The sequence below is a fragment of the Vibrio sp. S/42/10 genome, assembly GCF_029890535.1.
Classification (GTDB): Bacteria; Pseudomonadota; Gammaproteobacteria; order Enterobacterales; family Vibrionaceae; genus Vibrio; species Vibrio cyclitrophicus.
The window spans coordinates 173,015-403,700 of the sequence record NZ_JAKMZC010000001.1; the positions used below are offsets into that span (position 1 = coordinate 173,015).

The following is a 230,686-nucleotide window of genomic DNA, read 5'->3' on the forward strand; positions in this document are numbered from 1 at the left end:
CCCAGCCTAGAAATTGAATATAGTCCCTTTGACGTTTTAACAATCACTACATCTAAGAACAAAACCAAATCATAAATGCCACAACTCAAGAATCATACGAATAACAATCGTTGTTAAATAATGGAATACTTTATTCATGCTATTCAGAAAACAAAAAGCTCGTCAAATAATGACGAGCTTTTTGTTTTCACAAGCGTAGTTAGAGTGATGCTATCTACATTACGAAAACTAGTTTATGAATAAACCTGATCACGTAAAACCAATTCAACGTTTTTCAACACTTTGAACTCTTCTCGAGTACAACCGCGCGCCACGGAAACCCAATGGTCGCCCGTTTCATCTGACCCTTTAAACTCTACACGCAACTCATATCTTCGCCATGAGATAAAGGCCAAAATAAAAGTCAGTGCAAGCATAGGCAAACCAAACTGAGGTACAAATGCCCAAGTAGCAGCGGAAAGCACCAAAGCCAATGAAACGATATTGATTGCGTTTTCTTTAAGGCCTAACTGACGAACTTCTAACTGTTTAATTTTCCGTAAGCTATAAACGTCCTTCTTAACTCGTAATTCACTGTCATTTACAAGAAAATCAGTCTCCTTATAAGACTTACGAAATCGCATTATATTCGCCAACCTATTGCGCTTATGGTTCTTATTCATCGCTTTTCTCCATGTTATTAAAGGTTAGTAAAAGCTAATATAATCATGAAGTTATTAATGAACGGTGAATTTATAAATCAAGCCAATATTAAAATCAAGCTTATATGGTTAATAACATTTATCATAATTAGAAGGGGCCTGAGCATTAGTGACACCCATGTAATGCTTCACCCGAACTACCGCTGAGTATCAGATTAATGCACAGATGATATTAGCCTGCAAAACCTACAACTTTGTAAGCATATGTTTCACTCATAATTATACTGGTTGCTAAAACGCACAAAGCCGCTTGAAGCCACATCACAAAATTCTTGAAATTCAATAAGTAAACGTAAAAAAAACACCCCGTTCTATCACAATAAAACATACCTGAATAATACTAAACAACACATTAACCATGACTATCTATTAAGCAATTGATCTCATAAATTGGAAGCTGTACCTTTGCTTTATGCATACGGTTACTCAAGGGAAATAATAATGGACAAGCTACTGACAAACGCAATGGAACAAAAACAACGCACAATTGTGACGAGCTTATTCGCAAGAAATGGATTTAAAATTGCGACAACAGATTTTGATGATGTGACTTTTAAACGTGAAGATGTACTTGTTAATGTTCGCTTCGACCTATCTTCAAATGTTGAGTCAATCTCAGTAGTGAATAACTAAATATTAGATTCAATTACTTAGATGGTGGGCTTAGATAATATAGCTCACCGTTTATTGATTAGAGATAAAAGCATGACTCTGCACTTCACCTGCTTCCGCCTTCTCGTGATAAGCGCTACTTATTATTCATATTCAAACCACTAGTTAGCCAGTTGTAAACATCGCAAATACTATACCTCTATCAATGGAAAGTTATCGATAAGCCATCATTGAAAGATAATGCTTGTCACATAGTTAGGATACTTTTTCCTAAAGTAGAGAGTAGTTTCAAAATGAAAAGAACAGCTTTATTTGCCTCCTTAATAGCGGCGTTACTGACCGGATGTAACAGCTCAAATGATTCTAATTCAGTTGATGGTTCAGCACCTCATAACCCTGAAAAACCGATCTTACCACCAGAAGGCGGCGATGGCTCTGCGGGCGATCAAACCAATCCTGATGAAGATACAGACTTAAATCCATCTAAAGACGCGTTAATAGTTGAAGCAGCCCAACGCTGGGGAACAAGTTACGACGAGATGTACAATGCGTGTCAACTTTGGAGCTGCAACCTTGCGGACATACAAGAAAGAATCATATTTACTATAGAGCGTGAAACACAATTATTAGAAGGCTCAGCTAAAGTGACCTTCATTCTTTCTCATAACACCGCTGACTTATGGCCTACTTACGTATTTTACAGTGATTTAATTGGAAATACCGAAATCGAAATTGAACACTCTTCATCAAGTTTTCATTACATAGATGACGATAAAATCGTAAGTGAAGGCTCTACACTATTGGGTTGGAAGACTGGATTTGGCAGTTGGGCCACTCAAAACCCACGAAATTGTATCGACGCTTATTGTGCCGAATTCAAGACCTCTTGGTTAGAAACCGGCACCTACTCAAGTGCTATGGCTGTATACCGAGAAAATGGAGAAGTCATCAAGACTCAACGTGGCTACCTTAGCCAAGATGAGCTGAGAGCACTCTACCCTGTATTTAGTCCGACATTCCCTGGTCACTACTAACGTCAGTCTAAATATCATGAAAAGTGAACAAGGAGTATTGTTATGATACTCCTTGTTCATAAAATTCCGCACTAACAAGCCAATTAGATTCTGATAATTACTGACTAATCAACCATTAGAACACCCTGTTTTGTCGCTGAATTCGCAATTCCATCAACTTGGCTTATATTTGTAGGTAACCTTTAAACAAAAATTGAAGTGGTGTTTATGTTCCTAACTCGGTTGATTTATGTCAGTACGCTTTGCGAAAGTTGCGACGCCAAAGCTTTAGATGATATTTTGGATATTTCCCGTGACCACAATAAACAAAGCCATTTAACTGGGCTACTTAGTCATAATCAAAAGTATTTTCTTCAGTGTATAGAGGGGTCGAGAGATGCGGTCAATCATACCTACAACCATATTCTCAATGACCATCGCCACAACAACGTGACAATTCTCTATTACAAAGAAATTGATAGCCGACAGTTTGGTGATTGGTCAATGGGTGATATTCCCCAATCTAGCTTGACTGAATTGTTGAACTTACAATTTTCGGCCTCTAACCAATTTAACCCATATGAAATGTCTGGGGAAAGCGCGTATCAAATGTTATTAGAGCTGAAGCAGAACCTGCCATCTGAGTAATCTCCCTTAACATCGAGTAGACGGTTATTAAGATGAAAACCTCACACCAATTAAATGAAGTCATTTTTGAGTCTATCTTCCAATGCTTGAACACATAGTTTAATGGCGATCGGTGTGTTTGCAGCGAATGGGGTTAACGCATAGACCGTGTTAGTTGGCAATTGAAAGTTCGGTATGACATCGACCACCTCATCGGATAGCTGATGAAGGTAGAAATCTGGTATTACACCAATACCAACGCCTGATTTGATTAAGGCAAGACAGCTGTGGAATGAGTTAGTGGTGCAACTGGCTTGTTGTTGGTAAACAAAGTCTTGCTCACTGTTAGAAGTGAAAGAATGAGTCACCTGCTTTCCCTGCCACGAGTTTGCAATGTATGGAATAGAAGTAAGTTCACTATCTCGCATACTTTCGACGCCACATAACACGTCTTTGAACTCACCCAAACGCTTCTGCTTAAGGTTACTGTCACGTGAGCTTCCCACTCGTACCGCGAGATCAATATCGTGCTCCATGAAGTCCAACTGCTGGTCATCACCAATCAGTTCTGGTTCTAATTTCGGGTATTGCTTCATTAGCTCTGCAATAACAGGCGCGACGAGCAAGTCCATCAGCGCATTCGGCGCCGTGATTCTAATCCGACCTTGTGGCTCTTCTAATTCTGCTTTCGCCATATCCCAAGCAGAGTCAGCGATCACGTTGATGTCTTTACAGCTTAGATAAAAACGCTCCCCCATACTGGTCAGGATCTGTCTCCGCGTTGTTCGTTTAAGAAGTGAGGCGCCTAACTCTTGTTCCAGTATTTTAAGGTGCTGGCTGACGACAGACTTAGATAGTTCAAGCTTTTCAGCCGCCGCTGATACTGAACCCTGCTCTACAATATGAGCGAAAATAGACATCTGCTTTAGCTTATTCATTTAATTGTTCTCTTTTTACATACAGTCTTTTTTATTATCTCTGTTTTTCCATTCAATTTATAGAACTAAACTGAATCCAACTTATCAAGATACCCAAATCAAAACACAGTGTTTGAAAGAAGACTGTTATGGAGAGAATAATGTTAAACAACCAAATATTAGAAACATGCAAGCAAGGCATTGACGCATGGCAGAAAGCATTCAACAGCCAAGATGCCAAAGAGTGTGCAGCTCAATACACTGAAGTATGTGTGATGGAAGCGCGTCCGTTTGGTGTTTTTGAAGGTCGTGAAGCGATTCAAGCATTTTGGCAGAATATTATTGACCAAGGCTTCAAAGACGTTGATTACACAGACGTGACGTGGGCAGAACACCCAGAAGGTGGTTACATCCTGACTGCAAGCTGGACGATGAACAAGGCATTCGGTGTCGTGCACCGTGAGCACTGGGCTTTGGAAGGCGATGGCCATGCTCGCCTAGTAAGCGACTACTTTGAAGTTCAAGGCGAACGCTAGAAGCTCAAGAGTAAAACAGAAAGCAAAAAGCCAGCAGTCCAAATAAGACTGCTGGCTTTTTTTAGTGATTAACACTTGCCATTGCTTTACTTAATTTGATGGTGATTCGGCGACTCTACACTGGCGCTAAACACGCTCATAATATCAAATTAAAGGGCCAGATATTGTCTGGACGAATACAAGTAAGTGTTATTAAAGTGCTGCTTTCTTCGATTCTGCAATCCAAGCATCAAACGTACTTTGATTCGCTTTAATCCAACCGTTTACATGCGCTTCAATATCAGCAGAGCTGTTTTTGCCTTTGCTCATCATCATGTTCTGAGCACTTACATCGTTGATGTTCAATTTGATGATTTCGAAAAGCTTCGCCGCCGCTGGGTTATTCTTAGCAAACTCTTTGTTCGCGATAATGCGCATCGAGTTCATTTGGAAACCGTAGTTTTTACCATTCGACAACGTTGTATCGACATCAGCACGATCGCCAGGAAGAGATGAGAATGGTACTTCTAGCCACACTACATCTTCATTTGGAACCAACACGCCACTCACCCAGTATGGAGTCCAAGTGTAGTAAAGAATCGACTCACCCTTTTGGTAACGCGAAATCGTATCAGCAATAATGGCGGCATAGTTACCTTGGTTATGCGTAACTGTATCATCAAGTTTGAATGCTGAAAGTTGATGTTCGATAACCATCTCACAACCCCAGCCAGGGTTACAGCCCGTTAAGTCTGCTTTACCATCACCGTTTGCATCAAACAGTTTTGCAATTTTCGGGTCGGTCAGTTGGCCAATGTTAGTAATGTTGTACTGTTCTGCCGTTTTTTTATCTATTAGGTAACCTTGTGCCGCGCCACTTACATACTGACCTTCACGATAGAATTTGTCATCGCCACCAGCCATTTTGTATTTATCAGCATGAAGTGGGAACCAACCTACTGTTAAGAACGTTGCATCACCTTTTGCGATAGAAGTGTAAGCTACGTTGTAGTCCACTTCTTGTGTCGCTTTTACGTCGTAGCCAAGTTCTTCTAACGCACGGTTTACGATCAACGTTTGAAATGTTTCCTCAGCGACAGAAGATTGAACTGGCTGAACAGATACACCTTCACCCGGTAAGCTTGCAGCCCAAAGGTTAGTTGATACTGCTAATGTAGAAACGATGCTAACAGCAAGTTTACTCTTCCATGAATTATTCATTGGTTTTTTTCCTTAATTGTAGTTCTGATTTGTTGCCGAGATTGAATGCGTTAAGTACAAGAGAAACAGGTCCCATCTGATACCAGCGTAATTTTGTGTTGCCTGCGTTAGCGCCTAAAACTTGAGTAATGCGATCAAGCAAGATAGCAAGAATAACGATGCCCAGACCGCCGACAGCCGCAAGTCCCATATCTAGACGGCCGATACCTCTCAATACCATCTGGCCTAAACCACCGACTGCAATCATTGACGCGATAACGACCATAGATAGCGACAGCATCAACGTTTGGTTCACGCCTGCCATGATAGTTGGCAATGCCAATGGCAATTGAATTCGATATAACATCTGCTTTTTGCTGGCACCAAATGAGTGACCTGCTTCTATCAGCTCTTCAGGTACCTGCTGAATGCCCAAGATGGTCAAACGTACCACTGGTGGTAGTGCAAATATGATGGTTACCACTACGCCCGGCACATTACCAATACCAAATAACATAACAATTGGTACCAAATAAACGAAAGCTGGCGTGGTTTGCATAGCATCTAGAATTGGACGCACAAATTTAGCAGCAGTATTACTTCGGGCGAGCCAGATACCCATTGGTAAGCCTATCAATAAACAGAAGAATACCGATGTCATAACCAATGAAAGAGTGGTCATCGCTTCAGACCAAGCACCAATCAAACCGATAAAAGTAAGCGATACTGCAGTCGCAAGACCCAACTTCAAGTTTGAAAACTGCCATGCCAACAAAAATAGAATGATAAGCATAAACGGGGCTGGCGTAGAAACTAATGCCGTTTCAAATGAACTTAGAATGAAATCGATAGGAATTCGTATTGCCTGAAATAACGGACGCCCGTGTTCAACTAACCAATTCAAACCAGATTCAACCCAAGTATCGACAGGCAATACTGCTTCGGCAAATGGGTTAAGTGGGTCAAAAGGTATGGTTTCTACCGTTTCACTGCTTAACCAATCCGCTGATGGTGAGGTGTCAGTTGCTTGACCCCAAGGATCACTTGATGGCTGGGTCGATTGCTCTGAAACAGTAGATTGTGACCATGGGTCATTATTCGTTTGTTCTGATGACATGATCTACCCCTTATCCAATGTTTGTAACAGTCGTGATTTAGTCACCACACCGAAGTAATTGCCTTGTTCATCCACAACAGGGACTGAATAAGGCACACCACCAACAAGGCCAAGTACATCATTGATAGGTAAATCTGGGCTCAGCGTTAAACCATCATCGAGCTGCGCACTAACCAAAGATTTGTTCTCTTTGTGAGCTTGACGAAGAGAATCGACAGAAACGATGCCTGAGTAAAGGCTGCTTTTATCGATAACGATGCCGTATTCACGGTCATTATCCATCAGAATTTGCAGAGCAGAAGCTGGGCCATCGTGTTCCGATTTCTTAAATACTGCAGCCGGTTTCTTACGTGCGATATCTTTCACAGTAAGAACACTTGCTACATTTACGCCTCGGAAAAAGGCTTCAACGTAATCGTTAGCCGGATTGTTAAGAATTTCGTCAGGGGTGCCTACTTGAACCACTTCACCATTTTGCATAATCGCAATTCGGTCACCAATACGCATTGCTTCATCCAAATCATGCGAAATGAACACAATCGTACGTTTGTCATCGTTTTGAAGGCGAATCAATTCATCCTGCATTTCAGTACGAATCAAAGGGTCGAGTGCAGAAAATGCTTCATCCATTAACAAGATATCTGGGTCACATGCTAGGGCACGAGCCAAACCAACACGTTGCTTCATACCACCAGATAATTCATCCGGGTAAGATTCCGAATACGGCCCAAGACCTACTCGCTCCAAGGCTTCAAATGCAGATTGTTTGCGTTTACTTAGCTCAACACCCGCAAGCTCAAGGCCAAATGCTGCGTTTTCTATCACCGTCATGTGTGGCATCAAAGCGAAATTTTGGAAAACCATAGAGATGTTGTTGCGGCGAACTTCGCGGAGTTCATCTTCTGAGATGTGGGCAATATCTTTGCCTCGAAGAAGCACATTACCTTTGGTGGGTTCAATTAAGCGATTAAGAAGGCGTACTAGGGTTGATTTGCCAGATCCTGACAGTCCCATTATTACGAAAATCTCGCCTTCTTTGATACTAAGAGAAACATCGTTAACGCCGATCGTTAGACCTGTTTCTTCGAAAACTTTGTCTTTGTTTGCGCCTTCACTGATCATCGTAAAAGCACGGTCGGTGTCTTCACCAAACACCTTGTACAGTCCCTTAACTTCCAGTATGGGATCCATGAAATCTAATCCTTTGTTAGTTATTTAAACTTAAAAATGGTTATTTAAACTTAAAAATGGTCATCTAAATTCAAAAAAACAATTAGCACTCTAAGCAATCCAGCAGAGTAAATCAAGGGGTTGCATTCGGTAACAGACGGTAAAAACCACCAAATCACACATAAAAAACAAGGTTAAAGTAAAAATAATAATTCAATAAAATACTGATAATAAAAGACATTAAGTAATCACAAATGCGCACGGAATTATGTATTACTAACTGACAGATTATTGAATATTTATTTTACATTAGTACAAGGAATAGGCTGAACGAACCAAGATTAAGCATAAATAGTTCGTGTACAAATAATTCGAATACAAACTATTGGTTAAGTTTTTCGGGTGCTTAAAAACTGGAAGTTCAAGCGAACAGAAAAGTGGCAAAATCACGGCATAAAGGGAAAAAGTCGATAAGGCCAATTCTATTAAGATGAACCCAGGTTGGTCGAAATATCTTCAACCTTTAAAAATACAACACCAGTTGTGATACTTGCTGCAAACTATCAAATATCGATTATCTAGACCAAAAGACGACTTGTAGAGTACTAGCAGCTGAGCCATTCTTTATGCAAGGCGTCGATCTTTTCTACCTATCGATTAAAGAAAAAAAAAGGGATTCTGATGATAAAAATGTTGGTGTGTGACTTTGATGGGACACTTGATGGAGGCTCATCTCATGGAGTAAATCAGTTATCTGACTACTTAGCTGACCAAACAGATATCCGTTTTATCATTGCGACAGGTAGAACCTTACCTTCCATCAGGGTTGGATTAGCTTCAAACAACTACCCAAAACCCCACAGTATTATCAGCGATGTTGGTACAAGAATTCATCACAACCACTCCCAATTGCCTGATCATATTTGGCATAACCAGTTAGAAGCTTCTTGGAACAAATCAAAAGTAGAGTTGGCACTCGCATCACTGAATTTCATGGGTGAACGTTTGGAAAACCATCAAGGCGATTACAAAATTACTTTTGAAGGGAAATTATCTGAACCTCAACAAACGCTGATTGGATTGAGCTTGAAATCGCACGGCCTAGACGTCCATCTCACTTACTCTCACGACTGGTACTTAGATATAACGCCCAAAGGAGTTAATAAAGCCACGGCGATTCGTCATCTGCTCCAACAGCATGATTTGAGTGTTGAAGAAGTGTGCATTGCAGGTGACTCTGCGAACGACACATCTATGCTTACTATAGAAGGCGTCAACTCAATATTGGTGGCGAACCATTATCCGGAAGTTGCTCACCTGTCCGACAGAGAAAATGTTTACACCAGCACAGCAACACACGCCGCGGGCGTTTTAGAGGGGCTGAAGTACTGGCAAAAACGAGCATCTGTAAACAAACATCTGTAAATAGTGGATAGGAACTAGCTCGTGAGCCACGAACCTGTTTCTTAATCAAGGGAAAAGGCTTCTCGATTACTTTTCTTACTCCTACTTCCAACCAGGGAGCCAATGTTGGTTGTCGGTTAGCTCTCGCCAGTTAATAGCTTCCTCTCGTTTGGTCATCACTGCCTCTATTAAGCAACGAATTACCTCCCCTTCTTCAAATTCAACCTCTGTGATCATAAAGTGCTTTTCTTTTTTTACTGGGCTAACGGCAGTCCATTTACTGCGAAGTAATTTCTTTGGATTAATTCGATTCATGGGTTATCTCTCGCTGTGATGTTTCAAACTATAAGTACGCAATAACAAAAGGGATCACTTTAATCTGTAAGTTGACACTTAAAACTGGGGAGCTCATAACTAAGGTCAATAAATCAAACCATAGGCTTAGTACAATACCTGTTATTGATGAGTCACAAATAAGCTACCCATGAATCAAACAGAGTTCCAACAAAAAATAACGAGCTTCACTTCTATCGAACAAGCGCTTGATTACTTTGAAATTGGGTTTGATAGCAAGTTCATCGACCAAAACAGAATAGAACTGATGAAGCGTTTTAACGGTTATCTGATTCTGTCAAAGCCCGACGATTGGTTTTCTGGACGAAGAGCATTGAAAAACGCCTACTGTAAGATTCAACGTAGTAAGTTAGATCGCCACACACGTTCTGCCTGTCGTGGTTGTACCACTTGCCAACGTCGCTAGTTTCAAGTCAGAAAACTCAAGGGTAGAAAATAAGAAATAGATAATTAAAATAATATCTCATTGCGATCTCGCTAGTGGTTTGCTCGAAAAAAAGTGTGCTAGTCTTACGGCAACTCAACTACGAGATAAAAACTACAATGAAAATTTTCAGCAATTTCGAAAGCGGCAACATTCACGTCGTTTCAGCAGATTCACCACAAAACATTCAACTGACGATCCCAGCAGACAACCAGACTGAAATCTCTCAATGGTTTCACTTCCGTTTAGAAAGTGAAGCTCAACAAGCTCACCACTTTGAAATCGGCCAATTGGCAACATCAGCCTATCCTGAAGGCTGGAAAGATTACGATGTTGTTGCATCTTATGATCGTGAAGAGTGGTTCCGTGTTCCATCTCAGTTCAATGGCGATACACTAAGCTTTGATATCATTCCTGAACACGATTCAATGTACTTCGCCTACTTCGCGCCTTACTCATATGATCGTCACCAAGATCTCCTGCACAGTGCTCAAACGCACCCGGCTTGTAAGTTAGAAACGCTGGGTCACACGCTAGACAACAATGACATCACTTTGCTAACCATTGGTGAGCCAAGTGAAGAGAAGAAAAACATCTGGGTTATTGGTCGCCAACACCCGGGCGAGACTATGGCTGAATGGCTGATCGAAGGCTTGCTGCAACGTTTACTTGATGAAACAGACACAGTAGGTCGTTCTCTTCTAGATAACGTTGTTTTCCACGTTGTACCGAACATGAACCCAGATGGCAGTATCCGTGGTCACCTGCGTACCAACGCGATTGGCGTTAACCTTAACCGTGAATGGCAATCGCCATCTCTAGAACGTAGTCCTGAAGTTTTCCTTGTGCGTGAGCGTATGCTAGAAACTGGCGTTGACATGTGTCTAGACATTCACGGCGACGAAGCAATCCCATATAACTTTGTTGCGGGTAGCGAAGGTACGCCGTCATACAGTGAGCGCATTGAAAAACTAGAGAACCACTTCAAGCAAGCCCTTCTGACTATCACTCCCGAATTCCAAGATGAATTTGGTTACGATAAAGACGAACCAGGAAAAGCGAATATGACAGTGGGCACAAACTGGATAAGCGAACAGTTCAAGTGTTTGGCTTATACAGTGGAGATGCCATTTAAAGACCACATCAGCCACGCTGATGAACTTTACGGTTGGTCTCCAGAGCGTAGCGTTGCATTCGGTCACGACATGCTAGCGGCAGTTTGGGCGATAGCAGGCAAACTCTAATTGACGTAACGCTAACCTAACCAAAGACATATTTTTTGCGATTTTGGTTAGAAGTGCTGCGTAAAGATATTGCTATACAAAAACGACAAAGCCCGGTGCATTCAGATGCGCCGGGCTTTTTGATTTCTTATCTACTTGTCTAATCTACTAATCTACTAATCTACTAATCTACTAATTAGCTTAGGCCACTCTCAAGTTAGCAAAGAAGACCGGGTATCTCTGCCGAATATGCCTTTGTTCTGACACCATATCTTTGAAGCTTGGGCCTTGAGACAATTGAACAATCACTTCATCGCCCTCTTGTCGCAACACAGCCCCACTAATATCAACACTATTGTTGTCGTGTAGTCTTAACGTTCCCGCCATTGAAAAGCCGCGGTAAACAGGAATGACGTTTTGCATCATTAGACGCACACCCTTTTCAGAAACCTCACTGACATGAAAAAGCTCATCCTTAATTCGCATCACCGGACGTGCCCTTTTAGGGTACTTTAAACGATAATATTGGCGTTTCTGGGTGAACGATTCTTCACACATCAGTGACTCCTGTCTCTTTTGATTGATCAGTAATAAGCTATCGATTAGTTTCAGTTAACGCTTTAAAATTGATGTATTCATTGCATTAATATCTATTAATTATATCGACTTAATGAACGAATACTTTAAGTAATTTGAGCTGGGAGCTTGGTATTACCTAAAACTCTGCAAAAACTGAGATGTCGGTCATATACTACGAGCGGAACATCATATCTAAACAAAAATCCAAACCTAAATCATTACTCATAAAATATCCTGAACGTTTTTCACACTTATACTCGAAAAGTTTGTCACGAAGATAGCAAAACTCATTCTCTAACTTTTACAGCCCTGTTAGACTCCACATCCACTTTGATACTTGGTTCATTTATGTCGTTTGATAAACTAACCCTTAACGCAAAAACTGTCGCAGCCATTCCTTCTCGATTCAATACACCGACTGAGATACAGCAAGCGACCGTACCCAAGATTGTCGCAGGCCAAGATGTTCTTGCGCTCGCGCAGACGGGCAGTGGAAAAACGTTGGCGTTCGGCTTACCTTTATTGAACAACATCAATATCGACTTGAATGAACTGCAAGCCATCATCATAGTTCCAACTCGTGAACTCGCATCACAAGTGGCTGAAGCTCTTGAACCCATTGCAACAGAACTCTCAATTAAAACCATCACATTAAGCGGCGGTGTCAACATAGATAATCAGCAACAGCTGTTATCAGAGAAACCGCAACTTGCTATTGCTACGCCTGGCCGCTTACTCGCTGTGATCCAAACTGGGGAGCTTGAGTTAGCTCGCTGCGTATCTTTGGTGCTTGATGAAGCAGACCGTTTGCTCGATATGGGTTTCTGGCCCGATATTCAAAGCATTACTGATGCTCTTCCAGTGAAACGTCAATCATCGCTGTTTTCAGCTACGCTTCCCCAAGAACTGGTTAGCCAAGCGGAAGCACTTCTCAGTCATCCAGTAAAAATTGCGGCACACCAAGAGAATAGCGTTGTCTCTGCCATTGATGAAACGCTCTATCTCGTGAACAAAGGCAGTAAAGCTCAAGCGCTCCTTGCTCTACTTAATCAGAACGATTGGTCACAGGTTTTGGTGTTTATCGGAGCAAAAGATAACGCTGACGCACTAACCAAACGTTTAAACAAAGCAAAAATCAGTGTCTGTGCACTGCATGGAAACAAGAACCAAGAAGAACGTACCTTAGCACTAGAGAGTTTCAAGAATGGTGAAACACGAGTTCTCATTGCGACCGATGTGATGGCTAGAGGTATTCATATCGAGCAACTGCCGGTCGTGATCAACTTTGATTTACCTGCACACTCGGCAACTTACGTACATCGTGTTGGACGAACAGCAAGAGCAGGAAGTGCTGGAGTCGCAATATCTCTTGTTAGTCACAGTGAGAATGAATGTTTAAACGCGATTCGTTCTCTGACCAATAAACCGTTATCGTTACAATCACTGGAAGGGTTCCCTGTCACAGACAAGCCAGCGTCAGAAGCAACCGCTCGTAAGCGCCCGCCCAAAGACAAAATGGCCAACCGCAGAACCGCAAAGAAAAAAAGTGTGAAGCAATTTAAGAGCAAGCCAAATCACACTAAATAGTTCCTTGTTCTAAATTGAATCCTCCCATAAGCGCCCAAATTTTTCTGGGCGTTTTTACGTTCGCTGTTGAGCTTGAGCAATAAATATTTTAGGAAGAGATAAGCATTTTTATTGAAGAATAATGCACCTCTGCGCGCCATTTTAAATGACACTTTTGTGAATTATGATCCCAACGTATTGATTCTTGGTTGCTCAAAAAAAATACTTTCTGATCACGTTGACGCCCCTATATTTGGCAACTAGATTTTTCTACTAGTGTCTAAAAACCGGGAGGTCATCGAAATGAAACGTGCAAGCTCTACATACCGATTACAACTGATTAAGGAAGTGGCTACTCGCCGAGATCGTCAACGTTCGAATGACCCGATGGCAAACTACATACAAAACCTGATAGATAACAAAGATGAGTGTGATACTTCTGTAGAACGTAACCACAGATTCAGTGGCAGTCATTTTGATGAGCATATTGGTGGTTGGGTTAGTGATCATTGGGGTAGCAAATAGCAGTGTCATTAGGCAAACCCATGTTATTAGGTAAGCTGATCAATAAGAGCACCCAACAAATGAACTAGATTTGTCGCTGTAGAATTTATCTCCGCATTAACCTATCATCTGCAACAATTCCCCCTCATTGAGTAAGCAGAAAGTGTCTGAGTTAAAAAGAGAAAAACAAGTGATGGTTGCCTTCCAAGTGATTCCTCGCGTTAAAGAAGGCAACAATTTCGAAGTGGTTGATAAGGCACTTGAAGTGGTTAAGGCAGCGGATGTTCCTTTCCAAATCGGCGCGCTGGAAACCACGATGAAAGGTGAACTCAACCAACTACTCGATATAATTAAAAAGGCTGAACAAGCTTGTTACGATGCCGGTGCTGTCGAAGTCATCACAAACATCAAAATTCACAGTAAAACCACCGATGCCGATGATACATTCTGTACTTATCATCGTGGTGTAACGAAAGCGAATCACATGTTTGTATAAGTTTACCTATTAGCCATGTTTAGCCTTTAGGCGATTTTAATCTGTCGAAGAGGTTCTGAAGAATCTGTGATGTTATTGAAAAGGCATGTCTGAAAGATGTGAAAGGATTTCCATTCTCTCTTCTTCGGTCATTGAATGCCAATCACGCGCGCTTTGTTCAGGGTCATCTTTCGCCCCAATAGGTTTTCGATCCAATGCTTTGATTGGTTTCTTTTTGAGTTTTGCGTGCTTTTTATTCATACCGACATCACTCCTTCTGGTACAAAGGTACCTACCTTAATATTACACGCCAACCATTATGTAAAGTAATAGTTGCTTTGGAGTTAAATAAAATATTGATAGTACCACATTAGCCGAAAAGTTCTCTTTGAGGAGTGGTACTTCCCTCTTCGTCAACTTGCTCACCCTGTGTATTATTTTTATTACTAACTAGGTTAGTTTTGCTATCGATTAAGTTCTTTTGCTTCATTATTTTTCTTCTATAACGCTGACGACATAACTTAATAACGTGCAACTGCTCAGACGGCGTCATCGCCATCCAGTTAAAGCGCTCCTCTCTTTTGCGCATGCAACCATTGCAATAACCTTTATCATCGCTTGAACACGCCCCAACGCAAGGGCTTGGAACTTGAAAAAACTCTAACTGCTCCACCATGTCTCCTCACTTCCTGAAACAATAAAAGTTAAGCTTACTAATTAAAAAGTAAGCGATTAATTTGTCGCCTCGCTCATAAAATTCATACTAAACTATGACCTTATACTGACACATATAGTGTTTTGTAAACTATACTTTGAACCCATCAAGTTACACCTTTTTCAGTAACTTCGTTTTTTCTTTTGGAGCCTTTTAATATGAAGTTTAGTTCAAAAAAATTACTAGCAGTAGCCGCTTTACCTATGTTGCTAGCAGCATGCACAACAACAGGTGATAACGCGATGCAAGTAACACCAACCGATCTACAGCACCATAACTGGGAACTTGCTCAAATTGATGGCAAGGACATTGAGAAAAGCGAAAACCAAGCGACTCCTCGTCTGGAAATCGGTGAAAAGATGACTGCGAACGGCATCGCTGGCTGTAACAACTTCTTTGGCCAAGGCGAGCTGAAAGACGGCCAGTTCCGTATTAAGCAAATGGGCATGACAATGAAGATGTGTCACGGCTCTGCAATGGAAATCGAACAGTCGGTTTCAGCGACTCTTAGCGAGTGGAGTGACGTAACCCTAACAAAAGACACACTAGTATTGAAAAACGACGTGCATACGCTAACGTACACCATTCGTGATTGGGTAAACTAGCCTCGATTAACAATAATACTGTCGATACCAGACATTGATCAAAGGAGCCTTATCGGCTCCTTTTTTATTGCTTAAAATCGCCCTTTTCTTCACCAAAACTTTACTTCTCATCGAATTTTCGTACTCACGTCCAATAAACATTAAAAATCTCTCATTTAGGTGCAATTAATTCACTGGTTTAACGGTCTGTTGTTAGGATGGCAGAAGCCTCTAATTCACTGTTGAATTAGAAATTATTTCAGAAACAGATAGAATAACTGTTAGGGAATTCGAAATAGCAAAGCTCTTGCCCGTTCACTACCAAATGGAAAAGTTTATGAACAAGATAGTAAGTACGTTAGGAATCATGGCAACCGTTGCATACAGTGCAACTATTTATGCTGATGAAGTAACATCAACAGATAATTGGAACCAAATTGAACAGCAAGCAGAAGGACAAACTGTTTACTTTCACGCTTGGGGCGGTAGCCAAGAGATCAATCGTTACATACAGTGGGCAGGCAAGCAGTTACAAAATGAGTATGGTGTCACTTTAAAGCACGTAAAAGTAACCGATATCGCAGAAACAACCACGCGTTTGATTGCTGAAAAAGCAGCAGGAAAAAACAGTGAAGGCAGTGTTGATATTGTTTGGATCAACGGTGAAAATTTCCGCTCAATGAAAGACAATAGTCTACTCTTTGGGCCGTTTACTCAATCACTTCCAAACTGGCAGTACGTTGATAAATCTCTACCAATTGATGTCGACTTCTCTGAACCAACCGAAGGTCTAGAAGCACCTTGGGGTGTAGGGCAACTGGTTTTCATCCATGATCAAGAGACGCTACACAACCCTCCTCAGTCATTTTCGGAAATGTTGAGTTACGCTCAAGCTTTTCCTAATCGCCTAAGTTACCCTCGACCACCTGAGTTTCACGGTACTAGCTTTATCAAATCTCTACTCATTGAGTTGACCAACAATAACCCTGCACTATCTAAACCGGTTTCAGAAGACGATTTTCAATCCGTTACCGCTCCACTATGGGCTTACTTAGATAAATTCCATAAAGTCGCTTGGCGTGGTGGCAAACAGTTCCCGGCTGGTACATCAGAGAGCATTCAACTGCTTGATGACGGGCAGATCGACCTTGCGATCACGTTCAATCCAAATGCTGTGTTCTCTGCGCAATCTAGCGGAAAACTGGCAGAAAGCACCAAAGCTTATGCGCTAGAGAGTGGCGCACTCTCAAACATTCACTTCTTAGCGATCCCTTGGAATGCCAACTCTTCTGCAGGTGCACAAGTAGCCATCAACTTCTTACTCAGCCCAGAAGCACAATCACGTAAAGGTGACCTGAATATTTGGGGTGACCCTTCAGTATTAAGTAGTAAATACTTAACTGGCAGCGCTAAAAATACTCAGCAATTCAAATCGGTTGATGAACCTCACCCTAGTTGGCAAGCTGCACTCGAGAAAGAGTGGCTTAAGCGATACGGTAACTAAATTTGATGCTACACGCCCTATATTTTGTTGTTATAGCAGTGTGCATAATCCCAACGATCCCTGGGGTTGCGGGAGTGGTTGCTTCATCACTAAGCTTTATCCCGCCCTTGGGTCTAGTGGAACCTTCGCTCAACGGTTTTGAACAAGTCTTTCAATGGGAAGGCGTTTGGCACTCTATTGCTCTGAGTTTATCTTCTGCTTTTGCGAGCAGTTACATCGCCTGCTTTCTCACTTTTTGTATTATCCAAGCAACCTGGGGAAAGCCTTTTTGGAAAAAAATTGAGCTAACGTTGTCCCCAATGCTCGCTATTCCGCATGTTGCTTTTGCAATCGGGTTTGCTTTTTTGTTTAGCCCTACCGGCCTTGGCGCCAGAGCTTTACATCAATTAGTCGGAGAAGCTGGCAACAGTTCTGAGCTTGCATTATTGGTCAAAGACCCTTATGCATTCGGGCTGATCATTATGCTCGCAATAAAAGAAATTCCATTTTTATTGCTAATGAGCTTATCGATACTTCAACAGATCGATGTTGAACGCATTACTAAAGTCAGTGCTTCATTGGGCTACAGTCGTTCTCAAATTTGGTGGAAGGTTATTTTCCCACAGTGGTTTACCAAGCTTCGCTTCCCAATGCTGGCGGTACTCGCTTATAGTTTATCGGTTGTCGACATTGCACTGATTCTCGGGCCAACCAATCCCCCAACTTTTGCAGTATTAGTATGGCAGTGGTTTAACGACCCAGATCTGAGCTTATTACCACGCGCTGCGGCTGGTGCTATTGTCTTGTTTGTTTTGGCGTCACTTATCATTGCTACAGCACGACTGATTGAGTGGTCATTGCTAAAACAGTTCAAGTTTTGGCAGTTTTCTGGTCGCACAGGAATTAACTTACCAGGAAAAACAGTCTTCACGATTCTTGCTGCATTATCGTTACTCATTATCCCGTTAATGATTATATGGAGCATAGCTCAACGCTGGCGTTTTCCAGACTTATTGCCAAGCCGATATAGCCTAAAATTTTGGGAGTATGAGTGGGACGGTATCTTAAGTACCGTCGGACAAAGCTTATGGATTGCTCTTGCTTCAGCGTCAGTTGCATTATTGCTAGCGTTGGTTGCTCATGAATATCGAATTAGGCACAGATGGCAAGTGCCAGGTTTTATTATCGCGATCCCAATGTTAATCCCTCAGCTTTCAGTGTTATTCGGACTACAGGTGACAACACTCTATATTGGCAGTAGTGCTTACGAGCTGTGGGTGATTTGGGCTCATGTTTTCTTTGCCTTCCCGTTTGTTTATTTATCTTTGGATGGCCCATGGAAAAGCTTCAATGATGGCTTGATAAAAGCCTCACTCAGCCTAGGAAAATCACCATTTCAGAGTTGGTGCTCAATCAAGCTACCAATCCTGCTCCCTGCTATTGCTTTTGCATGGGCAGTTGGAATCAGTGTGAGTTTGGCTCAGTACTTACCAACATTAATGTTGGGCGCTGGCAGAATTAGCACCATTACTACAGAAGCTGTCGCACTTACCAGTGGCTTCGACCGCAGGGTAACCGCTATTTATGCCATCTGGCAGGCTCTATTACCTCTGTTCTTTTTCTCTTTAGCGATAGTTGTCAGTCGACTTCAGCTTAGATATCGCCGTCTTACTTTTAAAGGTTTTCTCACCAATGAGTCTGTATCTCAACGACCTCGCCATCCATAAAAAAGGAGGCGATTCGCTATTTTCAGCGCTAAACGTAACGCTAGAATCAGGCCAAGTATTGGCTTTGATGGGGCCTAGTGGCTGTGGAAAATCGACCTTATTAGATGCCATCGCTGGACATCTCAATGGCGAGTTTTCGTATACCGGGAGTGTTGTTTTAAACGACATTCACCTTGATAACATCCCCTCACATCAACGTAAGGTTGGGATATTATTTCAAGACGATTTATTGTTCCCTCACCTCAAGGTATGGGAAAACTTAGCATTCTCACTTCCAAATTCAATTAGGGGCTCGGCTCGTCAAAATCAAGCGATGAAAGCACTCCAGGATATTGAACTGACACACTTAGCTGAATCGTTCCCTGACCAAATATCAGGGGGCCAAAGGGCAAGAGTAAGCTTAGCTCGTATGCTATTAGCTAAGCCAAAACTAGCTCTGCTTGACGAACCGTTCAGTAAGTTAGATCAGGAGTTGAGAGCACAGTTTCGCGATTGGGTGTTTGAGCAACTCAGCAAAGCCAATATACCAACGTTGATGGTGACGCACGACGAAACCGATGTACCAAAAGGAGCCCAAGTACTTTCTTGGCCGTGGAGAAGTCATCATGCTGGATAAGTATTCCATCAAGATCATCAAGTGGCCACTTAACCAATCAGCTAAGCTATTGAATCAAGTAGGCATCACAGCAAACCAAACGACCTTGTTTGGCTTTTTGGTTGGCTGTTTAGCTTTTCCTGCGCTTGCATTACAACAATACGATTGGGCTTTGGGCTTCATTGTATTGAATAGAGTTTGCGACGGACTGGATGGGGCTTTGGCTCGAATCCAAGGAATTAGTGATGCTGGTGGCTTTCTCGATATCAGCTTGGACTTTTTATTCTATTCACTCATCCCTTTTGGCTTTGTTGTTGCCAACCCAGAACACAATGCCATTGCAGGCGCGTTTTTGATCTTTTCATTTATCGGCACAGGCAGTAGTTTCTTAGCGTTTGCAGTGATGGCAGGCAAACGCGGTATCGAGAACCCAGTCTACAAACATAAGTCTCTGTACTACATGTCTGGGCTAACCGAAGGCACAGAAACTATCGCTTGTTTTATTGTGTTTTGTATTTTTCCTCAGCACTTTGCCGTTATTGCCTATATTTTTGGCGCAGCGTGTTGGCTAACGACGTTCATGCGTATTTATTTTGGTTTTCAGACACTAAAAAACCAAGCTAGTTAATAAATGAGTTAGTTTCTTGCACCTATAAAAACGCCGCTCATTGTGAGCGGCGTTTTCTATATTAGTATGGATAATGCCCACTAAATCATGACATCAAGCTTCAGCTTAAGCCGTGATTTTAAACCTCAATACCTTCAGGCTTGAATCAAGGTCGACATCGACAAACTCAGGCGGGTTGTCTAAACGTTCAATAAACTCAACGCTTGGCGCTTCTTCTGCCATCGTTTCAATCAAGAAGTTGGGTGATACTGCTGGTGAGTTAACACAAGCAATCACTTCTCCACCTTCCGTTAGAAGTTCAGGCAAACGACGTAGGATCTTTTTGTAATCTTTGGTTAAAGCAAAACTGCCTTTCTGGAAAGATGGCGGATCGATGATAACCAACTCGTATGGACCGCCTTTCTTGATTTTCCCCCACGACTTAAAGATATCGTAACCAAGGAAGTTTACCGAGCGCATATCGTGGTCATTCAAACGATGATTATCACGGCCTTTATTCAATGAACCACGCGACATATCAACATTCATACATTGACGAGCGCCACCAGCGATCGCCGCGACAGAGAAACCACAAGTGTATGCGAACAGGTTAAGAACATTCTTATCCTTGGCATTATCTTGTACCCACTGACGACCATTACGCATGTCTAGGAACAAACCAAAGTTCTGATTACGGCCAATGTCTAATTGATACTTAAGACCGTGCTCGACCACAACCGGAGAGTCATTCAACTCGCCCCATAGAACCTCTGAAGGCGCACCATCGGCGTAACGGTGTTGCAGAACAATGCTTGTGCCATGCTTTGATTGCCAAATATCTCTGTTAGTGAGTTCAACCAATCCAGCTTTGAGAGATGACAAGAATTCGCCGTCTACCTCTTTAAACACGTTAACCAGTAGTTGTCCATCAACCCAGTCACATGTCAGTTGTTCTAGACCAGGCCAAAACTTACCACGACCATGAAAGATACGGCGTAGTTCGTTTGGTACTTCATTAAGTTGCTGTTCAATATGACTAAAAAACAGAGGTAAAGCTGATGCTTCCATTATTTCACTCACTTAGTGTTTAGCTTTGGCCAAGTTAATGACCAAGGTTCAAGCCAACTGTCTAAACCATTAGACACGGTTTCTTGATGCCACTTCTCACCCAAGGAATCAAGGTTCCTCGGGTCACAGACATATTCGTAGGCTTGGGATTGATAGGTAAATCGAATCGCGAAAGCGTGCAGATAGCCTCTGTCAGCCTCACTCGATGGATTATAAATAGGGTCACCAATAATAGCGGAGCCGATCGACTTCATCGCGACACGGATCTGATGCGTCCTTCCTGTATAGGGCTTACATAATAGCAAACGCTCGCCGGGTTCTGCCGTTGCCGATAAAAACTGGGTAATCGCTGGGTTGTCTTTGGATGTCAGAAGCTTCCAACTAGAACGTCTTGAACGTTCCATATCACCTGAAATCAAACCCTGCTTTTTCTTTGGCTTTTTAGAACCAATCGCAAGGTAATATTTCTCAACCTCACGCTTTGCGAACAACTGCGAAAGCTCGCTTGCTGCCGAAGCACTCTTTGCTAGCAGTAGAATACCTGAAGTCATTTTATCAAGGCGATGTACAAGATATAACTTAGGCTCATTAATCGCTTTAACAACTTCTTGAAGCAACATGGTATCGCCATCGTCTTTATGAACGCTGACGCCAGGGTGCTTGTTAATAAGTAAAAAATCAGGATGGTTCAGAAGGATATCGAACATGTAAAGGCTAGCTCCATTGTAGAACGGGGAGTATACCGCGTCTGAACCCAGATTCCAGCTACGAAAAAGCCCAATCGACTCAATAAACATTGAATCATTGGGCTCATTTTTCGTCTGACTGTTTAGGTGATGAATCTTTAATCTCTATCCAACACGTACTAACCGCTAAGCCAGTTTAAACTTACCGACTAATGCTTCGAGCTCAGCAACCTTAGCGTTCAGGCCTGAAGTGTTTTCAGAACTGCGCGTCGCTAGCTGCAAGGATTGCTCAGATATATCACTGATTGCCGTAATGTCCGCTGCAATTTCTTTGGTTACAGCTGTCTGCTCTTCTGCTGCAGTAGCAATAGAGTTGACCATGCTTTGTACGTTACCAGCGCCGCTAACAATCGCTTCCAATGCTGAAACCGCACCTGAACTTTTCTCTACGCCAATCTCAACTAACCGACAGTTATCCTGCGTGTAAGTAACGGCTTCTTGCGTACCAGATTGAATTGATTGAATAATGCCCGACACTTCTTGTGTCGCTTTGGTTGTTCTCTCTGCCAACGCTCTCACTTCATCAGCAACTACAGCAAACCCACGCCCAAACTCGCCAGCACGCGCAGCCTCAATCGCAGCATTCAGAGCTAATAAGTTGGTTTGCCCAGCAATGTCCTCAATCACTTTAATAACGCTACCAATCTGCTCACCATGTGAACCGAGCGTATTCATTTGCACCGACATATCACTCATTTGAGCCGACACTTGCTCGATACTCGCAACCATTTCGACGATGACATTACGGCCATCTTCAGCCGAAGTTTCTGAACGACGTGCTTCTTCATAAGTCGAAGTGCCCTGCTGTGCTACCTCAGAAATAGTTAAGCTTAGTTCTTCAGCCGCTGTCGCTATCAGGTTTGCTTTGTCCGCTTGAGCAGATGCGCCAGAAACGATGTCTTGGCTAATTGACGACAACTCGCCTGTCACTGATTGGACTTGGTGAGTCACCGAAGAGATAGAACCTAGAAGGTCAACCAGCGATTTCTGCATCTGATTAATTGACTTAGCTAGGTCGGCTAACTCATCACCTGACTCATCAACAATATCCCCAGTAGTAAGGTCGCCATTTGCTACGCGTCGTGCCACTTGTTCAACGCGAGTTAAGCGGTTGGTAATCGAACTAGACAATACAAATGCAATCACACCACCAAATACCATCGCAAAGGCAGACAGTAACATGATGGTTTGTTCAATAGTGGTAAACGAATCCGTCAAGGTAAGCAGTGATTGTTCCGTATCTGCACGCTCACTTGCCGATGCCTGATCAAGTAAGTTTTCAATGGGGATAAGGTTCTTTTCATACAAGGCTCTAAGCTGTTGGATATTGGATAACAGCGCAGCCTCATTATTGATCTTAGGTACGAGTTTCGATTCAAACTCATGAGTAAAACGTCCCATCAGCTCTTCTATTCTCTGAATACGGCGATGGTCTTCAGATCCTCGACTCTCCAAACGTTTTGCTTGTTCGATTGCTTGAGTAAATTCGTTCTTGTTGGTTCGATAATCATTGAGTGCATTATCGACCAGAGTGATTGCACCCAGAGCATCTCGATAGACATCTCCAGCTTCATCGATCAAAACAAGGTAGGTAACGGTACCCGGTACATCATCTAATCTAATCTCATCGGCGCTCTTATGAGCGCCAATCACTTCCATCCATACAATACCGACTAACGTGACAAGCACCGCCAATATAGAGCCAAAACCGGCATACAGTTTCTTTCTCACTGACAATTTCAAACAACACCTACCTAAATCAAAATATAGCTCTAACAGCTATTCGTTCCATTTATATCGGCTATCAGACGGATACCTTTAATAATTATTTTTCTTAGATAATTAAGTTCCAGACATAAAAAAACGGGAGCTAATGAGCTCCCGTTTATCAAATTACTTTATCTTGCGATTAGAACTTCTTAGAAATCAGCGCAAAACCAGCAATGATACCAATACCTAGTAGCATGATTGCACCTTTACCGCTATCGAAGCCAGAAGAGATACCCATGAACGCAACGATTGCGATAGCTACAGGGATGATGTACTTAACTAGTGTGTACCATAGACCAAATAGTGGGAAAGAGACTTCACCGTCGTTAGTGATTTCTTTCTCTAGGTCTGCACGGTTTAGTCTCCAACCAGCGAAGATACATACCAACATACCGCCAACCGCTAGGAAAATCTTATCCGTTAGTAGGTCGAAAATGTCGAACGCGCCAGTATCAAACAGTGTTGGACCGAAGCCGCCAAGTGATAGAGAAGCGAAGATACATAGAATCGCCATTACAACACTTGCAGACAGTACCGCTGTTACACGCTTCATGCCTTTCTCATCGATTAGGTAAGAAACCACAACTTCAAGTAGAGATACTGAAGATGTTAGTGCCGCAACACTCAAACCAACGAAGAACATAAGAGCAAATAGAAGACCGATTACGCCGCCCATTTCAGCGAATAGCTGAGGAACAACAACGAATACTAAACCAGGGCCCGCTGCAGGTTCCATACCGAATGCGAACATTGCAGGGAACATTGCAACACCAGCTAGAATAGCAACACCAGTATCCATTGCGGTTACCATTGCTGTTGTCTGAACTAGGTTCTCTTTCTTCTTAAGGTAAGAACCGTATGTCATCATACAACCCATACCAAGACTTAGAGAGAAGAATGCTTGACCTAGCGCGGCTAGGATTACATTGCTGTCTACTTTAGAGAAGTCAGGACTGAATAGGAACTCAAGACCAGCCATCGCGCCCGGAAGCATAATGCCTTTGATTGATACTACAATAAGGATAATGAAAAGAAGCGGCATCAGGATCTTACCTGCTTTCTCAATACCACCAGAGATACCTTTCATAACGATAACAACGTTAAGTAGTAGGTATAAGCCCATCCACATTAGTGGTTGAACTGGGTTTGAGATAAAGCCACCAAAGCTATCACCAATTGCTTCTGGTGCGTCTAGAAGACCACCTGCAATTTTACCGATGTATGCGATTGACCAACCGCCTACTACTGGGTAGAAACCCATGATAAGTAGACCACTGAATACGCCGATAACGCCAGCGAACGTCCAACGACGGTCAGTTGTTTTAAATGCACCTACTGCTGATTTTTGCGTATGACGGCCAATCGCAAATTCAGTCAGCATGACACTGAAACCAATAAAAATTACAAAAAACAGGTAAATGGCAACGAATGCACCACCGCCACTTTCACCTGCTGTGTATGGGAATTTCCAAATGTTACCTAAGCCAACAGCAGAACCTGCTGCAGCCATTACGAATCCTAACTTCGAACCCCAGGTATCGCGGGGTGTTGTGGTTGTATTACTAGTAGCCACGTGTACTCCAAACTTTTGTGTTATGTGATGTTGTGTTTTGCTTTGGGTGGCGTCTTTAAAAGGAAGGTGTATAAATAAATTTACACACCTAAAAGATTTGATTGACGCTCGTTGTCTAGCAAGTAAACCAGTTTAAGAATAAAATTGGAAGTGCATACCGTACAAATTTCGTTAAAGATGTAAATTTTTATGGTTAAATGCCGACTTTTCATACAAAACAATCGTTTTCTTCTTAAGTTAACCAAAACTTAACAACTTTAACCTATTTACAGCTTTTGCTCTATTTTGTAAATAGTTGATTCCTTAAATTCCCATATCCGTTAAATAGCATTACTATCTAAGTGTCTCTTTTTTCGAGTATTCAATGTGGATAAGCTTTATCATTTTTTAACTTTGGCCTCTGTTGTTTTGTACTGGGTTCTCGTAGCCGGTGTGACGTTTCGTGTTGTACTAAAACGGCGCTCTGTCAGCGTTTCTCTTGCTTGGCTAATGGTTATCTACATTATCCCGATTGTTGGCGTAGCTTGTTACTTCCTTTTTGGTGAGCTAAACCTAGGCCGAAAAAGGGCTGAGCGCGCACATCGTATGTTTACTCCCTTTGGTGACTGGTTCCGCCAATTAAATGATTGCCAACTGCATCTTCCCGGCAAAGTGGGATCCCCTATCCACAAAATCGATGAACTCTGTAATAACAGAATGGGTATTCCTGCGCTTAGTGGAAACACACTTTCACTGCAATCTTCACCCAATGAGATCCTACACGCCATTATCGAAGATATAGAAAACGCCCAGACCAGCATCAAGATGGTTTTCTACATTTGGCACCCTGGTGGCCTGACCGATTCCGTAGCTTCAGCTCTTATTCGAGCAGCCAAACGTGGTGTAGATGTTAAGGTCCTACTTGACTCAGCCGGTAGCCCTCGCTTTTTCAAAAGCCACTGGCAGTCAATGATGAAGGACGCAGGCGTTCAAGTCGTACAAGCACTAGAAGTGAGCCCATGGCGTATTTTTTTACGTCGCCTAGATTTAAGACAACACCGCAAAATCATTGTGATTGACGAGACTATCGCCTATACGGGTTCAATGAACATGGTCGATCCTGCTCACTTCAAACAAAGTTCCGGCGTTGGTCAGTGGATTGATGTAATGGTCAGAGTGACTGGGCCAACCGTTAATGTGTTATCCGCTATTCATGGCTGGGATTGGGAAGTTGAGACTGGTGAACGCATTCTCCCTGATATACCTGAATGCCCAGTTGAAGAAATCATGACACATCATCCGGTTCAAGTAGTGCCGTCTGGCCCTGGCATGCCGGAATATTTGATCTTACAAGTACTGACCATCGCCATCAATCAAGCGAATCATTCTGTACGTATTACTACACCTTATTTTGTGCCAAGTGCTGACTTACTCGAAACACTTAAGATGACAGCTCAACGCGGCGTAACTGTAGAACTGATCATTCCACACAATAACGATTCACTAATGGTTAAATGGGCATCTCGCGCCTTTTATACAGAACTACTTGAAGCTGGCGTGAAAATTTACGAGTTTTATGGCGGCCTTCTTCACACCAAATCAGTAGTGATCGATGAAGAGTTTTGCTTGATCGGAACCGTCAATATCGACATGCGTAGTTTGTGGCTCAACTTTGAAGTAACCCTTGCCGTTGACGACGTACACTTTACCAAGCAATTGTTTGATTTACAGCAATCCTATATTGAATCATCTCATCCCGTGGAATTAGAGCAGTGGGAACAGAGAAATTTACGTAACCGTTTCTTTGAGAGACTGTTCTATTTATTCAACCCGTTGCTTTAATACTCCTCGCTCGCCGACCACCATTGGCAACGAATAGTATCTTTGCGATCGCTTTTTAACTTTTCATCACAAATCGAGGAAAAGTTAAAAAGCAAAAGAAAACGTTAAAAACTCTCTCTCCCCTCTTGCTTTGATGGCTACTCGCATGTTTTAAATAGGACATAACCGATTGATAAGGAATTCACAGCATGTCCGAGAACAAAACCACTAAGCTCATCACTGCAGGTCGTGATAAGAAGTGGACCAATGGTGTCGTTAATCCACCAGTACAACGCGCTTCCACTGTCGTTTTCAACTCAGTAGAAGAAAAGCGCAAAGCTACGATTAATCGCGCTAACAAGACGCTTTTTTACGGACGTCGTGGAACCACCACTCATTTCGCTTTCCAAGATGCCATGGTTGAAGTTGAAGGGGGCGCGGGTTGTGCACTGTACCCGTGTGGTACAGCAGCAATTTCGAATGCCATTCTCTCTTTTGTAGAAACAGGTGATCATATTTTAATGGTTGACACCTGCTACGAACCTACTCGTGATTTCTGTGACACCATCATGAAAAAGATGGGGGTAGAGACAACTTACTACGAGCCAACGATTGGTGAAGGTATCCAAGACCTTATCAAGCCAAACACTAAGGTGCTGTTTACTGAGTCTCCAGGCTCTGTCACCATGGAAGTGCAGGATATTCCAACACTAGCACGTATCGCTCATGAACATGACATCATCGTTATGCTAGACAATACTTGGGCGGCTGGCGTGAACTTCTCACCGTTTGATTTTGGTGTTGATATCTCGATTCAAGCAGCGACCAAATACATCGTGGGTCACTCTGATGTGATGCTAGGTACGGCAGTCGCCAATGAGAAATGCTGGGATCAACTAAGAGAGCAAAGTTACTTGATGGGGCAATGTGTCTCACCTGATGATGCTTATTTAGGGCTTCGCGGCATTCGTACTCTTGATGTGCGTCTACGCCAACACGCAGAAAGCAGCTTGAAGGTCGCAAAATGGTTAGAGAGTCGTCCTGAAGTTAACCATGTTCGTCATCCTGCTCTTGAGTCTTGCCCAGGCCATGAATTCTTCAAACGAGATTTTACTGGCGGTAATGGCTTGTTCTCTTTTGTACTAAACAACTCTAATATCAAAGCGACGACAGCGTTACTTGATGGAATGACACATTTTAGTATGGGTTACTCTTGGGGTGGATTTGAAAGTTTGATTCTAGCTAACGAACCAAGCAGTTTTGACAGCTTGAGAACTGTTGCCAATCCTAATTTCGAAGGTACCTTGATACGTGTTCATATTGGATTAGAAGATGTTGATGACCTGATTGCTGATCTAGAGGCGGGATTAGAACGTTATAGCGCTCTGATTTAATCTGAAACGATAGGTCTAATATGCAAAAAAGGCAGGATATTCCTGCCTTTTTCTGTTTAAAGCATAACTCAAAAACAAATGTATCTACTCATATTCAGATACTTCAGCTCATAATACAAACCGCTCATAGTCCAGAAGCCTTCATAATCCAGAAGCTTTCAAAGCCAATATTGAACCTTAAAGCACATCCACTTAAAGATCTCAGAGCGATGAAAAAATGGCTATGAATTTTTCAATTTCTAAGTGATTGTTCCGCTGAAATAAATAACACTTTATTTGTGTGGGCAACCGACTAAATGATCATTGACCATACCTGTTGCTTGCATAAACGCGTAACAGATTGTCTCACCAACAAATTTAAACCCTCTCTTCTTTAAAAACTTACTCATCGCTTTGGATTGCTCTGTAGAGGCGGGAACTTGAGACATCTCGGTCCATTGATTTTCAATCACCTTATTATCGACAAACTGCCATAAAGCATTGGATAGGGATCCAAACTCTTTCTGAAGCTCAAGGGTTGAACGAGCATTGTTGTATACCGAAGCAATCTTGCCCTTATGCTTAACCACATCGAAGTGTTCGATAATATTCGGCACATTGTCTTCATTCAACGCAGCTAACTTATTAAGGTCATAATTGTCAAAAGCGGCACGATAACCCTCGCGCTTTTTAAGTATCGTGATCCAACTAAGGCCAGCCTGAGCCCCCTCTAAAGTAATGAACTCAAACAAAACCTGGTCATCATAAACAGGTACCCCCCACTCAGCATCGTGATATTCCCTCTCAAGTTCGTGTTTAAGCGCCCATGCGCAGGTTCTATCTGATGTGTTTGTTTCCATTTGAAGTTCTCATTTGTATTCGTATATAAAAATAATGCCCCAATTGGGAGCATTATTTCAAAGGTTAAATAGGGCGCGTTGACCTTTCGTGGTTAAATTCCGTTCGAAATAAAAGCTTTTTAATCGAGGCGAGGGGAGAAGTAGCCTATTCATCCTAAGCAAATCTCCCTCAACAAAGAGTAAAATGCTTTTTGCGGGGCGCCCAGCTCGAACCCTTCGGGCAGCGTTTGCTGGTCAACACGCCCTAGCGTTAAGCCACTTCAATCTTATGGAATAGACGATACAACACAGGTACTACGATTAGCGTCAGTACAGTCGCAAAGCCTAAACCAAACATAATGGTTACTGCCATTGGCTTGAAAAAGATATCAGGCAGTAACGGGATCATACCTAAAATGGTCGTAATCGCGGCCATGCATACCGGACGAACACGGCTTAATGCAGCGTCAACAACCGCTATGTACGGATCTTTACCTGACTTCATTTCAATCTCAATTTGATCAAGTAATACGATACCGTTCTTAAGTAGCATCCCGGATAAACTCAAGAAGCCTAGCAATGCCATAAAGCCAAATGGTGTATTCAAGGCTAATAAGCCTGTCGTTACCCCAATTAGTGCTAATGGAACCGTCAACCAAACAATTAATGGTTCTTTTACAGAGTTAAACAAGAACACGGTAATCAAGAACATGAACAAGTAACCCAAAGGCATGGTTGTGAAAAGTGACGCCTGTGCATCAGCAGATGACTCATATTCACCACCCCACTCAAGTGAGTAACCCGGTGGCATCTCAATCGCTTCAATTTGCGGCTGTAAGCGCTTCTGCAGGGTTGAAGCCGTTTCTTCACCCAACAGGTCATTGTCGGCCATCACCGTTAGCATACGCTTACGGTTCTTACGAATGATCAGTGGGTCTTCCCATTCCAACTCGTAGCCTAGCGTGACTTGTTGAAGTGGGATGTATTCACTTAATGCTGGGCTCCAAATCTTCATGCCTTCAATGTTACGAATATCGATACGCTCATCTTCCGGTAAACGCGCGACGATAGGCATCAACGTAGTACCATCGCGGTACACACCAATCGATTTACCAGAGAAAGACATTGCTAGGAAATCATCAACGTCAGATTTGGTAATACCATAACGGCGAGCTTGGCTTTCATTGAACTGAGGCTCTAACACCTTGGTTCTTTCACGCCAATCGTGACGAATATTAAACGCACCGTCATCAGCACGCATGATATCCATAACTTGCGCAGCAATTGAACGCAGTACCGTTGGATCAGAACCTACAATTCTTGCTTCAATTTTTGCACCGCCACCTGGACCTAATTCAATTTGTTTCAGCTTGTAGTCTATTTCAGGGAACTGACTGTTTACGTGTTCACGAAAACGCAGCATTAGTCCCTCAAGCACTTCATAACTCTTCACACGAACGGTTATCTCACCGTATGCGCTATAACTTTTTTCTGGAGAGTAAGTCAGCATGAAACGTTGTAAGCCTTTACCCGCCGTCGTCGTGATATGTTCGACTTCATCCTGCTCCGCTAACCAACCTTCAAGCACTTTAAGCTTGGTGTTGGTTGCACGAATATCGGTACCTTCTGGCATCCACACATCCACTTGGAACATTGGTGTAGTTGAAGATGGGAAGAAGGCCTGTTTCACAAAACCAAAACCATAAACACTCGCGCCTAAACCAATAATCAGAACAAACATGGTAAGCCACGCGCGCTTCATACAGAACTCAAGGAAGTTTTTATAGATAACAAAAACCATCCCGTTGTATGGGTCCTTACCTTCGCTATCTGGGTCAATCTTTTGACCTTTAAAGAAAATATCAGCAAAGAACGGCGTAATTGAGATAGCAGTAAACCAACTCAGCATTAACGAGATAAGTAGAACCGTGAACAAGGTGCCACAGTATTCACCGGTTGAGTCTTCAGACAAGCCTATCGGTGCAAAAGCGGTGACCGCAATAACAGTTGCACCCAGCAGCGGCCATTTAGTTTGGGTAACGATATCGGTGGCGGCCTGCATCCGGGTTCGCCCCTTCTGCGTGCCAATCAATATCCCTTCCACCACCACAATGGCATTATCCACCAGCATCCCCAAGGCGATAACCAGGGCGCCTAGCGAGATACGTTGTAAATCGATTTTGAAATACTGCATAAAAATGAAAGTGCCAAAAACGGTCAACAACAGTATCAAACCGATCAACAAACCAGAGCGAAGCCCCATGAAGAACAACAACACAATAATTACGATGGCAACCGCTTGTCCGAGGCTGACCACAAATCCACTTACCGATTTATCGACTTCTTTTGGCTGGTTATAAACCTCCGAGATATCAATACCGACAGGTTGTTGATATTTCAGTTCTGCAAGTCGTCTATCAAAAGCCTCCCCCACCGCAACCACGTTCACTCCCTGAGCAAAGGAGACACCCAGGTTGAGCGCAAGTTTTCCGTTGTAACCAATAATGTTACTCGGTACTTCAACATAGCCACGCGTTACATCAGCAACATCTTTTAGGTAGATAAGTCCTTGAGCGCCACCTTCGGTAAGAATCAAATCGCCAAGTTGTTCTACGTTTTGGAACTCACCCGTTGGGTGGATCCGTATGTATTCGTCGCCAATCCTTACCGCACCAGCACTAGAAACGATGTTCTGAGTCGATAAAAGATTAAACACGGTTGTTGGCGACAGCCCCAAGGAGCTTATCCGCTTCATCGATATCTCAATGAAGACTTGTTCTTGCTGTTGACCAGAAACAGAAACTTTACTGACCCCATCGACCAACTCGAGTTCTCTTCTTAGGTAATCAATGTAATCCAACAGTTCTTTGTAGCTGTAACCATCACCCGTCACTGCAAGCAAAATACCGTAAACGTCACCGAAGTCATCGATGACTTGAGGATCATTAACGCCGGGTGGCAGTTCAACCTTGAGATCATTCACTTTTCGGCGAAGCTCATCCCAGATTTGCGGAAGATCATCTGGACCATAGTTATTCTTCATAGTTACCGTTACCTGAGATAGGCCACGGCTAGAGATAGAGTTCACTTCGTCTACATAGGTAAGCTGTTGAATGGCTTTCTCTAATGGGTAGGTAACTTCTTCTTCCACTTGCTGAGGCGTAGCCCCTGGGTAAGAGGTCACGACCATTGCATCTTTGATGGTAAAAGCAGGGTCTTCTAAACGCCCTAACCCAAAAAATGCAGAGACACCACCAATAAGAAAGATCAGAGACAGCATCCAGCTAATGACTTTGTTACGTATAAAGTAAGAAGCAACACCTGTGATCTGATCATCACCCTGTTGATCGTCATTTTGGGGCTTGTTATTTACTTCACTCATTGTTCGTCTCCTGAGACAATACTTCCACTGTCATCCCATCTCGCAATCGCGATACGCCTGCAACAACGACATGCTGCCCCACTTCCAATCCTTTCATTATCTGCAACGTTTTCTGGTTTGCTTTTCCTAACACAACTTGCTGCTTCGAGACGGTGTTGTCGTCATTGAGTACCCAAACATAAGAGTTTTGACGCGTTAACTCATCGCCATCGGCATTAAACACAGCTTCAATTGGAATCAAAACTCCAGCTTTCAATTCCAAGCCGATATCTCGCCCGTTTGAAGTCACTTCCACAGCCATACCATCAAGAATCAAGTCATCTTCTGGCATAGGTAAAGCAAGTGTCACTGTAAAGGTACCCGTACTTGGGTCCGGTTCGGTTGTGAACTCTTTAATACCTGCGGTGTATTCGTTACCGCTTGGAACTCTCACTACGGCTTCAACATTCGAGAGCAATGTTTCATTGGGTTGATTCACATAGATTTGATCGGGCAGCTGGATCACCACCTCGACATCTTCAATGCTGTGAATATTTACGATTTGTTGGCCAACCTGAATGTTTTCATATTGGTCGACACTGACTCGAGAGATAATTCCATCAACTGGGGCGCGAAGCTTAGTGAACGACAAGCGCAGTTTTGCTAATTCAAGTTCGGCGTAAGCAATTTGTCGTTGAGCGGCAATTTCATCAAACTGAGACTTAGCCAATAGGCCTTTTTTAACAAGTGGACTTGAACGTCGGTACTGGCTATTGATTACTGTGTATCGTGCTTGAGTGTTATCCACCTCCAATTGGTAGTCGGTAGGATCCAACTCAGCAATAATATCTCCAGCTTTAACCCGCTCACCCTCTTTCACATCGAGCTTATTGATTTCACCTGCAACTCGAAAACTGAGATGAGCTTTCTCCGCAGCGTTTGCGACTGCGGGGAAGTAGAGTTTATCGCTAAAATCGATGACTGAGATCTCAATAGCTTTAACCAAAGGAGTGTTATTGACTTCCACAACTTGCTTATCTTCACAAGCTGTAAGTAAGGCCAAACACGACATTCCTGCAACTACCTTAAGTGCTTTCATGTTATAGCCCCCTTTCCTTGATCCACTCACGAACTTTGACGCCAGCTTCAAGACCATTAACACCAGAAGTCACTACTCGGTCGCCATCGTTTAGGCCAGACACGATATGACGCTTTTCATCAATCACAATGGCTACGTTTTCAACAATACCGTCGCTATCTACGCGCCAGACTGAGACGTCATCCCCATCGGTCATCATTGCTGACGTTGGAATTTTGGTTGCTGCCGCCTGTGCTGAAACCAAATTTACCGTGCCAGACATACCCGGTAAAATGCCGACATCAGTTGGTCTTTCCATAACCATAGTGACTTTGTATGAGCCTGTTGTAGGGTCGGCTTCAGTATCCACTTCTTGGAAGGTTAAAACGTAAGAGTTTTCAGGAAACGCATCAAAAACCATGGTTGCATCTGTCTCAAACCCTGAAGAAAAGCGCGTAATAAGTTGGTCGGGCAATAAGAATACGACTTTAAGAATTTGATTGGTTTGAATATTCATCACACCTTGCTTGGCTGCGATGTATTCATGGTTTTCAGCGGGAATAATGGAAATCGTTCCATCGTAAGGCGCAACCAAAGTGGTATAGCGAAGGTTCGCTTTTGCTTGGTTAAGAACCGCTTTAGCCGAATTATGATTTGCTTTGGCCTGATCGAAATCTTGCTCTGATACCACTCGGTCTTTACGCAACTTTATTGAACGTTGGTATTGAACATCGGCTAATTTAAAATTCGCTCTCGCTTGCTTTTCTAACAACTGATATTCATCAGGATTGAGCGTTGCAAGTTCATCACCCTTGTTAACCTGCTGACCAGACGTAACGTCAATGCTCTGCAATAAACCAGGAACACGAAATGCAAGTACCGCTTTGTCGCCGGCTTCAGTGGTGGCAGGGAAACTACGTTCAAAGGCATTATTGCCAACGGAGACAGTGAAGAGTTTGGCGGGTCTAGATTCAGGCTCAGGTACCGGAGGAAGCTCCTTACCACACCCAGACAACCCAGCTAAGGCTGTCAAAAGGACAACGGAGGCTCTATACATTGGTGATCATCCATATCTATAAATATTTTTATAACATAGATTAATCACATGTAACTTACCAGTTATCGTAAGATTTATTTAGACAAAATTATTAAAAAAAATAACGGCTTGGAATAAATTTTCCTAAACCGTTATCTAATCTTTTTTAGGTTTACCGTTACATGTTCTTAAATGCGCGGTCGACTTTAAAAGTGTCTGAGGTTACATAGGCTTCCATATTACGCACACTGGTCTCTAACTTCTGTAAATCATCTTCTAAAGTGCCTAATAGAGTCTCTGCCGTTTGCCCTTTTTCCCAAGGTTTTTGCTTCAGCGTGTGCTCTTGTTTAGCTTTCATTTCATCGACATACTGAGGTGGTTGTTTTTCAATCATAAATGTCAAAGCAATATACGCCAGTAAGACAAGAAAGCTTCCGCCAAGTAGCGCCGCAGAGATAACTAAGATACGAACCAACCAAACTTCCAGGCCAAAATAGTTCGCTAACCCGGCACATACTCCAGAAAGCTTACCGTTAATGGGATCGCGATACAGTTCTCTACTCATAGTTTCGTCTCCAGTTAGGTGACTCCGCATCCAGTATTTTTTCTAGCGTTTTCACGCGATCTTGCATCGATTCAGCTTGAGCAGAAAGCTTGTGTAAACGTTGAAGATCCGTCTCTGAAAGACCATTGCTGGATTTCTTCTTGCTGCGGTAATGTAAGAACAACCATAGCGGTGCCACGAAGATTAAAAAGACAATCAGTGGACCTGCAATTAGAAATGTTGACATAGACAACTCCTAAAATTATTTATCGCGGTTTTCAACTTGCTGCTTCAGTTTCGCCAGCTCTTTTTCAATTTCATCTTGAGCTTGTAGTTCGGCAAATTCTTGATCTAAAGATTTTGCATTGCCTGTCTTAGCGTAAACGTCTGCTTCAGCTTCTAATTCATCCACTTTACGCGAGAATTGCTCAAACTTCGCCATTGCTTCGTTGGTTTTGCTTGAGTGCAAGTGTTTTTGAACATCACGACGATTACTCGCAGCGTTATTACGAATCATAAGTGCTTGCTGCTTTGCACGAGTTTCTGCGATCTTTGTTTCAAGTTTACCAATTTCACTCGTCAATTTTTCGATGGTTTCATGAACCAAGGTTTGTTCGGTGTGAAGGCTCTTGATGATGTCTTCCAGTTTTTGCTTTTCGATTAGCGCCGCTCTCGCCAAATCTTCGCGTTGTTTGGTCAGGGCAAGTGTCGCTTTATTTTGCCAATCTAGAATCTGTGTTTCGATAGCTTCTACTTTACGCGCTAGCTCTTTCTTGTCAGCAATTGCTTTTGCTGAGTTGGTACGAACTTCAACTAAGGTGTCTTCCATTTCTTGGATAATAAGACGAATCATCTTTTCTGGATCTTCAGCCTTATCTAATAGTGCACTGATGTTTGAATTTACAATGTCTGCAAAGCGAGAAAAAATACCCATGAGGAACTCCTTAATTACAATGATGGCAAATGTGTTTTAAATCGTTGTTCGACTTCTCAATCCACCTGCTCACAAATTTACGTTTATTGTTAAACCTACTATGAGTAATCCAAGTAGCGTGCCAACTTTTAAGCCATTTATTATCAATAACTTATAATAAAATGGTGATTAAGTTTATACATGCTATGATGAATTTAGCCAAGTAATGGTATTTTTCGCCACTACTCTTTTGCTTAAGCTATTTAAATTGAGCCCTCTAATAGCATCAACCAGCGCTCAAACCACACAAGGAACCGCTATGCAGCAGAATCTTATTGGTGAATCACCTAGCTTTCTCTCTGTTTTGGATAAAGTGTCTCAGTTAGCCCACATTGAAAGGCCGATTCTGATCATAGGAGAGCGTGGTACGGGTAAAGAGCTAATCGCTCAAAGGCTGCATTACCTTTCAAGACGCTGGGATCAACCCTTGATCTCACTGAACTGCTCAACACTCAGTGAAGGATTGATTGATTCAGAACTGTTTGGTCATGAATCTGGTTCTTTTACTGGTTCAAAAGGACGCCATCAAGGTCGTTTTGAAAGAGCTGAAAGTGGAACCCTTTTTCTAGATGAACTCGCTACAACTCCCCTTGCTGTTCAAGAGAAGCTATTGCGTGTAATTGAATACGGTCAGTATGAGCGTGTGGGCGGGCAAAAAGCACTAAGTGCTAATGTAAGGCTAGTCTGCGCAACCAATGCCGACCTACCCGCTATGGCATTGAAGGGAGAATTCAGAGCCGATTTATTGGACAGGCTGGCGTTTGACGTGATTACTATCCCGCCGCTTCGTGAGCGCAAAGAAGACATCACACTGCTCGCCGAGTATTACGCCATCAAGATGTGTCGAGAATTGGAACTAGAATTGTTTGTCGGCTTCTCACCTTCAGCCGTTGATGCGTTGTTGGATTATTCTTGGCCAGGAAATGTGAGAGAACTCAAAAACGTTATTGAACGTGCTATCTATCAACACGGTAAGAATCCATATCCTATTGAAACTTTAGTGTTTAACCCGTTTGAGCCAGCATGGAAAACTGAGCAAAATTCCACACTAGAAATTGGCAATGATCCATCCACCAACCATACTTCATCTGAAGGGACATTTTCTTTGCCGCTTGACTACAAAGCATGGCAAGAACAACAAGACATCCAGCTGCTCAATCAAGCCTTAAAACAAAGCAAGTATAACCAAAAGCAAGCAGCAGAATTACTCGGGTTAACCTACAACCAATTACGAGGAATGGTGAGGAAGTACGCGATTGTTGGACAAGCTAACGATAAATAGCTGTCCACAATTGATTATTATTTGGAGCCGAATAAATAAAATGTTAAATTGTCCGGATCTTGAGGCTCCTCTAATGCCTCGTTTCGAAAAGTATTTCTTTTTATGAAAGCACTAATAAGACTATCACTGAGCATCTGTACGCTGAGCTTTTTAGCTGGATGTGGTGAGAGTGTCGATCACGAACAAATCCGTGAAAAAGGCTTCATCTATTGCGGCCAAGGTAATCCTAGCACCTTCAACCCACAACTGGTTGATAGTGGCATTACTTCTGAGTCACTGAGCCCTCAAATTTTCGACACACTGCTAACGCTTGACCCTATGACGTACCGACCAAAAGAGAACTTGGCAACAAGTTGGTCTGTCGACAAGTCAGGTACTGAGTACACTTTCACTCTTCGCCCCAATGTTGCGTTTCAAACCACAGACTGGTTTACCCCAACTCGCAGCATGAACGCGGAAGACGTAGTCTTTAGTTTTGAACGAATCATTGATAGTTCGAACCCATTCCATTATGTGGGTGGCGGCCTATACCCATGGTTTGCAGGCATCGATTTCCAAAACTTAATTGTCGATATCACTGCAGTTGATAACCTAACGGTAAAATTCCGATTAAGCCACCCAGACAACTCGTTCCTCAACAATATTGCCACCAGTTACGCGGTGATTCATTCCAAAGAATACGCCAACAAGTTGATTGCGACTGACGAGAAAAATGAGATCGATTCTAAACCTGTTGGTACTGGTCCTTTTTACCTAGATGAATATCAGATCAACGATCTAGTGCGCTTGAAAAAGAACAAGCGTTACTGGAAAGGTGACGTTCAAATGGACCAAGTTGTATTCGACACATCGCAACGTGGAACAGGCACGCTTGCCAAGCTGCTTCGCAATGAGTGTGATGTCTTGAACTCGCCAATTTCTAGCCAGATCCCAGTCATTCAAGCCCGTGAAGAATTAAAGATTTCAGCAACCCCTGCTGTCAATGTCTCTTTCATTGCGCTTAACACTGAACACCCAGCACTGCGTGACTCTCGAGTCCGTAAAGCACTCAATTTAGCAATCAATCGTCAGAACATACTCGACTCTGTGTACTACGGTACAGGTACCAAGGCCTACACCTTATTGCCACCAACGTCTTGGGCTCATCAGAAAGACAGCGTTCAGGTTCGCTATGACCGAAACTACGCCTTAGCGCTTCTTAAAGAAGCCGGTGTTGAACCAGGTTTAGAGCTTTCAATGTGGGTGCCGCTAGAACCAAGAGCATACAACCCAAGCCCGAGAAAAACGGCAGAGCTTATCCAAGCTAACTTTGCCGATATCGGTGTTGAACTGAAACTCTATACCGACGACCGATTCGACCGTACACAGCTATCATCGATTGCCTCAACAGATCTGCTTCTTACTGGTTGGATAGGCAATACCGGAGATCCTGATAATTTCTTGCGTCCTTTACTCTCTTGCAGCTCTGAACGTGCCGGGCTAAACGTCTCTATGTGGTGTAATTCGGATTTTGATTTCCTTCTCGACTTAGCCTTGGAAATAAATCAACAAAGGCACCGTGTGAACCTGTATCGACAAGCCCAAAACATATTGAACGAAGAAGTTCCTGTGATACCTCTCGCACACGGCGTGCAATTCCGCGTCCACGACCGTTCACTGACCGGTTTCAAACAGAGCCCGTTCAACGCTCAACCTTTTGATCAAGTCAGAAGAGAGGTGAACTGATGTTTTGGTATACATTAAGACGTGTAAATTTATTTGTTATTACGCTTGCGATCCTGACTTTAGTGGGCTTTTCGCTACTTCGACTAGACCAAACTTCTCCTTGGGCAATTCAAGATTTCTGGCCCGGTTGGATTAGCTATATTACAGAGTTATCGACCCTTAATTTTGGCCTAAGTAAACACGGTGCACCTATCATCGATGAACTTGCCATCGTATTCCCAGCAACGTTAGAACTGTGTTTCTTTGCTTTCGTTCTGGCACTATTTATTGGCATTCCTTTCGGCACCATCGCCGGTATGAGACAAGGTAAATTGGTCGATACCACGATCTCGTTTACCTCAATGGCAGGTTACTCTGCTCCTATATTTTGGGTCGCGTTGTTGATGATCATGGTGTTTTCACTGCACTTTGAAATGTTCCCTGTTGGCGGTCGCTATGATCTGCTTTACGAGATTGAACACGTAACTGGGTTTGCCATGATCGATGCCTTTTTTGCAGAAGGTCGATACCGAGCACATGCACTACAAAGTGTTATCGAGCATATGGCGTTACCTTGTCTTGTTTTAGCGTTAGCCCCGACAACTCAAGTTATCCGACTGATGAGATCATCGGTGGCTGAAGTGATGACGCAAAACTACATCCGCGCGGCACGTATTAAAGGTCTGTCTACCAGAGAGATCGTCATGCAACACGTATTAAGAAATGCGATCCCACCGATCATTCCGAAAGTCGGCGTTCAACTATCCAGTATGTTAACGCTCGCTATTATTACCGAATCCATCTTTAACTGGCCTGGTATTGGCCGCTGGTTGCTAGATGCTCTTTCGAATCAAGATTACGTTTCGATTCAAGCTGGCGTAATTGTAGTAGCGACACTGGTTTTGACCGCAAACATTCTGTCCGATCTATTGGGCGCAATGGTTAACCCACTGGTAAGGAAGGAATGGTATGCTAACAAATAACGTCTACCAAGAAGAGCAAGTTCCAACCCAGTTCGAACGTTTCTGGCGCAGCTTTCGTGGTAATAACCTCGCGATGTTCGGGTTGTGGTGCTTAGTCTTTATCATCCTAATCACGGTCACTTCGCCTTGGTTGGCACCGCACGATTCCCACGAACAAACAGGTCACCTTTTAACCCCGCCATCTTGGGATCCAGCAGGCACGGTGGAATATTTCCTAGGTACCGACGACTTGGGCCGAGATATCCTTTCTCGCCTCATTATTGGTTCTCAGTTGACCTTCGGTGCTGCTGTTGTCATCACATTCATTGCTGCTGTGATTGGTTGTTTAATTGGCGTGCTCGCAGGTATGACTCGTGGGCTACTATCAAGCACACTTAATCACCTGCTCGATACCGTTATGTCAATTCCGTCTCTGCTGCTAGCGATTATTTTTGTGGCTTTTTTAGGCTTCGGTGAATTTAATATCTTACTAGCGATATGTTTGGCGCTTATACCGCGCTTTATCCGCTCGGTCTACATTGCTGTGCATGCTGAGGTAGAGAAAGACTATATTCTGGCTTCTCGCCTTGATGGTGCAAACGATTTCTATCTGTTATGGAATTCGATTGTTCCCAACATTCTCACCGTCGTCGCACTTGAAATTACGCTAGCACTGTCAGTTGCCATTTTAGATATCACCGCTTTAGGTTTCTTAGGGCTTGGCGCTCAAGCGCCGAGCACTGAGTGGGGTTCTATCTTAGGTGACTCTGTAGAGCTGATTTATCTTGCACCATGGACAGTGACGCTACCCGGCCTCGCCATTATGTTTACAGTGATCGTAATTAACCTCGTCGGTGAAGGTGTTCGCCAAGCACTAAATGCAGGAATCGAATAATGCCGTTACTTGATATTCGACATCTAACCATCGAAATTGAGACTCCTCAAGGGTTGGTTAAAGCTGTAGATCGGATGAGTATTACCCTAAATGAAGGGGAAATTCGTGGCCTTGTAGGTGAATCAGGCTCAGGTAAGAGTTTGGTCGCCAAAGCTATCGTAGGTGTTTGTAAGGAAAACTGGAAAGTATCAGCCGATCGAATGCGCTTAGGCAATATCGACCTACTTCAACTAACGCCTAAAGAAAGGCGTCGTGTAATTGCACGCGATATTGCGATGATATTCCAAGAACCATCGAGTTGTCTTGATCCATCGGAAAAAGTGGGACACCAGCTCATTGAATCAATTCCTTCCCATGCATTCGACGGTCGCTGGTGGCAACGATTTAAATGGCGTAAGAAACAAGCAATCGCCCTGCTGCACAAAGTCGGTATCAAAAATCACTCTCGCTTGATGGATAGCTACTCTTACGAGTTAACCGATGGCGAGTGTCAAAAGATCATGATTGCAATGGCCATCGCAGCTAAACCTAAAGTGCTGATAGCTGACGAGCCTACTAACGATTTGGATCCGATAACTCAGTCTCAAATATTGCGCCTATTGAGCCGCATGAACCAGATTAACAACACAACTATCGTACTGATCGGCCATGACTTAACCACCATAACTCAGTGGGCAACTCGCATTACCGTTATGTACTGTGGTCAATCGGTCGAATCTTCGGATACGCAGAAATTGTTGGCTGCACCAAAACACCCTTATACCGTTGCTTTGTTGAAAGCGATGCCAGACTTCAATAACTGGATCCCTCACAAAGAAAAATTACAGTCATTGCCAGGATCGATTCCACCATTACAACATCTACCTATTGGTTGTCGATTGGGGCCTCGTTGCCCATATGCACAAAGGCAATGTGTAGAGATCCCGCATACCAAGCGAATTAAAAACCATAAGTTTAACTGTCACTTCCCTCTGAATATGGAGAAGAAAAAGAAATCATGAGTGCATTATTAGAAGTCAGTGATCTATCTAAAGACTTTACGACTCGCTCTGGTCTTTTCCGTAAAAAGATTCATCAAGCAGTGAAGCCTGTAAGTTTTACCCTTGAAGCCGGACAAACAATTGGCTTTATCGGTCAGAATGGTTCAGGAAAGTCGACATTAGCAAGAATGCTAGCCGGTATGGTTGAGCCCACTGCGGGCGAGATTCGTGTGAATGGTGAAAAGCTAGAACACAAAGATTATTCGACTCGCTGTAAGCTGATTCGCATGATCTTCCAGGATCCCAATACTTCACTTAACCCTCGCATACAGATTGGTCGTATTCTTGAAGGCCCATTGAAGCGAAACACCAACATGCTACCAGAAGCCCGAATGCGCCGTGTGAAAGACACACTATTGCGTGTTGGCCTGTTACCAGAACATGCCTACTTCTATCCTCAGATGCTTGCTGCGGGCCAGAAACAGAGGGTTTGTTTGGCTCGCGCGCTGATACTTCAACCATCAATCATTGTTGCCGATGAAGCGTTGAATGGTTTGGATATGGCGATGCGCTCTCAAATCATCAACCTTTTCTTAGAACTACAAGAAGAGATGGGAGTATCGTTCGTTTATGTATCTCAACACCTCGGTATTGTTAAACACATTACCGACAAGATCATTGTCATGCACGAAGGTAATGTGGTTGAGAGTGGAGAAACGGATCAAGTGTTGACCAATCCAACTCACCAAATCACGCAACGATTAGTTGAGAGCCATTTTTCCAAAGCGCCGAGCCATTAATTCATATCGCGATATATTTTACAAAGGGGAAAGGTATGTTACGAATAGCTTCAATGCTTCCCCTCTTGCTCGGGCTGTTTTCCTTTAACGTTGCAAGCACATCGCTCACCTGGCTAGATAAAACCTTTGTAGAAACAGCGTTTTATAATGTTGCACTTCAACACGAATATACCGAAGGAAACAAACCACTCGCTAAATGGACCCAACCGATCAAAATTTGGATCGACCATCGAGTTGGCGACAAAGAGTTGCATCAAGAGCTTGCAGAACTCCATATTCAACACCTATCTCAGGTTACCCGGCACCCCATTGAAATAGTCACTAAAGAGTCCGATGCCAATGTTAAGTGGATATACACAAGACAAAGCCAGTGGGTCTCCGAAGCCAAATCGATACTCAAACTTAAATCGACTCAACATTTGGGCAGCGCTATCTGTACCGCAGGCTATCGTACAAATTCAAAAGGAGAGATTGTTTATGCAGGCGTTATTATTCCCGTGGATCAAGCCAGATCTCGAGGCAAGCTGGTCGCATGTATCGTAGAAGAGATCACACAAGTTCTCGGCCTGCCTAATGATTCAGATACGGCATATCCTTCTATTTTCAATGACCATACACCAGAAGACTTATTATCACCTTTAGATGTGGTGCTACTGCAACTACTGTATGAACCCGAGCTGAAAGCTGGAATGACAAAATCTGAAGTAAAACCTATCGTTCGAAAGATACTCGAGAGGTACAGGAAAACAAGCGTGCTTCAACAAGCGTCAAAGAACGCGCAACAGGCTCCTTTATATCAGCTCATAGGATACTAATTTAAGCGGTCGTTACTAGACGAAAAGGGAGTTACTGGATGAAAAGGTGGTCATTGGACGTAGAAATGGGTGATGGGCAAAGAAGCAGGTACCGACTTTAACACGTATTCATTTGGTGGCTGAGTGTTGAAGCGTAGTATCAGAAAGAGAGCAACAGCGCTGCCTAAAGGAAGACAACGCTAACTTACCGTTTAACGAGAGGATTATCGCTTAGTCGCTTGTTTCTTCAGCTCGAAGTCGAACTCATCCGGGAACAAGATAACACCTTCTTCTTGCTCGTTCGGGAATACCACAACAGCAAGTTCATCGTCTTCAAGACCGTTCGTCCAGCGGCTGTGCCACTTGTTCAACGAAATAGACTCAGCTTTACACTCAGACCAATCACCCGTTGCCCACGATTCTGCGAACTCTTGGTTTGGCCATACTGGAACACAATCTTCATCTTCTGTGTTCAACATTACACAACCGTGCTCATCGGTTAAGATCCATACTTCACGGTTCGCTACGATTTCTTTCACACAGTATTTTAAGCGTTGCTCACCCGTATACTTGTTGATTTCAGCGATTTTTTTATCGTCTAGCTGTGTAGTCATCTTAATTTCCTACTTTAGTCAGTAACTTTGTTCTTAAAGTTATTTTATGCCGAGTGTTCTTAACTTCAACTAATACCTCTGAAGAAGAAAGTCGACTTCAAAGAAAAACGCCTGCTAGATAAGCAGGCGTTTACTATTAAAGCGACTTGATTAAGCTAGCTCGCCTTGAAGCCAAGGCCAACCTTGCTTCTTACGGCTTAATGTATTTTCCATCATCAATACACCATTTTGCTCATGCTTAACCAATTTCTCAGCCCACTCACCTTTGTAAAGTAGACGAGTTTGTGCAGTAGTAATATCTGTTAGCATTACCGCAGCGAATGCTAGACCGTCTTTCTCACAACGCTCTTCAAGATCCGCTTCTAATGCTTCGATCATGCCGTCTACTTGCTCAAGAGTCGCAAGTTCAACTTGACCAACAACAACATCACGACCGTTGAATGGGTAGCCTTTAAGGTCTTTTTCTACTAGCTGTGCAGCAGATAGGCCTTCGATGTTTGTCTTAGCGATTAGAAGCGCTTTGATGAATGCATCAACGTCAGTCACGCCAGCGATTTCAGCAAGCTCAGCAACGGCGTCTTTGTCTTTTTGAGTACATGTTGGAGAAGCAAAACCGACAGTGTCTGAAAGAATTGCAGACATCATTAGTTTAGCGATTTGTTGAGAGATAGCGTGACCTTCAATCTTGAACATGTTGAATAGTACAGTGTTTGTACAACCAACGGGCCAGATCCAAGCTTCCATTGGGTTAACTGTCATCACATCGCCTAGACGGTGGTGATCGACAATACCTACGATCTCTGCATCAGCAACATCATCTGGTGCTTGTGCTAGATCTGAGTAGTCAACTAGCCAGATTTTCTCACCAGCAACAGAAGTACGAAGCTCTGGCTTTTCAGCACCAGCGACTTCTAGAATGTGTTGAGTTTCGCGGTTGATCTCGCCTTGGCGAATTGGTGTCGCTTCCTCGCCACGAGCTTTAAGAAGCTCAGTTGCAACTAACGCACTACAAATACTGTCACTATCAGGGTTTTTGTGACCAACAACTAAAATCATGTTTCTTCCTATTACACTAACAATTATGACTCTACCTTTAGAGCCTCTCTTTATTTGCCATACTTTACCTCATTTTTTTAGATTGGTCATGTTTCGTAGGTTTAACCAATAGTAACAATAGATAAAAAAACAACAAATGCAATTGATAATTATTATCATTCGTATATATTTATCTTAAGCCACCAATTTTGAGTAACACCTATGGATCGACTAATCTCTTTTTTGCCAAGCAATCGTGCTTCGAAAACAACTCAGTTTTCACTCTCATTTAAGCGACTGCTATTGCCTATCTCACTTGTAGCCTTAGTGGCAGCCCCTGCCACACGTGAATTGACGGTGACCACTTTGTCAGATGCCTTCTGGGCCGTGTCTTGTTACGTCGCGTTAACCTTGGCTATTTACCACTGGTTAAGCCTCTACATCAACAAAGATAACGTCTTCAACAAGCTCGTTCATCAATCTCGCTCAAATCAAGTGGTATTCGCGGCTCTCATGGGGGCGCTACCCGGCTGTGGCGGTGCGATAGTGGTGACCACACAATTTATCTCAGGAGAACTCGGATTTGGTGCCGTAGTTGCGGTGCTCGTCTCGACCATGGGTGACGCGGCGTTCCTACTCATAGCGAGCGAGCCTAAGACAGGTTTAGCCATGATGGCGATGGGCGTGATTGTGGGCACTGCGTCAGGCCGAATCATTAACTTATTTCACGCCGACGACTTCTTACGCCCGAAACCGGCAGAAAAAAGTGAAGTCACTAACAGCTGCGCTTCTCAATCTCAAGACAAAAAAGCGGTCTCTAAAAAAGCGATAAACCTACAAGGTTACCTTTGGTCTGTACTGATTGTTCCTGGTGCTGCCGTTGCCCTACTCGGCTCTTTTCAAGTCGATGTTAACGAGTTACTCGCTTTGCCTGAAATGTCGATGGAGTGGGCAGGAACAATTTTGCTGATCAGCTCCATGTTTCTGTGGGGGCTGACCCGTGAAATTGAGGATTACAAATCTGCCGTGAGTGAAGACGAAAAGTGTGTGGGCTCTCATCCACTACAAAAAACGGCTCAAGATACTAATTTCGTAACAGCGTGGGTTGTGGTGGCCTTTCTTTTCTTTGAATTTGGCTCTGTGATAGCAAATGTGGATTTTGCGACGCTATTCTCAAGCTGGGGCATGATGATCCCCCTGGCGGGTGTGTTGATGGGGTTATTACCTGGCTGTGGTCCTCAGCTATTGGTGACTAGCCTTTATCTCTCAGGCGCACTGCCACTCTCGGCTCAGGTCGGTAACGCTATTTCGAATGATGGTGATGCGCTATTCCCAGCGATTGCAATGGCACCGAAAGCAGCGCTTGTCGCGACCTTCTATTCGAGTGTTCCTGCTTTGATTTGCGCATACGGTTATTGGTTTATGTTCGAAGCTTAAGTTTCTATTTAGGGCTCCGCTTTATATCCCAGGTTCAAGCTTCTCCAATAGGTTTTTATTAGGTCGGTACTTTGTATTGACCTTTTTTCCATCGGTCTAAGTTCTTACAACAGGTTATTTTTACATTCCCTTACTGCTTCATTGCTTCTACAAACTACCTCAAACACACATTAAAGCCTGTATCAAAAACACCCTAAATTGGCGCTGTGACAATGCTTAGTTAGAAATCCCAACACGTACACTAGAAAAACAAAAAGCCCCTGTAAGAATGCTTACAGGGGCTTTAATTCAAGCTTTCGTACTTAAGTTACCCTACTAAGAAGCTAGGCTACTTAACAAGAACTTAAGAAACTTCGATTGGACCACCGAATGAAGTTACTGGAGGCAGTTTGCCTTGGAACTTCTCGAAGTTAACCAAACATGTGTTTGCTGAAGTCGCTTGAGCAAGTTCAGACGTACCGATGTCTTGAGTTAGTGTGTTTGGATCGCCGTAAGTATCTAGCGCGCCCACTTTCTCGTTGATCGGACCGTACCAAGCACCTTCTTCGATACGAACAACACCAGGAGCGTAGCTATCCATTAGAACAGCACCTGCCAGTAGTTGACCACGGTCATTGAACACACGTACTACATCGCCATCTTTGATGCCTTTCTTCTTAGCATCGACTGGATTGATGTAGATTGGCTCACGGCCTTGCACCGCGTAAGTCGCACGCCACTCTTCAGATTCACACATTTGAGAGTGAAGGCGCTTGTCTGGGTGACAAGATTGTAGCCAATACGGGTGTTTGTCAGAGCCTGGACCACCGTGTGAACGTTCAGATTTCTCGAACCACATTGGGTGTTCTTGACAGTGCTCGTAACCCATATTACCAACAGTACGGCTTGTGATTTCGATGAAACCAGAAGGAGTACCTAGTGCATTGATCTCTGGATCTTCACGGAATGAAGCGTGACGAGTCCATGGCTTGCCTTTACCGAAGTCTAGGAAACCTTTTTCCCAGAACTCAGCAAACTCAGGCATTTCAAAGCTACCTTCGTTAGCAGCACGACATTCGTCGTACAGAGATTTAACCCACTGCATTTCGTCCATGCCACGCGTGTAATCGTCGTAACGACCCCAACGTTTAGTAAGGCTAGACATGATCTCGAAGTCAGTTTTAGACTGGAACAGAGGATCCACTAGCTTGTGCATTGCGATCAAACCACGGCCAGAGTACGCACCGTAACCATCAATATCGTTACGTTCCCACTGAGTACATGCTGGAAGCACGATATCAGAGTGACGACAAGTTGCAGTCCAAGCGAAATCAACAGCTACTACCGTTTGTAGGCTCTTGAATGCTTTACGCATCTTGTTGCGATCTTGGTGGTGGTGCCACGGGTTGTTACCACTGAATACCATCATCTTGATGTCAGGTAGTGTTACTGTAGAACCGTTCGCTTTGATCTTCTTACCAGGCTCTAGCAAGCTATCTACCCAACGAGCAACAGGGATTACACGGCTGTAACCGTTGTAATCTGTGTTGGTGTGTTTAGGCGATTGACCTTGGTCGATGTTCAACGGGAAAGAACCCGGAGCAGCGAAACCAGTTGAAGATACACCGATACCAGAGTAATGGTGACCGTAAGAGATACCACCGCCTGGAAGACCAATTTGGCCAACCATTGCTGCAATAACTGCACACATCCAGTAAGGCTGCTCACCGTGTTGTTGACGTTGGATACTCCAACCCACAAGGATCTGTGTACGACCGTTAACCAGCATCTTAGCGAAGTCACGAATTGAATCCGCGCTTGCGCCACAGATAGCTGAAGCCCATTCAGGAGTCTTCTCAACTTTATCTTTCGTTTCACCTTGAACGTACTTGATGAAGTCTTCAAAACCTAAACAATAAGTCTCGATGAACTCTTTGTCGTACAAGTCTTCGTTATAAAGAACGTGAGCAACACCTAGCATGAACGCCACATCAGTTTGTGGGTTGATGTACATTTGCTCGTTTTCTAGGTAACGACCTGTTTTGTTTTTAACAGGGTCAACAGAAACAACGTTGATCTCTTTCTTAGCAACTTTCTCTTTCAGCTGTTCTAGATATGCAAACGACTCGTGAGTCTCACATGTCCAACCTACTTGAAGGTTTTTCACTGGATCGTTACCCCAAAGAACAATATTGTCACTGTTTTCTAAGATAAGTTCCCAAGATGTGCCTTGTGCATAAACTTCGGTCGAACCTAACACATAAGGCATGATCGTTTGACCAGCACCTGTTGAGTAGTCACCGATTTTCTTCACAGAGTAACCGTGAAGTGCCATTGCACGTTGCATGTGGTTAGTACAGCTGTGGAACTGACCTGTTTGTCTCCAACCAGTTTGACCGGTGTGAAGTGCCCATGGACCGTAATCTTTCTGTACGCGCTCTAGTTCGCGGTAAACAAGATCTAGTGCCTCATCCCAAGTCACACGAATGAAACGGTTGTTACCACGCGTGTCAGCGCTGTACTTGTGCTTCTTCAACCAATCTAGGCGAACCATAGGGTAACGCACACGAGATGGGCTGTAGATAATACCTTTAATACCTTTCAGCATCTCTGTTGGGTGCTGATCGATTTCTAGAGGTTTAATTTCTTGTACTTTACCCGCGTAAACACGAGCTCGGAATGCACCCCAGTGAGAACCAGAGACTTTCCACGCGCCGTCTGTTTCTGCAGCAGACGCTGATGCCGACGCCAATAAGCTTGGACCGATAACCGATGCCGCACTTGTTGTAGCGACACCTTTCAGAAAACTTCTTCTTGTAATTGCCATTGTGTTACTCCAATTGACGTCTTATTAGTGATGGCCTTCAGAAAAATCTGATGAGTGCTTCTGTAGATACTTAAGAACAAGTGCTTCTGTATCTGTATCGAAGTTAACGAATGCAATCATGCCATCTAGCATACCGACCCAACCGTTAGCGCTGAAGTGAGCTTCATCTGGCTGTGAGTGACACGTTGAACAGTTAGATTGGTACGCTTGACCCGCTGCGTTCCAGATTGGATCGAAGTTATCAACCATAGACTCTTTCTTCATCCAAAGTGCTAGGTTAACTTCTTCCCATGGAAGGCCAGTAAGCTCATCTTCTTTCTTCTCACCAACAGTGATTGCGTCACTTTGAGAGACTTCTTTCGTCAAGATTGCAGTCGAGATATTCATACCGAAATCTTCTTGGATTACACGTCCGAAGCCTTTCGCTTTACGCCAACCGTCAATTTGAATCTTGATCATGTCGCCTTTTTCATCGATCACAGCAACTTTACTTGCAGGGCTTAGTAGACCCGCTTCAACTTCAGCAGTCTCATCTGTATACATTGGAAGATGACGAATAGAAATAACGTCGCTACCCGATGCGTAAGATGTGCTGCTTGCAACATTTTCTAGCTCACCAACAATACCGCTTGCCGATGCCATATCTAATGGAAGGTTGTGAGCAATACCTTTGTGACAGTCAACACAGCTTTGGTCGCGCTCTGCTGCGTTTTTCATCTGAATGCGCGCTGTTGGGCGCATGTTGTCGAAATCCATTGAATCGTAGTTGTGACAATTTTTACACTCTAGAGATTTGTTCGAAGAGAAACGATCCCATTCATGTTTAGCCAGTTCAATACGACGCGCTTCGAATTTCTCTGGTGTGTCTAGGTCACCAAATACTTGAGCGAATACTTCTTTAGATGCTTGCATCTTACGAGCAATTTTTGCTGTCCATTCATGTGGAACGTGACAGTCAGGACAAGTTGCACGTACACCTGAAGTGTTTTTCCAGTGAACCGTTTCTTGTAGCTCTACGTACACGTTGTCACGCATAGTGTGACAGCTTACACAGAACTCTTCTGTATTTGTGTGTTCTAGCGCTGTATTGAAACCGCCCCAGAAAATAACACCGGCGATAAAGCCACCCATAGTTAGTACACCAAGACTGATGTGTACTGCTGGGCGAGTCATTGTGCGCCATAATTTAACTAAAAATGATTTCATGTTTAGCTCTCTTAAATATTGATTTTAAAAAATGTTGTTACTAGAGGGCATTACATGCCGCCATGAGCACCAGGAGGTCCGAATACAAATACTTGCAGTGCCCAAACTATGAAGCCGTAACCGCCTACAAAAGCCACACTTAATATTGGAAAGAGAACAACCGCAATGAAGAGGAATGACTTCCACTCCAACGAGCGTTTTTCGCCAGTTTCAATTTTTTTAACATCACTCATACATTTTGCCTATTTTGTATTTAGTAATTCTGAGTAGCTCATTCTAAGGAGCTAAAGTTCTTGAGTATCTAACAACAAATTTTAGACCATACACAAAGTAAGGTTCAATCAAATCCCCCGTTATAACTCTTGCTAATCAATACTTTTTTGAGCTCATCCAAACTTGTTTTCAGTTAAACAAAGTTATTAAAAACTATTAACAAATGTGAAGAATTAAGTATATTTCACAAATGTTAAAAACAAACATCTGCGCAACTATTTAGCAACCAATTTTAACCTTTTACCTACTAAGTAGTAGCTAAAAAAGCCTAAAATCACCAATGTTTTGTGTTTTGTTTGTTAAATCATTGGGTGTTTTTTGAGTAAGCTGGAATGAAGCTAAAATGCATCATTTAACACTTTCATATATGATGTGTATCCACTTAAAAGGAAGCACTATGCAAGACGTTATTGATATATCTTGGTGGCAATTGTTGTTATTCAGTACACTTCTAGTACTCCCCATAGGGATAAATTACTGGCTAAAACTGGGCCTTGGCAAAGAAGCTTTTATCGGTATTGTTCGCATGGTTGTGCAGCTGTTTCTTGTCGGTCTCTACCTAGAATATTTGTTCACTCTGAACAGTTTGTGGATCAATGTATTGTGGCTGTTCACCATGATAATCGTCGGTGCAAGCTCGATTGTTGAAAAGTCTAAACTACCGAAAAACCTACTTTTGGCCCCAGTTGCCGTGAGCCTCTCTGTTACATGTGTGCCCGTAGTCATGTTTATCTGCTTCTTTATTATTAAACCGACACCGATTTTGAACGCGCAATACCTTATCCCTATCGCAGGAATGTTATTGGGTAATAGCTTGAGCAGTAATATTGTGGCACTGCAGAACTTGTTTGGCGCTTTTGAGACGCAGAAGTCAGAATATGAAGCGGCAATCGCTTTAGGCGCTGCTCCAACCTATGCTGCAGCGCCTTTTATACGTAATGCTATACAGAAGGCGATGTCTCCTATTATGGCTTCCATGGCAACCACAGGCTTAGTGACACTTCCAGGAATGATGACAGGACAAATCCTAGGTGGTGCTTCACCAATGATTGCTATCAAATATCAGCTTATGATCATGTTGGCGATTTTCGTGATGATGAGCTGTTCTTTGGCACTCTCACTTCACCTAGCTTTGAAGACCTCTCTAACAAAAGAAGGTCGAGTTCTCGCCCGTATACAACCAACAAACTAGCTACCTCCTCCCCTCAGTTCTGGTTACTCACCGAATTTGAGACAGGTTATCCACAGAAATTGTGGATAACCAAATCAACATCGATCCTTTTTTGGTCACTTTGACTCAACAAAAGATCATTGCCATTGATCCTTGGGGGTTTTCAAAGACATATACACACATGAAAATCAGCGTTGTTGGGCGTTCGTTTCAATAATTAGAGAAATGAATAAGTAAGTTTTCCACAAATAAAAAACGGCCTGCAATGCAGACCGTCTTGTAAATGTCATAAGTCAGTTCAGCGTTTTTACTGAACCCGAGTTAATTTTGTAAACTGGATTAATCGCGTAAGTAAATTAGCCAATACCACATACCCACAAAGATACCGCCGCCAATGATGTTGCCTAAAGTCACAGGTAACAGGTTGTTCATTAAGAAATCCATCATGTTTAGGTCAACATAGTCGGCAGGGTTAGCACCCGTCATTGTCCAGAATTCAGCGGGAGCAAAGGTTTTAATTCCGATAGCGAGTGGTACTTGGAACATGTTCGCAATACAGTGCTCAAAGCCTGCCGACACGAACATCGCGACAGGTAAAATCATTACTGCGATTTTGTCCGTTAATGTACGGCCACTGAATGTCATCCACACCGCAATACAAACCAAAACATTACACATGATGCCTAACGCGATAGCTTGGATAAAATCATGGTGCATCTTGTGTTGTGAAATAGCCATGGCATTCAAGCCCACTTGTCCGTTGTCGAACATGTATTGTTTGGTCAGAAGCATACAAGCTACTAGTAGCAACGCGCCAATCAAGTTACCGATATAAACCGTAGCCCAGTTCTTCATCAGGGTACGCCAGCTAATTTTTCCGCTCGCTCTTGCCACTAACGTTAAAACAGAGCTAGTAAATAGCTCACCACCAGTCACGACGACTAGAATCAAGCCCAAGCTAAATGCAAGGCCACCCAATAAGCGAGTAATACCCCATGGTAAATCACCCGCACCCGTCGTTACGATGGTATAGAATACAAAGGCAATACCGATATGAATACCCGCAGAAATAGCGAGAAGAAAAGATTTAATGGGATCTTTGGTTGCTTTACCTACGCCAATATCTGCAGCGCGCTCAGCCATTTGTGGCGGTAATAATGAGTCAAATTGATTTAGATTCATGTGATTTACATTTTGAAACATGTTGTCGGGGAGCGCGATAATCCTCTCTTTCATTTCTTAATTCAAGAGCTATTTTTCTCACAAATTCACTTTAACTATGCATAAAGCACTAAATTCTGAATGATATTAAAATTTCATACGACTTTAGTAGTAAAATCAAAACTATTATGAATGAATCGTTATCAACAATAAAAATAACACATCCATAAATATCAACAGGTTACGAAAAAACCAAAAGAATAACGTACACTCTAACCGTATTTAACGGGCTTTTATTTAGAGATTTTGATATAGATCAACAGAACGTAAAAAAGCGCCCTTAGGCGCTTTTAAGTCAGTCACAAATAAAGACATTAGTTATGCTAAACTGCTGGCTCAATCACTTCTTCTGATGGTTGTGTTAAAGTCTCATCTTCAAGGTTAGATTCAACGTTAGAAGGAACAAGATCAGAATCGCTTCCGTTAGCAACTTTACCATCTAATCCTTTCAAACTATCCACCAGCTCTTCTAAGCTCTTTATGTGTGCATCGCTCTTGGTGACCTGCTCACCTAATAACTCATTGTGCTTAGTCGCTTCAAACAATTGCTGAGCTTGCTTTTGATTATCGCTTTCTAACTTAACTAATTGTTCAGTCAAAGCTTCAATCTCTGACTTTAATAAAGATGTCATATCCGAACTTTTTAATGCCTTAACGCTAGCAACAATCTTTTGAGATTGGAGGCGCAACACAACATCACGATAGTCCTTGTCATTAATTACCTGAGAAATACTTAACAATTGGTTCTCTGCATTCAATACCGTTTGCTCAAATCGATCACCTTTCACGCTCGCAAGTAGCTTTACTTCGTGCGCTACACTACGTACATGGTTCAATTCAAACTCTGCAGCTTGAACGGCATCTTCAATAATCGATTTTTCGCGTGGGCTCGCTTTCACTTGGCTTTCAGCTAATGCTATTTGAGAAGCGGCCTTTGCAAACGTTAAGGGAACCACATCATCAAAATCTTCGTCTTCCAAAAATTCTAATTCGTTCTTCAAAGGCTCAATATATTTTTTATGAGCAACTTTGACTTCTAACAGACGAGCACTATTGAGGAATTCGATCTGTGCTTCCTGAGCATCTTCTAACTCATCAACCAATACATATTCGAATAGCTCGCTGTACTCTGAATACAACTTCTTATAGCTCGATGTAAACATGGTGTCCGCACCAAGAAACTGAAGGTATTCCATTTGTACTATCGAATCGGCTAGCACTCGATCGGCTTTTTTCTTCAAAACTAAAATCGAATCATAGTTAGATTTGATCAGAGCAATTTTTTCATCAAAAGCTTCGGCATAAGTTAGGCTCGAGAAAATCGAATAACTTTTAGATAATCGACTCTCATCTTTCAGTAAATCTGCATAAATATTTTCAGCATCATCCCATGCATCTAGAAGTTCATGGTAATTCTCCGGAGCATAAAGAGACAATTGAGCATGATCTTCAAGTTTAATTTCCCATTGGGAGTAAACACTTTGGAGAGACTGAAAAGAACGGACCTCTGTTGTAGATTCATTATTATTTGTGATTTGGTTCGCGTCTGTCTGCTCTGAGGGTGTGCTTTGACAACCTGAGATAGCAAATAGCATACTAATTACCAATGCTACTTTGTTAACTCTCACTGATGCATTTCCTTTTTGTACAATATTAGCTGCATGCAATATCTTTCTAGTCACACAATATATTACAACCACTTAGCAATAGACATCACTCATGATGTAAACGTGTGTAAATTACCCAATTTAACCAAAATAAGTCCTTCATGCGATGATTAATCATTCAATTTGGTATCACTTATCAATTCTATTTATTTGCTATTGCCTGAGCTGTCAATGCGCACTAAGGTGAAGGTAGAGAACGTTATGAATATATAGGTTAATTATGAAGTACAACGCTGAACATATTGCTGATTTAAACCTCCTTCTTCAATTTGATGTAAGTAGCGCTGCTACCGGAATTAAAGTTCATCAAGAGGCTGCTCAAGAAACTCAAGACGCCGTTAAGCGCCTATTCGAAAAAAACCTTTGCACTCAGCCAGACGGCGGTTACCTAACAGATGAAGGTATCGAGATGGCAGAACGCGCAGATAAGCTCATTCGCGTACTAAACTAAAGCTCGATTGTTCTAGAAAAAACTCCACTTGCTTCGGCCGTGGAGTTTTTTCATTTTTAGCCAAAGGTTTGTTAGGCTTAATGTAAATTCGTCATTTGCAGTTGTGAGGAACACATGGCTTCTATATTTATTGTTGGTGCAGGCTGGGTTGGTGTCCCCTTATCTGAACATCTCGTCAAACATGGTCACCGAGTCGTCGTTACGAAGACCACTCAGTCAGGCGCTGATGCTATTGGCAACGAATGCATTCCTTGTGAAGTGTTCAGTTTTGATGCCGCGCAACCTGAACGCTCTATTGGCCGACTCTACTCACTCCTACTGGAAAACAACACTGAAATCGTCATTGGCAGCTTCCCTCCAGGCTTTAGAAAAGGCGCAGGACAAGAGTATGCCACTTACTGGAAACAGTTAACGACGGCTTGCAAAAAAGCTAACATAAAGAAACTGCTCATGGTCAGTTCAACAACGGTCTACCCTACTAAGCCCGGCGTTCTGCACGAACCGGATGCGTCACTGAATCTATCAAACTCAGATAACGGCCATGCACCTTCATTTTCTGATAACGCACGAGTCATGTTGCGAGCTGAGCAGTCAGTGATTGATTCAGGTATCGATTATACCATTCTTCGCTTTAGTGGATTAATTGGTCCGAATCGTCATCCGTCAAGATTTGCCAGTAGACTTAGACAAGTCAGCTCTCAGGCTCCCGCCAACATGCTTCACCTTGATGACGCAATTAACGCGGTCGACTTCGCTATTAGTCAGCTGCACAACGAAGTGGTCAACGTGACGACGCCAAATACGGTCAGTAAGGCGGAATTTTATGCCGCGGCATTGAAAAGCGCCAACAGTAGTGAACCTTTACCGCCCATTGTTGATACACCAGACAAGCTGATCTCTTCGAAAAAGATTCTCGACTTAGGCTACTCGTTTAAGTTCAATTCCACACTGGACGCACTTCATGACTGAACTATCGATTATAAACCCCAAGGTTAAATTGCATCGTTCCATAGACATCCTTTGGAATTTTATGTCGATGAACCATAACGTAGAAACTTCAGACTGCATTTTTGTGTTATGTAGCAACGATACTCGGGTTGCTGAATACGCGGCAGATCTCTATCACCAAAAAGTAGCGCCTTACATCGTTTTCTCAGGCGGAGTGGGACGTTTTACTGAGGGAAATTTTGAATGCTCAGAAGCTGAAACATTTGCCGCTATTGCCAGAGATTGTGGAGTACCTGATTCAGACATTTTGATTGAAAAACACGCGACTAATACTGGCGAAAATGTTCGTTTTACCTATGACTTGCTTACAAAACGTGGGCTATCACCGAAGCGACTGACCTTGGTACAAAAGCCCTTTATGGAAAAACGTACCTACGCAACATTCAGCAAACAATGGCCAGAACAGGCGGCGGAAATTAGAGTGACTTCGCAATGGCAAAGTTGGGTCAATTACTTTAACGAAGAGTTGCCACTGGACATGGTACTAGGGGCTTTAGTTGCCGACTTTGAAAGAATCAAAACGTACCCTGCTCAAGGGTTTCAGATTGAAATGCCAATCCCTGATGACGTTGACCATGCTTACAAAGTATTGAAGAAACTGGGTTTAGAATAAAGCTTTAGGTAACGTAATAGTACGTTTCAGGAAACAAAAACGGTGGCACTTGGCCACCGTTTATTATTCTTAGCTTTTTACTTTAGATTGCTAATCTTTGCTTTGTTCTCTAAGCAAAATCAACCAAAGAGCCGTTTATTTACCTAACGCTTCTTTGTAGTGCAGACGGCAAGCAGAAACATATTGGTCATTACCACCGATGGCCACTTGGTCACCTTCAGCAATCGCAACACCGTGCTCATCAGTACGAATCACCATATTCGCTTTACGACCACAGTGGCAAATCGTTTTCAGCTCAACTAACTTATCGGCCCAAGACAATAAGTAACGGCTACCTTCAAACAGCTCACCCAAGAAGTCAGTGCGCAAACCGTAGCAAAGTACAGGAATGTGCAGCTTATCTACGACTTCTGTTAGTTGGTAAACCTGCTCTTTCGATAAAAACTGACACTCATCGATCAAAACACAATGACGCTTTTCTTCTTCATTAAGTTTTTGGATAGCGTCAAACATATTAGTGTCGTTTTTAAACAGTTGAGCTTCAGATTGCAGACCAATTCGTGAGCTCACTTTACCAATACCATAGCGGTCGTCTAACGCTGCGGTAAAGATCACTGGCGTCATACCACGCTCTTGATAGTTAAAAGAAGATTGAAGAAGCGTTGTTGATTTACCCGCATTCATTGCCGAGTAATAAAAATACATCTGAGCCACAGAAATATTCCTGTTAATTAAAAGTTGAAGATAAAAGCAAAGGTGAAATTAAAGAATTTTTGCTAGAAAAAAGGGCTGAAAATCAGCCCTTTTTTATAAAGTTTACTTACGACGCCAAGTCGTGCCTTCTGGACCATCTTCCAGAACAATACCCAACTCGTTCAACTTGTCACGTGCAAGGTCAGCGTTAGCCCAATCCTTTGAAGCACGAGAATCATTACGTAGCTTAATCAATGCTTCAATTTCTGCTACTTCGTCGTCATTACCAGCAGCATCACCTTTAAGGAAAGCTTCTGGGTCTTGATGAAGAATACCGATGATGTCGGCAAGTTCACGCATCAATGCACCGAGAGCGCTTGCTTTTTCAATACTTTCTGTCTTGATACGGTTAATATCACGAGCCATTTCAAACAGCACTGAATAAGCTTCAGGTGTGTTGAAATCATCGTTCATCGCAGTAGAGAAACGAGTTACATATTCTTCACCACCAGCCGGAGCTGCTGTTAGATCCAAGCCACGAAGTGACGTGTAGAGGCGTTCTAATGAAGCACGTGCTTGATTTAGGTTATCTTCACTGTAGTTTAGTTGGCTACGGTAGTGGCCAGACATTAGAAAGTAACGTACCGTTTCGGCATCGTAATGAGCTAGCACATCACGAATCGTGAAGAAGTTGCCTAATGATTTAGACATTTTTTCTTTGTCTACCATTACCATACCACTGTGCATCCAAGTATTTACATACTGAGTACCATGTGCGCAGCAAGATTGTGCAATCTCGTTTTCGTGGTGAGGGAATTGTAGATCTGAACCGCCGCCGTGGATATCGAAGTGATTACCAAGAATAGAAGAGTTCATTGCTGAACATTCAATGTGCCAACCTGGACGACCTGGACCCCATGGCGATTCCCACGTAGGTTCACCTGGCTTAGACATTTTCCAAAGAACAAAATCTAATGGGCTGCGTTTTGCAGAGTCAACATCGACACGAGCACCAGCTTGAAGCTGATCTAAGTCTTGCTTTGAAAGCTTACCGTATTCATCGAACTTCTTAACTTCGAACATCACATCGCCATTGCTTGCTACGTAAGCAAAGCCGCGTTGAATTAGCTTTTCTACTAACTCAATGATCTCAGTGATGAATTCTGTTGCACGAGGCTCTACATCTGGGCGTTTCATATTCAATGCATCGAAATCTGCATGCATTTCACCAATCAAGCGCTCAGTTAAAGAATCACAAGACTCGCCGTTTTCGTTAGCGCGTTTGATGATCTTGTCATCGATATCAGTAATGTTACGAACGAAGTTCAAATCGTAACCAAGGTAACGAAGGTAACGAGTTACTACGTCGAAAGAAACGAACGTACGGCCATGACCAATATGACAGAGATCGTATATGGTTACCCCACAGACATACATACCGACTTTGCTAGCTGTAATTGGTTTGAATTCCTCTTTCTGTCTTGTGAGCGTGTTATATATCTTCAGCATGATCTCTATCTATTTTATGGATTAATCAAAAATAAGCTCGCAGTATAACAAGTCATACCTTAATAGGTAATCCCCCAAAGCAGGAATTACCTCAAACATCTGAGTTAAGTGAATGATTTGGTGATTTGAAAGTCCGCCAACATGCGCTAGAATTCGAACTTCATATTAAAAAGACAGTAAGGTAACAATCATGATCATCCTTCACACAAATTTTGGTGACATCAAAGTTCAACTTAACGAAGAAAAAGCACCAGAAACAAGCGCAAACTTTCTACAGTATTGCCGTGACGGTTTCTACGACAACACACTATTCCACCGTGTTATCGATGGTTTCATGATTCAAGGCGGTGGCATGACTTCTGGCCTTAAAGAAAAAACGACTCGCGCTACAATCAAGAACGAAGCAAACAACGGCCTAGCTAACAAAGTAGGTACACTTGCAATGGCTCGTACTATGGAACCACATTCAGCGAGCTCTCAGTTCTTCATCAACGTGAACGACAATTCTTTCCTAAACTTCCGTAGCGAAAGCCTAGACGGTTGGGGTTACTGTGTATTCGCAGAAGTTGTTGAAGGTATGGACATCGTAAACAAGATTAAAGGTGTTAGCACTGGTTCTATGGGTATGCACCAAGATGTACCTCTAGAAGAAGTGATCATCACTGGTACTACAATCGAAGCTTAATTACTCGCTTTCGATTAGTATTAATCATTACCATTGGTGAACCGATAAATCAGGATACAGGGAGCGAATCGCTCCCTTTTTTAGACCTATGAAAACATATTTTATATCAGATCTGCACTTAGCCCCGTCGCGACCAGACATCACAGATTGTTTCTTAACCTTCATGAAAAACGAAGCCGTAGAAGCGGATGCACTGTATGTACTTGGTGACCTTTTCGAGTTCTGGATTGGTGACGACGATACGAGCGATTTCGCTACTTCCATTCGCCAAGCATTTATTGATCTAGTTAACACTGGCGTGCCTTGTTATTTCACTCAGGGCAACCGGGACTTTTTAGTTGGTAAAAAGTTTGCCAAACAAACGGGCGTCCAACTACTAGATGAAGTTTCAACGATCGATATCTACGGACAAAAAGCCGTGGTATTACACGGTGATACCTTGTGCACTGAAGATGTAAAGTATCTCGCCTTCCGTGAAAAAGTACATCAGCCCTGGCTACAATGGGTATTCAATAGAATTCCATTCTTTATCAAAAAGAAAATTGTTTCTAAGGTTCAATCCGATATCAAGGACGACAAGCAGACTAAGTCTTTAGACATCATGGACGTAACACAACAAGAAGTTGAAAATGTGATGGCGCAAAATAATGTAGATCTCATGATCCACGGTCACACGCACCGCCCAGACATTCATAGGTTCAATACCAATAGTTGCACTAAAACTCGTATCGTACTTGGTGATTGGTACACGCAGGGCTCAGTTCTGGTATTCACTCCGCAAAGTTTTGAACTACAGAATCGTGAGTTTAGCAACCGCTTTTAACGTCACTCCTCATCTTTCACATTGATTATTATTATGGGTCAGACTTTCTAAGATTGTAGATGGTAATTTTTCTCCAATTAGCTATTATCTCTGTATCAGAACTAAACCGAACACAGTACGAAGTTGAAATATTCATATGTAGCGCGTCAGCCAATACTCGATGCTGACAAGAAAACCATAGGTTACGAGTTGCTATTCAGGGACGGTCCTAAGAACACTTTCCCTGAAGTAGAACCGGAACTCGCTACAAGCCGCTTGCTTTCCGATCACTTCCTATCAACTCACTATAATACGCTTGGTGATAAGTTGGGGTTCGTGAATTTTCCTTATGCAAGTCTGATTAACTTAGTCCCTACCCTCTTTCCGAAAGAAAGCCTCGTTGTTGAGGTTCTTGAAGATTGTGAACCAACGGACGAATTGCTTGAAGCGATCAAAACCATTTACGACGCGGGTTATACCATCGCGTTGGACGACTTTGTGCCAAGCAAAGCATGGAAACGTTTCTTGCCTTACGTATCTATCATTAAATTTGATATTCGTTTGATCTCAATAACAAAAGCATCAATGTTCATGAACTCTATGAGAGAATTGGATATCAAGTTTCTTGCCGAAAAAGTTGAAACTTACGATGAGTATCAAGAAGCGAAACAAGCCGGATTTTCTTATTTTCAGGGTTACTTCTTCAGTAAACCGGAAATGATCCAAACTCGCGCACTTAGTCCTGCTTTTCTGACTATCGTTCAGTTACTAAAAGAAATAGCCCACGATCCTATCGATTTCAGTGAAGTCGAACGTTTGATCACATTGGATGTAACACTCTCTTATAAGCTACTCACCTACGTAAACTCTGCGGGCGGTTCAGCGACGACTATCCGTTCATTTCGCCAAGCACTCATTTACCTTGGGGAACAGAAACTGCGTAAGTTCGTTTCACTAGTGGCAATCGCATCTGCGAAAGAAGATAAACCGGATTCACTTTATGGTTTAGCGGTACTGCGCGCTCGTCAATGTGAACTGTTAGTAGAAAAGATGAATGTGAAAGTTGAACCTGGACAAGCCTTTTTAACCGGCATGTTCTCGCTACTCGATTCACTCTTTGATCAGCCTTTAAAGCAAGTATTGGACTCAGTACCCATCGATGAAGAGATCAAACAAGCTCTTATTCAGCGTAAAGGTGTACTTGGTGCGATCATGGCGATGGTCATTGCGTACGAGCAAGCTCGCTGGGATGAAGCGACACGCATTCGTAAGCTGCTCAAACTGAGCGAAGCAGACCTCGGACAAGCGTATGATGAGGCCACTACTTGGGCTCAAGATCTGTTATCACCTTCATTGAAATAATACACTCCCTACAAAAACAGCAATAGAAACTAAGCTTTGGTGAGCGATCGTTTCTTGCTAAACTCCAATGCATTCATTTATGGCCTCTTAATCGAGGCCATTTTTACAGGAACTGACTATGTCTTTATGCCCTTGTGGTAGCAAAAATACTTACCAACAGTGCTGTGAACCCGCACATCTTGACCACAATTCAGTCGAAACACCTGAACAATTGATGCGCTCACGCTATTCTGCACATGTACTTGGTTTGGTTGATTATGTGGTTGCTACTTGCCACCCGACTTGTAATGCAGAAGCGCAGAGAGAAGGTATTGCTGAATCCATTGATAGTGATTGGGCGGGTTTAGAAGTCATCGATACTGCCGCAGGTTCACATGAGAACGAAGGCTTTGTTGAGTTTAAAGCTTACTTCAACGACGGGGTTGAGCAGTTCTGTATGCAAGAACGTTCTCGCTTTGTTCGTGAAGACGGTATTTGGTTCTACATTGATGGCGCTTTCCCCAATCAAGAAAATGAACAAGAAGACGCAACACAACCAGAGATAGATCCTCGCCTAAACCAAACTGTAGAGAGCTTCAAGATCGGCCGCAATGACCCGTGTATTTGTGGTAGCAGTAAGAAGTATAAAAAGTGCTGCGGCTAACTCATGTGTCTAGGAAGTTAGATTAAGAGGAGAGTTTCCTGATGTCGCTTAGACTCCTCGGAATGACGAGGCCTAAAGTCGAAGAGATATGCTCAAGAATTGAATGCTAAAAAAGCCCCGTAAACATAATTGTTTAAGGGGCTTTTATTTATCTGTTACGTAGTCGATTAATCTAAAGAGAGCTTACTTATGGCGCTCTTTTAATTTGTTCACCACATCGTTCATCGATAAGCCTTGGTCTTGTAAAAGAACCATCAAGTGGTAAATCAAATCTGCTGATTCACACACTAATTCCGCCTTATCGCCCGACGTCGCCGCAAGCGCGACTTCAACGCCTTCTTCGCCCACTTTTTGCGAAATACGCTTGGTGCCACGGGCATATAAACTGGCAGTATAAGAAGACTCAGGGTCTGCGTCCTTGCGGGCAGCCAGTAGCTGCTCAAGCTGATGAAGCCACACCATCTGTGTTTCTTCTTGTTTGTCTCCATCCCAACACGTTGTTGTACCTGTGTGGCACGTTGGGCCAATGGGATTTACCTTAACAAGTAAAGTATCGTTATCGCAGTCCAAAGCGATGTTTTTCAGTTGCAATACGTTGCCCGACGTTTCACCTTTCGTCCAAAGACGCTCTTTAGTACGAGAGAAAAACGTAACATTGCCAGTTTCACCGGTTTTCTCAAGTGCTGCAGGGTTCATGTATCCCATCATTAACACTTGGCTAGATTGGTAATCTTGAACAATGGCAGGAACTAAACCATCTACTTTTTCCCAGTTAATACGCTCTGATAATGCGCCTACTGTTGTTTTTGATAAGCTTGCGGTTTCAAAACTCATAGTCGCACCTCTACATCTTGTTGTTTTAAATACTGTTTAAGTTCACCAATATTGATGACTTGTTTGTGGAATACCGAAGCCGCTAGTGCCCCGTCCACGTTTGTCTTCTTGTAGGCTTCAGCAAAGTGTTCCATCGCACCTGCACCACCAGACGCAATCAAAGGTACATTACACACTTCGCGTACCATGTTTAACTGATCAATATCGTAGCCATTACGAACACCATCTTGGTTCATCATGTTTAACACAATCTCACCTGCGCCACGCTTTTGTACTTCCTTCACCCAATCTTTGGTTTCCCACTTGGTTGCTTTAGTACGCGCTTCATCGCCAGTGAACTGGTAAACCTGATATTTACCGGTATCTTTATCGAAGTATGAATCGATACCAACAACAATACACTGCACGCCAAACTTATCAGCAAGGTCAGTAATCAGTTGTGGGTTAGCCAATGCAGGCGAGTTAATTGAGACTTTATCTGCACCAAACTCAAGAATGCGTGCTGCATCTTCCGCTGACTTGATACCACCAGCCACACAGAAAGGAATATCAATCACTTCTGCTACGCGTTTCACCCAGCTTTTATCGACCACACGTCCATCACTTGATGCAGTGATATCGTAAAACACTAATTCATCAGCGCCCTCTTCTGCATAGCGTTGTGCTAGCGGAACGATGTCACCAATAATTTCGTGGTTGCGGAATTGAACGCCCTTAACCACTTGCCCATCACGGACATCCAAACAAGGGATTATTCGCTTTGCCAGCATGCAAATGCCTCCTCTGCGGTGAATTTGCCATCAAGCAGTGCGCGACCAACAATCACACCCGCAACGCCGCTGCCTTTCAGAGCTTCGATATCAGCTAGGCTGCCAATGCCACCCGATGATTGAAATTGTACTTGTGGGTACTGCTTACAAAGGTCAATGTATAACTCTACGTTTGATCCTTCTAGCGTGCCATCACGTGAAATATCTGTACAGAGAACGTGTTTGAGGCCAACCGTTAGGTAATCTTCAATTAGCGCTTCGATGGTCACACCTGAATCTTCTTGCCAACCTGAAATCGCCACTTTACGTGTGCCGTTTTCATCAATGTTGATGTCCAGAGCAAGTACGATTTTTTCAGCGCCGTATTTTTCCATCCAACCTTTCACAAGTTCAGGTTGTTTAACAGCAGTCGAGCCAACCACAACGCGCTGTGCGCCGGCTTCTAGCAAATCAATTACATCTTGTTCATTGCGAACACCACCACCAATTTGAATATTGGCTGGTGTGCTTGCAAGTAGCTTGGCGATTAAGTCTAGCTGGCGAGCTGTTGTATCTTTTGCGCCGGTTAAGTCTACTAGGTGAAGCCAACCTGCGCCTGCTTGGTGATACAGATTAAACTGCTCTGCTGGGTCTACTTTGTATTCTGTTACTTGCCCGTAATCGCCTTGGAATAAGCGAACTACTTGGCCTTCAATTAAATCTAATGCGGGAATAATCATTTACATTCCTTATAGGGCAGCGTTAGCCGATGCCTAATCCTTATTACAGTTCCAAGAAGTTTTGAATCAATTTAGAGCCTGCTTTTGACGAACGCTCTGGGTGGAACTGAACACCATAATAGTTGCCGCTTTGAACGGCAGCGGTAAACGGATTGCCGTAATCACATTGTGCGATTGTGTAGTCACCTACTGGCATTGCAAAGCTATGTACGAAGTAAAAATACTCGCCTTCTTCAATGTCTTTAAATAGCGGGTGATTCGGTGTTGCGGTTACAGTGTTCCAACCCATGTGTGGTAGTGGCAAATCACCCGTTTCAAGCAAGCGAACTTCGCCATCACACAAACCTAAGCATTCCACTATCTCGTCGGCTTTTTGGCCTTTCTCTTGAGACAGTTTACCTAACAGTTGCATACCTAAACAGATACCAAGCAGAGGCTTCTCGACTTGCTTCACAAGGCTAACGAGGTCACGCTCTTGCAAATTCTTCATTGCCTCACTTGCTGTACCTACACCGGGTAGGAATAACTTATCGGCAGCTAGAACAACTTTTGGTTCTTTCGAAATTTCAACTGCGTAGCCCAGACGTTCAATCGCAAACTTCACTGAGGAAACGTTGGCACAACCAGTATCAATAATAACGACTTTTTGATCTTTCATTGTTTTTCCTTGCTAACGTTAGCCTTACAGTACGCCTTTGCTGCTTGGTAACTCGTTACCTTCAACTTTAATTGCTTGACGAAGAGTACGACCAAACGCTTTAAATAGGCTTTCAATGATGTGGTGGTCATTATTGCCATTAGAAGAAAGGTGTAGCGTACAAGCTAGCGTATCGGTTAGAGAACGGAAGAAGTGAACCACCATCTCAGTCGAAAGATCACCCACTTGTTCGCGGCTGAACTTAGCATCAAATTTCAGGTATGGGCGGCCAGAAAGGTCTAGTGCACACTGCGCCAAACATTCATCCATTGGTAGACTGAAACCAAAGCGGCCAATCCCACGTTTATCACCTAGCGCATCTTTAAGTGCTTGGCCTAGAGCTAAAGCCGTATCTTCTACTGTGTGGTGATCATCAATGTGTAGATCGCCTTTCACAGTTAGATTCATCTGGAAACCACCGTGTGTCGCGATTTGATCAAGCATGTGATCGAAGAAACCCATGCCCGTATCGATCTTGTTGCCACCGGTTTCATCAAGGTTTACTGCAACCTTGATATCAGTTTCTTTAGTCGTACGAACCACTTCAGCAACACGTGCATTAACCGTCAGATCTTTAACAATCTGTGGCCAGTTAAGCGTACCTTCCGTTGCCGCATCTGGGCCATATTGAATCCCGCGAATTGCCATGTTCTCAGCAAGTTGAAGATCAGTCATTCGATCGCCAATCACAACAGAATGTTGAAAGTCGACTTTACCGCCCTGTAGATACTCTTTAACCATACCCAACTTAGGCTTGCGGCAAGAGCAGTTGTCTTCGTCAAAGTGAGGACAAATAAGCACGTCGTCAAACTTAACGCCTTGAGACTCGAAAAACTCCATCATCATATTGTGTGGTGCATCGAAATCTTCTTGTGGGTAGCTATCGGTACCTAGACCATCTTGGTTAGTCACCATCACTAAACGGTAGCCCGCATCTTGCAATGCTAACAAGCTAGGAATCACGAGCGGTTCGAATTTTAATTTGTCTAAACGGTCTACTTGAAAATCGACTGGCGGCTCAACAATTAAGGTGCCATCACGGTCTATAAAAAGTATTTTCTGTTGTTTACTCACTTGAACTTCCTTTTAATTTTAAATCTGGTGGCCTAGCTAAAATCAACCGCTAACCCAAATGTCTGATTCATTGGCCAGCTATGTTGATTAAACACAACTGTCCAATGTGATTACTGGTAAGCCTTCGTTACTGAAAAAAGTTACGAATGAATCCAAGTGTCTTTTCGCACTCTTCTCGATTACCAATACTAATACGAACACAATCTTCAATTGGCGAATTACGCAAGATGATGCCAGTGTCCCATGCCACTTTGAACAATTCGTCACCGTTAGGGAATTTAACCAATAAATAGTTACCCCAACCATCAAATACCGTTACTTGAGGTATACCAAGTAGGCCAGCTTGTAAATAAGCGCGATTAGCACTTAAATCGAGAACTTGAAACTTAGCTCTTGCTAAACCTTGCTCTGAAAGGGCTTGAACCGCAATGTCAGCAACAGGGATTGGCACTGGGTATGGTGCAATCACTTTCAACAGTACATCGATAAGCTCTTTGTTTGCTAGCGTAAAGCCACAGCGTAGTCCCGCTAATGCGAAAGCTTTGGAAAGAGTACGCAAAATCGCTAAATTCGGATATTGAGCAAGCAAATCGACCGTTGACGCTTCAGGGCAGAAGTCGATATACGCTTCATCCATCACCACAATCGCTTTGTCTTGCGTCATTTCAAGCAATTTAATGATGTCTTTACGATCAACTAAGTTACCCGTTGGGTTGTTTGGGCTACAAACAAATATCACTTTCACGTTGTCTAGTTGAGCTTCAATAGAGGGAAGATCTAATTGCCATTCAGAGGTCAGAGGCACCACTTTACGTTCGACACCAATGGTTTCGGCGCTGATCGCATACATACCGTAAGTGGGTGGACAGTAAAGAATTGCATCTTCGTTTGGCTCACAGAAAGCGCGAATCAGTAACTCAATGCCTTCGTCAGCCCCACGTGTTGTCAATGTTTGCTCTGGTGTTACACCTGCATATTGTGCGTAAGCATCGATTAATTCTTTTGGCTGACATTCACTGTAGCGGTTAAGGCGAGTCAGATTTAAGCTGTACTCGTTATCAAACGGAGATTCATTGGCGTTCAACCATACATCTCCGCTACCGCCAATGCGCCTTGCAGACAAGTAAGGTGTTAGAGCCTGAACTTGTTTTCTTGCTAACTTTTCCATGCTCCGCCCCTACTTCGCTCTATTTAACTTTTCAACTCGGATAGTCACAGCACGCTTGTGAGCATCCAAACCTTCGGCTTCAGCCATCGTCACCACTGTCGGTGCTAGACCTTTCAAGCCATCGGCTGTTAGTTCTTGTACTGTCATACGTTTAGAGAAATCTGCTAAACCTAGGCTCGAATACGTTTTGGTGTAACCGTAGGTTGGCAATACGTGGTTTGTACCTGATGCATAATCACCTGCAGACTCTGGAGACCAGTCACCCAAGAATATTGAACCTGCATTGTCTAGCAACGGCAACAACTCACGTGGATTCTTGGTTTGAACAATTAAGTGCTCAGGACCGTAGAAGTTCGAAATTGCGATAGCTTGAGTGATTGATTCTGAGATGATAATCAAGCTAGATGCTAATGCTTGCTGAGCGATGTTAGCGCGAGACAACTCTTTCAGTTGTTTCTGCACCGCATCCGTTACTTGATCAGCAATAACCGGAGACGGCGTAACCAAGACAACCTGAGAATCAGGGCCGTGTTCCGCTTGGCTCAATAAATCCGCAGCGATGAAGTCTGCATCTGCAGTTTCATCTGCAATCACCATCACTTCTGATGGACCAGCAGGCATGTCAATTGCAGCACCACGGAAGTCATTGCTGACTTGGCGTTTCGCTTCCGTTACATAGGCATTACCCGGGCCGAAGATCTTATCGACTTTAGCCACACTCTCGGTACCGTAAGCCATTGCCGCAACCGCTTGACCACCACCAACGTTGTAAACCTCGTCGATCTTACAAAGCTTAGCGACATACAAGATTTCATCAGCAATTGGTGGAGGCGAACACAAGACAACTTTACGACAACCCGCAATCTGAGCGGGTACACCTAACATAAGAACCGTTGACGGAAGTGGCGCACTGCCACCAGGAATATAAAGACCAACCGTATTAATCGCGCGCGTTACCTGCTCACACAAAACGCCAGGTTGAGTTTCAACCTTAATTGACTGAGGCTTCTGAGCTTCATGAAACTTGGCAATATTGCTATAAGCTTGCTCTAGCGCTTGCTTCATTTCTGGTGTTAGACGAGCACACGCCTCTTCAATCTCATTCGAAGTAACTCGAATTGATTCAGGAGTCACACGATCGAACTTTTCAGTCAGTTCTTTGAGTGCGGCGTCGCCTTCATTTCGTACTTTTGCAATAACATCAGAAACAGTCGCTGTGATGTTTGCACCTTCAGTAATAGCTGGACGCTCTAATACCGAGTCTTGCTGTGATTCACTTAAAGATTGCCAAACAACGGTTCTCATCGTCACTACCCCATCATTTTTTCGATTGGTAATACTAGAATCGAGCTTGCACCCAACTCTTTCAGCTGTTCCATAGTTTCCCAGAACAAGTTCTCAGTACTTACTAGGTGAACGGCAACTTTGTCTTTATCTGTAGATAGAGGAAGAACAGTAGGATCTTCAGCTCCAGGCAATAGCGCTTTAATTTGCTCTAATTGAGACGTTGGTGCGTGAAGCATGATGTACTTCGACTCTTTCGCTTGCTGAACACCTTGCATACGAGTCAGTAGTTTTTCAATTAATGCTTCTTTGTCTGCATCAAATTCGCCGGTGCGTTGAATTAACGTTGCTTTAGATTGAAAAATAGCTTCTGCTTCTTTTAGGCCATTCGCTTCTAGCGTAGCGCCTGTAGAAACCAAATCTGCGATAGCGTCCGCTAGTCCAGCTCGAGGTGCTACTTCAACTGAGCCTGTTAGCATACAAGTGCTGAATTCAACACCCTGCTCATCCATGTAGGCTTTTAGTAGTTGTGGGTAGGTTGTTGCAATACGTTTACCCGCTAGGTCTTGTGGGCCGTTGTATTCTTCATCTTTGTTGATAGCGATAGAAAGGCGGCAACCACCGAAATCTAAACGACGTAGTGTGCTAAATTGCGATGGCTCTTTTAGAGCAACGCGGTCTAGGCGAACTTCTTCTAGCTCATTTTCACCAATGAAACCTAGGTCAACCACACCGTCCATGATAAGACCTGGAATGTCATCATCACGAACCAGTAACAAGTCGATTGGCATATTAAGTGAATGAACCACTAGGCGCTCACCCATGATGTTAAATTTAACACCACATTTTTTAAGTAAGTCTTGGCACTCTTTACTTAAGCGACCTTTCTTTTGAATTGCGATTCTTAGGCGTTGTGTCTGCATTGCTGTATCCCTGTGCAAATATTTGAATTTATTGATTATTTAAAAGTGCTAAAACTAAAAAACCCTCGGAAGACTTTGTCGTCCCGAGGGTTTAAATCTAAATTCTTTGACTTAACCTCCGGGAGAATTCTTGCTCCCGGGTATACGTAAATCTCCCCGAAAGACTAGATAGGGTGATGATGGTGATGAATGTTCATTACTAATTTACGCATACTTATAAGCTCTTAGGTTGTTTGCTGTCTTGTCTCCACACTAACTAAGCTGACATCCTTTTTCAACCATTTATTCGAACTTTTTTCACTAAAACTCAAATTAATTTAACAGGTACAAAAAAGGGAAGCCGCAGCCTCCCTTTTCATTATTCAATCAGATGATGATTAGCTGTTGCACGTCGCCATTTTGCAGCGAGAGAAATAAGCCAATGCAAAGCATACAGCAACAAACGTTAGAGACGCCGCACCAAATGCGATGCCAGTTGATGATGTCATACCTAAGGTAATGAAACCAACACACGATACGAAGGCCACAGACAGCGCATAAGGAAGCTGAGTCGATACGTGGTCAATGTGGTTACAACGAGCACCGGTAGAAGAGAGAATCGTCGTATCAGAGATTGGAGAACAGTGATCACCAAACACAGAACCCGCAAGAACCGCACTTAACATAGGCAGAATTAGAGCGATGTCAGAGGCTGCAGCCATGTCACCCGCGATAGGAAGCATGATACCAAATGTACCCCATGATGTGCCTGTCGAGAATGCCATCAGGCCAGCAAGAAGGAACAAAATAACAGGTAGCCAGTGGTAATCAATGTTACCTGTTGCTAGAGACGAAAGGTAAGAACCGGTTTTCATGTCACCGATAACAGAACCGATAGTCCATGCAAACACAAGAATCAGGATAGCGCCAAACATAGAGCTAGCACCGATCCACATTGTTCTTGCGATATCAGACATTGGCAGCTTTTGCTTAAACACTGTCGCTAGCGCAACAAGCAGGCCAACAACACCACCGTAAACAAGAGACTTGCCTACATCTGTATTTTCAAACGCACCAAGCAAGTTGAATGCTTGACCGTCAGCGGTAAGCGCTTGACCACCGGTATAAAGCATTGCAGCTACCGTCGCTACGATTAACGATACGATTGGCATAACGAGATCAGAGACAGAGCCGTTTTCACTCTCTTGAATGTCTAGCTCTTCATTTAGGTCGTGAGCTTGCTTTTGATCGTTGTCACCTTCAAAGCCACGGCCTTGAGATGCTTCGATCTCATGTTCACGCATTTTACCAACATCTAGACCGAACCATGCAACGGCAAATACCATTAATAGTGCGAACACAGCGTAGAAATTCATCGGGATAAGACGAACGTAAGCACCCAATGCTGAGTACTCTGTCACACCGTGTGTTACTAAGATGCCACCAATAATAGTAATGATGTAAGCACCCCAGCTAGAAGCCGGCATGATCACACACATTGGAGCAGCAGTAGAATCCAGAATATAAGCAAGCTTAGCGCGAGATACGTAAAAGCGGTCTGTAACAGGACGAGAGATAGCACCTACCGCTAAGCTGTTGAAGTAATCATCAACAAAAATGAACACACCCAAGAAAGCAGCAAGTAGTTTTGAACCACGTTTGCTCTTAACACGAGACTGGGCCCACTCAGCGAATGCTCGCGTACCACCAGATAATGTTAATAAGGCGGTTGTCATTCCAAGAATAATTAGGAATGCGACGATGCTCATGTTCCAGGTATTAATGCCACCATCTTCGATGAAAACACCAGAAGCTTTAGTAAACACGTAGCTAGCTGCGTTACCTACTGAGTAATCAGCAAGTAAAATCGCACCCATAACGATACCGACACCCAAGGAAACCAATACACGGCGGGTAACAATAGCGAGAGTTAAGGCCACAAGGGGAGGAAGCAAAGATAAAGGCGATGTTGCAAAATCTATTAAATTCATGATCTTCAAAAACCAGTTTTTTATTTGGCTAGAGATCTACTGCAGACAAACTTGATACGGCTTATCAAGCTCATGTTGAACTAAGCGAAAGGGAAGTGAACACTTCACCCAACCCTACAGTAGCGCTCCATAGTTTAAAATTAAGACTATGGCAGTGTTGTACCTATTGAGCACAACCCCAGCAAATTGCTTAGATATACAATTTACTTCGGCAATTAGACCTTTCATTCCCGTTCATTGGCATCACCCCAACGAAAACTACTTTTTATAATTGCACCTCTACGTGCGATAACATTATTAACCGTTGAAACCAAAGTTTAACAACAAATCAACCAAAGCATCGCATCAGGTAGCCGCAATTGTACTCATCAAGGGCAGCATTGCAACATATCATTCCGACAAAAATAGTTTTTTGTTAATGAAGTAATCAATAGAAGAATAGTCAACTTAAGGTAATTACTCCACCAGTCACATATCAGTTTTTTAGATATTCTTAATAATTATTATAAATTCACTAGGAGTTCGCCTTTTCATTTTCAACTATTCATCTCAATTCTTTATTTAAATATGTAATAGAAGAAATACTATTTGTTTTATTCCTAGGCTCTGTTTATTATTAGGAGGATTATTTAGTTTACCTTGATGGGAAATATCATGTCTGAATTAACAAAAACTTTATTAAATATCCGCAGCCTTCGTGCATTCTCACGTGAATTAACTCTTGAGCAACTTGAAGAAGCGCTAGACAAGCTGACTATTGTTGTACAAGAGCGTCAAGAGTCTGAAGCTGAAGAACGTGCTGCTAAAGCAGAGCAAGAAGCTAAGCTTTCTGCTATCGCTGAACAAATTGCAAAAGACGGAATTGATGTTGCTGATCTTATCGCTGCACTTTCTGGTGAAGCAAAATCTAAAACGACAAAAGCTAAACGTGCTCCTCGCCCAGCTAAATACAAATATGTAGATGCAAACGGCAACGAGAAAACTTGGACAGGTCAAGGCCGTACGCCTTCAGCTATCCAAGAACAACTAGATGCTGGTAAATCTCTAGAAGAGTTTGCTCTTTAACGCATCGTGTTTGCTAAGTGAATAATCAATAACACACTAAGCAATAGAATTAATATTTAAGTCGACCAAAGTATTATTTACGGCTTGAATATATTCAGAAACAAAAAAGGCTCCTTTCGGAGCCTTTTTTATATTTTGTTATTCGTTACTGGATTTGATAAACACAGTAGCGTACTTAATAAACCGAGAAGTTCATTTGATAAGTACTACACCTTATCTTTCCCAGTAAGCTTCTTCTAAACTGTCTTCTCTTTCAGGAAGACCACGAGATAAACGTGGAGAGTGTTGAACTAACACTTCATAACTTGCTCGGTTTGAATATTTACAAACTTGCGAGAAAGACGAATACGTCAAAAATGAATGTTGGTGCTTACTTGAGTTAGGCACGTTTTCTTTGTGGTATTTATTCGCAGCCATATCATGCAATAAAGCCGATAACGCAGCATCACCTGCACCATTGGTATTCTTGATCTTTTCAGGGCCCCCCATATAAGGTGCAATGTGCGAATAGATCTTAGTCGGGTTGTCACATAAGTTTTTATGAGCAGGACGGCTAAACTCGTAACGGTTAAATTCCGCAATAGAACCCGGTAATAGAGGTAAAGACGTTTCACGCTTTGCGGCGTCTTCTGTGTAACCCGCCATAAATAGGCCAACAGGGCCTGCAGTACATAGAACTAAGTCAACCCACTCTAGCGCTTTGTCAGAAGCGGCAAGAGGATCACTTTCACCAGTTAACGCTTCCGCTTCGTCTTCGTTCATTGCAACAACTGTTACATGCTGCTCAAGGAAATCTTTCCAAAACTCTGGATCATCTTGAATAACGAATTTAGTTCCCAACGTTAATACAACGGGTACATCATATTTCTTCGCGTACTCGATCGCTTTCATTGTTGCATCAGGCATTGGGTCGCCAGGTTTACAACGAACTAAATAAGCGGTTAATACCAAAGCAGAAGCACTTTTGAAGATCTTTTCAGGAATACTCTCAGGTTTTAGTTGGTTCATTTGACCTTCGCTAATTGCGAAAGTACGTTCACCATCTTCAGTAATTAATGCAAAGCAGCGACCAATTGCGCCATCTACCCCTTGTAAATGATTCAGATCCATTCTGCTTGATGTATTACATAAATAACGATAACCATAGCTACCAATCTTAATATCTTGGCTCATTACACCTAGCAGCGTTGAACGGTCATCTGCCAGCACTGAATAGTTGTGTAATGTATTGCCGATCGTACCACCAGCATATTCATTGGTAATCAAGCACTGCTCTTTTAATTCTTGATATAAAGACTCTGCAGCTTCGTCACCGATGACTAGCGAATGTCCCTTACTTAAGCCATATTTTTCGATTAGCTCAGAACTCACTTTCGCTTCGATATCCACCAATGTTTGGTCAATGCCGATAATATGAGTACGTGACATTCTTTTACTAGTTTGAGCTTGGCTAACTAAAGGGTCACGAGCGTGAACCGGAAAATAGTGCTTTGATTTACGTTGTCCAGGGAATTTCATAGGGCTAGTCTAAGTCAAGGGGAAATAGGTGGCGGATTCTACCGCGCAATATTTAACGCGGCAATCTTTCAAACTATAGCAAACGTTTGCTGTACTATTTTTTTATTCGCCTTCCATAAAGCTTAAATCAGGCAGCATACCCAAATGCTCTGCATAACGTTTTTGATTGAACTCTGCACCATTTTTCATTACGTCAAATACTTCAATAGCCAGTGCACATGCCATAGCCGCAATTGCTTCTTCACGCGGTGTACCAGTCATCATTAAACGCATCAACGTCTCTTTCACTTTCACTGGTTCGCCATCCTCAAGCTGGTTCTCGATGATCTCAATCAGCTCTTCTTCTTGCATAAATTCATTTTGTTCAGACATTTTTTTATCTCAGGTCTTGGATTTCGAGCGACTATGCCACATATACTTCTGACATCCTAGCGACTCACCTCGCTCTCATGCGATTCTCTAACAAAGTCAGCGCACTATTTGTGCAAATGAAACTGTGATTCCGGTCTCGGATCTGTCACGGCGTTTCTCTTTCTGTTAGAATCTGCGACCAAGTAATAGTAACGGTGTTTAGACATGTCAGATATCAGCTCTGGAAACAGCGAAAAGAAAGTAATTGTCGGTATGTCCGGCGGTGTAGATTCGTCAGTATCGGCGTATCTTCTTCAGCAACAAGGCTATCAGGTAGAAGGCCTTTTCATGAAAAACTGGGAAGAAGACGATAACGAAGAATACTGCACGGCAGCTGAAGATCTTGCTGATGCTCAAGCGGTATGTGACAAATTAGGTATCCACCTTCACACTATCAACTTTGCCGCAGAGTACTGGGACAATGTATTCGAATACTTCCTTGCTGAGTACAAAGCAGGTCGTACGCCAAACCCAGACATTCTTTGTAATAAAGAAATCAAATTCAAAGCATTCTTAGAGTTTGCAGATGAAGTATTAGACGCAGACTACATTGCGATGGGTCACTACGTTCGTCGTACTTTTCCTACTCAAGAAGAGCTAGACGCTGGTGTGAAACCAGAAATGCTACGTGGCCTAGACAGCAACAAAGATCAAAGCTATTTCTTATACACATTAAGCTCAGACCAAGTGGCACGCAGCCTATTCCCAGTTGGTGAATTAGAGAAACCTGAAGTGCGACGTATTGCTGAAGAACAAGATTTGATTACAGCAAAGAAAAAAGACTCAACGGGCATCTGCTTTATTGGTGAACGTAAGTTCACTGAATTCTTAGGCAAGTACCTACCAGCACAGCCGGGTAACATCGAGACACCTGAAGGCCAAGTAATTGGTCAACACCAAGGTTTGATGTACCACACATTAGGTCAACGTAAAGGCCTGCATATTGGTGGCACCAAAGGTGGTGGTGGTAATGAAGAACCATGGTTTGTTGGTGAAAAAGATCTGAAGCGTAATGTGCTGATCGCAGTACAAGGTAAAGACCACCCTCTTTTGAAATCAGAGGGTTTGATTGCTTCTCAGCTTCACTGGGTAAATCGCACACCAATTACTGAAGTTATGACATGCACGGTAAAAACTCGTTACCGTCAAACCGATATTCCTTGTACAATCATCCCAATTGATGACGAGAACATTAAGGTTATTTTTGATGAACCACAGATTGCTGTGACCCCTGGTCAATCGGCAGTATTCTATCTAGACGACGTTTGTCTTGGTGGTGGTATCATCGAAAAGCGCATCTAACTATTATCAAACGAACGATAGAAGACAACTAGGAGTTACTACGTGGCTAATACACTTTATGACCGTACTATTGCTTTCGCCGGAATTTGCCAAGCTGTGGCTTTGGTTCAACAAGTAGCGAAAAACGGCCATTGTGATAAAGATGCCTTCGAAGCTTCACTCAGTGCTATTTTGAATACCAATCCGGTGAATACTGTGGGCGTATTTGGACGTGAAGCGAACCTAAAGCTTGGCCTTGAGTGCTTAGTAAAAGGTATCGATAGTACTCCAGCTGGTAGCGATATCACGCGCTACATCATCAGCTTGATGGCGCTTGAGCGTAAACTATCTTCTCGTAACGATTCGATGTCTCAACTTGGCGACCGTATACAAACGGCAGAACGCCAAACTGAACACTTTGATCTGTTTGACGAGCAAATGATCAGTAACTTAGCGAGCATCTACCTAGATGTTGTGAGTCCTATCGGCCCTCGCATTCAGGTATCTGGGACACCATCAGTACTTCAACAGACGTCGAGCCAACATAAGGTTCGTGCGCTTCTTCTATCAGGGATTCGAAGCGCTGTGCTTTGGCGCCAGGTTGGCGGTAAACGTCGCCACCTAATCTTCGGTCGTAAGAAGATGATCGAGCAAGCTCAAATCTTATTAGCTCGAATGTGATTTATTAGCTCGCGCCTCGTCGCGAGCTTGTTTTTTGTATCAACACAACTCTCACGCAAACGTTTGCGCAATGTGCGTGACAATTGAGATTGTTACTGGTATAAACCTCTCAAAATTTAGAAAACTCAATTCAGGAGAACACCATGGAACTGTCAGCATTGACTGCTGTTTCACCAGTAGACGGCCGTTACGGAAGTAAGACTATTGCACTACGCAGCATCTTTAGTGAATTTGGCCTACTAAAATACCGCTCTATCGTTGAAATTCGTTGGTTACAAAAGCTTGCACAAACTGATGCAATCGCAGAAGTACCAGCGTTCAGTGCAGAAGCTAACCAGTTTCTTGATGAACTAGCAGCTAACTTCAGTGAAGAAGACGCTCTGCGTATCAAAGAGATCGAACGCACGACAAACCACGACGTTAAAGCGGTTGAATACTTCTTGAAAGAGAAAGTAGCTGGCGTTCCTGAACTTCACGCAGTAAATGAATTCATTCACTTTGCATGTACTTCTGAAGACATCAATAACACATCTCACGCACTTATGCTTAAAGAAGCTCGTGACACTGTGATTCTTCCAGAAATCCGTAACGTAATTGATGCTATCAAAGCACTTGCGAACGAGTACCGTGATATTCCTCTATTGTCTCGTACACATGGTCAGCCAGCTTCTCCTTCTACTATGGGTAAAGAGATGGCTAACGTTGCGTACCGTATGGAACGTCAATTCAAGCAAATCGAAAACGTTGAGATCCTAGCGAAAATCAACGGCGCTGTAGGTAACTACAACGCACACCTTTCTGCATACCCAGAAGTTGAATGGCACAAGTTCAGCGAAGAGTTCATCACTGAATCTCTTGGCGTAACTTGGAACCCGTACACAACTCAAATCGAACCTCACGATTACATCGCTGAGCTATTCGATGCAATTGCTCGTTTCAACACGATCCTTCTTGACTTCGACCGTGACGTTTGGGGCTACATCGCTCTTGGTCACTTCAAGCAGAAGACTATTGCTGGCGAAATCGGCTCTTCTACTATGCCGCATAAAGTTAACCCAATTGACTTCGAAAACTCTGAAGGCAACCTTGGTCTAGCTAACGCAGTATTCAGCCACCTTGCACAAAAACTTCCAGTTTCTCGCTGGCAGCGTGACCTTACTGACTCTACGGTTCTTCGTAACCTAGGTGTGGGTGTTGGCTACGCAATCATTGCATACACTTCGACTCTGAAAGGTATTAGCAAGCTTGAAGTTAACCGTGCTGCGCTACTTGCTGAACTAGACAAGAACTGGGAAGTATTGGCTGAACCAGTACAAACAGTAATGCGTCGTTATGGCATCGAGAAGCCATACGAGAAGCTAAAAGAGCTAACTCGTGGTAAACGTGTAGATGGCGAAGGCATGCGTGCATTCATCGATGGTCTAGAGATCCCTGAAGACGAGAAAGTTCGCCTAAAAGAGATGACTCCAGCGAACTACATCGGTCAAGCAATCGAGCTAACTGACAAGCTGTAAGGTTCGAATTTCGAATCACAGAATAGACTAAGGCTTCCCATGTGGAAGCCTTTTTGTTGAGCGGAACAAAATGTATTGAGCACAAGAACCGCCAGCAAAATAATACAAAGCAAACCAGTATCATTGACCTACTCATCTTAATCCGTTCGATATAATCCACTCCATATCGTAACGCTTTATCACCAGACACATAACTCCCGGAGACTTACTCTCTTGAATGACAAGATCAAAAAAGGCCTCCCGAAGGAAGCCTTTCAAATGTATCTTGTCGATTAGTGACAAAAGAATACGTAGCGATTACATGTTACGTAGAGACGCAATACGCTTATCTAACGGTGGATGGCTCATTAGTAGCTCAGTAAGAGACTTCTTACCGTTGATACCAAACGCCATCATAGAACCTTCTAGTTGTGGTTCGTGGCTCACCTTTAGACGCTCCAGAGCGGCAATCATCTTCTCTTTACCCACTAGGTTCGCTGCACCTGCATCGGCATGGAATTCACGATGACGGCTGTACCACATCGTAATGAAGCTTGCTAAGAAACCAAATACCAATTCCAACACCATAGACACACCGAAGTACACCATCATGTTGCTGCCGCCCTCTTCTTCGTTGTCATTCGACGCAACAATGTTAGCGATGAAACGAGATAAGAAGATAACGAACGTGTTCACAACACCCTGCATTAACGTCATGGTCACCATGTCTCCGTTCGCAATGTGGCTAACTTCATGTGCTAATACTGCTTCAGCTTCATCACGCGTCATGTTGTGTAGAAGACCTGTTGATACTGCGACCAATGAATCATCACGCTTAGCACCCGTCGCGAATGCATTGATGTCTGGCGAGTCGTAGATCGCCACTGTTGGCATACCAATACCAACTTGTTGAGATTGACGGCTTACCGTCTCCATCAACCAATGTTCTGTTTCGTTACGTGGGCTTTCAATGACCATGCCGCCTACTGAGCGTAGTGCCATTTTCTTTGACATCATTAATGAAATGAATGAACCGCCAAAACCAAATACTGCAGCCATTAACAACAAGCCTGAAAGGCTTCCTGGTTGCATACCTGTAACTGCATATACAATATTAAGAACAACACTTAGTACCAATACAACCGCAAGGTTGGTTGCAAGGAACAACATTACTCGCTTCATTACTTATCTCCGCATGAAAGCTATTTTTATAAAACTTATTGTTATAGGCAAGGCAGACAGCAATTGATTCCAGCCTTGAAGACTTATACTTACTTATACATATAGTCTTAGATTAAGAAAACAAGGTTAAGCATTAAATTGCAACATTTGATTACGAGATTGTAGCCGCGTTAATTATGGTCTATTAGACCTAAGTCGTATGGTGTCGATATAACAATCCGTTTACAGTGACTTCAGATGATTTATTGGCTAGTCCATGTACAAAAAGGGAACGATCATGGTTGAAGGTACTAACACTCAAATGGCTATCGATTTACTGTGCTGTCACCTAGGGATTACTGAAGAAGAAGCGAAAAAGCAGATTGGAATTCTAACACCGCAAACGGCTCAGGCAGAAATCACAGAAACACAGCAAGCGCTAATGGGACTAACAAAAGAACATTGATCCTAAGCTTGCTTATGTAACAGACCAATTGTTTATAAACCAATGGTCAAAGGCTTAACAGAGAAAAAGGGCTGCAATCGCAGCCCTTTTCTTGTTTGACGTATAACTTGAGATTTAAAGATCAAGTAGTGGTTGAACATTAATGTACTTACCAATGTTCTTTGACTTCGCTTTTGGTACGTAAGGAATTTCACCTAACTTCGGTGCACCTAGCTTATCCTCAAGCATCGCAATAATATCAGCATAATGTTCAGTGCCTGGATTAATACGGTTCGCTACCCAACCTACTAGATTTAGGCCGTCAGCACGAATCGCTTCTGCCGTTAATAGAGCATGGCTCAAACAACCCAGTTTAATACCTACAGTCAAAACCACTGGAAGCTGTTCTTTTTTAACCCAGCTAGACAGATATTCGTCGTCTGAAACCGGAACACGCCAACCACCAGCACCTTCAACTAGAACGATATCAGAATTTTGCTTATGCGCTTCAAGCTTCGCTGATAATATCGCTGTATCAATCACTACGCCGTCATGCTTTGCCGCGATGTGAGGCGATGACGGTAGCAATAACGCATATGGATTCACGTCTTCGTAAGCAATATCTTGCGTTGCCGCTTCTTGAAGGTGCAATGCATCACTATTACGCAACCCTTCTGGGTATTGCTCGCTTCCGGCAGCAACTGGCTTATAGCCAATTGTTGATAAATCTTGCGCGGCTAAAGCTTGAAGAATCGCTTTTGAAACCACAGTCTTTCCAACTTCGGTATCCGTACCTGCAATGAATAATGCATCAATCATAATTGAATAACCCCTAAACAAACTTGATATGTTGCTGGCAAGAAACCTTGATGGTTTTTAAACTCTCGATATTCCCGTTCAACGAGCTGCAACATGCGGCGACTTGTTAAACCTTGTGAGCGACCACTTACGTGATTAGCGCCGATACCTTTAAGGTCGCGCATCAGTTCAAACGCAGTGTCGTACCAAACGGTGATGGTGGGCAAGTCTAGTTGATGAGCCGTACAGCTAGATTGCGCTAACGCAATTTTTACCTGATTGATTGTAATAAAATGGTTAACGTGTTGATGTGTGTCAATTTTAGACCATGATTTTTCTAACTCAAACAGTGACCCATAAAGCAAAGTTGAGAAAATCACAGACCCACCAGCCGCAGTGACACGCTTCATCTCTTTCAAAGGCGACGACAAGTCGTCACACCATTGCAACGCAAGGCTAGAGAAAACGATGTCAAAACACCCATCTTCAAACGGTAATTGTTCGGCATCGGCTTGTTGGTATAAAGAGACAGATGCGCCACAACGTTTTTCTGCTGTTTCCAACATTCCAACAGAAAGATCAGCGCATACTACTTCGGCCCCTCGTTTTACAAGTTGCTCTGAGAAATAACCAGTCCCACAACCTAAATCGAGCACCTTTAACCCTGATAGATCACTCGGTAACTTATCCAGTAGTCGGTGGCCGACATCTCGCTGAAACTCAGCGTGTTTGTCATAGGTTGTTGCTGCGTTTCCGAAGGCTTTGGCAATCGCACTTTTGTCTTGGCCTACGTAATTATTCACTACTGCTTCTTGTGACATTTACTGAGCCTCTTTATTTGATTCTAAGCTTGGATCGATGCCCGATTCACTGCTTCGGTCAATTGCCTGATGCAACGACCTGGTTAACTGATGAATCTGATCCTCACTGTGATTCGCCGTTAAGGTAATACGCAAACGAGCTGTCCCTTTCGGAACGGTTGGCGGCCTTATCGCCGTTACCCAAACTTGTTTACGCTTTAATTCTTCAGCAACAGACAGTGCCGCCTGTGCTTCACCGATTACAAACGGCTTAATCGGAGTCTGAGTATCTATAAAACCTTTCACGCCACTCATCTGCTCCGCATAGATCGCACCTAGCTTCATGAGCTTCTCTCGACGCCACTCTTGCGTCTGAATCATCTGACACGCATGAGACAAAGCCACTGCTTGTGAAGGTGGCATCGCCGTCGAGTACACATGATGACGAGCAAACTGAGTTAAGTAATCACCCACTTCTAACGAACAAAGAATCGCAGCACCAGAAAGGCCAAATGCTTTGCCAAAGGTCACCACCAAAATATCCGGTGAGATTTGTGCTGCACTGCAACTCCCAGCCCCTTTATCACCTAATACGCCGATACCGTGGGCATCATCAACCACCAACCAACTGTCGTATTGATGAGTCAGGTTAAAGATCTGGCTGAGAGGCGCTTGATCGCCATCCATGCTGAAAACGCCCTCAGTCACGACCAAGGATTGTGGAGATTGGCTTAGTAGAGACTCTAGATGCTGCGTGTCGTTGTGCTTAAAGCGTTTCATGGTTGCAGGTGAAAGCATCCCCGCTTCCATTAAAGAGGCGTGGTTAAGTTTGTCTTGCAACAGAGAGTCGTCTTTTTCGAGCAGAGAAAACAACAAAGCTTGATTAGCGCTGAAACCAGAACTAAAGAGTATGGCTCGTTCAAATCCAAGCCATTCACACAGCTGAGCCTCTAAATTTAGATGAGCAGGACTAAAACCTGTGACCAATGGCGATGCCGCACTGCCGGCACCATATTGGGAAAGTCCGGTTTGCCATGCATCGACCAGTTCAGGATCGTTTGCCAAGCCTAAATAGTCATTACTCGAAAAATTAATGAAGTTAGAACCTTCACTATTAAGCAAAGGGCTATTGCTGTTTTCGAGTACCTTAAGTTGACGAGTTAGCCCTTGCTCGCGACGATGAGCAAGGGCACTTTTGATGCGAGGTTTAAACAGTGGCATCGTAGAACATGTCATCTTTCGTTGGACGAGCAGCAACGCGCTCCACCACTTGATCTAACAGTTCATTTTCTTGAATTTCGTCAGGCTTTTGAGCCACCTGTTGGCTATTGATACCCAACTTCTTAAACAACTGCATATCCGTGTCTTCGTCTGGGTTTGGCGTAGTAAGTAACTTACAGCCGTAGAAGATAGAATTTGCACCCGCCATGAAACACATCGCTTGCATCTGTTCATTCATGTTCTCACGACCTGCAGATAGACGAACCGCAGACATTGGCATCATGATGCGAGCAATCGCAATAAGCTTAATGAAGTCAAAAGACTCAACATCATCAACGTTTTCCATCGGTGTGCCTTTCACTTTTACGAGCATGTTGATTGGCACACTCTCAGGGTGTACTGGAAGGTTAGCCAGTTCTACAAGTAGACCCGCACGATCATTGGTGCTTTCACCCATACCAATAATACCACCAGAACAGATCTTCATACCGGCATCACGCACGTGAGATAATGTATCTAAACGATCTTGGTAAGTACGAGTAGTAATGATGCTGCCGTAGAACTCAGGAGACGTATCAAGGTTATGGTTGTAGTAATCCAGACCTGCATCCGCTAACTCGCCAGCTTGATCGGGCGTTAGCATACCTAGCGTCATACAGGTTTCTAGGCCCATGCCTTTCACACCTTTGATCATGTCAGTTAGGTGAGGCATATCGCGTTCTTTCGGATTTTTCCATGCCGCGCCCATACAGAAACGAGTCGAACCCGCGTTTTTGGCTTTTTGCGCCGCATCCAAAACACGCTCGACTTCCATTAAGCGTTCTTTGTCGACATCCGTTCGGTAGTGAGCACTTTGAGGGCAGTATTTACAGTCTTCAGGACAAGCACCGGTTTTAATCGATAGAAGCGTACTCACCTGCACGTGGTTGTGCTCTTGGTACTGTCTATGAACCACTTGAGCTTCAAACATTAAATCCATAAACGGTTTTTCAAGCAGTGCTCTTACTTCAGCAACTGTCCAGTCATGACGAACTTCCACGTGTCGATCCTTTTTATTATTTGATATTACATCTCTATCAATAGAGATTGTATTTATGCTTGGATAGTCTACCGACAAGCTTTAGACTGTCAACACATTGATAATATAAAAAGTTTACATATGGTTACTTTTTAACCAAAAAAATGGGAGTTACTATGGATCTCGCCTTTGATCGCCAGCATATCTGGCATCCCTACACATCAACGTTAACACCTCTGACCTGCTATCCAGTCACCAATGCAGACGGTGTTTACCTAGAATTAGAAGGTGGAAAACGCATTATTGATGGCATGTCATCTTGGTGGTCAACCATCCATGGCTATAACCACCCAGCATTAAATGCGGCCGCTCACAGCCAAATCGATAAAGTTTCACACGTTATGTTCGGTGGTATCACCCACCAACCCGCTATCGATCTATGTAAAAAGCTTTTGAATCTCGCGCCAAATAATCTTGAACATGTATTTTTGGCCGACTCTGGCTCGGTAGCCGTGGAAGTTAGCCTAAAAATGGCACTGCAGTATTGGCACGCTAAAGGGCAACCTCGTTCAAAGTTTCTCACGCTAAGAGATGGCTACCATGGCGATACCTTTGCAGCGATGTCAGTCACTGACCCAGATAACTCAATGCATAGCCTTTACAAAGGTTTTTTGCCTGAACACATTTTTGCAGACTCTCCGAAAACAGGTTTTTGGGATCAATGGAATGCGAGCGACATAAACAGCTTTCGAGAAAAGCTAGCCGCACACCACCAAGAAGTTGCTGCCGTGATCTTAGAGCCAATCGTCCAAGGTGCTGGCGGTATGCGTATCTACCATCCTGAATTTCTGAGACAGGTTCGCTTGCTGTGTGATGAATTCAACGTCTTGCTGATCTTGGATGAGATTGCGACCGGGTTTGGCCGTACAGGGAAACTTTTTGCTTGCGAACATGCCGATATTCAACCGGATATCTTATGTGTAGGTAAGGCGCTAACTGGTGGCTACATGACCCTTTCAGCAACGCTTGCGAGTAAAGAAGTTGCTGACACAGTATGTGGCGGTGAAGCGGGTTGTTTTATGCACGGTCCAACATTTATGGGTAACCCATTAGCTTGCGCGGTAGGTGCGGCAAGCTTGTCCATCATAGAGCAAGGCGATTGGCAAAATCAGACTCAACAAATTGAGCAACTTTTCTCTGAGTTGCTACCGCCTTTGCGAGAGCATAATCTTGTCAAAGATGTTCGTTGGTTGGGCGCTATTGGCGTCGTTGAAACCCATACACCTGTCGATATGGAAACCATCCAAGCTCACTTTGTTGAACAAGGGGTTTGGATTCGTCCATTTGGTAAGTTGATTTATATGATGCCTCCCTTCATTAGCAAGCCTGAGCACATCGAGAAACTTGTTTCCGCTATTAATTGCGCATTAAAAGATCGCCGCTGCTTTAAATAGAAGACAAAGCTATTACCTCTCCTTACTGGTTCATTTGCTATCTGCAATATTGAAGTTAAGGAGAGGCCGGTTCATTATTATCGACAATAGAGAACGACCGCCTTCTAACGAAGTTGGCTGTCTTTACTTGCTCTGCGATTGAACAATGAGTGACGATACGCAACGTGTTCAAACATGGACTGGCATCCAATACAGAAACGCACGCCTTTAATTGCTAGCCGTCTCTTTTCTGATATCTCATCACCGCACTCGTCACAATAATGCAAGCTTTCCCCCACTTTGAATGTTCCCTCTTACACGAGAGAACTCATCATCAATGGTATTTTGAATTTGCTGACTGACGCTATCGTCACCTGCCAATCCTACGGCCATAAGTCCTCCTCTGTATTTGCATGAGAAAATTTGTACCTACCGCGGTAAGAGCGCATTATAACCATTTTTTAGTGGTGTAATAATAACCTAAATTAGAGAAACGCTATTACAAATGAGTAATGAAATTGACCCTCGACTCACTGCTTTCCGGTGTAACAGATAATAAAAAACCCAGCCGATTGACTGGGTTTTCGTATAACAGTTTTACTGATTAACCGATGTGCGTTACGCCGCCCATGTATGGCTGAAGTACTGCTGGGATAGCAATACGGCCATCTGCTTCTTGGTTGTTCTCAAGAATAGCAACCATAGTACGACCAACAGCAAGACCAGAACCGTTAAGTGTGTGTACAAGTTCAGGTTTCTTCTCGCCTTTACGACGGAAACGAGCTTGCATACGACGTGCTTGGAAATCCCACATGTTTGAACAAGAAGAAATTTCGCGGTAAGTCTCTTGCGCTGGAACCCAGACTTCTAAGTCGTAAGTTTTCGCAGAACCGAAGCCCATGTCACCAGTACATAGAATCACTTTACGGTAAGGAAGCTCTAGAAGTTGAAGTACTTTCTCAGCGTGACCTGTTAGCTCTTCAAGCGCTGCCATTGAGTCTTCTGGCTTAGTGATTTGTACTAATTCAACTTTGTCAAATTGGTGCATACGGATAAGACCACGAGTGTCACGACCGTAAGAACCCGCCTCAGAACGGAAACATGGTGTGTGAGCTGTCATCTTAAGTGGCAGTTCGGCTTCATCAGTAATCGTGTCACGAACCATGTTCGTTACCGGTACTTCCGCAGTTGGGATAAGCGATAGAGTCTTAAGAGGCACGTCACTTACTTGCTCAGTTAGCGGGCTTGTGTGGAACAAGTCTTCGCCGAACTTAGGAAGCTGACCAGTACCGTAAAGGCTATCGTGGTTCACTAGGTACGGTACGTACATTTCTGTGTAGCCGTGCTCATCAGTGTGAAGATCAAGCATGAACTGAGCAATAGCACGGTGTAGGCGTGCGAATTTTCCTTTCATCACGATGAAACGAGAACCCGAGATTTTTACTGCGCTAGCAAAATCAAGACCGCCAGACATTTCGCCAAGATCTACATGATCTTTCACTTCGAAGTCGTAAGTCTTAGGTTGACCCCAACGAGAAACTTCTACGTTGTCATCTTCATCTTTACCATCTGGCACTTCTGCATCAGGTAGGTTAGGAATAGACATTGTGATCGTTTCTAGCTCAGATTGAAGATCAGCCAATGCTACTTTAGCTTGGTCTAGTTCTGCGCCTAAGTTGCCTACTTCTGCAAGGATACGCTCAGCTTCTTCATGGTCGCCTTTTGCTTTCGCTTGACCAATGGACTTCGATCGAGAGTTACGTAACGCTTGTAGCTCTTCAGTTTTCATCTGAAGGGACTTACGTTTTTCTTCAAGTTCACGAATTGTCTCTACATCAAGGGTGAAGCCTCGACGTGCTAATTTTGCCGCTGTTTCATCCAGCTCAGCTCGAAGTAATTTAGAATCCAGCATTGCTAATCCTATGCTTTAGTTATTTGAATATTCAGTAGATTGCTACTGAATCACTGCTAAACCCCTAAAACTGGTGCTATTTCAACCAATTTATAACGATTTAATTGAATTTTTATGACTAGGTAACGATATCCAAAAAAGACTACTTTTCATAGCGTTTTTGTGGGCTTTTTGCGTCCAAATCCGCCAGATAATCTAGCTTCTCGCCAATTTTTGTCTCTAAGCCTCGTTTTGTTGGGAAATAGTATTGCTTCTCTCCCATTTCAAGAGGCAGATACTTTTCACCAGCCGCGTAGGCTCCTGGTTCGTCATGAGCATAACGGTATTCTTGCCCATAGCCCATGTCCTTCATCAAAGTTGTAGGTGCATTTCGCAAATGATGAGGGACTTCATATTCAGGAAGGTTGTGAGCATCTGCTAGAGCTTGCTTCCAAGCAGTGTAAACAGCATTACTCTTTGGTGCACACGCAAGATAAACTACCGCCTGCGCAATAGCACGTTCCCCTTCTGCTGGGCCAATGCGAGTGAAACAATCCCAAGCCGACATTGCGACCTGCATTGCTCTTGGATCAGCATTGCCAATATCTTCAGAAGCAATCGCCAGCAAACGCCTTACGATATACAAAGGGTCACAACCCGCTGCAATCATTCTTGCTGACCAATACAAAGCCGCGTCAGGGTTTGAACCACGAATCGATTTATGAACAGCGGAGATCAAGTCGTACCAAATATCACCCTTGTTATCGAAACGAGCAACCTTCTCGCCAGCCACTTCAGCTAACAACTGCAACGTTATCGCTTTCTCGCCTTTATCGTTGTCTTCTGCCATGTCATATAAAAGCTCAAGATAGTTGAGCGACATGCGTGCATCACCGTTGACCAGTTCAGCAAGGCGATCTAATACATTATCAGCAAAATTGGCCGACATATCACCTAACCCACGCTGTTTATCTTCGATAGCTTGGCGAATGACAAGGGAGATATCATCTGTATTCAGCGAAGTCAGTTTGTAAACACGCGCACGCGACAACAAAGCGTTGTTCAATTCAAAAGAAGGGTTTTCAGTCGTCGCGCCAATAAAGGTTACAGTGCCATCTTCAATATGCGGCAGAAAGGCATCTTGCTGGCTTTTATTAAAGCGATGGACTTCGTCCACGAACAGGATAGTTCTGCGTCCTGCTTGCTTGTTCTCACGCGCTTTTTCAATGGCGATACGAATGTCTTTTACACCCGAGGTTACTGCCGATACGCGTTCAACCTCTGCGTTAGCATAGTTTGCTGCTACTTCCGCTAACGTGGTTTTACCGGTGCCAGGAGGCCCCCACAAAACCATCGAGTGGATATGGCCCGCTTCCAATGCCCTGCGAAGCGGTTTACCTGGACCTAATATATGCTGCTGACCTATGTACTGTTCGACAGTTTCAGGCCTCATACGAGCAGCAAGGGGACGAAAATCTTCGTCCCCTGCAAAATCTAAGCTGTAATTACTCAATTGCAATCTCTTGATTCATTGATGGCATCAATACCTATCGACATGCTACCAAACGATCTGCGGTCTAGATCAGTTTCTTTGGTCGTCGACCTCGACACCTTCCGGCGCCACAAAAGTAAAGCGGTCTGCTGCAGGTTTACCTAAGTCGACGTTGCTAAAGGTAAACTCACCTTTCTGACCATCTTGTTCAATCACATTAAAGCCCTGAACAATGCCTTTTTCGTTGATATTAATCTGGAAGTCACCCTGATTCGAGTCGACTGCCGTTGGTGTTAGTGTAAATTGATTACCCGACTGCGCTACGTTGTAGTTATCCCAATCGCTTTCTTGGTTACGTGTCAGCAGCACAAAAGGTGTTTGCGATGTTGCTTGTTCTTGCCAGTAAATACTCACTTGCTCAATGAATGGGCTGTAATACCACAAGCTTTGACCGTCAGATACCAGTAGGTTTTCATCAGGGAAAGTGGTTTCCCAACGGAATAAGCTTGGGCGTGCAATCTCTACCGTGCCCTCACCTTCCATAACGACATCACCATCAGGGCTCGTCACGACTTGTTTAAAGTCAGCGCTAAAACCTGCGTTCAATGCTAAGCGACTACTCAGTTCTTCTTTCGGAGAAGCCAACACTGAGAAACTCATAAATAGAAGTGCGAATACTTTTTTCATCAATAATCCTGTTAGAACATACGTCGGTCATATTTTCGATTTGACCGACTTAATGGGTATAAGTTCATAGGGCGTGTTGACCTTTCGTGGTTGAATTTTGTTCGGATGGGGACGCCTAGTCAAAAGCGTTTTAATCGCGGCGAGGGGGAAGTAGCCTAGTCATTCTAAGCAAATCTCCCTCAACAAAGAGTAAAACGCTTTTTGCGGGGGCGCCCAGCTCGAACCCTTCGGGCAGCGTTTGCTGGTCATTTCTACTACGTTATCGCCTTCTCATGTAGGCTAGCTACACATCAAAGCCTCTGCCTTGTATAAATACCCAGCAACTCGCTGCAAAAAACAGCTCGAAAGATCTACACGCCCTAGTAGAACTAATCTTTTGGTGGAGCTGGTGCCAAGACTTCTCTGTTACCGTTATGTCCAGGAGCACTGACGATACCTTGAGCTTCAAGTTGCTCGACAATTCTTGCTGCACGGTTGTAGCCAATCTTAAATCGACGTTGGACACCAGAAACTGAACCACGACGCGAATGGACCACATGTTCAACAACTTGGTCAAACAAAGGGTCGACTTCTTCATCGCCTTCCATTTTCTCACCTGGCAGCAAAGTTTCAGGCGTCTGTTCACCGTTAGTGATCTCATCAATATAGTTTGGCTTACCGCGTGCTTTCCAGTTATTCACGACTGCATGTACATCATCATCAGATGCAAAGGCACCGTGTACACGAGTTGTATGACTAGAACCCGGAGGCAAGTACAGCATATCACCCATACCCAATAGTGACTCGGCACCACCTTGATCAAGGATAGTTCTTGAATCCGTTTTGGTTGATACCGTAAAGGCCACACGCGTTGGGATGTTAGCTTTGATAAGACCGGTAATAACATCCACTGATGGACGTTGAGTCGCTAAGATCAAGTGGACGCCAGCCGCACGTGCCTTCTGCGCCAAACGAGCAATAAGTTCTTCAACTTTCTTACCAACGACCATAATTAGGTCGGCAAATTCATCGACGATAACCACAATGTAAGGCAACTTCTCTAGCAATGGCGCTTCAGGATCCATGCTGTCACCCGGTTTCCACAGTGGGTCATGGATTGGATGACCCGCTTCCGCGGCCATCTTCAATTTGTCGTTGTAGCCTTTAATGTTACGAACACCAAGTGCTGACATCAGTTTATAACGACGTTCCATTTCGCCTACACACCAACGAAGGGCATTAGACGCATCTTTCATGTCGGTTACCACTTCAGACAACAGATGAGGGATACCTTCGTAAACCGATAGTTCAAGCATTTTCGGGTCAATCATAATGAAACGAACATCTTCAGGTGATGCTTTGTATAGCATACTCAAGATCATCACGTTCACACCTACCGATTTACCAGAGCCGGTTGTACCTGCAACCAGAACATGTGGCATCTTAGACAGATCAGCAATAACCGCTTCACCTGCGATGTCTTGTCCTAGAACGACTGTCGTTGGTGATTTTGCTTCTTGGAACTGAGGGCTCGCAACCACATCAGAGAAGAATACCGTTTGACGACTCATGTTTGGCAGTTCTAAGCCAACATAAGGTTTACCCGGGATTACCTCTACGACACGCACTGCCAAAGCAGACAATGAACGCGCTAAGTCCATAGATAGGCCAGAGATACGGCTCACTTTTACACCAGGGGCAAGGTCGAGCTCAAATCGGGTGATCACTGGGCCAGGGAAAATATCAACGACTTCGGCTTTAATCTTGTAATCGGCAAGTTTAGACTCAACAAGACGAGCAATGGCTTCTAGCGCATCACGATCAATAAAGGTTTCACGCTTTTCAGGGTGGAACAGTAATTCAAGCGTCGGCAATGGCTCTGCAGGTTTCGGCAAGTTAACATCTTGTTGAACTAAAAACGGGTTTTGTGTCGCCGCGATATTCGCTTGGGCTTCAGAAACAAGGTTTTGGAATGCCGCGACATCTTGGTCTTGATGTACAGGTTCTTCTTCTGTTACCTCTTCCCAAGGAAGATCAACAACTGGTGCTTGGTTCTGCTCAGTCGTTTGCGTCAGCTCTTGTTCATAAGATGACGGAGCAAGTGGCCCTTCATCATTATCAATAGGTTCAGCGTCTAGCTCTGAATTAGGTTCAAAGCTTTGCTCTTCCGTTGTCTCGAAAGGCGCTGAGAATTCTTGTGGTGTTTCTTCTATTTCACCCATTGGCGAAGCGTATAGAGATTCTGGTTGAACATCTTCCGCATCGAACTCGTTATTTACTTCTGGTGAGCTATCCATTACTGGTTCTACACTGTCAACAACCGTTTCAGTAGGATGAACTGCTGGTTGCTCTTCCTGCATGTATTGCTGATACGCGATCTGAGATTCATGCGCGTCAACCTGATCCTGTTCTGCGAGGTCATCTTCATACATAGCCGCATTTTCTAGCTGCTCTATCGTTGCATTCAACTGCTTAGAACGCTCAACACCTTCTTCTAAAGTCTCCTCTGGCGCTTGGTAAACAGGAGCTACAGAGATCGGTTGTGCTGTAGCACTTTCGTTTTGAATGGATGCTTGCTCATGGGTAGAATCGTCTTGCTTCTTCACTGCCTCTAAAGGCATGTGAATATTGTACTGGCGCTTCTGTGGCACAGCATTATCAATGGTATTGCTCGCCGCTCCTGAAGATTCAGCCGTTGCAGAGAAGCTCATGGTTGGATCAAGGGAGTCTTGTTCTGCTTCTTTACTCTGTTCTTCAGCATTGTCTTCTATAGCGGGTAAATCTCGATAATTTGGCTGCTTATGACGATCTTCCAATCGTTCTCGGTCGGCAGATTCTTTCAGTTCAGGTTCGAGCAACTCTTGATCTTGTCCACGAACTTTGTTTACAGCAGACGTAAAGAATTTAATTGCACCTTCACCCAACCATTCAACAATGCTTAACCAAGAAATCCCCGTTAGCAGAGTAAAGCCAGCTCCCCATAAGAAAAGCAGAACCAATGTACTGCCAAGAACGTTTAACGTTGGAAGCGCAAGACTCGACAATACGTCACCCACTACGCCACCTGACGAAAAGTACCAAATATCGTCAAAGTTGATATCCGCTAGGCCACAACTCGTAAGAATAAGAACCGTAAGGCCAAGTAAGCGAGTACCCCACAGCATAAAATCAATCTGTTCGTCTTCATTGCGCTTACGGAACAGTACCCACGCAGTCACCGTCACCAATATAGGTAATGGGTAAGCCAGAGAACCAAACACAAAGAAAAGTGTATCAGCCAACCATGCACCTACATAGCCACCGGCATTTTGAATGTCACCACCCCATGCAGTTTGCGACCATGATGGGTCAGCTGGGCTGAAAGTTAATAACGCAACGGCAAGTAGAATAGAGAAGAGAACGCCCAGAATCAGGCTGCACTCTCTAAGACGTTGAGAACCATTTAAACGAGGAGACTGAGGCTCTTCACTCGTTTTAATGATTGTTTCTACTTTATTACTGCTCTGCTTGAACATAAACCAACTTAATAATTGAACGAGATGAAAATGTCGCGAGCAGCTCGAGCCACTCGTTCCAATGAAACTACTGTTGATTTAACCATATCAAACAGAAAAACCCAATTCCAGAAAGCAAGAAAGCGGAACAAATGTCCGCTTTCTTTCATTTCACCAATTGTGATTAACGAGTTTTAATCACAAGTTGATTAGTTTGTTTCACTTCTTCCATTACAACGTAAGTTCGAGTGTCGTTTACGCCTGGTAGACGCAGTAACGTATCACCGAGCAACTTACGGTAAGCACCCATATCCGATACACGTGTTTTTAGAAGATAGTCAAAATCACCCGACACTAAATGACACTCTTGGATGTCATCTAGTTTCTGAACAGCGGTGTTGAATTGTTCGAACACATCTGGAGCACCACGGTTCAACGTAATTTCAACAAACACTAAAAGTGAAGCATCAAGGTACTGTGGGTTCAGCAACGCTGTATACCCAGTAATGTAACCTTGACGTTCTAAACGACGAACACGTTCAAGACATGGAGTTGGAGAAAGTCCTACTCGTTTTGAGAGTTCAACGTTTGAGATACGACCGTCTTTTTGCAACTCATTAAGAATGTTGCGGTCAATACGATCTAGTTCCTTGGACGGCTTCTTATAATTGTCTGCCATTTTTTATTCCACCTTATTACTTCCTTGCAAAAAAATATACTACAACTTTTTAATATTCAGTATCAAATTTTATTTAAACATATCTATACTAGATATTAATTCGACAGAATTACCCTACGCATAGATAAAACAACCAAATTATATTGAGGAGTCAGGATGATCATTGGCGTACCGAAGGAAATCAAGAACCACGAATACCGCGTTGGTATGACCCCAGCTAGCGTGAGAGAGCTAATCTCACACAGCCACCAAGTTTTTGTAGAAACCAATGCCGGTAATGGTATCGGTTTTTCAGACGATGATTACATCGCTGTAGGCGCATCCATTCTTCCTACTGCTGCTGACGTTTTCGCGAAAGCAGAGATGATTGTAAAGGTTAAAGAACCCCAAGCTGTCGAGCGAGCTATGCTTCGCGAAGGGCAAATATTATTTACTTATTTACACCTTGCACCAGATTTTCCACAAACTGAAGAGCTTATCAAGAGCAAAGCTGTCTGTGTAGCCTACGAGACTGTAACAGATAATATGGGTCGCTTGCCACTATTAGCACCAATGTCTGAAGTCGCTGGTCGCATGTCTATTCAAGCTGGTGCACAAACGTTAGAGAAGTCTAACGGTGGTTGTGGTCTTCTTCTTGGCGGCGTTCCTGGTGTAGAACCAGCAAAAGTTGTTGTTGTTGGCGGTGGTGTTGTAGGTGCTAACGCTGCACGTATGGCTGTTGGCCTTCGCGCTGATGTAACCATTCTTGACCGCAACGTGGATACGCTTCGTCGCCTAGATGAAGAATTCCAAGGTCGTGCAAAAGTGGTTTATTCTACAGAAGACGCTATTGAGAAGCATGTTCTAGCAGCAGACCTAGTGATTGGTGCAGTACTAATTCCTGGTGCAGCAGCACCTAAATTGGTAACTAAAGACCACATCGCAAAAATGAAACCTGGCTCTGCAGTTGTTGACGTTGCGATCGACCAAGGCGGTTGTTTCGAAACTTCACACGCGACGACTCACGCTGACCCGACTTACATTGTTGATGACGTAGTTCACTACTGTGTTGCTAACATGCCAGGTGCAGTTGCTCGTACTTCTACTTACGCGCTAAACAATGCAACACTTCCTTACATTGTTAAGTTAGCGAACAAAGGCTACCGCGAAGCACTTCTATCTGATGAAGGCTTCCTAGAAGGTCTAAACGTAATCCACGGTAAAGTAACTTGTAAAGAAGTTGCAGAAAGCTTTGACCTAGAGTACGTAGACCCAGCTGAAGCAATCGCAATGTTTAACTAATGATGTAATGGCTAACTGAACGCAATAATCTTCTCGTTGAAGCGTTCAGTTAACTCATACACATTAAACAAAAAGCCAGTACGACATGATGTCGCACTGGCTTTTTTATTTATGATTTTATTTGCATTAATGAATTACAATCGTAAAAACACGTAACAGTACCACACACAGTTAGCGATCGAACTTAACTCCATGAATCAATAGGTTTCTTGGTGTAATACTGCGTTCACAAAACTCTTCAATCGAAGCTTCATAGCCTTGTTCTTGTAGATAGATGGCTCGATCTAAGGCCAACCATATCTCTAATGGTCGTCTGAAAACTTGTTGAACTAAACTCAGCTTTTCCATTTCCCAAAAAAGCGCTTCACCTTGCTCTAAATATAAACCAAAGTTGATACCTGCACCGAGTGACATGCCTTTCACTTCAGACGCCCAACCACAAAATGACTCAAAGCCTTCAGATAACTCTGATTTTTTGATACTTGGTATGGGGATGTATTCGTCGATACCGAGTTCAGCTTTAAGCAATTGGCAAAAACCTAGTCGATAGCTCATCTCCAGCTGACGATGCCTCTTTACTCTCTCACCACCCGTCACCGTTTCTTGAAGTGGGATTCTTAAATCGCTCTTGCTTAAGGTCAAAGCAGAGCTTCTCGCAACACAAGACATCGCTTGATAAACATCTTCTCTAATCAGATGGTAACAGCAAGGTGAAATAGTCACGGCTGGCAATCCATGAAAAACAGATTTCTTGACTAACTCAACGTGGAGATCACCACACGCGTGAAGTGCAACAGCATGTTGGTCTATATTAAACACTTCTTCTGCGTCTTCTGTAAATGCATCCCCCTGAACAAAGGTCATATCTAGTTGCTGAGCGTCAGCAATAGCTTGCCCGCTCTCACACAAAGATTGTTGCCATTCAAAACTGGTGACTTTTTGTTTCGATTGTTGAGACAAGATTCGCCCAAGAAAACCTTTACCAGAACACCATTCCAACCACTCTTTCCCATAATGGTTCTCAAGCACAGCTTCTCCCATCGAAACAATTTGTTGCAACTTTCTTCCAGGAATACCATCTCCAGTACCGCGAGCAAGCTTTAACCCGGCAAGTGTCGCTCTATCAAACTGGATATTTTGGTTAACGGAATATAATTGAGGGAGGAAAAGAGTCAATTCATCGGCCACTAGCTGAGGTTGCTCTTTCAACGTTTGAATGCGCTGAATACTCAAGCCTTCTAACCAATCAACAAGAGGACGATTCACATTGCGCCATGGTGTTTGCTGAGTTCGACATAGATGGAAGGGATCTGAACGCCAATAAATTTGGTGCTCTAACAAAAATGAGTCGAGTATTTTAAATCGTGAATGCATGCTTCCCCCTATGATGGGTGGATTGTAGGGGGTAGAGGCCGAAATAGAAAGGCACTATATGAGATGCGGCGCAAAGAGAGGCAGTGTAAAGAAAAGTTATCGAGATGCGAACGTTTGGGGATGACACATAATTAAAACAAAAATCGGCCTGATAACAGACCGATTTAAAATTTAGAAATGCTTCCGAGCTTCTAGTCTTGTAATATTCTAATAACTATCTCACCGGCAGATCGATATCCTTAAACATCTCTTCGATCTCATCATTCGATTTTAAAGAGATAGCTTGTTCAACAACAGGTCGAGTTAAATGCGGGGCGAAACGCTCCATGAAATCAAACATGTACGAACGCAGAAAAGTGCCTTTTCTAAAGCCAATGCTTGTGGTGCTTGCACCAAACAAATGACTAGCATCAATAGCGACCAGGTCAGTATCTTGTTCTTGGTCGATGGCCATACTTGCAATGACACCGACACCGATCCCCATACGTACATAAGTTTTAATAACGTCGGCATCAGTTGCTGTAAACACAACGCGAGGTGTTAAACCGACTTTATTGAAAGCGGTATCTAACTCAGAACGCCCCGTAAAACCAAATACGTAAGTCACTAGAGAGTAGGCCGCAAGATCTTCTATCGTAATATTTCGCTTTTGTGCCAGAGGATGGTCTTTAGTCACGACGATTGAACGATTCCAGTGATAACAAGGAAGCATAATCGCATCTTGATAGAGGTGAAGGGCCTCCGTTGCGATAGCAAAATTCGCCGTCCCCTTAGCGACAGCTTCTGACATTTGGCTAGGCGTGCCTTGGTGCATGTGAAGTGACACTTTTGGATAGCGCGCGGTAAAGCCCTTGATCACATCAGGGAGTGCATAGCGAGCTTGAGTATGCGTAGTCGAAATGTTCAATGTGCCCATCTCAGGATGAGTATGCTCACCCGCTACTGCTTTAATACTCTCAACACGAGCCAAGATCTCTTGTGAGATGCGAATGATATCTTCGCCAGCTTGAGTAACCTGCGTTAAATGCTTACCACTACGCTCAAAAATCTGAATACCTAGTTCATCTTCTAGCAATCGAACTTGCTTACTGATACCAGGTTGAGATGTGTATAAACTCTCTGCCGTTGCAGAAACATTTAGGTTATGGTTAACAACCTCAACAATGTACTTCAGTTGCTGTAACTTCATATCTAACCTCGTAATCCTTTACTCATTTCTGTGCTAACTTATTTGCAAAGAGAGCGTTATAGTCTTGTGTAATATAATTAATAGTTATAACGCTTCAAGCACAAAAATGACAGAAAAATTGAGCTTTTAGACACTAACAAACATAAATATCACTAACGCTTTGCAACCCACTCCTCATTCTCATACATTAGTAGGTAAGTTTTGATTGCCGATTTCGCTCAACAAGAGATAATCAGAAATTGCAATTTACGAGTGCCGATACACAATGGAATCGTGTATCCTCTCCAGTTAGCTATAGAAAATAACAAGCAGACACAAATATATGAATATTGGTTTAATAATCACCTTAGTAGCCGTTCTTTTGGTGTTGGTTTTAGGCTACAACATCATGCTTCAATACAAAGTTAAGGTAGAGACAGCGAAGAAACAGGAAGCTTCTCGTTATCTAACCATTATTGATGGAACAGAAGAATTGATTGGCAACGCTCATCACATGCCTTTTAGCCAAGATCTTCTTGTATGCTTAAACAATCGAATTCTTGATGCATTAGAAAACATGTATCAACTCGACCCTAAAAATAAGCAACTTGCTCAACGAATCGAAAGCGTAAAACAACAAATCACTCAGCTTAAGGAAAACTACCAAGGTGGCGAAAGCACAGCTTTCCGAGTACCAAGTAGTGATAAGCAAGCGATAATGATGCTGAAGCTTGTTAAACGCCTACGTGATACAGTGCGCAACGAACACAACAAAGGCCGTTTTGAAACGCAAGCTTATGTCGTAGAAAACGCTCGCTTAGAAACCATTCAGATCCGCATCAATATCGAGAACGTTATCAAGCGTGCAAATGATTCAATATCTCGCGGACAGCCGGGTACGGCCATTCAGTTACTGCGAAAAGGCATTGATGCACTAGCAACGAAAAACGATTCATACTCGAATCAAGCAAAAGAAAAGCTTCAACAGATGCTTAACGATCTTGACCAGAAACGCCAAGACAAAAACGCACAAGATTTACAACAAATGGAATCTAAAGAGCGTGACGACGATATGGATGCTCTATTTGGTCAGAAGAAGAAATGGTAATCGTCTAACCCAAACAAGAAAAGGCCGCCATATTTACTTAAATAGGCGGTCTTTTTTGTACCAAATGAATTTCCTTTCTCTGTATAGGGAGTTCTAGTGAGCTGTGATAAAATCCCGCATTATCAACAAACTTGCCCCTACCATGTATCAAGAACTATTAGCTCCAATTAACTCCTTTCTTAAAGCTGAAACGCCAGATTCATGGATCGATGAAGCCAAAAAGCCAGAAAATCTGCACATCATTCTACGCGATCACATGCTTTGTGAGCTTAAAGCGGCTCAAAGCGCTCTGTTCCTTATCCGCAAGTACGCGGTTGATAAAGAGAGTGCCAGGCAACTGAATGAATGGATCTTGCCATACGAGCAGTTTGCTTACCGCCGTATTGGAGACCTAGAGTCACTTCGTGGTAAGAGCAACGTATCCAAACAAATCACAGCGAAAGAAGGGTGTAACTACGGTGCTGACCTGATCGACAAAATGGTGCTGTTGATTAAAGAAGAACTGCATCACTTCTATCAAGTGATGGAATTGATGGAAAAAAAAGGCATTACTTATCAACCGATTGAAGCAGGTCGTTATGCGAAAGGTTTGATCAAGCAAGTTAAAACTTACGAGCCAGATGCTCTGGTTGATAAGCTGATCATCGGTGCGTTTATTGAGGCTCGTTCATGTGAACGCTTCGCTAAGTTAGCTCCTTTCTTAGAAGAAGACATGGAAAAATTTTATGTGTCTCTACTTCGTTCAGAAGCTCGCCACTACCAAGACTACCTTGAGCTAGCAGAACAGATCGCAGGGAAAGATATTTCAGAGCGTATTGCCCACTTCGCTCAAGTGGAAGCTGACCTTATTACTTCAGAAGACAGTGATTTCAAATTCCATAGTGGCGCTCCGGTTTAAAAGTAAGCCAATCTAGCCCAAACAAACTCTGTTTCTCAAAAACAAACAAGAAGGCCAGCAATTTGCTGGCCTTCTTTATTCGTATCGCTAACTATAAGAGAAACTTAAGCTAGAGTACCGTTAATCTCAGCAAGAACCGCTGCAGGGTCTGGAGCTTGAGTAATTGGACGACCGATAACAAGATAGTCAGACCCTGAATCAATCGCTTTAGAAGGCGTCATAATACGCTTCTGGTCGCCAACATCAGCGCCTACAGGACGAATACCTGGAGTCACTAACTTGAACTCCTGACCAAGAGTGCCTTTCAACAAAGAAGCCTCTTGTGCAGAACATACAACACCGTCTAAACCTGAGTTTTTCGTCAGAGAAGCCAAACGCATAACTTGTTGTTGTGGTTCAAGATCCAAACCAATACCCGCCAAATCAGATTGCTCCATGCTGGTTAGTACCGTCACCCCGATTAGCAATGGACGTTCTTTACCATATGGTTCTAAGATCTCACGCGAAGCGGTCATCATACGTTCGCCGCCACTGGCGTGTACATTAACCATCCATACGCCTAATTCAGCGGCGGCACGAACGGCTTTTGAGCATGTGTTCGGGATATCGTGGAACTTTAGGTCTAAGAAGACTGAAAAACCACGTTTATGCAATTCACGAACAAATTCAGGGCCAAACAAGGTAAACATCTCTTTGCCGACTTTTAAGCGGCAAGATGCTGGGTCAATACGATCAACAAAGGCTAACGCATCCGCTTGGTTGTCATAATCCAAGGCTACAATGATTTTTTGGTCGTTCATTTCATCTCCTAACGCAGTTAACTTTCTACAAAATATTTACTCACCTACACATAGCGGGTGATAAATAACAGTCATAAAAATGCAGCCCGAAAGCTGCAATTAAAAATTTGGTCTTAAAATGACCACAAATCTATTCACCATCAAGCCCACGAATAGGCTTGATCGTCCCCCACCCTTTACATGAAGGACAGTGCCAATACATTGAGTGTGTTGAGAAACCACATTGGCGGCAACGGTAATGAGGCTTAACTTTAAGCTGCTCACCAACCATTGATTGAAGCGTGGTTAAGCTATCTTTCGCTCGACCTTCTTCTGCTTCTGCTAGGTGATAATCAATTAATCGATAGAAGCCTTTCATGGTTGGGTTTTTAACAAGCTGCTTGGTGAGTAGCTCTTGAGCAGAGCCAACATCTTCATGGTGAGCAACTAATTGAGCAAGCATCAATTCCGCAGATACGCCGGCTTTCTTTTGGATACACGCTTTAAGGAATTCGACAAGTTGAGCTTCTTGTCCAAGCTTGTGGTAACACTCAGCAAGGGTTGGCAACACCTCACTAATGAAATCGATATCTTGCTCGAGTACCGATTCCAGACAGTCTATTGTCTTTTGGTAGTCTTCGTTAGCTAAATGGAATTTGCCTAAAGCAATACTAGCACGGACACATTTGGGGTCTTCGGAAAGTGCCTTTTTAAAATGCTGAAGCGCTTTAGAGCGATGGCCATCAGCTTGTTCTTGCATCGCAAGTTCACACCAGAAGTGCGCAACAGTCGCACGCATCTTCATCTTTTTCTTACCGAGCTTAACTAGAATATTTCCATAATGGATAGCCTTGTTCCACTCGCGAGTTTGTTGGTAGATAGCAACCAATTGCTGTAAAGCACCCTCTTTATGATCGGGTTCTTCTACAAGTTGTTCAAAGATTTTTTCGGCGCGATCAAGAAAGCCAGAGACCATATAGTCTTTAGCTAACTGTTGTAAGGCGAGGTTTTTCTGATCGAGAGTAAGCCCCGAACGTGAGATAAGATTTTGGTGGATACGAATAGCGCGGTCAACTTCACCTCTTGAACGGAACAGATTACCCAAGGCCAAATGAGTATCAATGGTCTCATTATCTACCTGAAGTAGTTCAATAAAGTGGTCAACGGCTTTATCAGATTGATCCGACAGTAATAGGTTCAAACCCGTCACATATTGACGGGAGATCTGGTGTGATTGTTTCTGTTTTTCTTGCTGAGCATTACGATTACCCATATACCAACCGTAAGCGGCAGCAATAGGTAAAAGTAAGAACAGTAACTCTAACATCAAATAAGACCTTTAAGCTTTGGTATCAGCAGCTACCTGCTTTGATTGCTTATTGAGTTGTTTCTTCAAACGATGAATTTTCAGTTGAGATCGCATATGCATATTGCCGAAGACTAACCAAGCAAGACCAAAACCTGAAACGAAGACCACACCTAGTAAGCTTGATAGGTGGAAGTCACCTTGCGCTAGCAGATAGTTAAAGTTCACCGTCGTTTGGTTTTGAGAGCCTAAAGCCAGTGCAATTAGGAAAAGTGCGATAACGGCGACTATTTTTATAATTTTCATAGTTCATCACTCATTGGTTAGTTAGCTGTACGATTATGCAGGAAAATTACTAATCAGACCACCATATTATGGTCATAAAAAAGCGGCATACATTATAGTATGCCGCTTTTCTTAATTCCGATAAGTAGGCTACAGTCCTGAGTTTACTCGCTCACGTAGCTCTTTACCTGGTTTAAAGTGAGGAACGTATTTACCTTCCAACTCAACCTTGTCACCAGTTTTAGGATTACGTCCAACACGAGGTTCACGGTAATGCAGAGAAAAACTGCCAAAGCCGCGAATTTCGATTCGATCACCACTTTCTAGTGTTGAAGCCATGTGCTCTAAAATGTCTTTTACAGCGTCTTCAATTTCTTTTGCAGAAAGATGCGTTTGCTCAGCGCATAGTCTTTCAATCAATTCAGACTTAGTCATAGTTACCCTCGTTGGTTTTCTTTTTAGAAATTATAGACCTATCGGAAAAATAAGCAAAAAAAAAGGAGCCTTACGGCTCCTTTCTTGGCTAGATAGCTATAATTCTCTTAATGAGAAGCTATTATTCGCCTTTAGCAGCTTTGAATGCGTCTGCCATTGCGTTACCGAACGCGCCTTCTTCAGACTTGTTCAGTGAAGCCATTGCTTCTTGCTCATCAGCTTCATCTTTAGCTTTGATAGATAGGTTGATTACGCGGTTCTTACGGTCTACACCAGTGAACTTCGCTTCAACGCTGTCGCCAACGCTTAGGATTAGAGATGCATCTTCGATACGGTCGCGAGAAACTTCAGAAGCGCGGATGTAACCTTCAACGCCTTCGATTAGCTCGATAGTAGCGCCTTTCGCGTCAACTGCAGTAACAGTACCGTTTACAAGAACACCTTTCTTGTTGTCAGCAACGTATGCGTTGAACGGGTCGTTTTCCATTTGCTTAACGCCAAGAGAAATACGCTCACGCTCTGCATCTACTGCTAGAACAACAGCAGAGATTTCGTCGCCTTTCTTGTATTCACGTACAGCTTCTTCGCCTGCAGCGTTCCAAGAAATGTCAGATAGGTGTACTAGACCGTCGATACCGCCTTCTAGACCGATGAAGATACCAAAGTCAGTGATAGACTTGATCTTACCAGTAACTTTGTCGCCCTTAGCTTGCATTTCTGCAAATGACTGCCATGGGTTAGCTTTACACTGTTTCAGACCTAGAGAGATACGACGACGCTCTTCGTCGATATCAAGAACCATAACCTCAACTTCGTCGCCAACATTAACAACTTTAGAAGGGTGGATGTTCTTGTTAGTCCAATCCATTTCAGAAACGTGTACTAGACCTTCAACGCCTTCTTCGATTTCAACGAAGCAGCCGTAGTCAGTTAGGTTTGTAACACGACCAGAAAGCTTGTGACCTTCTGGGTAACGCTTAGCGATTGCTACCCATGGATCTTCGCCTAGTTGCTTAAGACCTAGTGAAACACGAGTGCGCTCACGATCGAACTTAAGAACTTTAACTAGGATTTCGTCACCAACGTTAACGATCTCTGATGGGTGCTTAACGCGCTTCCAAGCCATATCTGTGATATGTAGAAGACCGTCAACACCGCCAAGGTCAACGAATGCACCGTAGTCAGTAAGGTTCTTAACGATACCTTTAACTTCAGTACCTTCTTGTAGAGTTTCAAGAAGTTCGTCACGCTCAACACTGTTTTCAGATTCGATAACAGCACGACGAGAAACAACAACGTTGTTACGCTTCTGGTCTAGCTTGATTACTTTGAACTCTAGCTCTTTGTTTTCTAGGTGAGCAGTGTCACGGATAGGACGTACGTCTACTAGAGAACCTGGAAGGAAAGCACGGATACCGTTAAGTTCAACAGTGAAACCGCCTTTAACTTTACCGTTGATGATACCAACAACAGTTTCAGCTTCTTCACAAGCTTTCTCAAGTACGATCCAAGCTTCGTGGCGCTTAGCTTTCTCACGAGAAAGTTGAGTCTCACCGAAACCATCTTCAACAGCGTCTAGAGCTACGTCTACTTCAGCACCAACTTCAACTTCAAGTTCGCCAGCAGCGTTCTTGAATTGTTCAGCAGGGATAGCAGATTCAGACTTAAGACCAGCATCTACAAGAACGAAACCGTTCTCGATAGCTACTACAGTACCTTTAACGATGCTGCCTTGTTGGAATTCAGTTTCAGATAGAAACTCTTCAAAGAGTTGAGCAAAAGATTCAGTCATTATTTAATCTTCAATAATTAAACGTCCATGGGTATCCTACCGCATGGGGTTGATAAATTCGCCGGTCATCATCCTTGCGACCAACGTTCGTACTAGCTCGGCGAAATTACCCAGCCAGTTTCGATTCAATATAGTGTAGTGCTTTTTCTACTACCTGCTCAATATTCATTGAGGTGGAATCAAGCACTAGAGCATCCTCTGCAGGGCGAAGTGGCGCCACTGGGCGATTACGATCTCTATCGTCTCGCTCTTGGATCTCGCTCAAAAGGTCGTCAAATTTAACATCTAACCCCTTCTGTTGCAACTGTTTAAGGCGGCGACTCGCACGCTCTTCAGCACTTGCATCTAAAAATATTTTCGCTTCAGCTTCAGGAAACACAACCGTTCCCATATCACGGCCATCTGCAACCAAACCAGGCGCAGCGCTGAATGCACGTTGACGACGAAGCAGTGCTTCGCGAACGCGAGGTAAAGCAGCAACTTTTGAAGCCGCCATGCCAGTCTCTTCTTTACGAAGTTCACCAGACACATCTTCACCTTCTAGGATAACCTTAACTAAGTCGCCTTCAGCAATAAACTGCACGTCTAAGTGTGTAGCAAGCGGTACTAAAGCATCCTCTGATTCAGTATCCACACCATGGTGAATTGCCGCTAAAGCCAATACGCGATAGATAGCGCCTGAGTCTAGAAGATGAAAGCCTAGCTTATCTGCTAGCAACATACACAGGGTACCTTTACCTGCACCACTTGGTCCATCAACCGTAATCACTGGGCTTTGAGAAGGCATCTTTTACTCCACGTTTTGTCGTAAGTTTTATTCTGTACTAGCGATTCGCCACTACTTTATAGGCGGCATATTATAGAGAAAAATTGGAACTCGAGCGAGGTAAATCTCAGATAATTCCGTGTTGATGATGCATAAACCAATGCAACTATCTCAATATCCGTTTGCTTAGGTCAATAAGACACACACGCGCTTTTCGATAGCGCACTTTTCGGTAGATAGAAAAAAGCCTCGCAATAGGCAAGGCTCATCATTTTTCATTTTGTAGAGCAAAGAAGAACTCGCTCAAAGAAGCTTAGCCAATAATAGCTCGAACCGCTTCTAGGTCTTCAGGCGTATCAACACCAGCAGCCGGCGCTTCCGCCGCAACATCTACGTGGATTTTTTCACCGTACCAAAGCACGCGTAATTGCTCTAGGCACTCAATGCGCTCAAGAGTGCTTGGTTCCCAATTGATGTAGGTATTGATAAAACCCGCTCGGTAAGCATAGATACCAATATGACGAAGCAAAGGAGATTCCGCTGCAGTACCGTTGTTCGCGTAAGCATCGCGATCCCAAGGTATGGTTGCTCGGCTAAAATACAAGGCGTAACCGTCTTTATCAGTTACAACTTTAACGGCATTAGGGTTAAACACTTCATCAGCATGAGTAATTTCCACACCTAACGTTGCCATCGGAGCTGTACTGTTCGCAAGATTATTGGCAACCTGATTAATGATCGAAGGTGGGATAAGTGGCTCATCACCTTGAACATTCACGATAATATGATCATCAGGAATGTTCATCACTTCAATCACTTCAGCTAGGCGTTCAGTGCCCGATTCGTGATTCGGTGATGTCATACAAACGGTCGCGCCAAATGCTTTAGCCGCTTTTTCAACTCGAGCGTCGTCGGTAGCGATAATAACGTTATCGGCACCCGCTTTCATTGACTGTTCGTATACCCATTGAATCATCGGCTTTCCACCAATGTCAGCAAGTGGCTTCCCTGGTAAACGGCTCGATTGGTATCTTGCAGGTATAACAACCGTATAAGACATTACTTACCCTCATCCATAGAAACGGTGCGAGCTTCAGGTTCTAAAAGAACAGGAATACCCTCTTTAATTGGGTAAGCAAGGCGATCAATTTTACAAACAAGCTCTTGCTTATCCTTGTCAAAAGTTAGTTTACCTTTACATACAGGGCAAGCAACGATCTCAAGTAGACGGTGATCCATAGTATTCCATAACCTCTTTTATTCTTTTTAAAATTTGCTGTTGCGAATCTTCATCAAACTGCGCAGAAACTGGAAGATACCACCAGTTATCTTGCGCATATTCTTCGCATTTTACAGCGTCTTTTTCTGTCATAATCAGATTCATACCTTTATTAGCTAAGGCATGAAGTTCATCTTTATCAAAATCTTGATGGTCGGCGAAGCCCTGTGTGAAAACCACATCACCATCAAGATCTTCCAATGTTTTAAAAAAGCGCGGTGGGTGGCCAATACCAGCAAAAGCCACCAGCTTATTTAGTTCTGCTACCGATATTTTCTGACCCGTCTTTAGGTTAACTGCTTGGCTTGGAAGCAAAGACATCGAGAACTCCCGTCCCTGCACTTCACCGCCATTGTTAACCAAAAAATCTACGTCATCTAAACGAGATACTGGCTCTCTTAACGGCCCCAAAGGAATGAGGCATTCACTACCAAAGCGTCTCGCACCATCGATAACCGCAAACTCAATATCGCGTTCAAGTGCATAATGCTGAAGGCCATCATCAGTGATAATGACATTAACACCTTCATTCAATAAAGCTTTCACCGCGTTTGCACGCACAGGGTCAACCGCTACAGGCGCACCCGTTCGCTTTCTGATTAAACGAGGTTCATCACCAGAATGTTCAGCTGGCGTGCTCTCATCCAACACTAACGGGTAGCTTGGTGCTTTTGCCCCATAGCCTCGGGAAACGACTCCGGGTTTAAAGCCGTTAGCCTGCAGCATCTCGACCAACCAAATCACAACCGGTGTTTTACCATTGCCACCAGCAGTAATATTACCAACAACAATCACAGGCAATGGTGGACGGTAGGTCTCTTTTTTCCTCGATAGATAAGCGTCACGACGTCGGCTACTGATCATTTTGAACAGCAAACTCAATGGCCATAATAACGGCCAGAGAATGTATTTTAACGGGTGATTGTTAAACCAAATCTTTTCGATCACAACAAGACCTAATCTTATCCGCTAAACTGAATTCGGTGCAGTTGAGCATAAGCGCCATCATGTGCAATTAGCTCAGCGTGTGCACCTCTTTCGACAATGTGACCGTCATCAACCACTAAAATCTCATCAGCTTGCTCGATGGTCGATAGTCGGTGAGCGATCACCAGTACTGTTTTGTCTTTTTGTAGCTCTTCTAGGGCAGATTGAATGGCTCTTTCTGATTCTGTATCCAGTGCAGACGTTGCTTCATCAAGAATCAACACAGGGGCATCTCTCAATAAAGCTCGTGCAATCGCAATCCGCTGTCTTTGTCCACCAGAAAGACTCGCACCATTCTCACCTACAACCGTATCAATGCCATTTTCCATGCCCTCAATAAACTCACTCGCATGAGCAAGTTTAGCCGCGTGTTCAATCTGTTCGCGAGAATATTTTTCTTCAGCTGCATACGCGATGTTGTTCGCTACCGAGTCGTTAAACAAGTGCACATTCTGAGAAACAAGGGCAAAGTGCTCACGTAGATTCCTCAATTCGTAATCACGAATATCATGTCCATCAAGTTCGATAGAGCCTGAATCTACGTCATAAAAACGAGTAAACAGGTTGGCAATGGTACTCTTGCCCGAACCTGAACGCCCAACAAGTGCAACCGTTTTACCTTTGGGAATTTTGAAACTCACCTTGTCGAGTGCTGGTTTCTCTGCTCCGTCATAGGTAAAAGTCACATCTTTAACCGCAACTTCACCCGTTACCGTTTCAGGCTTCAACGTACCTTTATTTTGCTCTGTATCTAGATCCATCAAACCAAATAGAGTGGTACTTGCTGCCATACCACGTTGGAATTCAGACGTTACGTTGGTTAATGCTTTTAGCGGACGTAGTAAACCAAACATTGCAGAGAAGACAACGGTAAACGTACCAGGGGTAAGCTCAGCTTTAATAGAGTCAACACTAGCAAGGAATAGAACAACAACAATCGCCACTGACGCGATCATCTGAATGATTGGGTTAGCAGCCGCTTGAGCAGTGATTAGTTTCATGCTTTGTTGGCGCATTTGATTACTAACTTTATCAAAGCGATGTTTTTCTAGGTCTTGACCACCGTAAGTTAGAACCACTTTATGCCCTTTCAGCATTTGTTCAGCTGAAGAAGCAACATGACCCATACTGGTTTGCATATTCTTGGAGATCTTTCTGAATCGCTTCGATACGATACTGATCGCCCACGCGACAAGAGGCGCTACAGCGAATAACACCAAAGACAACTGCCAACTATTCCAGAACATCAGCGTCAGTAAGCCAATAATACTTGCACCTTCACGAACAATACTGACTAACGCTTTACTGGTGGCAGCAGACACTTGTTCTGAATCGTACGTAATTCGAGATAACAATGCGCCTGTCTGTTCTTTATCAAAGAAAGAAACCGGCATATGCATGAAATGGCTAAAGATTTTTCGACGAATTTCCATCACCACATTGCCAGAGACCCAGCTCAAGCAATAGGTTGACACAAAACCACTGACGCCACGAACGAACATCATGACAAAGATGATAATTGGAAGCGTGCGTAAAAAGTCAGATTCAGCATTACCAAAGCCTTCATCAAGTAACGGCTTTAGTAAGGAAATCATATAGGTATCAGAGACGGCATTTATAATAAGCGCAATAACCGCAACACCTAGGCCTGCCTTATATAGTCGAATATAAGTCCAAAGTCTTTTAAATGTGACCCAGGTAGTTTCATCTGTTTGTGTTGACATAGAATCGCTTAATTTTCTCACAATAATCTATCTATTCTACTCCCTTACGAAGCATCTGCCTATACCACTGCCCGCCTTGTTGTTCTCTAATCGCATGATATTGCCAACCTTCTTTACTAAGAGTGATGGTTATTTGCCCACTCTCTCCAGTATCAAGCCAAACACTCCCCGCCTCTTTATACCGTCCGACAACTGATTCGTTCGGCATTCCCCATTGATTACCTTTGGCCAGAGAAGCTATCGCTAGTTGAGGAGATACGGCTTTAATAAAGGACTTGATCGACGATGAGTCACTACCGTGATGTGGAACCAACATGACATCACTTCGAAGTTGGTCACCTTCACGAGAAAGTAACCACTCACTGACCAATTCAATATCACCAGTGAGCAACATTGAGAACTCAGAAGCAGGAGCAGAAAGCCTTACGACACACGAATGTGGGTTGTACGCCCTCTTCGCTCTTTGAGGTGGCCATAAAACCTTAAAATCGACACCTTGCCAGTTCCAACTTTCTCCGAGAATACATGCTTGAAGATTAAGCTGGGCTTGAGTATTAAGATGAGTTTGTTCATTGAAACTCTGACTGACCCTTACCCACTTTGGCGTGTAGTTTTCAAGTAACGCCGGATAGCCACCAGCATGGTCGGAATCAAAATGGCTAACAATAACACCGTCCAATTCATGAATTCCCCTCTGATTTAAAGTAGGGATCAGTAAAGACTCTACAATTGAGCCCCCAGGCCACGCGTTACCAAGGTCATAGACTACAACTTGAGTGTTCTTTTCCAAAACCAAAGACAGTCCATGTCCAACATCCAAAATATCAATTCTTAATGTGTCATGCTTGAACTTGCCAAACTCCCACCACAATACAAAGACTATAACGACAAATATCGATAACGTTCGTTGGAGGTATCGGCTACAAAAACCGAAAAACAAGATGAGTAATACAGATAGCTCAATGGTGTGGTTATCAACTTGAATCCAAAACCTTTCCGAAAATGGCAGGCTAAAGACAAGGGGCTCAAGCGACAAATCAACCAGCTCCCACAAATGACCAGCAAAGCCCTTGCCTAACAACTCCCACTCGCTTGCTAACAACACTGATCCACTTGCACCGAATACCGACTCAGATAAGAAACTGATAAACATTGCCAAAAACAATAATGGAATCGTTACCAACGATACCCAAGGCAGAAGTAGTAAGTTATAGAAAACCGAGATCAGGCTAACCCCTTCAAAGAACAACATAGAAAAGGGAGCGATAAGTATTGTCAGCATTAGCTGTATTTTGATGAGTTGTAATACTCGGCTCGTAAGCGTGACATCTAAAGAAGATGGGGCATTGTTTGAAGCAATATAGAGAACAGCGCCCAAGGCACCAAAGGACAACCAAAAGCTACTCGACAATGCTGAGAATGGCCAAATCAATAAGACCACGCACAGACTTAAAGCCACATAACGGACCAAGCTGATATTTTGACCACGCCACAAGAAATAGCTTGCGATAACACACATCACAAGCGCCCTTAACGTCGGTAATGTAAAGCCAGCAAACCAACTGTAAAAGTACGCCAACCCTAACCCGAACAGTGTAGGTAGCCAAAGAAGCTGAGGGGATAATAATCTAACTAACTTCCCCAACTGATAACCAATGCCGAAGGCTATACTGATATGCAATCCAGAAATAGCCATCAAGTGAATCAACCCACTGCTTTTAAGCAAATCCCATCGCTGGGGCGGAATAAGGTCTCGATAACCAAAACTCAACGCCATAATGAGGTCGGCATTCGCTAGTTGGCTCAATCTTTCTAAACTGCTTTCAAACCACTGAGAACGTAAGTTGGTGCTTGAGTGAATTCGATATTTAGTCTCTGCTCGGTAACTTGCGTTGGCCACCACTCCAGCACTAAACAGATGCTTTTCGAGATCAAAGCCCGCTTCATTGAGTTTGCCCCATACGGGCTTTATTGACATCGATAAATAGACACGGTCTCCAAGCGTTAACTTGAATGGAGTAAATAATCTCAGTTTTATCAATTGAGGGAAGATTAATTTTTCGCCGCCAATTGATCTAGCTACTATTACGCTTTCAAAACCATGGCTATTTTCACTAAAAAGGCTAACAACTGACGCATTTATGGTAGTATTCTGCCCTGATTGAAATAATCGACTTGTCTGCATTTCAATCACATTCCCTAGACAGATAACTAGTATCAAGGCTGTTACTGAACCTCTTGCTCTCCGGAAAACGCTATACTTTGTTGATGCTAAAAGTAACAACAGCATCAATGGTGCCCAAACCCAATGTGGCATCACAGGCCAAAAGCTAGCTGACACAACTGTCACAGCGAATGAAATCAAGAACCAAGAGTTAAACAAGAGAGTAGCTTCCTCCTATGCCAAGAAAGTTTATTAAACGATTTATGCCTGACCATGAGCTAATCAAGCGTCAGAAAGCATTGAAAGTTTTTGGCAATGTTTTGTACAACCCCAACTTATGGTGCCTTAATCGTCGCTCTGCGGCTGGTGCGTTTGCTGTTGGGTTATTCATGGCGTTTGTCCCTCTTCCAAGTCAAATGATTATGTCTGCTGGTCTTGCTGTCGCATGTGGCGTGAACCTACCTTTGGCCGTCGCACTCGTTTGGATCAGCAACCCGGTCACCATGCCAGTACTCTTCTACTTTGCTTATAAAGTCGGAGCGTTTGTGATGCATGTTCCGCCTCAAGCTTTTCATTTCGAACTGTCTTGGGATTTCATCTTGGCGCAAATGAGCACAATCGGGCCACCATTCTTACTGGGTTGTCTGATTTGTGGTGTGGTTTCAGCAATGATTGGCTACTTTGGTATTCGAGGTTTATGGCGTTACTCAGTAGTAAGAAGTTGGAAGAAGCGACAAGCAAGGTATTGAACCTATACTCATTTACTCGTTATTTTAAACGGACAACAGTAAAAATCAGATGAGTCACGGATCTCTACAAGATTGCTATGTAATCAGAGTTGTAAATATTACAGTTTGAATTCAATAAAAAAGGATCCCGCTAGGGATCCTTTTTTATATCTGTCGAAGTGCGGCTTATTCCTTATTAAGAACCAAGGCTATTAATAAGACATGTTATTTTGAACTAAGCACCGCTGCTGGGTTCAACTTAGCCGCTCGTGATGCTGGGTACCACGTAGCCAGTAGGCTCAGAACAATAGCAGTACCAGAAACGACAACAACATCTGTCATATCGAGCTGCGAAGGCAAGAAGTCGACAAAATAGATATCACCGGACAAAAATTGGTGATCAATAAGCTTCTCAAGCCCTTTGATAATAGTCGTTAGATTAAGCGCGACTAAGACACCTATCGCACTGCCAATTAAGCTACCTAATACGCCCGAAAACACGCCCTGCCAAACAAAAATGCGTTTCACAAGTCCATCCGATGCGCCCATGGTTCTTAAAATGGCAATTTCTGATGCTCTGTCTTTTACTGCCATCATTAGAGTCGAGACAATATTGAAACAAGCCACACCGATAACCAGTACCATTACTAGATACATGATGGTGCGAACCAACTGAATATCGCGGTATAAGAAACCAAACTTCTGTTGCCAGCTGCGAAGATACACATACACGTCAAGCTGATTGCCAACTTCACGCACAATCGAGTTTGCATTCAGAACATCGATCACTTTTAAAGAAACCCCAGTCACTGCCTCCCCTAAGTTAGCGTAAACTTGAGCATCGCCAATAGGGATTAGAGCCAAGCTGTGGTCTATTTGGCCATTTAGAGTCAGCAAGCCTACCACTTTAACGCGAACACGCTTTGGCGCCTGAACCTTCACAGAACCGTTTACCGTTGGAATCATCAAAGTCAGGTAATCACCCACTTTCGCACCCAACACATTCGCTACACCAGAGCCCAGAATGATCTGTTGTTGTCCTGCCTTAAACTCGCTCCAAGCTTGTTTATCGATAAAACTCGATAGGCTTGATACCTGTTGTTCAAGTTGTGGATCAACACCGCGAACTTCAATTGCTTTGAGCTCTTTGCCTTTTTCGGCAAGCGCAGTAATTTTCACATAAGGCGCAGCCGCTACCACATCATCATGTTGGGTCGCTTGCTCGATCACATGCTCCCAACGTGTCACAGGTTCATTGACTCCCTCAAATTCTCCATGCGGGATAACAGAAAGTACTCGGGACTGCAGTTCACGCTCAAAGCCATTCATCGCAGATAAACCAATGATGATCACCGCGACGCCGACAGCAATACCGATCGTCGAAGACAAAGAGATGAACGAGACCATCTTGTCTCGTTGCTTTGCTCGACTAAATCGGCCGCCTATCAACAGAGATAAAGAAGAAAACACTTAGCTCTCCTCTTTTTCTACGTTAACCAATAAACCGTCTTGCATGTGCAGTTGGCGGTCCATCTTACCCGCAAGCTCACCATCATGCGTTACAACCAAGAAAGCAGTATCGTATTCGTGGTTCAATTCGCGCATTAAGTCATAGATAGAGAGTGCGGTGTTGTGGTCGAGGTTACCTGTCGGCTCATCCGCTAACACTAACGCGGGTTTGTTAACTAAAGCTCGTGCAATCGCCACTCGTTGTCTTTCACCACCAGAAAGCTCTGAAGGTCGGTGGTCGACACGATGACTTAGCCCCACTTTATCTAGTAAACGTTGTGCTTCTTCTTTTGCTTTAGCTGGTTTCTCGCCTCCAATAAGCAGAGGCATTGCCACATTTTCCAACGCTGAAAAGTCCGAAAGAAGGTGATGGAATTGATAAACAAAGCCGAGATGTTGATTGCGAAGCTTCGCCTGCTTATTCGAACTCAAAGATGCTAAGTCTTGCCCGAGAAAGCTCACACTGCCCGCCGAAGCATCATCTAACGCACCAAGGATATGCAGTAAGGTACTTTTACCGGAACCAGAGGTACCAATGATAGCAACCAATTCACCTTTTTCGATTTCAAAGCTGACTCCCTTAAGAACCTCTGTATCCAACGAGCCTTCACGGTACGTTTTACGGATATCATTACATTGAAGAAAATTACTCATAACGAAGGGCCTCAGCAGGTTTCACAGATGATGCACGATAAGAAGGGAACACAGTGGCAATCAGGCTAAGTGCAATAGCCAACACCACAACAACGGCGATTTGAACTGGGTTGATCATGATTGGCAGTTGCCCACCAAACGAGAACAGAGCCACGCCCATCGCTTCTAAAATAGTATTTAGGTTCATGGCTAAGATAATACCTAATACACCACCAGATAACGCGCCAATAACGCCACTGCTGGCACCTTGAACCATGAAAATCCCCATCACTTGACCATCGGTCATGCCTTGGGTTTTAAGAATAGCCACTTCAGACTGTTTCTCCATCACCACCATGATAAGTGCGGAGATAATATTGAATGCAGCAACACCAATGATCAGCCCAAGCATCAAACCCATCATGTTTTTTTCCATGCGAACGGCTTGGAATAGTTCACCGCGTTGATCACGCCAGTCGCTCCATACCCAACCTTCAGGCAGAGGCTGGTTTGATAATTTTGCTACTTCAAACGGGTCATCAAAAAACAGTCGCCAACCTGAAATCGTGTCAGACTTGTAACGCATCAAACGCCCGGCATCTTGGATATCTGTCACCATCAATTGAGCATCGATATCAGATCCCGTATTGAAAATACCCGCTACTGTGAAGTTTCTTTGACTTGGGATTCGTCCTAGAGGCGTATATTGGCTAGCACTGGTCACCATTAGGCGAACTTTGTCACCCATAGATACTTTCAAGTTTCTCGCCAAAGTATGGCCAAGGAACAACTGATACTGACCCGCTTTCAGTGAAGACAATCTACCCGCAATCAAGTGGTTCTGAAGAGGGTCATCTGAATTAGGTTCGATGCCAATCAAAAGGCCTGCAGACAGTTGAGCCGGACTTTGAATTACCGCCTCACTGCGTACAATCGGCTCAACATGACCATTGAGAGAAATCTGCTCTGCAAAGCTTGGCGCTTGTTCAGAAAAAGAGGTCGTCCCTCCTTGCTCATAAACCACAGCTTGAGGAAGAACGCCAAGAATTCGGTCTTTTAACTGCGCTTCGAATCCATTCATTACCGATAAAACAGTAATCAGAGACAGCACACCAATGGTGATACCTGCTGTCGACATATAAGAAACAAAACGGCTAAAGCGATCACCTGAACGGCCTTTCAAATAACGCAGGCCAACAAACACTGAAATAGGATGAAACATACTTTGAACCATCAAAAAGGGATGCGGGTTAATGTAACGGGTATTGCTGTTACTGTGTAGGGGGTAATTGAAAATATAGAGTGAATTAACTCAATTAGTTAGGCTTGAAAAACAGAACCTTGTCAAATCTACAAATTTCAAACAACTATTTAGGACTTTCAATTAACTGACCTTGATTACTGCGGCCACATAGCGATAATCAATAGATCACTTCAAGGAACTAACGCATGACAGAACAAGAGTTTTTCACCGTTCACCACAGCCTTACTGCTAATATAGAGCCAATGGAAAGTAACTTCACTTTACCCTCTCAAATTCAGTTCGAATCCGAGATCCCTGCTCCCTTTGTTGTGGCAAGTGAATTTAGCCAGTTGGACCTGTTAGCCGACAGTGCTCGTGCTGAACTGAAAAATAGCGACTTGAAGAATATCACCAGCTTATTAGACGCGCAAAACTCTAAGTTAAACCTCTTGTTGAGCTTCATGTTATCGCAACAAGATGATGAGAAGTTTCGAACTCACACCTACTCATTCGGTGCGAGTCAGTTTTCCTGTTTTTCAAAAGCAGACATAGAACCGGGTCGTTTGGTAAAAGCCAAGCTTTTTTTAGAACACCCAGCGGCTGCCATTTATTGTTATGCGGAAGTGTTTGCTAGCGAAGCTAAAGATTCAGGTTTCGAAATCAAATTTAAATATGCTCACCTTCGCGATACAGACCAAGATCTGCTCATCAAAGCGGCGCTTCATCAACAGCAAAAGCTCTTGCGTCAACGCTCTTTAGAACGAGATAACAAGTAAATAAACATGACTAAACAATCTATTTTTACATTACCTACACTCAAAGGAGCCGGTGACAAAAAGCACATCGGTAACCTCGTTGGTTCGTCTCTCGCTCTTGCCATTGCCAAACTCGCAGAGCAACACAATAGCCATACTTTATTGGCTGTTCCGGACCCACAAATTGCGCTTAAACTTCAATCTGAAATTGAACAATTTACAGCGGCAGAAGTTGCTCTATTTCCTGATTGGGAAACACTACCATACGACAGCTTCTCGCCACACCAAGAGATCATTTCTGACCGTATCGCGCGCCTTTATGCACTACCGACACTAAAAGATGGCATCACGATCGTTCCGATCAGCACGCTACTGCAGCGTCAGTCGCCGCGTGACTTTTTGTTACAACACACTCTAATGGTAAAAACAGGCGATCTGTACTCGTTAGAGAAACTGCGTCTTCAACTTGAAAAGTCGGGCTATCGCTACGTTGATCAGGTATTTGGCCCTGGTGAATACGCAAGCCGTGGTTCGATTCTTGACCTGTTCCCGATGGGCAGTAAAGATCCTTATCGTATCGACTTTTTCGATGACGAAATCGACACAATTCGTACTTTCGATCCTGAGAACCAACGATCGATCGAAGACATTTCCGAGATCCGACTGCTGCCTGCTCACGAGTTCCCAACCTCAGAAAGTACCATTGAAGATTTCCGCATTCGCTGGCGTCAACAGTTCGATGCCCGCCGCGAACCAGAATCTGTCTACATGCAAGTTTCTAAAGGCACTTGGCCTGCTGGTATTGAATATTGGCAGCCCCTGTTTTTCGAGCATACCGAAACCTTATTCGACTATGTTGCCGACGAAGCGCAAATCTTAATTCTCGGTGATGTCGAAACTGCAGTTGATGCTTTCCTAACCGACGTGGCTCACCGATACGAACAGCGCGGTGTCGATCCATTACGACCACTGCTGACACCTGAGCAACTTTGGCTGAAAAAAGACGAACTATTCGCGCATTTCAAACAGAAGCCACAGGTCAGTCTGAGCTTAGACACGATTGAAGAGAAAGCCGGACGTGTCAATTTACCTATTGCGCCTCTACCGGATCTCAGTGTTCAACATCAGAACAAAGAGCCACTCGCAAACCTAAGAAAGTTCACTGAAGCCTTCGACGGCAAAGTGGTCTTTTCGGTTGAGTCTGAAGGCCGCCGTGAAGCCCTAAGTGAATTGCTTCGAGGCATCAAAATTCGTCCAAGCGAAGTTGAAAACCTCGACGCGGCAATTAAAGGCAAAGACAAGTTCAGCCTGATCCTCGGTTCTGCTGAGCATGGCTTTATCCACGAAGAGCAAAATATCGCCCTGATCTGTGAAAGCGACCTGTTGGGTGATCGTGTTGTTCAGCGCCGCAAAAAAGACAAAAAAAGCGTTAACAGCGACACCGTCATCCGTCATTTGGCCGAACTTAAACCGGGTCAGCCCGTTGTTCACATTGACCACGGTATTGGTCGCTATATTGGCCTGCAAACATTAGAAGCCGGTGGAATGAAAACCGAATACGTAACGCTTGAGTATCAAAATGATGCCAAGCTCTACGTACCTGTTGCTTCTCTGAACTTAATCGGCCGCTACTCTGGTGGCGCTGAAGATTCTGCACCGCTACATAAACTCGGTGGTGAAGCCTGGCAGAAGGCTCGTAAACGAGCGGCAGAGAAAGTCCGTGACGTTGCAGCCGAACTGCTTGATGTTTACGCCAAGCGCGAGCTAAAACCTGGCTACAAGTTTGTACTCGACCGTGGCCAATACGCGACCTTCAAGTCGGGTTTCCCATTTGAAGAGACCGATGACCAAGCAATGGCGATCAATGCCGTTATGTCTGACATGTGCCAAGCAAAAGCAATGGATCGCTTAGTGTGTGGTGACGTTGGCTTTGGTAAAACCGAAGTCGCGATGCGCGCGGCATTCGTATGTACCGACAACAGCAAACAAGTGGCTGTGTTAGTACCAACGACGCTACTTGCTCAGCAACACTTTGAAAACTTCCGCGACCGTTTCGCGAACCAACCGATACGTGTCGAAGTGCTATCGCGATTTAAGTCGGCTAAAGAACAGAAATTGATCATGCAAGATGTCGCCGACGGTAAAGTCGACATCTTAGTGGGTACTCACAAGTTACTTTCTAGTGACCTCAAGTTTAAAGATCTTGGCTTGTTAGTCGTCGATGAAGAACACCGCTTCGGTGTGCGTCAGAAAGAGAAAGTGAAAGCCATGCGTGCGGATGTCGATATCCTAACGCTAACCGCCACACCTATTCCTCGTACATTAAACATGGCGATGAGCGGCATGCGTGACTTATCAATCATCGCAACACCACCAGCTCGACGCTTGGCGATAAAAACCTTCGTTCGCGAAAATGATGATGCCATCGTCAGAGAAGCGGTGCTGCGTGAAATCATGCGTGGTGGTCAAGTTTACTTCTTACACAATCAAGTAGACACCATTGAAAAGACGGCTGAGTCACTGCAAAAACTGATCCCAGAAGCACGTGTCACTGTTGCTCATGGTCAGATGCGAGAGCGAGAGCTAGAGCGCATCATGAATGACTTCTACCATCAACGCTTTAACTTGTTGGTTTGTACCACGATTATTGAAACCGGTATCGATGTACCTACGGCAAACACCATTTTGATGGACAGAGCCGATAATCTTGGATTAGCACAATTGCACCAACTGCGTGGACGTGTGGGTCGTTCTCACCATCAAGCTTATGCTTACTTGCTAACGCCACATCCAAAAGCAATGACGAAAGATGCAATCAAGCGATTAGATGCGATTGCTTCTTTAGAAGACCTAGGCGCAGGCTTCACCCTCGCAACCCATGACTTAGAGATTCGTGGTGCAGGTGAGCTGTTAGGTGATGAACAGAGCGGTCAGATTCAGTCGGTCGGCTTTACGCTTTACATGGAAATGCTCGAACAAGCCGTTGAAGCATTGAAAGAGGGTCGAGAACCATCACTTGATGACTTATTGCGTGAACAAACAGAAATTGAGATGCGTCTACCTGCACTATTGCCAGACGATTATATCCCGGACATCAATACCCGCTTGTCTACGTACAAACGTATCGCGAGCGTAAGTGATACCGATGAGTTAGCCGAGTTGAAAGTCGAGTTAATTGATCGCTTCGGTCTTCTACCTGATGCAACCAAGAACTTGTTATCGGTTTCAGAGCTTAAATTATCCGCAGCGTCTATCAAGGTGAAGAAAATTGAGGCTCACGAAAAGGGTGGATTCTTAGAATTCTACCCAGACGCTGACATAAACCCAACCTACCTTGTTAAACTGTTGCAATCTCAACCGCAAAAGTTTTCAATGGAAGGACCAACTAAGTTCAAGTTTACGGTACCATTGGTCGACAGACGGAAACGAATTCAATTTGTTAGTGATCTATTGGGCGAATTCAGACAGAACTTACTGCCATCAGCATAAGACCCAATACACTTGCACATATAAATTATCCAGCCGACAGATCGGTTGGAAGACGGAGTAAAAATGAAAAGACTGATCCCACTGCTACTATTGTTCGTCTCATTGCCAAGTTTGGCTCAGAGACAATTTGATATAGAAGTGATCATTTTTAAGCGCGCAGTTGATGCAGAGAAAGTGAACGAATCTTGGCCAAACACACAGCCTAAAATTTCACTTGAGCGCGTTGGTTCATTTCAAGACACCCAGTATCGAGCAAAGAAAGGTGTACAAATGCTTCCTTACTCGGAATATAAACTAACGCCTCAGAAAGACAAACTGCGTAAACACGCGGGGTTTGAAGTTCTAATGCATACGGCTTGGCGTCAAGGTGACCAAGGTAAGAGCTCTGCACCTGTTTTCCACATTCAAGCAGGTAAAGATTTTTCTAAAGAATTTAATGTCGATGGTTCTGAAAAAGGTGCGGTTACAACCACCACAGCTACCACGACAGGTGCTGATGGCTTCCAAGAAGAGACTATTGATAAGCCACTATACGAATTAGACGGCAAGCTACAAATCTACGTTCAGCATTACCTATACGCTGAAACGACATTGGATTTAAAAGCACCAAGTGTTCGTGAAGTGACTCTACAAGAACAACAAATCGAACTAGACTCACCAGTAAGCGGCGCAGAAAGCAATGTTCAAGTCGGTAACCTTACGGAGGTTTCACCTACCGTTGAAGTAGAAGAATTCCTCAAAAGCTACCGTATGGACCAAAAACGTCGTATGCGCAGTACAGAAACTCACTACCTAGACCATCCGCTTTTAGGTATGGTGATCCAAGTTCGCCGCGTAGCGCAGTAAGCTAATTGGCTTTGCCTAGAGGGCTATTTGATTCTTAGCGCTTTAGCTTGAGTTCTTGGGCCTAGCTAAATAGCTATCAAATAACGCTCCAACTATACATAAATAACAATTCAAGACGCCCTCCATTACGAGGGCGTCTTGTTAAGTACTTTACTTTATAAGTACTCTCTTTATTTGGTACTTCTTATGAGCCCTGATTTTCAAATCAACACACAACGTCTCAATCTCAAGATAATTGAAGCTTGTGATGCTCCAGAGTTTGCTCAATTGGTTCAATCATCTCAAAGCTTGTTTCCTTGGGTTGATTGGTGTCATGACACGTTTTCTATCGTAGAAGCCGAAAAATTCATTTTGGCGACTCGTTTAAACTGGGTTAAAGCCGATGCGTTTGGCTTTGGTATTTTCGAACGCAGCAGCGGAAAACTGGTCGGTATGGTGGCCATCAACGAGCTCTACCATACCTTTAATATGGCGAGTTTGGGTTACTGGGTTGGCGATCAATTTCAAAGAAAAGGGTTCGCCAAAGAAGCGATGCAGGCATTATTTGAGTTTTGCTTTGCTCAACTGAAATTAACACGATTAGAGATTGTATGTGATACAGAAAACCTACCAAGTCAAAAACTGATCGAGAAATGCGGTGCTGAGCGAGAAACGATTGCCAAGAATCGATTTGTCTTTAACGGCAAACCAAAAGATGGTGTGGTTTACTCAGTATTACCGCCAACTGCTTAACTGCGGCTTTACTGCTTTACTGCTTTACTGCTTTACTGCTTTACTGCTTTAAAAGATGATAAGCCGTTCAATTTTCAGATATGACGGTACACACAATTAAAAAAGAGCTCCGAAGAGCTCTTTTTTATTATCAACGTAATGCCTTTAACAAGTTTACCTGATTAGTGAAGTTTCAGATTTGGACGAAGCACACGGTTAATACGACCAACCAACATCATTAGCGATGTTTTTATTAGTCCATGCAGTGCCATTTGGTGCATTCGGTACAAAGAGATGTAGACGATACGAGCGATACGGCCTTCAACCATCATAGAGCCTTTAGTAAGGTTACCCATCAGGCTACCGACTGTTGAGAAACGGCTTAATGAAACCAATGAGCCTTTATCTTTGTATACGTAATCTTTCAGGTCACGACCATTCATCTTAGCAATGATGTTAGTGAATGCGCAGCTTGCCATTTGGTGAGCGGCTTGTGCACGAGGTGGAACAAATGAACCATCCGCCTGCGTACATTGCGCCAAATCGCCGATAGCAAAGATGTTGTCATCAAGCGTGGTTTGCAGCGTGTTTTTAACAACCAGTTGATTAATTCGGTTAGTCTCAAGACCGCCAATATCTTTCATGAAATCTGGTGCTTTGATACCTGCGGCCCATACCATGATTTGTGCCGGAATCTTATCGCCGTCTTTGGTAGTTAAGCCTTCAGAATCCGCTTGCGTCACCATGGTGTTGGTACGCACGTTTACACCAAGCTTAGTTAGCTCAGAGTGTGCTGCACTCGAAATACGAGGAGGTAGAGCTGGAAGGATACGCTCTCCCGCTTCAACAAGGTTTACGTTCAGCTTGCTTGAATCTAGGTCACCAAAGCCGTAAGTACGAAGTTCTTTCACTGCATTATGTAGCTCTGCAGAAAGCTCAACACCCGTTGCACCAGCACCAACAATCGCGATATCTACCGTGCCTTGACCGTTCTTAGCGTGCAGCTTTAAAAACTGGTTATTCATTTCGGTACGGAAACGGTGCGCTTGTTCTGGGCTATCAAGGAAAATACAGTTATCACGAACGCCAGGAGTGTTGAAATCGTTTGACGTTGAACCCAAAGCCATCACTAGAATATCGTATTCAAGTTCGCGGCTTGGCATAAGCAGTTCACCGTGATCATCTGTTAGCTCGCTCAGTGCAATCACTTTGCGCTCACGATCGATGTTGTTCAAGCTGCCCATTTGAAAATCGAAGTAATGGTTTTTTGCATGCGCACGATAGCTCAATGCATCAACACCTTCATCCAATGAGCCCGTTGCTACTTCATGAAGTAATGGTTTCCATAGGTGACTCGCTTTACGGTCTACCAGAGTAATCTGGGCACGTTTTTTACGACCTAAAGTGCGGCCTAGCTTGGTTGCTAGTTCTAAACCACCAGCACCGCCGCCTACTACGATAATTTTTGTCACAATGACAATCCTCTACAAAATGAATAAATGGGGTTCGGCTCGATTACTCCAACCGATAAATTCTATGTATCTACTCGCCTGCGCTCAAAGGCTATGGCTTATCTAATAATTGCGAAAACGAATAACAGCAACTCACGAGTAGTTAGAGGGATACGAACAACAAACTCAGGTTTGAAGTCCTGTTTACATGGATAAAAGGTGACTACCTGAGAGGTAGAACACAAATAATGGGCAAGTTTTATCACTCGCTCTCAATTTTTCTTGATATTTATCAAAATATTTTGCTTCAGAACATTATATATAGCAAAAAGATGACCGCAACAAAAATCCTTATCCTTAATGAGGATTCGGCACGAATTAGTTAACGATTGCGCAAACTCGTCGATAAACCATATACAACAGATTTATCAATATCACCCCAACAGTTTCAGATGTAAAAAAGCAGCACTCATGGGTGCTGCTTTTATAAAATAAAACGAAGTAATTAGGCGTTTTTGAAGGCTTTCATTGCTTGAAGGTGTTGAGAGATTTTTTTGAACTTATGGTTCTCTTTCTCATCCCAGATAATGTCGTAGTAATCTTCGAGCGCCGCTTCGGTTTTAGTATTATCGTGAATTTCATCTTCACGAGATAGCACCACTAAACAGCGTCCTTTATTTTTCATACGATATTGCGCGACGCACTTAGTTGCGATGTCTTCATACTCTTCTGGACGGTCAATTCGACCAACCATATTGTTCTCAGGTTGCAGGTTAGGGTTAAACACCACCTGCTTAATGCCGCACAAAAAACCAATTCGTTCAGACCAAAAACCACCTAAACCGACGCCACAGATAATAGGATGCGGATCATCTGATTGTTCAATCACTTTATGCACTTCTTTGAGAAGATGTTGCATATCGTGTTTGGGGTGCAAAGTACTGTAGTTAATGAAACGAACGTCATCATCAATGAATTGCAACTGCAGTATTTTTTCGTGATTGCCAGGGCTTGTAGAATCGAAGCCGTGCAGGTAAATAATCATTTGTACCTCCTCCGTTGAATGCTGGTACGCTTAGATAAATCTAACATGAAAAATAAGGTTTTAAAGGGAAGAGCCCCGAAATTATATATTTCACTTCCTAAACGTGATCCTAACTACAGAAAGTGCAGCTGAGTGCCTCTGCTTCGCGCAAGTAACTTTCATCGCCCCACAGTTGGTGAGCCAGTAAGTACCATAACATCGCCATCATTCTACTTCTTGGTAACCATGCTTCTACACCGTCTAGCCATGGTTGAACATCATGGATCCCTCTTAGTTGACAGTACTTGTTAACGGCTTCAATCACCGGGACATCCGCAACCGCAATGGTTAACGTAAGATCAAGCCTTGGGTCTGCTAACGAGGCATATTCCCAATCAATGATCTTAATCCCGTCACTGTTTCGCACTAGGTTGTATCCACCTAAATCAAAATGACACAAAGATAAGTCGACATGTGGAATACTCGGAGCAATACGCCATTGTTGATAAATTTGAGTGTAAACGTCAGTCTTGTGAATAGCATCTAGCTGGAGCCAATAATGATCGACTCGCGAAGTAAAACTAAATGGTTGGAGGGGTAATCGCTTGGTGTTAACTAAATGTACTGAGAGCAACGTTTTCAATAATTCATCAAGATCTAAACCTTCGTAGAGCGTATCGCCAGCAATCCACTCGACCAATAACCCACTCTCATTAATGACGATAGGGCTTGGCCCTATACCAAGGCGTTCAATAGTTGAGAGCACTTGATACTCTTCATGACGAGAAATGAAAAACGCTTTGGTGATCGGTGTGATTGGACGCCATACATACTCAGTACCCCCTGCTGAAACCAATTTCCAACAACGATTAGTCAAACCGCCAGTCAAAGTCTGTGCTCTAATGGGAGGTTCAGAGAAGTGGCTATCAAGAGAACTCAAACTGGTATCAAGAAGTTTAGCTTCAGACCAAGAAAAAATTGCCATTGCTCATCCCTATAACGTATTAATTTCCATATAAAAAAAGACACTAACCAAAAGCCAGTGTCTTTTTACTAACAGCGTATAACACACTGAATTGGCATGTGACCAAGCTAGGTGCAGCCAAGATTAGACGCTATCAATACTGGCTGCGTTTGGTTGGCGAGTAAGCGAAATTAAAGACCCAATAGGCTCTTAGATTGTTGCTTACGGATTTCAGTCTCGTCAGCCCATTCAATCAGGCCAGACTCAAGATCCATTAGACGCATTGTCATTTTGTAGTATACGTCTTCATCGCTACCCGCTTTCTTAACGATACTTGATAGATTGCCATACAACATGTATTGAGCACCTACCATTTTACCGAACTGGATCGCTGAACTTTGATTTACAAGCTCATCATTGTTTTGGAAGTTCAGTTGATCTCGAACCGATTCTACGCGGTCCATATCAACAAAACGGAACTTACCAGAGTTCAGCATCTTAGTACTGATAGTGTCAGTGATTGACTCAGTATCGATGTGCTCACTTGTTTTGTTCTTAATACGCTCTACGAACACGATTGGACGCTGCTCACTAGTAATGTAAGACACTGAACCTGAAGCCATCATGCTATCAACCATCTCACCAGCAATCGTTTGAAGATCAGTTGAACCGAAATCGATTGTCGTGGTTTCTACAGCTTGTGCATCACCGTAGCTTACCTTGTTCGAACAACCGCCTAAAATAACCGCTAAACCTAGTAGCGCAATGACACTCTTTTTCATTTTCTTTCCTCAATTTATCACTGAATGGGGCATCACCCTCACTCTTAAATACTTACATAGGCAAATCAATCGATCCGCTTCTTAAATCTGATTTACTGCTCTCGGAACTGAACTCGGAACTGAGTTGCGCTCGGGTTTACCGACACTTCCGACAACGAAATACTTTCAAAACCACGAACAATTGCTTGCTTCCAAGGACCTTGTTTTAAATTGACCTCAAGACCAGCATCGTCGTACCAGTAGAAACGATAAAGGATATTTTGATCGCCTTTATAGTTACTGTTCAAACGAACAATTCCTCTAGTATGACCATCGATTTGATCAGTACGGATATCTTCAACCAATAAACGGCTACCCAATACCTTGTCACCAAAGAAAACGTTCTGAGTCAGGCTATCAACTCTTACGCCAGCTGTATTATCAGCACACCCAGCCAGAGCCATAACCGCTGCGAAGCTCACTAACCACTTTTTCATTACAGCCTCCCTAGCTGTTTATGCCACATTGTTGCGTTGTTCCCTTGTCGAGAAATCCAAACCAAGGTGGTCTGCCCTTCTCGTATATCGAAATCATACGTTTTAGCGCCTGCTTCTAACGTATATTGACCACTATTTGCTACAAACGTGCTGCTCTTAATCTCGGCAGGTAATGATTGCCAACTGCGCGTGTCTGGTTGCTCAGTAAAGGTGTTCCACACATTAAACAGAATGTTACCTACATCGTTACCTTGAGTGGTTTCTTTACGGATTCGATCTTTTGCCACAACACGCAGCGCTTGGCGAATAACGATACTCGTCATTCGTTCAGACAAATCATTCTGAGCCATCGCGTTCACGTCGGTAATTAAGCTTTCAGACAAAGGCTGCCCATTGATTCTTAAAGCAGAAAAACGTTCGACGTTTTGGTTTGGATAGTATGGCAGCGCCAAAGAGTATATTGCTCCCTGATCACGACTGTCATAAATAGGTAAATCTAGTCGCCAACTATCCATCGCTTGCACTGCGCTTTGCTCTTGAAGCACAATCACTCGCCCTTGTCCGTTACCAAGCTTCGACGATTGCTTATAGCGCTTTTCTAGCGTTGCTAAATCTTGTCGCATTCCTAAACGAGCGGCTGTCGACATTGTTCTATCGATAATTTCTTGGTTTTCTGGCATCACGGCCAGAGCACGTCGATAGTCAACGTAGGCACTGTTTAAATCATTTGATGCTTCATAAAGCAGCCCAGACAAAAACATCAAATAGGCATTTTGTACCGATTGCAGCTTTTTACCCGCATCAGGGTAATTCGCAAGAATGCTGCCTACATTGGCTGATAAACCTTGAGACTTGGCATCACTCGCTGCTCTTTCTAACTCAGCTTCACGTTGTTTCTTTGCTTGTTCTTGTACTTGGTTGGCGCGACGCATTTCTATCACCGCACCTTCTAAATCGTTTTTCTTCAAGTAATTTAAGCCGAGATAAAGATGAAGAAAACCCAATTCATAATCTGGCGGGACATACTCGGTAATATTGTCATTCACAGCCAATGCACCAACGCTGGTCGCACTGTCTGAGATTGAGATCACGGCTTTGCTTTGTTGATCTCTTACTGCCTGGTCGGCCAACTCAAACGAAGACTTACTCTCCGGATACTTTTGATCAAGCAGGTTAATTCTACCCCTTTCAAAATTATCAAGAATGTCTCCTGCTGCGTAATCTGGTAACTCTTGTTGAGCCTCTGAATAATCTCCAGACTTCACTGCTTGGTATATCTCTTTGTTTTGAGCGCTATAATGGCTGAACAGACTTCCTGCCGACATACTCGCGCATCCCGCAGTCAACGCCGATAGCAGGGCAATGGAAGCGAATCTAAACTGTTGCTTCACTTAACGTCTCCGTGCATGTTTAAAATGCCAACTTCTATACGATTAATGGCGAATCAATACTCTCAAAATAAATACGTTGAAAAGTGTCGCCTCGCCTAATTGATGCCGTTATTCAGACAACAGATGAAGTTTAAAGTTGGCATATAACCTACAATTTATCCAACAAGCCAATCATTTAACTGGCTAAGCATTCAGCGACATGTTCACTAAACCAACTGATTACTTAACCAACTAATTGTTCAACTAGCTAATCAATAGCGGTCCAAGCGGGCGACCACCAACCAAGTGCATGTGGATATGGTATACCTCTTGGCCACCGTGAGAGTTACAGTTTACGATAAGACGATAGCCATCTTCTGCGATGCCTTCTTCTTTTGCTAACTTACGAGCCACGGTAAACATGCGCCCCATCATGGCTTCATCTTCCACTTCAACATCATTCGTTGTCGGAATCAGCTTGTTAGGGATAATTAGAATATGACTTGGTGCGCGAGGGTTAATATCGCGAAACGCCGTTACTAAGTCGTCTTGATATAGTAGATCTGCAGGGATTTCTTTATTAATGATCTTACTAAAGATGGTTTCTTCAGCCATGTTTTTCTCCGATAAAACATTGAGTTTTTAATGTTTTGAGTATGCGCTATGCCGCAACAAACCACAATAAATCCTCTTTAAAGCATAATAAAAAACACCGTTCAAATCAAAGAAAACGAGCCTTACCTCTCAAGAATGGCATGTTGGTTATAAGTAAGGGTTATTTTTGACGTGTGCGTCATAAAATGCGTAAGTCGAGCTCAATAGAATGCTGATAATTTTGTTAGTTTTACTTTGACCTGACATTAGGTCTGCATTTTATTTAGGGAGAAAGCCATGAAGGGATCTGTGATCAAGCGTATGTACGCTGGTTTCGCACTGATCATCATCATGTTCGCAGTCACGATAACCATCATGATGAACAGCATGAATCAGATACATAGCAATTTTGAGAGTGTCTCAGAAACCTCACTACCACTTGTTGCGCTTTCAAATCAAACAAGTGTTCAACTACTTTCTGCTGATAAGTCATTCAAGGACTTCCTAACCACACAAAACGCTGAGCGTATGTCTGCAATGCGTACAGAGTTTGCCTCATCACAAAACTCTTTTTCTGAAGTGCTTGGAAGCTTGGAAACCGCGAGTCAAAACAACACTACACTTGTTGAACGTATTGCCCAGTTAAGAGCGATGGAACAGCGTTACTTCGCCGAAGCCGATGAAGCGATGAACAACTACGTGGCAATGTTCGAAGCACAAGAACAAGTACAAAAAGCATCACGTGATTTTCAACGTCTACACTCCGAATTGACTGTAGGTATGAAAGAGTACGTTGCTGACCAAAAAAGCATTTCTGTAAAAGTAATGGCGAAAAGCTACTTCATTAAACTGCAAGACGCTGAGGTGATTACTTCAGATGCGCTAGCTAGTTCTGATGTGGCATTTGTGCAAAAAGCCGTTAACCAAAACAAAAAGGCCGTTACTCACCTTAACTACGCTTATCGCGGGCTATCAACGCAATTACCTGCACTTAAAAATGTCTTCGATGAGTCAGTTCAAAAATTCACAAAAGACGTCGGTCAAAAAGGCGGTGTCTTAGACAAGCACAACAACTACTTACAGGCGAAACAAGCGTTATACGTCAACATTGCCAACTTAGCCGTTGAAGTAGACCAAGCCATGGCCGTACTTGATTCATTCAATGTAACCGCAGAAGAACAACTTAACTCTTCATTGGCAGACGCAAGCAGCATTTACGACAAGGGCTTGTTCAATGCCATCGCAATCGGCGTTGTGGTGACGCTGTTTGCTGCAGCGATTGGATACCATATTGCCAACAGTGTAAGAGAGCCATTAACACGCATTCTGAAAACACTTGAAGGCTTAACTGAAGGTGATATGACGCAACGCATCGATATCCGTTATAACAACGAGTTCAGTCGTGTAAGTGGCCACATAAACACCCTAGCCGACAACCTTCACAATATCTTAGTTAAGTTGAATGATGCTTCAGATGACCTAACTAAAACGGCAAGCGTGAACCAAAAAACCTCATCAGAGACTCAGGCTCAATTGAACAGCCAGCGCGAGCAAACAGCGACAGTCGCGACGGCAATGACAGAAATGTCTCACTCGGTACAAGAGGTAGCGAACAGCGCGCAAAGTTCATTGACTATGGTTCAACAAGTGGAATCGGCTTCTGAGTCTGGTCGCCAGATCATGAACACCAATATCAGCACTATCAATCAACTTGAATCACGTCTTACTGAATCGGTCAGCGCGGTGGGCGAACTTCAACAAATGAGTAGCCAAATTGGATCGATTCTTGATGTCATCCGCGGCATTGCTGAACAAACCAATCTACTTGCATTGAATGCAGCGATTGAAGCAGCACGCGCCGGCGAACAAGGTCGAGGCTTTGCAGTCGTTGCCGATGAAGTTCGAGTGCTGGCGCAAAAGACCACACAATCGACCTCGGAAATCGAGACGATGATCAGCAATCTGCAATCAAGCTCGAAAACAGCAAGCAATGTGATTGAAAGCTGCATGAGTGATATGGACATGTCGGTTGAACAAGCTTCAAGTGCCAACAGTGCGATGGAAGAGATCCAAGCATTGATTCTAGAGATTAGCCACATGAGTACACACATATCTCAAGCAGCCGCTGAGCAAAGTGAAACATCTGGCGATATCGCACGTAACATCGAAGACATCAACCATATCGCTGATGCAAGTTACCAAGCAATGTCGTCGATTGCAGAAGCCAGCCAAAACCTAACAGTACTTGCGAATCAGCAAGGCGATTTAGTTCATCAGTTCAAACTATAGGTAACCAAAGAATCTATAGATATGAACCTAAAATGTTGGGATATCTAACTCAATAGTGATAACTAATTGAACAAGGGCAACTTTTATCAAGGGTTGCCCTTGTTTTTTATGAGCTTTGTCATTATATGATTATTAAGGCTTGCTGTTTTCCGTTTATCTTTCACCTTTATGAGCGAGCCGCTAATAAGGAATTTATATGGCTGTTCATGTTGGCATTATCGATCAAGACCCCATTCGCTTGCTCACCCCACTACTTGATAACCGAACGATCAGTACTCACATCGTGTTTATCGGAGACAAGAATCAAGTCAGTATGTACAAACGTTTAGAAAGCGTTTTACAAAAACGCGACATTACCAGTGAGTTTTTCGAAATTCCTACCCTCGTAAATACATCCGCAATTAAAGAGTCTATCCAAAACCTTGCTGAAGACCTCAAAGCTCGTGGAGAAGAAGTGAAACTCAACGCAAGTTGTGGTCTTCGTCACCGCCTACTTTCTGTCTACGAAGTATTTCGTACTTACCACTGGCCAATCTTTGTTGTTGAACCAAACAGTGACAAGCTGTGCTGGCTTTATCCGAATGGCAAAGAAGACGCACAAGTACAAGACCGTATTACCATCGACGACTACCTAACGGTGTTCGGTGCTCGTGGTGAATTCAGCGATGTACAGCTGTCTCCTCAACTTGATCAGAAGCTTTATGAACTGGGCGAACGCTGGGCAAGTAATGCACTAGAACTCGGCCCTGGCCTCGCTACATTGAACTACCTTGCAACGACTTGCCGTAAAGAACAGAGGCTTGATGTGGGGTTGTCTGAGAAGCAACAAGGTTATCGCGAGCTAAACATGCTGTTAAGTGATTTGGTGGAAGCTAAAATTGCCACTTATGATAATGGTATTTTGACGTTCGCCAATGAAGATGCACGACGCTTCTCTAATGGCGAATGGCTAGAGACTTTGGTTCACAGTACCGTTAAGCAAATCCAAGATGACATGCCAACCATTCAAGATCGCTCTTTAAATGTTCAGGTATACCGCCAATTAGGTGAACGCGAGGTGCGTAACGAGCTTGATGTTGCTTCTGTAGTGAACAATAAGCTGCACATCATCGAGTGTAAGACCAAAGGTATGCGTGATGATGGCGACGATACCTTGTACAAACTGGAATCGCTTAGAGACCTTCTGGGTGGCCTACAAGCACGTGCAATGTTAGTGAGTTTCCGACCTCTTCGTCATAACGACATCACACGAGCAGAAGATCTTGGCCTTGCATTGATTGGCCCTGACGAATTAAAAGATCTTAAAACACACCTAGCGGCATGGTTTACCGCCGCCGGTGGTGATGAAGATTTAGAGTGCTAAAAATAAATAGACTCTTGAGAGCTGAACGCTCTTAAGTAAATCTAAAAAGGCGAATGACTATTGAGTCACTCGCCTTTTTTTCTCCAGCTATTCGTCTGTTTTGCTCTATTTTCATCTTTCAACTATCTATGCCTTTAATTTCTTTGCCTCATAAAAAATGGCCGCATCATTCGATGCGGCCATTTTTAAATCTTGGAAACAGACTTAAAGCACTTTAAGACTAAAAGTATTTTTACAACTTAAAGCATTTTACGAGCAGCTTCTACAACCACTTTGATTGAACGAGCTTCTGTTACTTTTAGTGTTTCGTGATCAGGCGTCTCTTTTTGAGTACGGTTGATGATTACACCAGCAACACAACCCGCTTTAAGACCAGAACTTGCACACATAGTTAGAAGCGTTGCAGATTCCATTTCGAAGTTTAGAACGCCCATGTCTTGCCATTCTTGCATAGAGCCTTGGAAACGCTTAACAACGCGACCAGAGAACGTGTCGTAACGCTCTTGACCTGGGTAGAACGTATCACTTGAAGCCGTTACGCCCATGTGAACTGTTGCACCTGATTCATCAACTGCCGCTTTCATTGCTGTTGCAACTTCGAAGTCAGCAACTGCTGGGAACTCCATTGGCGCAAAGTGCAGGCTAGCACCGTCTAAACGAACAGAACCTGTAGAAACGATCATGTCACCCACGTTTACATGTGGCTGGATAGCACCAGTAGTACCAACACGAAGGAAAGTGCGAACACCAAGTTGAGCAAGCTCTTCAACTGCGATAGAAGTAGATGGACCACCGATACCTGTTGAACATACAACAACTGGCTTGCCGTCTAGCTCTGCGCGGTAAAGCGTGTATTCACGGTGACTAGCAAGAAATACAGGATTCTCCATCTCTTCGGCAATTTTTTGCACACGAGCAGGATCACCAGGAATGATCGCAAGAGTAGCACCGTTAAGATCTGCTTCAGTAACACCTAAATGGAAAACAGCTTGAGACATAGTTCGCTCCTTTTGGCTTATTGGGCTTTGTTAACCCTTATTTAAGCTCATAGTAAATTCGTGGGGTACACACACACTCTAACCAAGCCTATAACAAAATGAAGTGACATAGGTCACACCAATGATCGCAACAAGATTTCAAGTTTCACGAAAAACCGATTGGCATCACAAAAATAAGCAATCCATACGCCTATGTTGCATACTAATGAGACAAAAAGCGCCTTTAACGTATTACCGCTAAAGACGCTTTCTATAGTAGCTGCTTGTTATTTGTAGAGCGAGCTATGTCTGGGAGCTGAACCTAATCTGCTTTAGATTTGAATCGAAGAAGACGCAAAGCATTCAATGTCACCAGTGCCGTCGCACCACTATCGGCTAACACCGCAACCCACAAACCGGTAATACCGAGTAAACTCGTCACCAAGAAAACACCTTTCAAACCGAGTGCAAGTGCTACGTTTTGACGGATATTATTCATGGTCGCTTGCGACAGTTCAATCATCGCAGGGAGTTCCGTTAAGCGATTGTGAGTCAGTGCAGAGTCAGCCGTTTCCAACGCCACATCCGTACCACCACCCATTGCAATACCTACGTTAGCGGTTTTCATCGCTGGTGCATCATTGATACCATCTCCAACCATTGCGACATGCGACTGTTGAGATAACTCTTCAACGTAAGTCACTTTATCGCTTGGAAGTAGACTTGCCTTATATTGCATACCAATCTTGCTGCTGATCGCTGCTGCACTGCGCGGGTTATCACCAGTAAGCATGATAGATTGAATACCCAAGTCGTTAAGTCGTTCGATCGCCAGCTTAGCATCACTACGTAAGGTATCTTGCCACGCTATCAATCCAATCACTGTCGCCACTTGACCTGTTGATTCTGCTTGATGCTTAAGCTCTAGAGCAACCACAACCGTCTTACCCTCGCCCTCTAATGTTTCAATCTGAGAAACAACATCAGCACCAAGATCAAACGTCACCTTAGAAGGCGATAAAACCTGATACTTAATTCCATCGACATCACCTTCGACGCCACTGCCGATCAATGCTTTCTTATTATGCGATTCTGGGATCTCAACATTCAGTTCTTTTACTTTCGCCACTAGCGATTGCGCCAATGGATGCGTAGAGCCAACTTCAATAGCACCAACTACACGTAGCATTGCATCTTGCTGCCAACCTGATAGAGCCTGAATATCCGTAACCTGAGGCTTACCTTCCGTCAAAGTACCCGTCTTGTCGAATGCAATGGTTTGGATTTTTCCAAGCTGTTCTAGCGCAGCGCCACCTTTGATTAAAGCACCACGCTTTGCTGCTGCTGCTAAACCAGAGGTAATCGCTGCTGGCGTTGAGATAACCAAAGCACAAGGACACGCAATCAATAGTAAGGCCAAACCACGATATACCCATGTTTCCCAAGGTTGGGAAAACAACAACGGTGGCGTAATAATCACTAACAATGCAACCAACATCATTAACGGTGTGTACCAACGGCTGAATTTATCGAGGAAGCGTTCTAGAGGTGCTTTACGGGATTCCGCCTCTTCAATAAGATGGAGGATTCGGTCAATCGCATTTTCACCCTGTTTAGACGTTATCGTAATGCGCACAACTTTATCGACAACCACGGCGCCCGCCATGATGCTGTTACCTTCGATATGTTCAACAGGAACAGACTCACCGGTTAACGCACTTTCATCAAAACTCGCCGCGTCGGTAATCAGTTGACCATCGGCAGGCAAACGAGAGCCAGCTGCTACTTCAATCACATCGCCAGGAACAAGATCGCTCACCGCCACTTCAACACGTTCACCGTTAATAATCTTGGTCGCATTCTCTGGCACCAATGCCATAAGGGCTTGAACACCACTTCTTGCTCGCGATGAAGCGAAAGCTTCCAAGCGCTCACCAATCAAAAACAACAAGAGAACCATCGCCGCTTCCGCGGTTTCACCAAGGTACAAAGCGCCCAGAGCTGCGACACTCATTAGGGTCTCAATCGCAAAAGGTGTTCCGGAACGTGCCAATTGAACGGCTTTTTTAGCCACCGGATATAACCCGAGTAAGCAAGTTACGGTAAACAAACCTTCACTTAGTTGAGGAGAAGTACTTTTCAGAAGTGCAGCGAACAACATTGCAGCCGCAATCGCTATAATCTGTAAATTAGGTTGGATATGGGCTTGCCAAAAAGTCTCAGGTTGTTGTTTTTCTTTCTTAGAACCGACTTCCGTAAGAGGGAAACCCGTTTTGATAGAGACCTGTTCAATGGTATCAGCAAGACTTTCATCGTCGAATTTAACCACCAGTTTTTCGGTAGCGAATAGCACTTTAGCTTCAATAACACCTTTGATGTTACTGACCGCTTTTTCTATTTTTCGAGCACAAGCTGGACAGTCCATTCCCGAGACTAGCCAACTTTTTGAAAATTGGGCGTTAAGAGGTTCAGTTAAGGGCAGCCGGTCTTCTTCTCCACTGTCTGAACCACAACAACCATCTGCTAGGGCAGAAGCCGTCGCAGAACTACAGCATGTTGATGAAGAGCTTGCGGCTGTAATGCTGGTAATTTTCGGACTAGAACAGGTCGCCCCAGTCGCTTGCGATTGAACGTCCACTTTTGTTGAGCGGCACGCTGCATGTTTTGCGCACATAATCTATCTCCTTAATACTCAAAAGCCTTGAGGTTTTAGCTAACCAATGACGGTAACAAAACCTTAAGTTCTTTAGAATTATAAACCTTGGAGCTAACTCCAAGGTCAAGAAGAAGTTATCAGGCAATTCAATTTTTTCGAAAAACCTTATTCGAATACGACAGGATTATCAGCGTTGCTTAAGTTCTACGCACTCTTCTCTATTCGCAGACACATCATCAATCAGAACGGCATCATGAGAACAAAAAGGCTGCGTATTCAAACTCACGATAGATACGTCTTCTTCGCCATGATCAACTTCAGAGCCTTGCATCAACTCAGCGATATGATAACGAAGCACCAAAATCCCCAACAGTCCAAACAAGACATTACCTAAAGCTTGTCCATACAACACACCCAACGCGCCATACCACTGCGAACCCAAGTATACGAACGGCAAAGTGCCCAAAGTCGCTTTACCCAGGTTGAGAGCCGTAGAATACAAAGGTTTCCCGAGGTTATTAAAAGACGTATTTGCGACAAATAACGCACCGTTAAAAGTAAAAGTCAAAGCAACATAAGTACAAAAAGCCGCAACAATTATGGCAGCATCACCTTGGAGGCTAAAGCCTTGAATCACGAGATCTTGTAAGAAATACAGCAAAATACAGACTGCGATGGTGTAAGCCGTGGTAACCAGCAGAGAATTGTTCAAGGTTTCTTTAACTCTATCCATACGCTCAGCGCCAAAGTTCTGACCAATGATTGGCCCCACAGCACCAGATAACGCGAAGATCACAGCGAAACACACCGGCGTCAACCGACCAATAACAGCAAAGCCAGCAACGAAATCCTCGCCATATTGGGCGATACCTGTGGTCACTATCGCATTGCCAATCGGCGTTGCCGTATTGGTGATAATAGCGGGAATGGCAATAGCAAGAATAGGACGAAGGTTAATACGCCATTGCAACAAAGAAGGAGGAGCAACAAGTTGATGGCTACGTATTAAAGGATAAAGCGAGAAAAACAACACCGAAAAGCGAGCAAAAACAGAAGCGATAGCCGCCCCTTCAATGTTCCAACCAAAACCAAAGATAAAGAGTGGATCCAATATCGCATTAACGATACCGCCTGATAACGTTGCCCACATTGAACGCTTTGCATCACCTGCTGCTCTTAAACCTGCACCTGCCGCCATTGCCAGCGCTAGAAATGGGCCACTGGGTAATAGAATTTGTAGATAAGCTTGGGCACGTTCGGCCGCTACCCCTTTCGCACCAATCGCGGCCAGTAATTCAGGAATATAAGTAAACATCACCACGGTAATTGTCGAGCTAATAACAAACGCGGTTAACATGATACTGGTACTGAGGTTTCGAGCTTGCTCCTTATCTTTGGAACCAATTGCTTTTGAAACCAGAGCGCCCATCGCAATGGAGGTTCCTATCGAGACAGAAGTCGAAAAGAACGTCAATGTCCCAGCAAAACCCACCGCAGCTGCTAGTTCAACTTGTCCCAACATACTAATGAACAGCATATCAAGTAAATCGACGACAAATAAGGCCATCAAACCTACAGAGCCTGCTCCCGACATCACCAATATATGGCGCATCGTTGAACCTTCTACAAACTTTGCAGTTTGATTTGACATGAAACCTCCAAAAACTGAAATATCACAAGCTAAAGCTCGACAAACTTTAGATCTTTTAAACGATCGACTAAGAGAGCTCCTACAAACTAAAACCTTATAAAGACAAGCTTCATGCAAAACGTTCGACAAAGAAAAAGGCGCCAAAGCGCCTTTTCTAATTATAGGATATTAAGAAGAATAATCGTTCTCAACACGCTACTATACCTGATGTTTGAAGCATTCATCCAAGTTCTTACCAATTGCTCTTAAAACATCGGTTCTGGTGATAATACCTACTAGCTTTTTGTTATCGAGTACCGGGTAAGCTTTTGGCTTCCCGACTTGCATCATATCCGCCAATTCAATAATGGATAGGTCTGGCGATACCGAGAGTACCTCTTGGTACATACAATCACCGACAATGTGTGTGTCTTGGCAGAAATAGCTCACCTTAACTAATTTCTCTAATAAATCTTGTTCAGAAAGGAAGCCAATAACTTGCTCATTCTCATCAATTACTGGACCGCCCATGTGGTGGCTACGCATTACTCTGTCTAACGCTAGACTTAACGGCATATCAGGAGTGAATGTCACAACCTGCGGCGTCATGTAATCTTTCACTTTTATTGAATGCATTGTGCTCTCCCTAAATACTTTTCGTTATGTCTTTTTCTATCTTGTTAAGTTAATTGTTGTCTAAAATCTTGATTTTACTAAATGGATTTCAACAATTTTATTGATAGGTAAAACCTACTAAGACGAAAAAACAAGGTCACAAAAGGCTTGTGAGCATTTTCCCACCGTCAAAAAAATAAAAAATAGAGCTCTTACAAAGCCTTACTTTTCCTTTCTTAGGCTTACTTAGCCGCGCTAGCTTGGGCAAATAAACCCTGTAATCTTCACCATACAAAAAATGAAGAGTCAGATTCAGGTAACTTATGCAACACGACAACAACATGTACGCGTACATTTATTCAGGTAGTGACGGGACAGAGAACACTCTCGTCGCCATTGTTGATAACGAAGCGAAACCTCTGATATCAAGCTGTGTGAACGAAATCAAACGCATGTCGACTCTAGCGATTAATCTGGCTGCCAAGCACAACCTGAAAGTCAAGCTTGTTAAATATCATAGAGAACAAGAGATCGATTTCGGCTTATTCATGAAATAGCTAACTTATCACTCGCAAACATTGTTAACGACACACAAATACCGTATTTTGTGACAACCTTTCGAGTAGGTAATCGCACTAATAATGCTTGCCTATTGTCTCCAATAAGCGATAGACCTAGATGAACAAACCTCATATCGCTTTTATTGCCTAAATACGGTCAACTATGATTTCGCTACGTTCACCTCAAACCTACCTATCTGGCCATTTATCTGAGCTAAAAAGCTACTTTAGCGAGCTATTGGATTTCCAATCGCGTATCTGGGTTGTGCACATCTTTGAAGACTCAATTACCGATCAATCGTTTGTAATTAATGAAGATGGTTTTAAAGAACCGTTAGAGTGGATGAAGAAGAAAGCATATACAGCGGCAATGTTAGAACGTGTCGAAAAAATGAAAGTCTCACAAATTATCGAGATCCAATTTGAAGATAAAATGCATCGACTGATGCGAGTGAAGTAGCCTTTATATTATTTACTCAATCTATATCATTTTACCATCAGTCGAAACGAACATTAATAAAGTTCAGGGAGAAAAAAGGCCAGCAATCGCTGACCTTCTCTCATTTCATGCTCTTCACTATCGGCTAGCGAGCACAATACGCTTCCCATAAACGCAGAGCCTTTGCATAAGCTTCAGCCTTGTCGTGCGTTTCTGCAAATAAAATCGCCGTCATGCTGTCAACGACACTATTCGCCATCAACTCCATCTCATCTTCCGGCGTGCCTAATACACACTCCTTAGGAAGAGGAAGTGCCGGGTTCATGGTTCCTTCCCAGTAGAATGACTCTACTTTTTCAGGAGAACTCATCCACACGGTTTGGCTCACTTTCGGGTTGTATTCCGACTCACCATTCATACCTTTAAATGAAATCACTGAGTGGGACTTGTTACCAATGACATGCTCAACTTCCGCATGCAATTGTGGGAAACCTGGGTGGAAACTACCACGTAAGCCCAAGCGTCCACCACCAGGGTTTAATGCTCGAACCACAGTATTAATCGGGGTACGTAAACCGTAACGATGCTTCCAGCCAATCATAGTCTGAGCTTCTGGAGCAAAATTCGCCAAAGGTAAATAGGCAATACCGTCTTCTTCAAGGATCTGTTTCGCATCTTGAGGGTCTACAGCGCGGCGAACACCCACAAGATCTAAATGAGTCTCTGCGTGCGTGCGACCACTTGGCTTATCCATATAGCCATGCATCAACACTTTGTAGCCGTCGTCTGCTAATATTTTTGCTGCAAGCAAGTTCCACGGTTTACCACTCGCCGTATCATTGCGTTTTCCGGCATAACACGGCCAATCAATATCTGCGCCCAAATCCGGCACTCGAGATTGAAACGCTTTTACAAAGCCTGCAATTTCTTCATTAGTTTCATTCTGCACACGAATTAACATCAGTAGCATAGCCATTTGATCGTCTCCGACCTCACCGCTTAAATACTCATCCATGATGCGATAAGCTTGTTCGAACGACAAAGGCTTGCGCCCTCTTTCCCCTCGTCCAACAGTACGAATACACTCTAAAATACTACTCATTGACTATTAATTCTCTTCCGTAGATATCAATAAAATTTAATACGTCTCCGATTCTATGACACCCATAGCTCATTGCAAAGCGATTCAACCACTATCAACAACAGTGCAATTGATCCAAACCGGGGTAGCCATGTCTTACTGGAGTAACAAACCGGCAACTGACCAGCACTTTAAAAGTAAACTTATTGGTGTAAAATTGATAAATACAAAGCTAAACGTGACCTATTGAGTAGTGCCGAATGACTGTAAAAAAAACACTGAGCCAAAAGAAACGTGAATCGATCGTTGCTGCTGCTATCGCTGAATTTACCGAGCACGGCTATAAATCGACAAGCATGGACAAAATATCAAACCGTGCAGAAGTGTCTAAGCGCACTGTTTACAATCACTTTGCCAGTAAAGAGATGTTATTGGACGAAATACTCAACAGCATTTGGGCTAAAACACTCTCGGCGACCCATTTCCCATATCAGACCAATCTACCACTAATCGATCAACTAGAAGCTATCGCCAATCAAGAACTTGAGCTCCTTGAGTCAGAGGGCTTTATCGACTTGTCTCGTGTGTTGTTTTCTGAGTACTTTCACAATGCAGAGCTTGCACATCAAGCCATGGAAAAATACTCGCAAGCGGAAAGTGGCCTAACGCTCTGGATAAAAGCGGCTTTGGCCGACGGTCGTTTGATTGAATTAGATCCATTGTTTGCATCCACTCAGTTCATTGCTCTGCTTAAGTCGTTTGCCTTTTGGCCACAAATCATAGGTCATGCACCATCACCAGACGAGCAGCAAAAGCAAGTAATTGTTAATTCAAGTGTTGAGATGTTCCTCAAACAGTATCAGGCGTGATTTTGGCGATTATCTGGAATTCAACCACAACGAAACCATCACTGGTATCCATTTTTATTTTCCCTATACTTCAACCCACTTTCGTCATTACGACTCAGTAAAACTTCAACTTTAGGTAGCACTATGATTACTTTCACCACCAACTTTGGCGATATCGAGATTGAACTGAACCTTGAAAAAGCGCCAGTAACGTCGAAAAACTTCCTTAAGTATTGCCAGGATGGCTTTTATGAAGGCACTACATTTCACCGTGTTATCGACGGTTTCATGATCCAAGGTGGCGGACACACGCTCGACATGACAGAAAAACCAACACGAGCACCGATTGTCAACGAAGCTAATCGCGGATTGAAAAATGTGATTGGTTCGGTAGCAATGGCTCGTACTGACGCACCGCATTCAGCGACAGCGCAATTCTTTATCAACCTTGATGACAATGACTTCTTAGATCATACCTCAACAACCAATGCTGGTTGGGGCTACGCGGTGTTTGGTAAAGTATCGGCAGGTATGGATATCGTAAACAAAATTGCTGCAGCGCCAACGACCACCCGCTGGGGACACGAAGATGTACCTTGCGAAGATATTGTGATCACCAAGGTCACTATAAACGGTTAAATCACACTCTCAGCTGGCGACTAAAATAATTTTTGTCCAAACGAATTTACGTAACCATGATGTTTGGCGAAGAAACTGAAATGGGCAACCAAGATATAATTGTCAAATTATTATTAGAATACCACTCCAAGTAAATGGTAGTCAGTGGACATTTTACCTAAATAGAAAAACGTTGTTGATGCTAATTGCATCTATATTAGTTACGATAAAAAAAGCAGAAACAAAGCCCTTGCTTCAGCTGCGAGGGCTTTTATTTTCTTCTCGACCATTTGATATAACAGAAAAGCGAGGCAATGATCACTGCCCCTCCGACTAATTTTTGCATCTCCACTGTTTCTTCCAACATACTCACACTCAACAACAACGTCCAAACTGGCTCAAGAATCATAATCAGCGCTGCCACTTCCATATTCACTGAATGTTGACCCACCGTTTGCAATAAGTAACGGATCGATGTTGCGACAACCGCAGAGACAATAAACCAGAAGATGAGCGTTTTGGTTATTTCAAACTCCGGCTGAGCCGTCATCGACGCAAACGCCATTCCACTGATACCCACCACAAAAAGCTGTACGCAAATCGAAGCAATTGGCTTGATGTTAGTGATAACACGCTTATTCATCACAAAATGGAAAGAGAGTAACATTGAAGCCAATAGGAAGTAGATCTGGCTTTGTTCAACGTGCCAACCGTTCGTTAAAGTCAGTAATAACATACCAATAATTGCAATTGGGAATGACATCCAGAAGGCGCGATTAGGCTTAACACGAAATATTATCCAAGAAACAAACGGGGCAATGATCATGGCCAAACTCATGATAAACGCCCCTTCAGATAAACTTTCAGTCACCGACACCGCAAACACCCACACTTGCAATGAAGCAGACAATAACAATCCAACACCACAGAGAGAGAGAATCTGCTTAAAAGAAAGCTTACGGATATGATGGATACAGAACGGTAATAAAATCAAGCTTGCGACAAAGAATCGCACACCAATGAACACAGGCCCAGGCATTTCCAATACCACCAGCTTAGATGCAATCCACCCAACTCCAGCCAGTAAAGTTGCACATAACAGGTAAAGCTCGCCGCGCATCGCTTTTACGTTCATCATTTTTATTCGATCCAATAACAAAAAAGCAACCCGACTCTGCAAGGTTGCTTTTTATAAACATTCAACAGGATCAAGATACTATCTCAATACTCTGCTTCAGACAGCTGTTTTTAACCTGCGTATTCTGGGTAATCGGTTAAGCCTTTTTCAGCACCGCCAAACAAGGTATTTGGATCGTGCAGAGCAAGCGGATGACCATTTTGAATACGAGCGGGTAAATCAGGGTTAGCAACAAATGGACGACCAAAACCAACCATATCGGTTACGCCTTCCGCGACCGCTTTTGCTCCGCGCTCACTGTCGTACTTACCAGCATAGATCAGTACACCGTCATAAGCTGCACGAACGGCGGCCTTAAATGCTTTTGGCGTTTCAGGCGCATCGTCCCAGTCTACTTCTGCGATGTGCAGGTAAACGATCTTGTATAGGTTTAAGTACGCAGCTGCCGCTGTGTAAGTTTCAACTGGCGTCGCGTCAACCGTACCATTTAGCGAAGTAAAAGGAGCAAGACGAACACCAACACGGTCAGCACCAATCGCTTCAACCATAGCTTCAACCACCTCACCTAAGAAACGTAGGCGGTTTTCAATTGAACCACCGTATTCATCGGTACGGTTGTTTGCTTCAGAATCAATAAATTGGTTAATCAGGTAGCCATTTGCCGCGTGAAGTTCAATGCCATCAAAGCCAGCTTCGATCGCATTAAGTGCAGCTTGGCGATACTGTTCAACCACTTCTTTGATGTCTTCTTTCGTCATCTCACGAGGTTCAACCACATCAACAAAGCCCGGTTCATCTGTACCGTTATCGATAAATACTTTTACATTTTCTGCTTTTAGTGCAGAAGATGAAATGGGTTGCTCACCGCCAATGTTGTCTGGGTGCGTAACACGGCCAACATGCCAAAGTTGTGCGAAGATAACACCGCCTTTTTCATGTACTGCATCGGTTACTTTTTTCCAACCAACGATCTGCTCGTCAGAGTAGATACCCGGTGTCCAAGCGTAACCTTGGCCCATAGGTGAAATTTGTGTACCTTCTGCCACAATCAAACCTGCAGAGGCGCGTTGAGCATAGTAAGCCGCCATCATTTCGTTTGCTGAATTACCAGGTTGCGTTGCACGAGAACGAGTCATCGGAGGCATAACAATACGGTTTTTTAGTTCGATGTTACCCAGTTGAATGGGTTGAAATAGTGCGTTTGTCATTGTCATTTCCTCGATTAACCTAGTTGAATCAGTTCGATTTGGTAGCCATCTGGGTCAGTGATAAAAGCGATGCGCGTTGAACCGCCTTTCACTGGGCCCGCTTCGCGAGTCACGTTGCCACCCAGCGATTTGATCTTGTCGCATGCCGCGTAAATATCTTCCACACCCAATGCTAAATGGCCAAAAGCGTTACCCATTTCATATTCATTAGTATCCCAGTTGTGCGTCAATTCGATAGTCGTACCGCCTTGCTGATAGCCAACAAAAACCAATGTGTAACGGTATTCGGTATTGTCATGGCGTTCTAGTTCTTTCATCCCCCAATACTTTGGTGTAGAACTCAATAGACTTATCTAGATCAGCAACTCGAATCATTGTGTGTAGGAATTTCATATTTCGCCCTTCGTACTTGAACCTAAGCCTCGTAATACGAAGCGAATAAATGTTCGTTTAGGTTTGCCATAAAGGCTACCTATCTCTGTTGTTATTCATACTACTGAAGTCTTCAAAATCAGTGAAATTATTAAATATTCTTATTTTGATAATTATTTGTTATTAAGTGGCACAGGCGTGGATCGATGAAATTAAAAGGGGAAGCTAGCGCTCCCCCTTGAATTGATACTTTCTGTCAGATACGCACTTAGAACCTCAAGCGTCTATCTTTAAGCGTTTTCGACATCGCATCAGATGTGCGGATGACTTGCTCTCTAAACCATTTATGTGCGGGATCGTTATTCTGCTTCTTAAGCCAAATTAAGTAATGAGACATCTGCTCATAAACAAACGGAGGCTTAAACAACTGCAGACCAAGCCTCTCTTGAAACTGGAGAGCCATAGAAAGTGGGACAACCGTTATATAATCCGACTGGCTACATAAGAGGATATTACTAAACAGTGATCGTCCGTGAAACGCTATTTTGCGCTTAGATAAATCCAAAGAAGTGTAATGGCTCAAGCTACGAACTTTACGGCGAGTTCGGTCTAATACCGCATGCTTTTCAGTCATAAACTGAGCCTCGCTGATCTCACCTTGAATTCGAGGGTGACCCTCACGACACACAATAGCAAAGTCACCTTGATAAAGGACTTCACTGGCTATACTTGGATGCTCAGGAACCAAGATTTCAATCATAGCATCGAATTCTTGGGTCAGAAGATCTTCATAAATACGATCATCATTGTCTGGTTGGTCAAACACTTCAAGCGACAAATTTTGGTTAGGAAGCGCGGCAAAGCTATTGAGTAAAACCCATTGAAGATGCTCTGGTGAAGAGATAACAAACTTACGTTCAGAGGCTTGCTCATCAAAGCTCGCCATAGATTGAAATACACCGTTCAATTCATTAATTGGCGTTTTGATCTGTTCATACAAGCTTTGTGCATACGATGTAGGAACCACACCTCGTCCTTTACGGACAAAAAGCTCTTGGCCAATCTCTTTTTTTAGGCGTATTAGTGCGGTACTGATGGTCGACTGATTAGTACTGAGTTGATCAGCGGCCTTACTTAAACTGCCTTGCTCCATTACAGCAGAAAACACCGCAAGTAAATTAAAGTTTGGAATGTCGTTGCTCATATATAATTACTCATTAGGCGACCATAAACACCATGCTATCGTAAAAACGATAGAATGAAATAGGAATCCGTCATTAGAGCGGTAAATTGAGACACTAACATCCCACGTAATAAGTATCTCAATAGGTTTAGCAGCAAAAACATTAACTTGCTATTCCTAGCGAGATGATGACGAGCAGCGTGATGCTTTCAAACCCAATAAGGACAGCAGCACTCCTTCTTCCTGAGCTTACTTATTTATAAGTGAGTACCGCAAGAGCCAACTCACTAACTTTTACTTAATCTACCGTTCACCAAGTATCTTAAACTCAAATGGCAACTGATTGGTTTAGATTCTAGTTTCAATACGTTGAAAAAAACATGATATTGTCTCATTAAATGTGACACTGTGTTCTGATTGGATTTGGTATACATTTGATTATTATTAGCTACAATGCTTCGAATTCAACGATTGAAAGTCGCGTTTACTCATTATTGAAAGCATGTATTTTTAACACCTCATAGTGATGCCTCATTCGTCACTGATTTTCATTTCTCTCTTATTGTAAATAATCATGAAAAAAATAAATTTCACTCAATTACTTATTGATGCTTTTATTAATCATTTCATTGATCCAAGCCAACTTAAGCAACGATGTTTTCAAGCCGAATTTGAGCGCTAGCAAATAAATCAACTAACCGATTTGAAATTAAAGTAACTTATCGTAATTACGATATTATCAAATCGTAATTCTGGGTGGATACTGTTCAAAACTCTTCCTATTATCCTGCCAACAAATCAATTCTTAGCCAAAACAGAACGCTGACAAATATCTAACTGCAATGCGTCAATGATCATGGAAGACCCCCTCGATAGCTGAGGAACTACACGTAATAAGATAATTGCTCATTAGCCATTCAGTTTCGGTCTGCTGGCTGACAACAAGTGTTGATTTATAGGGAAGCATTCGCTTCTTGATACCGAGAATCCGTTGTCTAGACTAAGTAGTCTCACTTTAAAGGCCATCTAATACTCTTGTTTATTATGCGCACCCATATTCAAGATAATAAGCACCTATTTTTCAAGATGTCATCAAAAGTTAGACTTCTAGGCTACAAATTCTCTCTCCTTATTTGTGTAGGTTGAGATATGAATTTTATTAAAATCGTTTTCCAGAAAGTCTGGGCCATTGCTTTGGTCTTGATTAAGTTCTGCCTGTTTATGGCAGTGATGTTAGCTGGTGCATGGGCTCTTGCTCCGTTAGGCACAATCCACTCTAAAGACATCGACATGTCTCAATTCAATAATCATCCCAACGAAATGATGATGAACTTCTTCCAGACAGAATACTTCTCTGGTTACCTATTCTCGGTCACGATAGCGGTCGTCTTAGCTGTCATTTATGGCATGTGGCAAATACATGAATTGGGCGTGCATAAAGCGAAAGAACACAAAAGTGCTCACGTACAAATCGTGTTTGCACTGTCACTTTGTGGTCTATTCATTAGCAAAACATTCTGGGTTATTGCATTAGTTATCGCGTTGGCGAACTGGAAGCATATTGGTCAATCACTGAGTGATGTTATTCGCCGTGGCGTACAGCCTAAACAAGACACTACCAATACAGAAACTGCTGTAGTCCGCGTATCATCCGAAAAACCGTCTCAAACAAAACAGTCTCCAGTAGAACAATCTTCAGAAAAAAAGTCTGCCGATGAAAAGACTCCAACAAAACCATCCCCTACAGAAAAAGAGGTCGCATAATGAAAGAGATGATGATCCCATACATCCTAATCGTATGGTCACTATTTGCGACAGGTGCACTTAAAAAGAGCATCAAAAACTATACATGGGCTGCCATTGGTGGCGTGGTAATTCTAGCAGTGTTAGCGGTAATTTCTCGCTTGTGGGCCCCTGTTGATCTAACAAACTCAACCACTGTGAAAGCACCACACGCGGTAATGTCACCTATCTTTGGTCAGCAGATCGACAAAGTGCTTGTTAAGCACAACCAAATGGTTAAAGAAGGCGATATAATCTACACCCTTGTCGACATAGATTCTGCCGCAGACAAAGCAAAGATCGAATCTTCAATTGTTCAGAAAGAAGAACAGATTAAGCAAATGACTCGCGACTTAGAGCGCGCTGAAACTTCACCTGAAATTTTCAATCTGCGTGACGTAGAAAAGTACGACTCAGACCTTCGAGTGCTGCACGCTCAACTTGTGTCGTTAAAAGCCGATCTACAAAAAGTAAATTGGGCGCAAGAGAAGAAAACGATTAGAGCTGAATTTGACGGTCAGGTATCGATAGTGAATATTGCTGAGGGGTCTGTAATGGGGAACATGCACCTTTACAACACCAGCAAAAAGTTCCTTGAGATGCGTATTTCAGACCAAACTTACGGATATGTTCAAGTAGGCGATTTTGCAGAGTTCTTCGTTGATGCATACCCAGGGCACGTGTTCAGAGCAAAAGTACACAGTTTCAACGCAGGTACGGGAGAGTCGAGTATTTCTCCACTTCAGGGGCCACAAAGCGTCGGTCAACACGTGGTCAGAAACGGTAATGGTTTAGGTCGTACTATCGTACTTGAGATCATCGAACCAGAAGGTTACAACATCCCTATTGGTTCAACTGGCGCGGCTTGGATTTCAGCAGAAAAACCACATCCTTTCTGGGGCTTCATTGATGTTATTGGCGCAGCAACCGTTCGCCTACAATCATACAAGTCTTACTTAGGCGCTTGGTAAACACGCTGGCACTGGATGGTATCATCACCTGCTGAACGCTCGCATGAGCTTCAAAATCAGGTGTGATTTCTTTTCATTCATAGAATACCCAATGCCCCGATTTTCGGGGCATTTTTGTATCTGAGATGAACCCATAGCCCTAATTGATTCAAATCAAAATAAATCGTTTATGTAATCATTCAAAGAACCAATCATCGTAAAAACGATAATTTAAAATATCATTACCTCGTAGATAGCCCCCGCTCTCACCTCTATCATTCAAACCAAGAAATCCAATTCCTGTATCCAAATATAAGGTCACTTCATGACTAATACATTCAAAAAAATGGCACTTCCTGTTGCTATTGCGAGCGCTTTATTGGTGTCTGGTTTTACATCAGCGACCCCAGTGGTAGAAGCAACGTCAAAAGTAGGTCAAGAACTGCAAACAAGTTCAGCGGCTCAATACCAAAATATTGATCTAAACGCACGCTACAAAAACGATGTTTTGTTCGAACATGAATCAAACCTATTTTGGGGTAAAGGCGATCGTATTAAGGTTCTTTCTAAAACCGGTGAAACATTGGCGTACACAGAAGAGTCTGAACACGTGCACCCAACGCTAACAAAACACAGTCGTAAAATGGACCAAGCGGTTATACAAGTCGATGACAATGTTTACTTTGCTTACGGTTTTGGCCTAGATACTCCAGTCATGATTGAAGGCGATGACGGTATCATCATTGTCGATCCTGGCGAATCTGTTCAAATGGCAGAAGCAGCAAAAGCGCAGTTCCGCCAGATTACCGATAAACCAGTCACTGCAATTATTTACTCTCATAACCACATTGACCACATCTCTGGTGTTCGTGCATGGACAACTGATGAGAAAGTAGCTTCTGGTGAAGTTAAGATCATTGCTCAAGAGGGCCTAACTGAAGCAGTGGCAAACTGGTCTTCAAACCTAGGTACGCTATTTGGCCATCGCACCTCTTACACCGGAGCAAAACACGTTGAAGAAGGTGAACACGGCACTGTAAACGATGGCCTCGGTCCGCGTTTCATGCAAGGCGATATCTCTTTCATTGAACCAAACACACTTATTGAAGCTAATGGTACGCTAGACATCACTATCTCTGGCGTACGTATGCAAATCGTAAACGTACCGTCTGAAACTAAAGATGAAGTCGTGGTTTATCTGCCTGAACAGAAAATTCTGCACGCCGCAGAGGTTTTACAAGGTGAAAACTTCCCGAACCTACACACCATTCGTGGTACTAAGTTCCGCGATCCGAGCATGTGGTTCAAAGGCATCGACGTAATGCGTCAATTCGATACAGAGGTCATGATCAACTCTCATGGTCGCCCTGTTGAAGGTAAAGAAGCAGTAGCAGATGTACTAACCGCTTATCGCGATGCGATTCAATACACGCATGACCAAACCATTCGCCACATGAACAAAGGCTTAACACCTGACGAGCTAGTTGAAGTAGTTAAACTGCCTAAACACCTAGCTGAACACCCTTGGTTGGGTGAGCATTATGGTACTGTTGCACACGCTGTTCGCCAAATTTACGTAGGCTACAACGGTTTCTTCGAAGCCGATCCGTGGCAACTAGAGCCAATGGCTTATGAGCAGCGTGCTAAAGCTTTCGTAGAAATCATGGGCGGCCGTGATAACATCATCGACACAGCAAAAGCAGCGATGAAAGCAGAGAACTACACTTTTGCAGCGGAGATTCTTTCTTACCCTATCACGGTAAACAAAGATGACATGGAAGCGCGCTTACTAAAGGCACAAGCTTACAAAGCATGGTCTGCCGATCAAGTGAACATCAACTGGCGTAACTGGGCGTTGAATGCTGCAGCTGAACTAGAAGGTAATCGTGACTTCTCTAACATGATCAGTTTTGCTTCTGTAGACGTTCTAACTGCCCTACCAAGTAAGCAAATCTTCGATATGATGACGTCGACGCTAATCGCAGAAAACTCGTTAGACGTAAACATGATGCTAACGTACAACTTCTCTGATACTAACGAAGCATTCACTATCGAAATTCGTAACGGCATTGCTCAGTTACACGAAGAGGCAGTGAAAGGCGCAGACGTTCAAATCAACACCACTCGTGCAGTATTGAACCAAATCTTGATTGCGGGTCCAAACGCTCAACAAGTGATTGGTACCAACCTACAGTCTGGTGCATTCAAGTTCTCGAATGGCGACATCAAGGGCTTCGGTCAATTCATGAGCTACTTCGATAAGCCAATGACTCCAGAAGAGATCATGCTCATCGTTCGCTAATAGCGAGTTCGAACGGTCGCTCTTCGGCGATAGCTCTTCGATGATAGCTCTTCGATGATAGTGTGTTAGTAAACAATCACTAACACACTATCAACCAATACGCTGACCGCTTCACATGGACGACAAACAAATACAGGGACCCTTTGTGGTCCCTTTTTTTATCGTCAGGTTCGGCTTCTACCGTCAGATTCTTAACCCTGTTATAGGTCTCGATAACCATTATGTTAAAACGATTTGCTCTGATTCTTTCACTCACCTCTTCACTTACGTTTGCCTGCGGTCTTCACCAAGAGACAGGGTTTAGTTTAGTGACAGAGCCCGGTTCACTCGAGGTATTTGGCAACGTCATTACAGCCAGACAAGACGATGAATTCAACAACCTCAATAAGCCAGATCACTTTCGACTCTTTGCCATCAAGGCTGCGCTTGCGAAACCCCACCCAAGCAAAATTGAGTTCAACTTGTTCGAAGCAATCAAAGGTCATTACAGCCAAGTGAAATTTGAGAAGGGGGTCGATGTCTCAGGCAGAGATACTTTGCCTACCGAGGAAGATCTATTACTGATTACGGAACTCGATGTGTTCGATGCGTTAGCAACTGGCACCATCTCTTGGGATCACGCGACACTAAACGGCTTAGTGATCATCAACGGCCCACAAGATAAACGAGAGCAGCTTGAAGATTGGCTTAGTGATATTTTTGAAGGGTAATAGCTTAAAGCGGGACAGATAAAAAGTCGTCAAACCCTCGGACTTCAGAACATTGAGGGTTCAACGACAAACTTAAATCAAAAAAGCGTAGGCAACGGAATCAACTCCAGCCCCAGCACACCACTGATGCTCATGACCACCAGCAGGGACACCTTAAACACCGTCTTTGACCACTGGATGTAGTTAAGGCAATCGACTTTGCGAAATGTCACTTTGGTCCACATAAAGCAAACCGCCGCCGACACCGCAAGGTATTCATAACCTGCTTCCCCGAGTAGGAACAGCGCCAATGATACTGCACCAAACGCCACTACATAGGCTTTCATGTGTTGATGCGCTTTGTCGACGCCCTCTTTCACCGGTAACACGGGAATGCCTGCATCTCGATAATCTTGAAGGCGGAACATCGCGATCGCGTACGAGTGTGGCATTTGCCATAAACAGAACATCGCGAACAACAAAACCGCTTCAAGGCTGATGTAATTCGTCACCGCCAAGTAACCCACCAATGGCGGAACGGCTCCCGAAATACTGCCGACTAAAGTGCCGTAAACCGATGTACGCTTGTACCACATGGTGTAGAAAAAGACGTAAAACACATAGCCAAGCAACACCATGACCGCAGAGATCGGATTAGCGAACTGGAACAGAAGCGCTGTGCCTGAGAGTAGTAAAACCAAGGCATAAACGAACGCGACGTCTGTATTGATGTTGCCCTGAACCAATTCTCGATTTTGTGTGCGCTTCATCTTCTGGTCGATGTCTCGATCAAAGATGTTGTTCACAACACAACCTGATGCAATCACAAGTCCCACACCCGCTAATGTTGTCAGTAATAACATCGCATTGGCTGGTTCTGTTTTTGCGGCGAGGAAGAACCCCGCCGCAACAGAAATCAGGTTGCCGAAAATGATGCCCGGTTTGGTGATAGACAGATATCTTTTCAGCATACCCTTGCCTACAACTTCATGTTGACGTTCATGTTGTAGATGATCCATACCGAGCCAGCGATAAGAATCAATACAACAATGGCGGTAAACATCAGTGACACCAAGTTCCAACGTCCATCGGAAGATTTCGCTTCCATATGTAAGAAGTACTTAAAGTGCACAAAAATTTGCACCAACGCGCAGCCGAACAAGATCACGTACGTTTCTGTGCTTGGTAACACATGCGCCCACACGATGTAGAACGGAATAATGGTGAGAATCAGTGACGCAATAAAGCCTTTCACATAATCCGTTGCACCACTGTCTAGATGCTGTTCCATTACATCACCCCCATTAAGTACACGATGGTAAATACACAAATCCAAACGATATCAAGGAAGTGCCAGAACAAGCTCAAGCACTGGAAGCGCATCGACATGTTATCGTTCAAGCCTTTGGTTGAAAGTTGGTGGTACGCCACCGCCATCCAAATCAGGCCAAACGTTACGTGCAAACCGTGTGTGCCAACCAAGGTAAAGAATGCAGAAAGGAATGCACTTTCTTGAGGGCCATAACCTTCTGCAATCAAATGATGGAACTCATACACTTCCATACAGATAAAGGCTAAGCCCAATACGAAAGTCACTTTGATCCAGCGCTTCAGTCCGGTCACGTCTTTGCGCTTCATCGCAATCATGCCAAAACCGAATGTGATACTACTGAACAGCAGCATCATGGTTTCGACAAACACGAACGGCAGTTCAAAGATGTCTTTACCTGTCGGCCCTGCAATTGATCCACTCTCAAGCACGGCATAAGTCGCGAAAAGCGTGGCAAACAGGACACAGTCACTCATCAAGTAAACCCAGAAGCCAAACAACTTATTGCCCGCAGCTTCGTGGTGATGATCATGCGAATGTGCAAGATCATAAGTGTGTGACGGAGTATTAGCTTGCATACGTCGTCTCCAAGTCATCTTTATTGTCGTTATTATCACTGTCAGCGTCATTGTCTAGATCAGCGTTCTTGCCGCCTTTCTCTGACTGTTTCTTCGCTTCTTCAAGCTGTGCACGTCGAGCCGCTTCAATCGCTTTGATCTCTTCAACTTCCACGTAGTAATCCACATCGTCGTTGTAGCTGTGTTGAATACACGTCACCACTATGCCCACTAAGCTTGCAGCCGCTAGCCACCAGATGTACCAGATCATTGCGAAGCCAAATGCCAACGCCCATGCAGACACATAAATGCCTGTCGGTGTGTTCTTCGGCATGTGAATACGTTCGTATTCTTCTTCCTGAGTTGGATCAAACTCACCACTTTGCTTTTGATACCAGAACGAATCGATCTCATCGCCCTTAGGCAGTTTTGCAAAGTTGTAGAACGGTGGTGGTGACGATGTTGCCCATTCGAAGGTACGTCCGCCCCATGGGTCACCGGTTAGATCTCGGTTTTGGTCTCGGTCACGAACACTCACGTAAATCTGAACGAACTGACACACCACACCCATCGCAATCACGCCCGTACCTGCAGCCGCAACCGCCAGTAGTGGGAAGAACTCAGGGTTAATGTCTTGGCTCAAACGACGCGTCATGCCCATAAAACCAAGAGCGTAAAGCGGCAAGAACGCCATCAAGAAACCGATGATCCAGCAGTAGAATGCGCGTTTTCCCCAAAGCTCGTTCAGAGTGAAACCGGTCGCTTTCGGGAACCAGTAACCAATCGCAGCGAAACAACCGAACACTACGCCACCGATGATCACGTTGTGGAAATGCGCAATCAGGAATACCGAGTTATGCAGAATGAAATCTGCGCCCGGAACCGCCATCAATACGCCCGTCATACCACCAACGGTGAAGGTGATAAGGAAACCGACCGTCCACATCATTGGTGTGGTGAAGCGGATACGTCCTTTGTACATGGTGAATAACCAGTTGAAGATCTTAACCCCGGTTGGAATAGAGATAATCATGGTTGCGATGCCGAAGAAGGCATTCACATTGGCGCCAGACCCCATGGTGAAGAAGTGATGCAGCCAAACCACAAACGCTAAAATAGTGATAGCCACCGTCGCCCATACCAGTGAGGTATAACCAAACAATTTTTTGCGAGAGAAGATTGCTGTAACTTCAGAGAACACACCGAAGATAGGCAAGATTAGGATGTACACCTCAGGGTGTCCCCATGCCCAAATCAAGTTCACATACATCATCACGTTGCCACCAAGGTCATTGGTGAAAAAGTGCGTACCGATGTATCTATCCAACGTCAGTAACGCGATGGTTACCGTTAGGATTGGGAAAGAGATGATGATCAGGATGTTGGCACACAGAGATGCCCAAGTGAATACTGGCATCTTCATCATTGGCATAGACGGAGTGCGCATGCGCAAAATAGTCGCGAAGAAGTTCACACCCGTTAATGTGGTACCCACACCGGATATTTGCAACGCCCATATCCAATAATCGACCCCGACTCCCGGACTTGCCTCAATGCCAGACAACGGCGGATACGCCAACCAACCCGTACGGCCAAATTCACCTAAGCCCAGTGACATGTTGGTTAGGATGATACCCACTACAAACAGCCAGAAGCTCAGGTTATTGAGGTAAGGGAACGCAACATCACGAGCACCAATTTGCAGTGGCACAATGATGTTCATCAAACCGATAACCAAAGGCATCGCGACGAAGAAAATCATGATCACGCCGTGAGCCGTGAAGATCTGGTCATAGTGATGTGGCGGTAAATAGCCTGTCTCACCCGCTGCGGATAGCAATTGCTGACTACGCATCATGACCGCATCGGCAAAGCCACGGACTAACATCACCATCGCGACCGCAATGTACATGAAGCCCAATTTTTTGTGGTCTACAGAAGTAAACCATTCATTCCAAAGGTATTGCCACTTACCGGCTTTTGTTACCGCATACACCACTAAACCACCCACTAAAGCGATCATGGTTAACGTGAACAAAATAATGGGTTCGTGGTAGGGAATTGAGTCTAGAGTTAATCTTCCAAACATGACGATTATCCTTGGGTTTCCGGCAAACAGTTCATTGAACCAGGGTGCTGGGTCACGACATCAGTGAATAAAAATGGTGGGATACTGGAGAACAGAGTCACAGGTTCAGCGACACTTGGCGCAGCCAATGAACGGAATTGCTCCCAATCTTCAATACGGTCTGGGCTAGCTTTCACTTTTTCCACCCAGTTTAGAAACGCCACTTGATCAGGCATGGCTGATGCGGTGAATTTCATTTGAGAGAACCCTTTACCACTGTAGTTCGACGCAAAACCTTTGAAGTCACCTTCATGATTAGCAATCAAGTTCAGCTTGGTCACCATTCCCGGCATCGCATAAATCTGCGAACCAAGACGCGGGATAAAGAACGCGTTCATGATGTTGTCTGAAGTCAGCTTAAACGTCACCGGTACATCTTTCGGGAACGCAACATAGTTAACCGTCGCAATGTTTTGCTCCGGATAGATGAACAGCCATTTCCAGTCCAGAGAGACCACTTCGATCACCATAGGTTGCACATCACTTTCCAGAGGCTTGGAAGGCTCTAGTTCGTGTGTTGTTCGCCAAGTGATGGTGGCCAGAATCGCAATAATGATGATTGGAATCGTCCATACCACTATTTCAATCTTGGTTGAGTGCGCCCAGTCAGGTGCATACTCTTCTGTGGTGTTGCTTTCACGGTATCTATAAGCAAAGTAGATGGTCATCAGAATCACGGGGATGACGACAATCAGCATCAGTAACAGAGCCGTAATAATCAGCTCCTTTTCCTGAACGCCAACGCTACCTTTTGGGTCGAGCAATGCGGAGTTACATCCTTCGAGCATCAGGACGGTTCCCACCAAACCAATCCTCGACAGATTTGCTCTCGATAAAATGCGTTTATATCTTGAAGCTTCCATTAACTTTCTCGATGGTTATCCAGCCTCAGAACGAACGCCCGAGTACTGGTTGTCATGGTCATTAGAATATTTATGTGTTGAGCATGTGAAACGACGCATCTCAAAGCGAAACGGAATTAGCCACGATCTTGAACAGTCGACAGTTGAACTGACAAGTTAAAACGACAGTGCTTCGCAGCCGAAACATTACCGCACGGTTAAAACCACACAAAAAATATGACTTAATTGTTACACTTTGAAATACATTGTTACATTTGGCGCATTATGATGAGTTGAAATTGAAAGCTCACCAAACAAACTTGGAAACTAACCTTCCAGTTATGAAAGTGAGATATGGGAAATTGATGCAATTCAGACGCACGATATAGGCGTGCCACACGAGTTGAGCCATGTGCGGAAAAGGATTAAGGGGAAACGGGAGAGAGAAAAGTAAACAAGCAGTAGAAACAACAATGTTGGATTACATTAGAAAGAGCGAATTAAACAAAGTGTGACGATCATCAAATTTATGAATTCACATACGATTTCAAAGGTATTTACAAAAGATATCACTAGAGACAGCAACCCATCAGGCACTCGAATGACACGTTGATTTTTATGATAATAATGTCAGCTATGTGCAGCAAAAAACGGCCAAATATGAAGATAAAAAGCCGATTTTTGGGGTATTAAGAGATGTTTTAAGCGGGTATTACTCCCCTCAAGGGAGGGGAGTAATCGTCTTTAAGAGAGAGATTATGCTGTTGGTTCGATGACGGTTTTGCGCTGATTTTTAGTCATCAAATGATAAACCACAGGCACAAAGTAGAACGAGATAAGAGTAGTTAATACGGTACCGCCGACAATCGCGACTGCAAATGGAGGCCAGAAACCGCCACCAGCAATAATCAACGGCATAAAGCCACCAACGGTTGTAATCGTGGTCGAGCTGATATGACGAGTACACGACATCACAGCTTCTACCACCGCATCCACATTGCCTGATGAGGCTTGCTTATCGAGTTTCAATTCGGTCAAAATCACGATGGCGGCGTTAATCGCTAAGCCCGCAATCCCGAGCATGGCGATGATCACCGTGAAGCCGAACGGATAACCGAAGATCCATACCGACAACAGCCCTAGCCCACCAGCCAATCCTGCGACCATGAAGATGATGCTACTCATTCGGAACGAGTTGAACGACATCACCACCACCAACACCATCAATACCACCACAACGGCGACATTCGAGATCAGGCTATTAACTGAATTGTCTCGTTCAGCGGATTCGCCACCAAAGCCAATCGTGTAACCCGATGGCATCTCATAGTCTGCAAGGCGTTTTTGGAATTCATTAAGCGCGGTTTGAGGTAAAACACCCGCTTCAATGTAACCCTCGATGGTATTGACACGCTGCCCGTTACGACGAGTAATCGCACCACGACTCGTCGTCAGTTCAAGCTCGGCTAAGGTAGACACATTGATACCGGTTGAGTAGACATCTGAACTGATCGGCAAACGAATATTACTCAGGTGCGAAAGATCCTCACGAGCCTCATCCGCGACACGAACACGAATCGGCACCGATTCACTGCCCTCAATCACCGAGCCACTTTCACGACCAGTTAGTGTGGTTTGCAACATGCCAGCAAATTGGTTCAATGAAATACCGTTGAGTTTCGCGGTATCTTCATCGACCTTCAACCACACCTTCGGCGTACCCGGTTGCAGTGTTTCCCTTGTGTGAGTCACATGAGGGACACCTGCAAGAATCAAGCGTACATCTTCACCAATCGCTTTGAGCGTATCCAGATTTTCACCATAAACGCGCAACTCAACGGGCGCGGTAAATGGAGGCCCTTGATTAAGCTTTCGTACCAAGATCTGCGCCTGTGGTACTTCTTTATCTAACACCTTTTGAAGTTCTGGAATTAGCGCATTGGCTTGATCAAAGTTTTCTGTTTTCACCATCGCTTGCGAGAAGTACGGCGCGTTGTTTTGCCTCGCTTGTAGGTTGTAATAAAACGATGGGAAGTTCGCGCCCACTAGCCAATCAATGCGTTCTACTTCGGGGTAACGATGAATAATGTCGTCAATTTTCTCAGAGGTGTTTTTGGTGGCGTAAATGCTTGCTTGCGGCGGCATGTACACCTGAATCTCAAACATGTCTCGGTCTGATGGCGGGAAGAATTGCTCAGTCAGCTGAGACATACTCCAGTAACCAGTAAACGGAACCAACAACACCAAAGCAATCGTGATAATTGGATGCGTTACACCAAAGCGGACAGAAGACGAGAACCAACGCGTCAAAGCCGGAATTCTCAAACCGGTCATGTACCAATGGTGCTGACCTTTCTTGTCGACATCACTGAGTTGTTTCGGCAGTAGCTTAGTCGCTAAGCCCGCAATCAAGGTGTGCGAAATGATGTAAGAACCGATCAACGAGAAAGAAACGGTAATCGCAATTCCTCCCACAAACTCACCCGATGCGCCCGGCATCAGAATGATCGGGGCAAACGCCAATACCGTGGTTAATGTTGACCCCAGTAGCGGCACCCATAAATGTTTCAACGCATTCATGGTTGCTTCGGCTCGATGTTGTCCTTTCAGGCGGTAAGCTTGAATGGTGTCGACCATCACCACCGCGTTATCTACCATGATTCCGAGCGCCACAATTAGGCCCGTCACCGACATTTGGTTAATCGGAACACCGGTCATTTTCATGATCGACAGGGTCAATAATGAGGTTAACGGCAGAGAAATTGCCACTAAGATGGCGGCGCGAACGCCCAAGGTGACGAACAGCACAATTAAGATCAAGCCGAAACCGATCATCAAGCTTTTGCCTAAATCGTCTAAGCGAGTTTCGGTATAGCCTTGCTGATTGAAAAGCACGTTGACCTGAATATTGCTCGGCAGCTCTTGCTCAAATCGACTGATGAGCGCGTTGGCTCGCGACGTCCAGTTATCAACTCGCAGATCAGGGTGCATTCTTGCCGCAACAATTACACCCGGCTCACCATCAATAATGGCAATCTGGTCTTGTGGGGTTTTCTCACCACGTTTCACAGAAGCAATGTCTTCCATACGGATGATGTGACCATTGCTATCAGTGGCTATTGGCACTTGCTTAATGCGTTCAATAGAATCGAGTTCAGATTTAATTTCTAAGCCAAAGCGAGAATAATCACTCACTAACTCACCGGCGGAGTTCTTGGCGTCCGCCCCTTCTAGCGACTCAGCAATATTGGCACTTGAGCGCCCTAACGCCGCTGCATCTGCGGTACGTAAACTGATTTGAATCTCTTCTTGTGGCATCCCGTATTCATCAACAAATTCGGTGCCCGATAAAGTTCGTAATCGCTTGGCGAGTTCTTTGGCATAGCGACCCAGCGTTAACCTGTCAGGCTCGCCGGCACCAGACCAAGTTAGAGATGCAATGGTCGTGAAAGCATAAGTATGGTCGCTATCGAGATCGGGAGAATGTGAGCCCGCAGGCAAGATGGATTCGATATCAGATAGTTTGTCGCGAGCTTGCGACCAGACCGGTTCTGGCTCGGTGATTGTGTCATTCAATTCAAGCGTGACAATAGACACGCCCGGCCTTGAGGTTGAGCTCACCAATTTAACTTCACTCAGTTCACGCAGCTTATTCTCGATTACCTCAGTAACCAAGGTTTCAACACGTTCGGCACTGGCGCCGGGGAAGCTCGTAGTAATGTTCGCGTAACGGTTGATGATGACTGGATCTTCTGCACGCGGCAGCGTCATGAACGCAGAAATACCACTCACCATGAGCAGTGCCGTCATTAAGATAAGCAGTCGAGTATTGGAAATAATCTCTATGATTTTCATGCTATTTCCTATTCAGCAGTAACGCTGGCTGGCTTCACGGTTTGTCCGGGAACCAAGCGGTGCAACCCACTGGCGATCACTTGTTCACCGTCTTCAATCGCCCCACTTACGTACGCTTGTTGATTGTTAGCAAACAACACCTGAACGCTTCGACGTTCGACCTTGTTGTCTTCACCAATCACAAAGATGTTCCACACCCCGCGTAATCCATCAATCAAACCAGTTATTGGCACCCAATAACCTTGGTCATCAATCTGTTCATCAAATTTAAGGTAGGCAAGTTGCCCTTCTAATACCGACGATTGTTCCGGGAACAGATAACGTAAGCCGACACTTCGAGAGCGAGTGTCGACCATCGCACCAGGGTTCAGCAGAGTCACAGAGAAATCATCTCGCCCGACACGAATACTTGGTGCGGAAAGTGAAGTAACCTTTTTCATTTGATGGGCAGGAATACCGATGAAGGCTTCTTTCCCTTCAGAGGCAAGCAAAGTCAGAGTTGGATTACCCACATTCACTACATCTCCCAAAGAGACAAAACGCGTTGAAATAGTGCCCGAATAAGGCGCAAGAATTGTCGATTTCACTAGCTTCAATTGATTGCCTTTTACTGAGGCATCAATACGCAGCAAGTTAGCCTGCAATACGCGTTGCTCACTAGTCAGCGAGTCAATTTCCGCCTCTGCACTGAAGCCTTTAGCTTTCAATGAACGCTGACGTTTAAGGTTCGCTGCCACCAAACTCAACTGAGCTTTGACTTCTTCAGCTTGAGCTTTCAACTGGCTAGATTCAGTTTCCAAAAGTTGGGTATCCAATCGAATCAACGGCTGACCCATTGTGACTGTGTCACCGACATCCACTAGAATCTCGTTTACTTTGCCCGCCAGTTCGAAACCTAAATTAGCTTGTTGACCCGCCTTAACCACACCGACATATTCGCGCTGTACTGCATAAGAGGAAGATAGCGCCAAAGCGATCGTTTCTACAGTTAAAATGGTTTGGACGCTCGAAGCCGTTTCAGTGGTTGAATCAACCGACTCTTCGGCTTGTTCCTTTTCGCCACATCCAACAAGAAAAGTCGACAACGCCACTGCCAATGCGCTTCCCTTCATCAATTTATACATACGTACTGTTCCTATGCGGTACTCAATTATGTTCTTTTTTTAGACTAACCAAATCAAACTAGACTGTCTAGTTTGATTGTGTTAAAAATAAGTTTCATCGTTAATGATTGATAAAACCATCACAAAAAGCATAATGCTTAGCGCAGAATGAAATGCATTGAACTGAGTAACGTCAAGTACCAAGCAAGCAACGAGAAACAGCACGTGACTAAAATCATCAAGAGTGAACAGAAGAGATCGCAGATCTTAACCGCAGCCAGCCAACTTTTCTCTGAACATGGCTTTAAGATCAATATGGATCAGATAGCCAAAGCAGCGAACGTTTCCAAGCAAACGGTCTACTCTCACTTTAAAAACAAAGACGAACTTTTCGAAACCTGCATGCAAACCAAGTGTGCGGAGCGAGAACTCAGTCCTGCTGCCTTTGATATGGATGCAGAGGTGGGTGATGAGTTGGTGAAATTTGGTGTGAGATTTCAGGATTTGTTACTTGATGAGCAATCTAGACAAACCTTCCAAAATGCCATTAGCCAAGCGAATACGCATCCAGAGATCGCCTCAATCTATTTAGAAACTGGGCCTCAGAAAACCACAAAATTACTCGCCGATTACCTACAGTCGAAAATAGAATCTGGTGATCTCACACTGTCGACATCAAGCTCGCCAGTCATTGCTGCACGCCAACTGTTACTGATGTTTCACGGCAAATCGGCGTATTGGGGATTCTTCGGACACGATAGCGGTGAGTCACAAGATGAAAGACTTCACTACACGCGTGAATGTGTCGCACTATTCTTAAACGGCAACCAACCTCGCTAGTTTAAGTATCGCAAACAAAAAACACTCGGTATATGCCGGTAAACCAATGGAAAATAACAGCTTGTTTTGACAATGACTTGTTCATAATGACCACTCTATGTCTCTGACCTAAGTGTTATTTAGACTCATTATCATTACACTTAACATGGTCTTTACGTGAGATAACGTAAAGACCAATAAACCGCTATGTACCGTTATTTGGAATGCTCCACATAAATCAATTCATCGGTATTGAAGCCTCGCTCTTTAGACATCCTTGTGAATTTCTCCATGACCTCAGATGAGACTTCTGGGGTTCGAGAAAGTAACCATAAGTAATCGGTGTCTGGGCCAGAGACAAACGCGTATTGGTAGTTCTCTTTGTCCAATTCAAACACCACATAAGCGCCATAGAATGGGCCAAAGAATGATACCTTCAAATAGCCCTGATCACTGCCTTCGACAAAATAGGCTTTACCTTCCGCTTCGTTCCATTCGCCATCTTCATCTGAATAGCCGCGGTTAATCACCTTCACACCACCATCATCACGCAGGCTATATTCGGCACTGATGCTATTGAGGCCTCGCTCAAACGAGTGGTCCAAACGAGCAACTTCGTACCATTTACCCAAGTATCTATCCAATTCAAACTGTTGAACGGGCTTTACTGTTTCAGGCATACCGACACACCCACCCAATAAGATGACACTTAGCAGCAATAATATTTTCTTCATCCTAACCTCGACTTGTTTTAATAGTAATTCGAGTAAGTCATGTGAGAGCCTTAACTTACATCCTTGGTAATACGTTAAATCCGTTTAATTGGTTCATATAACAGTAAATTATTCAGAAGCTTATGTGAATCGTTTTGTCAGTGAATGAATCAGTGATGCTTCATTGCTGACCGGTACTGAGTCGGTGTTACTTGCTTATACGATTTAAACTGACGATTGAAGTTGGCTTGGTTGTCGTATCCCACTTTCTCCAAAATCAAATTCACTGGCAATGAGGTGTTAATCAATAAATCACACGCCACATTGAGCCTAATTTTCTTCAATCGCTGACTAAAACTCTCGTTGTAGTGTTTCTGAAATAGGCGCCTAACGCTACTCTCACTAATGTAGAGATGCTTGGCTAAGTCATTAACCGAGATGTCGTGATTAAAATTGTTCACCAAGAAAGCTTCAACCTTGCCGAGCTTATCACTGGCCTCATCTTCATCATCCGAGCTGAAGAGTGGGTTAATCAACTGCACGATCTCTAGATCATCAAGCAACAACGAAAACAGAGAGAATAGCGTAATCAATTGTTGATGTGGTGGCTGGTTCATCACCTTGTTCAACAATTCCGTCGCTTTCTCTGCAGTAGCGGGTGAAAACTGGAGCCCTTTCTTTGATTCTTCTAGCAATACACGTATCGGTTCGAGCTCTCGACAGCACGCGATTAGTTGCTCTATCCAATCTTTACGAAACCAAACCACGTGCGTTTCACATATTCGCGAGTCGTCTGCGCTCTCTTCTGAATAAATAGCATGAGGCAAATCTGGCCCCACCAAAATCATGTGATTGTGAAACACATCGCTTTGATGGTGCCCAATAAAACTATGACCAGCAAAGTGACGATGAATCGCGATCTCGTACTCTTCATGTCTATGCCAACCATAGCTTTTGCTGTTCTCGACAATTTTCTTATAGCGCCATGACGTGCCAATTCGTTGTGGCACGTTTTCCAAGTAACCTTTCATTGCGATGCTCAGTGACTTTTTAATATTGAAAGTATACGCATCAAACCATTCAAATGAGTACATTGACTGAAAAGTATTGAACATTGCGCTAACGATACTCATCCGGTTATCACCGCTAAATATACTGCAAGTGAACTTAACCAGGAGAGCAACTATGGACACTTTATTATTAAAAATCCGCGATATGATTCTTGCCACTCGTCAACAGTGGATAGGCGAGATCACCTACAACCACAACATTAAAGGTGAGAACACTTGGAAACTTTATGGCTATAACTCTCATGAAGAATACAAAAAAGATCTACGTAACAGCCTAAGAGAAGAGTCGTAACTAGAAGCTCATTCAAACGACAGCTTGTTGATTAATCGCAGTTTTTATTTGTCATTCATGTAGAGTTTCACACTGGCCACTCGCTTTCTATACTTATTAAACAGTGGAACACGGGAAATATAAGAATGAACAACAAGCTCACTTTGCCGCGCACTGCATGGATTGCATTACTCGCTAGCTTAGGCACTATTTCGCCGGTACTTGGACAAGACAGCACAGCTGCTCAAAGCCAACCGACTATTAAAAATCAAGTAGAGACGAATAGCCAAACCGCAGACCAGATCTTCACCAATGCCGACATCTACGGGCATCGCGAATCGGACTCGATCATTACCCATAAGGCAAGATCATTTTCATTGGCGACCACTCACAAGCGAAAGCTTTTCAAGGGCATAGTACCGATGTCATCGACTTAGAGAATGCCTTTGTTCTGCCGGAGTTCATTGATAACCATAACCATGTTTTTGAAGCCGCCTCAGAGTTGGGTGGTAATTGCGAACTGGATTCTGAAGCCACACTCGAAGAACAAATCCCTTACTTAGAAGCCTGTAAAATCAATGCCGAAACCGATGGTCGAGGCTGGTTAATGGGTTATGGTTTTTCTCTGGAGTCGACACTCGACAGCGATTATGACTACACGCCACTAGAGATCATCGACAGTATCTTCCCGGATCGTCCCGTAGTCATCATGGAGCAAACCTCACACTCGATGTGGGTCAACTCAAAAGCACTGAAAATCGCCCGAATCAGCCAGCAATCGCCAGATCCACAAGGTGGCGCTTATTTAAAAGACCAAGACAGCGGCAAGCTTAACGGCATCTTACTAGACAACGCTGGCGACCAAATTATGGAGATGGCGTGGAACAGCCAAAGCGAGCTATTTGAACAAAGCTATCAAGGCTTAATGTTCGGACTTGAAGAAGCCGCAGCGCACGGCATTACCACCATTGGTGACGGCCGGATGTATTGGAAACGAGGTTGGTACGACGTTTGGCTAGAAGCGGAGCAAAACCAAGATTTGACTGCTCGCGTGTCATTGCGCCCTTGGGTTTACCCATCAATGGCGATTCCCTCTCAATTAGAAGTCTTTGAGAAGATGTATTCCGATGACAAAAACCGCTTGCTGCTTGTCGATCAGGTAAAAATGTACAGCGATGGCATCTTCATTAACGGTACAGCAAAAACACTCGCGCCCTACTTAGATACCTATCTGCCACAATCTCCCAATGGCCTAAACTATATTCCACCAGCACAGATGACAGAGTGGCTAACCGCGCTCGATAAAATTGGTTTTAGTGCGCACATTCATGCGATTGGTGATGGCGCCGTTCGTGAATCACTTGATGCGATAGAAAGCATTCGCAAACAAGGTTCAACCAAACCCTACACCCTAACCCATGTCGAATTAATCAATGATGAAGATGTGCCACGCTTTCGCCAATTAGACGTAACCGCAGATTTCCAAGTCGGCTCTGATTACGTTGCAAGGCATCAACACCAATGGGCCGAAGCCTTCCTTGGTGCTCGCCGTGCCAAAGCCATGATGAACCTAGACGCGATACTTAAGACTGATGCCAATATCACCTTGAGCAGTGACTGGAACGTACACGACATCAACCCTCTAGTTGGAATCGCAAATAGCTTAATCATGGGCAAAACCGGCCTAACCGATATCTACACCGCTATCGACGCTTATACGCTCAATGCAGCCAAAAGTCTTGGAATTGAAGATATAACCGGTTCAATTGAGGTGGGAAAATCGGCTGACTTTGCCATTCTCGACCGAGACATCACCACAGTATCGGCAAGACAAATAGCCAAAACTCAGGTGTTGATGACAGTATTACGAGGAGATGTGGTTTACGAAAAATAGAACCAACAAACACGTCGAATTGGTTATCACCACACAAACGAAAACGAGCCAGCTTATTCAGCTGGCTCGTCTGTTATTCACATATGTATTTTAGTTCTGTTACGCGTTGGGCTCTTTTAGTGCTTTCTCATTTGATTCTTGCTTTTCATCCAGAGCAAAGTAGATTTTTGATACAATCACTTCAGCAACCAGAATCGTAAATACCACAGCGAAGAACGCTACCACACCGCCCCAAGGGCCTGTGAAGCTCACCTTGTCACCGAACATAAGGTTTATCGCTTCTAGCATGACGAATTTTGAGCCAACAAGAATAATGTATGTCGACAGCGCTCGATACACCTTAGGTGCCGTTCCAGGTTTCTGTTTGAAGTAATCCGCTACCTTGTGTTCTAAGCCAATAGAGAGCTTCAACAATAACTGCAGTAACAACGCCGCTATCAAAGAAATAGTGAAAGATTCAATGTTGACGAAGTCCCAGTACTCATCGAAAAAGTTAAGCACTACTAAGTCCACCAGCACGGCTAACGTGTAACCTACAAATAGACGTTGTGGTGTGTTGAACCCGTAAACTTTATCTGATTTAGTCATTCTGTCTCTCTCTAATTTGTTAAGTAGCCTTGATTTGAAATACATCTTAGCGTTCGAATCGAAGCAAAACTTACCATTTCATGACACCACTCAAAATCATTCACAACATAAATAAATCTCTTTATGGTATCACTGTTGTATAAACGACAATGACACCTCGATGGAGTTTAAGCGTACTTAAGCAGTGATCGACTTAATTGAAATCTTGCGTCCAATAAGACACCTTCGACGAGTCAGACTTACTGGTTTTAGAGCCGATCCCCATCTTTGTGTGCGCGCTGTTCATAATATTTTGACAGTGCCCTTGATGACCAGCCCAACTATTAAGACCTGCATTGTTAACTTTGCCATCCGTGCGTGGGCTTGTATAACCAAAAATAGGGATGACCACCGAGTTCGATGAAAGGACAAACGCATTCTGACCTAAACTGTTCACAACAAAGTGACCTTGAGCGTCTCTTTGATACTGCTCGTCTGAATTTAGCTGGGCATTACTGGCGGTGTTGTTGTCCCAAGCGATAGGGGCTACTGGAGGGTAATCTCCACTCGCGAATGATGAACCAAATGCATCACAATAGCGCTGTGTCGATCTTGCACAGTTTGTCGAAATAACCGATTGATACTTAATGCTGTCTTGGTTTAGTTCATCTGGAATATTCACAATTCGGCACCATCTTTCATCGGCAACACCTTGGCCAGGCATGCCCCACACTGAGCCATTCAATATTTGATTTTTATCGAGCAATGCGAAATCTATCAGAGTATCGCTAGTAAGCTGACCTAAATCCAAATTGATATTTCCTGATGAAGCATCTAACTCAAAGATTGATGCCCCGGCTTCCTTGGCTGCTGCATTAATTTTGTCACGTTGTAATAACGCCCAAGAATCACCAAACCGATCTTCGGACTGCTGTTCATATGCCTTAGCGATAAATTCGTAAGTCGGTAATTCGGCTTCAACACCACTCTCGTCTTTACTCACGACGCTACCAACAGTTTCAAATTCCAAAGAACTGTCGATGACAGCATTGTTAAATACATACGTTCCAAGGTGCTCACTAGAACAAGAGTTGCTATTCATATCGTATCGGTATTCTGTAAGCGTTCCATCCACAAGCAATTTATTACTTTGTCTTTGTGCGCTTAACCCAACCGCTTCATAACAATGCCAGTCGTCAACAAAACTGCTTCCATTATCGATAATGATAGTGGGTGCAGAGATAACCACATCCACCTTTTGGGTATCTGAACCTTTAAACGCGGGAAGTTCGTTTTTAACGGTAATATATGAGTAGTTTCTGATGGGATCCGAGCTATCGACAAAGCCTTCAATTGCAAAGAGCATATTGCTACCGAGCGCTTTAATGTCGGGCTGCTGCGAGGTAATGTTTGATGAATTATCGGAGTTCCCAAGGCTGCCTGGCGTATTAGAGTTACTAGGGTTATTAGCGCTATCAGAAGTTGTGCTGTCACCTCCAGATGAACTTTCTCCTCCGCACCCAGACATAGTAATTGCAATAAGTACTGCTGCTGACACATGTTGCTTTCTCATAAGTTATTCCTTAACCATACATGAATCTTTGGAATTAGAATGTTGCCTTATGAATCTGGCTTAAACTTCAGGTCAATGTCAGAGCCCAAAAATATTAACATCGAGTTTACAGTTTGGTAGGTATTGTCAAGTAGAGGTTTGGCTAAACGCTTTGTGTATAATTCATGTAATTTAATGATTAGCGTGACGACCAACAAGCAACGCTAGTGCACCTCTTCTCATTAAAATCAGATTCATCTCGCTCCAATTCAACGACCTTTAAAGATCTTGCGATCCTCATTGTTGTATATTATCCGCACTATAAAATTACAGACCGGATAGTCGCTCTGTAAAATAATTGAGTGATATCCATGGACAAGAAGCAACAAGCAATCCAAGCCGCGATTGAATTATTCGCGACACAAGGCTTTGAAAAAAACGTCTATCGCACAGGTGTGTGAAACGGCGAAAGTATCGAAAGGTTTAGTTTTTCATCATTTCAAAAACAAAGATGACCTACTAAGAAAAGTGTTTGTTCGCATGGCAGAGATTATTAGCGAAGTCGGCGAAAACTCCGATTTATCGAGTGAAGGAATATCAGCAAAAGAGAGGTTAATTAACCTTATCGAGCACATCTTTTTGTCTATGGCGGATCCGCAACAAGAGCTGTTTTATCAACTTGACTACCAAGTGAAATGTCAACTGTCGTTAAGACTGATATTAAAAGACCTGTTGGACGAACGCTACCAACTGATGATGGATTCTTTTGAAGTTATTCTATGCGACATTCCAAATGCCAACAGTATTGTCGATAGCCACATGTTGATCGCCGATATCGATGGTATCACACTCAGTTACTTGTTCTCGGATTGTGATTACCCGTTAGAACAAATTAAAGAAGGCTTCATAGCTAAGTACTTACTGTTGCTGAATTTATAAGTACCTCGCTTAAAGCTCAATAGAACGTTGTTGGCTATCTAAAGTAACTCTCTATCTAAAGGTATCTATCAGGCACGTTCAGGCTGATCTGGTAACCCCTTCCCCCTCTAGCTCCTCTCTCAAGTTAAGTTCATCACCCCCTTCAGATTGACGACCGAGGGGAAGAACCTTCTTTGGCGCTGAAGATATAATTGCGCACGAAACGACCGGCATTCTATTCCTCCCCTTTCCACGATCCACAATGAACCGAAGATGCTAATTAAGAGGAGACTCGGAAAGGATTTTTGGGGTAAGGCTAACTCAGAATTGCCCCATTGTGTGTTCACTTCGATGAGTGAACTACATCGGCAATCTATTTTTACAATACATAAACTAATGGTTAGGAAAAGGCCCGACACCTTTTCTTTCTTCACTCTAGGTAGTCAGCATATTTAGATAGTATGGACAATAGGATAGAGTCAGACCATACTCCAGTCAAAAAGCTCATCGAAGCGATTCAAGATCTTTAAAGGTTACGGAGACTGAATAAGAGTCAATTTGATTGTTGGTTACTCTGTGACCGGGAGGAGGTGAGAGTGCACGAGGGGTCAGCGTTTTTGAATGAACTCTTCAATACCTTTACAGTTGAAGTATAAAATGAGGCGGCCAAATAGCCGTCCCAGACACACCATCTGACTTGTTTATCCACTCATTCCTTTAAGCCAAAAATTAATTCAATTTCATCATCAAGTCTTCTGCCCGTTGGTATAAAACCAAGCTTTTGATAAATAGAGAGCGCATTGCCTTTTTCTTTATCCATCGTGGTCAGGGAGACGCCTTTTAAACCGATAATGGAAGCGTATTTCTTACTGAAGTTAATCGCTTGACTCCCCAATCCTTTTCCTTGGAAACGATGGTCAACCATGACGCGCCATACATATAAATGCTCCTTTTGAAAGTGTTCATCGTGTGTGTCCAGTATTCTAGGGTCAATCAGAGAGATTAGCCCCGCAGGTTTATTGTTTAAGTAAATACCATAGTTGATACTATCGTCGTTAAAACTGGCTTCTGCAAGCCACTCTGCGTTGTTAGCAATGAGTTGTTTTTGAGACTCTTCCACTGAGAGATCAATAATGTCATCGATAATGGTATTGTTTATTTTTAAAAAGCTAATTTTATTCATGCTTATTTACCTTGGGTAGGTGTTTCATTAAAAGTAACTGGCCAATGTAAGGATCTTGATAAGCTAATCTTGAGTTATCAAAATGGTAATGTCGCTTTTTCTCCTGTCTTTTAACATAGACTCTTCAAGTATCTTATAGATCTCTTTATCTGACGCATATTAGAACGCGCCAATTTTTTTAATTAAGGTATATATATGTCTTAATTAAAAACGATGATGGAAGTTATTGTTTCCTATTTTGTCTGCCCCCATGACAGAAATATTAGTTCCAAGCGCTGCCCACGATGATTCAAAAAGAGGGTACGTATAGTATTTTTACAATGTGCCGTCACAAAACCCAAAACAAACTCCCTGATAGAATGCTGACGAGTGTGATTAAAGATAACTTTAATGTGTTCTCAGCCAGCTACATTTTGTATATCACTTATCAGCTAAAATGGTGGCCAACATCTTATCGCCTTTGCATTCAACACTGACGTCCATTCCATTGACGAGTGCTCTCTCATTAGGCGCACTTGTTCTCATATCGAGTCCACTTGTTTTAATTTGGACAACTAGTTCGGTAAGCGTTAAAGAAAGAGTGCTGGTTACCCTGAAGTTTTAGTGTAGGCCAAATCTTGATGTTATCGAAGATGGCCAATCGCAATGCAAAAATAGACAAAGCCCTGGAATATTGAAGCTAATGTTATCGAAAGCTTTTCTGCACTATTTTTGTAGTTTGCGTAATTGGTGTAGCCAAACTTAACACCAATGATACGAACCGCCATATAAGTTTTAACTCATACCATTTGACGTATTATTACGGAATCTTTTGTCTATGACTGTATGACTTTGTAAGTAAAATCATTACATAATGAAAGCGTATTTATTAAGTTGCCAGTTCAAACCTTGATGTATTGTTTTCATAAAGTTCAACGTTAATGTCGGTTTTATCTAATAGTCATAAGATGTTGCTCCTAATGAATTGATAGCAGCGTAGCTTCTTACGTCTAAAGCGGGACTGTATTGAATAAACCTGTGATAAAAATACAACGATTCACAAAAATGCTGTGCTTGGCCGACATATCACTCAGATTGACATCACTCATGGAAGTTGATTAAACGACTTTATATACTTGTAGTAATTCATTGTTTACTAAATTAGCAAAATCACTGACACGCTTTTGTCCAAGAGTGTGTTAGCGCAGTTCATAGCAAGCACTTGCTTTTGGTTACTCGACGTGAGTAACTTTATTGTTATGTTTGGCAAAAATAATAAATAATCTCCTACACATTATTTTTCCATATGTCGTAGAGAGTAATATCTTGACTGGTAGAGGGAAGGAAAATGAAAACCAAGATAATAATGTTGTGTCTACTCGGTACCTTATGTGTCAGTGCTAGCGCGAAGGAGCCAAGATACCATTCTGCGCTAACATTCAAAGCAATATTTAGTGAAGACAGAGACATGCCTGTAGAAGTCTATTACTGGTATCCTACGACGAACGAAAAAACAAACTTCATGTTTGGTAGGGGGAACATTTTCAAATCAATCGAAACACAGTTAGATGCCCCTTTAGCAAGTGGAAAATTTCCCGTTGTGCTTTTGTCGCAGGGCGGAACGCGGTCAGCGTTTTCCCACAGTGGTTGGATAGCCTCAAGCCTAGCGCAACAAGGTTATATCGTTATTATACCTAAGCCTCCTGCACCGAACGAAATCAATGCAGAAATGGCTGTTGATGAAATCACATTCAGAACCAGTGATTTGATACTAGGGCTGAATGAATTAAGTTCGGTTGGGATACTGTCCGGAGGCGTAGATACTGATGAAGTGCAGGGGGTCGGCTTCTTTCTGGGCGGCACATCTATGCTAATACTCTCCGGAGCGCAAATAAGCCCGGAAAAATACCGAACATCGTGTCACGACGCCACTAATATGGACTGTCATTGGTTAAGTGAAAATAACGTTGATATTACGGACATCCCAGATCAAAAATTCCCTCGATTTCGGTCTGAAAACAAACTGAAATCGGTCGTCGTTATCAACCCTGAGCTAACGAACACCTTTGCCACTGAAACACTGGCCTTGATGAACAATGCCATCACTGTGGTGACGCTTTCTGATCGGCTACATCCCGCACTGACACCAGCCGAATCACTCGTTGCTCTTCCCAATGTGAAATATCAAGTGATTCCCGGTGCGACTCAGTTTAGTGCGTTTGCAGAATGTACTGAGCGTGGCATTAAAATTCTTGCATCAGAAGGGGAAGAAGTACTTTGCCAGGATCGTGACGAGGTTTCTAGAAGGGACAATCACCAGCAAATTTTGGATGTAATTCTGGCTAGGTTAACAAAGCCATAAGAATAACAACCATGCAGAGCTTTCTTACACATTGTCTGCTTGGGCCAGCAAAGCGAGGAGTATGTTTTGCTGGCTTGTCGCTACACCAAAATTAGTTACACTTTTAAGCAGAACACGGATAATCATCAAATATATAATAGGTGGGCAACAGCAAGGTTGTCTCCATATCATATTACAAGACTTACTGATGACAGATTTATTTTCCCTAATTAAGTACTTGTACTAACATTTTGAAACTTAGAAGAACACACAAAATACCAACGATCCTCTTAAGAACTTTGTTTGGGAAATACTCTGCGCAACGCACTCCGAGGCTAGTAGTTAAATAGCTGCTAATGGAGAAGCTGATCATTGCAGGAAGGTATATGTATCCTAATACTAAGTTGTTCCAATCTGTATTTTCCCATCCGTTTAACATGTATCCGAGGCTTCCAGATAGTGCGATAGGGAAACCTATCGCAGCAGATGTGCCAATAGCACGTTTGACCTCAAAATTTTGCTGGACAAGATAAGGGATGATCAAGCCCGCACCGCTTATAGAGACAAGTGCTGATACAGAGCCAATCACAGAGCCTACAGTGATATTATCGATAGTCCCATGTGGATTTGGATTGTACTCATTTTCAGTGTTAAGAAACATCTTATAAGCTACATACAACATGAATACGCTGAAAAAACCTGCCAGATAAACTCCCTGTAGATACGATGCTGCGAATGTGGCGCAAAATGTTCCGACTAGAACTCCGCTCAACATTTTTACTACCATTGTTGGCTCTACATTCTCTTTTTTGTAGTGTGCACGCATGCTGCCCAATGTTGTAATAATCATCGAAGCCATCGATGTCCCTAATGCAAGATGTACCACTTCTGTATCAGCTATTCCCTGTAGTGAAAACAGAAACGCAAAAATAGGGACGGCCATTCCACCACCACCCACACCAACGAGTCCAGCGAGAAAGCCAATGCCCAATCCTGCTGTAATGTAATAGATAATAAAGATAGGTTCGTTCATGATGGTTCTGCCTTAGATAAAAATGGTCTTTGTTAAAATGTTACTCGAACGCTAACTTGCTATGGTAACGTTAATAAGACAGAAAATAATGAGTAGTGGCCAAAATGGAATTGTGTAAATCAAATGACAAACTCTGATTACAGTGAATGGAAAAATGGAGCCGCGCTGATCGCTAAGGAGTGGCAGCATGAAAGGAGTGACGTCAATCATTTGGCTCAACGGCCGCATAATTGGCACAATCATCATCGAGGCCAGCTACTTTGTATAGATGAAGGGCTAATACAGGTAAAAACCGATGAGGGAACGTGGATACTACCCCCTCACCGAGCTGGTTGGATCCCCCCAGGTGCGATGCACAGTGTTTATTTTTGTGGTCCTCTGAAAGGTCGTTCATTACTGTTCACTCCAGAGAGCTGTGAGCAGTTTCCAATAAGGCCTTGTGTAATCCAAATGAGCGATGTCTTGAAAGTCCTTTCGATTAGGGCATCGAGATGGAACAAAACAGACGAGCTACCTACACAGTGTTTACGTATTCTTTCCGTAATATCTGATGAAATCGTCGGTAGCCCTCATGAGTCACTCTACATCCCATTACCCAAAGACCCTAGATTACAAAAAGTCACTCAAGCAATTTTAATTGATCCAAACAGCAAACACTCTGTTGAGCATTGGGCAAATATCGGGGCAATGTCATCTCGGACGTTAAGACGATTGATTCAAAGTGAGTTAAACATGAGTTTTAGTGAATGGCGGCAACAAATACTACTAATACATTCGTTAGAAATGATGGCGCGCGGAGAATCAGTGGGAGACGTCGCATATGTTTTGGGTTATTCGACGCCCAGTAACTTTATCGCGATGTTTCGTCGGGTCTATGGCGATTCACCCACGCGTTACTTTTCGAATCGTGGCATATAGTTGCCAAGAGCTTACCTGAATTAGGTTCGTTTTTATGTAATGAGGTTTACATACATTTACTAACCCAAAACGAGCAATCTAGCCTATGGACTCTAGCTTATTTTTACCCCTTTTCGCGTTAGGAAATTTTTCAACCGTAAATACTGTTAGAATTTGTCCTACATTTCCTAATGTCAGTTCGGAACCGGGCTGTGCATGTTCTTGGGTAGAAGTTTTCATTTAGTTTTGAATTTCTTTCAGCTTCATATTTGCGTAATTATTCACTTGGAGGATTGCCCAGCCTGTATGGTATGGATCAGGAAAGTGTCGCCCCAAAAAGTAGATAGTCATAATACTAAAGGTAATGAGTACTCAGCAGATCATAACCTGACGTTCAATTTACGACAAAACCTCAATTTAATGTGTCAATTTTTCCTCAACCAAAGTGTAACCGGTTTCATTGCATGTTATTATCCTTTTAACCACTTACTGGGTGTGTATAGACTATTAATTTATTAGAGAAAAGTAAGGGTGCTGATGAGTACTATTGTTGATGTGTGTAAATTAGCCGGTGTATCTAAAGCAACGGTTTCTAGGGTTGTGAATGGAACAGGACAAGTTAAAGAGTCTACCCGAGAAGCTGTTTTTGCGGCAATGGATCAACTTGGCTATAGGCCAAATAAACTGGCTCAGGCATTAGCAACCAATCGAACCAACAGTATAGGGTTGGTGGTTTCTGACTTTGATGGAATCCATTTTGGGTTGTTATTAAAGCAGGCTGCCGCAAGCGCTGATGATGCACATAAACAGCTAATAGTGACTAATGGCAAAAATGACCCCGAACAGGAATATGAAGCCATTCGTCAGCTTGAAGGGCGATGTGATGCGGTAATTCTTTATAGCCGAACGTTGTCTGATGAACACATTAAACATCTACATAGCCATCTATCCATACCATTGGTGATTTTGAACCGAAACCCCTCTGAACCCCTATATCACGCGGTCTCCTTCGATCAGGAGGGAGCGATAAGTATAGTGATGGATCATTTGATAAGTCTTGGACATAGACAAATTGCTTGTATTACTGGCCCACTTGAAAACCCAACCGGACAAGCTCGCCTAGCCGGATATAAAAACTCGCTAAAATCCAGTGAAATACCATTTCAGGTTAATCTTGTTAAAACCGGTGACTATCATATGATGAGTGGATATCTGGCATGTCAGGAGCTGTTAAATCATAAGATTCCTTTTACTGCTATTATCGCATTTAATGACAATATGGCTGTTGGCGCATTAAAAGCGCTGGATGACGCAGGAATCAGTGTTCCAGAACAGGTCTCTGTTACCGGTATTGATAATGACCCTATAGCAGATTTTTTTAACCCGACACTCACGACCGTTGAGCTTCCTATCGAAGAAATGACGAGACAGGCTGTGGAATTGGCATTAGAACTGATTGAAACTAAAACGTCCCCGGTTTGTCATCATCACCATGGTAGACTCATTCTGCGCAATTCTGTTATTTCGTTTCACACACAAAAAAGCTGGCTAGATTTATAATTCTCTTAGCCAGCATAGTGCGTTCGATTTCAATGTAAAAACGGCTCGATATTTATCTATTGCGTTCTTTTTTCCCTCATGATTAAAAAGTGATATACCGCGCCGATTAAGCCATTATCATTGGTAAATGATGTGTTTTCGATAGAGACCACTTCATCGAGGTTAAGTTTATTGATGACCGGAATGGCTTTGAGTAACCTTTTCATTTCTTGGGTTACATTGGGGATCAGATCCGGCCTCTCACTGATAGCGCCACCAATGATGATCTTTTCAGGATTTAATATAAAAGTAAGATTATGTAACCCGACGGCAATACTCTTATAAAACTCATCAATGACTCTCACAGCAACACTGTCACCACCCTCTGCTAATGAAAAAATATCTTTTCCCGATATATGCTCAAAGCCCGATAATCCCTTATAAAGGGCGTAACGCCGCCTTAATCCATCTCTTACCGAAGCAGTCAGGTTCATTGTTTCAGAGGCTTTGTCTTGTGATTCATGCGCGTAGTGGATAAAGGTATAGCCAAACTCCCCAGCCATTGAGCGATGTCCGCGTATTAACTGGTTATTAGTATAGATAGCTCCGCCGATACCGGTGCCTAAGGTAATGCAGATAAAATCACTCATATCTTTTGCCTTACCTTGCCACTTTTCAGCTAGTGCGACACAATTAACGTCGTTTTCGACTTCTACCGGCAGAGCGAGTTTGTCTGCCAAAATGTCTTTAAAGTTGAACTCACAGAAGTCTGAAATGGCTCCACCCGCCTTTAAGTAACCAGTGTCAACATTGACAAATCCGGGCACTGAGAAAGCTGCACCATCAAAGCGATATGTCTGGGACAAATCCTGCTTTATATCGACAATGGTCTGAATAATATCTTCTCCGGCAGAAGCGGTTTTCACTTTGCCTTGGCGGAGAATATCTCCCAGATCATTTACAACGCCAAACTTAATGTCAGTACCACCAATATCAAACGACAGATAGGTTGTCATAGTACTATTTTCTCTCATCTAATTGAATCAAATGTCTTCACTACGGTTGGCGATAACATCCCGGTACCAATAGAATGATGCTTTTTTCTTCCGCTTCAGTCCATCGTCATGATCTACATAAATGAAGCCATACTGTTTTTTATAGCCGTTCAACCAACTTAACAGGTCGATAGCTGACCAAGCAAAATAGCCTTTAATATGGACACCGCAACTAATGGCTTTCTTCACTGCTACCAGGTGCTCTTTTATAAAATGAATTCTGGCTATATCGCAAACTTCTCCCTCAATAACAGGATCTTCATCACCCAGTCCGTTTTCGGTAATGTAGATTTTAATCTGCCCATATTGCTCTTTGAGTATATTAAGCCCACTAACGAAGCCTTCTGGTGATATTTCCCAATCCCATTTGGTGTATCGTTTGTCGCTCATTTTGACGGTCTGATAAACATTATCATAGCTTGGACCACCTGGTGCCCCCGTCGCATTTTCACGTGTCATTTCTTGGTCTTGCTTGTGGTCACTCACTTTTTGAACGCGCATTGGCTGGTAGTAGTTTAGTCCGATAAAATCATTCAAAGGCGCAGCTTCAAAAATGGTTTCTAACTCCTCATCATTCCAGTCTGGTAGGTTCCCTTCTTGTTTTAGTTGCTTGATGACATAGTCAGGGTACGTTCCAAGTAGAATAGGATCAAAGAACCAGTTCATCTTGAATTGATTCGCATGCTCTTGGGCAAATAGGTTATCTTCAGAATTGTCCACCGCAAATGCCGGGTTAAATACATGGCTGAGGCCGATCTCACCAAATTGATTTAACTTTTTATACTCGATTACTGCTTTTGCATGTGCATAAAAGACGTTGTGTGTGGCTTGAAAGTACTTTTTGGGATTATTCTGAATACCGGGCGGGTGAGCTCCGCGCATATAACCGAGTGAACAGAAAACGACAGTCTCGTTAAAGGTAATAAAGTGCTTAACTCTGTCGCCAAATGTGTTGAAGCAAAGTTTGGCATATTCGATATAAGCTTCCGTCGTTTCCTTATTTAGCCACCCCCCTTTTTTTTCTAACGTTAAAGGCAAGTCCCAATGGTATAGCGTGATAAATGGAACAATGCCGTGTTTGAGACACTCATCGATAATGGCATTATAAAAATCAATGCCTTTTTGGTTCACAGCTCCTGTACCTTCAGGGAAAATTCGAGCCCAAGAGATCGAAAAGCGGTAAGACTCTAAGCCCATTTCAGCCATTAAAGCGATGTCTTCTTTATAGCGGTTATAATGATCGATTGCGACATCGCCATTCGTTCCTTCAAACGTCTTTCCGGGTATTTTTGTAAATTCATCCCAGTTTGTAGGACCTTTCCCGTCTTGATCCCACGCCCCTTCGATTTGATATGAAGCGGTTGCAGCACCTATTAAAAAATCGTTAGCAAATTTCATTATTGAATTCCATTAAATTGACATCCTGAAAGGCAGATTGCCTTTCAGGAATACGATGGGGGATGCTATAAGCTGTTGTTTGTAATTAGGTTATTATACCAATAGAAGCTTTTCTTCTTAGAGCGTTTCATCTCTTTTAGGTCAAACTCCTCTCTGTCTACGTGGATAAATCCATATCGTTTAGAGCAACCTTGATGAGTACTAACCAAATCAATAGCGGACCACGGGCTGTAACCAAACACCTCTACACCATCAGTGATTGCAAGTTGCACCTGCTCAATATGCTTGTGCAGGTATTCAATACGATAATCGTCGTTAATTGAGCCATCTTCTTCGACAGTGTCAAAAGCACCCAGACCATTCTCTGTCACGATAAGCGGCAGAGCATAACGATCGTAAATTTCGCGCATTGTAGTACGGAAGCCAACCGGATCTATTTCCCAGCCGAATTCATTTTTATCCAAGTTCTCATTACCAACCCCTTTGTATGCGCCAACTTCACCAATGGTGATCTGCTGATCGCCGGTGGAGTTAATATCACTCTCGTCGCCGGTGCTAGCGGCGACGGTTTGGGAGTTATAGTAGTTAAAGGCGATAAAATCAGGCTTGGCTGTCGCCATAATGTCCATGTCACCAGGCTCAATATCAGGTAGAGCATCACGTTCCTCCAGAAAATGAAGAGCGGTTTTGTTATATCGGCCATAGACAGCCATATCGAGATACAACCAGTTACGCAGAGCTGTAAACGTATTTGCAGCCAGAATGTCTTCCGGTTTTGAAGAGGCTGGATAAATAACCGAGATATTTGGAGCCGGGCCAATTTTTGCTTCCGGTAGTACCTGATGGCAAAGACTCATCGCTTTCGCTTGAGCCAGCAGCATATGGTGATTCTGCTGATAAAGATCCTTCATTGGGTTTTCACCAGCAACATGCTTGGTTCCTAAGGCATCGCCGTGCAGAATCATCATGTTTTGTTCATTGATGGTCAGCCAGTATTTCACTCTGTCGCCATAGAGTTCGAACAGAGTTTTACTATATAGGGCGAACGCTTCTACCGTGTTTCGATTAGACCACCCCCCTTTTTCCTGTAGTGCATATGGCAAATCAAAATGATACATGGTGACAATAGGTTCGATATTGTACTTCAGTAATTCATCAATAAGGTTGCTGTAGAACTCAATACCTTTTTGATTAACTTCACCATCGCCATTTGGAAAAATTCGGGTCCAGGCAATAGAAAAACGGTATGCCTTGAGGCCAAGCTCTGCAAATAGCGCAACGTCTTCTTTGTATCTGTGATAATGGTCGCTGGTTACTTTAAAATCTGTTGTGCCTTCAACCACTTTTCCCATATCTATGACTGAAGGACCTTTGCCATCTTCATTCCATGCCCCTTCGACTTGATACGCAGAAGTTGAAGCCCCCCAGAAGAAGTCCTCTGGAAAGTTTTTTAATTGAGTGCTTTTCATTATTTAGTTCCTGGTTTTATTCTTTTTAGGCTTCTTGCATAGTGCGATGAATATTAATAAGTTCTTCAACCAATTCTCTTGCTAGCATCGAGGTCATGATATGGTCTTGTGCATGAACCATAATCAGGTTTACCTGCACCTTTCCTGTACCTTCATCAAGGCCAATGAGTTCAGTTTGTACTGCATGAGCTCGTTTTGCTGCAGCGGTTGACTGAGTTAACAGATCATCAACCTCATCCCATTTACTTTGTTTAGCGCATTGCAGAGCTTGCATTGCACAGCTTTTGGATTCACCTGCATTGATGATCAATTCCATAACGGTTGATTCGAGATCCATTTTGTTACTCCAAGTCATTGTTGGCGGGAGGATTATCACGCCAGGGAATATTCAGATTTGTATGTTAGGCGTAGTTAGGTTCGTTAATGGTTTTTTCGTCTTCACTTGGGCTTTCTTCAGCAACTAATTGTTTTTCATATATTTTGAAGAAGGGGTAGTAAATAACTAAATCAAGTAGAATGAGTCCCACAACGAGCAAGCTATTACTCATCTCCCAACCCGCACCCCATGCTGCGCCAATTGGTGCAGGAGCTGTCCAAGGTACTAATGATATTGTTTTACCAATCAAATCCGTTTGAACCGCTATATAGGCAATGGTGGCGTTGATCATCGGTGTGCCTACAAATGGAATAAATAGGATTGGATTCATTACAATTGGGCTACCAAAAATAACCGGCTCATTGATATTGAACAGTGTCGGAACTGCACATAATTTACCGATAGACCTTAAGTGAACGGACTTGCTGCGCAAATAGAGTAAGACAAGCGCAAAGGTTGCACCTGAACCTCCAAGTGTAATAAAGAAGCTCCAGAACGGTTCAATAAAGGTAGCGGGCAATTCGACACCTGCTGCTAATGCATCTTGATTGAGTCCTAAGTTAACCAACCAAAACGGCGCCATGATACCGCCTACAATTGCTGCACCATGAATACCGGCAAACCATAGCGCGTGTGCAAGGAAAGCAGCTAAAAGAATGGCAGGCAAAGAATCCGAAGCAGAAATCAATGGAGCGAATAATGACATGATGGCTGCTGGCAAAATCATGTCTAGCTGTCCCTGTAAGAACAGGTTAAGTGGATAAATTGTAAAAATAACAACTAATGCTGGAATCAACAAATCGAACGATTGACGGATCTTAGCGGGTACCTGTTCAGGTAATTTGATGCCAATGTTTCGTACTTTTAGAAAGCGTGTTAGCTCGGTAACATAAATGGAGACGATAATAGAGGTAAAAATACCCGTCCCCCCCATGAATGATGCGGATAACTTACCGCCTTCCATAGGTGCTGCCACTAGTAAAAAAGTCATTAACGACAATAGGCCAGTAGGAAGTGCATCTAATTTGTAATGGTTTGCTAAGTTATAGGCAATACCGACGCTGATGTAGCAGGACATGATCCCCATGGTCATATTGAAGGGGGTCATGATTTGGTCAAAATATTCCTGTGACATGCTGATCCACCATTGACCAAATACAAAAGAGGTATCTGGCGAAAATGGAGGAAAAGCAAATACGAGCAGAAATGAGCCTACAATCATAAAGGGCATACCGCCGATAAACCCATCACGCATTGCACTGACATGACGTTGTGAAGCAAATGCACCAGCTACTGGCGCAATCTTATTTTCAATGAAATCAAAAAAAGGGTTAGACATAATTTTTCTCCATTATTAGGCGAGCAAAGCTAGTGCCTCATCGAGTATTTTTTCACCTTTCATCATGCCGTAATCCATAGCATTGATAACGGCAACGGGTTTACCTACCGCGTCTGCTCTCAGTTTGAAATCATTCAATTTGTATTTGATTTGAGGCCCTAAAAGGAAGCAGTCGTAAGTATCCAGGTTGGCATCAAACTCATCCAAGCCCACAGCCGTCACTTCAACAGAAAGATTCTTGCTAGAAGCGGCTTCTTGCATTTTTTTTACGACCATACTGGTTGACATTCCAGCAGCGCAGCAAAGGAGGATTTTAGTCATATTATTTTCCTTAGTCTGTTTGACTTGTTGTTTCACGTTAGGGTTATATCTTGTCTCACCATTAATGTAACCGGTTACGGTAACCGATTACAGTAACCGGTTACAGTAACCGGTTACAGTAACCGGTTACATTGGTGTGACTCGCTTCATTGTTTTCTTGGTTATGGGGGAGATAAGTGCGACTTGTTGCATTTTTTTTATAACTGGATCGCAAAAGATCCAGTATTCAGAGGTGTAATGAAGGTGAGAACAGAAAAATAGTATTTTCTCTCGAGTAATTGGATAAGTATGTATCTTCGCTTTAGTTCAATTTTAGTACGAGCGTAAAATAATTCGTTCGGTACAGAGCAAATCGACCACCGATGACAACGGTGTTCTTTAACGTTTTGGGATACAAAAAGTTATTCAAGGAGAGTTAAATTAGAAGAGTCACTGACACGTCTTTGTCCAGAGACGTTTCAGCGGGGCTCGTAACACGTCTTTGCCCCATTGTTTGTTGATGCAATTATTCAGAAGCAGATAGTGTCACTGGAATTGCTGTACTTATATTTATGGTAAGAAGAGGAAATAATAAATGAAAGGATGCGACCATAAATAAACCTAACTTCAGGAAAAGTGCCCCGTAGAAACGCATAGCTATGCGTTTCTAGATCTTAGATGGTGGACTACAGTTGATACTTCGCCTGCCATTTCGTAATACGAGCTTTATCACGATTTTCGTAGGACTGAATTGCTGGCAATAGCTCTAAGTTGAACTCTTTTTCATTATCATGACTTATAGCCGTAAGAAGCATAGTATACCAAGCGGTGACTCCCCCCTGCGGCGGTGACTTAAATTTTGGAAAGTCAAATGTAACACCTTCTCCCTCTAACCATTCATTTGGTAAATCAGGTCTGAGTATCAATGCTCGCCCAAGACCAATTGAGTCCGCTGCATTTATAGATAAGGCATCTATTACTTGCTCCCGCTTTTTAAAGCCCCCCGTCACCACTAAAGGAATATTTGTTAATCCTTTAGCCTTTACTGAAAAATCAATGAAGTACGGGCCGTTTGAAGCGCTGTCAGAGCTGGATTTTGCCCCAGGAAAATATGATCCGCCACTTATCTCAATCAAATCAATAGAGGTTGTGTTGAGAAGGGAAATGACCTCTAGTGCGTCTTCTTGAGTTAAACCACCTTCGAGCTGATCTGAGCAATTTATTTTTATACCAATAGGGAAAGTACCTCCAACAGTACTTCTCACTTCCGCAATTACTTCAATAATAATACGGGAACGGTTTTCTACCGACCCTCCATATAGATCCGTTCGATGATTAAAGAGTGGTGATAAAAACTGACTTAGTAGAAACCCGTGGCCTGCATGAATCTGTACGCCAGTAAATCCTGCTTGTTTCGCAATTGCTGCGGATTTAGCAAACTGATGTGGTAATAAGGCTATGTCTTGCTCAGACATCCCCTCACACTCGAAATCTCCAATACAAAGAGCTGAAGGCCCTTTGGGTTTACTCAACGGTTGATACGCCAATCCACCTGCATGCCCAAGTTGGGGCCAGATATGTGCGTTATTAATTGCAGCACGTGAGGTCAATGCTTGTAGCTCTTTAATATCAGACTGTTCGGATAATACGAGATTTCCTGGATTTTCTGGAAATAGTGCGTCAATTTGAACCTCTCCAACGACCGATAACCCAATACCGCCCTCTGCCCAGCGTTCATAGAGTCGAGACTGTGCCTGAGTAGGGTTTCCCTCTCCATCAGCAAGTGAGTCAGATATTGCTGATTTCATTAGACGGTTTTTAATGATGGCGCCACATGGGAGCTCTAAAGGACGGTTAAGTAAGTTTTCGGTGTGTAATGGTTGGGTCATATCTGCCTCTCTGAGCACCATTGTTATGAATAACAGTAGAGACATTGTTCCAGACTTTAAGTAAACTAAAAAGACACTAATGATTAATATACTTTTAAAAAATATTTAATAATGAATACGTCAGATCTCTATCTATTCATTCGAATCGTGGAAACGGGCAGCATAACCGAGGCTGCAAACCAACTGAGTCTTACTCCTGCAGCAGTCAGCACTGCGCTAAAAAGACTCGAAAAACAGTTAGAGGTACAACTACTTATCAGAACAACCAGACAACTGAGAATAACGCCACAAGGAGAGCAGTTCTTGTTTCATTGCCGTCAGGCACTAGCTAGTTTGGAACAAGGTCGTATAGCCGCACATCAGACACAAGGAAAAGTAAGTGGTAATCTCAGATTGTCCGTCTCATCTGATTTGGGCCGCAATACACTTTTGCTGTGGATAGAAGAGTTATTGAATGAGCACCCTTTATTATCGATTGATCTGACAGTAGGCGATTCTATTTCAGATTTTTTTCTCGAACAGGTTGATATGGCTCTTCGCTATGGGAAGCCAGAAAATTCATCGATGGTTTCATTTCATATCGCGACCATGAGCAGGATCACTTGCGCCTCTCCAACCTATATATCTAGATATGGAGAGCCAATGCATCCTGAAAACTTGAGGGAGCATAATTGCTTATTACACCGCAAGGCTGGTCGCCTGTTTAACTGTTGGGAGTACGCTAACCACTCTGGTACATACAAGGTTAAAGTAGGTAGTAACCGAATCAGCAATGATACCGATATAGTTCGTAGATGGGCAGTTAATGGCAAAGGAATAGCATATCGCTCTCAGATAGATCTCTACTCAGATCTTAGTAGCGGGCAACTTGTACAGCTTTTACCAGACTTTGAATCACCATCGGTTGAGCTAAATCTAATCTGTCCAAGCCGAGAGCAGGTTAGTCCTGCTGTTATTGCTTTTCGGGAGTTGCTTAGGAGGAAGGTATCTCAAATCGTTTCCTCATAAACTTGTTGAATAACCATGCAGTATCTCACCATTAAAAATAGTAGCCGTCAAAATCAGCCATGTTTGGAATTGTTCAGAACCGACCAAAAATACCTCCTGTCGAAACTACTGCATTTTTATTTTTGGTATACGAGAAGTTATCCAAAGATTGGAGACTGTCTGTTGCTGCTAAATCGGAATTGTCCAACTCCAATTCAGTCCCAAAACAAAAAGGGATTGGTATCTCTACCAATCCCTTTTCCAAACTACCTGTAACTACAAGCTTTCAATTGCATTTTGAACCGCAGGGCCAATCTGGCGCTTACGTGAAGTGACGCCTTCCAAAGTTAACATATCGCTTGTTGGTTCAGCGTTGAAAGCCGATTTGATGACTTGATAATCGCTTTCGTCTACCCACAATAGGTTAGCTTCTTTGTTCCTGGTGTCTGTGATTGAGAAGAACAGGTGGTCTAAGCCGTTCTCTTCTTTATAAGACTTCATAGCCGCCAAAAGCTCGTCTTTGCGGTCAATCAGTTGTTGAGCGGTTAGTGTTTCAGCAACGCCGATTCCCACCTGTTTGCCACCGTATTTAAAGTTTTTGTAATCCAGCGTCAGAATGGTTTCAGAAGTAAGATGGCTGAGATCCGATTTAGCAATCAACATCTGTTGTCCGAAATCTTCGACATCAGGAATACCTGCAATTTTTGCCAGTTTCTCTGCGTATTCACGATCGTGTTCAGTGGTGGTTGATGATTGGAATACCACAGTATCAGAAAGAATCGCGCCTAAGCCGACACAAGCAAGGTGTTTAGGTAAGGTCACATCAAGCTTTTCAGCGTTGTCAGCCAGAATAGTGGCAGCCGAACCCCAACCTCGAATATCCATCTCGACAATTTGTGGCGTATTAATCGGTGAGCCACCAATCGCATGGTGATCGACCACAGCAACAATAGATGATTGATCGATGGTTGGCGCTAATTGAGTCACTTGGTTAAAGTCCACCAGCCCTACTCGGTATGAAGAGTAATCTGACTCTACTCGTGGTGATTCTGCATTACAGTAGTTCAAGATAAACGTTGATTCAGGGTTGATTGGCTCAGGCACTGTCGCTGTACCACCATAGATATGAGCCGCGAGCATTGCAGACATTACCGTGTCGCTATCTGGGCTAAGGTGCCCCGTCCATACGAGATCTTCACTGTTTTCATTGGCTGATTGTTGCAAGCTAAAAGCAAAACTTGCTGAACTGAAAGACATGATTACGGCGGTAACGACAGGTGTTAGCTTCACGGGTATTTCCTTATTTGGATTTGTTTCAGAACCCCATAAGCTAGCCATTAAAAATTTCAGAACCGTGTCAGCGATGTTTCAGATTTACTTCAGTAAGTAACGAAATGTAATTCGCCTCTCATTAGGTTTACCCAAAAAAAAGGATCGGTATCTCTACCAATCCTTTGAGTTTCACAAACCAGTTCAGGCTAAGAGGCAATTAATGTTTGTACCTAAAGGTATTGCTATCATCAACAATCTCGATTTTGACAGGCACGGTTCCTTGCTTAACATTGCCGATTCTTGCAAATGCCTTGTGCGAAAGGTCGATAACCCGGCCTTTGACATAAGGGCCTCGATCATTAATTTTCACATCAACAGACTTATTATTGACTGTATTGGTCACTCTCACAATAGTCCCGAAAGGTAAGGTTTTATGAGCCGCAGTATTCGCATTCATATTGTATGTCTCACCACTTGCTGTGAGCCTTTCATGGAATTTATCGCCATACCAAGAAGCTTTACCAGCAAGAGCATGTGACTCGGCATATTCCTTTGTTTTAGAACTGCCGACAGCCGATGTTGAGGTGCATCCGGCTAATATCATAAGAATAAAAGCGGTAAAGATAATATGTGATTTTTTCATGTGATTTAGGTGCGCTAATTTCTGCATGTTCTCTGTTTTCGTTGTTTTTGGTTCAGCTGTATACGTCTGAGTATAGTCACTAATCAGTCAAGACTTCCATTCGGTATGACTTACCAATATTTTCATGTACGACGATTTATTCCGTCATATTCGTGAAAGGTTTTATCGTCAAACCGTCAATTTTAACAACGTCTTAAATTGGATGATTTCTCGAATTTGTTTATGATATCGATGATACAGTTCGTCCATGTCCTCATCAGAATCAGCACATTTGATCTTTTAGGTGATTAAAACCAAGCATCATTGAATTGACGAGATCATCGTTGATGTTTCTACGAAGTTACCTTGGATGGTATCGCCAGCGTCTACGAGGATAATGTTGATTGCTCTGTGCGGGTACTCCCCACTTTAGTGGCTATTTGGCTTAATCTGCCACGAGTGTTGAGTTTATTTGACGCGGAACCCCATGCCATAAATGACCATGGATATCTGAAGAAGTATCGTGACATCGTGAATATCACCATCGCGGTAAAGGCAGGAAAGGTAAGAGAAAGTAGAATTGCATTTACCTTATAGGTGTTGTCAATTTGAAGTTTAACTAAAATCTTATGCACGATTTATGTGACTTGACGATTAACGTTACCGTTAAAAGGAGGCGCTAAATTGCACCTCTTCTTAAAAATCAGAGTCATATAGTGAAACGAAAGCTTACTTTATTTGGAACAAAGAGCTTAACGTTCGTCCTTACTTATAATCTGCTTAACGATATCACCCATATTATCACTCAAGACATCTGGCACCGAATAATGTGGATTATATGGCGCGCCGGATCGATCAATATAAGCGGCTTTTAAACCAGCACTGAGCGCACCATGCGTATCCCAATCATGAGTTGCAACTAATCGAGCCTGAGCAGGTTTTATTTGTAGTTGTTGCAACGCATATTGGTAAGCTGATTTCGCGGGCTTAAAAGTATTAGCTTGCTCGACAGAAATTGTATTATCGAAATAGTCGAGTAAACCCGAAAAGGACAACTGAGATTTAAGAAGCTCCGATGAAGAGTTGGACAACGCAACCAACTGATAGCCAGCTTGTCTTAATTCAATCATCGCGGGCTTAATGTCATCATGAGCAGGCAAGCAAGCAAATGTGCTCAAAATATCTTGGTAGCCCTCATCAGAGATTGTTTTACCTAAACGACCCACGATCGACTGTAAGGCTGATAATGCAAGGCTTTTGAAATCACTGGAGGTGTCAGTAACTAAGCAAACGGTGGATGAATGCAATAACATCGAGAACCAGGTACTCATATGACTCTCATCTCCAAGATATTGACGAAACTTAGGTTTAAGTATGCGCAAATCAAGCACCGTTTCATTTATATCGAACAGAATGGTTTGTGTAGGCATAGTGTGTTCCTCATCGTTATTTTCAGTGGTTAATGCAAGCCGTTCTTTAGATAACTAAACGCTCGAATAAACAAACAATAACAGGCGATGTTTTGACCTGAGTATTGAGTTGAGAGATCTCACAGTACAATTTGATAGCCAAGTTGGCAAAAAACCAACCAATTTAGCGATGGTGAGAGCGGCCTCGGTCGTATCATTGGTTTACAAAAGAGAATCAAAACAGCTAAAGAAAAGCCAAAAGAAGCTATACAATACTCGGGTTGCGAGATCGCAGCATAGAATATTCATTCACAGAAAACCTGAAAGCAGCCACCTATGTCTAAAGACTTCGATTTCACTACAGAATACACCCTCGATAAACCCTTTTTTGCGGAGTGTTATGATCAAACTAGCCTTCCTGCTAAATTTCCGAAAGCCTATTTGAAAGGCATACTTTTTCTTATTTTCGGTGTGGTTTTATTAGAATTTGAGCTATTGCCCAACGGTTATGTTGGTTGGTTCTTTATTGTTTTAAGTGTTATTGAAGCGTTCAGTGTTTATTGCAAGCGAACCTGGTGGTTATGGCGACAAACCATCAGCTCGGGTTCTGGCAGCAAGGTAGTATTTCAGGTTGATTCTAAAGGTGTGAGTTATAAAAACGTTAAAAACACCCGTAGCATTACCTGGAGTGAAATCGACCAACTTCAACAAACGGATTTAGGGTTTATTCTTCACATAGGTAAACAGCGCCAATATGTGAGCAAGTCTTGCTTAAATGATGAAGTGATCACCTTCATGCTACAGCAACACGCAGCATCCAAAGTGAACTAACGTATATACACATAAAAATTTAAACATACTCAAAATACGAAAAGGATTGGTATTGCTACCAATCCTTTTCGTTACCTATTTATTAGATAACAGCTTTTACTTTCTAAAAGCTCTCAATTGCCTTTTGGACAGCAGGACCAATCTGACGTTTACGTGAGGTAACGCCCTTTGGAATTAACCTGTCATTTTTCTAAGGTTTCCCCAGTAAAATTAAATAGAGCCATGTATAGCAGTATTCGGCTCTGTTTAAGATTATAAAAGCCATTCCCATCAAAACAGTTACGCTTTACTGGCTTGTACCGAATTCGTAAGCGGTTTTGTTTTAGTGTCTGGCACTAAAGACATCAGCCCTGTAATTACAAGTGCGGCAATACCCGACATGGTCACTGGCGAGCCAAATATGCTTTGCACTAACTTAGGAGCTTCTTTCAATAAGTCCGGCACAAGCATGACCCCTAGTCCCAAACCTAGTGAGATAGCAATCGTCATGATTCTTCGGCGATCCAGCTTCTCATTAGCAATAATTTTGATGCCAGCAGCGGCAACCGTACCAAACATCACCAATGTAGCTCCGCCTAATACTGGCTTTGGAATTGTCATTAATACCGAACCTAAGATAGGAAAAAGCCCTAATAGGAAAAGGATAGCCGCGATAAAGTAGCCGATGTATCGGCTCGCTATTCCCGTAAAATGAATCACACCATTGTTCTGGCTGAAAGTCGTATTCGGAAAAGTATTGAAAACAGCGGCGATAAGCGAATTCACGCCATCAGCTAGCACACCTGCCTTTAGTCGATTGATATATTTAGGCCCTTTAACAGGCTGTCCTGAGAACATGCTATTGGCGGTAAGGTCACCTGTCGTTTCAATAACGGTGATTAAGTAGATAAAAGCAATCGGGAGAAATGCTTGCCAATCGAAAGCGAAACCATATTTAAATGGGACAGGGATACTCAATAAAGGTTGAGAAGCAAAGGTTACCATTGAAGCCTTACCCATCAAAATAGCCACGCACCAACCAACAACTAACCCGACTAAAATTGATGACAACCTTACCATAGTGCTGTTACTAAGGTTAAGTGCAACTATGGTTCCGAGAACGATAGCACCTAGCATCAGGTTACTTGCAGACCCAAAATCTTCTGCACCAACACCACCAGCAATATCAGTAACACCGACCTTGATCAGAGAGATACCAATCGTCGTGATAACGATTCCGGTGACAACAGGAGTGATAACCACCTTCAGTTTTTCGATAAAACGCGATAGTAGGATCTCGACAAACGCACCAAAGAAACAAACTCCGAAGATAGTTGCAAGCATTTCATCTGGACCACCTCCATTCGCTTTCACTAGAAAGCCGGCCCCTAGAACTGACCCTAAGAATGCAAAGCTAGTCCCTTGGACACAAATCATTCCAGCACCAACAGGGCCAATTTTTTTCGCTTGTATGAATGTACCTACACCAGACACCATCAGTGCCATGCTGATCAAATAAGGAATGTGTTCACCTAACCCTAAAACGCCGCCAATAATGAGTGTGGGTGTGATAATTCCAACAAAGCTTGCTAAAACATGTTGCAACGCCGCGTAACTGGCTGCTTTGACGGATGGTCGGTCATCCAATCCGTAAATCAATTCACTGTTATGTTCCATGTGATTTCCTTAATGTATTTTTTATTGTATACAATTTACATAAAGACAATAGAGCAACATATATGCCAATGGTTTAACATTATATTTATCAATCGGTTAAGTTTCATCTCTAGCCATTGCTGCACTATAGAGCAACACTGTCGGCTTGTTTTAGTGCAACCGATAGTTTATCCGATGTTCCTAAATTTAGCCCTACAGACACAAAAAAGGATTGGTATCTCTACCAATCCTCTTTAGGGGGGGGGTTCGGTTTTTCTACCTATGGAAGGCAGTAACGCGATTACTCGTAATCAGTCGCGTACGTATCTTCGTATGTGTGCGAGTAGAATTCGAATAGGTTGCCAAACGGGTCTTCTAGGTAAACCATTTGCGCTTGTTTTAGTTCGTCTTCTGGGTGGTAACGCATGATGTCCATACGAACCTTACCGCCAAACTCTTCAACGCGCTTAATCGCGGAATGAAACTGCTCTTTTGGAAGCTGTAGACAGAAGTGGAAGATGCCTAGGCGAGAGAAGTCTACTTCGTGACGCTCTTGACGATCTTTCATTTCGAACAGCTCAACACCGATACCATCAGATGTTACTAGGTGTGCAATGTTGAAGCCTTTGAAGCCTTCGCCAAATACTGCGATACACATACGTCCGATTGCTGATTCACGCTCTTCCATAACCTTAGTGTTGTTCATTACGATTCTTAGACCCAGAGCCTTAGTGTAAAACTCGACTGCTTTATCCATGTCGCCCACCATGATGCCTACGTGATTCATTTTCATAACTTGCTCCAAATTCGTTTTTAATTCTGTGCTTTCCGAAGAGTAGCTTCGGTGTTTCGTTTCGATGGAGAGAGTATATGGAGATAATAAGATTAACTGAAATTATCATAATTTATATTAATGATAATTTTTTGTTATTTATAGATAACCATGAGATCTCAGAACACTTAAAGAAGCAGTATCTACATAGATGTTCACGCTATACATAGATGCTCACACTATAAATAGATGCTCACGCTAATAGAGATAAGCCTTATGTAGAGAACAACCTAAAAAGCGTAGCTACCCAAATAGAGCAGTGCCCACTTTGATGGCTTTTGTTGATAACTTTTATCGATAGCCTTCTTCTATCAAAGATAGGATTTGCCTATTGAATCTATAGAAATGTCCGATTTCACTAATTTTTGGTGCGAATGCAATATATCTACATCGACGCGGGATAGCGTTAAACACTACAAATTAGAAAGAGAGTCAAATCATGATCAACACAGAAATCAAACCATTCAACGCAACAGCATTCAAAAACGGCGAATTCGTAGAAATCACAGAGCAAGACGTTAAAGGTAAGTGGGCTGTATTCTTCTTCTACCCAGCAGATTTCACGTTTGTATGTCCAACTGAGCTAGTTGACCTACAAGACAAATACGCAGAGCTTCAATCTCGTGGCGTAGAAGTTTTCTCAGTATCAACTGACACACACTTCTCTCACAAAGCATGGCACGATACTTCTGACAAAATCGGCACTATCGAATACTTCATGGTAGGCGACCAAACGGGCAACATCACAAATAACTTCAACGTAATGCGTGAAGGTCAAGGCCTTGCAGACCGTGCAACTTTCCTAATCGACCCTGAAGGCGTTATCCAAGCAATGGAAATCACCGCTGAAGGTATCGGTCGTGACGCTGAAGACCTACTACGCAAGGTTAAAGCAGCACAATACGTAGCCGCTCATCCAGGTGAAGTTTGCCCAGCTAAATGGAAAGAAGGCGAAGAGACTCTAGCGCCATCTCTAGACCTAGTAGGTAAGATTTAATCTAAGCCTAGCTAACAAGAATAGCTAAAAAGAACAAATAAAACGGTTCTACAGGCGCGCTTCGGCCTCCCTCCTAAAGGGCAGTTGCGTGCCACCCTTTCAAACCATCAACACCACAATATTTGCCGACTTGCGCCCCTTTTTTATTTTCCTTTTTCAGCAAGAAGGTATTGGTCAATACCAAGACACAGAATTAAGAGCAGGCACGATTATGTTAGATCAAGCAATGAAGCAGCAGCTAAAAGCATACCTAGAAAACCTAAAAACCAATGTTCAGTTAGTGCTGAGCCTTGATAACAGCGATACCGCAAACAAACTTCAAGACCTAGCGAATGATATCGCCTCTCTCACTGACAAAATTGAAGTAATTCGAAATGATAGCGCAAGCACTCGCAGCCCTATCATGCAGGTGGTGAACCAAGAGAAAGGTACAGCGATTGGCTTCGCAGGTTTACCGATGGGTCACGAGTTCACCTCACTGGTACTGGCACTGCTTCATAGTGGTGGTCACCCTATCAAGCTTGAAGCTGACGTAATCGAGCAAGTAAAAGAATTAGATCAAGAGCTTAATGTCGAGATTTTCATCTCGCTATCATGCCAAAACTGTCCAGAAGTAGTTCAAGCGTTCAACATGATGTCGGCGATTAATCCTCTGATTAAGACAACCATGATCGACGGCGCAGCATTTCAAGACGAAGTGAAGTCTCGCGACATCATGGCAGTACCGAGCGTATTCATTAACGGTGAGCTATTTGGTCAAGGCCGTATGTCACTGGCTGAAATATTGAACAAAGTCGATTCAGGCGCAGCAGAAAAGAAAGCGGCAAACCTAAACCAACAAGCACCGTTTGATGTATTGGTTGTAGGCGGCGGCCCTGCGGGTTCTTCAGCGGCAATTTATGCGGCACGTAAAGGCATTCGCACTGGTGTTGTTGCTGACCGATTCGGTGGTCAAGTGATGGATACCATGGCGATTGAGAACTTTATCTCAGTAAAAGCAACCACCGGTCCTAAGTTAGTCGCAAGCTTAGAAGAGCACGTAAAAGAGTACGGTGTTGAGGTAATGACTGAGCAGCGTGCAGCGAACATCATCGCAGCAGAAGACACAGAAGACGGTTACATCCATATTGAGTTAGAAAGCGGTGCAACACTGCGAGCTCGTACGGTGATCACCAGTACTGGTGCGCGCTGGCGTGAAATGAACGTTCCGGGTGAGCAAGAGTACCGCAATAAAGGTGTCGCTTACTGCCCACACTGTGACGGTCCTTTGTTCAAAGGTAAGAAAACAGCGGTTATTGGTGGCGGTAACTCAGGTATCGAAGCGGCGATTGACTTGGCTGGTCTCGTTGAACACGTAACCGTACTTGAATTTGCAGACACACTACGTGCTGACCAAGTGCTTATAGACAAAGCGAACACGACACCGAACATCGAAATCATCAAAATGGCTCAAACAACACGAGTGGTTGGTGATGGTAATCGAGTAACGGGTCTGGAATACAAAGACCGCAACACCGATGAACTTAAACAGATCGAACTAGCAGGTATCTTTGTTCAAATCGGCCTGATGCCAAACAGTGAATGGTTGAAGGGTTCAAAAGTTGAGCTTTCACCACGCGGTGAAATTGAAATTAACGCTCATGGTGCAACATCAATGAAAGGTGTATTCGCAGCGGGTGATGTAACAACAGTGCCTTACAAACAAATCATCATTGCGATGGGTGAAGGTGCAAAAGCAAGTTTAGGTGCATTTGACCACCTAATCCGTAACTCAGCTCCGGTTAAAGAAGCTGAAACCGCTTAATCTTTTAAGCAAACATTCCTTAAAACGTTCTTGTTAACTTACTAATTATTGTTAACCACTTAGTCGATTTTTAGACACCACTCCTATGGATTTAGGAGTGGTTTTTTTATTTGTAATTTATGCGGGTTGATAAAGCATGAAAGCAACCACCAGAGCGAGACTTCCGCCCAAGCAACGGTTCACAAACATCATCTGTTTTGGTGATTGCAGTAACTTTTTAAGCATGGTGCCGCAATACGCCCACACCAACATGCACGGTACGCCCGTGATCACCATACCAGCAATAATCGTCACCACTTGAATCAGGTAGTCTGCGTTCGGAGTGATGAACTGTGAAAACACGGTTAATGACGCTATCCAACCTTTAGGGTTTAACACCTGCACCAATACGCCAGACATAAAGCCCGAGCGATTGTCGACAGTGCTTTCTTCGATTTGCATGTTCGCAATCGACCACGCCATGAATAGCAAATAAGCCGCGCCTGCGTATTTCAAAATGTTGTACAGTTCTGGATAAAGGGTGAATAGGCTCACTAAACCGACACTGGAACCCGCCAGTACGATGATGATGCCAACAGCGTTTCCAGATATAAAAGGTAAAGTCGCAGCAAATCCATAACGACTTGAAATCCCAAGTAATGCGATATTGCCTGCCCCAGGTGTAATTGCAATGGATGTTGAAAATAGCAAGAACGCCAGCATTAATTGAGAGCTCATTTCCTCTCACTCCTAATAAGTAAAGTATTTATACGGAGAGAGTTTACAGATTCAACTAGAAATTAAATTGCTATATAGGCTAATATCAATGCAAATTTGAGCAAGACTTTTCAAAAAAAGCCATGAAACAGAAAGAATCCACCAAAGAAGTATTAGATGATACTGATATCGCCATCTTAGAACATATCCAACAAGACGGACGCATGAGCAACAGTAAGCTCGCTGAGAAGGTTAACCTCAGCGAAACCCCATGCTGGCGCCGTTGGAAACGCATGGAAGAGACAGGCTATATCGATGGTTATGCCGCCAAACTCAATCGCAAGAAGTTAGGTTTGCATGTAGCAGGCTTTACCTTAGTTACACTGGGCAACCATGAAGTTGAGAATACCGAGCCGTTCGAAGAGTTTGTTGCTGTAACCGATTGGATTCCTATGTGCCATTGTATTGCCGGCGGTGCCGATTATATGGTGCAAGTATTGGCTAAAGATTTAGAAGAGTACTTTGAGCGTATTAGCTCGATCAGGCGAGTCAAAGGTGTGAGTGCGATTCAATCGAATATCTCGGTTAAAGAGTTGAAAAACAGCTATAAGCTCCCTCTTGGAGAATAATCTTGCTCTCAGTTAATAAGCAGTCGTCTTGCAACAAAAAATGATACTTAAAAGCCCAGCCACCTTAAAATCTTAAAATCTTAAAATCTTAAAATCTTAAAATCTTAAAATCTAACGATGCTGGGCTTTGATATTGAGCCTAATTGATCTGTTTGATAGCTACTCACATGGCGCTGCAAGGTGAATTAGGGCAAGGCCACCGAGTGAGGTTTCTCGGTATTTCTTGTTCATGTCTTTGCCCGTTTGATACATGGTCGCAATAACCTTATCTAACGAGATCAAAGATTTACTATTACGCTTCAAAGCCATGCGTGATGCGTTGATAGCTTTCATCGCGCCCATCGCATTTCGCTCGATACACGGCACTTGAACTAAGCCGCCAATCGGGTCACAGGTCATACCCAACGAATGTTCCATCGCGATTTCCGCCGCGATACAGATCTGCTCGTTACTGCCACCGCGTAGTGCCGTTAATCCCGCAGCCGCCATAGAAGACGACACGCCTACTTCACCTTGGCACCCTACTTCCGCGCCGGAAATGGAAGCGTTGGTTTTGTATAAAATACCAATCGCGCCCGATACGGCTAAAAAGTCTTTTAATTGCTTAGTATCGAGCTCTTTAATAAAGCGATGGTAATACATCAACACGGCAGGAATAACACCCGCCGCCCCATTGGTTGGTGATGTTACCACTTGGCCACCAGCCGCATTTTCTTCACTCACCGCAAAGGCGAACAAGTTAATCCAATCCATGATTTCCATTGGATCGTTTTCAACCGCCGCATTCGCTTCAAGCTTCTTCAACAAGTTTGGAGCACGACGAGTGACGTTCAAGCCACCATCAAGAATGCCCTCAGTTTCAAAGCCTCGTTCCATGCAACGACTCATCACTCGCCAGATTTGATCCGCTTTCTCTAAAATAATGTCAGATCCTTCGAACTGCGCTTCATTTCTTAGAATCATGCCACCCAAGCTCATCCCACTATTATCGGCTTGTTGCAGCATTTCATCGGCATTTTTAAATGGAAAAGGGACTTCTACTGCTTGGATTTGAGTGCCATTTTGCAGTTCGTCAGCAGTTGCGATAAAACCACCGCCAATCGAATAATAAGTTTCATCAACGATTACGTTTCCAGTCTGATCGAATGCAGTAATCATCATGCCATTTTCATGTAAAGGCAGGTTGTCTTCGTGGAATAACATGTCGGTTTGGTAGTTGAAGACAATACGCTTCGTGCCCGCAAGATCCATCTCACCATTATCCACTGCATGACGCATAGCTTGGTTGGCACTGGTAATTTTGATGGTGTCTGGCTTATTACCGAGCAACCCCAAGATGGTTGCTCTATCTGTGTGGTGACCTATGCCAGTCAATGACAAAGAACCGTATAAATCCACCTGAACACGCGTCACTTCTGCGATTTCATCAGCGATTAACTGTGTGAAATGGAAACCCGCAATCATTGGGCCGTTGGTGTGAGAGCTCGATGGCCCCACACCAATTTTGTAGATATCAAAGATCGATAACATAGATATACCAGTAAAAAATCGGTCAATTAAGAAAGAGCGGCATAAAGCCAATCAGGGATAACAGTACAAGCAGCAATCGTCACAACAGCGAACACCAACAAGCCGTAATGACTCGCGGTAGGCTTTGCAAACAAATGCTTTTGCTTGGCTATAAATTCATTCTGTTGCTCGGTTACCTCTCCCCAGAAGCGACTGACGACAACGCCTAACACTAAGAAAACCACGGTGCCAATCAAGGCAAACCAAGGCCAAGCTATTCCACTGTATTTAGCTATGAATACGACGGCCACACTGCCAATACTGCCCGCAATCACCCCTTTCTCGTTCGCTTGTTTGAAGAACAAACCAAGAATGAAAGAACCAAGGCGAATACCAACAAAAATGGAGGTCAGGCTAGCAATGGTTTTAAGTACGGATTCATTTGAAACCGCAAGCAGTGCAGGAACAACAACCGACGCCGCTGCAACAAGGCTCATTTTTCTAGCAACCGATTCATAGTGCGCGTCAGAGGCTTTCTTACGGAAAAAGCGCTTGTAGAAATCGAACGTTGCCACAGTCGCCATTGAGTTATAAGTGGAATCCAATGTCGACATTGCCGCTGCAGATAAAGCCGAGATCACCAAACCAACAATGATCGGGTTAGTATGATTAAACACAAAATCGAGAATTACTTCATTGCTGTTTTCAAAACTGCTGTCCTGATAAAAGACACTTAACAGCACCCCCATCACAGCAAAAAACAGATAAACAAAGAATGCGCCGTAACCACAAAGCAACATCGACTTTTGCGCTGTTTTAACACACTTAGTTGCTAATGTTCGCTGAATAATCAATTGATTAGTTCCATACACACTCAGGTGCAGGAAGCTCACAGCCACTACGCCTGCCCACAATGTGGTATCAACGCCTAAGTCAAAATCAAGGTTGATGATATTCAGATGTTCAGGAGACAACACCTCGCCCGCATCAATTTTCATCAACAATAAAACAAAGATCGCAATGCTGCCGATAATCAACACTGCTGACTGCAGCATATCAGTCCATATTACTGTCGAGATACCGCCCGCATAGGTGTACAACGCGGTAAATAAGCTGATGTAGATGATCGCCTCAGAGATACTGACCGGCAGCACTTGCACTAAGATCAGAGCAACCGCATACAAAATAACTCCTGCCGAAATACACTGAACCACAATAAACACGATGGAATTGATCGTGCGAGCAACAACGCCAAAGCGGTGCTCCAAGTATTCATAGATCGAAGTTAAGCCGAGCTTGTAAAACACCGGAACAAAGAAAATCACAGTGAAAAAGATCACAACTGGGTAGTTCAGGTGAACACTCATCGCTTCCATGCCCGAACTGTAAACCCAACCCGGCATGCCCACGAACGTCATTGCACTGATGTAGGTCGCAAGAATCGACACACCTGCCGTAAACCAACCAAACTGTTTACCACCAGTCGAAAAGTCGCCACCAACGCTATAGCGTCTATTAACTAAGTAGCTGATAAATAGGGTAGTTAGCACATAAAGAGCAATAACCAAAAAACTTGAGTACGTAACCATTTTTAGATTCCGTTTATTATATTGTGCAATCAATTCGCCGCTAATATTACTCAAAAATGGATAACTTCCCTCAAAAACCCATAGTAAGTGTGAGTATTGTCACTAATATAGATGATTAAACGCTCAAAACGCTTTCAAAAGCGCAAAAATACGATCTAATGAGATCAAGATCACCAAAACACACAAAATGGGTACGCACTCATTTTAAAGTTGACTTTGATCACGGATCTAATAACCACAAAAATTCTATCATCTCTCCCGAAATGAAGACTGTGTGATGAAGATTGATAATCACCACACAAAAATCAAAACTACAAACACCCTATAAAAAATAAAGGTTTATCGGTCATGACTACTAAAAAACACATGAGCGAAGTTCCTATGATTCAAAGGGTAGCTGCTTATCTTGCAATTCTAGTTGGCTACTTTTTCTATTGTTATAACTTTGTAATTATTGACTACGTACGCCCATATATCGTTGATGCGTATGATGGTATTAACTTGGCGGATACCGCTCAGTTCTATACATGGCAGTCGGTTGGTGCACTTATTGGTGCTCTAAGCTGTGCATGGGTGGCATCAAACTTTGGTAAGAAATCAACTCTTATTGTCATCACGGCACTGAACGGCGGCGCAACCATCATCAATATGATGTTTACTGACTACGCAATGTGGGCAGCGATGCGTTTCATTATCGGTATATCTTTGGGTGGTTACTTCACAGTAGCGGTAAGCCTGATGATCGGTCTCTTCACACCAAGCGTTCGCGGTAAGTTAACCGCATTCGCTTCTTCTATGTTCTCGGTTGCCCTAATGGCAATGGGTGCATACGCAGCGTTCATTTCTAGCATCGATGCACCTTGGCAGAGCCTAATGTGGGTAGGTGGTATTCCTCCTCTAGTCGCTGCTGCACTGATGATCTTTATCCTGCCTAGCGACAAAAAAGTGATCGCCTACGGGGAAGAAGATCAAGCCGCGGCTGAAGCATCTAACGCACCAGCAAAGAAAGGTTCTTGGGGTGAAATGCTAAGCGCGCCTTACCGCAAACTCACCATCACTTGTCTATTACTGGCTGGCCTTAACTTCTACGGCTACCAATTCTTCTCAGGCTTCGTGACAACGTACCTGAAAGAAGTTCGCCAATTTGACGGTTCAACTATCGGTATCATCTTCTCTATCTCAGCATTCGGTTCTCTATTCGGTGCTTGGGTATGGGGAGCAATCGCCGACAAATACGGCCGTAAAGTGAACGCGTTTGGTTTCATCCTTGCAGGTGTCATGGCTTCAGTATTCTTCGTGGCACCAAGCGACGTGATGATCGGCAGCCTAAACATGCTGGCTATCCTAGGCCTTATCTACAACTTCGGCCTCTCTGCTTCTGCGGTATGGGGTGGTTACTTCTCTGAGTTGTTCCCTGCTCACCTACGTAGCTTCGGTGCAGCACTATTCCACGGCGGTCGTATCATCGGTATGTGGGCACCAATGGTGTTGGTATTCATCCAAGAGCGCAGCGACCTTGCAACAGCAATGTGGGGTTCACCAATCGTATGGATTCTGGCTGGTCTACTGTGGCTATCTCTACCAGAAACATTGAAAGGCGGCATTTTCGACAAGAGTAAAAAAGCGGAAACAGCAAAAGCTTAATCCCCTTTAGTTAAAACCTCTAAAAGTTGAAACCTCTAAAGGCACGAAATAAACATCAATCCGGCTGAGAAGTCAGCCGGTAACAAAATCCAAATCGAGTCCTGTTCCGAATGTTGGCTCGACAACACAAAAGAGAATTTACTATGTCTAAATATCAAGAAGCTAAACGCATTGTTCGTGACTACTTTGACGCAATGGAAAACGCTACCCACGAAAACGTTACTGAAGTTTTAAAAGCACACACTTCTGAAGATTACTTGTGGCGTGGTGTTTACCCATTCCGTGAGCAAGAAGGCGCACAAGCAGCGGCTGACGTATTCTGGGCACCAATGATGAAATCAATGACACGCATGCAGCGTCGTCAAGATATCTTCATCGGTGGTAACAACGAAGTTAACCCAGATGAAATTTGGGTAATGAGCATGGGTCACTTCATGGGTCTGTTCGACGCTGAATACCTAGGCATGCGCCCTACTGGCAAGATCATGAACGTTCGCTACGCAGAGTTTAACTGCGTAGTTGATGGCAAAATCACAAAAACTGGACTGTTCCTAGATCTACTAGGCATGATGGACCAAGCGGGTTGCTACCCACTTCCACCATCAACCGGTAAGCACTTCGTTTACCCTGGCCCACGTAATCACGATGGCCTGTTGTTTGAAGATGCAGCTCCAGAAGAAGGCGTTGCGACACTTGCTCTAGTGAACAAGATGGTTGATGACCTTTCTGCACTTAACGACAGCGGCGCAATGGGTTGCCCACCAGAAGTACTCGCGAAGAGCTGGTCAAAAGACATGATTTGGTACGGTCCTTGTGGTATCGGCGCGTCTTACACGATTCCTCGTTACCAACAACAGCACCAACTTCCTTTCCGTAACAACTTGAAAGACAAGAAATTTAACGGCCATGTTTGTCGTTTCGCTGAAGGTAACTTCTCTTGTTTCTTCGGTTGGCCAAACCTATCAAACACACCAACGGGTGGCTTCCTAGGTATGACTGGCGGCGAAGTACGCGCAAACATGCAAGTGGTTGACGTGTACTACCGTGACGGTGACAAGCTATCTGAGAACTGGGTTCTTATCGACCTTCCTTACTGGCTACAACAGCAAGGTCTAGACGTGTTCGAACGCACTTCAACCATCATGAACCCAACACTGTAATCGAAACGCTTTAATCCAAAAGATTGAAACGAAATAGTGGCAACCTAAATAGACATCTGATTTAGGTTTCCACGCTTGCTGGGAGATCCTTCTCGCTCCTAGTAGGTGCTCCAACCAATTCATTATTGCTCCACTAATAACTGAATCTACTAGTGCCTCATGGATGGGGTACACCCTGCCAAACCATTACCAATATAACGGGCTTGAAAGCACGGTGGCTTTCTACGGCCTGAATAAAGAGAATTACAATGAAAAAGTCGATTCTTTCTGCAGTGATCCTGACAGCACTTACCTCGGGTTCTGCTTTTGCTGCACACACTTTCACCAATGACGCGGGCGATAGCCTTACTTTAGACGGTCGTTTCGACGTTCGTTACCAAGATAAAGGCGGCGACCACAACGGTGAGTGGAACAGCGGTAGCTCTCGTTTCGGCCTAAAAGGCCAAATGGGATTTGATAACGGCTGGACTGGCTTTGGCCATGCTGAATGGGGTTACAACTCGGGTGCTAACGGCGACAATATTTACGACCGACTTCTATACGCAGGCGTAGAGCACGACAAATATGGCAAGATTGCTGCCGGCACTAAGCAGTGGTCTACCTTCTACGATGTGGCTTGGTTTACCGATATGGGTCGTGTATTTGGTTCGCGTGGTTCAGGCTACTACAATTTATCTGACTGGGGTATTGCGTCTGGTACAGGCCGAGCTGAGAATTCGATTACTTACCGCAACAGCATTAACGACAGCTGGAAATACGGCTTCACTTACCAAACTACCCGTGAAGATGTTGGCCTTGCTGACGGTTTAACAGCAACGCTGAAAAACGGTATGGGCGCATCAACGCTGTACACGGTTATGGATGGCCTAACAATTGGTTTAGCTTACCACCAGAATGAGTTTGATGATGTCGATGCGGGCGTTAAAAACATCAAAGATGGTGATACACAACGTATTGGTTTATTGGGTGTGAACTACACCAATAATAGCCTATTCGTTGGTTTCACTTACAGCCAAGGCTCAAATTGGGAAACCACCAGCAAAGCAGAATTTTACGACCACCGTGGTGCTGAATTCTTCACTTACTACCACTTTGAAAATGGTTTGCGTCCAACCTTTAACGTTAACTACTTAATGGACACAGACGACAACGCTAATGGCTACGATCGTCAGTTGATTATCCCTGGCCTTGAATACCACTTTAAGAAGAACAAGTTCTTAGTATGGACTGAATACCAATTTGATAATGGCAACGACAAATCTGTTGGTAACCATTATGAAAATAGCGATGACCAATTCGCTGCGGGTATCCGTTACTACTTCTAACGCCCAGTTAATCGAGTCATAAATTCGCTAAACAAAGCTCTGCTATTAATGCAGAGCTTTTTGGGTCGTACCCAGAATAATATCCAACATTCTCTATTACCCCTTATTTTCATCCTATCATGGCATATTGTATTTTTGAGTACGTACCTAATTATGTTACTCTATGCACAATCAATTTGGTTCAAAAGTATGGTCTATGAACTCTCCAAAACACTCTTCGCTGTCCAAAACAACCGTAACATCTAAAGATGTCGCTAGACTTGCTGGCGTTTCTCAATCAACTGTATCTCGCGTATTTGTACCGGGAAGTTCAGTGTCTGAAAAGACCAAGCAGAAAGTGTTCGATGCCGCGAAATCGTTGAATTATCGTCCCAATGCTTTTGCCCGTAGCCTTACGACAAATGAATCAAAATTGATTGGCTTAGTTTTCCCTGATGCCGACTACCCTATTCACATGAAAACGCTGCAGCTTATCTCCACTGAACTACAAAAACAGGGATATTCTGCGGTATTGATCCCTTGGCAAGTTGATGGCAACGATAACCACTCAATTCCCAATATCTTCCAATACCGAGTTGATGGCGTGATTGCTGCTTCTGCGACCTTTAACAAGTCGCTTTATGAAGAGTGTGAAGAATTCGACATTCCTATCGTTCAGTTCGCACGTGTTGTTGAAGGGACTAAGAGTAGCCATGTGGTGAGCGACAACTACGCCGCTGGCCAAGTTGCCGCTCAGCATTTGCATAGCGTAGGGACAAAGTCGGCGGTTTACCTGACAGGTAATGTTCCAACCTACACTAACGGCGAACGTGAAGCAGGGTTCTGCTCAGAATTTGAAGAACTTACCGGTGAACAAGCTCGAGTTATTGAAGCCGACTATGACTACCTTGATGCACTAGAAACCATTAGGACTCTGTTTTCTGAACCCACACATCCTCAAGCTATTTTCTGCGCGACAGATAACCTAGCGATGGCCGTCATGGATGTGGCGCGCTTAGAGTTCAATCTGCGTATTCCTGAAGATCTTCAAGTGATTGGTTTTGATGATATTCCACAAACTCAGTGGTTGAACTATCAACTCACTACCTTTAAGCAAGATTTCAGACGCCTTGCACGTGAATCTGTGAAAATTGTGGTTAGTCAGATTCAAGAGCAAGACACGAGCTTGGTCAAGTTGATGGTGCCAGTGAAGTTCATTGAAAGAAACACCACGTTGAAAGCGAAATAGTGTTGTTCTTCAGCCTTTTTTGAATGATTAAAATACGCCTTTAAACGACCAAAATACAAAAATCCCGTTCGGCGCCTTATATCAAGAGTATATAAGATGTCTAACGGGATTTTTTCTACTAGTTTTTATTTTGTCTCTAGATGTTTTTTATTAGTTGCCAACTAATTACCCACACCACCTACTTTCTCTGCTGGTGTTTCAGGCGTTATTGGAGGCCATTCTTGGAATGTCGCTAAGTGTTGTTGAATAGCAGCTTGTGCAGGACCAAATGCCCACATTTTTTCGCCCATCCATTTCAAGTACATACCTGACTCTTCTGCCGCTCTTTCATAAGGGTCACGACGTAGATTGAAGAGTAACGGCGCATTCAATTCATCTTTCGGACCACCCCATCCGCGATTTTGTACAATGAAGTGAGCCTTCCAATCGCCTACGCGAACAGCTTGTAGTTTATCTCGTTCATAATAGTAAATTTCGTTACGATTAGATTCGCCTTTTTCCGTCAGCATATCGACTTGATTGTAACCATCTAGGTGTGCTTTAAAGCCATCGTGGCCCTTGAGCATTTTCTCTTTTAAATCTGTTGGACCACCTGCGGCTGCAACCAATGTTGGTAACCAATCCATACCATCGAAGATGCCATTACCGACACTACCCGCAGGGATTTTACCCGGCCAGCTAACCAGTGCAGGAGCTCTAACTCCCCCTTCCCATGTTGTCCCTTTCTCACCGTGGAATGGTGTCATACCACCATCTGGCCACGTCATAATTTCAGGGCCGTTGTCGGACGTGAAAATAATAATCGTGTTATCGGCGATGCCAAGTTCATCTATCTTCGCCAACATTTCACCGACATGATCATCCAGATCTTTCATCACGACTTCTTGAAGCCCCCAACCATTTTGGCCAAGCATTGCCTCATATTCAGGAGAAAGGTGCGTCCACACATGCCCTCTAGATGGACAGTACCAAGTAAAGAACGGCTTATCCGCTTCTACGGCTCGTTCAATGAAGTTAATCGCATGTTTGTTTACTTCATCATCTAGTGTTCTCATACGCTCGATATTCAGCGCACCATCGTCTTCAATGCTTTGGCCACCTTTACCATCAGATTTAGAGTAAATCACGTTTCGAGGAGCAAAGGCATCTAACGATCCATCTTTCGGCCAATCTGGATCTTCGGTGTATTCCATGGCATTCAAATGATATAACCAACCCCAATATTCATCAAAACCATGCATCGTTGGCAAATACTCATCTCGGTCACCCAAATGATTTTTGCCAAATTGCCCAGTCACGTAGCCCATGGTTTTTAATACCTCGGGAAGTGTTGGTGTATCTGCGCTTAAACCCACTGGACCACCCGGTAATCCAACCGTATGCATTCCGGTTCTAACTGGTAATTGCCCGGTTAAGAAAGCTGAACGACCCGCGGTACAAGATGGCTGCGCATAGTAGTCTGTCAGAAGCATTCCCTTCTCAGCAATACTATCAATGTTTGGTGTTTGGCTACTCATCACGCCATTGTGATAAGCACTCAAGTTTGAGATCCCAATATCATCAGTAAAAATAACAAATATATTAGGTTGTTCTTGTGCAGACCATGCCGATAGCGAAAAGCTACTCAGCACACTTAAGGTGAGAAGGTGAAAAATCCCTTTCATAGAATATCCTTATATTGTTTCAGATTGCTCTTTTTGAATCATTTTTATTCCGACTAAACCAAAGCCAAGCTCCAAGATTAGATAGACAAAAAGCAGCCAGTGAGGCATGCCATCTAAGACTAAGCTGACGACTCGGCCTGCAGCCAAACCCAACATGAAGACCACCAAGCTATAAAGCGCTGGCAGTCGATACTTTTTAGTCAATGCGCCACTCACCCAAAACAGAGCAAGTGCCAAATATAAACCCGTTACCGCACGAAAGATGTGGGTAACGTTAACAGGACGAGCATCTATCCCGAAAAGGTAGTCCAGAGAAATAACTGGTGCATAACCATAAGACAAAGCTATGGGCGTTAAACCCAGAACGGCGACCAACAAAAACACACTCTGTTGCTTCATTTATTTCCTCTTTGTAATTTGGCTCTTTTCTAAAAACATAGTCTACAATCAGCAATGTACAAGTTGCATACACGGAAAATGGATAATTAATACATACATTTATGGTATGTACTCTTCAATCTTGGGATAGGGATATCAACATGGCTAAATGGCATTACCTCATCGCATCAGTGTTGGCTGCAAGTTCAACCATAAATGCACAAGAAACAAGCTCGCACTCGGACACAAAAAAATGGCAGCACAGTATAGAAATTTATGCGCTCGCTTTGAATATCCGTGGTGATAGTACAATCGGCAAGATATCTACAGGTGTTGATGTTGACCCAGCGTTTATCATGGATCATCTGGATATGGGTGCGATGCTGCGATTAGAGGGGATTTACGACAATCAATGGGGCTACTATTTAGACTACAGCTACATGAAACTGAGTGGCAAATCTGACTCCATAATAGGTAATACAGGAATTCTTAATGGTAAACTCGATATAAGACAGGGTGTTTTGGAAGCAAAAGGGTTTAAACGCTTTCAATACGATATCGGCATGATTGATTATATGGTCGGTATACGTTGGTGGGACAATGATATTGACTCAAGGCTTTATAAAAACGATGGTACAACAATCAACTCTCGGTCTTTAAATGAAGATTGGATCGATTACCTTGTCGGCGTTCGCTGGACTAAAGAACTCAACAAAGATTGGACAGTTCACACCAGTTTAGATATCGGCCTTGGTGCTGACACCGATTTTACTAGCTCCATACTAACCGGCGCTCGCTATCAAATTAACGATTGGTCGGATTTAAATCTGGCGTATAAATCCACTTGGGTTGATTACGAAAACAAGGGAACCTTTGAATACGATACCGCATCGCAAGGGTTTTTGATTGGTTGGGCTGCTCACTTTTAAGCCACTGGTTGTTTTACCATTAAGCACAAGCGGAATGACTAGTCAGCCAGAGTATTTAATCTCTATTAAATTGTTCTCTAATTCAATCTAAATGAAGCTCTAGCAAAGGAAATGAAATTCATAAAGGTTCTCATGGTAATTTTGGCTTAACTTACGGTATCGGCGCAGAGTACAAGTCATCAAAACCATTGTTTGGCAACTCCAAGCTGTTGACTCGTTTAGGGTTTGATTGGTATGAGCTCGGAGGTTCAAATGATTGGTATACCAAGGAAACAACTTTAGGTATTCAAACTGGCTTTACCTTTTAAGCCAACATATTCATTACCCTGAATAAAAACCATTTAGGGTAATGAATTAAAAGCCATCATTTTAAAAATAAGATAAACCTCGTGTTGTTATGCGAAGTTTATTTTATTTTTCAACACACTCTTTTTTCATGATCGTTAGACCAGCATCCAGCGTTTCTGCCCAAGCTCGTTCTACGTTCTCATCATAATGAGGATCGTACTTTTTAACCGTATTGAGCAGCGAATTAAACCATTCGTTTAATTCAATTTCTGAAATGTCCAACCCCAAATCTTTGTGCCTTTTACCCAGTTTCTTGACCGAGTTCCGCACACTTGGCAGACCAGAGGAATTATAAATAAGAATGATCGAGGCCTTAAGCATCTTAGTTTGCTGCTCTAACCCTATCTTTTCAAAACGTTCTGAAAACCTTGGGTTATGCTCGCAGAAGTCTGCCAGAAAGCTTTCCAAGAATTCTTGATCAATCCGGCAACGCTCAAAGCTTTCATAAAACAGTTCATTCGGTTTCATCTAGCAATTCCTTTGCAATAATCAGCCAGTCTTTAGAATCATGAGGGAGGTTAAGAGCAGCGATAAATTGGCTCAAAACTATCAACATCAGCTAATTATACGCCACTATGGCATAAAATTAACTATGGCATAAAGTGAGTTGCACAAATCTTGTTTCCATCAGGGTCTCGTAAATAGGCCATATAGAGTCGACGTTCATCTGTTCCTCTGGCACCTGGACCATTTTCAATACTGGTACCACCATTTTCAACACCAAGACGATGCCATTCATCGACTATTTCTGTTGAGCTTGCCAAGAACCCGACGGTCATCCCATTACCATAAGTCGCGGGCTGACCGTCAATCGGCTTAGTTAAACCTAGTACGCCCGTTTTACTAACGTATATACAACGCCCCTTGGGATCGATTGTCCCTTCGCTGTAACCAAGCTCTTGCATAATTGGATCATAGAATGACTTCGCGCGTTCAATATTTTCGGTTCCGAGAAAAACATGACTAAACATAACTCACCTCTTTTGATTGAAAGAACCTCCCAAGCTAGACCTATAATTTGCGTTTGTCCAGGCACGCTATTCGGTCATAGTTGTTGCTTAACTCATTGAATGAAAGCATAGAGTTTGGCTAGCTATTTAACGCAATAAAGACTAATCAACAATGCGTTGTGCACCTTGCCCTTGATCATGCAAAATATCTTCAGGGTTCAACAAGTGGCACTTCTGCATACTCAAGCAGCCACAGCCAATACAACCTGTCAGGTTCTCTTGTAACGAACGGATCTGCGACATTTTGCTGTCTAACTGACCTTGCCACTTCTTCGCAACTCGCTCCCAATCTCGCTTAGTTGCGGTCTGGTTCATAGGTAAGGTAGATAACTCTTCCGTAATCTCTTCCAGCGTAAAACCTATCGACTGCGCTACTTGTATCAAAGCAATTCGTCGCAACATAGCTGATTGGTAACGACGTTGGTTGCCATTGGTACGAATCGAAGCAATCAACCCTTTGGTTTCATAAAAGCGGAGTGCCGAAGGAGCAACACCACTGCGCTCTGATAACTGTCCTATCGTCAAATATACGATGTTCCTCATTATTACCTTGTCCTTGGTGCTCACAAATAGATAAAGTTCACTTTAACTTAATAGTAACCACAGCTTGCCTCCATCACCAGTAAAGAGAGCAGAACTTTGAATACCAACACCAACGAGCTAAGCGATTACTATTTTTATGATAACGATATGATTTTTAATAAACCGACTCGCGGCGAAGTAATTAGGAACTAGGTAATTGGCAATAAAGTAGTGAGGTGCAAATTAACTGAAGCTAATAAAAAATGGCTACCTGAAAGATAACCATAATGCCGTTCAGAATTTAAAAAACTAATCAAACAACTCAATAACCAGTTTGTTATCTTTAATCACTAGATTAGGCTCCGATGACTTAATCAATGACTCTTGCACCTTGTTGCTATCCAATTTATAAACCGGTGACTGAGACAAAGCAAAGCCAATCATGGATACCGCAGGCTTAAGCAACCTCTCAACCTCAGGGGGGAGTTGTTGTCCTTTTTCCTGAAAACGCTCTAGTCGTAACGATTTCAAATACACTTCACCACTTTCTTTGTCATATTCAGGGATAGCACTGAACTCAATATCCAAATCCAATCCCATATTTGGCATATTAAATATCTCAACTTTTGCATTAGTATTAGCTATAACCGAGACTCGTTGATTGTCTGTTCGTCCAATTTTCACTTCTAAATCATCAACAGCCACTTGCGCATACATAACACTTTGAACACCAACTTCTTGTTCTAACATCACTGAATCTTGTAGGTATTTCGTCATGTCTTGTTCAGTAATACTGTAGCTCACACAACCACCTAGCATCAGGGCAGAAAAAGCGATAATGAAGCGGTTGATTAACTTTATTGTCATTGCGGTTAAACTCTTAATATGTCATTGCAAGGCACGGATTTTATCTTGGAATAATACCGTAAAATAGTTGTCACAATGACAGTGTCGGTTAACTCCGCAAAATGATCCACTGAAGAAATAACACCGTACAAATTAATAGGAATAGAATAGTAAGGAAAATGATGACGGCATTAACGATATTTTATGATGGGACATGTCCATTGTGTGCAAAAGAGATGGCGGCACTTGCCAAGCATGACACTGAAAATAAGATTCAAACCATCGATATCTACAGTGAAGCCTTTTCAGACTACCCTCAGATTGATGCGGACGCAGCCAACACCATTTTGCATGCACTGGATGAGAATGGAAAACTTTTGCTAGGTTTAGACGTGACCTACCAAGCGTGGCGCTTAGTAGGAAAAGGTTGGCTATACGCCCCATTGCGCTGGGCCATATTCAAGCCAATGGCCGACTGGTGTTATCTACGATTTGCCAAGAACAGATACAAAGTTTCTTTCTGGCTAACAGGAAAGTCACGCTGCAATGGAAACAGCTGCACTAAATAGTGCTTGGTTAAGACATACCACTCGCGACTTTGTAATACACCACACCAAACAGCGCAGCAAAAACTAAAACGGTAACCGCGACTTTTAACCAAATAAATTTCATGTTTTATCCTTTAAATTCTGTTTACTATTTCGCGAGATAAGTTACCACAACAAAACATTCGGTTGGGTAATGATTTATAGAACTTTGTAGAGAACCTTGATTCCCAGAGAGAACTTTTATGTCGGCAAAAGAAAGAAATCTACCTACCCATCGTATTTCAAGATTCAGTAAATTCGCGTCTCTCGCAACTCGAGTAGCGGGAAGTGTCATAACTGAAGGCACGAAACAGCTCGCGCAGGGAAACAGACCCAAAGCAAAAGACTTGGTATTAACACCTCAAAATATCGCTCGCCTTACAGATCAGTTGGCACATTTGCGAGGCGCTGCAATGAAGCTAGGTCAGATGCTGTCGATGGATGCCGGTGATATCCTAGAACCGGAGTTAGCCAATATACTCGCTCGCTTGCGCTCAGACGCCGACCCATTACCCGCTAAGCAGCTTAACCAAGTATTAGAAAATTCACTTGGAATAAATTGGAAGGTGGAATTTATTACCTTCAACTTTAAGCCTTTAGCTAGTGCGTCTATCGGCCAGGTCCACCAAGCTTACAGTGATGCAGGAGACAAACTTGCTATCAAAGTCCAATATCCAGGCATTCGAAAAAGTATCGACAGCGATGTAGACAACGTAGGCACACTGCTCAACATTGTTGGGTTGATACCAAAGTCGGTCGACTACAAAAGCTTACTAGAAGAGGCAAAGAAACAGCTCCATGATGAAGCGGACTATGCTCGCGAGGCTGACTACGCGATTCGTTACCATGATGCATTAAAAGAGCACTCTCACTTCGTCGTACCTAAAATTCACCCGCAAGTCTCTTCAGACTCCGTCCTCGCCATGGACTTCATTGAAGGTGTCTCGATAGAGCAAATAGAAGGTTACGACCAAAGCACCCGTGACTTCGTGATGCACAGCCTAATCGAGTTAATGTTCAAAGAGCTGTTTGACTTCAAGATGGTGCAAACCGACCCCAATTTCGCTAATTACTTGTATGTAGAACAAACACGTCAAATTGGCTTGTTGGATTTTGGTGCCACCCGTGAATACAGTGATCGCTTCAGTGATGGTTATCGTTCAGCCTTTACCTCTGTGATTAATCACAATGAACAAGGACTCAACAAGGCGTTAGAGCAAATTGGATTTTTTAGCGAGACCATCCTCCCTGACCAGCGCCAAGCGATTCTCAACCTAGTGACAATGGCATGTGAACCCATGCTTGTCGATGAAGATTACGACTTCAAAGCTAGTGGTTTAGCACAAAGGCTTCGTGAGGCAGGAACCATACTCAGCATGGAGCAAGAGTATTGGCACACACCACCAGCCGATGCCCTATTCCTCCACCGAAAGATTGGAGGCATGTATCTGCTGGCATCTCGCCTTGGGGCCAAGGTGAACATCAGGCGCTTGGTAGAACCCTATTTGCTAAGCGACAGCTGATACTAAAGCCATTCTGGTCTTTAAAGTGATCATTTCAAGTCGTTGAACAGTAGTAACAGTTACGCCAACTAAAATGAGTCAGACTAATGAAGCATTCGCTGCTGTGCTCCACCGCCCTAATCGCGAGCCTAACAAGTTCATTCGCTTTTTCAGCAAGCTGTCCTGAGATACTCAACGGCAAACAAAGGCTGTTAAATTCAAACGAAGAGATTGAGCTGTGTGAAGAGTTTCAAGGTAAAACTTTATTGATCGTGAATACAGCAAGTCAATGCGGTTTCACGCCACAGTTCGAGCAACTTGAGCAACTGCATCAAACATATAAAGATCAAGGATTCACGGTTGTTGGTTTCCCAAGCAATGATTTTCGTCAAGACAGAGGAAGCGAGGAGAAGTCTGCCAAAATCTGTTATCTGGATTACGGCGTCACGTTTCCAATGATGGCGCGTGCTTCACTCTCTGGGCCGAACGCAAATCCAGTCTTTGCCGAAATCCAACAACAAGCTGGTATCAAACCGAAATGGAATTTCTACAAGTTCTTGGTCAGCAAAGAAGGCAAAGTGATAGCAACCTTCCCGAGTTCTACGTCGCCAACCAGTAGTACCCTCAAAAATGCTATCGAGCAGCAGCTATGAAGTCAGATTACATGGAAACAACTCAAACACGTAACACCATGGCTAAGCTCGGCTATATGGGTTTAGTCCCCTTTTTATTCGGCCTATTGTTATCGCTCACCGACAGTCAGTTTTTTAACTTGAGCGGAGAAACACTCTTCATCACTTACAGCGTGGTTATCTTAAGTTTCTTGTCTGGTATTTTATGGGGAAATGGCATAGAGAATTTCAAAATCCAATCAAGTAACAATGCTCTAATTCTAAGCAATGTTATTGTGTTAGCAGCGTGGCTAGCGGTACTACTCGGTGAGCAAAAGGAATTCATAACCACACTTATTCTCTTGGTCGGTTACATTTCGGTTTGGCGAGCAGAGAGGTCGATGAAGGAACAGAATAAAAGCGAAGGGCCTGATGGGTATTTTGAAATGAGAACTCGACTAACTTCTAGCGTTGTGTTGATGCATGGTATCGTGCTGTTAACTTGAGTGAGTTTTTACCTGTTTAGGCATATTGAGCGCAAAGCAGGCTGGGATGAATAGCAGTACTTCCATATTTCCATTGAGGGCTTCCTAGCTACAATATACCAAGGTTATTGAATCGTTTAACGCAAGATTACCTTTTATAACAGCATTTGAAATCTTTTATAGTGACACTTGAAAACTGTCCCTCCCTCTGTCAAAACCTTTGAATCAGTTTTCGAAAAATTGTTCATATTCTGGAGTTGATAAGTTTTCCGCAGCTCCAATCTCACCAACGATATAAATCGCACTGGCGAAAGTTTCTATCGTTTGATTAGGCTCACGCTCCGGCACTTCACCAACAACCGGGACAGATTTAGGTTCTGATACCGTATTACAAACAACACTTTCACATACGATGCTTTGTTGTTCTAACGAGATAGCCTCGGGGATATCAAAATCTCCAGCCGATAAATCAGAACTAGAAAGCTCTAAGGAAGCATGTGATAAGGTCGAAAACATAGCTGAAAATACAATCCACTTATTCATAATTCATTCCATAGTTAATATTCATCAAACTTATAAATACTATCTAATCACAAACATTATGAACAGTGTTTTATTTTGATAAACTTAGATTTTCATTGTCTACCCCGGAAAAAGCTTAAAGATAAATGCCGTAATTTCAACTTATCTGGGAGTGCTTGCGTAACGTGAACTTATCAAGCAACACAGGCGGAATAATGATGACCGAATATTTTACGAAGGCCACTAATGTCACCACTGCCACAAAGCAGCCTAAAACAAAGTCATGAACATCAACGAGCACCAACCCGAGCAATCGATCACAAGCGACCGCAACTACGGCAATACTGAGCGCAACTATCCATTTACTGTGCTGATAAGGTAACGGTTCCATTGTTTGGCTGACGAAATATAAAAGTAGTAATCGCAATATGTAAGTTCCGCAGAGGACAACAATAACCCCCCATACGCCATAACTGGGCGTCACGGTGACATAACCAATAGCGGCCAAGATCGCGCATCCACCTTGAATCCACATTTGCGATTGACTTGATTTCCCACTGAAACAACCAAGATTCAAATAATCACCTGCGTTCTTGATAACACTAATGGCAAGCAATGCGACAACAATCGTACCCGAATATTGATAGCTGCTTGGCAGAATTAAAGCGATAAAGCCTGGAACAGTTAAAATCATCAAAGCACCCAATACGATGGCGAAATTGACGCCAACTAAGGCTTTGTCTGCACAATCCTTACTACCTCCTGATTGCTGAAGAATGGCGACACGGTTTGGGAACCACCACAGTGCATAGGGTTGCAATAACAATCCAAGGATCAACGCAAATTTACCACTGACTGCATAAATCGCCAGTTCTTCGACTCCAACGAAACTTGCCATTACCCAACGATCTAACCCCATGATCATATACATTGATGCCCCTCCCACCAAAGCGGGTAACCCAAACTTCAGGATCTTGGTTGAGTATTTAAAACAACCAAATGTTCCCATCTCTTGCCATTGATAGCGCACTAAACAGATCATTAGCAGCAAACTCGATACCGCTGCCGAAATCAACACACCATCAATACCATATCCGGCCTCAAGCAATGCAAAAGTCATCACGGCTTGAACACCGGCTTTCAATACATTAAGCAGGCAAAATTGTTTCGCCATCGCGTTCATTCGCATTAAGGTCAGAGGAATAGAGATTGCCCCATCAAGCATTGTAGGAATGAGTAGGATAAAAATTTGGTAGGGTTGAAATTCGACGGGTAACATTAAAATCAATAGCGGCATGCTGAGCGCAATTAATAACCCTCCTAGCACGCACACCAAAACACTTAGCGTAAAGCAGTTAGAAACGAGTTCCCGCTTTTCATCGCCATCGGACACGCCCACATAACGATACATTGCCTCAACGATACCAAAGCTAAACAATATCGTTCCAATGTCTGCTAACAAGACAATCACTTCTAAAGAACCATATTCTGCTAGTGTCATTTTGTGAGTAATGTAAGGAATCATCACAAGTGATATCCCTTTCATCATCACAATACCAATAGCGTAATAGGCTGACTGTTTTAATGAACCCATAGCGGTCACCTATCCTTTACCCTGCTGGCGTTAGGAAACTTTTACAGTCTCTGATTAGGTGTAGTAACGTTCGTTTTTGAGGAGCCAAAACCAAAGATCTAAAACTGTAAGCGGCCGCCTGTCGGTTGTGTTGTAGGCTTCGGTAATAGTCAGCGTAACCTTCAAGTATTCTCGCCTTTGCGATCTTGAAACTAGAAGAAGGTAGGTTCCAACGTTCACTGTCATTTTGGTAATGCTGAAGAATAGATTCTATAGACTGCAAATTCCTCAGCTTGAAGCTTTCCGTTTGAGTAACAGAATTCGCTCTCATCAAGTAACCAACTTGCACTGAATTCAATACGCCAATCTGATGATTCTCACTCACGCGAAGCCAAAGCTCCCAATCTTCTCCGTAAGTAATGTCCGCGTTAAAAGTGTCTGTTTGCGAAAAGACATCGGCTTTCACCATCACTGTCGATGTGCCAATCACGTTATTTTCAATAATAAACTCTAGTGGGTTTTCAATATTAAAGAATAACTCGTCATGATCTTGAAACTGCGACCAATAACTGAAGCAGTCGACAATCACTTGGTAGTCTTCAGTGAGATGCTCGTAGTTAGTAAAACTCATCGCCAGATCGGGGTTCCGCTGATGGAATTCAAGTTGTCGTTCAATTTTTTCAGGGAACCAAAAGTCGTCAGCGTCTAAAAAAGCGATGAATTCACCGGACGCTTTTTCGATCCCTAAGTTTCTGGCTTGAGGAGCACCTACGCCCAACGTCGATAACTTTATAATTCGCTCATCGTGTATCGAAGAAAGATAAGTTGACGTCCCGTCATTGCTGTTATCGTCAATAATGATCAGCTCAAGGTCTTGATGAGTCTGCTTGAGTACGCTGCCGATTGCCTTCGGCAGGTAGCCCAAACAATTATAAGTAGGAATAACAATACTAACTTTAGCCATAGTGACGATCTCAGATTTATATCTTACACAGCATGTCTGCATATCCTGTGCCGAGTATTCCTCACTATTAAACTGGCCTTATATCAGCACCCTACGTATCTGTTCGCAAAATGACGAACAAGCACTGTCGACACAGAAATTCAAATATCCAATTTGACTACCAATTTGAGAAAATCAAAAGCGATCTGACGATAACAGCAAAAAACCGTTAAAAAGCACCTCTTCAGTACCCTCTCATCTTGGTTCGTATTTTGCTTAAACCATTGTAGTGGCCGATACACAAGGAGAAGAAAATGAAAAAAGTAGCATTTATAGCGCCAACCTATCCTGTGCTCAGTGAGACCTTCATTCAAACAGAGGTCGACTCCGTGAAAGCGTGTGGGCATCAGGTATGCGTAATGGCATTCGAAGTAGAAAAAAGTAAAAAAGCTTTCGACTATGACATTGTCAAAATTGGCAAGGATGTTCGGGCGGGCAAGATAACTAGCATCAATTGGGTGGGTTTTGTCAAAGCACTTTCGTTTGTCTCTAAGCAGACTAGCATGCCGAAGAAGTCACTTTTTGCTTATGGGTTTAAGCTGGCTTTACAACTTGCAGAAAAAGACGTCAACCATGTTCATGCTCATTTCTGCCAACACACCACCGCCCACGCTATAGTCGCCGCTAAGCTTCTCAATATAACGTGTTCGTTTGTCGCCCATGGTCATGATGTTTACGAATTCGCTTACGATATTGAACGTAAAATTACATCGAGTGATTTTGTGGTCGCAGTCTGTAAAGACATGCTCACAGACTTTAATCACATGGCCAAAGGAAACATAAAGCTCCTACATTGCGGTGTAAATACCAAGCAATTCCGGTTACACCCAAAGACTGAAACCAAGCAGCTTCGTTTTGTTTTCCTGGGAAGACTAGTTGAACAAAAAGGTATCCACTTTCTCATTGACGCTTTAGCACCGATAGCCGAGCCTCTCGACATTCATCTCGATATCGTTGGCACTGGAGATTTAGAGTCGCAGTTAAAAATGCAAGTAGAGCAACAAGGGTTAACTCGAAATGTCACCTTTCTGGGCTCAAAGCCTCATGAATGGGTAAAAGAAAACCTTCCGCATTACGATTGTTTAGTCGCTCCTTTCTGTTTTTCAGAAACAGGTTGTGTTGATACTGGGCCGTTAGTACTAAAAGAAGCTATGGCTGTCGGAACCCCCGTGATTACAACCAACATTATGGGCTGTAAGGAGATTGTCACACCTGATACTGGCTTTTTAGTGAATGAAAAAAACGTCGACGAGTTAAGAGAAAGCATTGAGCGTTTTGCGCAATTAAGTAGTAATGACAAAATAGAGATGGGCATGATGGCAAGAACAAGAGTAGAGAAACGCTTCAACTCTCTTAAACAAGCTCAGCAGCTGTCTCACTGGATAGAGAATCCAGTTTAAGATTGTCTATAAACACGCAAATAGGTGTGCAATGGATTAGAAGCTAAACAAAAAACCATAGCGTCACATTGATACACACTGTAACGCTTTAGTTCTATACACCATGAGTCTGAATAGAAGTAGCCCAATAACGCTGGGCTATAATGATTCCTTTGACTAAAACAGTTTGTCGTGTGCTCTTAACCCGCTCGCAACGCTAAAATCTCAGTAAGATCGTCCGTCTCTGTATATTGACTCAGGCCTTGTTCTTTCGATGCAATCGCAACGATAGACATTCGGTCTGCAAGTTCATTACCTTCAATACCAACGTGACCGTTAACATGATAGATAGTGATTTGAGAAGCGATCTCTTGGTACATTGCATAGGCTGGCATGATAATATCGAGGTTTTTAATCTCACCACCCGACTTCGTCCAGCCCTTTTTCTCCCAACCTGAAGCCCACTTGGTAATGCAGTCAATTGAGTATTTTGAGTCACAATAAATCGCAACAGACAATCCAGCTTGCAGTTTTTCTTTGGCGAGTATAAATGCTTGCTTCAAACCTTGTAGCTCTGCGGTATTGTTGGTGCCCGTAGCTTGGTACAAGCCATACCACAATTCCGTTAACTCATTATTTAGATAAACCGCTAAACCTGTACCGGCCTCTCCAGGGTTTGGCTCACAAGCACCATCAGTAAAGATCTTGATGTCAAAAGGCATATCAGTGATTTGCTGCTCCGAAAGCGGCGGAGTTTTAGCTTTGCTCGCCTTACTTGTAGCACTTGGTTTTACGGATGTAAAATTATAAGTTGGAGCAGACACAGACGACTTTTTACCACCGAAAGCAGATTCAGCTTCACCTAATGTGGGAAACGATTTGTATCTCGCACCGGCAAAACCATCAACTTGCGATTTACATTCATTCCAAGTGGTAAAAATACCCGGTGTACGACCTTTCCAAACCACATAATATTTCTTAGCCAAACTAACTCCTTACCAGAACCTTAAAACACGATCCCCACACCAAAATGATTCTGCTGTGGGGATGTTATTATGCCTGATTATGTTCGCAACACATAAATCATTACATAGAAGACACACTGTGTTGTGAGAATAGATGCGTTGTCAATCAAGTATAGAGCGCTAATTTTAATCACAACCTGAAAGCATCCATCTAATTAGGAGCCTCTATGTTCCTTAAGATCCTGTTTTAATTTGGTAGTTAAAGTTTGAATCTTAGGTATAACTTGCTGCATTACCGACTGAGTCATAATCATTGACTCTGTTGTCACAGTTGGCATCTTTTTCAGAATACTCTTACCATGTTCTGTTTTGTAGAAATCGATCATAGCCTCGACCTCAGCTTCAGTGAACTGCTCACTGTAGATCGTTACAATTGTTGGCTCTAGCTTTTTCCAACTCATCTCTTCTTTCATCAAGTCATTCATGCTGTGATAGTATTCATCAAAAATATCTCGTTCTGAGTCTGAAACCTCGAGTTCTTTAGACATATCAGCCATCATGCTATCCATTTGAAGGAATACCGCGTCCAACGTGGAATCGACATCCATGATCTGAAGAAGCTCTTTTACTAACGCTTGCTTCGTGTCCTGTGCAGCTGACAATTGTAGCGGAACTAGCAGAAAGAAAATGGCGAGAAGTTTGTGCATTATTAAGTCCTTTGGGCGATTTATATTAGAGAAAAGATTCGTTCGATTTATCACTAAGTGATTGTGTGGCTCAACACAAATTACATATCAACCTTTTGAATTAACTATAAATTTACTTACTTGCAATTCATAATTAAAACAGATTAAACCACACGAAAGCATATGTAATCAAATGCATCTAATCTTAAACCGCACCATTACGAAAATATACGAAGGACATCACTGAAAGCAGCTCGTTTCAAAAGATCACTGTGTTTTAGACATACCATGTCTTTTAAGCAGGAAATTAAAGGAAAAGAAACTCAACTGCGACTAAGTTATAGAACAAAAACACGGCCATACTGACTCCAATCGTTAACAGCACATTTCCTGTTTTCCATATCAGTAACCCAGTCACAAGAGCGCCGATTAAATATGGGTTTTCGAGGCTTGGCCAGAATGATTGCTCAGGAGCGAATACAATCGGCCCCCAAATAGCCGTTAATACAGCGGGGCTTGAATATCGCAGTAGGCGCCTTGCCGTACTATTCAGCCGAAGAGGAATTGAAGGCTCTAGAAACACATACCGACTAAAAAAAACAATCGCTGTCATGAGCAATATCGATAACCAAATCACGCTGATTCTCCTTCATTCGCTTGTTTCTGACCATTGTGTCGTTCAACAAATGATTCACTAATGAAGCCCGCCAACATACCTGAAATCGCAGCAATCATCAGCCCCCCTTCAACCTGATTGACCGCCATTGCCACAGAGGTCACCAATGACACCACAACACACACCACCGTTGGCAGTGTTCGAATCAAAGGAAAAACCAAAGCAATGAAAGTTGCGGCGACCGCGAAATCGAGGCCAATTTCGTTAAGTGATGGAATTTGACTACCTGCGACAATGCCGACAAAGCTGGCAATATTCCAAACGAGGTAAAATCCGCCACCCACGCCCGCGGCATACCAACGATTAAACTCTTGTTGGGATTGCCCACTGCAAATCGCGAACAGTTCATCAGTGAGCCAAAAACCAAGCAGTAAACGCCAACGTGCAGGAAGGTGACTAATTTTGTCACGCATAGAGACACTATAAAGAAAGTGTCTTGACGTAATAAACAGCGTAGTTAACAACATAGTCCCTAAACCAATACCCGCTTTAAACATACCCGCAGCCACTAGCTGAGCTGAGCCCGCAAATAAAATGGCAGACATAGCCTGAGCTTGAAGCTGATTCAGTCCAGCATCTATCGCATACGAGCCTGCTAATATGCCCCACGGTATGACGGCAATACTTAACGGCATCGCTGCCATAACGCCTTTCCATAACTGCGTACGTTTATCCATTGTGTTGTTATCCATATTCTCTTAGTTCTCGTTACATTGGTTTTCCACTGTAAAAGAGCGCTCACTTATTCGATTGTACAAAGTTGCTTTGTCACAAAAGCTAAGGTACCAAGTCAAAGCAATCAAATTAAATCAACGCATCTTAATGTACTGACCTGGAGTGTAACCGTTGGCTTTCTTAAAGTGCCTATGAAAATGACTTTGATCGTGAAAACCGCACTCTTGCGCGGTATCCGAGATCGAATGCCCTTGCTTTAACAATTTACGCGAAAGCCTGAGTCGGGATTGAATTTGATATGCATGTGGCGGAAGACCAAATTCTTTTTGAAAGGAGCGCACCAAGTGAAATGGACTTAAAGCCGCAAGCTTCGACAATTCTTCCAATGACACATCTGCTTGTGGAAAATCGTCTAAAAACTCTTTCACTAGAACAAGTTGGCGTTGAGTTTTTCCATCTAACAGAGGCTTAAGGCTCGACTTCCCATGTCGGCTAATCAGTTTAACCAACATCCCGTACATCAAGGTTTCTCTTAGCAGGCGATTATCTGATTCATCAATCGTGTTGAAAACTAATCTGAGTTGATTGGCGAGTTCAGGGTCTTCAACCACCGCTCTAGGAAAGTAAGGAGCCCCATAATTCGGCAGATTGAGTTCCTGCGTGATTTTGGCAAGTTGTTCTGGCAGTGGATACATTGCACGATATGCCCAGCCACCTTCGGTAGCAGAATGACCGCTATGAACTTCATCAGCATTGACCAGAATGATCGCATCTTGAGGCGCGACATGATGCCCTCCGGTTCGATAGAAGCGCTGAGCCCCCTGCTCAATCACACCGAGTGTGTAACCTTCATGGCTATGACGTGAGAAGTTCTGCTTTTCATATTCTGCATTGAGGATTTCAAGGCCACCGAGCTCTTCTGTGATCTTGTATTCGGCTTTCTCTTTAGAACGCTTTTTGTTATCCATAACCATCCCCAAGCCTGTTAATTATCGAGCGACTTATCAGTCTACTCTATAGGCTCTCGCAACTTTTGTACAAAATTGCGCATTTGGTCGTTTAACAAGAAGGTCAAGAAACAACAGAACACAACAACCTACCACTTAGTTGGTACAAAGATCTCATTGCGTCATGGATTGAATTAAAATTGACAATTTTTAACGTCATCCATCCTCATAATCGACACCAAACTCCGTTAGTTCTCTTAAAAAGCCATGAAACCAACACCAACCTTGATTATTTTATTTCTGTTAAACCTGACAGGATGCACGCACAATCAGTCAAAAATACTGAATGTGAACACTTCATCAGTCAATACCTACCCACAGTCGATGTCCAACTTACAACTGTGCGATACTTTATATTACGGGCGCTCAAGTAACCAAACACTCGCCGCAATTGGCAGCGAGTTTAATCGAAGAGGGTTGTTAAAAAATTGGTGCGATACCGAAACCAACAAACTGTATTTCACAAAGACAGTAGATTGGTTTGCGGGGCAAATAGAACACAAAGAAGATTCAGAGGAAGAAGCTTCTGCTGTTGTGCTGCCAGCTAATCAGGACGAATAAAATCAGTTGCATATCAGAAGGCGATTCAACGAAGTTACACACTGTACTTATACCAACTCATCTGCATATTTGAGCCTTATTACAAATTTACCCACATTTATATTGATAAATATTAACAAGTAGTTAACTATCGATATCCATTACTACTATAAGGAAATGAAAATGAAATGGATATTAGTTGCATTCGTCAGTGTTTTCTCTGTGTTCACATACGCAAAAGATTGGAAACAGATTCGTTTTACTGTTGAAGGGGCTTACCCACCATTTAGTTGGACAACACAAGATGGTCAGCTTGAAGGGTTCGAGGTCGATTTAGCCAACGCGTTGTGTATTGAGTTGGGTGTCAAATGTATTATCTCAAAAACAGATTGGGACGGTATTATCCCGTCACTCTTAAGTCGTAAGAATGATGCGATAATCGCAGCAATGACAATCACCGAAGAACGTGAAAAGAAAGTTAACTTCACCATCCCATATGCCAAAGTACCTACTCGCTTTGTGATGAAAAAAGGCAGAGAGATCAACATGGATGATGACAGCTTGAATAACCTGACTATTGGGGTTCAGCGGGCAACGATTGGTGATAAATATCTTTCTGAGATATACCCAGATGTAGACATTAAACGTTATGGCTCATTCGATGAAGCCTTTACTGATTTACTGAACGGTCGCCTTGATACTGTGTTTGGTGGCTCAATGGGACTCAACACAGGCTTCCTTGAAACGGAACAAGGCAAGGACTACCATTTTACCGGCCCTAAATTTACAGAAGAGAAGTGGTTTGGTCGAGGTATTGGCGTCGCTGTTAGAAAACAAGATAACGAATTGAAAGATCTTATCGATAGCGGGCTACAAAGGCTGATTGACAATGGTCAGCACCAAAAAATTGCGAGCAAATACTTTTCGTACAGCATTTACGAATAGACTAGAGTAAAAAGTGAACTTCACTACTTACAAGTATTGTTCACTTTTTTAAAGCTACAGATAGCAAAAAGCCGCTCATTAAGAGCGGCTTTTTTTATGGGTGGAAGCCCCAGCCACATCCCGGCACACACGTCGCCTGCTGCGGCTGCTCCCTTCCAGGCCTGACCGAGTTCACAAGTTAGTGTTGCGGGAGGACCAGAGCCTCCATAGATTCTTTTTCTAAGAGGCTTGCCTCAAAGAGTGATTGGATTATTAAGCATCGCAGCAACCATTGCAAGCTCTTCGACCCTATTTTTGAACAATTGCGGTCTAAGTGCTTATCCTTTATTCAAACCACTAGAAAATCGTAGGTAAATTCACCATTTACCTACGTTCGAAGGATTTGAGCATCTTTAAGGCTAGATATCGATGTCTTCGTTATCTTCGGTACGAATGATGTAATCAGTCATCCATGCTGTGCCTAGCAAGCACAACCAAACCACAAATACCGGATTTGGAACTTCAATGCTTGGCGTGATCACCAGAGCAGCAAAGCCTACCGTAGGCAGTGTCCAACATAATAGCTTGTTCCAACGGAAGGTCTTCAAGCGTGTCAGCGTTTCCATCGACGCCATGATGCCCGTTACACACAAAGCAACCAAAGCGGCATATGGCAAGTCGGCTATCCATAATGGCAATATCAAACCCAATGACCACCAGCTGTGTCGGCTGGCTGGCTTAAGGTGATTTGCCGCCCACCAAATAACGATGATTGACAATGTTTGTAGTGTGGTAACCCATGGAACACCATCAAGCTTACCTGCCGATTGCGTAACCATGATTCCCACCTGTAAAGTGGTAACGATCAGTCCGGAAATAATGACAACGGATAAACTGCTGCGTTTTGAAAAGACAACCATCAGCAATGGGAACAAAACCCATGCACTGACCGATAGCGTGATAGGTTGTAAAGGAAGCGTTAAACCATAAGTGGTCATAGAAACAAGCAAAGCTAATCCTGCAATGCCGCCCTGCGGTAATATCCACAATGCAGGAATGACCATTGCAAGCACTGGAATGTCACCTTCACTTAAACTGATTGCTCTCGCACAAACAACCGCTAATAATGTGGTGATCAAGAACTGAAATGTTGAAAATACCATAGCCCTCTCCTTCTACCGATCCGTGGTATTAATGAACTAGGAACTTTTAGTATGGACCAATTTTTAGCCCAAATCTTTGCTGTGATTCACCAAATTCCATATGGAAAAGTAACAACTTATGGAGATATAGCACGTTTTGCAGGTTTTCCGGGCTATGCACGCCATGTAGGTAAAGCGTTAGGTAACTTACCAGAAGGAAGTAAACTACCTTGGTATAGGGTGATTAACAGTAAAGGTGAGATCTCTTTGAAAGGGGATTCATTGGATCGCCAAAAGAAGCATCTGGTCGAAGAAGGGATTGAAGTGAGTGATGCAGGAAAGATCAAACTCAGAATATACAAATGGCAGCCCTAGGGCTGCCATCCATTTCTAATTAACGAACACCAACCAAGCGCAGGTCTGCTTGTTGCGTGTTTTCTACATCAGTAATCACAGACTTAACTGTATCTGTCGTGAAGCGTAACTTACCGTCTACATGAATCGTTGCACGCATGTTGTAACGGTGGTTAGCTTGAATTTTGTTGTTGTCGTAGCTCAATTCGAATGCGAAAGGGACTTGTTTACCATCAGCAGTGAACTCTTGAGTCGCAATCACGATTGATGATGCGTCAGCAAGTGAGATATCTTCTAGCGTTACGGTAATCACGGCATTCTCTGGTAATGCAATTCTTTCGCGATAGCTTACTGTGCCTGAAATCACTTGAGTATTCTCTGCAACGGCTTCTTGAGAAGCGCTCGTTTCTGATGTTGCTTGGCAACCAACAAGTAGGCCAAACGATAATAAAGACGTAATAAAAATTAGAGCCTTTTTCATATTCAATTTCTCTCAACATGTTTGTCGGAATCGACAAATCTACGGCCTAATTATAAGAGAGCTTTCATATTCTGTCTCGAAACCCTATGATTTATTGACAGATATTTGACTAAGCTAAATCATTAGCACACTAATCTGACACCCATTTTACGAAGAGGAATACTGACGATGAGTCAACCTTTACAAGAATTACTCAGTTTACTTCAGCTTGAAAAGCTGGAAGAAGGTTTATTCCGAGGGCAAAGTGAAAACCTAGGTCTTCCGCAGGTTTATGGCGGTCAAGTATTGGGACAAGCGCTTTCTGCTGCTCGCTATACTGTTCAAGATGACCGAAGTGTTCACTCGTTCCATAGTTACTTTCTGTACCCAGGTGATCCCGAAAAGCCCATTATTTATGATGTTGAAAACTTAAGAGATGGACGCAGCTTTAGCACACGCCGTGTTAAAGCGATTCAAAATGGCCGCCCTATTTTCTATCTCACGGCTTCTTATCATGGCGATGCTCCAGGCTTCGAGCACCAAAATCCTATGCCTGATATTCCAGGTCCGGAGAACTTTGCATCAGAAACTGAACTGGCAAGTCACATAGCTGAATTCTTACCTGAGAAACTGCGTAAGACTTTCTGTGGAGAAAAACCGATTGAGATGCGCCCTGTCACGGTTGTTAACCCGCTAAACCCTAAAAAGGCCGAAGCGAAGCAATATCTGTGGGTAAGAGCAAATGGCGCGTTGCCAGATAATCAGCTTATTCACCAATATTTGTTGGCCTACGCATCCGACTGGGGCTTCTTAGTGACAGCGCTTCATCCTCATGAAGTGTCCATTATGACGCCAAACTTTCAGGTCGCTACGATTGACCACTCTATTTGGTTCCACCGTCCGTTTAAGATGGATGAATGGCTACTTTATGCGATTGAAAGCCCGACCGCGGCTAATACTCGCGGCCTAGTACGTGGTGAAATTTACAACCAAAAAGGTGAATTAGTCGCGACTGCAGTACAAGAAGGTGTGATGCGCTTTACTAAATAGCGATCAAGCGTTGTTTTAAAAGTCCCAAATAAGTACGAGCAAACAAAAAGAGGCTAGGTTTATAATACCTAGCCTCTTTCTTTAATGACGCTTAAGAAAACTCGTCACATAAAAATCAATAAAACTCTATTCAACCTCAAGCATCGGCTCGAGTTCACTTTGTACGCGCGTTTTAATGCCATCTCCCGCGTCTCGCAGTAAATTAAATGGTGATAGCACCACTCCTTTCACCGCTCCTTCTGCTGCGCCCTGAGCTAATTCTCTACTCTTATCTGCCAACAAATTCGCTTGTACCAAAATATCCGGTACTTCCGCTCTTAGCATTTCAGATTCAGTAATAATCACTGGAATGGTTTGCTCTCGATAAGATTTACTCTCAGCAAGCATTGGTGGCATCACATCGACACGATATCGCTTTAATTCCGTCAATGTTGGAGGAATCACATCGGTTCTAACTTGTTCGACTTCTGTTCGAACACTCTTAACTTCATCTAGAATGGCGGGGATTTTTCTATCGACCGATGAAACGGTGTTATTGACTTGAGCGATGGTTTTTCTCACATCTTCAACCGTCTCTAATACTTGAGGAGCAAGTTCATCAACATGCTCAGCAAATGCCAACCACTCTTCAACTTTGAGTTCCTTGGTCAGTACCGATAAGTCTTCGATCACCTGCGGGTAAGTATCAACGATTTCACCAACTTTATTGGTAAATGAGTAGATGGTGTAACCCAAATAAAAAATGGCGACCGCCAATACCAGCTGGATAGCAGTAGATACTTTTGCAAACATGAATAGTCCTTTTCTTTATCGCAGAGGCGACATCTAAACTGAGACGATGGTGAGTGTTTTATCAGACACTGCTTAAAGCGGCAATGCTGTCGTGTACTTCAATGGTTCCATCGCAAAAGTCGATGTCACGTTAGAGATACCATCAATGCTATTCACTAAGCGTTTGTAGAAATCATCAAAGCACTTCATGTCTTTCACTTGAACCTTCATCATATAATCATACTCGCCCGCCATACGGTAGAACTCCATCACCTCTGGAAATTCAGACACGGTGTTTACAAAACGACCGTACCACTCATGAGAGTGATCGCTGGTTTTAATCAACACGAACGCGGTAAAAGAAAGGTCGAGTTTTTCAGGATTCAACAACGCGACTTTTTTCTCAATAATGCCGTTCTCTTCAAGTCGCTTAAGCCTTTTCCAACAAGGCGTGGTCGTCAAGTTGACCGCTTCAGATATGTCATTCAACGACAGCGTGCTGTCCTCTTGTAACAGCCTTAATATCTTTTTATCTACGGCATCTATCACAATTTCACCAAACCACTTTTAAAGAGAATAATTTTCTACAATTTAAGCAAAACAAAGGAAATATGGCAAAGTTTTTCTCCTTAGATATCGCTAGATTATAACCATACCAATTACAAATAATTCCTACTTAGTATCAAGAGAATGCCTATGTGTACTGACCATCAATGGATTAACAACGCGATTCGTAAAATTGAAGCTGATTACCAACGCTCAGCGGATACGCACCTGATCAAGCTCGATTTACCTAGCGTAGAAGGCATTGATATTTATCTTAAAGATGAAAGTACACACCCTACTGGCTCTTTGAAGCATCGTTTAGCGCGTTCTCTGTTCTTATACGCTATCTGTAACGGTTGGGTTGGCTCAGAAACAACGATCATTGAATCTTCATCGGGCAGTACGGCGGTGTCTGAAGCGTACTTTGCTCGCCTACTTGGTCTTCCGTTTATTGCGGTAATGCCAAAATGCACAGCGAAGAAGAAGATTGAGCAGATTGAATTCTACGGCGGCCAAGCGCACCTTGTTGATCGCTCAGATGAGATTTACGATGAGTCTCGCCGTTTAGCAGAAGAGTTGAATGGTCACTACATGGACCAATTTACTTACGCTGAGCGCGCAACCGACTGGCGTGGTAACAACAACATCGCGAACTCGATTTTCAATCAAATGCAGATGGAAGATCACCCAGTTCCGGCATGGGTAGTAATGAGCCCAGGTACTGGCGGTACTTCTGCGACTATTGGCCGTTTCATTCGCTACCAACAGCATGAAACTAAGCTTTGTGTTGTCGACCCAGAGAACTCAGTATTCCTCGAATACTTCCAAACAGGCAATGCGAACGTGAAAGGCAATACATTCAGCAAGATTGAAGGTATTGGTCGCCCACGTGCAGAACCAAGCTTCATTCCTGGTGTGGTTGACGAAATGCGTAAAATCCCAGACGCAGCAAGCATCGCAACGACACATTGGTTGTCTGATATTCTTGGCCGCAAAGTTGGCGCATCAACCGGTACTAACATGTACGGTGTGCTTCAGCTAGCCAGTGAGATGAAAGCGCGTGGAGAGAAAGGTTCTATCGTGACTTTGCTATGTGACAGCGGTGAACGTTACCTAGACACTTACTTCAATGACGAGTGGGTAAATCTGAATATCGGTGACCTACAACCTTACGCGGCGAAGCTAGAAGCTTTCTCGCAAACGGGTGAGCTGGCTTAAGATCGAAACTAGCATTCATAGCTAAGACTAGGGCGTGCTGACCTTTCGTGGTTAAATTTTGTTCGTATGGGGACGCCTAGTCAAAAGCGTTTTAATCGCGGCGAAGGGGAAGTCGCCTAGTCATTCTAAGCAAATCTCCCTCAACAAAGAGTAAAACGCTTTTTGCGGGGGCGCCCAGCTCGAACCCTCCGGGCAGCGTTTGCTGGTCATTTCTACTGCGTTATCGGCTTCTCATGTAGGCTAGCTACACATCAAAGCCTCTGCCTTGTATAAATACCCTGCAACTCGCTGCAAAAATCAGCTCGAAAGATCAACACGCCCTAAATACAAAACAAAAAAGAGCCCATGATGGGCTCTTTTTGCTATAGATAGTTTGCAGTCAGTGTCGCTTATTCCTATGTCTTTACTGCTAATGCGACAAATTATTCTGGCTTCTGCTTTGCTTCAAACGCCGCTAGTTGCTCAGGTGTCGCTTTTGGCTGATGGTTTTGTTTCCACTCATCGTAAGTCATGCCATAAACGCGCTCACGAGCGTCATCGATATCCAAATCTAGGCCTTGTTGCTCAGCTTCGGCTTTGTACCATTTACTGAAACAGTTGCGGCAGAAGCCCGCCAAGATCATTAGGTCGATGTTTTGCACATCTTTATTGCTATCTAAATGTGCTAACAGGCGACGAAAGGTTGCTGCGTCTAGTTTATCTTGTTCTTCTTGAGAAAGATCTTTGTATTTAAATTCAGCCACTTTACTTTCCTTTAGTATTTGTTTTCTTGTATTCATTCGTTGAGCTGTAGTTGTTATACAAAAAAAGCCTGCCATTCGCTAGGAGCAAACGCAGGCTTTTCTATATTGTTACACTATTCCATGTTCATTGGCCGTGCGTGTTCATTAACCGTGACTGCTTCTTCCCACGTTGTCATGGCTCAGCTCTTTATTTAGAACCGCTTCCACATGACCAGGTGAACGTGTTGTGCCTGAAATCAATCGGTACATCGCAGGGATGACGAACAGAGTAACCAACGTCGCGAAGCCCATACCGAAGAAGATAACTGTACCCACTGCCACTCGGCTTTCATAGCCTGCGCCTGTTGAGGTAATCAATGGAACTGCACCGGCTAGCGTCGTAAACGCCGTCATTAAGATTGGACGCAAACGTCGTGCTGAAGCATCAATGATCGCCTTTTCAAACTCAATGCCACGGTCACGAAGTTGGTTAGCAAACTCTACGATCAGAATACCGTTTTTAGTTACCATACCGATCAACATGATCATACCTATTTGGCTGTACACGTTAAGACCTTGGTTCATCAGTACGAGGCCTAAGAAGCCACCGAAGATACCCATAGGAACCGTGAACATCACCACTAACGGGTTGATGAAGCTTTCAAACTGCGCAGCCAATACCAAGTACGCGACTAGCATCGCTAACGCAAACACCACTAAAATACTCGATTGGTTCTCTTTGAAGTCTTTTGACTCTCCAGAATAGCTCACAGAAATATCACCCGGTAGTTGCTCAATCGCTTGTTCATCAAGGAAGTCGAGTGCGTCACCCAACGTATAACCTTCCATTAAGTTCGCTTTAATGGTCACCGATTTCTGCTTGTTGTAGTGCGACAAACGAATCGATGAAGCGACTTCTTCAATATGCGTCAGCGTATCTAGTGTCACTAACTCACCAGATTGAGTACGCATATAGATTTGACTTAAGTCGTTAGCGTTATTGAAGCTATTTTCATCACCACGAAGGTAAACATCGTATTCTTCGCCACGGTCCACAAACGTGGTTTCGCTGCGCCCACCAAGCATGATTTCTAGCGTGTCTGAGATATCTGATACGCTGACACCCAACTCGGCTGCTCGTTGCTTATCTACGGTTACCAACAACTCTGGTGTTTTCTCCGAGTAATCGATGTCCGCACCTTCCATCATTGGTGAATCTTCAGCCGCTTGCTTTAACAGTTCGCCCCATTTCTGAAGCTCAGAGTAATCAGAGCCACCCAGTACAAACTGCACAGGCTCACTTGAACCACCTTTGAAGCCCGGCATGAACGGGAATACACGCACATCAGGAATACCATTCAACGATTTACGGACTTCGCTCAACGCTTCCTGAGCCGTCTCTTCACGTTCATCCCAATCTTCTAAGATCATGATAACGAAGCCCGTTTGGTCGCCCGCATTACCACCAAACGCTGGTGATTGAATGCTGAATGACTTCAAGAAGCCCTGACCAAGCAACGGCATTAGACGCTCTTCAACGATGTCCATATTGGCAGACATACGATTATAGCTGGTTGCATCAGCGCCACGAACAAACGCAAAGATAACACCACGGTCTTCTTGTGGAGTCAGTTGCGACGGCACTTGTTGCATCAAACCATAACTACCGCCCATACACGCGATAATGATGATTGGAGCAGCCCAACGCCAGTTTAAAGCACGGCGCAATACTGAGCGGTATCCAGATTCAAGTTTGCCAAATACGCGCTCGACAAACAGGTTAAAGCGGTTTGGTTTAACGTTCGCTTGTAGGATTTTACTGCCTAACACTGGCGTTAACGTTAATGCGACTAGCGACGAGAAGATCACCGACATAGCGAGCAATACAGAGAACTCGGTAAACAAGAGACCAACCATGCCGTCCATGAACGAGATTGGTAGGAATACCATTACCAATACAAGCGTTGTTGCGATTACCGCAAAGCCTACTTCACGAGTACCTTTATACGCAGCAAGCAGTGGCGATTCACCACGTTCAATATGGTGGAAAATGTTCTCAACCACCACGATCGCATCATCGACCACCAAACCAATCGACAGGATAAGTGCCATCAGGGTAATCAGGTTGATAGAGAAACCGAAGTAGTACGCGGCAATAAACGACGAGATCAGAGATACCGGCACGGTTACCGCGGGAATAAGTGTTGCACGTGCTTGACCAATAAAGATGTAAAGCACAAGGATAACTAAGCCACCCGTAATAAAGAGTGTGCTGTAAACCTCTGATATCGAACGGTCGATGAAGACTGTTGAGTCATAATCGACAGCCAAACGAGTACCATCTGGCAAGAACTTTTGAATTGCTTCGACTTCTTTATGGACTAAGTCAGCAACCTCAAGTGGGTTCGCATCTGACTGAGGCACGATACCCATACTTACGTTAACAACGCCGTCACTTTTAAAGGTCGAGTTCTCGTTTTCTGCGCCAATATACACATCCGCTACGTCTTTC

Annotated in this window: 213 protein-coding genes, 1 other RNA gene, 7 pseudogenes, 1 riboswitch and 1 other annotated feature (1 of these 223 only partly in view); of the genes and pseudogenes, 87 read left to right on the forward strand and 134 right to left on the reverse strand. The window is 43.4% G+C overall.

The window, feature by feature from the left end; translation table 11 throughout:
* Positions 1-233 precede the first annotated feature (233 nt).
* On the reverse strand, positions 234-662 hold the full coding sequence (locus L8S15_RS00750) for a hypothetical protein (RefSeq protein WP_016798058.1): 429 nt from the start codon (positions 660-662) through the stop codon (positions 234-236).
* A gap of 480 nt (positions 663-1,142) precedes the next feature.
* Between L8S15_RS00750 and L8S15_RS00755 the strand changes: the two genes are divergently transcribed.
* The 3 genes from L8S15_RS00755 to L8S15_RS00765 all read left to right on the forward strand — a co-directional run bounded on the left by L8S15_RS00755 (position 1,143) and on the right by L8S15_RS00765 (position 2,974).
* On the forward strand, positions 1,143-1,334 hold the full coding sequence (locus L8S15_RS00755; RefSeq protein ID WP_010440405.1) for a hypothetical protein: 192 nt from the start codon (positions 1,143-1,145) through the stop codon (positions 1,332-1,334).
* Between the two features lie 272 nt (positions 1,335-1,606).
* Positions 1,607-2,347: a hypothetical protein gene (locus tag L8S15_RS00760; RefSeq protein ID WP_010440403.1), complete on the forward strand. Its 741-nt coding sequence runs from the start codon at positions 1,607-1,609 to the stop codon at positions 2,345-2,347.
* A gap of 207 nt (positions 2,348-2,554) precedes the next feature.
* Positions 2,555-2,974, forward strand: coding sequence for a BLUF domain-containing protein (locus tag L8S15_RS00765; protein ID WP_016768597.1), 420 nt, complete (start codon positions 2,555-2,557; stop codon positions 2,972-2,974).
* Between the two features lie 50 nt (positions 2,975-3,024).
* Here L8S15_RS00765 and L8S15_RS00770 read toward each other — a convergent pair whose 3' ends face one another.
* Positions 3,025-3,891 carry a LysR family transcriptional regulator gene (locus L8S15_RS00770; protein WP_016798059.1) on the reverse strand — a complete coding sequence of 289 codons (867 nt, stop codon included), beginning with the start codon at positions 3,889-3,891 and terminating at the stop codon, positions 3,025-3,027.
* A gap of 140 nt (positions 3,892-4,031) precedes the next feature.
* On the opposite strand from L8S15_RS00770, the gene L8S15_RS00775 reads away from it, so the two are divergent.
* Positions 4,032-4,406 (forward strand): nuclear transport factor 2 family protein, encoded by a 375-nt coding sequence (locus tag L8S15_RS00775; RefSeq protein ID WP_016798060.1) that lies wholly within the window; start codon positions 4,032-4,034, stop codon positions 4,404-4,406.
* 192 nt (positions 4,407-4,598) lie between these two features.
* On the opposite strand, the gene proX is transcribed toward L8S15_RS00775, so the two are convergent.
* The 3 genes from proX to proV are packed head-to-tail and all read right to left on the reverse strand — an operon-like array spanning position 4,599 to position 7,893.
* Positions 4,599-5,606, reverse strand: coding sequence for a glycine betaine/L-proline ABC transporter substrate-binding protein ProX (gene proX, locus L8S15_RS00780; RefSeq protein ID WP_010440395.1), 1,008 nt, complete (start codon positions 5,604-5,606; stop codon positions 4,599-4,601).
* On the reverse strand, positions 5,599-6,702 hold the full coding sequence (gene proW / locus L8S15_RS00785) for a glycine betaine/L-proline ABC transporter permease ProW (RefSeq protein WP_010440393.1): 1,104 nt from the start codon (positions 6,700-6,702) through the stop codon (positions 5,599-5,601). Before proW ends, proX begins: the two co-directional genes overlap by 8 nt.
* Before the next feature lie 3 nt (positions 6,703-6,705).
* Complete coding sequence (proV, locus tag L8S15_RS00790) at positions 6,706-7,893, reverse strand: glycine betaine/L-proline ABC transporter ATP-binding protein ProV (protein ID WP_010440391.1); 1,188 nt, start codon at positions 7,891-7,893, stop codon at positions 6,706-6,708.
* A gap of 660 nt (positions 7,894-8,553) precedes the next feature.
* Between proV and L8S15_RS00795 the strand changes: the two genes are divergently transcribed.
* Entirely contained in the window at positions 8,554-9,297 is a 744-nt protein-coding gene (locus L8S15_RS00795) for an HAD-IIB family hydrolase (RefSeq protein WP_032545538.1), read from the forward strand.
* 81 nt (positions 9,298-9,378) lie between these two features.
* On the opposite strand, the gene L8S15_RS00800 is transcribed toward L8S15_RS00795, so the two are convergent.
* Positions 9,379-9,591: a TIGR02450 family Trp-rich protein gene (locus tag L8S15_RS00800; protein ID WP_010440387.1), complete on the reverse strand. Its 213-nt coding sequence runs from the start codon at positions 9,589-9,591 to the stop codon at positions 9,379-9,381.
* Between the two features lie 169 nt (positions 9,592-9,760).
* Here L8S15_RS00800 and L8S15_RS00805 point away from each other — a divergent pair, with 169 nt between their 5' ends.
* Together L8S15_RS00805 and L8S15_RS00810 are read left to right on the forward strand one after the other, a co-directional pair.
* Positions 9,761-10,036, forward strand: coding sequence for a nitrogenase-stabilizing/protective protein NifW (locus L8S15_RS00805; protein WP_016798062.1), 276 nt, complete (start codon positions 9,761-9,763; stop codon positions 10,034-10,036).
* A 137-nt stretch (positions 10,037-10,173) separates the two neighbouring features.
* Complete coding sequence (locus L8S15_RS00810; RefSeq protein ID WP_146531891.1) at positions 10,174-11,298, forward strand: carboxypeptidase family protein; 1,125 nt, start codon at positions 10,174-10,176, stop codon at positions 11,296-11,298.
* A gap of 180 nt (positions 11,299-11,478) precedes the next feature.
* Here the strand turns inward: L8S15_RS00810 and L8S15_RS00815 are convergent, their stop codons facing one another.
* Entirely contained in the window at positions 11,479-11,835 is a 357-nt protein-coding gene (locus tag L8S15_RS00815; protein WP_010440166.1) for a hypothetical protein, read from the reverse strand.
* A gap of 369 nt (positions 11,836-12,204) precedes the next feature.
* On the opposite strand from L8S15_RS00815, the gene L8S15_RS00820 reads away from it, so the two are divergent.
* The 3 genes from L8S15_RS00820 to L8S15_RS00830 all read left to right on the forward strand — a co-directional run bounded on the left by L8S15_RS00820 (position 12,205) and on the right by L8S15_RS00830 (position 14,422).
* Positions 12,205-13,443, forward strand: a complete 1,239-nt coding sequence (locus L8S15_RS00820) for a DEAD/DEAH box helicase (RefSeq protein WP_016768594.1) — start codon at positions 12,205-12,207, stop codon at positions 13,441-13,443.
* Between the two features lie 282 nt (positions 13,444-13,725).
* Positions 13,726-13,947, forward strand: a complete 222-nt coding sequence (locus L8S15_RS00825; RefSeq protein ID WP_010440159.1) for a hypothetical protein — start codon at positions 13,726-13,728, stop codon at positions 13,945-13,947.
* Positions 13,948-14,119: 172 nt separating this feature from the next.
* A complete protein-coding gene (locus L8S15_RS00830) occupies positions 14,120-14,422 on the forward strand; it encodes a thiamine-binding protein (RefSeq protein ID WP_146531908.1) in 303 nt (100 codons plus the stop codon).
* Positions 14,423-14,494: 72 nt separating this feature from the next.
* Here the strand turns inward: L8S15_RS00830 and L8S15_RS00835 are convergent, their stop codons facing one another.
* Together L8S15_RS00835 and L8S15_RS00840 are read right to left on the reverse strand one after the other, a co-directional pair.
* Positions 14,495-14,662, reverse strand: coding sequence for a hypothetical protein (locus L8S15_RS00835; RefSeq protein WP_010440154.1), 168 nt, complete (start codon positions 14,660-14,662; stop codon positions 14,495-14,497).
* Positions 14,663-14,771: 109 nt separating this feature from the next.
* A complete protein-coding gene (locus L8S15_RS00840; RefSeq protein WP_186464700.1) occupies positions 14,772-15,077 on the reverse strand; it encodes a DUF1289 domain-containing protein in 306 nt (101 codons plus the stop codon).
* 197 nt (positions 15,078-15,274) lie between these two features.
* On the opposite strand from L8S15_RS00840, the gene L8S15_RS00845 reads away from it, so the two are divergent.
* The 5 genes from L8S15_RS00845 to L8S15_RS00865 all read left to right on the forward strand — a co-directional run bounded on the left by L8S15_RS00845 (position 15,275) and on the right by L8S15_RS00865 (position 20,133).
* Positions 15,275-15,721: an META domain-containing protein gene (locus L8S15_RS00845; protein ID WP_010440148.1), complete on the forward strand. Its 447-nt coding sequence runs from the start codon at positions 15,275-15,277 to the stop codon at positions 15,719-15,721.
* A gap of 316 nt (positions 15,722-16,037) precedes the next feature.
* A complete protein-coding gene (locus L8S15_RS00850; RefSeq protein WP_010440144.1) occupies positions 16,038-17,204 on the forward strand; it encodes an ABC transporter substrate-binding protein in 1,167 nt (388 codons plus the stop codon).
* A gap of 5 nt (positions 17,205-17,209) precedes the next feature.
* Positions 17,210-18,910 (forward strand): thiamine ABC transporter permease, encoded by a 1,701-nt coding sequence (locus L8S15_RS00855; RefSeq protein WP_016768589.1) that lies wholly within the window; start codon positions 17,210-17,212, stop codon positions 18,908-18,910.
* The gene (locus L8S15_RS00860; protein ID WP_016768588.1) at positions 18,876-19,526 is read left to right on the forward strand and encodes an ATP-binding cassette domain-containing protein; all 651 of its coding nucleotides are present in this window, start codon (positions 18,876-18,878) and stop codon (positions 19,524-19,526) included. Before L8S15_RS00855 ends, L8S15_RS00860 begins: the two co-directional genes overlap by 35 nt.
* The gene (locus tag L8S15_RS00865) at positions 19,516-20,133 is read left to right on the forward strand and encodes a CDP-alcohol phosphatidyltransferase family protein (RefSeq protein WP_010440135.1); all 618 of its coding nucleotides are present in this window, start codon (positions 19,516-19,518) and stop codon (positions 20,131-20,133) included. The genes L8S15_RS00860 and L8S15_RS00865 overlap by 11 nt, the downstream gene beginning before the upstream one ends.
* A 105-nt stretch (positions 20,134-20,238) precedes the next feature.
* On the opposite strand, the gene L8S15_RS00870 is transcribed toward L8S15_RS00865, so the two are convergent.
* From L8S15_RS00870 to L8S15_RS00885, 4 genes are all read right to left on the reverse strand, one after another.
* Positions 20,239-21,180 (reverse strand): class I SAM-dependent methyltransferase, encoded by a 942-nt coding sequence (locus tag L8S15_RS00870; RefSeq protein WP_280571906.1) that lies wholly within the window; start codon positions 21,178-21,180, stop codon positions 20,239-20,241.
* An 8-nt stretch (positions 21,181-21,188) separates the two neighbouring features.
* Positions 21,189-21,887: a TIGR01621 family pseudouridine synthase gene (locus tag L8S15_RS00875; RefSeq protein WP_280571907.1), complete on the reverse strand. Its 699-nt coding sequence runs from the start codon at positions 21,885-21,887 to the stop codon at positions 21,189-21,191.
* Positions 21,888-22,052: 165 nt separating this feature from the next.
* Complete coding sequence (locus tag L8S15_RS00880) at positions 22,053-23,669, reverse strand: methyl-accepting chemotaxis protein (RefSeq protein ID WP_016788787.1); 1,617 nt, start codon at positions 23,667-23,669, stop codon at positions 22,053-22,055.
* Positions 23,670-23,835: 166 nt separating this feature from the next.
* The gene (locus L8S15_RS00885; protein ID WP_050543975.1) at positions 23,836-25,269 is read right to left on the reverse strand and encodes a sodium-dependent transporter; all 1,434 of its coding nucleotides are present in this window, start codon (positions 25,267-25,269) and stop codon (positions 23,836-23,838) included.
* Between the two features lie 366 nt (positions 25,270-25,635).
* On the opposite strand from L8S15_RS00885, the gene cls reads away from it, so the two are divergent.
* From cls to L8S15_RS21800, 3 genes are all read left to right on the forward strand, one after another.
* Entirely contained in the window at positions 25,636-27,090 is a 1,455-nt protein-coding gene (gene cls / locus L8S15_RS00890; protein ID WP_016768581.1) for a cardiolipin synthase, read from the forward strand.
* 188 nt (positions 27,091-27,278) lie between these two features.
* Positions 27,279-28,463: a cystathionine beta-lyase gene (locus L8S15_RS00895; protein ID WP_016768580.1), complete on the forward strand. Its 1,185-nt coding sequence runs from the start codon at positions 27,279-27,281 to the stop codon at positions 28,461-28,463.
* Between the two features lie 20 nt (positions 28,464-28,483).
* Entirely contained in the window at positions 28,484-28,690 is a 207-nt protein-coding gene (locus tag L8S15_RS21800) for a hypothetical protein (protein ID WP_016784622.1), read from the forward strand.
* Positions 28,691-28,735: 45 nt separating this feature from the next.
* Here L8S15_RS21800 and L8S15_RS00900 read toward each other — a convergent pair whose 3' ends face one another.
* From L8S15_RS00900 to pspA, 7 genes are all read right to left on the reverse strand, one after another.
* The gene (locus tag L8S15_RS00900) at positions 28,736-29,302 is read right to left on the reverse strand and encodes a DNA-3-methyladenine glycosylase I (RefSeq protein WP_016784623.1); all 567 of its coding nucleotides are present in this window, start codon (positions 29,300-29,302) and stop codon (positions 28,736-28,738) included.
* A 250-nt stretch (positions 29,303-29,552) separates the two neighbouring features.
* Positions 29,553-32,663, reverse strand: coding sequence for an efflux RND transporter permease subunit (locus L8S15_RS00905; protein ID WP_010440101.1), 3,111 nt, complete (start codon positions 32,661-32,663; stop codon positions 29,553-29,555).
* Positions 32,656-33,741 (reverse strand): efflux RND transporter periplasmic adaptor subunit, encoded by a 1,086-nt coding sequence (locus L8S15_RS00910; protein WP_010440097.1) that lies wholly within the window; start codon positions 33,739-33,741, stop codon positions 32,656-32,658. The genes L8S15_RS00905 and L8S15_RS00910 overlap by 8 nt, the downstream gene beginning before the upstream one ends.
* Before the next feature lies 1 nt (position 33,742).
* Positions 33,743-34,777, reverse strand: coding sequence for an efflux RND transporter periplasmic adaptor subunit (locus tag L8S15_RS00915; RefSeq protein ID WP_010440094.1), 1,035 nt, complete (start codon positions 34,775-34,777; stop codon positions 33,743-33,745).
* A gap of 157 nt (positions 34,778-34,934) precedes the next feature.
* The gene (pspC, locus tag L8S15_RS00920; RefSeq protein ID WP_016790799.1) at positions 34,935-35,321 is read right to left on the reverse strand and encodes an envelope stress response membrane protein PspC; all 387 of its coding nucleotides are present in this window, start codon (positions 35,319-35,321) and stop codon (positions 34,935-34,937) included.
* The gene (gene pspB, locus L8S15_RS00925; RefSeq protein WP_004734605.1) at positions 35,314-35,547 is read right to left on the reverse strand and encodes an envelope stress response membrane protein PspB; all 234 of its coding nucleotides are present in this window, start codon (positions 35,545-35,547) and stop codon (positions 35,314-35,316) included. Before pspB ends, pspC begins: the two co-directional genes overlap by 8 nt.
* A gap of 15 nt (positions 35,548-35,562) precedes the next feature.
* Positions 35,563-36,234: a phage shock protein PspA gene (gene pspA / locus L8S15_RS00930; RefSeq protein ID WP_010440091.1), complete on the reverse strand. Its 672-nt coding sequence runs from the start codon at positions 36,232-36,234 to the stop codon at positions 35,563-35,565.
* A gap of 298 nt (positions 36,235-36,532) precedes the next feature.
* Here pspA and pspF point away from each other — a divergent pair, with 298 nt between their 5' ends.
* From pspF to L8S15_RS00965, 7 genes are all read left to right on the forward strand, one after another.
* Positions 36,533-37,555, forward strand: a complete 1,023-nt coding sequence (gene pspF / locus L8S15_RS00935; protein ID WP_010440089.1) for a phage shock protein operon transcriptional activator — start codon at positions 36,533-36,535, stop codon at positions 37,553-37,555.
* Positions 37,556-37,657: 102 nt separating this feature from the next.
* Positions 37,658-39,280: an ABC transporter substrate-binding protein SapA gene (gene sapA / locus L8S15_RS00940; RefSeq protein WP_016786267.1), complete on the forward strand. Its 1,623-nt coding sequence runs from the start codon at positions 37,658-37,660 to the stop codon at positions 39,278-39,280.
* Positions 39,280-40,242: an ABC transporter permease subunit gene (locus tag L8S15_RS00945; RefSeq protein ID WP_010440077.1), complete on the forward strand. Its 963-nt coding sequence runs from the start codon at positions 39,280-39,282 to the stop codon at positions 40,240-40,242. The genes sapA and L8S15_RS00945 overlap by 1 nt, the downstream gene beginning before the upstream one ends.
* Complete coding sequence (locus L8S15_RS00950; protein ID WP_010440075.1) at positions 40,229-41,116, forward strand: ABC transporter permease subunit; 888 nt, start codon at positions 40,229-40,231, stop codon at positions 41,114-41,116. Before L8S15_RS00945 ends, L8S15_RS00950 begins: the two co-directional genes overlap by 14 nt.
* Positions 41,116-42,117: an oligopeptide/dipeptide ABC transporter ATP-binding protein gene (locus tag L8S15_RS00955; protein WP_010440073.1), complete on the forward strand. Its 1,002-nt coding sequence runs from the start codon at positions 41,116-41,118 to the stop codon at positions 42,115-42,117. Before L8S15_RS00950 ends, L8S15_RS00955 begins: the two co-directional genes overlap by 1 nt.
* The gene (locus L8S15_RS00960; protein WP_010440070.1) at positions 42,114-42,896 is read left to right on the forward strand and encodes an ATP-binding cassette domain-containing protein; all 783 of its coding nucleotides are present in this window, start codon (positions 42,114-42,116) and stop codon (positions 42,894-42,896) included. Before L8S15_RS00955 ends, L8S15_RS00960 begins: the two co-directional genes overlap by 4 nt.
* A 35-nt stretch (positions 42,897-42,931) precedes the next feature.
* Positions 42,932-43,711 carry a DUF2927 domain-containing protein gene (locus L8S15_RS00965; protein ID WP_280571908.1) on the forward strand — a complete coding sequence of 260 codons (780 nt, stop codon included), beginning with the start codon at positions 42,932-42,934 and terminating at the stop codon, positions 43,709-43,711.
* 203 nt (positions 43,712-43,914) lie between these two features.
* On the opposite strand, the gene L8S15_RS00970 is transcribed toward L8S15_RS00965, so the two are convergent.
* Entirely contained in the window at positions 43,915-44,304 is a 390-nt protein-coding gene (locus L8S15_RS00970; RefSeq protein ID WP_010440063.1) for a DUF2750 domain-containing protein, read from the reverse strand.
* A gap of 150 nt (positions 44,305-44,454) precedes the next feature.
* Positions 44,455-45,360: a manganese-dependent inorganic pyrophosphatase gene (locus tag L8S15_RS00975; RefSeq protein WP_010440060.1), complete on the reverse strand. Its 906-nt coding sequence runs from the start codon at positions 45,358-45,360 to the stop codon at positions 44,455-44,457.
* Positions 45,361-45,561: 201 nt separating this feature from the next.
* Between L8S15_RS00975 and L8S15_RS00980 the strand changes: the two genes are divergently transcribed.
* Complete coding sequence (locus L8S15_RS00980) at positions 45,562-46,776, forward strand: putative manganese transporter (protein ID WP_280571909.1); 1,215 nt, start codon at positions 45,562-45,564, stop codon at positions 46,774-46,776.
* Positions 46,777-47,119: 343 nt separating this feature from the next.
* Here the strand turns inward: L8S15_RS00980 and torA are convergent, their stop codons facing one another.
* From torA to torE, 3 genes are read right to left on the reverse strand one after another with little or no spacing between them, the layout of a single operon-like run.
* Positions 47,120-49,582, reverse strand: a complete 2,463-nt coding sequence (torA, locus tag L8S15_RS00985; protein ID WP_010440056.1) for a trimethylamine-N-oxide reductase TorA — start codon at positions 49,580-49,582, stop codon at positions 47,120-47,122.
* Positions 49,583-49,606: 24 nt separating this feature from the next.
* Entirely contained in the window at positions 49,607-50,788 is a 1,182-nt protein-coding gene (torC, locus tag L8S15_RS00990) for a pentaheme c-type cytochrome TorC (RefSeq protein WP_010440053.1), read from the reverse strand.
* A gap of 50 nt (positions 50,789-50,838) precedes the next feature.
* Positions 50,839-51,021: a trimethylamine N-oxide reductase system protein TorE gene (gene torE / locus L8S15_RS00995; protein WP_010440051.1), complete on the reverse strand. Its 183-nt coding sequence runs from the start codon at positions 51,019-51,021 to the stop codon at positions 50,839-50,841.
* 437 nt (positions 51,022-51,458) lie between these two features.
* On the opposite strand from torE, the gene L8S15_RS01000 reads away from it, so the two are divergent.
* Complete coding sequence (locus L8S15_RS01000) at positions 51,459-52,253, forward strand: ABC transporter permease (RefSeq protein ID WP_010440050.1); 795 nt, start codon at positions 51,459-51,461, stop codon at positions 52,251-52,253.
* 318 nt (positions 52,254-52,571) lie between these two features.
* On the opposite strand, the gene focA is transcribed toward L8S15_RS01000, so the two are convergent.
* The gene (gene focA / locus L8S15_RS01005; protein ID WP_010440048.1) at positions 52,572-53,414 is read right to left on the reverse strand and encodes a formate transporter FocA; all 843 of its coding nucleotides are present in this window, start codon (positions 53,412-53,414) and stop codon (positions 52,572-52,574) included.
* A 362-nt stretch (positions 53,415-53,776) separates the two neighbouring features.
* On the reverse strand, positions 53,777-55,081 hold the full coding sequence (locus tag L8S15_RS01010; protein WP_016768568.1) for a hypothetical protein: 1,305 nt from the start codon (positions 55,079-55,081) through the stop codon (positions 53,777-53,779).
* 259 nt (positions 55,082-55,340) lie between these two features.
* Here L8S15_RS01010 and L8S15_RS01015 point away from each other — a divergent pair, with 259 nt between their 5' ends.
* The 3 genes from L8S15_RS01015 to L8S15_RS01025 all read left to right on the forward strand — a co-directional run bounded on the left by L8S15_RS01015 (position 55,341) and on the right by L8S15_RS01025 (position 57,192).
* The gene (locus tag L8S15_RS01015; RefSeq protein WP_010440041.1) at positions 55,341-55,571 is read left to right on the forward strand and encodes a TIGR02647 family protein; all 231 of its coding nucleotides are present in this window, start codon (positions 55,341-55,343) and stop codon (positions 55,569-55,571) included.
* Between the two features lie 114 nt (positions 55,572-55,685).
* Positions 55,686-56,540: an NAD(P)H-binding protein gene (locus tag L8S15_RS01020; protein ID WP_010440036.1), complete on the forward strand. Its 855-nt coding sequence runs from the start codon at positions 55,686-55,688 to the stop codon at positions 56,538-56,540.
* Positions 56,541-56,601: 61 nt separating this feature from the next.
* Positions 56,602-57,192, forward strand: a complete 591-nt coding sequence (locus L8S15_RS01025) for a YdcF family protein (protein ID WP_280571910.1) — start codon at positions 56,602-56,604, stop codon at positions 57,190-57,192.
* A gap of 135 nt (positions 57,193-57,327) precedes the next feature.
* Here the strand turns inward: L8S15_RS01025 and L8S15_RS01030 are convergent, their stop codons facing one another.
* Together L8S15_RS01030 and cysS are read right to left on the reverse strand one after the other, a co-directional pair.
* Complete coding sequence (locus L8S15_RS01030; RefSeq protein WP_004734584.1) at positions 57,328-57,906, reverse strand: thymidine kinase; 579 nt, start codon at positions 57,904-57,906, stop codon at positions 57,328-57,330.
* A 102-nt stretch (positions 57,907-58,008) separates the two neighbouring features.
* Positions 58,009-59,394, reverse strand: coding sequence for a cysteine--tRNA ligase (gene cysS / locus L8S15_RS01035; protein WP_280571911.1), 1,386 nt, complete (start codon positions 59,392-59,394; stop codon positions 58,009-58,011).
* Positions 59,395-59,584: 190 nt separating this feature from the next.
* Between cysS and L8S15_RS01040 the strand changes: the two genes are divergently transcribed.
* From L8S15_RS01040 to L8S15_RS01055, 4 genes are all read left to right on the forward strand, one after another.
* Complete coding sequence (locus tag L8S15_RS01040) at positions 59,585-60,079, forward strand: peptidylprolyl isomerase (RefSeq protein ID WP_010440028.1); 495 nt, start codon at positions 59,585-59,587, stop codon at positions 60,077-60,079.
* 88 nt (positions 60,080-60,167) lie between these two features.
* The gene (gene lpxH, locus L8S15_RS01045; RefSeq protein WP_010440026.1) at positions 60,168-60,902 is read left to right on the forward strand and encodes a UDP-2,3-diacylglucosamine diphosphatase; all 735 of its coding nucleotides are present in this window, start codon (positions 60,168-60,170) and stop codon (positions 60,900-60,902) included.
* Between the two features lie 123 nt (positions 60,903-61,025).
* Positions 61,026-62,243, forward strand: coding sequence for an EAL domain-containing protein (locus tag L8S15_RS01050; RefSeq protein ID WP_010440023.1), 1,218 nt, complete (start codon positions 61,026-61,028; stop codon positions 62,241-62,243).
* Between the two features lie 118 nt (positions 62,244-62,361).
* Positions 62,362-62,886 (forward strand): YchJ family protein, encoded by a 525-nt coding sequence (locus L8S15_RS01055; protein WP_280571912.1) that lies wholly within the window; start codon positions 62,362-62,364, stop codon positions 62,884-62,886.
* Between the two features lie 183 nt (positions 62,887-63,069).
* Here the strand turns inward: L8S15_RS01055 and hisIE are convergent, their stop codons facing one another.
* The 9 genes from hisIE to L8S15_RS01100 all read right to left on the reverse strand — a co-directional run bounded on the left by hisIE (position 63,070) and on the right by L8S15_RS01100 (position 72,325).
* The gene (gene hisIE, locus L8S15_RS01060) at positions 63,070-63,720 is read right to left on the reverse strand and encodes a bifunctional phosphoribosyl-AMP cyclohydrolase/phosphoribosyl-ATP diphosphatase HisIE (RefSeq protein WP_010440017.1); all 651 of its coding nucleotides are present in this window, start codon (positions 63,718-63,720) and stop codon (positions 63,070-63,072) included.
* Positions 63,717-64,490 (reverse strand): imidazole glycerol phosphate synthase subunit HisF, encoded by a 774-nt coding sequence (gene hisF, locus L8S15_RS01065; RefSeq protein ID WP_010440014.1) that lies wholly within the window; start codon positions 64,488-64,490, stop codon positions 63,717-63,719. Before hisF ends, hisIE begins: the two co-directional genes overlap by 4 nt.
* Entirely contained in the window at positions 64,472-65,209 is a 738-nt protein-coding gene (hisA, locus tag L8S15_RS01070) for a 1-(5-phosphoribosyl)-5-[(5-phosphoribosylamino)methylideneamino]imidazole-4-carboxamide isomerase (RefSeq protein WP_010440012.1), read from the reverse strand. Before hisA ends, hisF begins: the two co-directional genes overlap by 19 nt.
* 43 nt (positions 65,210-65,252) lie before the next feature.
* Positions 65,253-65,867, reverse strand: a complete 615-nt coding sequence (hisH, locus tag L8S15_RS01075) for an imidazole glycerol phosphate synthase subunit HisH (RefSeq protein WP_010440008.1) — start codon at positions 65,865-65,867, stop codon at positions 65,253-65,255.
* Positions 65,868-65,891: 24 nt separating this feature from the next.
* Complete coding sequence (gene hisB / locus L8S15_RS01080) at positions 65,892-66,980, reverse strand: bifunctional histidinol-phosphatase/imidazoleglycerol-phosphate dehydratase HisB (RefSeq protein WP_016784630.1); 1,089 nt, start codon at positions 66,978-66,980, stop codon at positions 65,892-65,894.
* Positions 66,981-67,107: 127 nt separating this feature from the next.
* A complete protein-coding gene (gene hisC, locus L8S15_RS01085; RefSeq protein WP_280571913.1) occupies positions 67,108-68,148 on the reverse strand; it encodes a histidinol-phosphate transaminase in 1,041 nt (346 codons plus the stop codon).
* Positions 68,149-68,157: 9 nt separating this feature from the next.
* Entirely contained in the window at positions 68,158-69,459 is a 1,302-nt protein-coding gene (gene hisD / locus L8S15_RS01090) for a histidinol dehydrogenase (protein WP_016768564.1), read from the reverse strand.
* Positions 69,459-70,355 carry an ATP phosphoribosyltransferase gene (gene hisG / locus L8S15_RS01095; protein WP_280571914.1) on the reverse strand — a complete coding sequence of 299 codons (897 nt, stop codon included), beginning with the start codon at positions 70,353-70,355 and terminating at the stop codon, positions 69,459-69,461. Before hisG ends, hisD begins: the two co-directional genes overlap by 1 nt.
* A 53-nt stretch (positions 70,356-70,408) precedes the next feature.
* Positions 70,409-70,544: a sequence feature (His leader region), on the reverse strand.
* Between the two features lie 188 nt (positions 70,545-70,732).
* The gene (locus tag L8S15_RS01100) at positions 70,733-72,325 is read right to left on the reverse strand and encodes a Na+/H+ antiporter NhaC family protein (protein WP_010439990.1); all 1,593 of its coding nucleotides are present in this window, start codon (positions 72,323-72,325) and stop codon (positions 70,733-70,735) included.
* Positions 72,326-72,437: 112 nt separating this feature from the next.
* Positions 72,438-72,615, reverse strand: a riboswitch (Lysine riboswitch).
* A 364-nt stretch (positions 72,616-72,979) separates the two neighbouring features.
* Here L8S15_RS01100 and L8S15_RS01105 point away from each other — a divergent pair.
* Complete coding sequence (locus tag L8S15_RS01105; protein WP_010439989.1) at positions 72,980-73,390, forward strand: H-NS family nucleoid-associated regulatory protein; 411 nt, start codon at positions 72,980-72,982, stop codon at positions 73,388-73,390.
* A 213-nt stretch (positions 73,391-73,603) separates the two neighbouring features.
* Here the strand turns inward: L8S15_RS01105 and L8S15_RS01110 are convergent, their stop codons facing one another.
* Together L8S15_RS01110 and L8S15_RS01115 are read right to left on the reverse strand one after the other, a co-directional pair.
* Positions 73,604-74,908 (reverse strand): inosine/guanosine kinase, encoded by a 1,305-nt coding sequence (locus L8S15_RS01110; RefSeq protein ID WP_010439988.1) that lies wholly within the window; start codon positions 74,906-74,908, stop codon positions 73,604-73,606.
* Between the two features lie 102 nt (positions 74,909-75,010).
* Complete coding sequence (locus L8S15_RS01115) at positions 75,011-75,280, reverse strand: hypothetical protein (RefSeq protein ID WP_010439986.1); 270 nt, start codon at positions 75,278-75,280, stop codon at positions 75,011-75,013.
* Between the two features lie 204 nt (positions 75,281-75,484).
* On the opposite strand from L8S15_RS01115, the gene mnmA reads away from it, so the two are divergent.
* From mnmA to purB, 3 genes are all read left to right on the forward strand, one after another.
* Positions 75,485-76,621, forward strand: a complete 1,137-nt coding sequence (gene mnmA / locus L8S15_RS01120) for a tRNA 2-thiouridine(34) synthase MnmA (RefSeq protein ID WP_010439984.1) — start codon at positions 75,485-75,487, stop codon at positions 76,619-76,621.
* 42 nt (positions 76,622-76,663) lie between these two features.
* A complete protein-coding gene (gene hflD / locus L8S15_RS01125; RefSeq protein ID WP_280571915.1) occupies positions 76,664-77,281 on the forward strand; it encodes a high frequency lysogenization protein HflD in 618 nt (205 codons plus the stop codon).
* A gap of 143 nt (positions 77,282-77,424) precedes the next feature.
* The gene (purB, locus tag L8S15_RS01130; protein ID WP_016768562.1) at positions 77,425-78,795 is read left to right on the forward strand and encodes an adenylosuccinate lyase; all 1,371 of its coding nucleotides are present in this window, start codon (positions 77,425-77,427) and stop codon (positions 78,793-78,795) included.
* 297 nt (positions 78,796-79,092) lie between these two features.
* Here the strand turns inward: purB and htpX are convergent, their stop codons facing one another.
* Positions 79,093-79,956, reverse strand: a complete 864-nt coding sequence (gene htpX / locus L8S15_RS01135; RefSeq protein ID WP_010439977.1) for a protease HtpX — start codon at positions 79,954-79,956, stop codon at positions 79,093-79,095.
* 277 nt (positions 79,957-80,233) lie between these two features.
* On the opposite strand from htpX, the gene L8S15_RS01140 reads away from it, so the two are divergent.
* Positions 80,234-80,401: a hypothetical protein gene (locus L8S15_RS01140; RefSeq protein WP_010439975.1), complete on the forward strand. Its 168-nt coding sequence runs from the start codon at positions 80,234-80,236 to the stop codon at positions 80,399-80,401.
* A gap of 114 nt (positions 80,402-80,515) precedes the next feature.
* Here L8S15_RS01140 and bioD read toward each other — a convergent pair whose 3' ends face one another.
* From bioD to bioB, 4 genes are read right to left on the reverse strand one after another with little or no spacing between them, the layout of a single operon-like run.
* Complete coding sequence (gene bioD / locus L8S15_RS01145) at positions 80,516-81,199, reverse strand: dethiobiotin synthase (RefSeq protein WP_010439972.1); 684 nt, start codon at positions 81,197-81,199, stop codon at positions 80,516-80,518.
* Positions 81,196-81,999 carry a malonyl-ACP O-methyltransferase BioC gene (gene bioC, locus L8S15_RS01150; RefSeq protein WP_010439970.1) on the reverse strand — a complete coding sequence of 268 codons (804 nt, stop codon included), beginning with the start codon at positions 81,997-81,999 and terminating at the stop codon, positions 81,196-81,198. Before bioC ends, bioD begins: the two co-directional genes overlap by 4 nt.
* Entirely contained in the window at positions 82,000-83,199 is a 1,200-nt protein-coding gene (bioF, locus tag L8S15_RS01155) for an 8-amino-7-oxononanoate synthase (protein WP_280571916.1), read from the reverse strand.
* Entirely contained in the window at positions 83,186-84,238 is a 1,053-nt protein-coding gene (gene bioB / locus L8S15_RS01160; RefSeq protein ID WP_010439965.1) for a biotin synthase BioB, read from the reverse strand. Before bioB ends, bioF begins: the two co-directional genes overlap by 14 nt.
* 155 nt (positions 84,239-84,393) lie before the next feature.
* On the opposite strand from bioB, the gene bioA reads away from it, so the two are divergent.
* Positions 84,394-85,671, forward strand: a complete 1,278-nt coding sequence (gene bioA / locus L8S15_RS01165) for an adenosylmethionine--8-amino-7-oxononanoate transaminase (protein WP_102286139.1) — start codon at positions 84,394-84,396, stop codon at positions 85,669-85,671.
* A 104-nt stretch (positions 85,672-85,775) separates the two neighbouring features.
* On the opposite strand, the pseudogene L8S15_RS01170 reads toward bioA, so the two are convergent.
* The 6 genes and pseudogenes from L8S15_RS01170 to lrp form a co-directional block, all read right to left on the reverse strand.
* Positions 85,776-86,043 (reverse strand): annotated as a pseudogene (locus L8S15_RS01170) (DksA/TraR family C4-type zinc finger protein).
* Between the two features lie 211 nt (positions 86,044-86,254).
* Complete coding sequence (gene serS, locus L8S15_RS01175; protein ID WP_010439959.1) at positions 86,255-87,562, reverse strand: serine--tRNA ligase; 1,308 nt, start codon at positions 87,560-87,562, stop codon at positions 86,255-86,257.
* A gap of 142 nt (positions 87,563-87,704) precedes the next feature.
* A complete protein-coding gene (locus tag L8S15_RS01180; RefSeq protein ID WP_016791642.1) occupies positions 87,705-89,060 on the reverse strand; it encodes a replication-associated recombination protein A in 1,356 nt (451 codons plus the stop codon).
* 63 nt (positions 89,061-89,123) lie between these two features.
* Positions 89,124-89,720: an outer membrane lipoprotein chaperone LolA gene (lolA, locus tag L8S15_RS01185; protein WP_010439952.1), complete on the reverse strand. Its 597-nt coding sequence runs from the start codon at positions 89,718-89,720 to the stop codon at positions 89,124-89,126.
* 368 nt (positions 89,721-90,088) lie between these two features.
* Positions 90,089-93,214 (reverse strand): DNA translocase FtsK, encoded by a 3,126-nt coding sequence (locus L8S15_RS01190; protein ID WP_016784639.1) that lies wholly within the window; start codon positions 93,212-93,214, stop codon positions 90,089-90,091.
* Positions 93,215-93,377: 163 nt separating this feature from the next.
* Positions 93,378-93,872 (reverse strand): leucine-responsive transcriptional regulator Lrp, encoded by a 495-nt coding sequence (gene lrp, locus L8S15_RS01195; RefSeq protein ID WP_004734558.1) that lies wholly within the window; start codon positions 93,870-93,872, stop codon positions 93,378-93,380.
* Between the two features lie 156 nt (positions 93,873-94,028).
* On the opposite strand from lrp, the gene ald reads away from it, so the two are divergent.
* Positions 94,029-95,153 (forward strand): alanine dehydrogenase, encoded by a 1,125-nt coding sequence (gene ald, locus L8S15_RS01200; RefSeq protein ID WP_010439944.1) that lies wholly within the window; start codon positions 94,029-94,031, stop codon positions 95,151-95,153.
* Positions 95,154-95,324: 171 nt separating this feature from the next.
* Here the strand turns inward: ald and L8S15_RS01205 are convergent, their stop codons facing one another.
* Together L8S15_RS01205 and cysB are read right to left on the reverse strand one after the other, a co-directional pair.
* On the reverse strand, positions 95,325-96,527 hold the full coding sequence (locus tag L8S15_RS01205) for a methyltransferase (protein ID WP_280571919.1): 1,203 nt from the start codon (positions 96,525-96,527) through the stop codon (positions 95,325-95,327).
* Positions 96,528-96,741: 214 nt separating this feature from the next.
* Positions 96,742-97,716 (reverse strand): HTH-type transcriptional regulator CysB, encoded by a 975-nt coding sequence (gene cysB, locus L8S15_RS01210; protein ID WP_010439939.1) that lies wholly within the window; start codon positions 97,714-97,716, stop codon positions 96,742-96,744.
* Positions 97,717-98,038: 322 nt separating this feature from the next.
* On the opposite strand from cysB, the gene L8S15_RS01215 reads away from it, so the two are divergent.
* Both L8S15_RS01215 and miaE read left to right on the forward strand, forming a co-directional pair.
* On the forward strand, positions 98,039-98,803 hold the full coding sequence (locus L8S15_RS01215; RefSeq protein ID WP_010439937.1) for a hypothetical protein: 765 nt from the start codon (positions 98,039-98,041) through the stop codon (positions 98,801-98,803).
* A gap of 103 nt (positions 98,804-98,906) precedes the next feature.
* Positions 98,907-99,701, forward strand: coding sequence for a tRNA isopentenyl-2-thiomethyl-A-37 hydroxylase MiaE (gene miaE, locus L8S15_RS01220; protein WP_010439934.1), 795 nt, complete (start codon positions 98,907-98,909; stop codon positions 99,699-99,701).
* Positions 99,702-99,805: 104 nt separating this feature from the next.
* On the opposite strand, the gene pyrF is transcribed toward miaE, so the two are convergent.
* The 11 genes from pyrF to L8S15_RS01275 form a co-directional block, all read right to left on the reverse strand.
* A complete protein-coding gene (gene pyrF / locus L8S15_RS01225) occupies positions 99,806-100,501 on the reverse strand; it encodes an orotidine-5'-phosphate decarboxylase (RefSeq protein ID WP_010439929.1) in 696 nt (231 codons plus the stop codon).
* 130 nt (positions 100,502-100,631) lie between these two features.
* Positions 100,632-101,807 (reverse strand): lipopolysaccharide assembly protein LapB, encoded by a 1,176-nt coding sequence (gene lapB / locus L8S15_RS01230; protein WP_010439927.1) that lies wholly within the window; start codon positions 101,805-101,807, stop codon positions 100,632-100,634.
* Between the two features lie 12 nt (positions 101,808-101,819).
* Positions 101,820-102,092 (reverse strand): lipopolysaccharide assembly protein LapA domain-containing protein, encoded by a 273-nt coding sequence (locus L8S15_RS01235; protein ID WP_010439925.1) that lies wholly within the window; start codon positions 102,090-102,092, stop codon positions 101,820-101,822.
* Positions 102,093-102,221: 129 nt separating this feature from the next.
* Complete coding sequence (ihfB, locus tag L8S15_RS01240; RefSeq protein WP_010439923.1) at positions 102,222-102,506, reverse strand: integration host factor subunit beta; 285 nt, start codon at positions 102,504-102,506, stop codon at positions 102,222-102,224.
* A 121-nt stretch (positions 102,507-102,627) separates the two neighbouring features.
* A complete protein-coding gene (gene rpsA, locus L8S15_RS01245; protein WP_010439921.1) occupies positions 102,628-104,298 on the reverse strand; it encodes a 30S ribosomal protein S1 in 1,671 nt (556 codons plus the stop codon).
* 106 nt (positions 104,299-104,404) lie between these two features.
* Complete coding sequence (gene cmk, locus L8S15_RS01250; RefSeq protein ID WP_017060237.1) at positions 104,405-105,085, reverse strand: (d)CMP kinase; 681 nt, start codon at positions 105,083-105,085, stop codon at positions 104,405-104,407.
* Positions 105,086-105,377: 292 nt separating this feature from the next.
* Entirely contained in the window at positions 105,378-106,124 is a 747-nt protein-coding gene (gene kdsB, locus L8S15_RS01255; RefSeq protein WP_017060236.1) for a 3-deoxy-manno-octulosonate cytidylyltransferase, read from the reverse strand.
* The gene (locus L8S15_RS01260) at positions 106,124-106,303 is read right to left on the reverse strand and encodes a Trm112 family protein (protein ID WP_004736429.1); all 180 of its coding nucleotides are present in this window, start codon (positions 106,301-106,303) and stop codon (positions 106,124-106,126) included. Before L8S15_RS01260 ends, kdsB begins: the two co-directional genes overlap by 1 nt.
* Positions 106,284-107,291, reverse strand: coding sequence for a tetraacyldisaccharide 4'-kinase (lpxK, locus tag L8S15_RS01265; RefSeq protein ID WP_280571921.1), 1,008 nt, complete (start codon positions 107,289-107,291; stop codon positions 106,284-106,286). The genes L8S15_RS01260 and lpxK overlap by 20 nt, the downstream gene beginning before the upstream one ends.
* A gap of 14 nt (positions 107,292-107,305) precedes the next feature.
* A complete protein-coding gene (gene msbA / locus L8S15_RS01270) occupies positions 107,306-109,054 on the reverse strand; it encodes a lipid A ABC transporter ATP-binding protein/permease MsbA (RefSeq protein ID WP_010439908.1) in 1,749 nt (582 codons plus the stop codon).
* Positions 109,055-109,085: 31 nt separating this feature from the next.
* A complete protein-coding gene (locus tag L8S15_RS01275; RefSeq protein ID WP_010439906.1) occupies positions 109,086-111,239 on the reverse strand; it encodes a DNA internalization-related competence protein ComEC/Rec2 in 2,154 nt (717 codons plus the stop codon).
* Between the two features lie 215 nt (positions 111,240-111,454).
* Here L8S15_RS01275 and L8S15_RS01280 point away from each other — a divergent pair, with 215 nt between their 5' ends.
* On the forward strand, positions 111,455-111,967 hold the full coding sequence (locus tag L8S15_RS01280) for a DUF2062 domain-containing protein (protein ID WP_010439904.1): 513 nt from the start codon (positions 111,455-111,457) through the stop codon (positions 111,965-111,967).
* Positions 111,968-112,171: 204 nt separating this feature from the next.
* On the opposite strand, the gene lolE is transcribed toward L8S15_RS01280, so the two are convergent.
* Genes lolE through lolC form a run of 3 tightly spaced genes read right to left on the reverse strand, consistent with a single transcriptional unit; the run spans position 112,172 to position 115,310 of the window.
* On the reverse strand, positions 112,172-113,416 hold the full coding sequence (lolE, locus tag L8S15_RS01285) for a lipoprotein-releasing ABC transporter permease subunit LolE (protein ID WP_010439903.1): 1,245 nt from the start codon (positions 113,414-113,416) through the stop codon (positions 112,172-112,174).
* On the reverse strand, positions 113,417-114,109 hold the full coding sequence (gene lolD / locus L8S15_RS01290) for a lipoprotein-releasing ABC transporter ATP-binding protein LolD (protein WP_010439900.1): 693 nt from the start codon (positions 114,107-114,109) through the stop codon (positions 113,417-113,419).
* Positions 114,102-115,310: a lipoprotein-releasing ABC transporter permease subunit LolC gene (gene lolC, locus L8S15_RS01295; RefSeq protein ID WP_016793332.1), complete on the reverse strand. Its 1,209-nt coding sequence runs from the start codon at positions 115,308-115,310 to the stop codon at positions 114,102-114,104. The genes lolD and lolC overlap by 8 nt, the downstream gene beginning before the upstream one ends.
* A 227-nt stretch (positions 115,311-115,537) precedes the next feature.
* Here lolC and L8S15_RS01300 point away from each other — a divergent pair, with 227 nt between their 5' ends.
* From L8S15_RS01300 to L8S15_RS01315, 4 genes are all read left to right on the forward strand, one after another.
* Positions 115,538-116,107: a hypothetical protein gene (locus L8S15_RS01300; RefSeq protein ID WP_016786288.1), complete on the forward strand. Its 570-nt coding sequence runs from the start codon at positions 115,538-115,540 to the stop codon at positions 116,105-116,107.
* Between the two features lie 6 nt (positions 116,108-116,113).
* Positions 116,114-119,575, forward strand: a complete 3,462-nt coding sequence (mfd, locus tag L8S15_RS01305) for a transcription-repair coupling factor (protein ID WP_280571922.1) — start codon at positions 116,114-116,116, stop codon at positions 119,573-119,575.
* 63 nt (positions 119,576-119,638) lie between these two features.
* Positions 119,639-120,421 carry a peptidoglycan binding protein CsiV gene (locus L8S15_RS01310; RefSeq protein ID WP_016768551.1) on the forward strand — a complete coding sequence of 261 codons (783 nt, stop codon included), beginning with the start codon at positions 119,639-119,641 and terminating at the stop codon, positions 120,419-120,421.
* A 186-nt stretch (positions 120,422-120,607) separates the two neighbouring features.
* On the forward strand, positions 120,608-121,153 hold the full coding sequence (locus tag L8S15_RS01315) for a GNAT family protein (protein ID WP_016788958.1): 546 nt from the start codon (positions 120,608-120,610) through the stop codon (positions 121,151-121,153).
* Positions 121,154-121,314: 161 nt separating this feature from the next.
* Here the strand turns inward: L8S15_RS01315 and L8S15_RS01320 are convergent, their stop codons facing one another.
* The 7 genes from L8S15_RS01320 to hinT form a co-directional block, all read right to left on the reverse strand.
* Positions 121,315-122,604, reverse strand: a complete 1,290-nt coding sequence (locus L8S15_RS01320) for an NAD(P)/FAD-dependent oxidoreductase (RefSeq protein ID WP_010439890.1) — start codon at positions 122,602-122,604, stop codon at positions 121,315-121,317.
* A 484-nt stretch (positions 122,605-123,088) separates the two neighbouring features.
* Entirely contained in the window at positions 123,089-123,628 is a 540-nt protein-coding gene (ycfP, locus tag L8S15_RS01325; protein WP_010439888.1) for an alpha/beta hydrolase YcfP, read from the reverse strand.
* Positions 123,629-123,737: 109 nt separating this feature from the next.
* Positions 123,738-124,592 carry a phosphotransferase gene (locus L8S15_RS01330; RefSeq protein ID WP_010439886.1) on the reverse strand — a complete coding sequence of 285 codons (855 nt, stop codon included), beginning with the start codon at positions 124,590-124,592 and terminating at the stop codon, positions 123,738-123,740.
* A 170-nt stretch (positions 124,593-124,762) separates the two neighbouring features.
* The gene (gene lpoB / locus L8S15_RS01335) at positions 124,763-125,353 is read right to left on the reverse strand and encodes a penicillin-binding protein activator LpoB (protein ID WP_010439883.1); all 591 of its coding nucleotides are present in this window, start codon (positions 125,351-125,353) and stop codon (positions 124,763-124,765) included.
* A 92-nt stretch (positions 125,354-125,445) separates the two neighbouring features.
* Positions 125,446-125,829, reverse strand: coding sequence for a YcfL family protein (locus L8S15_RS01340; RefSeq protein ID WP_010439879.1), 384 nt, complete (start codon positions 125,827-125,829; stop codon positions 125,446-125,448).
* Positions 125,829-127,220, reverse strand: a complete 1,392-nt coding sequence (locus tag L8S15_RS01345) for a lipoprotein (protein ID WP_022570804.1) — start codon at positions 127,218-127,220, stop codon at positions 125,829-125,831. Before L8S15_RS01345 ends, L8S15_RS01340 begins: the two co-directional genes overlap by 1 nt.
* Positions 127,221-127,463: 243 nt before the next feature.
* Positions 127,464-127,814 (reverse strand): purine nucleoside phosphoramidase, encoded by a 351-nt coding sequence (hinT, locus tag L8S15_RS01350; protein WP_010439874.1) that lies wholly within the window; start codon positions 127,812-127,814, stop codon positions 127,464-127,466.
* 276 nt (positions 127,815-128,090) lie between these two features.
* Here hinT and L8S15_RS01355 point away from each other — a divergent pair, with 276 nt between their 5' ends.
* On the forward strand, positions 128,091-130,082 hold the full coding sequence (locus L8S15_RS01355) for a methyl-accepting chemotaxis protein (protein WP_016784651.1): 1,992 nt from the start codon (positions 128,091-128,093) through the stop codon (positions 130,080-130,082).
* Positions 130,083-130,278: 196 nt separating this feature from the next.
* Positions 130,279-131,445 (forward strand): DUF1887 family protein, encoded by a 1,167-nt coding sequence (locus L8S15_RS01360; protein WP_010439869.1) that lies wholly within the window; start codon positions 130,279-130,281, stop codon positions 131,443-131,445.
* Positions 131,446-131,684: 239 nt separating this feature from the next.
* Here the strand turns inward: L8S15_RS01360 and udp are convergent, their stop codons facing one another.
* The 4 genes from udp to L8S15_RS01380 all read right to left on the reverse strand — a co-directional run bounded on the left by udp (position 131,685) and on the right by L8S15_RS01380 (position 137,344).
* Positions 131,685-132,443, reverse strand: a complete 759-nt coding sequence (udp, locus tag L8S15_RS01365; RefSeq protein ID WP_004736272.1) for a uridine phosphorylase — start codon at positions 132,441-132,443, stop codon at positions 131,685-131,687.
* Between the two features lie 301 nt (positions 132,444-132,744).
* Positions 132,745-135,096, reverse strand: coding sequence for a zinc/cadmium/mercury/lead-transporting ATPase (locus L8S15_RS01370; RefSeq protein WP_016792950.1), 2,352 nt, complete (start codon positions 135,094-135,096; stop codon positions 132,745-132,747).
* A 169-nt stretch (positions 135,097-135,265) separates the two neighbouring features.
* A complete protein-coding gene (locus L8S15_RS01375) occupies positions 135,266-136,729 on the reverse strand; it encodes an MATE family efflux transporter (protein WP_010439856.1) in 1,464 nt (487 codons plus the stop codon).
* Between the two features lie 198 nt (positions 136,730-136,927).
* Entirely contained in the window at positions 136,928-137,344 is a 417-nt protein-coding gene (locus L8S15_RS01380) for a CBS domain-containing protein (RefSeq protein WP_010439854.1), read from the reverse strand.
* 302 nt (positions 137,345-137,646) lie between these two features.
* Between L8S15_RS01380 and L8S15_RS01385 the strand changes: the two genes are divergently transcribed.
* Positions 137,647-137,880 carry a hypothetical protein gene (locus L8S15_RS01385; protein WP_280571924.1) on the forward strand — a complete coding sequence of 78 codons (234 nt, stop codon included), beginning with the start codon at positions 137,647-137,649 and terminating at the stop codon, positions 137,878-137,880.
* Positions 137,881-138,046: 166 nt separating this feature from the next.
* Positions 138,047-138,343, forward strand: a complete 297-nt coding sequence (locus L8S15_RS01390) for a hypothetical protein (RefSeq protein WP_010439849.1) — start codon at positions 138,047-138,049, stop codon at positions 138,341-138,343.
* A 124-nt stretch (positions 138,344-138,467) separates the two neighbouring features.
* Here L8S15_RS01390 and L8S15_RS01395 read toward each other — a convergent pair whose 3' ends face one another.
* Positions 138,468-139,424: a glycosyl transferase family protein gene (locus L8S15_RS01395; protein WP_022570806.1), complete on the reverse strand. Its 957-nt coding sequence runs from the start codon at positions 139,422-139,424 to the stop codon at positions 138,468-138,470.
* Between the two features lie 239 nt (positions 139,425-139,663).
* On the opposite strand from L8S15_RS01395, the gene L8S15_RS01400 reads away from it, so the two are divergent.
* Both L8S15_RS01400 and L8S15_RS01405 read left to right on the forward strand, forming a co-directional pair.
* Positions 139,664-140,272: a TetR/AcrR family transcriptional regulator gene (locus L8S15_RS01400; RefSeq protein ID WP_016768545.1), complete on the forward strand. Its 609-nt coding sequence runs from the start codon at positions 139,664-139,666 to the stop codon at positions 140,270-140,272.
* A 123-nt stretch (positions 140,273-140,395) separates the two neighbouring features.
* Positions 140,396-140,890 (forward strand): peptidylprolyl isomerase, encoded by a 495-nt coding sequence (locus L8S15_RS01405; protein WP_010439843.1) that lies wholly within the window; start codon positions 140,396-140,398, stop codon positions 140,888-140,890.
* A 250-nt stretch (positions 140,891-141,140) separates the two neighbouring features.
* On the opposite strand, the gene L8S15_RS01410 is transcribed toward L8S15_RS01405, so the two are convergent.
* The 4 genes and pseudogenes from L8S15_RS01410 to L8S15_RS01425 all read right to left on the reverse strand — a co-directional run bounded on the left by L8S15_RS01410 (position 141,141) and on the right by L8S15_RS01425 (position 144,791).
* Positions 141,141-142,007: a DMT family transporter gene (locus tag L8S15_RS01410; protein ID WP_016788961.1), complete on the reverse strand. Its 867-nt coding sequence runs from the start codon at positions 142,005-142,007 to the stop codon at positions 141,141-141,143.
* Positions 142,008-142,117: 110 nt separating this feature from the next.
* The gene (locus tag L8S15_RS01415; protein ID WP_010439838.1) at positions 142,118-143,215 is read right to left on the reverse strand and encodes an alkene reductase; all 1,098 of its coding nucleotides are present in this window, start codon (positions 143,213-143,215) and stop codon (positions 142,118-142,120) included.
* A gap of 14 nt (positions 143,216-143,229) precedes the next feature.
* Positions 143,230-143,608, reverse strand: a pseudogene (gene gloA, locus L8S15_RS01420) (lactoylglutathione lyase).
* A gap of 247 nt (positions 143,609-143,855) precedes the next feature.
* Complete coding sequence (locus L8S15_RS01425; RefSeq protein WP_010439834.1) at positions 143,856-144,791, reverse strand: LysR family transcriptional regulator; 936 nt, start codon at positions 144,789-144,791, stop codon at positions 143,856-143,858.
* A gap of 1,128 nt (positions 144,792-145,919) precedes the next feature.
* On the opposite strand from L8S15_RS01425, the gene L8S15_RS01430 reads away from it, so the two are divergent.
* From L8S15_RS01430 to L8S15_RS01445, 4 genes are all read left to right on the forward strand, one after another.
* Positions 145,920-146,534: a magnesium transporter gene (locus tag L8S15_RS01430; RefSeq protein ID WP_010439832.1), complete on the forward strand. Its 615-nt coding sequence runs from the start codon at positions 145,920-145,922 to the stop codon at positions 146,532-146,534.
* Positions 146,534-147,523, forward strand: coding sequence for a biotin/lipoyl-binding protein (locus L8S15_RS01435; protein WP_010439830.1), 990 nt, complete (start codon positions 146,534-146,536; stop codon positions 147,521-147,523). The genes L8S15_RS01430 and L8S15_RS01435 overlap by 1 nt, the downstream gene beginning before the upstream one ends.
* A gap of 304 nt (positions 147,524-147,827) precedes the next feature.
* The gene (locus tag L8S15_RS01440; protein ID WP_280571926.1) at positions 147,828-149,804 is read left to right on the forward strand and encodes an alkyl sulfatase dimerization domain-containing protein; all 1,977 of its coding nucleotides are present in this window, start codon (positions 147,828-147,830) and stop codon (positions 149,802-149,804) included.
* A gap of 221 nt (positions 149,805-150,025) precedes the next feature.
* Positions 150,026-150,514 (forward strand): hypothetical protein, encoded by a 489-nt coding sequence (locus L8S15_RS01445; RefSeq protein WP_016798082.1) that lies wholly within the window; start codon positions 150,026-150,028, stop codon positions 150,512-150,514.
* A 77-nt stretch (positions 150,515-150,591) separates the two neighbouring features.
* Here L8S15_RS01445 and cyoE read toward each other — a convergent pair whose 3' ends face one another.
* The 7 genes from cyoE to L8S15_RS01480 all read right to left on the reverse strand — a co-directional run bounded on the left by cyoE (position 150,592) and on the right by L8S15_RS01480 (position 160,329).
* A complete protein-coding gene (gene cyoE, locus L8S15_RS01450) occupies positions 150,592-151,512 on the reverse strand; it encodes a heme o synthase (RefSeq protein ID WP_102363751.1) in 921 nt (306 codons plus the stop codon).
* Positions 151,473-151,784: a cytochrome o ubiquinol oxidase subunit IV gene (gene cyoD, locus L8S15_RS01455; protein WP_004736302.1), complete on the reverse strand. Its 312-nt coding sequence runs from the start codon at positions 151,782-151,784 to the stop codon at positions 151,473-151,475. The genes cyoE and cyoD overlap by 40 nt, the downstream gene beginning before the upstream one ends.
* The gene (cyoC, locus tag L8S15_RS01460) at positions 151,784-152,401 is read right to left on the reverse strand and encodes a cytochrome o ubiquinol oxidase subunit III (RefSeq protein ID WP_010439790.1); all 618 of its coding nucleotides are present in this window, start codon (positions 152,399-152,401) and stop codon (positions 151,784-151,786) included. The genes cyoD and cyoC overlap by 1 nt, the downstream gene beginning before the upstream one ends.
* On the reverse strand, positions 152,391-154,469 hold the full coding sequence (gene cyoB, locus L8S15_RS01465) for a cytochrome o ubiquinol oxidase subunit I (RefSeq protein ID WP_280571927.1): 2,079 nt from the start codon (positions 154,467-154,469) through the stop codon (positions 152,391-152,393). Before cyoB ends, cyoC begins: the two co-directional genes overlap by 11 nt.
* A gap of 5 nt (positions 154,470-154,474) precedes the next feature.
* Positions 154,475-155,371: a ubiquinol oxidase subunit II gene (gene cyoA / locus L8S15_RS01470; RefSeq protein ID WP_081324793.1), complete on the reverse strand. Its 897-nt coding sequence runs from the start codon at positions 155,369-155,371 to the stop codon at positions 154,475-154,477.
* A 735-nt stretch (positions 155,372-156,106) separates the two neighbouring features.
* Positions 156,107-159,205: an efflux RND transporter permease subunit gene (locus L8S15_RS01475; RefSeq protein WP_280571928.1), complete on the reverse strand. Its 3,099-nt coding sequence runs from the start codon at positions 159,203-159,205 to the stop codon at positions 156,107-156,109.
* Positions 159,206-159,213: 8 nt separating this feature from the next.
* Positions 159,214-160,329 carry an efflux RND transporter periplasmic adaptor subunit gene (locus L8S15_RS01480; protein WP_016798086.1) on the reverse strand — a complete coding sequence of 372 codons (1,116 nt, stop codon included), beginning with the start codon at positions 160,327-160,329 and terminating at the stop codon, positions 159,214-159,216.
* Positions 160,330-160,533: 204 nt separating this feature from the next.
* Here L8S15_RS01480 and L8S15_RS01485 point away from each other — a divergent pair, with 204 nt between their 5' ends.
* On the forward strand, positions 160,534-161,148 hold the full coding sequence (locus tag L8S15_RS01485) for a TetR/AcrR family transcriptional regulator (protein WP_102424371.1): 615 nt from the start codon (positions 160,534-160,536) through the stop codon (positions 161,146-161,148).
* Between the two features lie 194 nt (positions 161,149-161,342).
* On the opposite strand, the gene L8S15_RS01490 is transcribed toward L8S15_RS01485, so the two are convergent.
* Together L8S15_RS01490 and L8S15_RS01495 are read right to left on the reverse strand one after the other, a co-directional pair.
* Positions 161,343-161,861, reverse strand: coding sequence for a lipocalin family protein (locus tag L8S15_RS01490; RefSeq protein WP_010439773.1), 519 nt, complete (start codon positions 161,859-161,861; stop codon positions 161,343-161,345).
* A 149-nt stretch (positions 161,862-162,010) separates the two neighbouring features.
* Positions 162,011-162,973: an AraC family transcriptional regulator gene (locus L8S15_RS01495; RefSeq protein WP_280571929.1), complete on the reverse strand. Its 963-nt coding sequence runs from the start codon at positions 162,971-162,973 to the stop codon at positions 162,011-162,013.
* Between the two features lie 52 nt (positions 162,974-163,025).
* Between L8S15_RS01495 and L8S15_RS01500 the strand changes: the two genes are divergently transcribed.
* Together L8S15_RS01500 and L8S15_RS01505 are read left to right on the forward strand one after the other, a co-directional pair.
* A complete protein-coding gene (locus tag L8S15_RS01500; RefSeq protein WP_016786079.1) occupies positions 163,026-163,202 on the forward strand; it encodes a hypothetical protein in 177 nt (58 codons plus the stop codon).
* A 125-nt stretch (positions 163,203-163,327) separates the two neighbouring features.
* Positions 163,328-165,075, forward strand: a pseudogene (locus tag L8S15_RS01505) (amidohydrolase).
* Between the two features lie 99 nt (positions 165,076-165,174).
* Here L8S15_RS01505 and L8S15_RS01510 read toward each other — a convergent pair.
* The gene (locus L8S15_RS01510) at positions 165,175-165,663 is read right to left on the reverse strand and encodes a hypothetical protein (protein WP_102363755.1); all 489 of its coding nucleotides are present in this window, start codon (positions 165,661-165,663) and stop codon (positions 165,175-165,177) included.
* A gap of 193 nt (positions 165,664-165,856) precedes the next feature.
* Positions 165,857-167,215, reverse strand: coding sequence for a CAP domain-containing protein (locus L8S15_RS01515; protein WP_016798089.1), 1,359 nt, complete (start codon positions 167,213-167,215; stop codon positions 165,857-165,859).
* A 432-nt stretch (positions 167,216-167,647) separates the two neighbouring features.
* Here L8S15_RS01515 and L8S15_RS01520 point away from each other — a divergent pair, with 432 nt between their 5' ends.
* Entirely contained in the window at positions 167,648-168,133 is a 486-nt protein-coding gene (locus tag L8S15_RS01520; RefSeq protein ID WP_016798090.1) for a TetR/AcrR family transcriptional regulator, read from the forward strand.
* A gap of 440 nt (positions 168,134-168,573) precedes the next feature.
* Positions 168,574-168,768 (forward strand): annotated as a pseudogene (locus L8S15_RS01525) (IS6 family transposase); the annotation flags it as partial.
* A gap of 53 nt (positions 168,769-168,821) precedes the next feature.
* On the opposite strand, the gene L8S15_RS01530 reads toward L8S15_RS01525, so the two are convergent.
* Positions 168,822-169,295, reverse strand: a complete 474-nt coding sequence (locus L8S15_RS01530; RefSeq protein ID WP_016798091.1) for a GNAT family N-acetyltransferase — start codon at positions 169,293-169,295, stop codon at positions 168,822-168,824.
* A 689-nt stretch (positions 169,296-169,984) separates the two neighbouring features.
* Positions 169,985-170,087 (reverse strand): annotated as a pseudogene (locus tag L8S15_RS01535) (porin family protein); the annotation flags it as partial.
* A 553-nt stretch (positions 170,088-170,640) separates the two neighbouring features.
* On the opposite strand from L8S15_RS01535, the gene L8S15_RS01540 reads away from it, so the two are divergent.
* On the forward strand, positions 170,641-171,636 hold the full coding sequence (locus L8S15_RS01540) for a hypothetical protein (RefSeq protein ID WP_241791179.1): 996 nt from the start codon (positions 170,641-170,643) through the stop codon (positions 171,634-171,636).
* Positions 171,637-171,841: 205 nt separating this feature from the next.
* Here the strand turns inward: L8S15_RS01540 and L8S15_RS01545 are convergent, their stop codons facing one another.
* Positions 171,842-172,648 (reverse strand): sulfite exporter TauE/SafE family protein, encoded by an 807-nt coding sequence (locus L8S15_RS01545; RefSeq protein ID WP_016798094.1) that lies wholly within the window; start codon positions 172,646-172,648, stop codon positions 171,842-171,844.
* 123 nt (positions 172,649-172,771) lie between these two features.
* On the opposite strand from L8S15_RS01545, the gene L8S15_RS01550 reads away from it, so the two are divergent.
* Positions 172,772-173,566: a helix-turn-helix transcriptional regulator gene (locus L8S15_RS01550; RefSeq protein WP_016798095.1), complete on the forward strand. Its 795-nt coding sequence runs from the start codon at positions 172,772-172,774 to the stop codon at positions 173,564-173,566.
* A 516-nt stretch (positions 173,567-174,082) separates the two neighbouring features.
* Entirely contained in the window at positions 174,083-175,105 is a 1,023-nt protein-coding gene (locus L8S15_RS01555) for a LacI family DNA-binding transcriptional regulator (RefSeq protein ID WP_280571930.1), read from the forward strand.
* Between the two features lie 56 nt (positions 175,106-175,161).
* Here L8S15_RS01555 and L8S15_RS01560 read toward each other — a convergent pair whose 3' ends face one another.
* The 7 genes from L8S15_RS01560 to L8S15_RS01590 all read right to left on the reverse strand — a co-directional run bounded on the left by L8S15_RS01560 (position 175,162) and on the right by L8S15_RS01590 (position 182,910).
* Complete coding sequence (locus tag L8S15_RS01560; RefSeq protein ID WP_016798098.1) at positions 175,162-176,100, reverse strand: ROK family protein; 939 nt, start codon at positions 176,098-176,100, stop codon at positions 175,162-175,164.
* Between the two features lie 27 nt (positions 176,101-176,127).
* The gene (locus L8S15_RS01565) at positions 176,128-177,537 is read right to left on the reverse strand and encodes a GH1 family beta-glucosidase (RefSeq protein WP_017088782.1); all 1,410 of its coding nucleotides are present in this window, start codon (positions 177,535-177,537) and stop codon (positions 176,128-176,130) included.
* A gap of 65 nt (positions 177,538-177,602) precedes the next feature.
* The gene (locus tag L8S15_RS01570) at positions 177,603-179,006 is read right to left on the reverse strand and encodes a glycoside hydrolase family 1 protein (protein ID WP_016798100.1); all 1,404 of its coding nucleotides are present in this window, start codon (positions 179,004-179,006) and stop codon (positions 177,603-177,605) included.
* 25 nt (positions 179,007-179,031) lie between these two features.
* A complete protein-coding gene (locus L8S15_RS01575) occupies positions 179,032-179,343 on the reverse strand; it encodes a PTS lactose/cellobiose transporter subunit IIA (protein ID WP_016798101.1) in 312 nt (103 codons plus the stop codon).
* Between the two features lie 64 nt (positions 179,344-179,407).
* On the reverse strand, positions 179,408-180,721 hold the full coding sequence (locus tag L8S15_RS01580; RefSeq protein WP_016798102.1) for a PTS cellobiose transporter subunit IIC: 1,314 nt from the start codon (positions 180,719-180,721) through the stop codon (positions 179,408-179,410).
* A 15-nt stretch (positions 180,722-180,736) separates the two neighbouring features.
* A complete protein-coding gene (locus tag L8S15_RS01585) occupies positions 180,737-181,042 on the reverse strand; it encodes a PTS sugar transporter subunit IIB (protein WP_016798103.1) in 306 nt (101 codons plus the stop codon).
* Between the two features lie 665 nt (positions 181,043-181,707).
* Complete coding sequence (locus L8S15_RS01590; RefSeq protein ID WP_029203636.1) at positions 181,708-182,910, reverse strand: NADH:flavin oxidoreductase/NADH oxidase family protein; 1,203 nt, start codon at positions 182,908-182,910, stop codon at positions 181,708-181,710.
* A 111-nt stretch (positions 182,911-183,021) separates the two neighbouring features.
* Here L8S15_RS01590 and L8S15_RS01595 point away from each other — a divergent pair, with 111 nt between their 5' ends.
* Complete coding sequence (locus L8S15_RS01595; RefSeq protein ID WP_016798105.1) at positions 183,022-183,918, forward strand: LysR family transcriptional regulator; 897 nt, start codon at positions 183,022-183,024, stop codon at positions 183,916-183,918.
* A gap of 255 nt (positions 183,919-184,173) precedes the next feature.
* Here L8S15_RS01595 and L8S15_RS01600 read toward each other — a convergent pair whose 3' ends face one another.
* The 4 genes and pseudogenes from L8S15_RS01600 to L8S15_RS01615 form a co-directional block, all read right to left on the reverse strand.
* Positions 184,174-185,187, reverse strand: a complete 1,014-nt coding sequence (locus L8S15_RS01600; protein WP_280571931.1) for a manganese-dependent inorganic pyrophosphatase — start codon at positions 185,185-185,187, stop codon at positions 184,174-184,176.
* A 199-nt stretch (positions 185,188-185,386) separates the two neighbouring features.
* Positions 185,387-185,839, reverse strand: coding sequence for a septal ring lytic transglycosylase RlpA family protein (locus L8S15_RS01605; RefSeq protein WP_102286285.1), 453 nt, complete (start codon positions 185,837-185,839; stop codon positions 185,387-185,389).
* Between the two features lie 253 nt (positions 185,840-186,092).
* Positions 186,093-186,399: pseudogene (locus L8S15_RS01610) on the reverse strand (bifunctional metallophosphatase/5'-nucleotidase); the annotation flags it as partial.
* Between the two features lie 144 nt (positions 186,400-186,543).
* Positions 186,544-187,221: a haloacid dehalogenase type II gene (locus L8S15_RS01615; protein WP_010439735.1), complete on the reverse strand. Its 678-nt coding sequence runs from the start codon at positions 187,219-187,221 to the stop codon at positions 186,544-186,546.
* Between the two features lie 315 nt (positions 187,222-187,536).
* Between L8S15_RS01615 and L8S15_RS01620 the strand changes: the two genes are divergently transcribed.
* Entirely contained in the window at positions 187,537-188,031 is a 495-nt protein-coding gene (locus L8S15_RS01620) for a YcxB family protein (RefSeq protein ID WP_016788976.1), read from the forward strand.
* A 279-nt stretch (positions 188,032-188,310) separates the two neighbouring features.
* Here L8S15_RS01620 and L8S15_RS01625 read toward each other — a convergent pair whose 3' ends face one another.
* Both L8S15_RS01625 and L8S15_RS01630 read right to left on the reverse strand, forming a co-directional pair.
* Complete coding sequence (locus L8S15_RS01625) at positions 188,311-189,687, reverse strand: nucleobase:cation symporter-2 family protein (protein WP_016768525.1); 1,377 nt, start codon at positions 189,685-189,687, stop codon at positions 188,311-188,313.
* A 280-nt stretch (positions 189,688-189,967) separates the two neighbouring features.
* A complete protein-coding gene (locus L8S15_RS01630) occupies positions 189,968-190,459 on the reverse strand; it encodes a VOC family protein (RefSeq protein WP_010439712.1) in 492 nt (163 codons plus the stop codon).
* Between the two features lie 478 nt (positions 190,460-190,937).
* Here L8S15_RS01630 and ahpC point away from each other — a divergent pair, with 478 nt between their 5' ends.
* Positions 190,938-191,495: an alkyl hydroperoxide reductase subunit C gene (gene ahpC / locus L8S15_RS01635; protein ID WP_004736364.1), complete on the forward strand. Its 558-nt coding sequence runs from the start codon at positions 190,938-190,940 to the stop codon at positions 191,493-191,495.
* A 211-nt stretch (positions 191,496-191,706) separates the two neighbouring features.
* On the forward strand, positions 191,707-193,299 hold the full coding sequence (ahpF, locus tag L8S15_RS01640; RefSeq protein WP_016785695.1) for an alkyl hydroperoxide reductase subunit F: 1,593 nt from the start codon (positions 191,707-191,709) through the stop codon (positions 193,297-193,299).
* 117 nt (positions 193,300-193,416) lie between these two features.
* On the opposite strand, the gene L8S15_RS01645 is transcribed toward ahpF, so the two are convergent.
* Positions 193,417-194,016, reverse strand: coding sequence for a LysE family translocator (locus L8S15_RS01645; protein WP_010439706.1), 600 nt, complete (start codon positions 194,014-194,016; stop codon positions 193,417-193,419).
* Between the two features lie 122 nt (positions 194,017-194,138).
* Here L8S15_RS01645 and L8S15_RS01650 point away from each other — a divergent pair, with 122 nt between their 5' ends.
* Positions 194,139-194,624, forward strand: coding sequence for an Lrp/AsnC family transcriptional regulator (locus tag L8S15_RS01650; protein ID WP_016768523.1), 486 nt, complete (start codon positions 194,139-194,141; stop codon positions 194,622-194,624).
* A gap of 159 nt (positions 194,625-194,783) precedes the next feature.
* Here the strand turns inward: L8S15_RS01650 and L8S15_RS01655 are convergent, their stop codons facing one another.
* Positions 194,784-196,154 carry an L-serine ammonia-lyase gene (locus tag L8S15_RS01655; protein ID WP_102286131.1) on the reverse strand — a complete coding sequence of 457 codons (1,371 nt, stop codon included), beginning with the start codon at positions 196,152-196,154 and terminating at the stop codon, positions 194,784-194,786.
* A 26-nt stretch (positions 196,155-196,180) separates the two neighbouring features.
* Entirely contained in the window at positions 196,181-197,722 is a 1,542-nt protein-coding gene (locus L8S15_RS01660; RefSeq protein ID WP_016788978.1) for a sodium/solute symporter, read from the reverse strand.
* Positions 197,723-198,070: 348 nt separating this feature from the next.
* Here L8S15_RS01660 and L8S15_RS01665 point away from each other — a divergent pair, with 348 nt between their 5' ends.
* The 4 genes from L8S15_RS01665 to L8S15_RS01680 all read left to right on the forward strand — a co-directional run bounded on the left by L8S15_RS01665 (position 198,071) and on the right by L8S15_RS01680 (position 203,079).
* Positions 198,071-199,366 (forward strand): MFS transporter, encoded by a 1,296-nt coding sequence (locus tag L8S15_RS01665; RefSeq protein ID WP_010439698.1) that lies wholly within the window; start codon positions 198,071-198,073, stop codon positions 199,364-199,366.
* 143 nt (positions 199,367-199,509) lie between these two features.
* Positions 199,510-200,526, forward strand: a complete 1,017-nt coding sequence (locus L8S15_RS01670) for a nuclear transport factor 2 family protein (RefSeq protein ID WP_280571932.1) — start codon at positions 199,510-199,512, stop codon at positions 200,524-200,526.
* A gap of 248 nt (positions 200,527-200,774) precedes the next feature.
* Positions 200,775-201,851 (forward strand): porin, encoded by a 1,077-nt coding sequence (locus tag L8S15_RS01675; protein WP_010439695.1) that lies wholly within the window; start codon positions 200,775-200,777, stop codon positions 201,849-201,851.
* Positions 201,852-202,047: 196 nt separating this feature from the next.
* Positions 202,048-203,079 (forward strand): LacI family DNA-binding transcriptional regulator, encoded by a 1,032-nt coding sequence (locus L8S15_RS01680; protein ID WP_010439694.1) that lies wholly within the window; start codon positions 202,048-202,050, stop codon positions 203,077-203,079.
* A gap of 161 nt (positions 203,080-203,240) precedes the next feature.
* On the opposite strand, the gene L8S15_RS01685 is transcribed toward L8S15_RS01680, so the two are convergent.
* Both L8S15_RS01685 and L8S15_RS01690 read right to left on the reverse strand, forming a co-directional pair.
* Positions 203,241-204,743, reverse strand: coding sequence for an arylsulfatase (locus tag L8S15_RS01685; RefSeq protein ID WP_010439691.1), 1,503 nt, complete (start codon positions 204,741-204,743; stop codon positions 203,241-203,243).
* 9 nt (positions 204,744-204,752) lie between these two features.
* Positions 204,753-205,142, reverse strand: a complete 390-nt coding sequence (locus tag L8S15_RS01690; protein WP_010439689.1) for a DUF4345 domain-containing protein — start codon at positions 205,140-205,142, stop codon at positions 204,753-204,755.
* Positions 205,143-205,282: 140 nt separating this feature from the next.
* On the opposite strand from L8S15_RS01690, the gene L8S15_RS01695 reads away from it, so the two are divergent.
* Both L8S15_RS01695 and L8S15_RS21805 read left to right on the forward strand, forming a co-directional pair.
* Positions 205,283-206,050: a hypothetical protein gene (locus L8S15_RS01695; RefSeq protein ID WP_010439687.1), complete on the forward strand. Its 768-nt coding sequence runs from the start codon at positions 205,283-205,285 to the stop codon at positions 206,048-206,050.
* 110 nt (positions 206,051-206,160) lie between these two features.
* Positions 206,161-206,358, forward strand: a pseudogene (locus L8S15_RS21805) (hypothetical protein); the annotation flags it as partial.
* Between the two features lie 103 nt (positions 206,359-206,461).
* On the opposite strand, the gene L8S15_RS01700 reads toward L8S15_RS21805, so the two are convergent.
* From L8S15_RS01700 to L8S15_RS01715, 4 genes are all read right to left on the reverse strand, one after another.
* Positions 206,462-206,866 (reverse strand): globin, encoded by a 405-nt coding sequence (locus tag L8S15_RS01700; RefSeq protein WP_010439685.1) that lies wholly within the window; start codon positions 206,864-206,866, stop codon positions 206,462-206,464.
* Positions 206,867-206,988: 122 nt separating this feature from the next.
* The gene (locus L8S15_RS01705; protein WP_010439683.1) at positions 206,989-207,369 is read right to left on the reverse strand and encodes a VOC family protein; all 381 of its coding nucleotides are present in this window, start codon (positions 207,367-207,369) and stop codon (positions 206,989-206,991) included.
* 141 nt (positions 207,370-207,510) lie between these two features.
* Positions 207,511-207,951, reverse strand: coding sequence for a redox-sensitive transcriptional activator SoxR (soxR, locus tag L8S15_RS01710; RefSeq protein WP_016784679.1), 441 nt, complete (start codon positions 207,949-207,951; stop codon positions 207,511-207,513).
* 288 nt (positions 207,952-208,239) lie between these two features.
* Complete coding sequence (locus tag L8S15_RS01715; RefSeq protein WP_280571933.1) at positions 208,240-208,797, reverse strand: DUF1439 domain-containing protein; 558 nt, start codon at positions 208,795-208,797, stop codon at positions 208,240-208,242.
* A gap of 161 nt (positions 208,798-208,958) precedes the next feature.
* Here L8S15_RS01715 and L8S15_RS01720 point away from each other — a divergent pair, with 161 nt between their 5' ends.
* The 4 genes from L8S15_RS01720 to L8S15_RS01735 all read left to right on the forward strand — a co-directional run bounded on the left by L8S15_RS01720 (position 208,959) and on the right by L8S15_RS01735 (position 211,982).
* Complete coding sequence (locus L8S15_RS01720; RefSeq protein ID WP_010439678.1) at positions 208,959-209,345, forward strand: DUF393 domain-containing protein; 387 nt, start codon at positions 208,959-208,961, stop codon at positions 209,343-209,345.
* Positions 209,346-209,566: 221 nt separating this feature from the next.
* Positions 209,567-210,886: an AarF/ABC1/UbiB kinase family protein gene (locus L8S15_RS01725; RefSeq protein ID WP_016784681.1), complete on the forward strand. Its 1,320-nt coding sequence runs from the start codon at positions 209,567-209,569 to the stop codon at positions 210,884-210,886.
* Between the two features lie 86 nt (positions 210,887-210,972).
* Positions 210,973-211,518 carry a glutathione peroxidase gene (locus L8S15_RS01730; RefSeq protein WP_016784682.1) on the forward strand — a complete coding sequence of 182 codons (546 nt, stop codon included), beginning with the start codon at positions 210,973-210,975 and terminating at the stop codon, positions 211,516-211,518.
* The gene (locus tag L8S15_RS01735; RefSeq protein WP_016784683.1) at positions 211,515-211,982 is read left to right on the forward strand and encodes a DUF3429 domain-containing protein; all 468 of its coding nucleotides are present in this window, start codon (positions 211,515-211,517) and stop codon (positions 211,980-211,982) included. The genes L8S15_RS01730 and L8S15_RS01735 overlap by 4 nt, the downstream gene beginning before the upstream one ends.
* Positions 211,983-212,186: 204 nt before the next feature.
* Here L8S15_RS01735 and L8S15_RS01740 read toward each other — a convergent pair whose 3' ends face one another.
* From L8S15_RS01740 to L8S15_RS01750, 3 genes are all read right to left on the reverse strand, one after another.
* Positions 212,187-212,504 carry a hypothetical protein gene (locus L8S15_RS01740; RefSeq protein WP_010439666.1) on the reverse strand — a complete coding sequence of 106 codons (318 nt, stop codon included), beginning with the start codon at positions 212,502-212,504 and terminating at the stop codon, positions 212,187-212,189.
* 136 nt (positions 212,505-212,640) lie between these two features.
* Positions 212,641-214,077: an oligosaccharide flippase family protein gene (locus L8S15_RS01745; RefSeq protein WP_280571934.1), complete on the reverse strand. Its 1,437-nt coding sequence runs from the start codon at positions 214,075-214,077 to the stop codon at positions 212,641-212,643.
* Positions 214,078-214,093: 16 nt separating this feature from the next.
* Positions 214,094-215,020, reverse strand: coding sequence for a glycosyltransferase family 2 protein (locus tag L8S15_RS01750; protein ID WP_010439661.1), 927 nt, complete (start codon positions 215,018-215,020; stop codon positions 214,094-214,096).
* A 293-nt stretch (positions 215,021-215,313) separates the two neighbouring features.
* Here L8S15_RS01750 and L8S15_RS01755 point away from each other — a divergent pair, with 293 nt between their 5' ends.
* Positions 215,314-216,459, forward strand: a complete 1,146-nt coding sequence (locus L8S15_RS01755; protein ID WP_010439660.1) for a glycosyltransferase — start codon at positions 215,314-215,316, stop codon at positions 216,457-216,459.
* Positions 216,460-216,638: 179 nt separating this feature from the next.
* Here the strand turns inward: L8S15_RS01755 and L8S15_RS01760 are convergent, their stop codons facing one another.
* The 5 genes from L8S15_RS01760 to L8S15_RS01780 form a co-directional block, all read right to left on the reverse strand.
* Positions 216,639-217,424, reverse strand: coding sequence for a ribonuclease H family protein (locus tag L8S15_RS01760; RefSeq protein WP_010439658.1), 786 nt, complete (start codon positions 217,422-217,424; stop codon positions 216,639-216,641).
* Positions 217,425-217,618: 194 nt separating this feature from the next.
* Complete coding sequence (locus L8S15_RS01765; RefSeq protein ID WP_016791838.1) at positions 217,619-218,110, reverse strand: DUF2059 domain-containing protein; 492 nt, start codon at positions 218,108-218,110, stop codon at positions 217,619-217,621.
* Between the two features lie 286 nt (positions 218,111-218,396).
* On the reverse strand, positions 218,397-218,726 hold the full coding sequence (locus tag L8S15_RS01770; protein WP_010439654.1) for an AzlD domain-containing protein: 330 nt from the start codon (positions 218,724-218,726) through the stop codon (positions 218,397-218,399).
* On the reverse strand, positions 218,723-219,457 hold the full coding sequence (locus L8S15_RS01775) for an AzlC family ABC transporter permease (RefSeq protein WP_016787962.1): 735 nt from the start codon (positions 219,455-219,457) through the stop codon (positions 218,723-218,725). Before L8S15_RS01775 ends, L8S15_RS01770 begins: the two co-directional genes overlap by 4 nt.
* Positions 219,458-219,574: 117 nt before the next feature.
* Positions 219,575-220,408, reverse strand: a complete 834-nt coding sequence (locus tag L8S15_RS01780; protein WP_010439648.1) for an AraC family transcriptional regulator — start codon at positions 220,406-220,408, stop codon at positions 219,575-219,577.
* Between the two features lie 246 nt (positions 220,409-220,654).
* Here L8S15_RS01780 and L8S15_RS01785 point away from each other — a divergent pair, with 246 nt between their 5' ends.
* Both L8S15_RS01785 and L8S15_RS01790 read left to right on the forward strand, forming a co-directional pair.
* Positions 220,655-221,008 carry a hypothetical protein gene (locus tag L8S15_RS01785; protein ID WP_082239897.1) on the forward strand — a complete coding sequence of 118 codons (354 nt, stop codon included), beginning with the start codon at positions 220,655-220,657 and terminating at the stop codon, positions 221,006-221,008.
* A 162-nt stretch (positions 221,009-221,170) separates the two neighbouring features.
* The gene (locus tag L8S15_RS01790) at positions 221,171-221,932 is read left to right on the forward strand and encodes a transporter substrate-binding domain-containing protein (protein ID WP_010439644.1); all 762 of its coding nucleotides are present in this window, start codon (positions 221,171-221,173) and stop codon (positions 221,930-221,932) included.
* A gap of 104 nt (positions 221,933-222,036) precedes the next feature.
* On the opposite strand, the gene ffs is transcribed toward L8S15_RS01790, so the two are convergent.
* Positions 222,037-222,133, reverse strand: an RNA gene (gene ffs, locus L8S15_RS01795) — signal recognition particle sRNA small type.
* 197 nt (positions 222,134-222,330) lie between these two features.
* Positions 222,331-223,074: a hypothetical protein gene (locus L8S15_RS01800; RefSeq protein ID WP_016768484.1), complete on the reverse strand. Its 744-nt coding sequence runs from the start codon at positions 223,072-223,074 to the stop codon at positions 222,331-222,333.
* 51 nt (positions 223,075-223,125) lie between these two features.
* On the opposite strand from L8S15_RS01800, the gene L8S15_RS01805 reads away from it, so the two are divergent.
* The gene (locus L8S15_RS01805) at positions 223,126-223,428 is read left to right on the forward strand and encodes a DNA base-flipping protein (protein WP_010439592.1); all 303 of its coding nucleotides are present in this window, start codon (positions 223,126-223,128) and stop codon (positions 223,426-223,428) included.
* A 19-nt stretch (positions 223,429-223,447) separates the two neighbouring features.
* On the opposite strand, the gene L8S15_RS01810 is transcribed toward L8S15_RS01805, so the two are convergent.
* Positions 223,448-223,888: a YbaY family lipoprotein gene (locus tag L8S15_RS01810; protein ID WP_016768483.1), complete on the reverse strand. Its 441-nt coding sequence runs from the start codon at positions 223,886-223,888 to the stop codon at positions 223,448-223,450.
* A gap of 168 nt (positions 223,889-224,056) precedes the next feature.
* Between L8S15_RS01810 and tesB the strand changes: the two genes are divergently transcribed.
* Positions 224,057-224,917 (forward strand): acyl-CoA thioesterase II, encoded by an 861-nt coding sequence (tesB, locus tag L8S15_RS01815; RefSeq protein WP_010439587.1) that lies wholly within the window; start codon positions 224,057-224,059, stop codon positions 224,915-224,917.
* Positions 224,918-225,043: 126 nt separating this feature from the next.
* Here tesB and L8S15_RS01820 read toward each other — a convergent pair whose 3' ends face one another.
* Both L8S15_RS01820 and L8S15_RS01825 read right to left on the reverse strand, forming a co-directional pair.
* Positions 225,044-225,709, reverse strand: coding sequence for a hypothetical protein (locus tag L8S15_RS01820; protein WP_010439584.1), 666 nt, complete (start codon positions 225,707-225,709; stop codon positions 225,044-225,046).
* Between the two features lie 72 nt (positions 225,710-225,781).
* Positions 225,782-226,237, reverse strand: coding sequence for an Lrp/AsnC family transcriptional regulator (locus L8S15_RS01825; RefSeq protein ID WP_010439581.1), 456 nt, complete (start codon positions 226,235-226,237; stop codon positions 225,782-225,784).
* A gap of 147 nt (positions 226,238-226,384) precedes the next feature.
* On the opposite strand from L8S15_RS01825, the gene L8S15_RS01830 reads away from it, so the two are divergent.
* A complete protein-coding gene (locus L8S15_RS01830; protein ID WP_016784689.1) occupies positions 226,385-227,452 on the forward strand; it encodes a PLP-dependent cysteine synthase family protein in 1,068 nt (355 codons plus the stop codon).
* 422 nt (positions 227,453-227,874) lie between these two features.
* Here the strand turns inward: L8S15_RS01830 and L8S15_RS01835 are convergent, their stop codons facing one another.
* Both L8S15_RS01835 and vexH read right to left on the reverse strand, forming a co-directional pair.
* On the reverse strand, positions 227,875-228,195 hold the full coding sequence (locus tag L8S15_RS01835; protein ID WP_010439576.1) for a DUF1244 domain-containing protein: 321 nt from the start codon (positions 228,193-228,195) through the stop codon (positions 227,875-227,877).
* A gap of 144 nt (positions 228,196-228,339) precedes the next feature.
* Positions 228,340-230,686: the 3' portion of a vibriobactin export RND transporter permease subunit VexH gene (gene vexH / locus L8S15_RS01840; protein WP_010439574.1), read on the reverse strand. Its footprint extends 767 nt past the window's final position; the window shows 2,347 of its 3,114 coding nt (coding positions 768-3,114); its start codon lies beyond the right edge, outside the window; its stop codon occupies positions 228,340-228,342.

Coding starts and splice junctions, on each gene's coding strand:
- L8S15_RS00750 (WP_016798058.1), bottom strand. CDS start 662: ATGAATAAGAACCATAAGCGCAATAGGTTGGCGAATATAATGCGATTT.
- L8S15_RS00755 (WP_010440405.1), top strand. CDS start 1,143: ATGGACAAGCTACTGACAAACGCAATGGAACAAAAACAACGCACAATT.
- L8S15_RS00760 (WP_010440403.1), top strand. CDS start 1,607: ATGAAAAGAACAGCTTTATTTGCCTCCTTAATAGCGGCGTTACTGACC.
- L8S15_RS00765 (WP_016768597.1), top strand. CDS start 2,555: ATGTTCCTAACTCGGTTGATTTATGTCAGTACGCTTTGCGAAAGTTGC.
- L8S15_RS00770 (WP_016798059.1), bottom strand. CDS start 3,891: ATGAATAAGCTAAAGCAGATGTCTATTTTCGCTCATATTGTAGAGCAG.
- L8S15_RS00775 (WP_016798060.1), top strand. CDS start 4,032: ATGTTAAACAACCAAATATTAGAAACATGCAAGCAAGGCATTGACGCA.
- proX (WP_010440395.1), bottom strand. CDS start 5,606: ATGAATAATTCATGGAAGAGTAAACTTGCTGTTAGCATCGTTTCTACA.
- proW (WP_010440393.1), bottom strand. CDS start 6,702: ATGTCATCAGAACAAACGAATAATGACCCATGGTCACAATCTACTGTT.
- proV (WP_010440391.1), bottom strand. CDS start 7,893: ATGGATCCCATACTGGAAGTTAAGGGACTGTACAAGGTGTTTGGTGAA.
- L8S15_RS00795 (WP_032545538.1), top strand. CDS start 8,554: ATGATAAAAATGTTGGTGTGTGACTTTGATGGGACACTTGATGGAGGC.
- L8S15_RS00800 (WP_010440387.1), bottom strand. CDS start 9,591: ATGAATCGAATTAATCCAAAGAAATTACTTCGCAGTAAATGGACTGCC.
- L8S15_RS00805 (WP_016798062.1), top strand. CDS start 9,761: ATGAATCAAACAGAGTTCCAACAAAAAATAACGAGCTTCACTTCTATC.
- L8S15_RS00810 (WP_146531891.1), top strand. CDS start 10,174: ATGAAAATTTTCAGCAATTTCGAAAGCGGCAACATTCACGTCGTTTCA.
- L8S15_RS00815 (WP_010440166.1), bottom strand. CDS start 11,835: ATGTGTGAAGAATCGTTCACCCAGAAACGCCAATATTATCGTTTAAAG.
- L8S15_RS00820 (WP_016768594.1), top strand. CDS start 12,205: ATGTCGTTTGATAAACTAACCCTTAACGCAAAAACTGTCGCAGCCATT.
- L8S15_RS00825 (WP_010440159.1), top strand. CDS start 13,726: ATGAAACGTGCAAGCTCTACATACCGATTACAACTGATTAAGGAAGTG.
- L8S15_RS00830 (WP_146531908.1), top strand. CDS start 14,120: ATGGTTGCCTTCCAAGTGATTCCTCGCGTTAAAGAAGGCAACAATTTC.
- L8S15_RS00835 (WP_010440154.1), bottom strand. CDS start 14,662: ATGAATAAAAAGCACGCAAAACTCAAAAAGAAACCAATCAAAGCATTG.
- L8S15_RS00840 (WP_186464700.1), bottom strand. CDS start 15,077: ATGGTGGAGCAGTTAGAGTTTTTTCAAGTTCCAAGCCCTTGCGTTGGG.
- L8S15_RS00845 (WP_010440148.1), top strand. CDS start 15,275: ATGAAGTTTAGTTCAAAAAAATTACTAGCAGTAGCCGCTTTACCTATG.
- L8S15_RS00850 (WP_010440144.1), top strand. CDS start 16,038: ATGAACAAGATAGTAAGTACGTTAGGAATCATGGCAACCGTTGCATAC.
- L8S15_RS00855 (WP_016768589.1), top strand. CDS start 17,210: ATGCTACACGCCCTATATTTTGTTGTTATAGCAGTGTGCATAATCCCA.
- L8S15_RS00860 (WP_016768588.1), top strand. CDS start 18,876: ATGAGTCTGTATCTCAACGACCTCGCCATCCATAAAAAAGGAGGCGAT.
- L8S15_RS00865 (WP_010440135.1), top strand. CDS start 19,516: ATGCTGGATAAGTATTCCATCAAGATCATCAAGTGGCCACTTAACCAA.
- L8S15_RS00870 (WP_280571906.1), bottom strand. CDS start 21,180: ATGGAAGCATCAGCTTTACCTCTGTTTTTTAGTCATATTGAACAGCAA.
- L8S15_RS00875 (WP_280571907.1), bottom strand. CDS start 21,887: ATGTTCGATATCCTTCTGAACCATCCTGATTTTTTACTTATTAACAAG.
- L8S15_RS00895 (WP_016768580.1), top strand. CDS start 27,279: ATGTCCGAGAACAAAACCACTAAGCTCATCACTGCAGGTCGTGATAAG.
- L8S15_RS21800 (WP_016784622.1), top strand. CDS start 28,484: ATGCAAAAAAGGCAGGATATTCCTGCCTTTTTCTGTTTAAAGCATAAC.
- L8S15_RS00900 (WP_016784623.1), bottom strand. CDS start 29,302: ATGGAAACAAACACATCAGATAGAACCTGCGCATGGGCGCTTAAACAC.
- L8S15_RS00905 (WP_010440101.1), bottom strand. CDS start 32,663: ATGAGTGAAGTAAATAACAAGCCCCAAAATGACGATCAACAGGGTGAT.
- L8S15_RS00910 (WP_010440097.1), bottom strand. CDS start 33,741: ATGAAAGCACTTAAGGTAGTTGCAGGAATGTCGTGTTTGGCCTTACTT.
- L8S15_RS00915 (WP_010440094.1), bottom strand. CDS start 34,777: ATGTATAGAGCCTCCGTTGTCCTTTTGACAGCCTTAGCTGGGTTGTCT.
- pspC (WP_016790799.1), bottom strand. CDS start 35,321: ATGAGTAGAGAACTGTATCGCGATCCCATTAACGGTAAGCTTTCTGGA.
- pspB (WP_004734605.1), bottom strand. CDS start 35,547: ATGTCAACATTTCTAATTGCAGGTCCACTGATTGTCTTTTTAATCTTC.
- pspA (WP_010440091.1), bottom strand. CDS start 36,234: ATGGGTATTTTTTCTCGCTTTGCAGACATTGTAAATTCAAACATCAGT.
- pspF (WP_010440089.1), top strand. CDS start 36,533: ATGCAGCAGAATCTTATTGGTGAATCACCTAGCTTTCTCTCTGTTTTG.
- sapA (WP_016786267.1), top strand. CDS start 37,658: ATGAAAGCACTAATAAGACTATCACTGAGCATCTGTACGCTGAGCTTT.
- L8S15_RS00945 (WP_010440077.1), top strand. CDS start 39,280: ATGTTTTGGTATACATTAAGACGTGTAAATTTATTTGTTATTACGCTT.
- L8S15_RS00950 (WP_010440075.1), top strand. CDS start 40,229: ATGCTAACAAATAACGTCTACCAAGAAGAGCAAGTTCCAACCCAGTTC.
- L8S15_RS00955 (WP_010440073.1), top strand. CDS start 41,116: ATGCCGTTACTTGATATTCGACATCTAACCATCGAAATTGAGACTCCT.
- L8S15_RS00960 (WP_010440070.1), top strand. CDS start 42,114: ATGAGTGCATTATTAGAAGTCAGTGATCTATCTAAAGACTTTACGACT.
- L8S15_RS00965 (WP_280571908.1), top strand. CDS start 42,932: ATGTTACGAATAGCTTCAATGCTTCCCCTCTTGCTCGGGCTGTTTTCC.
- L8S15_RS00970 (WP_010440063.1), bottom strand. CDS start 44,304: ATGACTACACAGCTAGACGATAAAAAAATCGCTGAAATCAACAAGTAT.
- L8S15_RS00975 (WP_010440060.1), bottom strand. CDS start 45,360: ATGATTTTAGTTGTTGGTCACAAAAACCCTGATAGTGACAGTATTTGT.
- L8S15_RS00980 (WP_280571909.1), top strand. CDS start 45,562: ATGGATCGACTAATCTCTTTTTTGCCAAGCAATCGTGCTTCGAAAACA.
- torA (WP_010440056.1), bottom strand. CDS start 49,582: ATGGCAATTACAAGAAGAAGTTTTCTGAAAGGTGTCGCTACAACAAGT.
- torC (WP_010440053.1), bottom strand. CDS start 50,788: ATGAAATCATTTTTAGTTAAATTATGGCGCACAATGACTCGCCCAGCA.
- torE (WP_010440051.1), bottom strand. CDS start 51,021: ATGAGTGATGTTAAAAAAATTGAAACTGGCGAAAAACGCTCGTTGGAG.
- L8S15_RS01000 (WP_010440050.1), top strand. CDS start 51,459: ATGCAAGACGTTATTGATATATCTTGGTGGCAATTGTTGTTATTCAGT.
- focA (WP_010440048.1), bottom strand. CDS start 53,414: ATGAATCTAAATCAATTTGACTCATTATTACCGCCACAAATGGCTGAG.
- L8S15_RS01015 (WP_010440041.1), top strand. CDS start 55,341: ATGAAGTACAACGCTGAACATATTGCTGATTTAAACCTCCTTCTTCAA.
- L8S15_RS01020 (WP_010440036.1), top strand. CDS start 55,686: ATGGCTTCTATATTTATTGTTGGTGCAGGCTGGGTTGGTGTCCCCTTA.
- L8S15_RS01025 (WP_280571910.1), top strand. CDS start 56,602: ATGTCGATGAACCATAACGTAGAAACTTCAGACTGCATTTTTGTGTTA.
- cysS (WP_280571911.1), bottom strand. CDS start 59,394: ATGCTGAAGATATATAACACGCTCACAAGACAGAAAGAGGAATTCAAA.
- L8S15_RS01040 (WP_010440028.1), top strand. CDS start 59,585: ATGATCATCCTTCACACAAATTTTGGTGACATCAAAGTTCAACTTAAC.
- lpxH (WP_010440026.1), top strand. CDS start 60,168: ATGAAAACATATTTTATATCAGATCTGCACTTAGCCCCGTCGCGACCA.
- L8S15_RS01055 (WP_280571912.1), top strand. CDS start 62,362: ATGTCTTTATGCCCTTGTGGTAGCAAAAATACTTACCAACAGTGCTGT.
- hisIE (WP_010440017.1), bottom strand. CDS start 63,720: ATGAGTTTTGAAACCGCAAGCTTATCAAAAACAACAGTAGGCGCATTA.
- hisF (WP_010440014.1), bottom strand. CDS start 64,490: ATGCTGGCAAAGCGAATAATCCCTTGTTTGGATGTCCGTGATGGGCAA.
- hisA (WP_010440012.1), bottom strand. CDS start 65,209: ATGATTATTCCCGCATTAGATTTAATTGAAGGCCAAGTAGTTCGCTTA.
- hisH (WP_010440008.1), bottom strand. CDS start 65,867: ATGAAAGATCAAAAAGTCGTTATTATTGATACTGGTTGTGCCAACGTT.
- hisC (WP_280571913.1), bottom strand. CDS start 68,148: ATGGAAAAGTTAGCAAGAAAACAAGTTCAGGCTCTAACACCTTACTTG.
- hisG (WP_280571914.1), bottom strand. CDS start 70,355: ATGCAGACACAACGCCTAAGAATCGCAATTCAAAAGAAAGGTCGCTTA.
- L8S15_RS01100 (WP_010439990.1), bottom strand. CDS start 72,325: ATGAATTTAATAGATTTTGCAACATCGCCTTTATCTTTGCTTCCTCCC.
- L8S15_RS01105 (WP_010439989.1), top strand. CDS start 72,980: ATGTCTGAATTAACAAAAACTTTATTAAATATCCGCAGCCTTCGTGCA.
- L8S15_RS01110 (WP_010439988.1), bottom strand. CDS start 74,908: ATGAAATTCCCTGGACAACGTAAATCAAAGCACTATTTTCCGGTTCAC.
- L8S15_RS01115 (WP_010439986.1), bottom strand. CDS start 75,280: ATGTCTGAACAAAATGAATTTATGCAAGAAGAAGAGCTGATTGAGATC.
- mnmA (WP_010439984.1), top strand. CDS start 75,485: ATGTCAGATATCAGCTCTGGAAACAGCGAAAAGAAAGTAATTGTCGGT.
- purB (WP_016768562.1), top strand. CDS start 77,425: ATGGAACTGTCAGCATTGACTGCTGTTTCACCAGTAGACGGCCGTTAC.
- htpX (WP_010439977.1), bottom strand. CDS start 79,956: ATGAAGCGAGTAATGTTGTTCCTTGCAACCAACCTTGCGGTTGTATTG.
- L8S15_RS01140 (WP_010439975.1), top strand. CDS start 80,234: ATGGTTGAAGGTACTAACACTCAAATGGCTATCGATTTACTGTGCTGT.
- bioD (WP_010439972.1), bottom strand. CDS start 81,199: ATGATTGATGCATTATTCATTGCAGGTACGGATACCGAAGTTGGAAAG.
- bioC (WP_010439970.1), bottom strand. CDS start 81,999: ATGTCACAAGAAGCAGTAGTGAATAATTACGTAGGCCAAGACAAAAGT.
- bioF (WP_280571916.1), bottom strand. CDS start 83,199: ATGCCACTGTTTAAACCTCGCATCAAAAGTGCCCTTGCTCATCGTCGC.
- bioA (WP_102286139.1), top strand. CDS start 84,394: ATGGATCTCGCCTTTGATCGCCAGCATATCTGGCATCCCTACACATCA.
- serS (WP_010439959.1), bottom strand. CDS start 87,562: ATGCTGGATTCTAAATTACTTCGAGCTGAGCTGGATGAAACAGCGGCA.
- lolA (WP_010439952.1), bottom strand. CDS start 89,720: ATGAAAAAAGTATTCGCACTTCTATTTATGAGTTTCTCAGTGTTGGCT.
- L8S15_RS01190 (WP_016784639.1), bottom strand. CDS start 93,214: ATGTTCAAGCAGAGCAGTAATAAAGTAGAAACAATCATTAAAACGAGT.
- lrp (WP_004734558.1), bottom strand. CDS start 93,872: ATGGCAGACAATTATAAGAAGCCGTCCAAGGAACTAGATCGTATTGAC.
- ald (WP_010439944.1), top strand. CDS start 94,029: ATGATCATTGGCGTACCGAAGGAAATCAAGAACCACGAATACCGCGTT.
- L8S15_RS01205 (WP_280571919.1), bottom strand. CDS start 96,527: ATGCATTCACGATTTAAAATACTCGACTCATTTTTGTTAGAGCACCAA.
- cysB (WP_010439939.1), bottom strand. CDS start 97,716: ATGAAGTTACAGCAACTGAAGTACATTGTTGAGGTTGTTAACCATAAC.
- L8S15_RS01215 (WP_010439937.1), top strand. CDS start 98,039: ATGAATATTGGTTTAATAATCACCTTAGTAGCCGTTCTTTTGGTGTTG.
- pyrF (WP_010439929.1), bottom strand. CDS start 100,501: ATGAACGACCAAAAAATCATTGTAGCCTTGGATTATGACAACCAAGCG.
- lapB (WP_010439927.1), bottom strand. CDS start 101,807: ATGTTAGAGTTACTGTTCTTACTTTTACCTATTGCTGCCGCTTACGGT.
- L8S15_RS01235 (WP_010439925.1), bottom strand. CDS start 102,092: ATGAAAATTATAAAAATAGTCGCCGTTATCGCACTTTTCCTAATTGCA.
- ihfB (WP_010439923.1), bottom strand. CDS start 102,506: ATGACTAAGTCTGAATTGATTGAAAGACTATGCGCTGAGCAAACGCAT.
- rpsA (WP_010439921.1), bottom strand. CDS start 104,298: ATGACTGAATCTTTTGCTCAACTCTTTGAAGAGTTTCTATCTGAAACT.
- cmk (WP_017060237.1), bottom strand. CDS start 105,085: ATGCCTTCTCAAAGCCCAGTGATTACGGTTGATGGACCAAGTGGTGCA.
- kdsB (WP_017060236.1), bottom strand. CDS start 106,124: ATGTCTTATACGGTTGTTATACCTGCAAGATACCAATCGAGCCGTTTA.
- L8S15_RS01260 (WP_004736429.1), bottom strand. CDS start 106,303: ATGGATCACCGTCTACTTGAGATCGTTGCTTGCCCTGTATGTAAAGGT.
- msbA (WP_010439908.1), bottom strand. CDS start 109,054: ATGTCAACACAAACAGATGAAACTACCTGGGTCACATTTAAAAGACTT.
- L8S15_RS01275 (WP_010439906.1), bottom strand. CDS start 111,239: ATGCAGACAAGTCGATTATTTCAATCAGGGCAGAATACTACCATAAAT.
- L8S15_RS01280 (WP_010439904.1), top strand. CDS start 111,455: ATGCCAAGAAAGTTTATTAAACGATTTATGCCTGACCATGAGCTAATC.
- lolD (WP_010439900.1), bottom strand. CDS start 114,109: ATGAGTAATTTTCTTCAATGTAATGATATCCGTAAAACGTACCGTGAA.
- lolC (WP_016793332.1), bottom strand. CDS start 115,310: ATGTTTCATCCTATTTCAGTGTTTGTTGGCCTGCGTTATTTGAAAGGC.
- L8S15_RS01300 (WP_016786288.1), top strand. CDS start 115,538: ATGACAGAACAAGAGTTTTTCACCGTTCACCACAGCCTTACTGCTAAT.
- mfd (WP_280571922.1), top strand. CDS start 116,114: ATGACTAAACAATCTATTTTTACATTACCTACACTCAAAGGAGCCGGT.
- L8S15_RS01310 (WP_016768551.1), top strand. CDS start 119,639: ATGAAAAGACTGATCCCACTGCTACTATTGTTCGTCTCATTGCCAAGT.
- L8S15_RS01315 (WP_016788958.1), top strand. CDS start 120,608: ATGAGCCCTGATTTTCAAATCAACACACAACGTCTCAATCTCAAGATA.
- ycfP (WP_010439888.1), bottom strand. CDS start 123,628: ATGATTATTTACCTGCACGGCTTCGATTCTACAAGCCCTGGCAATCAC.
- L8S15_RS01330 (WP_010439886.1), bottom strand. CDS start 124,592: ATGGCAATTTTTTCTTGGTCTGAAGCTAAACTTCTTGATACCAGTTTG.
- lpoB (WP_010439883.1), bottom strand. CDS start 125,353: ATGAAAAAGAGTGTCATTGCGCTACTAGGTTTAGCGGTTATTTTAGGC.
- L8S15_RS01340 (WP_010439879.1), bottom strand. CDS start 125,829: ATGAAAAAGTGGTTAGTGAGCTTCGCAGCGGTTATGGCTCTGGCTGGG.
- hinT (WP_010439874.1), bottom strand. CDS start 127,814: ATGGCTGAAGAAACCATCTTTAGTAAGATCATTAATAAAGAAATCCCT.
- L8S15_RS01355 (WP_016784651.1), top strand. CDS start 128,091: ATGAAGGGATCTGTGATCAAGCGTATGTACGCTGGTTTCGCACTGATC.
- L8S15_RS01360 (WP_010439869.1), top strand. CDS start 130,279: ATGGCTGTTCATGTTGGCATTATCGATCAAGACCCCATTCGCTTGCTC.
- udp (WP_004736272.1), bottom strand. CDS start 132,443: ATGTCTCAAGCTGTTTTCCATTTAGGTGTTACTGAAGCAGATCTTAAC.
- L8S15_RS01370 (WP_016792950.1), bottom strand. CDS start 135,096: ATGTGCGCAAAACATGCAGCGTGCCGCTCAACAAAAGTGGACGTTCAA.
- L8S15_RS01375 (WP_010439856.1), bottom strand. CDS start 136,729: ATGTCAAATCAAACTGCAAAGTTTGTAGAAGGTTCAACGATGCGCCAT.
- L8S15_RS01380 (WP_010439854.1), bottom strand. CDS start 137,344: ATGCATTCAATAAAAGTGAAAGATTACATGACGCCGCAGGTTGTGACA.
- L8S15_RS01385 (WP_280571924.1), top strand. CDS start 137,647: ATGCAACACGACAACAACATGTACGCGTACATTTATTCAGGTAGTGAC.
- L8S15_RS01390 (WP_010439849.1), top strand. CDS start 138,047: ATGATTTCGCTACGTTCACCTCAAACCTACCTATCTGGCCATTTATCT.
- L8S15_RS01395 (WP_022570806.1), bottom strand. CDS start 139,424: ATGAGTAGTATTTTAGAGTGTATTCGTACTGTTGGACGAGGGGAAAGA.
- L8S15_RS01400 (WP_016768545.1), top strand. CDS start 139,664: ATGACTGTAAAAAAAACACTGAGCCAAAAGAAACGTGAATCGATCGTT.
- L8S15_RS01405 (WP_010439843.1), top strand. CDS start 140,396: ATGATTACTTTCACCACCAACTTTGGCGATATCGAGATTGAACTGAAC.
- L8S15_RS01410 (WP_016788961.1), bottom strand. CDS start 142,007: ATGATGAACGTAAAAGCGATGCGCGGCGAGCTTTACCTGTTATGTGCA.
- L8S15_RS01415 (WP_010439838.1), bottom strand. CDS start 143,215: ATGACAAACGCACTATTTCAACCCATTCAACTGGGTAACATCGAACTA.
- L8S15_RS01425 (WP_010439834.1), bottom strand. CDS start 144,791: ATGAGCAACGACATTCCAAACTTTAATTTACTTGCGGTGTTTTCTGCT.
- L8S15_RS01430 (WP_010439832.1), top strand. CDS start 145,920: ATGAATTTTATTAAAATCGTTTTCCAGAAAGTCTGGGCCATTGCTTTG.
- L8S15_RS01435 (WP_010439830.1), top strand. CDS start 146,534: ATGAAAGAGATGATGATCCCATACATCCTAATCGTATGGTCACTATTT.
- L8S15_RS01440 (WP_280571926.1), top strand. CDS start 147,828: ATGACTAATACATTCAAAAAAATGGCACTTCCTGTTGCTATTGCGAGC.
- L8S15_RS01445 (WP_016798082.1), top strand. CDS start 150,026: ATGTTAAAACGATTTGCTCTGATTCTTTCACTCACCTCTTCACTTACG.
- cyoE (WP_102363751.1), bottom strand. CDS start 151,512: ATGGATCATCTACAACATGAACGTCAACATGAAGTTGTAGGCAAGGGT.
- cyoD (WP_004736302.1), bottom strand. CDS start 151,784: ATGGAACAGCATCTAGACAGTGGTGCAACGGATTATGTGAAAGGCTTT.
- cyoC (WP_010439790.1), bottom strand. CDS start 152,401: ATGCAAGCTAATACTCCGTCACACACTTATGATCTTGCACATTCGCAT.
- cyoB (WP_280571927.1), bottom strand. CDS start 154,469: ATGTTTGGAAGATTAACTCTAGACTCAATTCCCTACCACGAACCCATT.
- cyoA (WP_081324793.1), bottom strand. CDS start 155,371: ATGGAAGCTTCAAGATATAAACGCATTTTATCGAGAGCAAATCTGTCG.
- L8S15_RS01475 (WP_280571928.1), bottom strand. CDS start 159,205: ATGAAAATCATAGAGATTATTTCCAATACTCGACTGCTTATCTTAATG.
- L8S15_RS01480 (WP_016798086.1), bottom strand. CDS start 160,329: ATGTATAAATTGATGAAGGGAAGCGCATTGGCAGTGGCGTTGTCGACT.
- L8S15_RS01490 (WP_010439773.1), bottom strand. CDS start 161,861: ATGAAGAAAATATTATTGCTGCTAAGTGTCATCTTATTGGGTGGGTGT.
- L8S15_RS01495 (WP_280571929.1), bottom strand. CDS start 162,973: ATGAGTATCGTTAGCGCAATGTTCAATACTTTTCAGTCAATGTACTCA.
- L8S15_RS01500 (WP_016786079.1), top strand. CDS start 163,026: ATGGACACTTTATTATTAAAAATCCGCGATATGATTCTTGCCACTCGT.
- L8S15_RS01510 (WP_102363755.1), bottom strand. CDS start 165,663: ATGACTAAATCAGATAAAGTTTACGGGTTCAACACACCACAACGTCTA.
- L8S15_RS01515 (WP_016798089.1), bottom strand. CDS start 167,215: ATGAGAAAGCAACATGTGTCAGCAGCAGTACTTATTGCAATTACTATG.
- L8S15_RS01530 (WP_016798091.1), bottom strand. CDS start 169,295: ATGAATAAAATTAGCTTTTTAAAAATAAACAATACCATTATCGATGAC.
- L8S15_RS01540 (WP_241791179.1), top strand. CDS start 170,641: ATGTTGTGTCTACTCGGTACCTTATGTGTCAGTGCTAGCGCGAAGGAG.
- L8S15_RS01545 (WP_016798094.1), bottom strand. CDS start 172,648: ATGAACGAACCTATCTTTATTATCTATTACATTACAGCAGGATTGGGC.
- L8S15_RS01550 (WP_016798095.1), top strand. CDS start 172,772: ATGACAAACTCTGATTACAGTGAATGGAAAAATGGAGCCGCGCTGATC.
- L8S15_RS01555 (WP_280571930.1), top strand. CDS start 174,083: ATGAGTACTATTGTTGATGTGTGTAAATTAGCCGGTGTATCTAAAGCA.
- L8S15_RS01560 (WP_016798098.1), bottom strand. CDS start 176,100: ATGACAACCTATCTGTCGTTTGATATTGGTGGTACTGACATTAAGTTT.
- L8S15_RS01565 (WP_017088782.1), bottom strand. CDS start 177,537: ATGAAATTTGCTAACGATTTTTTAATAGGTGCTGCAACCGCTTCATAT.
- L8S15_RS01570 (WP_016798100.1), bottom strand. CDS start 179,006: ATGAAAAGCACTCAATTAAAAAACTTTCCAGAGGACTTCTTCTGGGGG.
- L8S15_RS01575 (WP_016798101.1), bottom strand. CDS start 179,343: ATGGATCTCGAATCAACCGTTATGGAATTGATCATCAATGCAGGTGAA.
- L8S15_RS01580 (WP_016798102.1), bottom strand. CDS start 180,721: ATGTCTAACCCTTTTTTTGATTTCATTGAAAATAAGATTGCGCCAGTA.
- L8S15_RS01585 (WP_016798103.1), bottom strand. CDS start 181,042: ATGACTAAAATCCTCCTTTGCTGCGCTGCTGGAATGTCAACCAGTATG.
- L8S15_RS01590 (WP_029203636.1), bottom strand. CDS start 182,910: ATGACCCAACCATTACACACCGAAAACTTACTTAACCGTCCTTTAGAG.
- L8S15_RS01595 (WP_016798105.1), top strand. CDS start 183,022: ATGAATACGTCAGATCTCTATCTATTCATTCGAATCGTGGAAACGGGC.
- L8S15_RS01605 (WP_102286285.1), bottom strand. CDS start 185,839: ATGCAGAAATTAGCGCACCTAAATCACATGAAAAAATCACATATTATC.
- L8S15_RS01615 (WP_010439735.1), bottom strand. CDS start 187,221: ATGCCTACACAAACCATTCTGTTCGATATAAATGAAACGGTGCTTGAT.
- L8S15_RS01620 (WP_016788976.1), top strand. CDS start 187,537: ATGTCTAAAGACTTCGATTTCACTACAGAATACACCCTCGATAAACCC.
- L8S15_RS01625 (WP_016768525.1), bottom strand. CDS start 189,687: ATGGAACATAACAGTGAATTGATTTACGGATTGGATGACCGACCATCC.
- L8S15_RS01630 (WP_010439712.1), bottom strand. CDS start 190,459: ATGAAAATGAATCACGTAGGCATCATGGTGGGCGACATGGATAAAGCA.
- ahpC (WP_004736364.1), top strand. CDS start 190,938: ATGATCAACACAGAAATCAAACCATTCAACGCAACAGCATTCAAAAAC.
- ahpF (WP_016785695.1), top strand. CDS start 191,707: ATGTTAGATCAAGCAATGAAGCAGCAGCTAAAAGCATACCTAGAAAAC.
- L8S15_RS01645 (WP_010439706.1), bottom strand. CDS start 194,016: ATGAGCTCTCAATTAATGCTGGCGTTCTTGCTATTTTCAACATCCATT.
- L8S15_RS01650 (WP_016768523.1), top strand. CDS start 194,139: ATGAAACAGAAAGAATCCACCAAAGAAGTATTAGATGATACTGATATC.
- L8S15_RS01655 (WP_102286131.1), bottom strand. CDS start 196,154: ATGTTATCGATCTTTGATATCTACAAAATTGGTGTGGGGCCATCGAGC.
- L8S15_RS01660 (WP_016788978.1), bottom strand. CDS start 197,722: ATGGTTACGTACTCAAGTTTTTTGGTTATTGCTCTTTATGTGCTAACT.
- L8S15_RS01665 (WP_010439698.1), top strand. CDS start 198,071: ATGACTACTAAAAAACACATGAGCGAAGTTCCTATGATTCAAAGGGTA.
- L8S15_RS01670 (WP_280571932.1), top strand. CDS start 199,510: ATGTCTAAATATCAAGAAGCTAAACGCATTGTTCGTGACTACTTTGAC.
- L8S15_RS01675 (WP_010439695.1), top strand. CDS start 200,775: ATGAAAAAGTCGATTCTTTCTGCAGTGATCCTGACAGCACTTACCTCG.
- L8S15_RS01680 (WP_010439694.1), top strand. CDS start 202,048: ATGAACTCTCCAAAACACTCTTCGCTGTCCAAAACAACCGTAACATCT.
- L8S15_RS01685 (WP_010439691.1), bottom strand. CDS start 204,743: ATGAAAGGGATTTTTCACCTTCTCACCTTAAGTGTGCTGAGTAGCTTT.
- L8S15_RS01690 (WP_010439689.1), bottom strand. CDS start 205,142: ATGAAGCAACAGAGTGTGTTTTTGTTGGTCGCCGTTCTGGGTTTAACG.
- L8S15_RS01695 (WP_010439687.1), top strand. CDS start 205,283: ATGGCTAAATGGCATTACCTCATCGCATCAGTGTTGGCTGCAAGTTCA.
- L8S15_RS01700 (WP_010439685.1), bottom strand. CDS start 206,866: ATGAAACCGAATGAACTGTTTTATGAAAGCTTTGAGCGTTGCCGGATT.
- L8S15_RS01705 (WP_010439683.1), bottom strand. CDS start 207,369: ATGTTTAGTCATGTTTTTCTCGGAACCGAAAATATTGAACGCGCGAAG.
- soxR (WP_016784679.1), bottom strand. CDS start 207,951: ATGAGGAACATCGTATATTTGACGATAGGACAGTTATCAGAGCGCAGT.
- L8S15_RS01715 (WP_280571933.1), bottom strand. CDS start 208,797: ATGACAATAAAGTTAATCAACCGCTTCATTATCGCTTTTTCTGCCCTG.
- L8S15_RS01720 (WP_010439678.1), top strand. CDS start 208,959: ATGACGGCATTAACGATATTTTATGATGGGACATGTCCATTGTGTGCA.
- L8S15_RS01725 (WP_016784681.1), top strand. CDS start 209,567: ATGTCGGCAAAAGAAAGAAATCTACCTACCCATCGTATTTCAAGATTC.
- L8S15_RS01730 (WP_016784682.1), top strand. CDS start 210,973: ATGAAGCATTCGCTGCTGTGCTCCACCGCCCTAATCGCGAGCCTAACA.
- L8S15_RS01735 (WP_016784683.1), top strand. CDS start 211,515: ATGAAGTCAGATTACATGGAAACAACTCAAACACGTAACACCATGGCT.
- L8S15_RS01740 (WP_010439666.1), bottom strand. CDS start 212,504: ATGAATAAGTGGATTGTATTTTCAGCTATGTTTTCGACCTTATCACAT.
- L8S15_RS01745 (WP_280571934.1), bottom strand. CDS start 214,077: ATGGGTTCATTAAAACAGTCAGCCTATTACGCTATTGGTATTGTGATG.
- L8S15_RS01750 (WP_010439661.1), bottom strand. CDS start 215,020: ATGGCTAAAGTTAGTATTGTTATTCCTACTTATAATTGTTTGGGCTAC.
- L8S15_RS01755 (WP_010439660.1), top strand. CDS start 215,314: ATGAAAAAAGTAGCATTTATAGCGCCAACCTATCCTGTGCTCAGTGAG.
- L8S15_RS01765 (WP_016791838.1), bottom strand. CDS start 218,110: ATGCACAAACTTCTCGCCATTTTCTTTCTGCTAGTTCCGCTACAATTG.
- L8S15_RS01775 (WP_016787962.1), bottom strand. CDS start 219,457: ATGGATAACAACACAATGGATAAACGTACGCAGTTATGGAAAGGCGTT.
- L8S15_RS01780 (WP_010439648.1), bottom strand. CDS start 220,408: ATGGATAACAAAAAGCGTTCTAAAGAGAAAGCCGAATACAAGATCACA.
- L8S15_RS01785 (WP_082239897.1), top strand. CDS start 220,655: ATGAAACCAACACCAACCTTGATTATTTTATTTCTGTTAAACCTGACA.
- L8S15_RS01790 (WP_010439644.1), top strand. CDS start 221,171: ATGAAATGGATATTAGTTGCATTCGTCAGTGTTTTCTCTGTGTTCACA.
- L8S15_RS01800 (WP_016768484.1), bottom strand. CDS start 223,074: ATGGTATTTTCAACATTTCAGTTCTTGATCACCACATTATTAGCGGTT.
- L8S15_RS01805 (WP_010439592.1), top strand. CDS start 223,126: ATGGACCAATTTTTAGCCCAAATCTTTGCTGTGATTCACCAAATTCCA.
- L8S15_RS01810 (WP_016768483.1), bottom strand. CDS start 223,888: ATGAAAAAGGCTCTAATTTTTATTACGTCTTTATTATCGTTTGGCCTA.
- tesB (WP_010439587.1), top strand. CDS start 224,057: ATGAGTCAACCTTTACAAGAATTACTCAGTTTACTTCAGCTTGAAAAG.
- L8S15_RS01820 (WP_010439584.1), bottom strand. CDS start 225,709: ATGTTTGCAAAAGTATCTACTGCTATCCAGCTGGTATTGGCGGTCGCC.
- L8S15_RS01830 (WP_016784689.1), top strand. CDS start 226,385: ATGTGTACTGACCATCAATGGATTAACAACGCGATTCGTAAAATTGAA.